The 229,151-nt window shown below is 73.2% G+C and carries 191 protein-coding genes, 5 tRNA genes, 4 pseudogenes and 1 riboswitch (1 of these 201 running past the window's edge); of the genes and pseudogenes, 113 read left to right on the forward strand and 87 right to left on the reverse strand.

Annotation, left to right across the window (positions count from 1 at the left end):
• Window positions 1-258 precede the first annotated feature (258 nt).
• Window positions 259-3,213, reverse strand: a complete 2,955-nt coding sequence (locus ACIBAI_RS11255; protein ID WP_399033085.1) for a BTAD domain-containing putative transcriptional regulator — start codon at window positions 3,211-3,213, stop codon at window positions 259-261.
• Window positions 3,214-3,543: 330 nt separating this feature from the next.
• Between ACIBAI_RS11255 and ACIBAI_RS11260 the strand changes: the two genes are divergently transcribed.
• Window positions 3,544-4,362: an endonuclease/exonuclease/phosphatase family protein gene (locus ACIBAI_RS11260; protein ID WP_399033087.1), complete on the forward strand. Its 819-nt coding sequence runs from the start codon at window positions 3,544-3,546 to the stop codon at window positions 4,360-4,362.
• 58 nt (window positions 4,363-4,420) lie between these two features.
• Here ACIBAI_RS11260 and ACIBAI_RS11265 read toward each other — a convergent pair whose 3' ends face one another.
• Window positions 4,421-5,944: a CehA/McbA family metallohydrolase gene (locus ACIBAI_RS11265; protein WP_399033089.1), complete on the reverse strand. Its 1,524-nt coding sequence runs from the start codon at window positions 5,942-5,944 to the stop codon at window positions 4,421-4,423.
• Between the two features lie 215 nt (window positions 5,945-6,159).
• Between ACIBAI_RS11265 and ACIBAI_RS11270 the strand changes: the two genes are divergently transcribed.
• Entirely contained in the window at window positions 6,160-8,745 is a 2,586-nt protein-coding gene (locus ACIBAI_RS11270) for a bifunctional FO biosynthesis protein CofGH (RefSeq protein WP_399033090.1), read from the forward strand.
• A gap of 67 nt (window positions 8,746-8,812) precedes the next feature.
• Window positions 8,813-9,376 carry a hypothetical protein gene (locus ACIBAI_RS11275; RefSeq protein WP_399033092.1) on the forward strand — a complete coding sequence of 188 codons (564 nt, stop codon included), beginning with the start codon at window positions 8,813-8,815 and terminating at the stop codon, window positions 9,374-9,376.
• On the opposite strand, the gene ACIBAI_RS11280 is transcribed toward ACIBAI_RS11275, so the two are convergent.
• Window positions 9,369-9,878: a DUF2165 domain-containing protein gene (locus tag ACIBAI_RS11280; RefSeq protein WP_399033094.1), complete on the reverse strand. Its 510-nt coding sequence runs from the start codon at window positions 9,876-9,878 to the stop codon at window positions 9,369-9,371. The genes ACIBAI_RS11275 and ACIBAI_RS11280 overlap by 8 nt on opposite strands.
• Before the next feature lie 91 nt (window positions 9,879-9,969).
• Here ACIBAI_RS11280 and ACIBAI_RS11285 point away from each other — a divergent pair, with 91 nt between their 5' ends.
• Entirely contained in the window at window positions 9,970-12,375 is a 2,406-nt protein-coding gene (locus ACIBAI_RS11285; protein ID WP_399033095.1) for a tetratricopeptide repeat protein, read from the forward strand.
• Here ACIBAI_RS11285 and ACIBAI_RS11290 read toward each other — a convergent pair.
• Entirely contained in the window at window positions 12,326-12,541 is a 216-nt protein-coding gene (locus ACIBAI_RS11290; RefSeq protein ID WP_399033097.1) for a DUF397 domain-containing protein, read from the reverse strand. The two genes, ACIBAI_RS11285 and ACIBAI_RS11290, sit on opposite strands and share 50 nt — an antisense overlap.
• On the reverse strand, window positions 12,538-13,350 hold the full coding sequence (locus ACIBAI_RS11295; protein ID WP_399033099.1) for a Scr1 family TA system antitoxin-like transcriptional regulator: 813 nt from the start codon (window positions 13,348-13,350) through the stop codon (window positions 12,538-12,540). Before ACIBAI_RS11295 ends, ACIBAI_RS11290 begins: the two co-directional genes overlap by 4 nt.
• A gap of 110 nt (window positions 13,351-13,460) precedes the next feature.
• Here ACIBAI_RS11295 and ACIBAI_RS11300 point away from each other — a divergent pair, with 110 nt between their 5' ends.
• Together ACIBAI_RS11300 and ACIBAI_RS11305 are read left to right on the forward strand one after the other, a co-directional pair.
• On the forward strand, window positions 13,461-13,895 hold the full coding sequence (locus tag ACIBAI_RS11300; protein ID WP_399033100.1) for an ATP-binding protein: 435 nt from the start codon (window positions 13,461-13,463) through the stop codon (window positions 13,893-13,895).
• A gap of 372 nt (window positions 13,896-14,267) precedes the next feature.
• Window positions 14,268-15,383 carry an ADP-ribosylglycohydrolase family protein gene (locus ACIBAI_RS11305; RefSeq protein WP_399033101.1) on the forward strand — a complete coding sequence of 372 codons (1,116 nt, stop codon included), beginning with the start codon at window positions 14,268-14,270 and terminating at the stop codon, window positions 15,381-15,383.
• A gap of 218 nt (window positions 15,384-15,601) precedes the next feature.
• Here the strand turns inward: ACIBAI_RS11305 and ACIBAI_RS11310 are convergent, their stop codons facing one another.
• From ACIBAI_RS11310 to ACIBAI_RS11320, 3 genes are all read right to left on the reverse strand, one after another.
• Entirely contained in the window at window positions 15,602-17,173 is a 1,572-nt protein-coding gene (locus tag ACIBAI_RS11310; protein ID WP_399033103.1) for a sodium:solute symporter family protein, read from the reverse strand.
• 206 nt (window positions 17,174-17,379) lie between these two features.
• Window positions 17,380-19,389 carry an MFS transporter gene (locus ACIBAI_RS11315; protein ID WP_399033105.1) on the reverse strand — a complete coding sequence of 670 codons (2,010 nt, stop codon included), beginning with the start codon at window positions 19,387-19,389 and terminating at the stop codon, window positions 17,380-17,382.
• A 241-nt stretch (window positions 19,390-19,630) separates the two neighbouring features.
• On the reverse strand, window positions 19,631-22,114 hold the full coding sequence (locus ACIBAI_RS11320; RefSeq protein ID WP_399033107.1) for a D-alanyl-D-alanine carboxypeptidase: 2,484 nt from the start codon (window positions 22,112-22,114) through the stop codon (window positions 19,631-19,633).
• 229 nt (window positions 22,115-22,343) lie between these two features.
• Between ACIBAI_RS11320 and ACIBAI_RS11325 the strand changes: the two genes are divergently transcribed.
• The 3 genes from ACIBAI_RS11325 to ACIBAI_RS11335 all read left to right on the forward strand — a co-directional run bounded on the left by ACIBAI_RS11325 (window position 22,344) and on the right by ACIBAI_RS11335 (window position 24,726).
• Window positions 22,344-23,099 (forward strand): GPP34 family phosphoprotein, encoded by a 756-nt coding sequence (locus ACIBAI_RS11325; RefSeq protein ID WP_399033108.1) that lies wholly within the window; start codon window positions 22,344-22,346, stop codon window positions 23,097-23,099.
• 331 nt (window positions 23,100-23,430) lie between these two features.
• A complete protein-coding gene (locus tag ACIBAI_RS11330; RefSeq protein WP_399033109.1) occupies window positions 23,431-24,288 on the forward strand; it encodes a helix-turn-helix domain-containing protein in 858 nt (285 codons plus the stop codon).
• A gap of 246 nt (window positions 24,289-24,534) precedes the next feature.
• Window positions 24,535-24,726 carry a DUF397 domain-containing protein gene (locus tag ACIBAI_RS11335; protein ID WP_344603065.1) on the forward strand — a complete coding sequence of 64 codons (192 nt, stop codon included), beginning with the start codon at window positions 24,535-24,537 and terminating at the stop codon, window positions 24,724-24,726.
• Window positions 24,727-25,374: 648 nt separating this feature from the next.
• Here ACIBAI_RS11335 and ACIBAI_RS11340 read toward each other — a convergent pair.
• On the reverse strand, window positions 25,375-25,884 hold the full coding sequence (locus tag ACIBAI_RS11340) for a glutathione peroxidase (protein WP_399033110.1): 510 nt from the start codon (window positions 25,882-25,884) through the stop codon (window positions 25,375-25,377).
• Between the two features lie 113 nt (window positions 25,885-25,997).
• Entirely contained in the window at window positions 25,998-26,972 is a 975-nt protein-coding gene (locus ACIBAI_RS11345) for a winged helix-turn-helix domain-containing protein (RefSeq protein WP_399033112.1), read from the reverse strand.
• 75 nt (window positions 26,973-27,047) lie between these two features.
• Between ACIBAI_RS11345 and ACIBAI_RS11350 the strand changes: the two genes are divergently transcribed.
• Window positions 27,048-28,292, forward strand: coding sequence for an MFS transporter (locus ACIBAI_RS11350; protein WP_399033114.1), 1,245 nt, complete (start codon window positions 27,048-27,050; stop codon window positions 28,290-28,292).
• Between the two features lie 6 nt (window positions 28,293-28,298).
• On the opposite strand, the gene ACIBAI_RS11355 is transcribed toward ACIBAI_RS11350, so the two are convergent.
• From ACIBAI_RS11355 to ACIBAI_RS11365, 3 genes are all read right to left on the reverse strand, one after another.
• Window positions 28,299-28,544, reverse strand: a complete 246-nt coding sequence (locus tag ACIBAI_RS11355; RefSeq protein WP_399033116.1) for a hypothetical protein — start codon at window positions 28,542-28,544, stop codon at window positions 28,299-28,301.
• Between the two features lie 316 nt (window positions 28,545-28,860).
• Window positions 28,861-29,112, reverse strand: a complete 252-nt coding sequence (locus ACIBAI_RS11360; protein ID WP_399033117.1) for a hypothetical protein — start codon at window positions 29,110-29,112, stop codon at window positions 28,861-28,863.
• A 5-nt stretch (window positions 29,113-29,117) separates the two neighbouring features.
• The gene (locus ACIBAI_RS11365; protein ID WP_399033119.1) at window positions 29,118-29,582 is read right to left on the reverse strand and encodes a hypothetical protein; all 465 of its coding nucleotides are present in this window, start codon (window positions 29,580-29,582) and stop codon (window positions 29,118-29,120) included.
• A 408-nt stretch (window positions 29,583-29,990) separates the two neighbouring features.
• Between ACIBAI_RS11365 and ACIBAI_RS11370 the strand changes: the two genes are divergently transcribed.
• From ACIBAI_RS11370 to ACIBAI_RS11380, 3 genes are all read left to right on the forward strand, one after another.
• Window positions 29,991-30,521 carry a phosphatase PAP2 family protein gene (locus tag ACIBAI_RS11370; RefSeq protein ID WP_399033121.1) on the forward strand — a complete coding sequence of 177 codons (531 nt, stop codon included), beginning with the start codon at window positions 29,991-29,993 and terminating at the stop codon, window positions 30,519-30,521.
• A 179-nt stretch (window positions 30,522-30,700) separates the two neighbouring features.
• Window positions 30,701-31,072 carry a phage holin family protein gene (locus ACIBAI_RS11375; RefSeq protein ID WP_399033123.1) on the forward strand — a complete coding sequence of 124 codons (372 nt, stop codon included), beginning with the start codon at window positions 30,701-30,703 and terminating at the stop codon, window positions 31,070-31,072.
• Window positions 31,069-31,551: a DUF3618 domain-containing protein gene (locus tag ACIBAI_RS11380; protein ID WP_399033124.1), complete on the forward strand. Its 483-nt coding sequence runs from the start codon at window positions 31,069-31,071 to the stop codon at window positions 31,549-31,551. The genes ACIBAI_RS11375 and ACIBAI_RS11380 overlap by 4 nt, the downstream gene beginning before the upstream one ends.
• Before the next feature lie 156 nt (window positions 31,552-31,707).
• On the opposite strand, the gene ACIBAI_RS11385 is transcribed toward ACIBAI_RS11380, so the two are convergent.
• From ACIBAI_RS11385 to ACIBAI_RS11395, 3 genes are all read right to left on the reverse strand, one after another.
• A complete protein-coding gene (locus tag ACIBAI_RS11385; RefSeq protein WP_399033126.1) occupies window positions 31,708-34,134 on the reverse strand; it encodes an excinuclease ABC subunit UvrA in 2,427 nt (808 codons plus the stop codon).
• Between the two features lie 326 nt (window positions 34,135-34,460).
• Window positions 34,461-34,877, reverse strand: coding sequence for a VOC family protein (locus ACIBAI_RS11390; protein ID WP_399033128.1), 417 nt, complete (start codon window positions 34,875-34,877; stop codon window positions 34,461-34,463).
• A gap of 5 nt (window positions 34,878-34,882) precedes the next feature.
• The gene (locus ACIBAI_RS11395; RefSeq protein ID WP_344603082.1) at window positions 34,883-35,305 is read right to left on the reverse strand and encodes a helix-turn-helix transcriptional regulator; all 423 of its coding nucleotides are present in this window, start codon (window positions 35,303-35,305) and stop codon (window positions 34,883-34,885) included.
• Window positions 35,306-35,583: 278 nt separating this feature from the next.
• Here ACIBAI_RS11395 and ACIBAI_RS11400 point away from each other — a divergent pair, with 278 nt between their 5' ends.
• Window positions 35,584-36,000 carry a hypothetical protein gene (locus ACIBAI_RS11400; RefSeq protein WP_399033130.1) on the forward strand — a complete coding sequence of 139 codons (417 nt, stop codon included), beginning with the start codon at window positions 35,584-35,586 and terminating at the stop codon, window positions 35,998-36,000.
• Window positions 36,001-36,186: 186 nt separating this feature from the next.
• A complete protein-coding gene (locus tag ACIBAI_RS11405) occupies window positions 36,187-36,501 on the forward strand; it encodes a hypothetical protein (protein ID WP_399033132.1) in 315 nt (104 codons plus the stop codon).
• Between the two features lie 303 nt (window positions 36,502-36,804).
• Here ACIBAI_RS11405 and ACIBAI_RS11410 read toward each other — a convergent pair whose 3' ends face one another.
• Window positions 36,805-37,260, reverse strand: a complete 456-nt coding sequence (locus tag ACIBAI_RS11410; protein WP_399033133.1) for a nuclear transport factor 2 family protein — start codon at window positions 37,258-37,260, stop codon at window positions 36,805-36,807.
• Window positions 37,261-39,282: 2,022 nt separating this feature from the next.
• Between ACIBAI_RS11410 and ACIBAI_RS11415 the strand changes: the two genes are divergently transcribed.
• Window positions 39,283-40,257, forward strand: coding sequence for a GNAT family N-acetyltransferase (locus ACIBAI_RS11415; RefSeq protein ID WP_399033135.1), 975 nt, complete (start codon window positions 39,283-39,285; stop codon window positions 40,255-40,257).
• 261 nt (window positions 40,258-40,518) lie between these two features.
• Window positions 40,519-40,752, forward strand: coding sequence for a type II toxin-antitoxin system RelE/ParE family toxin (locus ACIBAI_RS11420; protein WP_399033137.1), 234 nt, complete (start codon window positions 40,519-40,521; stop codon window positions 40,750-40,752).
• A gap of 146 nt (window positions 40,753-40,898) precedes the next feature.
• Here the strand turns inward: ACIBAI_RS11420 and ACIBAI_RS11425 are convergent.
• Window positions 40,899-41,703, reverse strand: a pseudogene (locus tag ACIBAI_RS11425) (IS5 family transposase).
• A 12-nt stretch (window positions 41,704-41,715) separates the two neighbouring features.
• The gene (locus tag ACIBAI_RS11430; RefSeq protein ID WP_399033139.1) at window positions 41,716-42,183 is read right to left on the reverse strand and encodes a hypothetical protein; all 468 of its coding nucleotides are present in this window, start codon (window positions 42,181-42,183) and stop codon (window positions 41,716-41,718) included.
• 930 nt (window positions 42,184-43,113) lie between these two features.
• Between ACIBAI_RS11430 and ACIBAI_RS11435 the strand changes: the two genes are divergently transcribed.
• Both ACIBAI_RS11435 and ACIBAI_RS11440 read left to right on the forward strand, forming a co-directional pair.
• Entirely contained in the window at window positions 43,114-43,473 is a 360-nt protein-coding gene (locus ACIBAI_RS11435) for a type II toxin-antitoxin system RelE/ParE family toxin (RefSeq protein ID WP_399033141.1), read from the forward strand.
• A 10-nt stretch (window positions 43,474-43,483) separates the two neighbouring features.
• On the forward strand, window positions 43,484-43,834 hold the full coding sequence (locus tag ACIBAI_RS11440; protein WP_399033143.1) for a helix-turn-helix domain-containing protein: 351 nt from the start codon (window positions 43,484-43,486) through the stop codon (window positions 43,832-43,834).
• 1,192 nt (window positions 43,835-45,026) lie between these two features.
• Here the strand turns inward: ACIBAI_RS11440 and ACIBAI_RS11445 are convergent.
• The 6 genes from ACIBAI_RS11445 to ACIBAI_RS11470 all read right to left on the reverse strand — a co-directional run bounded on the left by ACIBAI_RS11445 (window position 45,027) and on the right by ACIBAI_RS11470 (window position 47,733).
• Window positions 45,027-45,101: transfer RNA gene (locus ACIBAI_RS11445), tRNA-Trp, on the reverse strand.
• Window positions 45,102-45,334: 233 nt separating this feature from the next.
• Complete coding sequence (locus tag ACIBAI_RS11450) at window positions 45,335-45,748, reverse strand: Imm10 family immunity protein (protein ID WP_399033145.1); 414 nt, start codon at window positions 45,746-45,748, stop codon at window positions 45,335-45,337.
• Between the two features lie 378 nt (window positions 45,749-46,126).
• Window positions 46,127-46,510 (reverse strand): hypothetical protein, encoded by a 384-nt coding sequence (locus ACIBAI_RS11455; RefSeq protein WP_399033146.1) that lies wholly within the window; start codon window positions 46,508-46,510, stop codon window positions 46,127-46,129.
• Window positions 46,507-46,854: a hypothetical protein gene (locus tag ACIBAI_RS11460; protein ID WP_399033148.1), complete on the reverse strand. Its 348-nt coding sequence runs from the start codon at window positions 46,852-46,854 to the stop codon at window positions 46,507-46,509. Before ACIBAI_RS11460 ends, ACIBAI_RS11455 begins: the two co-directional genes overlap by 4 nt.
• On the reverse strand, window positions 46,848-47,309 hold the full coding sequence (locus ACIBAI_RS11465; RefSeq protein ID WP_399033149.1) for an ATP-binding protein: 462 nt from the start codon (window positions 47,307-47,309) through the stop codon (window positions 46,848-46,850). Before ACIBAI_RS11465 ends, ACIBAI_RS11460 begins: the two co-directional genes overlap by 7 nt.
• Before the next feature lie 16 nt (window positions 47,310-47,325).
• A complete protein-coding gene (locus tag ACIBAI_RS11470) occupies window positions 47,326-47,733 on the reverse strand; it encodes an NUDIX hydrolase (protein ID WP_399033456.1) in 408 nt (135 codons plus the stop codon).
• A gap of 107 nt (window positions 47,734-47,840) precedes the next feature.
• Between ACIBAI_RS11470 and ACIBAI_RS11475 the strand changes: the two genes are divergently transcribed.
• The 6 genes and pseudogenes from ACIBAI_RS11475 to ACIBAI_RS11500 all read left to right on the forward strand — a co-directional run bounded on the left by ACIBAI_RS11475 (window position 47,841) and on the right by ACIBAI_RS11500 (window position 51,797).
• On the forward strand, window positions 47,841-48,629 hold the full coding sequence (locus ACIBAI_RS11475; protein ID WP_399033151.1) for a GntR family transcriptional regulator: 789 nt from the start codon (window positions 47,841-47,843) through the stop codon (window positions 48,627-48,629).
• A 167-nt stretch (window positions 48,630-48,796) separates the two neighbouring features.
• Window positions 48,797-49,153: a hypothetical protein gene (locus ACIBAI_RS11480; RefSeq protein ID WP_399033153.1), complete on the forward strand. Its 357-nt coding sequence runs from the start codon at window positions 48,797-48,799 to the stop codon at window positions 49,151-49,153.
• Window positions 49,153-50,028: pseudogene (locus tag ACIBAI_RS11485) on the forward strand (FtsK/SpoIIIE domain-containing protein); the annotation flags it as partial. The gene ACIBAI_RS11480 and the pseudogene ACIBAI_RS11485, both read left to right, overlap by 1 nt.
• Window positions 50,025-50,444 (forward strand): annotated as a pseudogene (locus ACIBAI_RS11490) (replication initiator); the annotation flags it as partial. The pseudogenes ACIBAI_RS11485 and ACIBAI_RS11490, both read left to right, overlap by 4 nt.
• On the forward strand, window positions 50,437-50,655 hold the full coding sequence (locus tag ACIBAI_RS11495; RefSeq protein ID WP_399033155.1) for an excisionase family DNA-binding protein: 219 nt from the start codon (window positions 50,437-50,439) through the stop codon (window positions 50,653-50,655). The pseudogene ACIBAI_RS11490 and the gene ACIBAI_RS11495, both read left to right, overlap by 8 nt.
• Complete coding sequence (locus tag ACIBAI_RS11500) at window positions 50,655-51,797, forward strand: tyrosine-type recombinase/integrase (RefSeq protein WP_399033156.1); 1,143 nt, start codon at window positions 50,655-50,657, stop codon at window positions 51,795-51,797. Before ACIBAI_RS11495 ends, ACIBAI_RS11500 begins: the two co-directional genes overlap by 1 nt.
• Before the next feature lie 406 nt (window positions 51,798-52,203).
• Here the strand turns inward: ACIBAI_RS11500 and ACIBAI_RS11505 are convergent.
• The 3 genes from ACIBAI_RS11505 to ACIBAI_RS11515 all read right to left on the reverse strand — a co-directional run bounded on the left by ACIBAI_RS11505 (window position 52,204) and on the right by ACIBAI_RS11515 (window position 55,775).
• A tRNA-Arg gene (locus ACIBAI_RS11505) sits at window positions 52,204-52,276 on the reverse strand.
• Window positions 52,277-52,695: 419 nt separating this feature from the next.
• A complete protein-coding gene (locus ACIBAI_RS11510; protein ID WP_399033157.1) occupies window positions 52,696-54,381 on the reverse strand; it encodes an IclR family transcriptional regulator C-terminal domain-containing protein in 1,686 nt (561 codons plus the stop codon).
• A gap of 119 nt (window positions 54,382-54,500) precedes the next feature.
• Window positions 54,501-55,775 (reverse strand): M6 family metalloprotease domain-containing protein, encoded by a 1,275-nt coding sequence (locus ACIBAI_RS11515; protein ID WP_399033159.1) that lies wholly within the window; start codon window positions 55,773-55,775, stop codon window positions 54,501-54,503.
• Window positions 55,776-56,048: 273 nt separating this feature from the next.
• On the opposite strand from ACIBAI_RS11515, the gene ACIBAI_RS11520 reads away from it, so the two are divergent.
• Both ACIBAI_RS11520 and ACIBAI_RS11525 read left to right on the forward strand, forming a co-directional pair.
• Entirely contained in the window at window positions 56,049-56,729 is a 681-nt protein-coding gene (locus ACIBAI_RS11520; RefSeq protein ID WP_399033161.1) for a TetR/AcrR family transcriptional regulator, read from the forward strand.
• Between the two features lie 221 nt (window positions 56,730-56,950).
• On the forward strand, window positions 56,951-58,480 hold the full coding sequence (locus ACIBAI_RS11525; RefSeq protein ID WP_399033162.1) for an MFS transporter: 1,530 nt from the start codon (window positions 56,951-56,953) through the stop codon (window positions 58,478-58,480).
• Window positions 58,481-58,667: 187 nt separating this feature from the next.
• Here the strand turns inward: ACIBAI_RS11525 and ACIBAI_RS11530 are convergent, their stop codons facing one another.
• The gene (locus ACIBAI_RS11530) at window positions 58,668-59,186 is read right to left on the reverse strand and encodes a MarR family transcriptional regulator (protein ID WP_344603137.1); all 519 of its coding nucleotides are present in this window, start codon (window positions 59,184-59,186) and stop codon (window positions 58,668-58,670) included.
• Window positions 59,187-59,311: 125 nt separating this feature from the next.
• On the opposite strand from ACIBAI_RS11530, the gene ACIBAI_RS11535 reads away from it, so the two are divergent.
• Together ACIBAI_RS11535 and ACIBAI_RS11540 are read left to right on the forward strand one after the other, a co-directional pair.
• Window positions 59,312-60,094 (forward strand): dioxygenase, encoded by a 783-nt coding sequence (locus ACIBAI_RS11535; RefSeq protein ID WP_399033164.1) that lies wholly within the window; start codon window positions 59,312-59,314, stop codon window positions 60,092-60,094.
• A 472-nt stretch (window positions 60,095-60,566) separates the two neighbouring features.
• A complete protein-coding gene (locus ACIBAI_RS11540; protein ID WP_399033166.1) occupies window positions 60,567-61,565 on the forward strand; it encodes an RNA polymerase sigma factor RpoD/SigA in 999 nt (332 codons plus the stop codon).
• Window positions 61,566-62,024: 459 nt separating this feature from the next.
• On the opposite strand, the gene ACIBAI_RS11545 is transcribed toward ACIBAI_RS11540, so the two are convergent.
• Window positions 62,025-62,990, reverse strand: a complete 966-nt coding sequence (locus ACIBAI_RS11545) for a helix-turn-helix transcriptional regulator (RefSeq protein ID WP_399033167.1) — start codon at window positions 62,988-62,990, stop codon at window positions 62,025-62,027.
• 238 nt (window positions 62,991-63,228) lie between these two features.
• Between ACIBAI_RS11545 and ACIBAI_RS11550 the strand changes: the two genes are divergently transcribed.
• The 3 genes from ACIBAI_RS11550 (at window position 63,229) to ACIBAI_RS11560 (ending at window position 67,287) form a co-directional block, all read left to right on the forward strand.
• Window positions 63,229-63,990 carry a DeoR/GlpR family DNA-binding transcription regulator gene (locus ACIBAI_RS11550; protein WP_399033169.1) on the forward strand — a complete coding sequence of 254 codons (762 nt, stop codon included), beginning with the start codon at window positions 63,229-63,231 and terminating at the stop codon, window positions 63,988-63,990.
• Window positions 63,987-64,934: a 1-phosphofructokinase gene (gene pfkB, locus ACIBAI_RS11555; protein ID WP_399033171.1), complete on the forward strand. Its 948-nt coding sequence runs from the start codon at window positions 63,987-63,989 to the stop codon at window positions 64,932-64,934. The genes ACIBAI_RS11550 and pfkB overlap by 4 nt, the downstream gene beginning before the upstream one ends.
• Before the next feature lie 220 nt (window positions 64,935-65,154).
• Window positions 65,155-67,287 carry a fructose-specific PTS transporter subunit EIIC gene (locus ACIBAI_RS11560; RefSeq protein WP_399033173.1) on the forward strand — a complete coding sequence of 711 codons (2,133 nt, stop codon included), beginning with the start codon at window positions 65,155-65,157 and terminating at the stop codon, window positions 67,285-67,287.
• Between the two features lie 67 nt (window positions 67,288-67,354).
• Here ACIBAI_RS11560 and ACIBAI_RS11565 read toward each other — a convergent pair whose 3' ends face one another.
• Window positions 67,355-68,101 carry a DUF6227 family protein gene (locus tag ACIBAI_RS11565; protein WP_399033175.1) on the reverse strand — a complete coding sequence of 249 codons (747 nt, stop codon included), beginning with the start codon at window positions 68,099-68,101 and terminating at the stop codon, window positions 67,355-67,357.
• 714 nt (window positions 68,102-68,815) lie between these two features.
• Entirely contained in the window at window positions 68,816-69,859 is a 1,044-nt protein-coding gene (locus ACIBAI_RS11570; protein WP_399033177.1) for a P1 family peptidase, read from the reverse strand.
• A gap of 307 nt (window positions 69,860-70,166) precedes the next feature.
• Between ACIBAI_RS11570 and ACIBAI_RS11575 the strand changes: the two genes are divergently transcribed.
• Window positions 70,167-70,343, forward strand: a complete 177-nt coding sequence (locus tag ACIBAI_RS11575) for a hypothetical protein (protein WP_399033178.1) — start codon at window positions 70,167-70,169, stop codon at window positions 70,341-70,343.
• Between the two features lie 163 nt (window positions 70,344-70,506).
• Here ACIBAI_RS11575 and mscL read toward each other — a convergent pair whose 3' ends face one another.
• The 6 genes from mscL to ACIBAI_RS11605 form a co-directional block, all read right to left on the reverse strand.
• Window positions 70,507-70,983, reverse strand: coding sequence for a large conductance mechanosensitive channel protein MscL (mscL, locus tag ACIBAI_RS11580; RefSeq protein ID WP_399033180.1), 477 nt, complete (start codon window positions 70,981-70,983; stop codon window positions 70,507-70,509).
• Window positions 70,984-71,088: 105 nt separating this feature from the next.
• Window positions 71,089-71,565, reverse strand: coding sequence for a hypothetical protein (locus ACIBAI_RS11585; protein ID WP_399033181.1), 477 nt, complete (start codon window positions 71,563-71,565; stop codon window positions 71,089-71,091).
• 330 nt (window positions 71,566-71,895) lie between these two features.
• Complete coding sequence (locus ACIBAI_RS11590) at window positions 71,896-72,738, reverse strand: S-methyl-5'-thioadenosine phosphorylase (RefSeq protein ID WP_399033183.1); 843 nt, start codon at window positions 72,736-72,738, stop codon at window positions 71,896-71,898.
• A gap of 94 nt (window positions 72,739-72,832) precedes the next feature.
• The gene (locus ACIBAI_RS11595) at window positions 72,833-73,135 is read right to left on the reverse strand and encodes an FmdB family zinc ribbon protein (protein WP_399033185.1); all 303 of its coding nucleotides are present in this window, start codon (window positions 73,133-73,135) and stop codon (window positions 72,833-72,835) included.
• Between the two features lie 67 nt (window positions 73,136-73,202).
• A complete protein-coding gene (locus ACIBAI_RS11600) occupies window positions 73,203-74,429 on the reverse strand; it encodes an MFS transporter (protein ID WP_399033458.1) in 1,227 nt (408 codons plus the stop codon).
• A 522-nt stretch (window positions 74,430-74,951) separates the two neighbouring features.
• A complete protein-coding gene (locus ACIBAI_RS11605; RefSeq protein ID WP_399033459.1) occupies window positions 74,952-76,463 on the reverse strand; it encodes a potassium/proton antiporter in 1,512 nt (503 codons plus the stop codon).
• Between the two features lie 268 nt (window positions 76,464-76,731).
• Between ACIBAI_RS11605 and ACIBAI_RS11610 the strand changes: the two genes are divergently transcribed.
• The gene (locus ACIBAI_RS11610) at window positions 76,732-79,566 is read left to right on the forward strand and encodes a penicillin acylase family protein (RefSeq protein WP_399033186.1); all 2,835 of its coding nucleotides are present in this window, start codon (window positions 76,732-76,734) and stop codon (window positions 79,564-79,566) included.
• Window positions 79,567-79,636: 70 nt separating this feature from the next.
• Here the strand turns inward: ACIBAI_RS11610 and ACIBAI_RS11615 are convergent, their stop codons facing one another.
• On the reverse strand, window positions 79,637-80,263 hold the full coding sequence (locus ACIBAI_RS11615) for a 5-formyltetrahydrofolate cyclo-ligase (protein WP_399033188.1): 627 nt from the start codon (window positions 80,261-80,263) through the stop codon (window positions 79,637-79,639).
• A 93-nt stretch (window positions 80,264-80,356) separates the two neighbouring features.
• Here ACIBAI_RS11615 and galU point away from each other — a divergent pair, with 93 nt between their 5' ends.
• From galU to ACIBAI_RS11650, 7 genes are all read left to right on the forward strand, one after another.
• Window positions 80,357-81,268 (forward strand): UTP--glucose-1-phosphate uridylyltransferase GalU, encoded by a 912-nt coding sequence (gene galU / locus ACIBAI_RS11620; protein ID WP_344603167.1) that lies wholly within the window; start codon window positions 80,357-80,359, stop codon window positions 81,266-81,268.
• Window positions 81,265-82,602: a gephyrin-like molybdotransferase Glp gene (gene glp / locus ACIBAI_RS11625; protein ID WP_399033190.1), complete on the forward strand. Its 1,338-nt coding sequence runs from the start codon at window positions 81,265-81,267 to the stop codon at window positions 82,600-82,602. Before galU ends, glp begins: the two co-directional genes overlap by 4 nt.
• A 113-nt stretch (window positions 82,603-82,715) precedes the next feature.
• Window positions 82,716-83,195 carry a cyclic pyranopterin monophosphate synthase MoaC gene (moaC, locus tag ACIBAI_RS11630; protein WP_399033192.1) on the forward strand — a complete coding sequence of 160 codons (480 nt, stop codon included), beginning with the start codon at window positions 82,716-82,718 and terminating at the stop codon, window positions 83,193-83,195.
• Window positions 83,192-83,722, forward strand: a complete 531-nt coding sequence (locus ACIBAI_RS11635) for a molybdenum cofactor biosynthesis protein B (protein WP_399033194.1) — start codon at window positions 83,192-83,194, stop codon at window positions 83,720-83,722. The genes moaC and ACIBAI_RS11635 overlap by 4 nt, the downstream gene beginning before the upstream one ends.
• 23 nt (window positions 83,723-83,745) lie before the next feature.
• Complete coding sequence (locus ACIBAI_RS11640; protein ID WP_399033461.1) at window positions 83,746-84,378, forward strand: GNAT family N-acetyltransferase; 633 nt, start codon at window positions 83,746-83,748, stop codon at window positions 84,376-84,378.
• A 172-nt stretch (window positions 84,379-84,550) separates the two neighbouring features.
• Window positions 84,551-85,792 carry a gephyrin-like molybdotransferase receptor GlpR gene (gene glpR, locus ACIBAI_RS11645; protein ID WP_399033196.1) on the forward strand — a complete coding sequence of 414 codons (1,242 nt, stop codon included), beginning with the start codon at window positions 84,551-84,553 and terminating at the stop codon, window positions 85,790-85,792.
• Between the two features lie 84 nt (window positions 85,793-85,876).
• Window positions 85,877-85,950 (forward strand) — tRNA-Ala (locus ACIBAI_RS11650).
• Window positions 85,951-86,100: 150 nt separating this feature from the next.
• On the opposite strand, the gene ACIBAI_RS11655 is transcribed toward ACIBAI_RS11650, so the two are convergent.
• Together ACIBAI_RS11655 and ACIBAI_RS11660 are read right to left on the reverse strand one after the other, a co-directional pair.
• Window positions 86,101-88,542, reverse strand: a complete 2,442-nt coding sequence (locus tag ACIBAI_RS11655; RefSeq protein WP_399033198.1) for an FtsX-like permease family protein — start codon at window positions 88,540-88,542, stop codon at window positions 86,101-86,103.
• Window positions 88,536-89,273, reverse strand: a complete 738-nt coding sequence (locus tag ACIBAI_RS11660) for an ABC transporter ATP-binding protein (protein WP_399033200.1) — start codon at window positions 89,271-89,273, stop codon at window positions 88,536-88,538. The genes ACIBAI_RS11655 and ACIBAI_RS11660 overlap by 7 nt, the downstream gene beginning before the upstream one ends.
• Window positions 89,274-89,439: 166 nt before the next feature.
• On the opposite strand from ACIBAI_RS11660, the gene ACIBAI_RS11665 reads away from it, so the two are divergent.
• The 3 genes from ACIBAI_RS11665 to ACIBAI_RS11675 are packed head-to-tail and all read left to right on the forward strand — an operon-like array spanning window position 89,440 to window position 91,462.
• Window positions 89,440-90,702, forward strand: a complete 1,263-nt coding sequence (locus ACIBAI_RS11665) for a sensor histidine kinase (RefSeq protein WP_399033202.1) — start codon at window positions 89,440-89,442, stop codon at window positions 90,700-90,702.
• Window positions 90,681-91,334, forward strand: a complete 654-nt coding sequence (locus tag ACIBAI_RS11670) for a response regulator transcription factor (protein WP_344603251.1) — start codon at window positions 90,681-90,683, stop codon at window positions 91,332-91,334. Before ACIBAI_RS11665 ends, ACIBAI_RS11670 begins: the two co-directional genes overlap by 22 nt.
• On the forward strand, window positions 91,331-91,462 hold the full coding sequence (locus ACIBAI_RS11675) for a hypothetical protein (protein ID WP_399033204.1): 132 nt from the start codon (window positions 91,331-91,333) through the stop codon (window positions 91,460-91,462). The genes ACIBAI_RS11670 and ACIBAI_RS11675 overlap by 4 nt, the downstream gene beginning before the upstream one ends.
• On the opposite strand, the gene ACIBAI_RS11680 is transcribed toward ACIBAI_RS11675, so the two are convergent.
• The gene (locus tag ACIBAI_RS11680; protein ID WP_399033206.1) at window positions 91,444-91,920 is read right to left on the reverse strand and encodes a GNAT family N-acetyltransferase; all 477 of its coding nucleotides are present in this window, start codon (window positions 91,918-91,920) and stop codon (window positions 91,444-91,446) included. The two genes, ACIBAI_RS11675 and ACIBAI_RS11680, sit on opposite strands and share 19 nt — an antisense overlap.
• A 152-nt stretch (window positions 91,921-92,072) precedes the next feature.
• Here ACIBAI_RS11680 and ACIBAI_RS11685 point away from each other — a divergent pair, with 152 nt between their 5' ends.
• Window positions 92,073-92,876 carry an exodeoxyribonuclease III gene (locus ACIBAI_RS11685; protein ID WP_399033208.1) on the forward strand — a complete coding sequence of 268 codons (804 nt, stop codon included), beginning with the start codon at window positions 92,073-92,075 and terminating at the stop codon, window positions 92,874-92,876.
• Between the two features lie 76 nt (window positions 92,877-92,952).
• Here the strand turns inward: ACIBAI_RS11685 and ACIBAI_RS11690 are convergent, their stop codons facing one another.
• On the reverse strand, window positions 92,953-93,363 hold the full coding sequence (locus ACIBAI_RS11690) for a nuclear transport factor 2 family protein (RefSeq protein WP_399033209.1): 411 nt from the start codon (window positions 93,361-93,363) through the stop codon (window positions 92,953-92,955).
• Between the two features lie 88 nt (window positions 93,364-93,451).
• Between ACIBAI_RS11690 and ACIBAI_RS11695 the strand changes: the two genes are divergently transcribed.
• Window positions 93,452-93,892, forward strand: a complete 441-nt coding sequence (locus ACIBAI_RS11695) for a MarR family winged helix-turn-helix transcriptional regulator (protein ID WP_399033211.1) — start codon at window positions 93,452-93,454, stop codon at window positions 93,890-93,892.
• 65 nt (window positions 93,893-93,957) lie between these two features.
• On the opposite strand, the gene ACIBAI_RS11700 is transcribed toward ACIBAI_RS11695, so the two are convergent.
• Entirely contained in the window at window positions 93,958-94,602 is a 645-nt protein-coding gene (locus tag ACIBAI_RS11700) for a MerR family transcriptional regulator (RefSeq protein WP_399033213.1), read from the reverse strand.
• Between the two features lie 138 nt (window positions 94,603-94,740).
• On the opposite strand from ACIBAI_RS11700, the gene ACIBAI_RS11705 reads away from it, so the two are divergent.
• The 4 genes from ACIBAI_RS11705 to ACIBAI_RS11720 all read left to right on the forward strand — a co-directional run bounded on the left by ACIBAI_RS11705 (window position 94,741) and on the right by ACIBAI_RS11720 (window position 98,369).
• The gene (locus tag ACIBAI_RS11705; protein ID WP_399033215.1) at window positions 94,741-96,276 is read left to right on the forward strand and encodes a flavin-containing monooxygenase; all 1,536 of its coding nucleotides are present in this window, start codon (window positions 94,741-94,743) and stop codon (window positions 96,274-96,276) included.
• The gene (locus ACIBAI_RS11710; protein WP_399033217.1) at window positions 96,273-97,208 is read left to right on the forward strand and encodes an alpha/beta fold hydrolase; all 936 of its coding nucleotides are present in this window, start codon (window positions 96,273-96,275) and stop codon (window positions 97,206-97,208) included. The genes ACIBAI_RS11705 and ACIBAI_RS11710 overlap by 4 nt, the downstream gene beginning before the upstream one ends.
• Window positions 97,205-98,089, forward strand: coding sequence for an SDR family oxidoreductase (locus ACIBAI_RS11715; RefSeq protein WP_399033218.1), 885 nt, complete (start codon window positions 97,205-97,207; stop codon window positions 98,087-98,089). Before ACIBAI_RS11710 ends, ACIBAI_RS11715 begins: the two co-directional genes overlap by 4 nt.
• A gap of 76 nt (window positions 98,090-98,165) precedes the next feature.
• Complete coding sequence (locus ACIBAI_RS11720; RefSeq protein WP_399033219.1) at window positions 98,166-98,369, forward strand: hypothetical protein; 204 nt, start codon at window positions 98,166-98,168, stop codon at window positions 98,367-98,369.
• A gap of 130 nt (window positions 98,370-98,499) precedes the next feature.
• Here the strand turns inward: ACIBAI_RS11720 and ACIBAI_RS11725 are convergent, their stop codons facing one another.
• A complete protein-coding gene (locus ACIBAI_RS11725) occupies window positions 98,500-101,979 on the reverse strand; it encodes a S41 family peptidase (RefSeq protein ID WP_399033221.1) in 3,480 nt (1,159 codons plus the stop codon).
• Window positions 101,980-102,144: 165 nt separating this feature from the next.
• Here ACIBAI_RS11725 and ACIBAI_RS11730 point away from each other — a divergent pair, with 165 nt between their 5' ends.
• From ACIBAI_RS11730 to ACIBAI_RS11740, 3 genes are all read left to right on the forward strand, one after another.
• Window positions 102,145-102,759 (forward strand): TetR/AcrR family transcriptional regulator, encoded by a 615-nt coding sequence (locus ACIBAI_RS11730; protein ID WP_399033223.1) that lies wholly within the window; start codon window positions 102,145-102,147, stop codon window positions 102,757-102,759.
• A 170-nt stretch (window positions 102,760-102,929) separates the two neighbouring features.
• On the forward strand, window positions 102,930-103,454 hold the full coding sequence (locus ACIBAI_RS11735; RefSeq protein ID WP_399033225.1) for a YbaK/EbsC family protein: 525 nt from the start codon (window positions 102,930-102,932) through the stop codon (window positions 103,452-103,454).
• A gap of 141 nt (window positions 103,455-103,595) precedes the next feature.
• Window positions 103,596-103,871 carry a DUF1876 domain-containing protein gene (locus tag ACIBAI_RS11740; protein WP_399033227.1) on the forward strand — a complete coding sequence of 92 codons (276 nt, stop codon included), beginning with the start codon at window positions 103,596-103,598 and terminating at the stop codon, window positions 103,869-103,871.
• Between the two features lie 24 nt (window positions 103,872-103,895).
• Here ACIBAI_RS11740 and ACIBAI_RS11745 read toward each other — a convergent pair whose 3' ends face one another.
• The 6 genes from ACIBAI_RS11745 to ACIBAI_RS11770 all read right to left on the reverse strand — a co-directional run bounded on the left by ACIBAI_RS11745 (window position 103,896) and on the right by ACIBAI_RS11770 (window position 108,815).
• Window positions 103,896-105,065, reverse strand: a complete 1,170-nt coding sequence (locus ACIBAI_RS11745; RefSeq protein WP_399033229.1) for a serine hydrolase domain-containing protein — start codon at window positions 105,063-105,065, stop codon at window positions 103,896-103,898.
• Between the two features lie 77 nt (window positions 105,066-105,142).
• Window positions 105,143-105,589 carry an organic hydroperoxide resistance protein gene (locus ACIBAI_RS11750; protein ID WP_399033231.1) on the reverse strand — a complete coding sequence of 149 codons (447 nt, stop codon included), beginning with the start codon at window positions 105,587-105,589 and terminating at the stop codon, window positions 105,143-105,145.
• A 107-nt stretch (window positions 105,590-105,696) separates the two neighbouring features.
• Window positions 105,697-106,167, reverse strand: coding sequence for a MarR family winged helix-turn-helix transcriptional regulator (locus ACIBAI_RS11755; RefSeq protein WP_399033233.1), 471 nt, complete (start codon window positions 106,165-106,167; stop codon window positions 105,697-105,699).
• Window positions 106,164-106,922, reverse strand: coding sequence for an ABC transporter ATP-binding protein (locus ACIBAI_RS11760; RefSeq protein ID WP_344603213.1), 759 nt, complete (start codon window positions 106,920-106,922; stop codon window positions 106,164-106,166). The genes ACIBAI_RS11755 and ACIBAI_RS11760 overlap by 4 nt, the downstream gene beginning before the upstream one ends.
• Complete coding sequence (cbiQ, locus tag ACIBAI_RS11765) at window positions 106,910-107,671, reverse strand: cobalt ECF transporter T component CbiQ (protein WP_399033235.1); 762 nt, start codon at window positions 107,669-107,671, stop codon at window positions 106,910-106,912. Before cbiQ ends, ACIBAI_RS11760 begins: the two co-directional genes overlap by 13 nt.
• A 1-nt stretch (window position 107,672) precedes the next feature.
• Window positions 107,673-108,815, reverse strand: a complete 1,143-nt coding sequence (locus ACIBAI_RS11770; protein ID WP_399033237.1) for an energy-coupling factor ABC transporter permease — start codon at window positions 108,813-108,815, stop codon at window positions 107,673-107,675.
• A 148-nt stretch (window positions 108,816-108,963) separates the two neighbouring features.
• On the opposite strand from ACIBAI_RS11770, the gene ACIBAI_RS11775 reads away from it, so the two are divergent.
• Complete coding sequence (locus ACIBAI_RS11775) at window positions 108,964-109,314, forward strand: SsgA family sporulation/cell division regulator (protein WP_399033239.1); 351 nt, start codon at window positions 108,964-108,966, stop codon at window positions 109,312-109,314.
• An 8-nt stretch (window positions 109,315-109,322) separates the two neighbouring features.
• On the opposite strand, the gene ACIBAI_RS11780 is transcribed toward ACIBAI_RS11775, so the two are convergent.
• From ACIBAI_RS11780 to ACIBAI_RS11790, 3 genes are all read right to left on the reverse strand, one after another.
• Window positions 109,323-110,993, reverse strand: coding sequence for a penicillin-binding transpeptidase domain-containing protein (locus tag ACIBAI_RS11780; protein WP_399033240.1), 1,671 nt, complete (start codon window positions 110,991-110,993; stop codon window positions 109,323-109,325).
• Between the two features lie 97 nt (window positions 110,994-111,090).
• Entirely contained in the window at window positions 111,091-112,725 is a 1,635-nt protein-coding gene (locus ACIBAI_RS11785; protein ID WP_399033242.1) for a penicillin-binding transpeptidase domain-containing protein, read from the reverse strand.
• A 208-nt stretch (window positions 112,726-112,933) separates the two neighbouring features.
• Entirely contained in the window at window positions 112,934-114,685 is a 1,752-nt protein-coding gene (locus tag ACIBAI_RS11790) for a dolichyl-phosphate-mannose--protein mannosyltransferase (RefSeq protein ID WP_399033244.1), read from the reverse strand.
• Between the two features lie 62 nt (window positions 114,686-114,747).
• Between ACIBAI_RS11790 and rsmI the strand changes: the two genes are divergently transcribed.
• From rsmI to ACIBAI_RS11835, 9 genes are all read left to right on the forward strand, one after another.
• Window positions 114,748-115,596: a 16S rRNA (cytidine(1402)-2'-O)-methyltransferase gene (gene rsmI, locus ACIBAI_RS11795; RefSeq protein ID WP_399033246.1), complete on the forward strand. Its 849-nt coding sequence runs from the start codon at window positions 114,748-114,750 to the stop codon at window positions 115,594-115,596.
• A 118-nt stretch (window positions 115,597-115,714) separates the two neighbouring features.
• Window positions 115,715-116,629: a TatD family hydrolase gene (locus ACIBAI_RS11800; RefSeq protein ID WP_399033248.1), complete on the forward strand. Its 915-nt coding sequence runs from the start codon at window positions 115,715-115,717 to the stop codon at window positions 116,627-116,629.
• A 128-nt stretch (window positions 116,630-116,757) separates the two neighbouring features.
• On the forward strand, window positions 116,758-118,200 hold the full coding sequence (locus ACIBAI_RS11805) for a ubiquitin-like domain-containing protein (RefSeq protein WP_399033249.1): 1,443 nt from the start codon (window positions 116,758-116,760) through the stop codon (window positions 118,198-118,200).
• A 20-nt stretch (window positions 118,201-118,220) separates the two neighbouring features.
• Window positions 118,221-119,126, forward strand: a complete 906-nt coding sequence (gene rsmA / locus ACIBAI_RS11810) for a 16S rRNA (adenine(1518)-N(6)/adenine(1519)-N(6))-dimethyltransferase RsmA (RefSeq protein ID WP_399033251.1) — start codon at window positions 118,221-118,223, stop codon at window positions 119,124-119,126.
• Window positions 119,123-120,016, forward strand: a complete 894-nt coding sequence (locus ACIBAI_RS11815) for a 4-(cytidine 5'-diphospho)-2-C-methyl-D-erythritol kinase (protein WP_399033252.1) — start codon at window positions 119,123-119,125, stop codon at window positions 120,014-120,016. Before rsmA ends, ACIBAI_RS11815 begins: the two co-directional genes overlap by 4 nt.
• A gap of 404 nt (window positions 120,017-120,420) precedes the next feature.
• Window positions 120,421-122,232, forward strand: coding sequence for an ABC-F family ATP-binding cassette domain-containing protein (locus ACIBAI_RS11820; protein ID WP_399033254.1), 1,812 nt, complete (start codon window positions 120,421-120,423; stop codon window positions 122,230-122,232).
• Between the two features lie 232 nt (window positions 122,233-122,464).
• Window positions 122,465-124,237 (forward strand): PQQ-binding-like beta-propeller repeat protein, encoded by a 1,773-nt coding sequence (locus tag ACIBAI_RS11825; RefSeq protein WP_399033256.1) that lies wholly within the window; start codon window positions 122,465-122,467, stop codon window positions 124,235-124,237.
• A gap of 55 nt (window positions 124,238-124,292) precedes the next feature.
• Window positions 124,293-126,110: a PQQ-binding-like beta-propeller repeat protein gene (locus ACIBAI_RS11830; RefSeq protein WP_399033258.1), complete on the forward strand. Its 1,818-nt coding sequence runs from the start codon at window positions 124,293-124,295 to the stop codon at window positions 126,108-126,110.
• Window positions 126,111-126,380: 270 nt separating this feature from the next.
• Window positions 126,381-127,091 carry a LuxR C-terminal-related transcriptional regulator gene (locus ACIBAI_RS11835; protein WP_399033260.1) on the forward strand — a complete coding sequence of 237 codons (711 nt, stop codon included), beginning with the start codon at window positions 126,381-126,383 and terminating at the stop codon, window positions 127,089-127,091.
• A gap of 34 nt (window positions 127,092-127,125) precedes the next feature.
• On the opposite strand, the gene ACIBAI_RS11840 is transcribed toward ACIBAI_RS11835, so the two are convergent.
• Entirely contained in the window at window positions 127,126-127,461 is a 336-nt protein-coding gene (locus ACIBAI_RS11840; protein WP_399033261.1) for a hypothetical protein, read from the reverse strand.
• Between the two features lie 21 nt (window positions 127,462-127,482).
• Window positions 127,483-129,162 carry a sodium:solute symporter family protein gene (locus ACIBAI_RS11845; RefSeq protein ID WP_399033263.1) on the reverse strand — a complete coding sequence of 560 codons (1,680 nt, stop codon included), beginning with the start codon at window positions 129,160-129,162 and terminating at the stop codon, window positions 127,483-127,485.
• Window positions 129,163-129,339: 177 nt separating this feature from the next.
• Here ACIBAI_RS11845 and galT point away from each other — a divergent pair, with 177 nt between their 5' ends.
• Genes galT through galK form a run of 3 tightly spaced genes read left to right on the forward strand, consistent with a single transcriptional unit; the run spans window position 129,340 to window position 132,560 of the window.
• Window positions 129,340-130,401 carry a galactose-1-phosphate uridylyltransferase gene (gene galT, locus ACIBAI_RS11850; RefSeq protein WP_399033265.1) on the forward strand — a complete coding sequence of 354 codons (1,062 nt, stop codon included), beginning with the start codon at window positions 129,340-129,342 and terminating at the stop codon, window positions 130,399-130,401.
• The gene (galE, locus tag ACIBAI_RS11855) at window positions 130,398-131,360 is read left to right on the forward strand and encodes a UDP-glucose 4-epimerase GalE (protein WP_399033266.1); all 963 of its coding nucleotides are present in this window, start codon (window positions 130,398-130,400) and stop codon (window positions 131,358-131,360) included. The genes galT and galE overlap by 4 nt, the downstream gene beginning before the upstream one ends.
• Window positions 131,361-131,387: 27 nt before the next feature.
• Window positions 131,388-132,560: a galactokinase gene (gene galK / locus ACIBAI_RS11860; protein ID WP_399033268.1), complete on the forward strand. Its 1,173-nt coding sequence runs from the start codon at window positions 131,388-131,390 to the stop codon at window positions 132,558-132,560.
• 149 nt (window positions 132,561-132,709) lie between these two features.
• Here galK and ACIBAI_RS11865 read toward each other — a convergent pair whose 3' ends face one another.
• Window positions 132,710-133,165: an N-acetyltransferase gene (locus tag ACIBAI_RS11865; protein ID WP_344605459.1), complete on the reverse strand. Its 456-nt coding sequence runs from the start codon at window positions 133,163-133,165 to the stop codon at window positions 132,710-132,712.
• Window positions 133,166-133,452: 287 nt separating this feature from the next.
• Between ACIBAI_RS11865 and ACIBAI_RS11870 the strand changes: the two genes are divergently transcribed.
• Window positions 133,453-134,226, forward strand: a complete 774-nt coding sequence (locus ACIBAI_RS11870) for a LuxR C-terminal-related transcriptional regulator (protein WP_399033270.1) — start codon at window positions 133,453-133,455, stop codon at window positions 134,224-134,226.
• Here ACIBAI_RS11870 and tamR read toward each other — a convergent pair.
• From tamR to ACIBAI_RS11885, 3 genes are all read right to left on the reverse strand, one after another.
• Window positions 134,185-134,682: a MarR family transcriptional regulator TamR gene (gene tamR / locus ACIBAI_RS11875; protein ID WP_399033272.1), complete on the reverse strand. Its 498-nt coding sequence runs from the start codon at window positions 134,680-134,682 to the stop codon at window positions 134,185-134,187. The genes ACIBAI_RS11870 and tamR overlap by 42 nt on opposite strands.
• Window positions 134,683-134,846: 164 nt before the next feature.
• On the reverse strand, window positions 134,847-135,449 hold the full coding sequence (locus tag ACIBAI_RS11880; RefSeq protein WP_344605491.1) for a TetR/AcrR family transcriptional regulator: 603 nt from the start codon (window positions 135,447-135,449) through the stop codon (window positions 134,847-134,849).
• A 67-nt stretch (window positions 135,450-135,516) separates the two neighbouring features.
• Complete coding sequence (locus ACIBAI_RS11885; protein WP_399033273.1) at window positions 135,517-136,536, reverse strand: acyl-CoA desaturase; 1,020 nt, start codon at window positions 136,534-136,536, stop codon at window positions 135,517-135,519.
• A gap of 292 nt (window positions 136,537-136,828) precedes the next feature.
• On the opposite strand from ACIBAI_RS11885, the gene ppc reads away from it, so the two are divergent.
• Window positions 136,829-139,561: a phosphoenolpyruvate carboxylase gene (gene ppc, locus ACIBAI_RS11890; RefSeq protein WP_399033275.1), complete on the forward strand. Its 2,733-nt coding sequence runs from the start codon at window positions 136,829-136,831 to the stop codon at window positions 139,559-139,561.
• A gap of 108 nt (window positions 139,562-139,669) precedes the next feature.
• Here the strand turns inward: ppc and ACIBAI_RS11895 are convergent, their stop codons facing one another.
• The 7 genes from ACIBAI_RS11895 to ACIBAI_RS11925 all read right to left on the reverse strand — a co-directional run bounded on the left by ACIBAI_RS11895 (window position 139,670) and on the right by ACIBAI_RS11925 (window position 145,451).
• A complete protein-coding gene (locus tag ACIBAI_RS11895) occupies window positions 139,670-140,173 on the reverse strand; it encodes a hypothetical protein (protein ID WP_399033277.1) in 504 nt (167 codons plus the stop codon).
• A 163-nt stretch (window positions 140,174-140,336) separates the two neighbouring features.
• On the reverse strand, window positions 140,337-140,939 hold the full coding sequence (pth, locus tag ACIBAI_RS11900; protein ID WP_399033279.1) for an aminoacyl-tRNA hydrolase: 603 nt from the start codon (window positions 140,937-140,939) through the stop codon (window positions 140,337-140,339).
• A 77-nt stretch (window positions 140,940-141,016) separates the two neighbouring features.
• The gene (locus ACIBAI_RS11905; protein ID WP_399033281.1) at window positions 141,017-141,604 is read right to left on the reverse strand and encodes a 50S ribosomal protein L25/general stress protein Ctc; all 588 of its coding nucleotides are present in this window, start codon (window positions 141,602-141,604) and stop codon (window positions 141,017-141,019) included.
• A 209-nt stretch (window positions 141,605-141,813) separates the two neighbouring features.
• Window positions 141,814-142,794 (reverse strand): ribose-phosphate diphosphokinase, encoded by a 981-nt coding sequence (locus tag ACIBAI_RS11910; protein WP_344605445.1) that lies wholly within the window; start codon window positions 142,792-142,794, stop codon window positions 141,814-141,816.
• A gap of 133 nt (window positions 142,795-142,927) precedes the next feature.
• Window positions 142,928-144,376, reverse strand: a complete 1,449-nt coding sequence (glmU, locus tag ACIBAI_RS11915; RefSeq protein WP_399033283.1) for a bifunctional UDP-N-acetylglucosamine diphosphorylase/glucosamine-1-phosphate N-acetyltransferase GlmU — start codon at window positions 144,374-144,376, stop codon at window positions 142,928-142,930.
• Window positions 144,377-144,501: 125 nt separating this feature from the next.
• A tRNA-Gln gene (locus tag ACIBAI_RS11920) sits at window positions 144,502-144,572 on the reverse strand.
• A gap of 6 nt (window positions 144,573-144,578) precedes the next feature.
• On the reverse strand, window positions 144,579-145,451 hold the full coding sequence (locus tag ACIBAI_RS11925; RefSeq protein ID WP_399033285.1) for a hypothetical protein: 873 nt from the start codon (window positions 145,449-145,451) through the stop codon (window positions 144,579-144,581).
• A 167-nt stretch (window positions 145,452-145,618) separates the two neighbouring features.
• Between ACIBAI_RS11925 and ACIBAI_RS11930 the strand changes: the two genes are divergently transcribed.
• Complete coding sequence (locus ACIBAI_RS11930) at window positions 145,619-146,938, forward strand: sensor histidine kinase (protein ID WP_399033287.1); 1,320 nt, start codon at window positions 145,619-145,621, stop codon at window positions 146,936-146,938.
• A 46-nt stretch (window positions 146,939-146,984) separates the two neighbouring features.
• Here ACIBAI_RS11930 and ACIBAI_RS11935 read toward each other — a convergent pair whose 3' ends face one another.
• Together ACIBAI_RS11935 and ACIBAI_RS11940 are read right to left on the reverse strand one after the other, a co-directional pair.
• Window positions 146,985-147,518, reverse strand: a complete 534-nt coding sequence (locus ACIBAI_RS11935) for an SUKH-3 domain-containing protein (protein ID WP_399033289.1) — start codon at window positions 147,516-147,518, stop codon at window positions 146,985-146,987.
• Between the two features lie 58 nt (window positions 147,519-147,576).
• Window positions 147,577-148,101, reverse strand: coding sequence for a YwqJ-related putative deaminase (locus ACIBAI_RS11940; protein ID WP_399033290.1), 525 nt, complete (start codon window positions 148,099-148,101; stop codon window positions 147,577-147,579).
• Between the two features lie 321 nt (window positions 148,102-148,422).
• Here ACIBAI_RS11940 and ACIBAI_RS11945 point away from each other — a divergent pair, with 321 nt between their 5' ends.
• Both ACIBAI_RS11945 and ACIBAI_RS11950 read left to right on the forward strand, forming a co-directional pair.
• On the forward strand, window positions 148,423-149,442 hold the full coding sequence (locus ACIBAI_RS11945) for an SMI1/KNR4 family protein (RefSeq protein WP_399033291.1): 1,020 nt from the start codon (window positions 148,423-148,425) through the stop codon (window positions 149,440-149,442).
• A 7-nt stretch (window positions 149,443-149,449) separates the two neighbouring features.
• Window positions 149,450-151,888 carry an SUKH-4 family immunity protein gene (locus ACIBAI_RS11950; protein WP_399033293.1) on the forward strand — a complete coding sequence of 813 codons (2,439 nt, stop codon included), beginning with the start codon at window positions 149,450-149,452 and terminating at the stop codon, window positions 151,886-151,888.
• A gap of 359 nt (window positions 151,889-152,247) precedes the next feature.
• Here the strand turns inward: ACIBAI_RS11950 and ACIBAI_RS11955 are convergent, their stop codons facing one another.
• Window positions 152,248-153,747, reverse strand: coding sequence for an MFS transporter (locus tag ACIBAI_RS11955; RefSeq protein WP_399033294.1), 1,500 nt, complete (start codon window positions 153,745-153,747; stop codon window positions 152,248-152,250).
• Window positions 153,748-154,208: 461 nt separating this feature from the next.
• Between ACIBAI_RS11955 and ACIBAI_RS11960 the strand changes: the two genes are divergently transcribed.
• The 3 genes from ACIBAI_RS11960 to mfd all read left to right on the forward strand — a co-directional run bounded on the left by ACIBAI_RS11960 (window position 154,209) and on the right by mfd (window position 161,451).
• Complete coding sequence (locus ACIBAI_RS11960) at window positions 154,209-154,997, forward strand: ABC transporter ATP-binding protein (RefSeq protein ID WP_399033296.1); 789 nt, start codon at window positions 154,209-154,211, stop codon at window positions 154,995-154,997.
• Window positions 154,994-157,573: an ABC transporter permease gene (locus tag ACIBAI_RS11965; RefSeq protein WP_399033298.1), complete on the forward strand. Its 2,580-nt coding sequence runs from the start codon at window positions 154,994-154,996 to the stop codon at window positions 157,571-157,573. Before ACIBAI_RS11960 ends, ACIBAI_RS11965 begins: the two co-directional genes overlap by 4 nt.
• Window positions 157,574-157,917: 344 nt before the next feature.
• Window positions 157,918-161,451 (forward strand): transcription-repair coupling factor, encoded by a 3,534-nt coding sequence (mfd, locus tag ACIBAI_RS11970; RefSeq protein ID WP_399033300.1) that lies wholly within the window; start codon window positions 157,918-157,920, stop codon window positions 161,449-161,451.
• A 22-nt stretch (window positions 161,452-161,473) separates the two neighbouring features.
• Here the strand turns inward: mfd and ACIBAI_RS11975 are convergent, their stop codons facing one another.
• The 3 genes from ACIBAI_RS11975 to ACIBAI_RS11985 form a co-directional block, all read right to left on the reverse strand.
• Window positions 161,474-161,899 (reverse strand): MerR family transcriptional regulator, encoded by a 426-nt coding sequence (locus ACIBAI_RS11975; RefSeq protein WP_399033301.1) that lies wholly within the window; start codon window positions 161,897-161,899, stop codon window positions 161,474-161,476.
• 212 nt (window positions 161,900-162,111) lie between these two features.
• The gene (locus tag ACIBAI_RS11980) at window positions 162,112-162,891 is read right to left on the reverse strand and encodes an SDR family NAD(P)-dependent oxidoreductase (protein ID WP_399033303.1); all 780 of its coding nucleotides are present in this window, start codon (window positions 162,889-162,891) and stop codon (window positions 162,112-162,114) included.
• Between the two features lie 255 nt (window positions 162,892-163,146).
• Window positions 163,147-163,341, reverse strand: a complete 195-nt coding sequence (locus ACIBAI_RS11985) for an antitoxin (RefSeq protein ID WP_399033304.1) — start codon at window positions 163,339-163,341, stop codon at window positions 163,147-163,149.
• A 411-nt stretch (window positions 163,342-163,752) separates the two neighbouring features.
• Here ACIBAI_RS11985 and ACIBAI_RS11990 point away from each other — a divergent pair, with 411 nt between their 5' ends.
• From ACIBAI_RS11990 to ACIBAI_RS12015, 6 genes and pseudogenes are all read left to right on the forward strand, one after another.
• Entirely contained in the window at window positions 163,753-164,475 is a 723-nt protein-coding gene (locus ACIBAI_RS11990; protein WP_399033464.1) for an HNH endonuclease family protein, read from the forward strand.
• 121 nt (window positions 164,476-164,596) lie between these two features.
• Window positions 164,597-164,742: pseudogene (locus ACIBAI_RS11995) on the forward strand (N-acetyltransferase); the annotation flags it as partial.
• 377 nt (window positions 164,743-165,119) lie between these two features.
• Window positions 165,120-165,656 (forward strand): BMP family ABC transporter substrate-binding protein, encoded by a 537-nt coding sequence (locus ACIBAI_RS12000; RefSeq protein ID WP_399033305.1) that lies wholly within the window; start codon window positions 165,120-165,122, stop codon window positions 165,654-165,656.
• Window positions 165,657-165,890: 234 nt separating this feature from the next.
• On the forward strand, window positions 165,891-176,528 hold the full coding sequence (locus ACIBAI_RS12005) for a LamG-like jellyroll fold domain-containing protein (RefSeq protein WP_399033307.1): 10,638 nt from the start codon (window positions 165,891-165,893) through the stop codon (window positions 176,526-176,528).
• The gene (locus ACIBAI_RS12010) at window positions 176,525-176,839 is read left to right on the forward strand and encodes a hypothetical protein (protein ID WP_399033308.1); all 315 of its coding nucleotides are present in this window, start codon (window positions 176,525-176,527) and stop codon (window positions 176,837-176,839) included. Before ACIBAI_RS12005 ends, ACIBAI_RS12010 begins: the two co-directional genes overlap by 4 nt.
• Before the next feature lie 159 nt (window positions 176,840-176,998).
• Window positions 176,999-177,370, forward strand: a complete 372-nt coding sequence (locus ACIBAI_RS12015) for a hypothetical protein (protein ID WP_399033310.1) — start codon at window positions 176,999-177,001, stop codon at window positions 177,368-177,370.
• Between the two features lie 795 nt (window positions 177,371-178,165).
• On the opposite strand, the gene bla is transcribed toward ACIBAI_RS12015, so the two are convergent.
• Together bla and ACIBAI_RS12025 are read right to left on the reverse strand one after the other, a co-directional pair.
• Complete coding sequence (bla, locus tag ACIBAI_RS12020) at window positions 178,166-179,104, reverse strand: class A beta-lactamase (RefSeq protein WP_399033312.1); 939 nt, start codon at window positions 179,102-179,104, stop codon at window positions 178,166-178,168.
• 327 nt (window positions 179,105-179,431) lie between these two features.
• Entirely contained in the window at window positions 179,432-179,809 is a 378-nt protein-coding gene (locus ACIBAI_RS12025; protein WP_399033314.1) for a VOC family protein, read from the reverse strand.
• A gap of 630 nt (window positions 179,810-180,439) precedes the next feature.
• Here ACIBAI_RS12025 and ACIBAI_RS12030 point away from each other — a divergent pair.
• From ACIBAI_RS12030 to ACIBAI_RS12085, 12 genes are all read left to right on the forward strand, one after another.
• Entirely contained in the window at window positions 180,440-181,210 is a 771-nt protein-coding gene (locus ACIBAI_RS12030; RefSeq protein WP_399033316.1) for a tetratricopeptide repeat protein, read from the forward strand.
• Window positions 181,211-181,461: 251 nt separating this feature from the next.
• The gene (locus ACIBAI_RS12035; RefSeq protein WP_399033318.1) at window positions 181,462-182,106 is read left to right on the forward strand and encodes a SurA N-terminal domain-containing protein; all 645 of its coding nucleotides are present in this window, start codon (window positions 181,462-181,464) and stop codon (window positions 182,104-182,106) included.
• Between the two features lie 160 nt (window positions 182,107-182,266).
• The gene (locus ACIBAI_RS12040) at window positions 182,267-183,265 is read left to right on the forward strand and encodes a nucleoside triphosphate pyrophosphohydrolase (RefSeq protein ID WP_399033320.1); all 999 of its coding nucleotides are present in this window, start codon (window positions 182,267-182,269) and stop codon (window positions 183,263-183,265) included.
• 126 nt (window positions 183,266-183,391) lie between these two features.
• On the forward strand, window positions 183,392-184,714 hold the full coding sequence (locus tag ACIBAI_RS12045; protein WP_399033322.1) for a cytochrome P450: 1,323 nt from the start codon (window positions 183,392-183,394) through the stop codon (window positions 184,712-184,714).
• Window positions 184,715-184,907: 193 nt separating this feature from the next.
• Window positions 184,908-186,041, forward strand: coding sequence for a transglycosylase family protein (locus tag ACIBAI_RS12050; RefSeq protein WP_399033324.1), 1,134 nt, complete (start codon window positions 184,908-184,910; stop codon window positions 186,039-186,041).
• A 176-nt stretch (window positions 186,042-186,217) separates the two neighbouring features.
• Window positions 186,218-186,386: riboswitch (cyclic di-AMP (ydaO/yuaA leader) on the forward strand.
• A gap of 4 nt (window positions 186,387-186,390) precedes the next feature.
• A complete protein-coding gene (locus tag ACIBAI_RS12055) occupies window positions 186,391-187,158 on the forward strand; it encodes a transglycosylase family protein (RefSeq protein WP_399033326.1) in 768 nt (255 codons plus the stop codon).
• 359 nt (window positions 187,159-187,517) lie between these two features.
• Window positions 187,518-188,807 carry a phosphopyruvate hydratase gene (gene eno / locus ACIBAI_RS12060; RefSeq protein ID WP_399033328.1) on the forward strand — a complete coding sequence of 430 codons (1,290 nt, stop codon included), beginning with the start codon at window positions 187,518-187,520 and terminating at the stop codon, window positions 188,805-188,807.
• 114 nt (window positions 188,808-188,921) lie between these two features.
• Window positions 188,922-189,398, forward strand: coding sequence for a septum formation initiator family protein (locus tag ACIBAI_RS12065; protein WP_399033330.1), 477 nt, complete (start codon window positions 188,922-188,924; stop codon window positions 189,396-189,398).
• Between the two features lie 36 nt (window positions 189,399-189,434).
• Window positions 189,435-189,974, forward strand: coding sequence for a DUF501 domain-containing protein (locus ACIBAI_RS12070; protein WP_344605374.1), 540 nt, complete (start codon window positions 189,435-189,437; stop codon window positions 189,972-189,974).
• Window positions 189,971-190,924: an exopolyphosphatase gene (locus tag ACIBAI_RS12075; protein ID WP_399033332.1), complete on the forward strand. Its 954-nt coding sequence runs from the start codon at window positions 189,971-189,973 to the stop codon at window positions 190,922-190,924. The genes ACIBAI_RS12070 and ACIBAI_RS12075 overlap by 4 nt, the downstream gene beginning before the upstream one ends.
• Window positions 190,925-191,481: 557 nt before the next feature.
• The gene (locus ACIBAI_RS12080) at window positions 191,482-192,879 is read left to right on the forward strand and encodes an NAD(P)/FAD-dependent oxidoreductase (protein ID WP_399033334.1); all 1,398 of its coding nucleotides are present in this window, start codon (window positions 191,482-191,484) and stop codon (window positions 192,877-192,879) included.
• Between the two features lie 234 nt (window positions 192,880-193,113).
• Window positions 193,114-194,406: a class I SAM-dependent methyltransferase gene (locus ACIBAI_RS12085; protein ID WP_399033336.1), complete on the forward strand. Its 1,293-nt coding sequence runs from the start codon at window positions 193,114-193,116 to the stop codon at window positions 194,404-194,406.
• Between the two features lie 56 nt (window positions 194,407-194,462).
• Here ACIBAI_RS12085 and ACIBAI_RS12090 read toward each other — a convergent pair whose 3' ends face one another.
• Together ACIBAI_RS12090 and ACIBAI_RS12095 are read right to left on the reverse strand one after the other, a co-directional pair.
• Window positions 194,463-196,991 (reverse strand): ABC transporter permease, encoded by a 2,529-nt coding sequence (locus ACIBAI_RS12090; RefSeq protein ID WP_399033338.1) that lies wholly within the window; start codon window positions 196,989-196,991, stop codon window positions 194,463-194,465.
• 47 nt (window positions 196,992-197,038) lie between these two features.
• A complete protein-coding gene (locus tag ACIBAI_RS12095; protein WP_399033340.1) occupies window positions 197,039-197,809 on the reverse strand; it encodes an ABC transporter ATP-binding protein in 771 nt (256 codons plus the stop codon).
• 404 nt (window positions 197,810-198,213) lie between these two features.
• Between ACIBAI_RS12095 and ACIBAI_RS12100 the strand changes: the two genes are divergently transcribed.
• The 3 genes from ACIBAI_RS12100 to ACIBAI_RS12110 all read left to right on the forward strand — a co-directional run bounded on the left by ACIBAI_RS12100 (window position 198,214) and on the right by ACIBAI_RS12110 (window position 200,794).
• Window positions 198,214-198,297, forward strand: a tRNA-Leu gene (locus ACIBAI_RS12100).
• A gap of 180 nt (window positions 198,298-198,477) precedes the next feature.
• Entirely contained in the window at window positions 198,478-199,653 is a 1,176-nt protein-coding gene (locus tag ACIBAI_RS12105) for a 4-hydroxybenzoate 3-monooxygenase (RefSeq protein WP_399033342.1), read from the forward strand.
• A 229-nt stretch (window positions 199,654-199,882) separates the two neighbouring features.
• On the forward strand, window positions 199,883-200,794 hold the full coding sequence (locus ACIBAI_RS12110) for a Bax inhibitor-1/YccA family protein (protein WP_399033344.1): 912 nt from the start codon (window positions 199,883-199,885) through the stop codon (window positions 200,792-200,794).
• Between the two features lie 66 nt (window positions 200,795-200,860).
• Here the strand turns inward: ACIBAI_RS12110 and ACIBAI_RS12115 are convergent, their stop codons facing one another.
• Complete coding sequence (locus tag ACIBAI_RS12115) at window positions 200,861-201,088, reverse strand: DUF4287 domain-containing protein (RefSeq protein ID WP_344605358.1); 228 nt, start codon at window positions 201,086-201,088, stop codon at window positions 200,861-200,863.
• A 102-nt stretch (window positions 201,089-201,190) separates the two neighbouring features.
• Here ACIBAI_RS12115 and ACIBAI_RS12120 point away from each other — a divergent pair, with 102 nt between their 5' ends.
• Window positions 201,191-201,502 (forward strand): hypothetical protein, encoded by a 312-nt coding sequence (locus ACIBAI_RS12120; RefSeq protein WP_399033346.1) that lies wholly within the window; start codon window positions 201,191-201,193, stop codon window positions 201,500-201,502.
• 122 nt (window positions 201,503-201,624) lie between these two features.
• Here ACIBAI_RS12120 and ACIBAI_RS12125 read toward each other — a convergent pair whose 3' ends face one another.
• From ACIBAI_RS12125 to ACIBAI_RS12135, 3 genes are all read right to left on the reverse strand, one after another.
• A complete protein-coding gene (locus ACIBAI_RS12125) occupies window positions 201,625-202,434 on the reverse strand; it encodes a hypothetical protein (RefSeq protein WP_399033348.1) in 810 nt (269 codons plus the stop codon).
• Between the two features lie 275 nt (window positions 202,435-202,709).
• Window positions 202,710-203,930: an acetyl-CoA C-acetyltransferase gene (locus tag ACIBAI_RS12130; RefSeq protein WP_399033350.1), complete on the reverse strand. Its 1,221-nt coding sequence runs from the start codon at window positions 203,928-203,930 to the stop codon at window positions 202,710-202,712.
• A 155-nt stretch (window positions 203,931-204,085) separates the two neighbouring features.
• The gene (locus ACIBAI_RS12135) at window positions 204,086-205,108 is read right to left on the reverse strand and encodes an SGNH/GDSL hydrolase family protein (RefSeq protein ID WP_399033352.1); all 1,023 of its coding nucleotides are present in this window, start codon (window positions 205,106-205,108) and stop codon (window positions 204,086-204,088) included.
• A 159-nt stretch (window positions 205,109-205,267) separates the two neighbouring features.
• Between ACIBAI_RS12135 and ACIBAI_RS12140 the strand changes: the two genes are divergently transcribed.
• On the forward strand, window positions 205,268-206,656 hold the full coding sequence (locus tag ACIBAI_RS12140) for a cystathionine beta-synthase (RefSeq protein WP_399033354.1): 1,389 nt from the start codon (window positions 205,268-205,270) through the stop codon (window positions 206,654-206,656).
• Between the two features lie 479 nt (window positions 206,657-207,135).
• Here ACIBAI_RS12140 and ACIBAI_RS12145 read toward each other — a convergent pair whose 3' ends face one another.
• Entirely contained in the window at window positions 207,136-207,990 is an 855-nt protein-coding gene (locus ACIBAI_RS12145) for a helix-turn-helix transcriptional regulator (RefSeq protein ID WP_399033356.1), read from the reverse strand.
• A gap of 147 nt (window positions 207,991-208,137) precedes the next feature.
• Here ACIBAI_RS12145 and ACIBAI_RS12150 point away from each other — a divergent pair, with 147 nt between their 5' ends.
• Window positions 208,138-208,899 (forward strand): SDR family oxidoreductase, encoded by a 762-nt coding sequence (locus ACIBAI_RS12150; protein ID WP_399033358.1) that lies wholly within the window; start codon window positions 208,138-208,140, stop codon window positions 208,897-208,899.
• Window positions 208,900-208,906: 7 nt separating this feature from the next.
• On the opposite strand, the gene ACIBAI_RS12155 is transcribed toward ACIBAI_RS12150, so the two are convergent.
• A complete protein-coding gene (locus ACIBAI_RS12155; protein WP_399033466.1) occupies window positions 208,907-209,341 on the reverse strand; it encodes a hypothetical protein in 435 nt (144 codons plus the stop codon).
• Window positions 209,342-209,552: 211 nt separating this feature from the next.
• On the opposite strand from ACIBAI_RS12155, the gene ACIBAI_RS12160 reads away from it, so the two are divergent.
• From ACIBAI_RS12160 to hutI, 6 genes are all read left to right on the forward strand, one after another.
• A complete protein-coding gene (locus ACIBAI_RS12160) occupies window positions 209,553-210,401 on the forward strand; it encodes a MurR/RpiR family transcriptional regulator (protein ID WP_399033360.1) in 849 nt (282 codons plus the stop codon).
• 139 nt (window positions 210,402-210,540) lie between these two features.
• Complete coding sequence (locus tag ACIBAI_RS12165) at window positions 210,541-211,122, forward strand: hypothetical protein (RefSeq protein ID WP_399033362.1); 582 nt, start codon at window positions 210,541-210,543, stop codon at window positions 211,120-211,122.
• A 290-nt stretch (window positions 211,123-211,412) separates the two neighbouring features.
• A complete protein-coding gene (hutU, locus tag ACIBAI_RS12170; protein WP_399033364.1) occupies window positions 211,413-213,131 on the forward strand; it encodes a urocanate hydratase in 1,719 nt (572 codons plus the stop codon).
• Window positions 213,128-214,351 (forward strand): allantoate amidohydrolase, encoded by a 1,224-nt coding sequence (locus ACIBAI_RS12175; protein ID WP_399033366.1) that lies wholly within the window; start codon window positions 213,128-213,130, stop codon window positions 214,349-214,351. The genes hutU and ACIBAI_RS12175 overlap by 4 nt, the downstream gene beginning before the upstream one ends.
• A complete protein-coding gene (locus ACIBAI_RS12180; protein ID WP_399033368.1) occupies window positions 214,348-215,685 on the forward strand; it encodes a formimidoylglutamate deiminase in 1,338 nt (445 codons plus the stop codon). Before ACIBAI_RS12175 ends, ACIBAI_RS12180 begins: the two co-directional genes overlap by 4 nt.
• Entirely contained in the window at window positions 215,682-216,971 is a 1,290-nt protein-coding gene (gene hutI, locus ACIBAI_RS12185; protein ID WP_399033370.1) for an imidazolonepropionase, read from the forward strand. Before ACIBAI_RS12180 ends, hutI begins: the two co-directional genes overlap by 4 nt.
• Window positions 216,972-217,073: 102 nt before the next feature.
• Here the strand turns inward: hutI and ACIBAI_RS12190 are convergent, their stop codons facing one another.
• A complete protein-coding gene (locus ACIBAI_RS12190) occupies window positions 217,074-218,012 on the reverse strand; it encodes an RNA polymerase sigma factor SigF (protein ID WP_399033372.1) in 939 nt (312 codons plus the stop codon).
• 251 nt (window positions 218,013-218,263) lie between these two features.
• On the opposite strand from ACIBAI_RS12190, the gene ACIBAI_RS12195 reads away from it, so the two are divergent.
• Window positions 218,264-218,641 (forward strand): STAS domain-containing protein, encoded by a 378-nt coding sequence (locus tag ACIBAI_RS12195; protein WP_399033374.1) that lies wholly within the window; start codon window positions 218,264-218,266, stop codon window positions 218,639-218,641.
• 244 nt (window positions 218,642-218,885) lie between these two features.
• A complete protein-coding gene (locus tag ACIBAI_RS12200; RefSeq protein ID WP_399033376.1) occupies window positions 218,886-219,461 on the forward strand; it encodes an ATP-binding protein in 576 nt (191 codons plus the stop codon).
• Window positions 219,462-219,653: 192 nt separating this feature from the next.
• Here the strand turns inward: ACIBAI_RS12200 and ACIBAI_RS12205 are convergent, their stop codons facing one another.
• Entirely contained in the window at window positions 219,654-221,150 is a 1,497-nt protein-coding gene (locus tag ACIBAI_RS12205) for an oligopeptide:H+ symporter (protein WP_399033377.1), read from the reverse strand.
• 500 nt (window positions 221,151-221,650) lie between these two features.
• On the opposite strand from ACIBAI_RS12205, the gene ACIBAI_RS12210 reads away from it, so the two are divergent.
• Window positions 221,651-222,328 carry a response regulator transcription factor gene (locus ACIBAI_RS12210; RefSeq protein WP_344607322.1) on the forward strand — a complete coding sequence of 226 codons (678 nt, stop codon included), beginning with the start codon at window positions 221,651-221,653 and terminating at the stop codon, window positions 222,326-222,328.
• Between the two features lie 31 nt (window positions 222,329-222,359).
• Window positions 222,360-223,631, forward strand: coding sequence for an ATP-binding protein (locus ACIBAI_RS12215; protein WP_399033379.1), 1,272 nt, complete (start codon window positions 222,360-222,362; stop codon window positions 223,629-223,631).
• Window positions 223,632-223,646: 15 nt separating this feature from the next.
• Here ACIBAI_RS12215 and ACIBAI_RS12220 read toward each other — a convergent pair whose 3' ends face one another.
• Window positions 223,647-224,147, reverse strand: coding sequence for a GtrA family protein (locus tag ACIBAI_RS12220; RefSeq protein ID WP_399033381.1), 501 nt, complete (start codon window positions 224,145-224,147; stop codon window positions 223,647-223,649).
• A 142-nt stretch (window positions 224,148-224,289) separates the two neighbouring features.
• Here ACIBAI_RS12220 and ACIBAI_RS12225 point away from each other — a divergent pair, with 142 nt between their 5' ends.
• The 3 genes from ACIBAI_RS12225 (at window position 224,290) to ACIBAI_RS12235 (ending at window position 227,191) form a co-directional block, all read left to right on the forward strand.
• Window positions 224,290-225,429, forward strand: a complete 1,140-nt coding sequence (locus tag ACIBAI_RS12225) for a 5-(carboxyamino)imidazole ribonucleotide synthase (protein ID WP_399033383.1) — start codon at window positions 224,290-224,292, stop codon at window positions 225,427-225,429.
• A 77-nt stretch (window positions 225,430-225,506) separates the two neighbouring features.
• Window positions 225,507-226,007 (forward strand): 5-(carboxyamino)imidazole ribonucleotide mutase, encoded by a 501-nt coding sequence (purE, locus tag ACIBAI_RS12230; RefSeq protein ID WP_399033468.1) that lies wholly within the window; start codon window positions 225,507-225,509, stop codon window positions 226,005-226,007.
• Entirely contained in the window at window positions 226,004-227,191 is a 1,188-nt protein-coding gene (locus ACIBAI_RS12235; RefSeq protein WP_399033385.1) for a dipeptidase, read from the forward strand. The genes purE and ACIBAI_RS12235 overlap by 4 nt, the downstream gene beginning before the upstream one ends.
• Here the strand turns inward: ACIBAI_RS12235 and ACIBAI_RS12240 are convergent.
• On the reverse strand, window positions 227,140-228,282 hold the full coding sequence (locus ACIBAI_RS12240) for an alkene reductase (protein WP_399033386.1): 1,143 nt from the start codon (window positions 228,280-228,282) through the stop codon (window positions 227,140-227,142). The two genes, ACIBAI_RS12235 and ACIBAI_RS12240, sit on opposite strands and share 52 nt — an antisense overlap.
• A gap of 53 nt (window positions 228,283-228,335) precedes the next feature.
• Here ACIBAI_RS12240 and ACIBAI_RS12245 point away from each other — a divergent pair, with 53 nt between their 5' ends.
• Both ACIBAI_RS12245 and ACIBAI_RS12250 read left to right on the forward strand, forming a co-directional pair.
• Complete coding sequence (locus tag ACIBAI_RS12245; RefSeq protein WP_344607334.1) at window positions 228,336-228,695, forward strand: MerR family transcriptional regulator; 360 nt, start codon at window positions 228,336-228,338, stop codon at window positions 228,693-228,695.
• Window positions 228,696-228,788: 93 nt separating this feature from the next.
• Window positions 228,789-229,151, forward strand: partial view of a dipeptidase gene (locus ACIBAI_RS12250; protein WP_399033388.1) — the start only. It continues 777 nt past the right edge of the window; only the first 363 of its 1,140 coding nucleotides appear in the window; the start codon lies at window positions 228,789-228,791; its stop codon lies off the right edge, out of view.

Below are 229,151 nucleotides of genomic sequence, written 5' to 3' on the forward strand. Positions count from 1 at the left end.
GGGGGGGTTGTTTGCCGGGGGGTTTGTTACCGGGTTTTTCGTTTTGTTTGGTGCCTCACTGGGTTTTTTCGGGGGGGGGGGGGGGGGGGCCCCCCGGGCCCCCCCCCCCCCCCGGGCGGGGGGGCCCCCGCCGGGCCGTGCCCCGGTTCGCCGGAGCACGGCCCTGTGCCGCGATCCGCCTGCCCCCCGACGCGACGGATCGACACGGACAAGGATGGCGTGCGGTGATAAACGAACGATGAACGGGCCGGCGGCGCCTCAGGCGGCCCGGACCGGGCTCAGCAGTTCGCGCACCGCCGCCGCCTCGGGGGAGCCCAGTTCCTCGTAGATGCGCAGGGCCTCGCGCCAGCACACCTGCGCGCGGTCCGTCTGCCCGATGCCGGCGAGCGCGTGGCCGAGCACCGTCAGGACGTTGCCGCGCCGCCACGCGCCGCCGATCCCGCGCAGCACGGTGAGGGCCGTCTCCGCCTTGGCGGCCGCCTGGGCGGGGCGCCGCGCGGCGAGGTCGACCTCGGCCAGGCGGAACAGGGTCATGCCCTCCCACAGCCGCTGCCGGCTGTCGCGGAAGACCTCCAGCGCTTCGCGGAGCCGGTCCGCCGCCGCGGCGAGCAGGCCGCTCTGGGTGAGGGCCATGCCCAGGGCGTAGCGGCCGTTCGCGCCCCGCATGGAGTTGCCCATGGCGTCGTAGATCTCGATGCCCCGCCGGGCCAGGGCCACCGCGCTCTGGGTCCGGCCGGTCGCCAGGTGGATGCGGGAGAGGTTGCACAGGGCGCTGGCCTCGCCCGGCCGGTCCCCCAGCGCGCGGAAGTGCTCGATGGCCCGGGAGAGGTGTTCCTCGCCGTCCGGGTGGCGGTTCTGGTAGAGCGCGATGATGCCGCGGGCGTTGCGGGCCCAGCAGACGGGCAGCAGGTCGTCCGCCGCGTGGGCCAGGCGGATCACCTGCTCCGCTTCCTGGTCCGCGAGGTCGAAGCGCCCGCCGTCGACGTGCGCGTGGGCCAGGGTCATCAGCGCGCGGGCCTCGGCCCGGGGCTCGCCGAACCGCCGTGCGGCCTCCAGGAGGGCCCGGGCCGTCGCCTCGTACTCCCTGGGGTTGGCGCCGGACTCCGACAGGTCCAGCGCGGCCCACAGCAGGTCGATGGCCCGCCGGAGGGTTCCGGGGCGGCCGGCGGACTGGCGGGCGAGGGCCAGCAGGCAGTTCGCCTCGGTGTAGAGCCAGTCCCGTGCGGCCCCCCGGTCCGCGAACGCCAGCCCGGGGTGCCCGGTCGGCTGCAGGTGGTCCACCAGCCGGTCCCCGGGCCGTTCGATCGCGTACACCCCCGCGGCCGTGGCCAGGGAGAAGTCCAGCAGCCGCGACAGCGCCGCCGCCCGCTCGCCCGGCGGCCGCTCGTCCCGCTCCGCGCAGGCCCGCGCGTACAGCCGGACGAGGTCGTGGAAGCGGTAGCGGCCGGGGGCCGCCGACTCCAGCAGGGACGTGTCGACCAGGGACTCCAGCAGTTCCTCCGTGTCCTCCACGGGGAGGTCCAGCACCGCCGCCGCGGCCGCCAGGGAGATGTCCGGGCCGTCGGCCAGGCCCAGCAGCCGGAAGGCGCGGGCCTGGGCGGGTTCCAGCTGGCCGTAGCCCAGTTCGAAGGTGGCCTTGACCGCGAGGTCGCCGGCCTGGAGCTCGTCCAGGCGGCGGCGCTCGTCCGCCAGCTTCGCCGCCAGGACCGAGACCGTCCAGGTGCGGCGGGACGCCAGGCGGGAGGCGGCGATGCGGATCGCCAGCGGCAGGAAGCCGCAGGCCGCGACCACGTCCAGGGCCGCCTCCCGCTCCGCGGCGACCCGCTCCTCGCCGACGATCCTGGTGAACAGCGCCAGCGCCTCGTCCGGGGCCATCACGTCCAGGTCCACCAGGTGCGCCCCGGCCAGGTCCACCATCCGCACCCGGGACGTGATCAGGGCCGCGCAGCCCTCGGTGCCGGGCAGCAGCGGGCGCACCTGGGCGGCGTCCCGGGCGTTGTCCAGCAGCACCAGGACCCGCCGGCCGGCCAGGGCCGACCGGTACAGCGCCGCCCGCTCCTCCAGGGAGTCCGGGACGGCCGCCTCCGGCGTGCCCAGGGCCCGCAGGAACGCGCCGAGCACCGTCTGGGGCTCCGCCGCCCGGGACCCCGCGCCCTGCAGGTCCACGTACAGCTGCCCGTCGGGGAAGGCCGCCCGCGCCTGGTGGGCCACGTGCACCGCCAGCGTCGTCTTGCCCACGCCGCCGATGCCCGCCACGGCCGACACCGCCATCACCCGGCCGTCCGCGGCGGCCAGGATCCCGCTCAGCTCGCGGACGAGGGCGGCCCGGCCGGTGAAGTCCGGCACGGTGGCGGGGAGCTGGGCCGGGCGGACCGGGCCCGCCGCCGGTTCGGCGACCGGGGAGGAGGGCTCCGCCAGGCCCGGGTCGGCGCGCAGGATGCGCTGCTGGAGCTCCGTCAGGCCCGGGCGCGGGTCGACGCCCAGCTCGTCCGCGAGCAGGCGGCGCGTGTCCGCGTACACCGCCAGCGCCTCCGCCTGCCGGCCGCTGCGGTACAGCGCCAGCATCAGCAGCTCGCGCAGCCGTTCGCGGAGCGGGTGGGCCGCCGTCAGGGCCGTCAGCTCCGAGACGGCCTCCGCGTGGCAGCCCTGTTCCAGGTCCATGTCCAGGCGGGTCTCCAGGAGTTGCAGGCGCCACTCCGCGAGGCGGACCCGCTGCGTCTGCGCGTACGGGCCCGGCACGCCCGCCAGCGGCTCCCCGTCCCACCGGGCCAGCGCCCGGCCCAGCACCTCCCGGGCGCGGCACAGGTCCCCGGCGGTGCGCGCCTTCTCGGCCTCGGCCGCCAGGTCCTGGGCGACCGCCAGGTCGAGGGCCCCTTCGGCCAGTCCGCGGATCGCGTAGCCGCCGGACTCGCTCACCAGCACGCCGGGGTCCAGGATCTTGCGCAGCCGGGAGGCGTATGTCCGCAGCGCCGCCAGCGCCCGCGCGGGCGGCTCCTCGCCCCACAGGGCGTCGATCAGCTCCGCCGCGGTGGCCGTGCGGCCCTCGCGGAGCAGCAGGGCGGCCAGCAGGGCGCGCTGCTGGGGGGAGCCGGTGTTCAGCGGCTCGTCGCCGCGCCAGGCGCGCACCGGGCCGAGGACGCCGAAGCGCAGCACCGCCGACTCCGCCGAGGAGCCGGGCCGCCCCTGCTCCGGCACGCGCGGTCCACCGTCCATCGCCGTCCCCCTAGGCATCCTGAGCAACCCTGTCAGTTTGCCTTGTCGGCACGGACCCCGTCAGCCGCCCGAGCCACCGGTCACAGCTGGTGCACGCGGGGCCACGGGTCCCTCACGGCTTCTCCCCGTGCCGTCGTGCGCCGGCGTGCCGACGGCCCGTCGGGCGGGGCGGGCGGCCCGCCGTCCGGCGGCGGCCCGGGGCGCGGGCGACGGGGGCGCGGGCGGCCGGGACTCGTCCGGCGCGGAATCCGGGGTATCCGTCTCCCGGTGCCGCCAAGGTTGTTGCTGTTTCAATGGGTGCGGGAGCGGATCGGTGAGGACGGTGCGGTCATGCGGGTCGTGACCTGGAATCTGTGGTGGCGGTTCGGGCCGTGGGAGGCGCGGCAGAAGGCGATCCTCGCCGTGCTGCGGGACCTCGGGCCGGACGTGGTCGGTCTGCAGGAGGTGTGGTCCGCCGACGGGGAGAACCTCGCGGAGTGGCTGGCCGGAGCGCTCGGCATGCACTGGACCTGGGCCGCCTCGCCGGTGCCCGGGCCGTGGCGGCGGCGGATCGGGGACCCGGCCGTGGACATCGGCAACGCGGTGCTGAGCCGCTGGCCCGTCGTCGAGCGGGACGTGCTGCGGCTGCCCGCGCCCCGGGAGTTCGACGACGGCCGGCTCGCCCTGTACGCCCGGCTGGCCGCCCCCGGCCACCAGGTGCCGTTCTTCACCGCCCACCTCGCCTCCGCCCTGCACGCCTCCGCCGTCCGCCGCGACCAGGCCGCCGCCCTCGCCCGCTTCGTCGCCCGGCACCGCGGGGACACCGGCTTCCCGCCCGTCGTCACCGGGGACTTCAACGCCTGGCCGGACTCCGACGAGATCCGGCTGCTCGGCGGGTACCGGACGGCGCCCGCCGTGCCGGGCCAGGTGCTGTTCGACGCCTGGCAGTACGCCGAGCCGGGCGCCCCCGACGCCACCTGGGACGCGGCCAACCCGTACGTCGCGGCCGGGCACGAGCCGAGCGCGCGGATCGACTACATCCACGTGGGGCCGCCCGGCCCCGGCGGCCTCGGCCACGTCCGCGCGGTCCGCCGGGCGGGCGACGGCCCCGTGGACGGCGTATGGCCGTCCGACCACGCCGCGGTCGTCGCCGACCTGGCGGAGACCTGAGCGGCCGGGCCGGTCCGGGCGGCGCCCCGACGGGACCGGCCCCGCGCTCGGGCGGGTGTCAGCGGCGGCCCAGGAAGATCGGGTTGGTGAAGGCGGCCAGGGCCCCCGGCACCGGCCCCGCCGCCGTCTCGTGCCGCACCTCCGCCCGGACGTAGGCCGCGTACGACGCCGTGGTCCGCCACTCGACCACGCCCGACCCGGCCACCGGCAGCGGGGAACTCGTGTACAGCACGCCCTGGTCGGTGACGAGGCGGACCGTGCAGCGGGGCGCGCCCGACACCTCCAGGCGGACCGTGACCGGGTCGTCGCGGTCCACCTCCAGCCGCTCCCCGACGCCCGCGTGCCGGCCGCGCCCGCCGCTCGCGGTGAACGCCAGCGTCACGTTCTTCGACTCGGCGACGTACGACCGTCCCGCCCGGATGCCCTCCTGGATCGCCCGCCGGGTCAGGTCGTCGGCCAGGACCACCGTCTGCGGGTGCCCGACGGCGTCCGGGTCGCGGTGGGCGTCGCTGCTGCCCATCGCCGGGATCCAGTCCCGGCCCTCCCGCACGGCGGCGACCAGCATGCCGTCCCAGTCCGCGAGGGCCACCTCGTCGTCGGGTGTCCAGGGGCCGTTCCACACCTCGACGGCGTCCGCCTCGCCGAAGCCGAACTTCCAGTTGCAGCCGATGCAGGTGGCGTGCGGGTGGGCGGGGACGACGAGTCCGCCGGCCCGGCGGATCTGCCGGGCGAAGCGGCCGAAGCGGTTGTCGCGGGCCCGGTAGCGCCAGTCGACGAAGGTCCCCGGGTCGGTGCCGAGCGCCACCAGGTGGCCGTTGCGGGTGGTGACCTCCTCGCCCAGCAGCACCAGCAGGTCGTCGCCGGCCACGTCGGCCCAGTGCGCGTGCCCCGCGTGCGTGTTGTGCTCCGAGGTGTTGACGAAGTCCAGCCCGGCCGCCCGGGCCAGCGCCCCGATCTCGGCGGGGGTGCGGCGGCCGTCGGAGAACCAGGAGTGCAGGTGGCAGTCGCCCCGGTACCAGGCCCGGCCCCGCCCCTTCGCCCGCTCCGGCGGGTACACCGGCTTCGCGGCCGCGCCGGGTTCGCCGTACGTCAGGGTGATCGTGACCTCGTACGTCAGGCCCTGCGGGGCCACCGTGTACGGGCCGAGCGCGATGTGCCAGGTGCCCTCGCGCACCGGGCCCGGGAGGTAGCCGGGCGTCGCCTCGTCCGCGCGCAGGAAGAACTCCGTGCGCGCCCCGCCCGACCAGCCGCGGAAGCCCCGGCCGCCCAGATCGGTGCCGCGTTCGTCGAAGATGCCGATGTCCAGGGCGTTGCCGGGGGTGCCGGCCGGGACGGACGGCCGGTCGTAGGTGTAGGAGACCCTGATCTCCCGGACGCCGGAGGGGACCTCGACCGGCAGGTACACGAAGTCCGGCGAGCCGGGCGGCAGGGTGCCGCGCACGGTCCGCGTCGCGTGGCCGCCGCCGGCCCGGGCGGCGCCGTTGGCGAAGGTCACGCTTCCCAAGGTAAGGGCGGCCGCGGCGCCCGTCACGAACAGGGCGCGTCTGGCCGGGCCGGCGCCGTCGCGGTGGTCCTCGCACATGCTGCTGCTCCCAGGGGTCGTCGCGGGACGGGGCGGAGTGGTGCGGGGTGGTGCGGGATGGTGCGGTGCCACCCTCGTACGCGGCGGTGAACCGCCGTACAAGACAGGGGAATCGGCGGTTGGCGAAGGACCGGCGCGCCGATGGTCCCGGCCGGCCGGCGCGGCGCCCCCGGGGCTGACCTCGGCGTTGATCGGCCCGACCGTATCCTCGAAGGATGACGACTTCCGCGACCTCCGGAACCGGCCCCACCGAGAACTCCATGCGTCGCGCCCTCAAACGCGCCCGGGACGGCGTCGCCCTCGACGTGGCCGAGGCGGCGGTGCTGCTCCAGGCCCGCGGGGAGCACCTGGACGACCTCGCCGCGTCCGCCGCCCGGGTGCGGGACGCCGGCTTGGCGGCGGCGGGCCGCCCCGGCGTCATCACCTACTCGAAGAGCGTCTTCGTCCCGCTGACCCGGCTGTGCCGGGACAAGTGCCACTACTGCACGTTCGCCACCGTGCCCGGCAGGCTGCGCCGCGCCGGGCACGGGATGTTCATGTCGCCGGACGAGGTCCTGGACATCGCCCGCAAGGGCGCCGCCCTCGGCTGCAAGGAAGCCCTGATCACCCTCGGCGACAAGCCCGAGGACCGCTGGCCCGAGGCGCGCGAGTGGCTCGACGCGCACGGCTACGACGACACCATCGCCTACGTCCGGGCGATCTCCATCCGCATCCTGGAGGAGACGGGCCTGCTGCCCCACCTCAACCCGGGCGTGCTGACCTGGACCGACTTCCAGCGCCTGAAGCCGGTCGCCCCGAGCATGGGCATGATGCTGGAGACGACCGCTACCCGCCTGTGGTCCGAGCCCGGCGGCCCGCACCACGGCTCCCCGGACAAGGAGCCCGCCGTGCGCCTGCGGGTCCTGGAGGACGCCGGCCGCTCCTCCGTCCCCTTCACCTCCGGCATCCTCATCGGCATCGGCGAGACGTACGAGGAGCGCGCCGAGTCCCTGTTCGCGCTCCGCAAGGTCTCCCGCGCCTACCACGGCATCCAGGAACTGATCATCCAGAACTTCCGCGCCAAGCCCGACACGGCGATGCGCGGCATGCCGGACGCCGAACTCGACGAGCTGGTCGCCACGGTGGCCGTGGCCCGGCACATCATGGGCCCGGCGGCCTGCCTCCAGGCCCCGCCCAACCTCGTCGACGCCGAGTACGAACGCCTGATCGGCGCCGGCATCGACGACTGGGGCGGCGTCTCCCCGCTCACCATCGACCACGTCAACCCCGAGCGCCCCTGGCCGCAGATCGAGGAACTGGCGGAGAGGTCCCGGGCGGCCGGCTTCGAGCTGCGCGAACGCCTGTGCGTCTACCCGGAGTTCGTCCGGCGCGGCGAGCCCTGGCTGGACCCGCGGCTGCGCCCGCACGTGGCGGCCCTGGCCGACCCGGTCACCGGGCTCGCCCGCGAGGACGCCGTCGTCGAGGGCCGCCCCTGGCAGGAGCCGGAGGAGGTGTTCACCGCGTCCGGCCGCACCGACCTGCACGCGTCCATCGACACCGAGGGCCGCACCGCCGACCGCCGCGACGACTTCGACGAGGTGTACGGCGACTGGGACGCCCTGCGCGAGGCCGCGGCGCCCGGCATGGCCCCCGAGCGCATCGACACCGACGTGCGCTCCGCGCTGCGCACGGCGGCCGACGACCCGACCAGGCTGACCGACGCCGAGGCGCTCGCCCTGCTGCACGCCGACGGCCCGGCGCTGGACGCCCTGTGCCGCGTCGCGGACGACGTGCGCAGGTCGGCCGTCGGCGACGACGTGACGTACATCGTCACCCGGAACATCAACTTCACCAACGTCTGCTACACCGGCTGCCGTTTCTGCGCCTTCGCCCAGCGCCGCACCGACGCCGACGCCTACACGCTCTCCCTGGAGCAGGTCGCGGACCGCGCCCAGCAGGCCTGGGAGGTGGGCGCGGTGGAGGTGTGCATGCAGGGCGGCATCCACCCGGACCTGCCGGGCACGGCGTACTTCGACATCGCGAAGGCGGTCAAGGAACGCGTCCCCGGCATGCACGTGCACGCCTTCTCCCCGATGGAGGTCGTCAACGGCGCGACCCGCACCGGCATGTCGATCCGCGAGTGGCTGACGGCGGCCAAGGAGGCGGGCCTGGACTCCATCCCGGGCACGGCCGCCGAGATCCTCGACGACGAGGTCCGCTGGGTGCTCACCAAGGGCAAGCTGCCGACGGCGACCTGGATCGAGGTGATCGAGACCGCGCACGAGCTGGGCATCCGGTCCAGCTCGACCATGATGTACGGCCACGTCGACCAGCCCCGGCACTGGCTGGGACACCTGCGCACCCTGGCCGGCATCCAGCAGCGCACGGGCGGCTTCACGGAGTTCGTCACCCTCCCCTTCATCCACACCAACGCCCCCGTCTACCTCGCGGGCATCGCCCGGCCCGGCCCGACCATGCGGGACAACCGCGCGGTGACGGCGATGGCGCGGCTGCTGCTGCACCCGTGGATCCCCAACATCCAGACCAGCTGGGTGAAACTGGGCACCGAGGGCGCGGCCGAGATGCTCCGCTCCGGCGCGAACGACCTGGGCGGCACGCTGATGGAGGAGACGATCTCGCGGATGGCGGGCTCCTCGTACGGCTCGTACAAGTCGGTCCGGGACCTGGTGGCGGTGGCCGAGGCCGCCGGCCGCCCGGCGCGCCCGCGCACCACGCTGTACGGGGAGGTGCCCGAGGAGCGGCAGCGGGCGGCGGCGGCGTCGGACGGGCACCTGCCGGAACTGCTGCCGGTGCTGGACTGACCGGCGGAGGACGCACAGTACGATGATCGGACCCCACGGTGAGGGGGGTCTGTAGCTGAGGAGATGCGTGCCCGTGATTCCCTCGTGGGCCTGGGTGACCGGTCTGACCGTGGGAGCGGTCGCGGCGGTGGCCGTCCTTGCCGTCCAGGCGGACCAGGGGCCGCGCCCCGCCGCCGCGACGGCCCGGCCGAGCGCCTCGCCGTCCCCGAGCGTGAGCGCGAGGCCCAGCCCCACCGCGTCCGCCCCGGTGCGGGTACCGGACGGTTCCGGCACCGGGCGGCGCATCGTCTACTCCCTCGGGCAGAAGCGGGTGTGGCTGATCGACGCCAGCGACGCCCCGCGCCGCACCTTCCCGGTGTGGCCCGGCACGGTCAGCCCGGACCCGGGCACCTACACGGTCGGCACCCGCAACGAGGCCACGACCGGCAGCGACGGCGTGCAGATCGAGCACATCGTCTACTTCACCGCCAAGTCCGGCGTCTCGATAGCCTTCTCCAACGCGGTGGACGGCGCCTCGCCCCCGCCGCCCGCCGCGGGCGCCCAGACCGGCGGCATACGGATGCGCAAGGCGGACGGGGCGGCGCTGTGGACGTTCGGCACGGCGGGGACGACGGTGACGGTCGTCAAATAGCGTCGCCGGCCTGCTCGCTCGCCCCGGACGGCAGGTGGTTCACGAGCAGCACGACCCCGCTGAACACGAACACCCGGATCGCCGCGTCCAGCCCGTTCCAGTCCTCCGACTGCCACATCGCGAACCACTCCCCGCCGATCGCGATGAACCCGGCGCCGAACAGCAGCATCACCATGAGCAGGCCGTAGGTGGAGAAGCGGCGGGCCCGCGGCTGATCCCGCCGGGCCCACAGCCACGTCCCGTACCCGAGCACCAGCGCGGCGACGGTCTCCCACACGATGATCGCGACGTAGGCGGCGTCCTGCAGACCCTCGTTCGTGATCGCCCGCCACATCAGGTCCTCGTCCCTGAACGTGGTGTCCATGGCCAGCACATGCCGGACGAACTGCTGGTTGGTGCCGAAGTCCGTGATGTTCCCGAGGGCGACGAGCGCCATGTAGAGGGCGACGGACGCGGTGAGGAGGGTCGCGGTCAGGGACAACGTACGGGGAGGTGTGGTCATGCGGATCATTCTCCGTACGGGGCTCGGCGACGGATAGGCGTTGAGCCAGAATGGGTTCCGGCCCGATCCCGGGGGACGAGGAGACGTGCTGGTGGCGCAGTCGCGACCGTCGATGCAGGAGCTGATCCGGCAGCGCGGACGGGCCGGTTTCGTGGGCCGAGGCGCCGAACGGGCTGCTTTCCGGGCCAATTTGAGTCTCCCGCCCGAGGACGAACGGCATCGCTTTCTCTTCCACGTGCACGGCAACGCGGGAGTCGGCAAGACGTTTCTCGTCCGCGAGCTGGAGCAGGTCGCTCGTGAACTGGGAGCGTTGACGGCGTACGTCGACGAGAGCGCGGGCAGCGTGCCGGAAGTGATGGCGGCGATCAGCCGTCAGTTCGCCTCGCAGGGACGGCGGGCGAAGGAACTGGAGCGTCTGCTCACCGCCCACCGGGAGCGGCGGCACGAGGCGGAGACGGCCGCGCTTGCCGCGCTGGACGCGGAGGTGCAGGGGGCCGGACCGTCGGCGGGCGGCAGGATGGTGGCCCGGGCCGGAGTGGCGGCGCTGGGGATGGTCCCGGTGGTCGGTCCCCTCGCGGGAGTCCTCGACGCGGATCAACTAGCCGAGGGGGCCGACCGGCTGAGGGCCGGTCTCGGTGCCCGCTTCCGCAACCACGAAGACGTGCAGCTGGTCCTCTCCCCGGAGCAGGTGCTCACCCCGGTGTTCCTGCGCGAGCTGTGCGAGGCCGCCTCCACGGCCCCCTGGATCGCCCTGTTCCTCGACACGTACGAGCGGATCGGCCCGTACCTGGATCAATGGCTGCACGACGTGATGGCAACCGACCGGTACGGAGCCATGCCGGCCACGGTCGTCGTGGTCACCGCCGGCCAGCGCCCCCTGGACACCGTCCGCTGGGGCGGACTCGCCGATTTCGTGGCCGACCTGCCGCTCGCCCCCTTCACGGAGGCGGAGGCGCGGGGGCTGCTGGCCGGCAAGGGCGTGGTCGCCGAACCGGTCGTCGAGGAGGTGCTGCGGCTCACCGGTGGGCTCCCGGTCCTGGTGTCGACCCTCGCCGAGACCCGCCCCGCCGACCCGGACGACGTGGGCGACCCGAGCGCCACGGCGGTGGAGCGGTTCCTGAAATGGGAGCAGGATCCGGTGCGGCGCGCGGTCGCGCTGACGTGCGCGCTGCCCCGGTGGCTGGACGCGGACGTGTTCCGAACCGTGGTCGAGGGCGTCGACGGCGCACCGGTCCCCTCGTACGACTGGCTGAGGGGGCTGCCGTTCGTGGTCGAACGCGGGGAGGGACTGAGGTACCACGACGTGGTCCGTGCCCCGATGCTGCGACTCCAGCGCAAGCAGTCCCCCAGGGGGTGGGCGGAGTGGCACGGGCGGTTCGCGCAGGCCTTCGCGCGGTGGCGGGAGGAGGCCGAGACGGGGAGCGGGGCGTCGTGGACGGACAAGCGCTGGCGGGAACTGCGGCTCGCCGAGTCGTACCACTTCCTGTGCTCGGCACCCCGGGCCGCGCTGCCCGGGGTGCTGGGCGATGTCGTCGACGCCTGCTCCTACGCGGACGACGTCGTACGGCGCTGGGTCGTGCTCCTGGTGGAGGCGGGCGAGGACGCCGATGCGGAAGCCGTGCGGAGCTGGGGGCACGACCTGTCGGACGCGCTCGCGGAAGGCGGGAGGGGCCAGGTGCTCGACCTGTTGCTGCGCCGCGCCCGGGGCGACGAGCCGTGGCGGGCGCTGGCATGGGCACTGCGTGGCGATGCCCTGGCGGGGCGGGGTGAGCACGAACAGGCACTGGAGGCGTACGACCAGGCCCTCGCCCTGGATTCCGGCCTGGTGCGGGCCCACCGGGCGAAGGCGGTCACCCTGGGAGGGATGGGCGACCACGAGGCCGCGCTCGTCCTGCTCGACCGTCTGCTCGAACTGGAGCCGGACAACCCCTGGAACGTCACCCTGCGCGGTGAGCACCACCGGCTCGTAGGGCACGACGAGGAGGCGATCCGGGACCTCAGCGAGGGCATCCGTCGCGATCCGGCCGCCGAGTTCGCCTGGGCCTCACGCGGCGCCACGCACGAACGCCGTGGTGACGTGGACGCGGCGCTGGCGGACCTGAACCGCGCGCTGGAGCTCAAACCGGACTACGCGTGGGCGCTCGCCCGCCGTGCCCGCGTCTGGCGTCGGCTCGGCGACTCCGACCGCCAGCTCGCCGACCTCGACCGCGCCCTCGCGCTCCAGCCGGACTGGGCCTGGGGACGCTGCGAACGCGGCGACGCCCTGCGCGTCGCGGGCCGTGACGAAGAGGCCCTCGTCGACTACGACCGCGCCCTCGCTCTGGACCCCGCCTACGCGTCGGCGTACGCGAGCAGGGGCGCGTCGCTGGCCGGCCTGGGCCGCTACGCGGAGGCCCTGGCGGACCTGGACCGAGCGCTGGAGCTCAGACCGTCGTACCCCTGGGCACTCACCCAGCGGGAGGCAGTCCTGCGCCACCTCGGCGAGCGGCGAAGCTGACGAACGCCGCCCAGGAACCGTTGGGGAATGAGAGACGCGTGCCCGCCTTGTCCTTGGAGTCGCGGACGTGGACGGTGGTGCGGGCGGGGGATATGGCGACTTCGACGCAGTCAGGGCCGTCGTTGCCGCTGTAGCTGCTCTTGAACCACTCCAGCGCGGGGGTCATGTCTCTTCTCCCATGACTTTCTCGATGAAGGCCAGCGACTCCCTGGGGGTGAGAGCCTGCGCCCGGATCATTCCATAACGCATTTCCAGGATCTGGACCTCTCGTGGATCACTGATCACTCGGTCGTAGAGCTGCCCCTCAGAGTGCCCCAGGGTTTTGCCGTCCCTGAGGCTCAGGAGCCGGAACGACCCCATCACGCCCGCGTGGTCCTCTCTGGCGGTGGGCATCACTTGAATCTCGACATGCCGCAACTTGCCGACTTCAAGCAGGTGTTCGATCTGCTGTCGCAACACCATCCTGCCTCCGAACGGCCGCCGCAGCGCCACCTCTTCCAGGACAAAGGTGATCTGCGCCCGGGGGACCCGCTCGAAGACGGCCTTTCGTGCCATACGGGCGGCGACATGTCGCTCGATCTCGTCCTCGGTGTATGCGGGCCGCCGCATGGCATACAAGGCGTGGGCATACTCCGGGGTTTGCAGAAGACCGTGAATGTGGTGACTGGCATAGGCCCCCATCTCGACGGCCTCGTCCTCCAATTTCGTCAGGTCCCGGACGCTCTTCGGATACCGGGCCTTCTCCACGTCCTCCTTCATCGCGGACAGCTTCCCGCCCGCCCCCAGCACCTCGTCGGCCTTGTCCAGGAACTCCGGTTTGGGGATCCGCCTGCCCCGTTCCACGGACGAGACCATGTCCTCGCCGTACCCGATCGCCGCGCCGAGTTCCGCCTGCTTCAGTCCGGCGGCCTCGCGCCACAGCTTGATCTGCCGTGCGACCGTCCTGACGACGGCCGCGGCCTCCTCGTCCTCCACGTCTTCCCCTCCCGACGGAGCCGTACGATCCCGGCGCGCGACCGAACAGTCACGCTCCGTACCAGGGTCGTTGCTGTTCAGGGTAGGGACGGATGGCCACGCTGGGTGACATGAGCCAGAAATCCCTCCCCCGGATCACCCGCCCCGCCCGCCACTTCACGGTTCGGTTGTCCGCGACCCGAAGGGGTGCTCGACTCGCCCGGCTGCTCACCGAACGCCAACTCGACGACTGGGGCGACCCGTTCGGGGCCGCCGCGCAGGTCGTGGCCGAACTGGCGTCGAACGCCGTGCTCCACGGGCGCGTACCGGGACGGGACTTCCGGCTCGGTCTCGAGCTCCGCCCCGACGGCACCCTCCGCGTCGAGGTCACCGACGCCCGGGGCGACCGGATGCCGCGCATCCCCGGCCCGGCGGCGCCGGACGCGGAGTCGGGCCGGGGCCTGCTGCTGGTGGCGGCGTACGCGGACCGGTGGGGCGTCGACGCGGCGGCCGCGGGGTGCAAGACCGTGTGGGCCGAGCTGGCACCCGACCGCGCGGACCCGTGACCCGGTGCGGCGCCGCGCCGAGGACCGGGAAGCCGGGTGAGGGGACCGCCTCACTGCCCCCGCCGGCCACCCACAGGGGTGAACATCGCGACCCGGCTGGCGGGCAAGGCGTTCCGCGGGGGAGCGCCGGCCACGGCAACCGTGCCCGTACACCGGACCCGCCGGGGCCGGCCCGGCGTCCCGGCGGGAGGCCTGACCGGCGAGGAGGACGAGACCCCCTATGGCCGGCCAGCACCTGGTCCGGCCGGTGACCGACCGGTCACGATCACGCCAGTCACACCCCGCGTTCACTTGTGCCCCCTGACCCCCCGTCCCCGTTCGATTACAGTGCTGGGCGTCGTACGGACGGACGGTTCCCCCGGGGAGGACTAGGTGAGTGCGACCGCTGGTGCCGTCTGGGGGCGTAGCGAGCAGCAGGACTTCCGCAGCCGGGTGCGCGGGACCCTGCTCGGGGTGGCCGTCGGGGACGCGCTGGGGGCGCCCGTGAACCGACTGGACCTCGGGGGGATCCGGGCGGCGTACGGCGGTGAGGGGCTGCTCGACCTGGCCCCCGCGTACGGCAGGCGCGGTGCCGTCACCCACCTCACGCAGCTCACCCTGTTCTCCACGGACGGGCTGATCCGCGCCCAGGTGCGGCGCGACACCGGCGCCTGGCACCCGCCGACCGACCTGCACCGGGCGTACCGGCGCTGGGCCGCCACCCAGCGGGACTGGGGCCCGGACGAGCGGCGCGAGGAGGACGGCTGGCTCGCCCGCGAGGAGTGGCTGTACGCCCGGCGCGACCCCACCCGCGCCCTGCTGCTCGGACTCGGCGACGACACCATGGGCACCCTGGGCGCGCCCAAGAACCCCGCTGAGCCCGGACCCGAGGCCGCCGCCCGCTCCGCGCCCTTCGGACTGCTGGTCGGCTGGGACCCGCACCTGGTCGCCCAGCTCGCCGTGGAGTGCGCGGCGCAGACCCACGGCCACCCCGTCGCCTGCCTCGCGGCGGGCGCGTACGCCGTGATCGTGCACGCGCTGGCCCGCGGCGACGACCTCGACGGCGCGGTGCGGCGGGCGCTCGCCCTGCTGGCCTCCCGCCCGGGGCACGAGCCGGTGTCCGAGGCGCTGCGACACGCGCTCGGCGCCGTGCGGCAGGGGGCGCCGACAGCGGAGCGGGTGGCCCGGCTGACGGGGGAGGGGACGGCGGAGGCGCTGGTGGCCACCGCCGTGTACTGCGCCCTCGCCGGCGAGGACGTCCGGCACGGGCTGTGCCTCGCCGTCAACCAGGACGGGCCCTCCGCCGTGGCGGGCGCGCTGACCGGCGGCCTCCTCGGCGCGCTGCACGGCGAGACGGCCCTGCCGCCCGCCTGGGTGGTCGAACTGGAGGGCCGCCCCACGATCCTGGAACTGGCCGACGACTTCGCCATGGAGATGACCCAGGGACCGGCCCTGCACGGCCCGGCGGGAGCCTCGCCGGGGTGGCTCGCCCGGTATCCCCGGGGCTGAGCCCACGCCGGCCGGGGCTCCGGGACCGTGGCCACGGCAGGGGCCCGGATCGCGGGCCCGGGAGCCGCCGGGGGAGCGGGGCTCCCGGACCCGGGCTCCGCCGGGCGAGCGGCACGCCGGCCACGGCGGCGGGGGCCGCCCGCGCCGCGGACGGCCCCGCCGCCCCGACTGCTCCGGCCCGTCGTCCTCGTCGGCGGTTCCGGTTCGCGCCGGCTGTCTCAGTCCTTCGCCCGGGTGCCCACCGGGTTCTCCCGTCCGCCGGCCGGTGACGGGACCGCCGCCGCGGCGGCGCCGTCCCCGTCCGTGTTGACCTGCTCGATGATCGCCAGCCGCTCCGGGGTGTCCTCCGGCCTCAGGTAGCCGATGAGGACGTAGAGGACCAGCGACACCGCCAGCGGGATCGACACCTGGTACTGGAGCGGGACACCGCCCTCGACGTTCCAGCTGATCGGGTAGTTGACCAGCCAGAAGGCGAGCAGACCCATCGACCAGCTCACCAGCGCCGCCGTCGGGCCGGAGCGGCGGAACGGGCGCAGCAGGCCCAGCATCATCGGGATCGCCATCGGGCCCATCAGCCCGGCCACCCACTTGATGACGACCGTGATGATGTCCTTGAAGGCGGGGGAGTTGACCTGGGTCGCCGCCGCCATGGACAGGCCGAGGAAGACGACGGTGGCGATCCGCGCCACGCGCAGGCCCTGGCCCTCGCTCCACGTCCGCGCCCGGGCCCACACCACCGGCATGCAGTCGCGGGTGAACACGGCCGCGATGGCGTTGGCATCGGAGGAGCACATGGCCATCGTGTGGGAGAAGAAGCCGACGATGACCAGGCCCAGCAGGCCGTGCGGCAGGAGCTGCTCGGTCATCAGAGCGTACGAGTCCGAGCCGTCCGGCTTCTGCGACTCCACCAGCAGCGGCGACATCCACATCGGGAAGAACAGCACCAGCGGCCAGACCAGCCACAGCACCGCCGACAGCCGCGCCGAGCGCTCGGCCTCCTTCGCGGTGGGCGTGGCCATGTAGCGCTGGGCCTGGTTGAGCATGCCGCCGTTGTACTCGAAGAGCTTGATGAACAGGAAGGCCAGCAGGAACACCGTGCCGTACGGGCCGACCAGGGGTTTCTCGTGGCCGTGCAGCTCCGGCTGGTCCCACACGCCGAAGAAGCCGCCGTGGTCGTCGAGCCGCACCGCGACGGCGAGGAACATGGCGACGCCGGCCAGCAACTGGATGATGAACTGGCCGAGTTCGGTCAGGGCGTCCGCCCACAGGCCGCCGATGGTGCAGTAGACGGCGGTGATGGTGCCGGTGATGAGGATGCCCTGGTTGAGCGAGATGCCGGTGAAGACGGACAGCAGCGTGGCGATCGCCGCCCACTTGGCGCCCACGTCCACGATCTTCAGCAGCATCCCGGACCAGGCGAGCGCCTGCTGGGTCTTCAGGTCGTAACGGTTCTTCAGGTACTCCAACGGGGAGGCCACACGGAGCCGGGAGCGCAGCCGGTTGATGCGCGGCGCGAACAGCTTCGACCCGATGGCGATGCCCAGCGCGATCGGGAAGGACCAGGTGACGAAGGAGGTGACGCCGTAGGTGTAGGCGATGCCCGCGTACCCGGTGAACATCACCGCGCTGTAGCCCGACATGTGGTGCGAGATGCCGGAGAGCCACCAGGGCATCTTGCCGCCGGCCGTGAAGAAGTCGCTGACGTTGTCCACGCGCTTGTGCGACCAGACGCCGATGGCGACCATCACGGCGAAGTAGCCGATGAGCACGGCCCAGTCGAGACTGTTCATGTGCCCCCTTCCAGGGTCCGCCTTGTGAACGGCTCGCTCATCGTGGGTGCGGTGAAGCGGGCACGACAAGCGCACGTCAGGTCAAGGGGAAGTAAAATAGTTCCACTTGGTGACTTGCGTTCACGAGTCTGAACGAGGGGAGGGGGGTTCGGCACGGTGCCGGACCCCGGCGCGGACCGGCGGGCCCGGCCGCCCGACCCGGTTCCTCAGTTCCTCAGTTCCTCCGGGCACGGCGTCCCGCGCGGCAGCTGGTAGGGCGCCGCCAGCCGGTAGGTGCCGGGCTTCGGCGCGAGCAGCTCCGTCCACCGGTCGCCGTGCTCGTCCTCCTCCGCGGGCATCAGGCAGCCGTTGACGTTCTCGTACGTCCTCGGGGAGCCGTCGGGACGGTTCCGGGAGGCCTCCGTCTCCCGCGGGGCCTCCAGGCTCCGGCCCTCCGCGTCGACGACGCTCAGCCACGGCGAGTACGGGATGCGGACGAGGACGCGGCCCGCCCGCCGCACGTCGAGCGTCATCCCGCCCTGCTCGGCCCGCCGCACGACCGCGTGCGGCCCGGCCAGCGGGGTGGGGTCGGTCACCTTGAACAGCTGCCAGTTCGCGTCGCCCCAGACCTGCTTCAGGTACGGCAGGCCCCGCTGCACCAGCTCCCGCTCCCGCGCGGCGCCGTCCCCGTCCGGATCGTCCTTCGGCACCACCACGAAGTGCACCGCCCAGCGCCGCAGCCACTCGTGGTAGTTGGCCGAGTTGAGGGTGCCGTCGTAGAAGAGCGGGTTGCGCTCCATGTCGGCCTGGCGGTTCCAGCCGCGGGCCAGATTGACGTACGGGGCGAGCGCCGAGGCCTCGCGGTGGGAGCGGGCCGGGACCACCTCCACCCGGCCCTTCTCCGCGCCGACCTCCTGCAGTTCGTTGACCAGGGGCGCCAGCTCGCGCGCCCAGGCGGCGGCGGGCGTGGTGTGCACGACGTCGTCGACCGACTTGTAACCGATCCAGACGGTGAAGCCGGCGAAGGCGACGACGATCGCGTACCACCTGCGCGAGCGCGGCACCGCGAACGGCAGCGCGGCCACCAGCGCCACCCCGGCGAACAGCATCGCCAGCCGGGTGATGTTCGAGCCGATCTGCGAGCTGATCAGCCACACCAGCACCACGCCCAGCCCGTACACGGCGGCCGTGAGCCGGACCGTCCGCCACGCGCGGGGCACGAGCAGGAAGACGAGCACCGAGTACGCCAGCGGCAGGATCACCGAGGCGTACGTCATCGGCTGCGTCCCCGAGAACGGGAACAGCCACGCCGACACCGCCACCACGGCCGCCGGGGCGAGCCCCAGCGCCCAGGCGCCCGGAAGGCGCTTCTGCAGGAACAGGGCCACGGCCACCAGGCCGACGAACAGACCCGCCACCGGCGACGCCATGGTGGCCAGCGCGGCCAGCGGCGCCGCGCACAGCGCCTTCGCCCAGCGCCGGTACCGCCACCGGTACGGCCAGCAGAACACGACGGCGACCGCGCCCAGCGCGAACACGGTGCCGAGCCCGAACGTCACCCGCCCCGACACGGCGTTGCAGAACAGCGCGTACACGCCGGCCAGCGCGGGCCGCATCGGCCGCTCGACGGCCCCCCGGCTGCGCGTCAGGATCAGCGTCAGCAGCCCGGCCGACAGCGTGCCCGCGATCATCATCGTCGTACGGACCCCGAGCACCGACATCAGATACGGCGACACCACGCTGTACGACACCGGGTGCATCCCGCCGTACCAGGCCAGGTTGTACGCCGAGTCGGGGTGCCGGCCGACGAACTCCGCCCAGGCGTCCTGCGCCGCGAGATCGCCGCCGCTGTTGGCGAACGTGAAGAACCAGACGACGTGCAGCGCCCCGGCGAGCCCGGTGACGGTGAGCACCGGACGGCGCAGGAGACGGTCACGGAGGCCCCGGAGCGCGGCCCTGGCACGGGAGGCCGGGGCCGCCGGCGCGGGACGGCCGCGATCCGCGCCGCGGCCGGGGGAGCGGTCCGGCGCGGCGTGGCCGGGGGAGCGGTCCGGGCCGCCGTCGCGGCCGCGGTCCGGGCCGTGGAGGGCGCGGTCCCGGTCCGGTGCGCCGGTGCGCAGGGGGACGCGGCCCATGGCGTCGTGGTCAGCGGCGCGCGGGACGCGCGGCTGTATTCGCGGGCCGCTCACCGGGCCCGGATCGGCGTCGTCGGCGCGTGTCGGTTCCGCAGTGGCCACCTGAAGGCACTCCCCGTGTCCCGCATTCCGTTCTCGGCCGCATCCCGTTCCCGTGCGGTTCACAGCCGCGTCCGTGCGACCGGCGACCTGTCCCGGTTCGGGACGCTAGCACGCGGGACGGGACCCGCCGTGCCCGGTTCCGGCCGACCCGGCGGCCCGGAGCCGGGCCCCGCCCGGACACGCGGCGGCCGCCGCCCCCTCGGGGACGACGGCCGCCGTACCGTTTCCCGCCGGCTTCCGGTCAGCCCAGACGGGTCAGCTTGTCCGTCCAGCCCGGTTCGGCCAGATCCCTCTGCAGGGCGACCGGGACCCGCACCGCGCCGCTGTCGCCGCCGTCGCCCACGGTCAGGGTGCCCACCTTGGTACCGGCCTCGGCCGTGTGCGGCAGATCGTCCGCGGCGAACGTCAGCTCGACCTTCAGCCCGGCCCAGCCGACGGCCGTGACGTCCTGGGCGGCGACGACCGGCGTGTGGTTGCCGAGGCCGTCGTCGACGTAGCCGACCACGTCGCCCTTCTTCAGGATCGTCGCCGTGGCGAGCGCATCCTGCGCGGCGCGGATCAGCTTGTCGCCCGCGTCCAGCGCGCCGCCGAGGATGGTGTTGTCCGCGCCGCCCTCCGGCTGCCGCACCACGGCGCCGACGATCCGGCGCGTCTCGCCGCCGATCTCCTTCTTCGCGGCGAAGACGAGGTTGCCGAGCGCCGAGGTGGTGGTGCCGGTCTTGATGCCGACGACGTCGTTGAAGCCGACCAGACGGTTCCAGTTGTCGTGCGGCTCGCCCTTGTAGTCGACGTACGACATCATCGCGGCGACCTCGCGGAACACGGGCTGCTCCATCGCCGCCTTGGCCAGCTTCACCTGGTCCACGGCCGTGCTCACCGTCGTGTTGTTCAGCCCCGACGGGTCGGTGTACGTCGTGTTGGTCATGCCGAGGTCCTCGGCGGCGTCGTTCATCTTCTGCACGAACGCCTTCTCGGACCCCGCGTCCCAACGGGCCAGCAGCCGCGCCACGTTGTTCGCGGACGCGATCAGGATGCCCTCCAGCGCCTCCCGCTGGGTGATCGAGTCGCCGGCGAACACGTTGACGGTCGACTCCGGACCGGCGTCCGACTGGTCCTCCGCGGCCTGGTCGATCTTGATCTTCGGACCCTCGGCGCCGCTCTTCAGCGGGTGGTCGCGCAGGATCAGATAGGCCGTCATGACCTTGGCGACACTGGCGATCGGCACGGGCTCCTGCGCGCCCGACGAGCCGAACGAACCGATGCCCTGCACATCCAGCGCGGCCTGCCCGTCGGACGGCCACGGGATGTCGACCGCGCCGCCCTCGAAGGTGTAGGTGGAGCCGGCGGTGAGCTGGAGCGTGGGCTCCGGCAGCGGACGCACGGTCTGTACGACCGCGAAGACGATCAGCAGCAGCAGGACCAGCGGCGTCCAGATCTTGACCCGCCGCGCCAGCGTCCGCAGCGGGGTGGGCGGGGGCGGCGGAGTGTTCGTCAACTCGGCCAGCAGGTCCAGCGGCGGCTTCGGCGGCAACGGCTGCTGCGTGGTGCGCTCCGGCCCGACCTGCGGCACGGGCGCGGTGGCGTCCGCCGGGGGCACCGCGGGCGGCGCCGTGGTGGCGTCGCCCGGCCGCGGCTTCCGCGTCGAGGGGTCCTCGAGCGGCTTGAGCGCGACGAACCTGCTGGTCCGCTCGGCCTCCTGCTCGGCCGTCCTCCCGGCCTCCCGCCCGGCCGTCCTCCCGGAGGCCTTCTCCGCGGGCCTCCCGGGGGCTTTGCCGGTGTCCTCGGCGGGGGCCTCGCGGGCGTCCTCGGCGGCGCCGCCGGCGGGCTTCCCGCCGGCGGCCCTGCCCGCCTTCCCGGCCGCGCCACCCACCTTGAGCATGGTGGTGGGCTGGTCGACGCCGGAACCGGAAGGCCGTACGGCCTTGAAGACGGCGGTCGGCCGGTCGACGGCCTTCTCGTCGGCCCCGGACGCGCCGGAGGACTTCGCCGCGGGGCCCCCGTCGCCGTCCTCGCCGTCCGCTCCGGTCCCGGGCGTGTCGTCCGACTCGGGCGCGCCACCCGGTTCGGGCGTGCCGTGCGAGCCGTCCCGGTCGTCGCCCCCGGCTTCGGGCGCGTCGTCCGCCCGGGTCCCCGAGCCGGCGCCGCTCCTGCCGGACTCGCCGTTCCTGCCGGACTCGCCGGCCTTCCGGGCGGTGTCGGCCCCGTGCTCGGTCCCGTCGGCCGCGGGCGCGTCGCCGCTCTCGGCCTCCGTGCGGCCCGTGACGCCCTCAGGGCCCTCCGCCCCGCCGTCCCGGGCCTCCTGGGCCTCCCGGGCCTCCTGCGCGGCCTCAGCGGCCTTCTCGCCGCCCCGGGCGGTCTCCTCGCGGTCGCCGGACGCCCCGGACGCCCCCGAGCCGGGGGAACCGGAGCCCTCCGCCCGCCCGGAACCGGAACCCGTGTCCTCCGCGCCCCCGTCCGCCCCGGCGTCCCGCGCGTCCTCGTCCTCCCCGGCCTCCGGGGCCACTTCACGCACCGACAGCACCCGGGTGGCCGTGTCGACGCCCCCGTGCGTCGTGGTCGCCGTCTCCCGGGCCACCGCCAGCCGCGGGTCGCGCCGCTCCGCCGTACCGCTCTCCTCGGTCCTCGCCTCGGGAACCGGACCCGCGCTCCCCGACGTCGGTTGTGCCGACGACTCGCGCTGCTTCGAACTGTCGGGGGACTCGCCCGCCACCGATGCCTCCTCCATGCGCCGCACGCACCGCGTGCGCCTACCGAACCCGAACGGTGTACCGCCCGCCCGGACAACAGCTCCACCGCGCTGTCCGAACCATGTACCAGTGTCCTGTGTGCGGACCTGACCGAGGCGGTAGACGAGAACGACATACCTGCCGGTTCCCTCACAAACAGGTCACGTGCCCTCGACAGACCAATGTGAGAGGGGTCACCCTGTCATTCATCCACGCGGGGAGGCATGGATGGGCAGGAGCCGCAGAACACTTCCGGAGGAGCTTCTGCTGCTGGCACTGGACCCGGCCACGGGTACCACTGCGCAGCCGCAGTCGCTCGACCTCGGTCTGGCCGGAGCGCAGCTAGTGGAGCTGGCGCTGGCCGGACGGATAGCCCCAGACGGGGATCGTATCGCCGTGGTGGTGCCACGGCCGACAGGAGATCCGACTCTGGACAGCGCGTTGGAGCTGCTGCGCAGGCGCGGCGCTCCGGTACGGGCCGTCCACTGGATCGGCGGGCCCCGTCTCGGGCTCCGCCAGACCTACCTCTCGCATCTGGAGCGGTGCGGCATGGTGCACGCCGTGGAAGGCCAGATGTGCGGGGTGCTGCCGACGACTCGCTACCAGGCGACGGACACCGCCATCAGCCGGGAGATCAGGGCCCGGCTGGATTCCGCGATCCGTACCGGCGTACCGCCGGACCCGCGGACGGCGGCGCTCGCCGCGCTGGCGCACGCGGTCGGCCTCGGCAAGCACCTGTATCCGGGCAACGAGGGACGCTCGTCGCGTTCCCGGCTACGGGACCTGATCCGGCACGACCCGATGGGCGGCCTCGTGGCACACGCCGTGATGGACGTCCAGAACGGCGCGGCGGCCCAGCCGCGCCGCGGTCCGGCCCCGGCCGGCCGTCCGGCCGCCGGCGGAGCCGGGCCCGCGGCGGAACCCGCACGCGGCGTTCCGATGCAGCCGCGCCGCGGATCCATGGCGCGTGCCGTGGCCCACTGAGCCGCGGCCCACGGCAGGGCGCCGGCCTCGGCGCCGCAGCACCACAGCACCACCCCCACGCACCACCAGCGCACGGCAGAGAGCCGCACCGCAAGTCCCCGGGACCCGGTACGGGAGCCGCTGGTCCGCGCGGGGCGACGCGACCGTACGTCCGGACGACGACCCGGTCCGCCGCCCCGCGCGGCCGTATGCGCGGGGGAGGCCCGAACTGGCGTGTACGCGGCGCTTGTCGCTCATTTCCCAGCGGCAGCGAGCCCCTTGGTGGCAGTCTGCTGAACAGCAGATACGCAAAGCGGCAAGTTCGAGGCAGGCAGCCGGAGGTGCACGTCCCGTGGCGTCCAATGTCAATCCCACCGTCAGGCGGCGCCGGCTGGGCCAGGAGCTGCGCAGGCTCCGCGAGCTCAAGGGCATGACCGCCGAGGAGGTGGCGGAGCGGCTGCTGGTGTCGCAGTCGAAGATCAGCCGCCTGGAGAACGGCCGGCGCAGCATCAGCCAGCGTGACGTCCGCGACCTGTGCGGGGTCTACGAGGTCGAGGACCAGCGGATCGTCGAGTCGCTGATGCAGATGGCCAAGGACTCGCGCCAGCAGGGCTGGTGGCACGCCTTCGGGGACATCCCGTACAGCGTGTACATCGGCCTGGAGACGGACGCGGAGTCGCTGCGGGTCTACGAACCCCAGATCATCACCGGCCTGCTGCAGACCCGCCCGTACGCCGAGGCGCTCATCCAGGGCGCCCTGCCGGAGACCCCGCCCGCCGACATCGAGAAGCGGGTCAAGGTGCGGATACGGCGGCAGGAGCGCATCACCGCCGAAACCGGTCCGCTGCGGCTGTGGGTGGTCCTGGACGAGGCCGCGCTGCGCCGGGTGGTGGGCAGCCGCCAGGTGATGCGCGAGCAGCTGGAGCACGTCGCCGAGATGTCGCAGCTGCCGCACATCACCGTGCAGGTACTGCCCTTCGACGTCGGGGCGCACCCCGGCATCAACGGCCAGTACTCCATCCTGGAGTTCGCCGACGCGGCCGATTCGAGCGTGGTGTACATCGAGGGCGTGACCAGCGACCTCTACCTGGAGAAGGCGCACGACGTGCAGAAGTACACGGTGATGTACGAGCACCTGCGGGCGCAGGCACTGAACGTGGACCAGTCGCGCCAGCTCATCGAGGACGTGGCGAAGGAATACGCGCGCTGAGACACCGCCGGTTTCCCGGCTTTTCCGGCGACCGGCGCGGGATCGTACACCCGCGGATCATCACGCTGGAAGGCTCGCTTGGAATATGGCATCCGGTCGAGTGAATGGCTGCTCCGGTGGAGGAAATCAGCGAGTAGCGTCGATTGCGCCAACGAGTCAGACGACCTTGGCGCACTCCGCACCGCGGTCCCGGAAGGGAGCCGTGGCGCGGCGACAGCAATTCAGCAACTCGCCACCGGAGCAAACATGGCAATTCTTCAGGGCGCCACGGAAACCTGGACGAAGTCCTCCTACTCGGGGGGAAACGGCGCGTGCGTCGAGGTCAAGTCCCCCGCCGTGACGGCACTGGTCGTCCGCGACTCCAAGGTTCCCGAGGGTCCGACCCTGGCCTTCCCCGCCGCCGCGTGGAAGGCCTTCGTGACCTCGGTCAAGGCCTGACGACCCCTCGGTAAACAGCGACAAGCGACACCGCAGAGCCCTCTCGACCAGTTCGCCGTCCTAGCCGAGAGGGCTCGGCCGCACCCCGGCCGCCCCACCGGAAACCCCCGCGCACCGGGTCCTCCACCCCCGGCCGCCGCGCACTCCGCCCGGCGCGAGCACTCCACTCGATCCGCCCGATCCGCGCAGTGCACCTCCCCGCACGACCCGTCGGCGTCGACCCCCGAGCGGCGACCGGCTCCGCCACCGCCCCGAACGCGCCCGCACCCCGCCGACAGGCTCCCGCGCCCCGGTGATCCGCGGGTGAGCCGACCACCGCCGGCCCCACCCACCGCAGTCCGCCGGATCCGCCCGTGCGGGGCCCACGCCATCGTCCGCCGGTCCGCCCGCGGCCGGACCCACGCCCGCGCCGCCGTCCGCCGGGGGTGCCCGTGCTCGGCCCGCGCCCCCGCCGCCGACTCCTCGACCCGCGCCGGGCCGACGGCCCGAGCCGGTCGTACCGCCCCGGCGCCGTGGCCGGAATCCCGGCCCGCACGGCGGACGCCCCGACGGCGCGCAGGGCGTCGACCACGACGGCGCCCCGGCACCCGGCGGCCCGTTCCGCCCGGTGCCGGGGACGTCCCCCCGGGGGGCGAGGCCGACGCCCGCCTAGGCGAGCGCGCCCTCGACGGCGGCCACGACCTCGGGCGCCTCCGGCTCGGTCTGCGGCGAGAACCGCGCCACCACGGCCCCGTCCCGGCCGATCAGGAACTTCTCGAAGTTCCAGCGGACGTCCCCGCTGTGCCCCTCCGCGTCCGCGAACCCGACCAGACGCTCGTACAGCGGATGCCGCCCCGCCCCGTTGACCTCGACCTTCTCGGTCATCGGGAAGGTCACGCCGTACGTCGCCGAGCAGAACTCGGCGATCTCCTCGGCGCTGCCGGGCTCCTGCCCGAGGAACTGGTTGCAGGGCACGCCGAGCACGGTGAAGCCGCGCTCCGCGTACCGCTCGTGCAGCCGCTCCAGACCGGCGTACTGCGGGGTCAGCCCGCACTTGGAGGCCACGTTCACGACGAGCACGACCTTGCCCGCGTACTGGCCGAGGTCCGCCGGACCGCCCTGGAGGGAGCCGATCTCGACGTCGAGGGGAGAGGAACCGGTGTTCTCTGCAGTCGTCATGCGCGGATGCTAGCCCCGCGACCCGGCACTCCCGTGCCCCGGGCCGCAGGACGAGCCGCCCCGAGGCCCGGCCGTACGGTCATCTCGCCCCGCCCGCGGCCCGTACGAGCACCTCACCGGCCGCCGCCCGCGGCCCGTACGAGCACCTCACCGGCCGCCGTCCGCGAGTACAGCACCGACCGCCCGGCGCGCCGCCGCTCCGCCAGCCCGGCGTCCAGCAGCACCCGCAGGTGGCGGCCGACCGAGCCGAGCCCCTGGCCGGTCACCGCGACCAGCTGACTGGTGCTCATGGGGGAGGCGAGCAGCACCAGCACGCGTGCGCGCGCCGCGCCGAGCAGCGCGCCGAGGCTCGCCGGGACGGGCCGGGCCCCGTCGTCGGCGAGCACGCCGGCGCACGGGTAGACGACCGCGTACCGCTCGTCCTCGTCCCACGACACCCAGCCGTGCCGCTGCGGGGTGACCGGGACGAAGGCCAGCTCGGCGCCGGAGATGTCGTGCGGCGGATACGCGTGCCGGTTGACCTGGAACCGGTTCCCGCCGAGCCAGCGCGTGCCCGGCCGCAGCGCGTCCAGCACGGCCGCCCAGCCGTCCCGGCTCACCCGCGTGGCCCGCGCGACGACGTCCGCCTCCAGGACGCGGCGGCGCCGGGGCCAGGTGGGCCGTACGGCCTCGGCCCAGACGTACTCCAGGAGCGCGGCGGCCCGCTCGGGCAGGTCGTCGCGGTCCAGCTCGGCGGGGAGCGGCCCGGCCAGGGAGACGGTGAGATGGGCGCGGGCCCGGTCGGGGCAGGCCGCGCGGACCCGCGCGACCTCCTCCTCGAAGGTCTCCCGGGCGGCGCGCGGGGTGGGGGTGAGGAAGTCGGCGATCCAGTCCCGGCCGAGTCCGGAGCGGACCAGCAGCGCCGTCACCGGGTCGGCGGCCAGCCGGCGCCGGTAACCGGGCAGATGGGCCTCCAGCCAGGTCCGCTCCCCGGGATGCGCGGCCACGCCCGCGTGCAGCAGCTTCAGACAGGCGAAGGTCTCGGCGAACGGCGAGAGCACGAACCGGCTGCGCGCGAGCGTGTCGGCGTTGACCTGCCACCAGCCCATGGACCCCCCCGAAGACCTTTCGCGCCCGCGCGAAACACTAACGGCCCGCTCCCGGGCCGCCACAGACTCCGGCGCATGCGCAGTTACCGCGACCTGTTCCGCACCCCCGAGTTCACCCCGCTCTTCCTCGCCTCGGCCGCCCAGACCGTGGCGCAGACGGTCGGCGGCCTGGCCCTGGGCACGCTGGTGTACCGGGCGACCGACTCGCCGCTGCTGTCCGCGATGAGCATGTTCGGCCCGTCGCTCGCGCAGGCGCTCGGTGCGACCCTCCTCCTCTCGGGCGCCGACCGCCTCCCCCCACGGGCCACGACGACGGGCATCGCCCTCGCCTTCGCCGGCACCACGGCGCTGCTCGCCCTGCCCGGCCTGCCGCTGTGGGCGGCCTTCGCCGTCCTCCTCGCCCAGGGCCTGACCGCCTCGCTCGGCGGCGGCGTCCGCTGGGGACTGCTGAACGAGATCCTCCCCGCGGACGGCTACCTCCTGGGCCGTTCCGTCTTCAATATCATGAGCGGGGTCATGCAGGTCGCCGGCTACGCCACGGGCGGCGTCCTGGTGGCGGCCCTGACCCCGCGCCGGTGCCTGCTGCTCGCGGCGGCCCTGTACGGCGCGGCGGCGGCCGTCTGCCGCCTCGGCCTCACCCGCCGCCCACCGCGCGCCCCCGACCGCCCCTCCGTCGCGGCGACCTGGCGCACGAACGCCCTGCTCTGGTCGTCCCCGCCCCGCCGCCGTGTCTACCTGGCCCTGTGGATCCCCAACGGCCTCGTCGTCGGCTGCGAGGCGCTCTACGTCTCCTACGCCCCCGAGGCCGCCGGCACGCTGTTCGCCTGCGCCGCGGCCGGGATGCTCGCCGGGGACGTCGCGGTGGGCCGCCTGGTCCCGGCCCGGCTGCGCCCACGCCTGGGCACACCGCTGCTCCTGCTGCTGGCGACGCCGTACGTGTTCTTCGCCCTGCACCCGCCGCTGCCGCTGGCCGCGGTCCTCGTCACGGTGGCGTCGACCGGCTTCGGCGCGAGCCTCGTCCAGCAGGAACGCCTGATGTCCCTGACACCCGCCGAACTCTCCGGCCACGCCCTCGGACTGCACTCCGCGGGCATGATCACCCTGCAGGGCGTGGCCGCGGCCGCGGCGGGCACGGTGGCCCAACTGACGTCACCGGCGACGGCGATGACGGTGATGGCGCTCGGATCGGCGGGGGTGACGGCGGGACTGGCGGCGGCGGACCGGCGGTACGCGAGGCGGCGCACGGCGGCGGCCGGGGCGCCGGGGCCGGTTCCGGACCGGGCGGACGGCGGCGCGGGCCGAGCGGGAGGAGGCGGGTGAGCGCCGCTACCGGCGCCGCTCACCGGACTCGGCGAAGACCCCGGGCGCCTCGTCGGCCCGCACGACCCGGTCGAGCAGGACGGTCGGCCGCTCCCGCTCGGCGGCGCTCGGACCGGCGGGCAGGGCCTGGGCACGGCGGCAGGTCCCGGCGCCGAACCCCTCGGCGAGCGCGGCGCCCCGCTCCGTCAGCCCCACCCGCACGGCCCGCCCGTCCCGGGCATCGGCCTCCCGCCGCACCAGCCCCAGCCGCACCGCCGGTCCACCAGCCCGGCCAGACTCGACTTCGCCGGCCCCAGCGTCTCCCCGAGCTCACTCATGCCGCACGGCTGCGGCAGCAGGACGCACGGCAACCGCCCCTGCCGCGGAGTCAGCCCGTACGCCCGGCTCGACTCGGCGTACACCGCGTTCACCAGGAACGCCGACCGCACCAGCGCGGCGGCGACGTCCGCCTGCCCACCTGCTCTCCCACCCGGCCGGACCACCCACCGGGTTGCCGCGTACCGGAGGGCCGCCGGGCGCGGTCCGGTCCCGTCACACCGTGGGGCCGGTGGTCCGGCGACGGCCGGGATCAGTCGCCGCCGGTGTGACCGGCCTTCTTCTCCGCCGTCCTCGCCATCCAGGACAGGCGGCCCCATCGGGCGAGCGCGCCGACCGCGAGGGACACGAGAAGGGCACCCCAGTCGATGACATGCGGCAACCCGGGGAAGAACGCGAAGAAGGCGAGCGAGGAGGCGAGGCCGGCGAGGAACCATCCGATTCCGGCTCGGCGTCGCCGCACCTCGTACGTGTGGCCCGGCTGCTGACCCTGCTGCTGGATCATGACGCTCACTTCGTGATGTGGTGGCACTGACTCACTCGCCGCACCCCGTTGACATGAAGGTGCGCGCACGCCTTCCCATAACGGGGCAACCTCTGAGGAGAGTTGCTCCGCATCGGGTCGATCCTGCACTCGTTGTGCGTCCTGCCGCGGGATGTCCGGTAGATCCTGTTGTTCGTGTCGGCGTAGGTGAAGTCGATTCGCCAGTTGCAGAACCGGCTGCTCACCGCACCGACGAAGGCGCAGTCGACGCCGGCGTTCTGATACGTGATCCTTCTGCCGCTCCCGCGGATGATGTGGGTGAACATGCATCCTGTCGGGATCTTCATCGTCGCGCCGCCCACGCTGTACTCGAAGGTGCGTACGGGAGCCGATCCGATGGCGGTGGCGTGTGCGCCCGCCGGCACGGCGAGGACGAGACCTCCCGCAGCCGCGAGGGCGGTGACGAGACGCTTGACGTACGGCGAGACCAAGACGATCCCCCTCCTTGTGGTCTTCCGGTGAGTACCGGGGACAACCGTGGAGGGGAGCGCCCGGTTGCCGGGTCCTGGGTCGAATCACTTTTACAGGTGATCATGCAGATCTGGGCTGACTCGCGGAAACGACGACGCGTGGTGGGCCAGGCGCCCGCGTGACGGCGTCCACCGTGTCCGAGGCACGCGGACCGCGTGGCAACGGGCTGTCGTCGGCGGCCTGTGCGCGATGCGGAGCCGTACGCCGTGCCGCGGGGCGGCGGGAACCGGGGCGTGACGGGCCGACGGCGCTCGAGGGGCCGCCCGGGGCGCGCGCCGGAGGGCGTGAGTTCGGGTGTGGGGTGGCGGGCCGCGGGATACCTGCGGTTCGTGCGGTTGTCGACGAGGGTGCGTGAAGCTGACCGGGAAGTGACCACCCGGGTGGCCTCCCGGGTTCCGGGCGATGTCGGCAGGGTGCTGTCGGCGGTGGAGGAGGCGGCGCAGGGCAGCAAGCTGTGGTGCGCCGCGGCGGTGGCGATGGCCTGGCTCGGGGGGCGGCGCGGCCGGAAGGCGGCGGTCACCGGGCTGGCCGCCGTCGCGGTGGCGCAACTGCTGGCCAACGGCCTGGGCAAGCAGCTCGCCGACCGCCCCCGGCCGCCCCGGGAGTGGATCCCCCACGACGAGGTCGACGACCGTCCCGACTCCTCCTCGTTCCCGTCCGGGCACACCGCCGCCGCGGTGGCCTTCACCGCGGCGGTCGCGCGGTCCTGGCCGCAGGCCGGCGGCGTCTGCGCCGTACCGGCGGCGATGGTGGCCGTCGAGCGGGTGCAGAGCGGCGCCCACCATCCCAGCGATGTCGTCACCGGCGCCGCCGTGGGCCTGGCCGGCGCCTGGCTGGTCCGGCGCGCTCCTCGGCTGCGGCTGCGGCGGCGCCGCCGTGCCCGCGCCCTTCCCGGGTGAAGGACTTGTGCGAGCTGCCCTGAACCGGAACGTTCGGGGTACCCGGGGGTCCACCAGGTGCGACGGGCCCGGGTACGGCCCGGGTGGCACGGACCAGAAGACGGGAGGTGATCGTCGTGTCGAGTGCGCAGACGCACGTCGGGACCGGGCGAGAGCGGCATGACTCCGGTGCGGAGCCGGTGAGCGAGCTGGTGCAGCGGGCCTCGCAGCAGCTGACGGAGCTGGTGCGCGGCGAACTCAGGCTCGCGCAGGCGGAGATGAAGGAGAAGGGCAAGCACTACGGCAAGGGCGGCGGCCTGTTCGGCGGCGCCGGCGTCGTCGGCTTCCTGACCCTCCAGGCACTGGTGGCCACCGCCATCGCCGCTCTGGCGGTGCCGCTGCCCGTATGGGCCGCCGCGCTGATCATGACGGCCGTACTGGGCGTGATCACCGCGGTCCTGGCCCTCACCGGCAAGAAGCAGATCGGCCAGGGCGCCCCGCCCGCCCCCGAGCAGACCATCGACAGCGTCAAGGCCGACGTGGCCGAGATCAAGGAGAGTGCACAGCGATGACCCAGCCCCCTCACGACGAACGGACCGCCGCCGGCCCCGAGGAACTGCGGGAGCAGGTCGAGCAGACCCGTCAGGAGCTCGGTCGGACGGTGGAGGCGCTGGCGGGGAAGACGGACGTCAAGGCCCGGCTCCAGGAGAAGAAGACCCTGGCTCAGGAGAAGGCGGCCCAGGTCAGGCAGCAGGCCGGCGTCAAGGCCGGAGAGCTGAGGACCAGGGCCACCGACGTCGCGCACCAGGTGCAGGGCAAGGTGCAGGACAAGGTGCCCGACCCGGTGAAGGCCAAGGCGGCGCAGGCCGCCGAGCAGGCGCGGACCAAGGCCGCCCAGGCCGGGCAGGTGATCCAGGAGAAGGCCCCGGAGCCGGTGCGGCAGCAGGCGGCTCGCACCGCCGAGGCGGCCCGCGGCAACCGCACCTGGCTGCTGGCCGCGGCCGGCACCGCGGTCGTCGTGTGGCTGGCCTGCCGCCGCGGAAAGAAGTGAGCCGGCGGCGCCGGTGAGGGCGCCGGGATCCTTCCCGGACGCACAGGACGGCCCCTCGGGCGACGATCGTCCGAGGGGCCGTCCGACGCCCTCCCCGCTCCCGGCGGGCCCGGCCCGCGCTCACCCCGTGGCGGCCGCACCGGCCCCGGCCGGGTGTCAGGCGCCGACGTAGGCCGCGAGGTGTTCGCCGGTGAGGGTGGAACGGGCGGCGACGAGGTCGGCGGGGGTGCCCTCGAAGACGATCCGGCCGCCGTCGTGGCCCGCGCCGGGACCGAGGTCGATGATCCAGTCGGCGTGCGCCATGACCGCCTGGTGGTGCTCGATGACGATGACCGACCGGCCGGAGTCGACGAGCCGGTCGAGCAGGCCCAGCAACTGCTCGACGTCGGCGAGGTGGAGACCGGTGGTCGGCTCGTCGAGCACGTGGACGAGCCGGTCGCCGCCCTTGTCCGCCATGTGGGCGGCCAGCTTGAGCCGCTGCCGCTCACCGCCGGACAGCGTGGTGAGCGGCTGGCCGAGGGTGAGGTAGCCGAGCCCGACGTCGGCGAGCCGGCCGAGGATGGTGTGCGCGGCCGGTATGCGCGCCTCACCGGCGCCGAAGAACTCCTCGGCCTCCGCCACCGGCATCGCCAGCACCTCGCTGATGTCCTTGCCGCCGAGGCGGTACTCCAGCACCGACGCCTGGAACCGCCTGCCCTCGCACTCCTCGCAGGGGACGGCGACACCGGCCATCATCGCCAGGTCGGTGTAGACGACGCCGACGCCGTTGCAGGTGGGGCAGGCGCCCTCGGAGTTGGCGCTGAACAGCGCCGGTTTCACGCCGTTGGCCTTCGCGAACGCCTTGCGGATCGGGTCGAGCAGTCCGGTGTACGTCGCCGGGTTGCTCCGCCGGGAGCCGCGGATCGGCGACTGGTCCACCGCCAGCACGTCCGCCGAGGCCGGGAGGGAGCCGTGGATGAGCGAGCTCTTGCCGGAACCGGCGACGCCGGTGACGGCCACCAGCACCCCGAGCGGGATGTCGACGTCGACGTTCCGCAGGTTGTGCGTCGTCGCGCCGCGGATCTCCAGCGTGCCGGTGGGCTCGCGCACCGTCTTCTTCAGGGCGGCCCGGTAGCCGAGGTGACGGCCGGTGAGGGTGCCGCTGGCCCGCAGCCCCTCGACGGTGCCCTCGAAGCAGACGGTGCCGCCCGCCGTGCCGGCGCCGGGGCCGAGGTCGACGACGTGGTCGGCGATCGCGATCGTCTCCGGCTTGTGCTCCACCACGAGCACCGTGTTGCCCTTGTCCCGCAGCCGCAGCAGCAGGCTGTTCATCCGCTGGATGTCGTGCGGGTGCAGGCCGATGGTCGGCTCGTCGAAGACGTAGGTCACGTCGGTCAGCGAGGAGCCGAGGTGGCGGATCATCTTGACGCGCTGCGCCTCGCCGCCCGAGAGCGTGCCGGACGGCCGGTCCAGCGAGAGGTAGCCGAGGCCGATCTCCGTGAACGAGTCGAGGGTCTGCCGCAGCGCGGCGAGCAGCGGCGCCATCGTCGGGTGTCTGCGGCTCGCGGAGCCGGGGGAGGGGGCGTCCAGGCCGCGGACCCACTCGGCCAGGTCGCTGATCTGCAGGGCGCACGCGTCGGCGATGCTGATCCCGTCGATCTTCGACGACCGGGCCGCCTCGCTGAGCCGGGTCCCGTCGCACTCGGGACAGGTGGTGAAGGTGACCGCCCGGTCCACGAACTCCCGGATGTGCGGCTGCATCGCCTCCCGGTCCTTGGACAGGAACGACTTCCGGATCTTGGGTATCAGCCCCTCGTAGGTGAGGTTGATGCCCTCGACCTTGATCTTGGTCGGTTCCTTGTGGAGCAGGTCGTGCAGCTCCTGCCCGGTGAACTCGCGGATCGGCTTGTCCGGGTCGAAGAAGCCGCAGCCGCTGAAGATGCGGCCGTACCAGCCGTCGACGCTGTAGCCGGGGATCGTGAGCGCGCCCTCGTTGAGCGACTTGCCGTCGTCGTACAGCTGCGACAGGTCGAAGTCGGTGACCGAGCCCCGGCCCTCGCAGCGCGTGCACATGCCGCCGGTGCGCTGGTAGGTCGCCTTCACCGCCTTCTTGGCGCCGCGCTCGACGGTGATCGCGCCGCTGGCCCGGACCGAGGCGGTGTTGAAGGAGTACGCGCTGGGCGGGCCGATGTGCGGCTGCCCGAGCCGGCTGAAGAGGATGCGCAGCATCGCGTGGGCGTCGGTGACGGTGCCGACCGTAGAGCGGGGGTCGGCGCCCATCCGCTGCTGGTCCACGCTGATCACGGTCGTCAGCCCGTCGAGCACGTCGACCTCGGGCCGGGCCGGCGTCGGCATGAAGCCCTGCACGAAGGCGCTGTACGTCTCGTTGATCAGCCGCTGCGACTCCGCCGCGATCGTGTCGAACACCAGCGAGCTCTTGCCCGAGCCGGAGACGCCGGTGAACACCGTCAGCCGGCGCTTCGGAATCTCGACGCTGACGTCCTTGAGGTTGTTCTCGCGCGCGCCGTGCACGCGGATCAGATCGTGGCTGTCGGCGACGTGCGGCGCGGACGACCGCGCCTCCGTCCTCGGGGCCATGCTCATCGTGTCTCCATCTGTGGGGCGGAGCCGCCTTCACGGCCTCCGCCGGCGCCGCCCGACCCGGTCCGACCCGGCCGGACCCGAGCAGCACGTCCGGTGCTCCTGCGTCTGTTCCGCTGCGTCCGTCTCTCTCCGTCCGGTCCCCCCCCCGCGGCGGCACGGCCTCCCCGGCGGACGCCCCGACGCCACCGGCCGGGGCCGGTCGGGGCGATGCGACGCCCCAGCCGGCTGACCATGGCCGGAAGCCGTGCCCCGGTGCAAGGAGCGGGGCATCCGGGCCGGAGAATTCCAGCCACGGCCTGCGGGCCCGGACCATCCGGGCCCGGAGCTCACCGCTTGCGGGGCTGGTTGAAGCGCAGCATGTTGCCGGAGGGGTCGCGGAAGGCGCAGTCACGGACGCCGTACGGCTGGTCCATCGGCTCCTGCAGCACCTCGCCGCCCGCGGCGCGGATGCGTTCGAAGGTGGCGTCGCAGTCGTCGGTCTGGAAGATGACACCGCGCAGCAAGCCCTTGGCCAGCAGTTCCGCCACGGCCTGCCGGTCGGCCGACGAGGCGTTCGGGTCCGCGAGGGGCGGTTCGAGGACGATGTCCACGTCGGGCTGCGACGGCGACCCGACGGTCACCCAGCGCATCCCCTCGAACCCGACGTCGTTGCGCACCTCCATGCCGAGAACGTCCCGGTAGAAGGCGAGCGCCTTGTCGTGGTCGTCGACGGCGATGAAACACTGCGAAAGCTTGATGTCCATGCGCGTCACGCTACGGGCGGGGAGACGGCCGCGGCTTCTCCATTCCTGACCGGTCGCGTGTAGATCTTGGCGATGCAGGCCGGGACGGCGGCGCCCTCGTCATGACGACGGGCCCGGTACGCGCTCGGGCTCTCGCCGACCAGCTCGGTGAACCGCGAGCTGAACGACCCCAGCGAGGTGCAGCCGACCGCGAAGCAGACCTCCGTCACCGTCAGGTCGCCCCGCCGCAGCAGCGCCTTGGCCCGCTCGATCCGGCGCGTCATCAGATAGCTGTACGGGGTCTCCCCGAAGGCGGCGCGAAAGCTGCGGGAGAAGTGGCCCGGCGACATCAGGGCGACGCGCGCCAGCGCCGGAACGTCGAGCGGCTTGGCGTAGTCGCGGTCCATCACGTCACGGGCCCGGCGCAGCCGGACGAGGTCCTCCAGCATCACCCGGCCACCTTCCCACGGCACCGGGCGCTTTGGGGGCGGTACGGCGAAGTCCGGCGCAGCCGGACGGCACGCGCGCCCGCGGCGGCTCACGGAGGGGGACCGCTCCACGCACCGCGCTTCGGCGCACCGGCGAGTCCGCACCGGGAGCGCCCCCCGGACGCTCGCCCGGGTTGCCCCGGCCGCCGGGGGCGCGGTCCGCCCCTGCCTCATGTACTCGGGCGTACCTGAGTACTCCCGCTCTGGCCGGTGACCGGGTGAGCCGAAACGCTGGGGGCATGAGCCAAGGAATACACAAGCCCGTTCGACGACTGCTGCCGGTACTCGTGCCGGCCGGGGTGTCACTGGTGGCGTGGGCCGCCTGGCTGGGCTGGGACCAGCATCGGGACGTGCAGCCCGACGGCACGACGACCGGCCCGTACGAGGCGTGGCAGGTGATCGGACTGGTGCTGACCCTGCTGATACCGGTGTGCTGGGCGGCCTCCCGGCGCAGCGTCATCGGCGCCGCGCTCGGCACCGCGGCAGGCCTGACCGTTGCCACCTGCTACGACTGGTCGGACGATGCCAGCGGTCTCTTCGGGATCGGCGTGCTGATGGTCATGGTGGGGAGCTTCGCCGTGACCGCCGCGGTCGCCGCCGTGATCGCCGCCGTGATCGCCTCCGTGAAACGAGACGTGCGGCGGACCGGCGCCTGACGCCACGCCGCACCGGCGCCGCCCTGCCCGGCACCACCGCACCGGTGCGCCCCCTGTACGAGGCCCGGCACGGCCGGGAGCCGCGCCGGCCGTGCCGGACCGTCCGGGAGGGCCGAAACCCGGCGCCGTCGATGCCACTCGTGGACGTCGGCACGGCGCACCCGCGCTCGCCGGCACGATGGCCCCGTGATCGATCCGGAACGCGTCCAAGCGGAGAGCAGGGCCTATTACCGGGCACTCGATGAGAACGCCACCCTGCGGCACCACTTCCGCCACACCGACGAGGAGGGCGGTTCGTGGTACATCGAGGCCGTACCCGACGGCGGCGAGCTGATCGTCGTCAAGCAGGCCGAGCTGACTCCGGCCGGCCGGTGCCACCGGTACAGCTGGGAGCACCTGGAGGACGACCACGGCTTCCTGACGGACCAGGCGATCGACCCCGGGGAGGACCCGCTGGAGAGCATCCCGGCCGAGGAGTTCCAGCGGGTGTGGACCCGGTGAGCGCCCCCGTCCCGGACTCCCGGCCGCGGGCTCGCCGCGGTCCGGAAAGCCGAGACCGACGGCGGCCACCGGCGGTCGGCTGCGGTCCTGAGGGGCGCGGTGCTCCGCTGCCGTACGGAAACGGCCGCCGCCCGCCCGTGTGGTTCGGGGCCGGGAGCGATCGCTTCCGAGGCAGGGGGGCGGTCCGCCGGATCGGTCCCGCGGAGGTGTTCCTCGCGGGGCCGGACCGCGGGGTGGTGCCCCGGTAGACGCTCCGCGCGACGCGGCCGGTGCTCGTTCACCGGGCCCGGCCGGTCCGTGCCCTCACGGGGTGCAGGCCTGGGCGATCGACAGGCTGTTCTCGTAGAGGTGGTGCCGGGTGATCCGGCCGTCCTCGACGGTGAGGCGCAGTGCGAACGGGCCTTCGAAGTGCTTTCCCGTCGCGCGTACGGTCCCCGACACGTGTCCCGTCAGGACGGCGTCGGTGCCGTCGACGAGGAAGGCGTCGACGGAGGCGCGTGCGTCCTCGGGCACGGTGTGCTCCATCAGGTCCGTGACCTGGGCGGCGCATTCGGCGGCGGTGGACCGCGGGCGGATCCACGGGACGGCGGGGTTCTCGGCGAGCAGCCAGTCGACCTCGTCGGCGAAGAGCTCGACGAGCCGCCCGGTGTCCCCGGCCATACGGGCGGCGAGGAACTCCCGCACGACGGCCCGGGTGGCCTCGGCGACGGAATCCGCGGGGGCGTTCGGACGCACCCCGGCGGCGGGCTTGGTGGACATGGCGCTCTCCTCACGGCTGCGGCCGGCTCCCGGCGGGGATTCCCGCCGGTGTGCTCGACCCTGCCAGGGAAGGCAGGAGCGGTCGATTACCCACGGGGTAATGAGCGGCCGACAGCGACAGCGACAGGGCGGGACGACGGCCGGGGAACCACGCGGTCACACCGGGAGCGGCCCGCGGCACCACGCCGGCACCGCCGAACCGGGCACCGCTTCCGCGGAGCGCCCGCGGCGGGCAGGAACCCCGGGTCGGGCAGGAACCCCGGCCTCTCCACGCCGTCCACCGTGTGTCCCCTCCACCGGCGACCGCGGGAATCCCCGCGCCGTCCGACGGCTCACCGGGGACATCGGGCTCGCCGCCCACTCTTTCCTCCGGCCGGCCGCCGGTTCCCCGCGCCCCCTGTTCCTCGAGGAGCTGTCCGTCCGCGACACGCTGCCGACGGCAGGGCGTCGGCAGCGTGTCCCATGGGCGAACTCCGCGCCGTCGCCGCCACGGCGGCCCGGGCACAGCCGTGTGGAGCGGACGACCGACAGGGACAATCAGGGGCACGGGCCTTCCACGAGTCACTCGGATTCGCCGAGTCCGACGGGAAGATCGTCTGCCGGGCCGGATCCGGCACCGCGTGAAGGGGGTACGGGACCAGTGGAAGCAGAACGCTGCGACGAGTGCGGCAGCAGGATCGTCATCGGGCTCGGATGCGAATGTCCGCCGGGCTCGTCCGCGCCGGCGTCGGCGGCCCCGCGTTCGGTGGGCACGTCCGGGCGGACACAGTGGCGTACTCACCCGGAGGACACGATCCTGATCTCCCCGGCCCAGGTCGCGCACCGGCCCGGATGGTGCGACCACATGACCGAGGACGACGTACAGCCGCCGCGCTGGGGGTGGATCCCCGATCCTCCGCCCGGCCTCTGGGAGCGGTTGAGCAGTGCTTCTCCGGCGACCGCCACCGCGGGCAATCCGAGGCGGCAGGCCGTGCGAAGGTGCGCCACCTGTGAGGCGAACCTCGCGCAGGACTGACCACCGCGCTGCGGCACCGCCCCGGTCCCGCTTCGGCGGGCGCGGCTCCACACGCCGAAGGCCGCGCCCGCCCGCGTCAGGACCGGCAGGCGATGACGAGCCGCGCGGAGGGCCGGCCGAACACGGCTCCGTCGGCGAGGGCGCTGTCCGGCGCGCCCGCGGGACGGTTCGTGACCACGGGCTCCCGGCCCGGGCCGGCCCCCGGGCGCGGATCCCCGGGCACGTCCGCTCGGCGGGATCAGCACCGGCCGGTCCGTGACCGGCAGCTCCCGACCGGCACCGGGGCCCAGCGTCCCGGCACCGGAGCCCAGCGCCTTCAGCGGTCCGCTCCCGAGCGTCGGGTATGCGAGGGAGCCCCGCTCGACGCGTCCTCCACGGGCGGAGCGGCGACCCGCGGGGACGCGGGCCGCGGGGTGTGCGCAAGGGGAGGGACTTCTCCGCCGTTCCCGCCTGTTCGTGGCGCTCGTCGTTCCCCTGGACGCCGGATGCGCGCCCGCGCGTGCTGTTGGCCGAAAAGCGCGGTTGCCGGGGGCGGGTGCGCCTCCCGCCCGGTGCGGTCGATGTCAGCTGCGGACGCCGGGAACCGCCTGTTCCGCGGCTCCTTCCGGACCGGTCGCCACCACGGGCACCGGCACCGGGCGGGAACCGTCGGCCAGTGACCCCGCGCCGGCCACCACGACGACATCACCCAGTCGAGGTCGAGCGGCCATGGCGGACTCAGCAGGTCGCTGGGCGAACTCGCCGACGGCGGTGACGGCGGTGACGGCGGTGACGGCTGTGGCGGCTGTGGCGGGGCGAGGCGGTGGAGCGGGCGCAGCCGGCGCTCCGCCGGCCCCTCGGAGGCCCCGGCGGAGCGGGGCCCGGCGGGGCGTCGATCGGCCGGAAGACGGCCGTCCGGTCGTCGGGGAACGCGGCCGCTCGGTCCTTGAGCCGCCGCCGGCCCTGTCGTTTCGCCCGCGGCGCACGTCCGTGGTGCGATGGAACCGGGGGCGGAAAGGAGAACGATCATGTCCGCAGCGAAGCGAACGAGTATCGCCGCCCCGGTGTCGGTCCGCCCGCTGGCCGAGCCGGACCTGGACCGGGCCGACGAGATCCTCAGGGTCGCCTTCGGGACCTTCCTCGGGGCCCCCGAGCCGGAGACCTTCTTCGGGACCGCCGACTATGTCCGCACCCGCTGGGCGGCGGATCCGCACGCGGCCTTCGCCGCGACCGTCGAGGGCGAGGTCGTCGGAACGAACTTCGCCACCGACTGGGGCAGCGTCGGGTTCTTCGGCCCGCTGACCGTACGCCCGGACCTGTGGGACCAGGGCATCGGCAGGCGCCTCATGGAACCGGTCATGGCCTGCTTCGACACCTGGGGAAACCGCCACCTCGGCCTGTTCACCTTCTCGCACAGTCCCAAGCACCTCGAGCTCTACCGCCGGTACGGTTTCTGGCCCCGATTCCTCACCGCCATCATGAAGAAACAGGTCACCGCCGGTGCCGCGGTCCCCGGCCGAGTGCTGTACGGCGAGCTGGCCGCCGCCGAGCGGCCCGACGCGCTGAGCCTCAGCCGCGCACTGACGGGGGCCGTGCACGAGGGCCTGAGCCTGGAACGCGAGATCACGGCCGTACAGGCGCAAGGACTCGGTGACACCATCCTCCTCGAAGGCGCCGACTCCGGCCTCGACGGCCTGGCCGTCTGCCACTGCGGAGCGGGATCGGAGGCCGGTGAGGACGTGTGTTTCGTCAAATTCGGAGCCGTACGCCCCGGCCCGGACGCCGCGGACCGGTTCGAACGACTCCTGGACGCGTGCGAGCAGCTGGCCACCGAGAGGGGACTGGGACAACTGGACGCCGGAATGAACCTGGCCCGCCAGGACGCCTACCGGCGCATGGCCGACCGCGGCTTCCGTACCTGGCTGCAAGGCGTGGCCATGCACAAGCCCAACGAACCCGGCTACAGCCACCCGGACGCCTACGTGATCGACGACTGGCGCTGAGACCATCGCCATCCCGGCTCCGGGAAAGGCCCGATGCCGTCAGGAGACGACCGACACCAGGACCCCACGCCGGACGACCCGCCGCCGACCAGCCGTCACCGTTCCCGCTGACCAGCCGTCACCGTTCCCGCTGACCAGCTGTCACCGTTCCCGCTGACCACGTCGGCACATCGCGGGAATCACGAGACGCCAGCCCCTACGACGCCGCGCTTTGAAAGTCAGCGAGCGCGGGAGGCGGGATCGCGCGGGGCGGGGCCGACCTTGGGACGCCCCTTTGCGGACCGGTTGAAGGGCTCCGAGTCACCTCATCCGAAGGAGCTGAGGCCGGGATCGAGCGGGCGCTCCCGGATCCGGCTCATCCTCGCCTTCGGCCCGGGCCGCTCGGCCCTGCTGCTCCCGGGCGGTGACAAGGCCGGAAACCGGGACCGCTGGTACCGCGACAACATTCCGCTGGCCGAGCAACTCCATCACGATTACGTCGGCGGCGAGGACTGAAGGAGCAGCCATGCCCAGGAAGGCCGCGCAGGACTGGGAAGTCCTGGAGCAGGAGCTGTACGCGGCCGGTGCGGAGCCCGCCGAGGTGGAGGCAGGGTCTTGCCGGCTTCCCGCCGAGGCACGTGGCCACCAGCCAAGAAGTCGTCTCATTCGGTGAGTCGGCGGTAGCAGATCAAGGTGCAGGCGATGCTGGCGAAGGCCGGGAAGCGGTCGGCCCTGCGTTCGTGGCGTCGGTGGAGGCGGCGGCAGCCGGCGAGCCGGGCCACGGTGCGTTCGATGGTCCAGCGGTGCCGTCCCAGCCGCTGCGAGGTCTCGACGCCCTTGCGGGCATGCGATGCCGGATGCCGCCTGGGACAGCCGTTGCCGCAGGTGGCGGTAGTCGTAGCCCTTGTCGGCGTGGAGCTTGCCGGGCCTGCGCCCGACGAGGGCCGCAGCGGGACCGGATCGGCGGTATGCCCCTCACCAGCGGAATCAGGGCCTGGCTGTCGTGAACACCGGCGCCGGAGATTCCGACGGACAGGGGCAGACCGGTCCGCTCGGTGATCCGATGGATCTTCGACCCGTACCTCCCCCGGTCGACAGGATTCGGACCCGTCAGGCCCCGCTTTTCAGGGCCCGCATGTTCACCGAGTCGATCGCGCACCTCGACCAGTCCAACTCGCCGCGGACTCCGAGTTCGTCCAGGACCAGGCGGTGCAGCTTGGCCCAGACCCGGACCTTGGTCCACTCGGTGAACCGGCGGTGGGCCGTCGCGCCGGGCGGACCGAACGAGACCGCGGGCAGCTGCTGCCACATGCAGCCGGAGGCCCCGGCGAACACGATCGCGGCCAGCACCTCGCGATCGCCGTGCCGGCGCCGGCCGCCGCCCCGGAGTCGCGACGGCGCCTCCGGCACCACCCGCTGGAACGGCTCCCACAGCTCATCCGGCACCAGCCGCTCGACAATCCCCACGACGTGCTCCGCCTATGGCTTGCTGGAACACACGGTCTCAGTCCAGATCGCCTGGAGGTCACGGCAGACAACGGTGAGTGTGCCGTCCCAGCAGGCGATCTCGTGACTGCAGCCGCCCCTGTACGGCAGGATCTCATCGAGAATCACAGCCCCGAGGTCCGTTCCCCGGTCCTCCTCGGCGGGATCGATGATGAAGCCGGAAACTCCCGCATAGCGGATCAGCAGGTCTTGGTCGTGCTTCCAGCAGTTGTGCTGGAACTCGACCTCCACCTCCTCACCGCCGGCACCCCGGACGGCCCGAAGCGTCAGGTCCTTCACACATCGCCTGCTGCGGAAGTCGTAGTGATCCGTATCAGTGGCGAAGGACCGGGCACCCGGCGGCAGATCACCACAGATCGAGGGCAGTTGCTCCAGGTAACGAGAGGGATCCAACACCCCTGACAGGTCGCCGACCCGCGCATCGAGATTGACGTACTCCATCAGCCTGGCCCCCCACATGGCTTCCTACCGGCCGGCGAATCGTCGCACAGACTCACCAAATGAGACGCCCTCTGAGCAGTCAGAATTGGCCCAGCGGGACGTGACCACCCGGATAGGAGCCGGCGTCGCCCGGATCTCCCAGATCTAACACGGTGGGGGCGCCCCCTGGACGTCATCGCCCGCTACGTGGAGGCGCTCGACGGAAGGCTGGATCTGGTCGCGGACTTCGGCGACCACACCCCACGCATACCGGCCAGCGGCAATCAGGGCAGCGCGGCGCGTAATCCTCTCCGGGGGATGGCTCCGACGAGACCGTGAACGCCAGGAGCCGGAGCGGGCGAAGCTCCCCTCCGGCCGCCCCTGCTCTGGCCCGTACCGGACTGGGTAAGGAGCCCGGCGCCTGGACACACCGAAGAGCCGGCCCGGGAGGAAACCCCTCCTGAGCCGGCCCTTTCTTCGGTGCCCCCGGCAGGATTCGAACCTGCGACACCCGCTTTAGGAGTTCGATCAACAGGGTGCCGCTGCATGCCCCGGTGAAGGGTGCGGTGACACGGCGGACCGTTGAGGGCCGTAGTTGTGCACCGTCGTTGATGTCAGGTGCGGATGTCAGACAGACCTGGGCAGGACGCTCACCGCGCGGTAGTCATGCCCATCCTGCTTGAAGTCGGGGACTTCCCTGGCGAGATCGACCTGCTGCCCGAGCGGCAGGGTGCGGAAGCCGGCCGTCTGGATGCCGGTGCAACAGCCGAAGCAGACGCCGGGGCCTCAGAAGAGTCGAGCGCTCTGTACCTTTCCTCGCCGCTCCACTCGTGGACGATCGCAGTCACCATGGGGGGATCCTGCGGGCTCCGTATGTGACGGCGGACTGTCGACGCTTGCCGATACTTAAGGAAAACCTTAAGGTCGGTACTGGTGTCGAAGGGAGTCGTCTTGAGCTGGGCGATCAAGGTCACCGATGAGTATGCGGAGTGGTTCAGGCTTCTGATCAAGGAGGATCTGAACTCGGCCTCTCAAGTCGCGCAGGCTGTGGCTGCCCTGCGCGAGGCGGGACCGACCTTGGGACGCCCTCTCGTGGACCGGTTGAAGGGCTCGGAGCTGCATCATTTGAAAGAGCTAAGGCCGGGATCGGGCGGGCGTACGGGAATTCGAATCATTTTCGCTTTTGATCCGACACGCTCGGCCCTGCTGCTTCTGGGCGGTGACAAGGCCGGAAACTGGGATCGCTGGTACCGCGACCACATTCCACTGGCCGAGCAGCTCTACCACGATTACGTCGGCGACGAGGACTGAGGGAGTAGCCATGTCCAAGAAGGCTGCGCAGGACTGGGAAACTCTGGAGCAGGAGCTGTACGCGGCTGGTGTGGAGCCCGCCGAGGTGGAGGCAGGTTCTCGTCGGCTTCTCGCCGAGGCGCGTGGCCACCAGCTCGCCGAGGCGCGCAAGCAGTCAGGGCTGACCCAGCGGGACGTGGCGACTCGGATGGGAGTCAGCGTCGCTCGGATCTCCCAGATCGAACACGGTGAGGGGGCCACTCTGGATGTCATCGCCCGCTACGTGGAGGCGCTCGGGGGAAGGCTCGATCTGGTCGCGGACTTCGGCGACCACACCCTACGCATGCCGGCCAGTGGCCATCAGGGCAGCGCGGCGGCGTAGTCGTCTCCGGGCGGCGGGTCTGGTGCGACCGTGAGCGCCCGGAGTCGGGACGGTCAGAGGCTTCTCCTGGCTGCTCCTGCTCCAACCCGTACCGGGCCGGGCGAGGGGCTCGGTGCCTGGGCAAGACGAAGGGCCAGCCCGGGAGGAAACCCCTCCTGAACCGGCCCTTTGCTCTGTGCCCCCGGCAGGATTCGAACCTGCGACACCCGCTTTAGGAGTTCGATCCGAGCTCGCTCCGGCTGCGGCCGACGACTGGTGCGACAGCCGGTCACGTCTCCCGCTGTACGCCTTCATCCGGCGTCGTTGATGTCAACCATGGATGTCAGGGGCTCTCTGCTTCGCTCGGTGTTGCAGGAGGGCGGACTGGGTATGTCAGTGCTGTCGCGGGTGATGGGTCGGGTCCGAACTCACCGCGTCGCACCAAGCCCAGGCACGCCGGTATAGGTCATCCCGTAGCGCTACGAAGCCGGATTCGGACAGGTGAGCCGTAGGTAGCGGGACAACTTCTCCCTGAGGAGCTGTCCATGTCTACCTGGCTCTGGGTTGTTCCCGTGGCTGGGATCCTCGTCCATTCTCTCCTGGTGGCGTTCATCGCCGTGCTTGCCGTCCTCTTGTCTGACGAGGAGCGCGCTCAGCGAGCCGAACGAGTCCTCCGCGTTCTCTTGCGGCGGCGACGCATCTAGCAGGTGCTCGTCCTCATAGCGTGGCATCGTGGGGCCCGGTGCTTAGGAAGGTGCGAGCAAGCCCTGGTGGGCCGACCCGATCGGCCTACGCCGACACCGTACCGGGCCGCCGGGTACCGCTGTCGTCCACCGTCGTTGCCGCCAGCGCTGCCGCCGGACGCGTCGTCATGGACAGCCTGCCATGCCGGTCTACTGATCACTGGTCTCGCTGACCAGCGGACCTGAAGAAGCCCACGGCTCTGACCAGTTCAGATGCCGTGGGCTTCTATCGTTGTCGGTCGGCGTCGGGTGACCTCGGACGGCCCAGGGAGGGCCCGGGCGGCCTCGACCGCCAGGCGCTTAGAAGATGCGGGCAAGCCATGGAGTGATGGCCCGTCGGTACCCCACCGTTACCGCGCCGGGTCGCACAGCGCCGCTGGCATCCGCTGTCGTTGCCGTCAGCGCTGCCGTCACTGCCGTCGACTACTGCGTCATATGAGCACCGTTTCAAGGAGCAAGGTTGACGCGGGCGAAGCCGGCCGGATTCGAACCGGCGTCCTCGCGATTTTGGAGACCGCGCGCGACGACCTCTGCGCTACGGCTTCGCCCGGCGGGGATCCTAGCCCATCGCGTTTCGGTACAGACCCGGCTTTCGGTACTCCCAGCGCCGCTACGTCGGTGGGGGTCTCGGCGACCGTGGCACGTTGTCGGGCTACCTCTCGATGCGAACTACGGGCGGGACGGTCGCTGAGGTCTCCTGGCCTGGCCACGGAGGCGGCAGCGGGTGAGAACGGCCGCTTGCGATCACCATGGTTGCTGTACTTCGCTGCTGTACCCGTTAAAGCTTGATGAGGCTGGGGCGGGCGTCTGGGCGCCCGTACTTCAGGATGCGCGGCAGCACCTCACGCATGCGAGATAGGTCCGCCGCCGGCGCACGAAGCACTGCCTCGACGACAGGATCGGTCAAACCGAGACCGGCCAACGATGCAGGGTCCAAGGTCACCCGCAGTACGTCACCACTCAGCTCGACTTCGCGGACGCAGCCGTAGGCGGTGCCCTGGTCAGGCGTGACAAGGCAGTGGGTATCCATACCGAGGGACACTTCTTGATTGCCGGGCTCGTCGAAGTCGCACATGAACAGCAGGGAGAAGCCGTCCCCGTCATCCGACTCGGCCACGCCAGCCATCACGCAGTCATCCTCATCCGGGTTGTCGAGCCCGCAAGCAACTTGTGCCGTGAATCTGTACGTCATGCACGAGTTTTAGCACTGGTGACCGACAGTCGTGATCGCGAGCGACGTGAGGTCGGTGGAGCGGCTTTGGGCTGGAGCTGCTTTGGGGCGAGTGATCATGGCCCCGTAAGCTGATGGCGAGTCGGGCAGTCTGTGGACCTGCCCGTTGAAGCACGACGTTGGGGCCATGATCTTCGAGGCTCGCCCCAAAGTGGCTGCCTAAAGCCGTGGAGCCGACCGCCCCAGCCACAGAGGGTTTCCTCCACCCACGCCCCGCAGTCGCCTGCGCGCCGCCGGGCGCGGCCAGCCGGGGCGAAGACAGGAGGCAGGCCGCGCCGCAGAGGCGGCGCGCTCCCGCGCCGTGCGCGGGGGCCTTGAACCCGTAGAGAAAGTTGTAACTCAGTCTGTGGCGCCTGTGGCGTAGGGCTCGAAGTCGTGTTCATAGGTGGGTAGTTCGGAGCCCGCCCTGTGTGCGAGGGGCAGGAAGAGAACGGGCCGGATCGTCCATGTGATGTGGACGTCGGCGTGTTCGATGGTCACCGTGCAGGGCTCGGAGCGCAGAAGGGCTCTTCGGGTCTCGATGCGTTCTTCGTACAGCCATGCCCACGCTGCGTCCGAGGCGTCGGAGTCGAGAGCCGGTGAGATCGTGCGCAGGGCGATGGAGACCCACCGGTCCGCCTGGGGTGCCGAGTGGGCGGCGAAGGATGCCCGGAGTGCCGGCCCTGCTGTGGTGGTGTCCTCGGTCCAGCATTCGCACCAGTAGCCGCGGGTGGGCCCGTTCATGCGGTCGCTCCCGTCGGGTAGGCCGTGAGTACGTAGCGGGTGGTGTCGTCGTAGAGGGTGAGTTGGTAGCCCGTGCCTGCGGTCAGGTAGGCGAGGGCTCGTTCGTGCTCGGGCTCGTCCGTCAGCCAGTGCAGGCCCGGCTGCGCGTATGCGGTGTCGAGCTGGTCCGTGATGTGACGTGTGCGTTCTCGTAACCAGTGCAGAGCCAGGCGTGGGCTTGCGGCGTCGTGTGATCCCAGGGGGATGGCGCGGATGTCGTGCAGGGGGTAGGCGGCGGCCTCGCAGTGACAGGGGAGGGGCTGGCTGCCCGTGGGCGATGCTTCGGAGGGAGTGGACGTCAGCACGGGCGGCCTCCTGTCGCGCCGGCCTCGGTGAGGAGTTCCGCCGTGACGGTGTGGCCGCCGTGGCTGTCGTGGACGACGACCCGGTGAGCGATGGCGCTGACCATGCCCAGGCCGCGGCCGTGCTCGGCCTGCTCGTCCTGGTGCTCGACCTTCGGGGCGGTGCCGGTGCCTCCCTCGTCCGTGACCGACAGGGCGACCACCCGCGGGGAGACCGCGAGGGCCAGGTGGAAGCTGCCCGACCGCGTGCCGCTGGCCGTGTGGAGGATCGCGTTCGCGCTCAGTTCGCTCACGATCAGCTCGGCGTCGTCGACCAAAGGAGATCCGCGCAGGATGTCGCGCGTCCAGCGGCGGGCCCGGCTGACCTCTTCCGGGAAACCTGGGCAAGACAGTCCCCAGACCCGGGCTGTACTCGTATACTCGTGCGTACAAGTTCCTTCGTGCTGGTAGGCCGCCATGTGCAGCGGGTTCGGGCTAGACGAGTTTCACGCCGTCGTGGGCGCGGACGGCCGGCGGGGCTGCTGCGTCGAGTGCGTCCAGGACGCGGATCGCGTACGCCTCGTCGGCGAGTTCGATGACTTCCTCACGGGTGGCCCAGCGCAGTGCGCGGGTCTCGTCCCCGGTGGTGGGCGTGCCGTCGGCGGCCTCGCAGCGGAAGACCAGGGAGACGATCAGGCCCTTCATGTTCTTGTAGACGCCGGTCAGGGTCGCGGGAAGCGCGATCTTGAATCCGGTCTCTTCGAGGACTTCGCGCTGGAGGGCTTCGGGGATGGTCTCCTCGCGTTCGAGGACTCCGCCCGGGGGTTCCCAGTGGCCGTTGTCGCGGCGCTTGATCAGGAGGGCCCGGCCCTGGTCGTCGACGATGACTCCGGCGACGCTCACGGAGTGCGGGCGTTCTGTGCTCACGGTCCTCGGCCCTCTCGGCTGGCTAGGCTCTCCACCGTAGCAACAACACTCGCTCACTCGTCTAGATACCTAAAGGAGTACAGATGCCCTCTCTCCCGTCCGGCCTGCTCGGCGATCTCGACCCCACGAGCGATCGCGCGGTCTTCCGGCAGATCGCCGACCAGCTGCGCGAGGCCATCGACCGCGGGCGTTTCAAGGAAGGCGAGAAGCTGCCCTCCGAGGCCGAGCTGGTCGAGCACTACGGCGTCTCCCGGATGACGGTCCGCAACTCCTTCTCCATCCTCCAGGGGGAAGGGCTCGTGCACGCCGAGCACGGCAAGGGCGTCTTCGTGCGACCACGGCCGCCCGTGCGGCGGCTCGCCTCCGACCGGTTCGCCCGGCGCCACCGCGAGCAGGGCGAGTCCGCGTTCATCGTGGAGGCGGACGCGGCCGGCAGTCACCCCCAGGTGGACAGCCTGGAGGTCAAGGAGGAGAAGGCCGGCCAGGACGTGTCCGCCCGGCTCGGGTCCGTGCGGCGAGTGCTCGCCCGGCGGCGCCGGTATCTGCTGGACGGCCGGCCGGTGGAGTTCGCCACCTCGTACCTGCCGCTCGACATCGCGCGGGGAACCCCGATCGCCGAGCCCAACCCCGGCCCAGGCGGCATCTATGCCCGGCTGGAAGAGCTGGGCCACCGCTTGGACCACTTCGAGGAGGAGATCCGCGCCCGGATGCCCTCGCCGGCCGAGGTCAAGACGCTCCGGCTGGCCTCCGGCGTGCCCGTGATCCATCTGATCCGGACCGCCTACGACGCCGAGGGGCGGGCCGTGGAGGTCTGCGACACGGTGATGGCGGCGGACGCGTACGTGCTGTCGTACCAGCTTCCGGCGACCTGATGGCGTGAGCAGCGGTGGTGCGCGGGGACGCTTCTCCGAACTCGTACACCCCAACACGCTTACTCGTATAGACGAGTGGGCAAGTTGTGTGGCAAGGCGGTCCGCGCGAACCCGGAGATCGGGTTCGCAGGCCGCATCTTGTCTAGACGAGTAGATGGGAAGAGAACTTGCGCGCCATCCGTGTGGAGACCTCGGCCGCGACGATCCTGCTGACCGAGGCGCCCGAGCCCAAGGTCCGCGACCGGCAGACGGGGGAGGTCGCCAAGGACGCCGTCAGCGGTGAGGCGCTGATGACGATCGGCGTCGTCTACATCGAGGACGGGGAATCGTCGCTGATCAAGGTCACGGTTCCGGAGAGCGGCGTGTCCGAAGGGCTCGTCCTCGGCTCGCCGGTCTCGCTGCCGGGGCTGGTGGCCCGCCCGTGGGAGTCCGTGTTCAACGGGCAGCAGCGGCACGGCATCGCCTTCCGCGCCGCCGCCGTGACCCCGGCCGCCTTCCCGGCCGCCGCGGGGGCCGCCGCCTGATGGCCGACCTGACGACGCTCCTGGAGGTGGGTCGCCCCCTCGCCGCGCTCGGCGGCGGGGCCGCCTACGCCCGGGCCAAGCATCCGGCGGTCTACTGGTCCGCGGTCGGCCTGCCGATATCCACGGCCCGGCTGCTCGGCTCGTACGGCTCGGTCATGGAGGCGTGCGGCCTGACCGTGGCCCCGTCCCGGTTGCGGGTCCTGGCGGTCAGGGCCACCACCCGCCGCGAGGTCCGGCCCGTGCCGCCCCGCCGGGGCATCATCCGGCCCACCTCGACCGGGCTGCGGCTCCGTCTGCGGCTCGCTCCAGGGCAGGAACCCGCGGACGTCGCCGCCTCCGCCGAACGGCTGCGGCACGCCTGGGGCGTGCACGCCGTGTACGTGAAGACGGTCAAGCCGGGTGTCGTCGAACTCCGGCTCGTCGGCTTCGACGTGCTGCGGCGGGTGCGGATGCCCCGCAAGGCCGACGCGGGGCTGTTGAAGGTGCCGGTGGCGCTGCGCGAGGACGCGACTCCCTTCGTGCGCGACTACCGGACCATCCCGCATCAGCTCACCCTCGGCGCGACGCTGTCCGGCAAGTCCATGTACCTGCGGCACCTGATCACGGGACTGGCCCGTCAGCCGGTCGCCCTGGTCGGCATCGACTGCAAGCGGGGCGTGGAGCTGGCGCCGTTCGCCGCCCGGCTGTCGGCGCTGGCGACCGACCCGGAACAGGCGGCCGAACTGCTGCCCGTGCTCGTGAAGGAAATGGAGGACCGATACGACCTGATCAAGGCCCGGCAGGGCATCGCGCCCGACACCCCGGCGGAGGACATCACCTCCGACATCTGGGGCCTGCCCGAGCAGGAACGTCCGGTGCCCGTGGTGCTGTTCGTCGCGCCGAGACCGCCACGGGCGCCCTGGACCGGCCGCTGAAGTTCGCCGCCGAACTGGCCCAGCTCGACATCAGCGACCACGCCCGCCGCCTGATCCGCACCGCCTGGGCCCTCGGTGCGCGCAAGGACCTCGAACACCTCCGCCTGCGCGCCTGGGCCCACATGCTCGGCTTCCGCGGCCACTTCTCCACCAAGTCCCGCCGCTACTCCACCACCCTCGGCGCCCTCCGCGACGCCCGCGCCGCATGGCGCCGCGCACAGGCCACCGCAGCGGCGGCGAACGGCCCCGAGCCCGACACGACGTATGTCCTCGCCCACTGGGTCTTCGCCGGCACCGGCCTGTCCGACGCCGAAGCCTGGCTGGCCGCATCCCTCGAACCCGCCCCCGGAACGGAAGGAGAGCCCACCCGTGGCTGACCGCCACCTCACCGTGGCGCAGGTGGCCGAACTCCTCAGCACCACGGAACGCTTCCCGCGCCGCCTGATCGCCGAGCGGCGCATCGCGTTCGTCAAGGTCGGCCGACACGTCCGCATCCCGGAGAGCGCGTTGAACGCCTTCATCGACGCCAACACGGTGCAGCCGATCGGCCACCGGCACCGGTACAGCTCCCTGCGGAGGGCTGCCTGATGGCCAACAGGAAGGGAAAGCGTCGAAACTTCGGCTCGGTCCGGCAGCTTCCGTCCGGGCGCTGGCAGGTCCGCTACCGGGACCCGGAGACGGGGCAACTGCGCCCGGCGGAGAAAACGTACGCGACCAAGACCGATGCCCAAGTTGCCCTGACGCACATCGAGTCGGACATCGTGCGCGGGCAGTGGTCGGACCCGGACGCCGGGGCGGTGAACTTCGAGGAGTACGCCACCGCGTGGCTGCGGGACCGGAAGCTCGCCGACCGCACCCGTGAGCGGAACGAGTCGGTGATGCGGCTGCACATCCTGCCCACCTTCGGAGCCGGGAGCGTGGCCGACGTGACGACCGCCCGGGTGCGCAGCTGGCGCGGCAAGCTCCTCGCGGCCGGCGTCGGTGAGCCGACGGTCGTCAAGGCGTACCAGCTGCTGCGCGCCCTGATGAACACGGCCGTGGACGACGAGCTGATCCGGCGCAACCCGTGCCGCGTCAAGGGCGCGGACCGCTACGACGTGCCCGAGCGGCCGGTCCTCACGGTGGCGGAGGTCTTCGCCGTCGCCGGCTCCATCGCGCCGCGCTACCGGCTGCTCGTGCTCCTGGCGGCCTTCACCACCCTGCGGTTCGGGGAGCTGGCGGCCCTGCGGCGCCGGGACATCGACCTGGAAGGGCTGACCGTCACCGTGCGCCGCGCTCAGGCCGAGCTGCAGGACGGCCGGCTCTTCGACAAGGCGCCGAAATCCGCGGCCGGGATGCGCTCCGTCTCCTTCCCGGCGGAACTGCTCGACGCGGTCACGCACCACCTGGAACACTTCGCCGTCCCCGGCCGCGACGGACACGTCTTCGTCGGACCGCAGGGCGGGCAACTGCGGCGGAGCAACTTCCGCGACGACTGGGTCAAGGCCCGGAAGGCCGCGGGCGTCACGGCCGAGCTGCACTTCCACGACCTGCGGCACACGGGCAACACGCTGGCCTCGACGGCCGGCGCCAGCACGCGAGAGCTGATGACGCGCATGGGACACAGCAGCTCCCGGGCCGCGCTGATCTACCAGCACATGACCAGTGACCGCGACCGGGCCATCGCCGACCGGCTTGGGACCATGATCCGAGAGGGTGAGGGAAGAACCTCCGGGCCTGGGGACAGGTAATGGCCTTGCTGTCATGGTCGAAGCTGGCGATGCTGGGCCGATGCCAGGGCAGCGCAAAAGAAGGCGTCAGCAGCAGAACGAGGTACAGCGGGCTGCTGCTCGCTTCGCACCTGACGCGGGTCGCTGGGAGGTGCTTTTCGAAACCCAGGACGAGGCGGAATGGCACGCTTATATCCGCCGTCTCCGAGCGCCGGACACGCAGATCGACTGGGCGGCGGTGCGAGTCGACAGGCTCTGTGGGCGCCAGACGCAACCGACCACCTTTCGGCTGAGCCTCTTCGTACCGAAGGCCCTGCCCCATCCGGACCAGAACTTCTCCACGTAGTGGCACGCGTGTGGCATGGCCTCGAACACGCAGAAGGGCCAGCCCGGGAGGAAACCCCTCCTGAGCCGGCCCTTTGCTCTGTGCCCCCGGCAGGATTCGAACCTGCGACACCCGCTTTAGGAGAGCGGTGCTCTATCCCCTGAGCTACGAAGGCGAGGGCTCGCGGAGAACCTTGTCGAGGGCCCACTGGGTGGGTCTTCGGCGCGGTCGTGCGAACCCGCTGGTCAGATGGTCTCTGCGGCACCTGCCGGGTAGCACCGGGCAAGGACGCCGCCGGAAACCCGGCTGACTCATGACAGGGTAGCGGATGCGCCCGCTTGGGGGATGGATCAAGGTGGCTGTGCCTTGCCGCGGCCGGGGAGGCGTGCGGTGACGTGCGGTTCCTTTCGCGTCTCACCGTCGGTCGGGGTGGGGTGCTCGGCGTGGGCGCGGGCCGGATGCCTGTCCCGGGAGGGCGGGTGCCCGTTTCTGGGGTGATCGCGGACGCCTGGGACGCCCTGCGCGGACCGCGGCCCGAGTGGGCGGCGGCGGGGCCGGCGGGGCGATGTCCCACCGTGGGGCCGGCCCGGCGCGTCAGGTCACCGGTACCCGCCTGAACCGCCCCGCCACGTGCAGGTCCGCCTCGATGCGGGCGGCCGTCGTCCTCAGTTCGGGGAGGACGTCCTCCACGCACTCCCGTACCGTGCGGCGGGTCGCGTGCATCGCGGTGTTCACGGCGGCGACCACTCTGCCCGCGCGGTCGCGGACCGGGACCGCGATCGAGCGCAGGCCCTCCTCCAGTTCCTCGTCGACGAGGGCGTAGCCCTGGGCGCGGACCTGGTCCAGGACGCGGGTCAGGGCCGGGGGGTCCGTGAGGGTGCGGGGGGTCAGCGGGCGCAGGTCGCCCAGGGCGCGGCCGGGTTCCGGGAGGTCCGCCAGGAGGACCCGGCCGAGGGAGGTCGCGTGGGCCGGCAGGCGGGTGCCGACCGTGATGTTGACGCTCATCACGCGGGTCGTCGCCACCCGGGCCGTGTACTGGATCTCCCTGCCCGACTCCGACAGGACCGCCAGTGACGTCGACTCGTGGAGGCGGGCGGCGAGGTCGGTCAGGTGCGGGTGGGCGATCTGGGGGAGGGAGGTGCGGGACAGGGGCGGGAAGCCCAGGGACAGCACCCGCGGGGTGAGGGTGAACCGGCGGTGCTCGTCCTGGGCCACCAGGCCCTCGTGCTCGTAGGTGATCAGTGCCCGGCGGGCCGTCGCCCGGGCCAGGCCCGTCGCCTTCGCCACCTCCGTGAGGGTCAGGGCCGGCCGGTCCTCGCCGAAGGCCGTCAGGACCGTCAGGCCGCGCGCCAGCGACTCGATGAACTCCCGGCCCAGTTCCAGCTTCGACGCGCCCGTCCAGGTCGCCAGGCCCGAGGGCGGTGGTCCGGCGGCCGGGGGCGGGGCCTGGCGCAGGTCGTGCTCCATGCCCGCCACCGCCGACCGCAGACGCGGCAGCAGGGTGTCGCGCAGGTGCTCGGCGGTGTGCCGGCTGGTGTGGCTCACCACGCTCGCCACGCACGCCACCCGGTCCGTGGCCGGGTCCCGCACCGGTACGGCGACGGCGACCAGCCCCGGTTCGATCAGCTGGTCGTCCAGCGCCCAGCCGTCCGCCGCGGCCCGTGCGGTCCGGAGCTCGAACTCCTCGTCGGAGGCGGCGCGTTCGCGGGGCGGCAGGGCCGGGAAGCCCTGGTCCCGGGGGTCCGCGGCGCGGCGTTCCCGCCAGCGGCGCCAGTCCTGTTCCGTCCACTCGGCGGCGAACAGCGGGCCCGGCGCGGTGCGTTCGGCCGGCAGCAGGTCGCCGATGCGGAAGCTCAGGGACATCGCGCGGCGGCGGGTGGCCTGGTGGATGAAGCGGATGCCGTCGCGGTCGCCGACCGCCAGCGAGACCGACTCGTCCAGTTCGTCGGCGAGGGCGTCCGCGCGCGCGTCCAGCAGCGCGGGCAGGCGCAGGGCCGCCAGGTAGGCGTTGCCCAGCTCCATCAGGCGGGGGGCGAGGAACACGTCGCGGCCGTCGAGGCGGACGTATCCCATGCGGGCGAGCGTCGCCGTGATGCGGTCGACCGTGGAGCGGGCGAGGCCGGTGGCCCGTTCGAGCCCGCTGAGGCTGAGCGTCCCGTCCGCCTCGGTCAGCCGGCGCAGCACGGCGATCCCGCGGATCAGCGGCGTGACGGCCTCCGCCGGTACGTCCGCCGGCACGGCGGGCCCGGCCTGGGCGTCGTTCATGGTCTTCGCGGGCATCGGTTCTCCGGTACGGCGGTCGCGGCAGGCCTACGGTAATCCGCCGGGCCCTTCCCGCACCGCCGTGACCGGGAGCGGGAACGCCTCCCGGGGCCGCGGCCCGTCCCCGCCCCGCTCCCTCACCTCCGGGTGACCCGCACCCGGTGGTTCCCCGCCGGGTCCGTCCCCGTCACGGTGATCACCACTTCCCGCTCGGGGTCCTCGAACGTCTCCCCGGGCGTGAACGTCGCGTCCGACAGTTCCGCGTGCACGTTCGGGCTGCGGGTGCAGCCGCCGCTGTCCCGGCGGGAGTCGTGCACCGTCACCGGGCCCATCCCGGTGTCCACCCCCGCGTCGACCCGGTAGACCAGCACCCCCGGCCGGCACACCGCCTCGTCGTTGCCGGCGCGGGTGCGCAGCTCGACGGCGTACCCGGTCCGCTCGTCCAGCGGGACGAAGACCAGTTTGGGGCCGCCCGCGCGGGCCAGCGGCGTCAGCTCGTACTCGGCCGTCCCGGGCGCCGACGCGCAGTGCACCTGCGCGGGGTCCAGCCAGCCCAGCTTCCACTTGTGCCAGCCCAGCAGGTCGTTGTTGGCCCCCCAGTCCTCGCTCATGATGTCCCAGTGGCCGACCGCGCCCCCGCCCTCGGCGGTGTACAGGTCGGGCAGGCCGAAGACGTGGCCGTTCTCGTGCGGCAGGACGCGGTAGCCGGTGCGGTGGTAGGAGCCGGACCCGTCGTCCTGGCGGGAGTAGACGAAGGAGGCGTTGGCCACCGGCACCCCGTCGGCGACCGGGGCCTGCGTGTTGCCGGCGAACGTGACGGACAGGACCGTGTCCAGCGCCGAGGGACCCGCGTTCGGCGTCACCAGCACGTTCATGAGGTCGTACGCGCGGAAGTCCACCGTCGCGTCGGCCGCCGCCACGATGTCGTGCACCAGTTCCCGGTAGGCGGGGTCGAAGGGGGCGCCGCGTTCTATGCCGTACGCGTGGAACGGCTTCGGCATGCGCAGCCAGTCGCGGACCGGCGTCTCGGGGCGGTAGTCGAGGCGGCCGTAGGAACTGGTGCGGAACCACTGCCGGGTCTGCGGGAAGAACTCGGCGAAACGGTCGAGCGCGCTGCCCTCGCCGGGCGCGTCGGAGAAGTCGACCATCAGGGTCAGGGCGCGGACGGTGCCGGTGGGGCGGGCGTAGCCGTCGGGGGTCGGGATGCCCTCGGACAGCTGGACGCCGCGGTCGCCGCGGATCATGCAGGGGGCGAGCGCGGCGGAGCGGGACGGCGGGACGGGCGCCGCTCCGGCCGTCGTGGTGCCCGGGACGAGGGGGCCGGTGCCCGCCGAGGTGCTGACGGCGAGGGTCAGGGTGGTGACGGACGCCAGGGCGGCCAGGCGGCGGGGGCGTATCCGGCGGCTCCTCATGCGACCTCCCGCGCCACGGCAGCCGCAGGTGACGGACTGCACCCTTGCCCTCACCCTCCGTCGGGGGGCGGGGGGACGCGCGCTGGGGGAGACCGATCGTGGGTTTCTCGCGGGTAGAGCGGTGCGTCCTCCATGATGGTGTGAGCCAGGTCACTGAAAATTCCTCACCGCCTGGAAATAACCGGGGACCGTTTCCCCGTTTAGCCAGGTGTCCGAGCGAAACGGGGACCGCGTCCCCGGATCGTGTCAGCCGAGTCCCCCCAGGAGTGCGCCGTGCAGACCGCGACCCCCGCGCAGCGCAAGGCGAGCAGGCCGCGCGCCGACGCCCTGCGCAACCGGGAGCGGATCGTCACCGCCGCCCGGGAGATGTTCGTCGAGCACGGCCCCGACGCGCCGCTCGACGAGATCGCCCGCCGGGCCGGCGTCGGCAACGCCACGGTGTACCGCAACTTCCCGGACCGCGACGCCCTGGTCCGGGAGGTCGTCTGCTCGGTCATGGAACGCACCGCGCGCGCGGCCGAGCAGGCGCTCGCGGAGTCCGGCGACGCCTTCGGGGCGCTGGAGCGCTTCGTGCACGTCGCCGCGGACGAGCGGATCAGCGCGCTGTGCCCGATGATCTCCAGTGCCTTCGAGCGGTCCCACCCGGATCTGGAGGCCGCGCGGGAACGGGTCGAGCGGCTCGTCGCCGGGATCATGGACCGTGCGAAGGCGGCCGGTCAGCTGCGCGCCGACGTGGGCGTCGGCGACCTGATGGTCGCCGTGGGCCAGCTCAGCCGGCCCCCGGCCGGTACGGAGTGCCTCAGCTCCGACCGTTTCGTCCACCGCCACCTCCAGCTGTTCCTGGACGGACTGCGGGCCCCGGCCCGCTCCGCCCTGCCGGGTGCGGCCGTGACCCTGGAGGACCTTCGCCGGGGCTGTCCCGGCGAACGGGCGAACGGCGGTGGCGGCCGATGAACCACCCGTGAACCCCGACTAGTCCAGCGCGTCCCAGCGGTCCTCACCCGCACTGACAGCCCTGCTCGCACCGGTCGCCGGCACCGTCGCCGCCGACCTGTCCCTCACGACGTCCTCTTTCCGCCCTCGTCTCCCTCCTCGACCCCTTTATCGTCCTTTTCCGGTTTTTCCATCACGAAGTCCCGAAGTCTCCGTCACGAAGTCCCGAAGTGGGTACCTCCATGTCTGCAACAGCCGTAAAGGCACGCGAAGCCGTCGATCCGGGCCGCTGGAAAGCGCTCGTCTTCATCGCGCTCGCCCAGCTGATGGTCGTCCTCGACGCCACCATCGTGAACATCGCCCTGCCCTCCGCCCAGCAGGACCTGGGCATCTCCGACGGCAACCGGCAGTGGGTCGTCACGGCCTACGCCCTCGCCTTCGGCGGTCTGCTGCTGTTCGGCGGCCGGATCGCCGACCTGTGGGGCCGCAAGCGCGCCTTCGTCGTCGGCCTGGCCGGCTTCGCCGCCGCCTCCGCGCTGGGCGGCGCGGCCACCAACGAGGCGATGATGTTCGGCGCCCGCGCCCTGCAGGGCGTCTTCGGCGCCCTCCTGGCGCCCGCCGCGCTCTCGCTGCTCGCCGTGATGTTCACCGACGCCAAGGAACGCGCCAAGGCGTTCGGCATCTACGGCGCGATCGCCGGCGGCGGCGGCGCCGTCGGCCTGATCCTCGGCGGTTTCCTCACCGAGTACCTGGACTGGCGCTGGACGTTCTACGTGAACATCCCGTTCGCCGTGGTCGCCGCGGCCGGCGCCTGGCTCGTCGTCCGTGAGCCGGAGGGCGGCCGCAACCGCTCGACGCTCGACATCCCCGGCGTGGTCCTGTCCACGCTCGGCCTGGTCGCGCTCGTCTACGGCTTCACCCGCGCCGAGTCCGAGGGCTGGGGCGAATCCGTGACGGTCGCCATGTTCGTCGCCTCCGCGGTCCTGCTCGCCGCCTTCGTCGCCGTCGAGGCGAGGGTCAAGGCCCCGCTGCTGCCGCTGCGCGTGATCACCGAGCGCAACCGCGGCGGCGTCTACCTCTCCCTGGGCCTCGCGATCATCGCGATGTTCGGCCTGTTCCTCTTCCTGACCTACTACCTTCAAGTCGTGAAGGGCTACTCGCCGGTCAGGACCGGCTTCGCCTTCCTGCCGATGATCGCCGGCATGATCACGGGCTCCACCCAGATCGGCACCCGGCTGATGACCCGGGTCGCGCCCCGGCTGCTGATGGGCCCCGGCTTCCTGGTCGCCGCCCTCGGCATGCTGCTGCTGACCCGGATGGAGATCGACTCCTCCTACGCCGCCCTGCTGCTGCCCGCGATGCTGCTGCTCGGCCTCGGCATGGGCACGGCCTTCATGCCGGCCATGTCGCTGTCCACCCAGGGCGTCGAGCCGCGGGACTCCGGGGTGGCCTCGGCGATGGTCAACACCTCGCAGCAGGTGGGCGGCGCGATCGGCACGGCCCTGCTGAACACCATCGCCGCCTCGGCCACCGCGTCCTACATCGAGGACCACCTCGCCGGCGCGGCCGGCCGGTCCCAGCAGCAGCTCGTCCAGCTGCAGGGCCAGGTGCAGGGCTACACCAGCGCGATCTGGTTCGCCGTCGGCATCCTCGTCGTGGCCGCGGCCATCGCGCTGACCCTCGTCAACGCCGGCCGCCCGGACGTCACCGCGGTGACCGGCTCCGGCCAGGGGGCGGAGGAGGCGCCGGCGGTGCCGGTCGTCGTCCACTGACGGCGCGGCCCGGCCGCATCCTCCGGGCCGCGCGTACGGGCCGCGCCGCTTCGGACCGGTCGTCCGGGCCGCGCCGCTTCGAAGTGTTCATCCGGGGCGTGCCGCTTCGGGCCGTTCGTGATCCCGTGCGGACGGGGAGGGGACGCCCCGTCCGCACGGCTCCCGGTGCCTGCCCCGGCCCGCCGCCTCAGCGGAGCCAGGGCAGGTCCGCACCCGCTTCGTCGGGCTGGAGTCCCTCGGCGATGATCCGCATGATCTCGCCGAGGGACTCCTGCTGTTCCGGGGAGAGCCGCTCGAAGACCGCCTGGCGCACGGCGGCCACATGGCCGGGCGCGGTGCGCCGCAGCACCTCGTATCCCTCCTCCGTCAGGACGGCGAACTGGCCCCGCTTGTCGGAGGGGCAGTCCTCGCGGCGCACCCAGCCGTTCTTCTCCAGGCGCGCTATGGCGTGCGAGAGCCGCGACCGGGTGATCTTCGCCTGCATGGCCAGTTCGGTCATCCGCAGCCGGCGGTGCGGGGACTCGGCGAGCTTCACCAGCAGCCCGTAGTAGATGTGCGGCATGCCCGCGTCGCGCTGGAGCTGACGGTCGAGGTGGTCCTCCAGAAGGGTGCTGGCCTCGATGTACGAGCGCCAGACGCGCTGCTCCTCGCGGGTCAGCCAGCGAGGCTCTTCGGTGCGTGGTGCGGATGCGGGTGCCGTCTTCATGCATTCCACTCTACGAGACCACTTCTTGAACATTAAACAAACGGGGCGTAGGGTCGCGGAGGAGGTTGAGACTTAAAGCAAGCGGTGCGCGGTCGAGCGCCCGGACCCCGGAAGGAGCCGCCGTCATGTCCGCCGTCCAGGAGCGCATGCCCGTCCTGTACCTCAGCCACGGCGCGCCGCCGCTGGCGGACGACCCCGTCTGGCCCGGCGAGCTCGCCGCCTGGTCCGCCGCCCTGCCCCGGCCGGCGGCGGTCCTCGTCGTCTCCGCGCACTGGGAGGAGGCCCCGCTCGCCCTTGGCGCCACCGGGACCGTCCCGCTCGTCCACGACTTCTGGGGCTTCCCCGAGCGCTACTACCGGGTGACGTACGAGGCCCCCGGCGCCCCCGCGCTGGCCGAGTCCGTGCGGAAGCTGCTGCGCGCCCCGGGCACGCCCGTGCAGGACGTCCCGGACCGCGGCCTCGACCACGGCGCGTACGTGCCGCTGGTCGAGATGTACCCCGAGGCCGACGTCCCCGTCCTCCAGATCTCCCTGCCGACCCTCGACCCGGTGCGGCTGATGGAGACCGGGCGCAGGCTGGCGCCGCTGCGCGACGAGGGCGTGCTGATCGTCGGCTCCGGCTTCTTCACCCACAACCTGGCCGCGCTGCGGCACGGGGGCGTCCCCGCCTGGTCGGCGGAGTTCGACGACTGGGGCCGGCGCGCGCTGGAGTCCGGCGACGTCGACGCGCTGCTGGACTTCACGCGCAAGTCCCCGGCGGGCCCGCTCGCCCACCCGCGCACCGAGCACTTCGCGCCCCTGTTCGTGGCGATGGGCGCGGCGGACGCGGCCGGGGACCTGTGCCTGGGGAAGTCGGTGATCGACGGGTTCTGGATGGGGCTGGCGAAGCGGTCGGTGCAGTTCGGGTGAGTCCCGGCCGGCCGGCCGGGCCGGCCGGCGGCCGCGTCCGGACCGTCGCGTCGGCGGCGGCCCGGGGCCGGCCGCGCGGAACCTTCCGCCGGCGCCGTCCGTCTTCCGGGTGGGAGAGCGGCCGGGGGCGGTACTCCACCCGGGTGAAGCCCGCTGCGCGGCATGTGACGGCCGTCTCGTGCGCGCGGGGGGAGCGGGGGCCGGTGAGGGGGTGAGCACCCTCCTCGGCGTCCGGTCTGACCTGGGCTTCCGCGCGTTCCGCGGACAGTGCGCCGCGAGGTGTGGCGGGACAGGGTACTGCATGATCAGAAAGTTTGATGGGTGGGTTGGGAATTCTGTCCTGATTCCAGTCGTTGTTTCCATCAGATGCGGGGCACCCGGGCAGAGTCCGGAGGCAAGACCGGAGAGACCCGGAGACGGTGCCAGGCATCTGAAGGACCACCCGCTGACCCACCATCGCAAGGGAGCACGCATGGCAACCCGTGCCGTCGCCCGTCGTCAGTCCGCCACCGGCGAGACGGCCGACGCGGCAAGCAGTGTTCGCGCCACCGGCGGCGAGCTCGCCGACCGCGATCTGGTCGGCATGTACCTCGACGAGATCGCGCGTACACCGCTGCTCGACGCCGCAAAGGAGGTCGAGCTGTCCCAGATCATCGAAGCGGGTGTGTTCGCGCGGCAGGTCCTCGACGGCTACGAGGAGACCAAGGCGGACGCCACCCGCGAGGAACTGGAGGCCCTGGTCGCCGAGGGCGAGCGGGCGAAGGACATCTTCATCCGCTCCAACCTCCGGCTGGTCGTCGCCGTCGCCCGGCGCTACCCGCGCAGCGGCCTGCCCCTGCTCGACCTGATCCAGGAGGGCAACGCCGGCCTGGTGCGCGCGGTCGAGAAGTTCGACTACCGCAAGGGCTTCAAGTTCTCGACGTACGCGACCTGGTGGATCCGCCAGGCGATCACGCGGTCCATAGCCGACCAGTCGCGCACCATCCGCCTGCCCGTCCACCTGGTGGAGGAGCTGGGCCGGATCCGGCGCGTGCAGCGCGAGTTCAACCGGGAGCACGGCCGGGAGCCGGAGCCCGCGGAGATCGCCGCCGAGCTCGGTTCGACGCCGGAGCGCGTCGTCGACGTCCTCGACTGGGCCCGCGACCCGGTCTCGCTGAACATGTCGGTGGACGACGAGGGCGAGACCCAGTTCGGCGACCTGCTGGAGGACACCTCGGCGGTGTCCCCGGAGCAGTCGGTGCTGACGCTGCTGCGCAGCGAGGAGCTCGACGGCCTCATCGGCCGCCTCGACCCGCGCACGGCCTCCATCATCAAGATGCGGTACGGCATCGAGGACGGCCGGGAGCGCACGCTGACCGAGGTCGGCAAGGAGCACGGCCTGACGCGCGAACGCATCCGCCAGATCGAGAAGCACGCGCTGCTGGAGCTGAAGAAGCTGGCCCGCGACACCGGCTTCGAGGCGGTGGCGTAACACCGGCTTCGGGGCGGTGCCGCGACGGCGGCGTGCACCGAGGCCGCGACGCGTCGGAGTCCGTGACGCGCCGGAGCCGGCGCCGCCGCCGAGCCGGGCGGCGCCGAGGAAGCCGGGCGGCGACGCGCTGCCGGCGGTGTGCGCCGGCGAGGGGTGCGCACGCCGGGTGGCGAAAGACCGCGCAAACCTGGCGCTGTAACGCCGCTTCAACCGGCAGGGGGCCGGGAACAAACCCTCAGGACCCACCAGTTCGGGCCGGGGCCACCGCCCCGCCCGTACCCACCGAGCCAAGTCCCGACGCACTCCCCCCGGTGCCGGGACTCTCCCAGAGCCGGGCTTCGGCGCCTCCCCCCCCGGGCGCCGGGCCCGGCTCCCTCTGCGCAGCGGGGTCCACGCGTCCCCGGCGCCGCGGCGGGAGCGGGCGGTGCCCGGCCGCCCGCCGAGCGTCCCTGTCCTCCGTCAGCGCCCCGCCGCCCGGCTCAGTCGCGCTCCCAGCTCGCCCACGCACCGCACCAGTTCCTCCGGCTCGTGCACCCGGAACTCCACCCCGAGCAGCGCCAGCCGTGCCGCCGTCCACTCCACCGGGTCCTCGACGGTGGCCCGCAGGCGGCAGCTCGCCCCGTCGAGCGGCTCGGGCGCCCCCATCCAGGCCGGCAGCCGGGCGGCCACGGCCTCGGCGGACGCGGCGAACGTGACGGTGACGTCGTAGGCGTCCTGGTGCCGCCGTATCGACTGCCGCAGGTACGCGGCGGCGCTCTCCGCCGGCAGCTCCCGCGGGGCGAACCGCGCCCCCGTGGCGAACGGCTCGCTCACCCGGTCGACCCGGAAGGTGCGCCAGTCGGCGCGGTCGAGGTCGTACGCGACGAGATACCAGCGGAGCCCCGTCGACATCAGGCGGTACGGCTCGGTCAGGCGCCGCGACCCGGTGCCGTCCCCGGCGCGGTAGGCGAACCGCAGCCGCTCCCGCCCGGCCACCGCCGAGGCCATCACGGTCAGCGTCTCGGGCGCGATGCCCGGTCCGTCCCCGCCGGGCAGCGGGGTCGTGGCGGCCTGGAGCGTGGCGACGCGACGGCGCAGCCGGCCGGGCAGCACCTGCTCCAGCTTGGCCAGGGCGCGCACCGACGCCTCGTCCACCCCCTCGACCGCGTGCCCGGCTCCGGCGCGCAGCCCGACCGCGATCGCCACCGCCTCCTCGTCGTCGAGGACGAGGGGCGGCATCGCCTTGCCCGCGACGAGCCGGTAACCGCCGTCCGCGCCCCTGGTCGCCTGCACCGGGTACCCGAGCTCGCGCAGCCGGTCGATGTCCCGCCGGACCGTGCGGCGGGAGACCCCGAGCCGCTCGGCGAGTTCTCCGCCGGGCCACTCGCGGGGCGTCTGGAGGAGGGAGAGCAGGCGCAGCAGCCGGGCCGGGGTGTCCGTCGTCATGGATCCGAGGGTGCCGCACCATTGGGACAGGAGCTGTCCTGATGCGGCCGTGACCGCCTCTCCCGCCTCCCTCGGCCCCCGCTTCCCCGCCCTCCTCTCCCTTGCGATTCCTGACGACGGGGTCCGATCGTGCCCGGTTGAGGTTTGTTTAAGCCCGAAACCGTTTACTTTCCGGAAAACCCGGCGTAGCGTTCCCGGTGAAACCACAGACTCGGGCATTGATCGGAGGCGAACAGGCATGTACGCGCCGGAACGGCAGCAGGAGATCCTCCGTCTCGCCCGGGACAGCGGGCGAGTGGACGTGGTGTCGCTGGCCGAGGAGTTCCAGGTGACGGCGGAGACCATCCGCCGCGACCTGAAGGCCCTCGACCGCGCCGGCCTGATCCGCCGGGTGCACGGCGGCGCCATCCCGGCCGGCCGCCTCGACTTCGAGCCGGACCTCGCCGAACGCGAGTCGACGGCGGCCGACGAGAAGGACCGCATCGCCAAGGCCGCACTCGCCGAACTGCCGGCCGAGGGCACGGTGATCCTCGACGCCGGCACGACGGTGGCGCGCCTGGCCGCCGCGCTCCCGCTGGAGGCCTCCCTCACCGTCGTCACGCACAGCCTGCCCATCGCGGCCCGCCTCGCGGACCACCCCGGCATCCAGCTCCACCTGGTCGGCGGGCGCGTACGGCACCGCACGCGCGCCGCCGTGGACGCCTGGGCGCTGCGCGCGTACGGCGAGATCCGCGCCGACGTGCTGTTCGTGGCGGCCAACGGCTTCTCCGCCCGGCACGGGCTGACCACCCCCGACCTCGCCGAGGCGGCGGTCAAGCGCGCGGCGGTGGCCGCGGCCCGCCGCGTCGTGCTGCTGGCCGACTCCACCAAGCACGGCCAGGAGCACTTCGCCCGCTTCGGCGCCCTGAGCGACGTGGACCTGCTGATCACCGACAGCGGGCTGGACCCCGAAGACGCCGTCGCGATCGAGCGCGGCGGCACGGAAGTAGTGCGCGCATGATCCTCACCGTCACCCCCAACCCGTCCCTGGACCGTACGTACGAGGTCCCCTCGCTGGACCGCGGCGAGGTCGTCCGGGCCACCGGCGAACGCATGGACCCCGGTGGCAAGGGGGTCAACGTCTCGCGCGCGGTCGCGGCGGCCGGGCGGCGCACGGTCGCCGTCCTGCCGCTGGGCGGGGCGCCGGGCGCGGTCGTCGCCGATCTGCTGCACGCGCAGGGCATCGAGGTCGCGCCGGTCCCGGTCGCCGGAGCCACCCGCTCGAACATCGCGCTCGCGGAGGCGGACGGGATCCTGACGAAGATCAACGCGCCGGGTCCGGAACTGTCGCCGGCGGAGCAGGACCTGCTGCTGGAGACGGTGCGGCGGCAGTCGCGGGACGCCGACTGGATCGCCTGCTGCGGCAGCCTGCCGCGCGGTCTCGCGCCCTCCTGGTACGCCGAGCTGGTCGCGCGGGCGCACGCCGCCGGCGTGCGCATCGCGCTGGACACCTCCGGGCCCGCCCTGCGCCAGGCGCTGCGCGAGCGGCCCGACGTGGTGAAGCCCAACGCCGAGGAGCTCGCGGAGGCCGTCGGGCGGCCCCTGGCCACCGTGGGCGACGCGCTGAAGGCGGCCGAGGAACTGCGGGAGTCGGGCGCGCGGGCCGTCCTGGCGAGCCTGGGCGCCGACGGGCAGCTGCTCGTGGACGACGCGGGCGCCTGGTTCGGCAGCGCGCGCGTGGACGTCGTCCGCAGCAACGTCGGCGCCGGCGACTCCTCCCTCGCCGGTTTCCTCATCGCCGGCGGCAGCGGGCCGGAGGCGCTGGCCTCGGCGGTCGCGCACGGCGCGGCGGCCGTCCGGCTGCCCGGCAGCGTGATGCCGACGCCGGACGACCTGGACCCGGCCGCGGTGACGGTGACCGGTGAGGTTCCGGTGGGCCGTGCGCTGAAGGAGCCGGTGACATGACGCCTCCCCTGCGGGCCCCGGTCCCGCTCTGCGCCGCGTTCGCCCTGTTTCTGCCCCTCCTTTCCTTTCTTCCGATTCTTGTGGAATCGGCCCGTCAGGGGCGAGGCTCGGTCTTACTCTCCCCCTCCGCCCCGACCCCCCACCGCGTCCCCGTCCCCACCCTCGTCCCCACCCCCGCCCACCCCACTCCCCGGGCGGTACGCGTGCGAAGGAGCCCGCGATGAGCGACATGATCACCGCGGATCTGGTCGATCTCGACCTGTCCGCCGACACCAAGGAAGCGGCGGCGCGCGCCCTCGCCGAGCGCATGGTGGCCCTGGGCCGGGTGACCGACCTGGAGGGCTTCCTCGCCGACGTGGCCGCCCGTGAGGCGCAGATGCCGACCGGCCTCGACGGCGGCATCGGCATCCCGCACTGCCGCAGCGCGCACGTCACCGAGCCGACGCTGGCCTTCGGCCGCAGCGCGCAGGGCATCGACTTCGGCGCGGCGGACGGCCCCGCCGACCTGATCTTCCTGATCGCCGCGCCCGCCGGTGCCGACGACGCCCATCTGACGATCCTGTCGTCGCTGGCCCGGCAGCTGATGAACGCCGAGTTCACCGACGCGCTGCGGGCGGTGGGCGACGCGGCGGCAGCGGTGGCGCTGATCCGCGGGGACGAGCCCCCGGCGACCGGCTCCGAGGACTCCGCAGCGGCGGGTGCCGGAGCGACCGCGGCGGCCGCCGGCGGGGAGACCGCGGCAGCAGGTTCCGGAGCCACCGCGGCGGCCGGTTCCCAGGACACCGTGGCGTCGGCGGGAGCGGCCTCTTCCGCCGCCGCCACGGGCACCGCGCAGGCCGCGGACGGAGGCGAGCGCCCGTTCCGGGTCGTCGCCGTCACCTCCTGCCCCACCGGCATCGCCCACACCTACATGGCGGCCGAGTCCCTGGAGAACGCGGGCCGTGAGGCGGGTGTCGACGTCGTCGTCGAGACGCAGGGCTCGGCCGGCTTCACCCGGCTCGACCCGGCCGTCGTCGCGGCGGCGGACGCCGTGATCTTCGCCCACGACGTGCCCGTGCGGGAGAAGGACCGCTTCGCCGGGAAGCCGACCGTCGACACCGGCGTCAAGGCGGCCATCAACCGGCCCGCCGAACTGATCGCCGAGGCGCGGCAGAAGGCCGCACGCGGCGAGGTGACGTCCGGATCGGCGCCCACGCCCGTCGAGCGCGCCGGCGACTCCGGCGAGGGCTACGGCACCAAGCTGCGCAAGTGGCTGATGTCCGGCGTCAGTTACATGGTCCCGTTCGTCGCGGCGGGCGGTCTGCTGATCGCCCTCGGCTTCGCGATCGGCGGCTACGAGGTCAACAAGGCGCCGTCGGTCATGGACCAGTTCGCCTGGGCGCAGGCCGACAGCTGGGGCGCGCTGTTCTTCCAGATCGGCGGAGCCGCCTTCGGCTTCCTCGTCCCGGTCCTGGCCGGCTACATCGCGTACGGCATGGCGGACCGGCCGGGTCTGGTGCCCGGCTTCGTCGGCGGCGCGATCTCGCTGACCATCGGCGCGGGCTTCCTGGGCGGCCTGGCGGCCGGTCTGATCGCCGGTGGCGTGGTGCTGGCGATCCAGAAGGTGAACATCCCGGCGGCGCTGCGCGGCATCATGCCGGTGGTGGTGATCCCGCTGATCTCCTCGGCGGTCGTCGGCTTCCTGATGTTCGTCGTCATCGGCAAGCCCATCGCCTCCGCGCAGAAGGGCATGACCGACTGGCTGAACGGCCTGACCGGCACCAACGCCGTCCTGCTCGGCGCCCTGCTCGGCCTGATGATGTGCTTCGACCTCGGCGGCCCGGTCAACAAGGTCGCGTACACCTTCGCCACGGCCGGTATCGCGGTCGCCTCCCCGAGCGACTCCGCGATGAAGATCATGGCCGCCGCGATGGCGGCCGGCATGGTCCCGCCGCTGGCGATGGCCCTGGCGACGACCGTGCGCGGCAAGCTCTTCACCCGGACCGAGCGGGAGAACGGCAAGGCCGCCTGGGTGCTGGGCGCCTCGTTCATCTCCGAGGGCGCGATCCCGTTCGCCGCCGCGGACCCGCTGCGGGTCATCCCGGCCTCGATGGCGGGCGGCGCGGTCACCGGCGCCCTGTCGATGGCCTTCGGCGCCACCCTGCGCGCCCCGCACGGCGGCATCTTCGTGGTCCCGCTGATCGGCAACCCGCTGCTGTACCTGGTCGCCATCGCGGCGGGCGTCTGCGTCACCACCGCCCTGGTGGTCGCCCTCAAGGGCCTGCGCAAGCAGGCTCCGGGCGGCGCGCCCCGGGGGACCGGTGAGGGCACGGCGGCCGAGGCGGCGGGGACGAAGCAGCCGGTGGCGGCGTAGGGACGGCCACCGCACCGCACCGCGCCGGGCCGGGTCCGCACGGGACCCGGCCCGGCGTCGCGCTGTCTCAGGGGACCTGTGCCGCCCGCCGCTCCATCGCCTCGCGGGCCGCGTCCTCGGTGGCGTACACCTCGCACATGTGCCGCCCGTCGGGCGTGACCGTGTGCTCGACCTCCCAGAGGGAGATCTCCCTGCCGTCGCGCAGCAGGAACGCGTGCTCGTAGAGCGAGAAGCTCAGTCCGGCGCGGCCCGCGCGGGTGGGCCGGCCGAAGACCTGCGTGATCTGGTGCGCGAACGCCGTGGTCAGTAACGCGGCCGTGTCCGCGCCCGGCCGGTCGGCGTTCTCCGCGCGGCGCAGCAGCCGGCGCGCGTGGTCCGCCGAGTCGTCGGGGACGTAGGCGTGCCGCCGGGCGGGTATCGGCGACAGCTCCACCAGCACCGGCAGTTCGAAGTCCGGCGTGTCCGGCGGCAGCGGCAGCCGCGTGGTGGCGGCGCGCAGCTCCTCCTCGTCGAGGTACACCTCGGCCTGCGGTTCGCTGCCCGGGGCGGTGTTGTGGACGAGTTCCCAGAGCGTGAGCGCGGAGCCGTCGGCGAGCAGCCAGGTGTGCCGGTACGTCTCGCGGTGCAGGCCCGCGCTGTGGTGCGCGGAGTGCAGCGAACTGTCGTGCGCCAGCGCGCAGTCCAGTCGCCGTATCGTCTCGTCGGGCAACTCGAACGAGTTCAGGGCGCGACCGAGGAGTCGCGCGAGGTGCTCCTCCGGAGACTCGGGCGACTCGGGTGGTTCGTACGCTGCCGTCTCGTACGGAACGCTCAAGGCTTCTCCCGGCGTTGCTGCATGTCACCTTGTGGGTGCATACCGTAGCCCCTCGGTCGGACATCATGTCCGGGAACCGAGAAAACGTACGCCCGGAAAACGCGTCGGCCGCGCGAAAAGTTCCCGTGCTGCCCGACGCACCGTCAAATTCTGCTGCACAGACGGCACTTTCGCGGATCCGGCCGTTCGGCGGCGTGTTCCGGCCGTTGTCCGGTGCGGCCGTCCGGTCAGGGGCTCCGCGGCCACGAAGCCCCCGGTGAGCGGGCTGTGGCGGAACCCTTCGGAGGGCGTGCCGCCCCGTACGTCCCGCGCGTCCCACACCCCGGGGGGTTCCGCGCGTCCCGCGCGTCTTCCCGTCCTGGGCGCCCCGCACATTTCGCGCACCCCGCGCACCTCGCATGTCTCGTACACCCCGCACGTCTCCTGCACCTCGCATGGCGCGTGCGCCCCGAGCACCCCGCACCCCCGAGCACTCCATGCGTCCTGCGGGCCGGCGCGACACCGGACGGCGCCCCGGCCGCCGAAGGGCGCATCGCCCCGCCGTACCGGTGGCCGCCCGGCCGCCGTGGACGAGGACCCCGTACCTCTCCGGACGCGGCGGGTACGGCACGTCCGGAATGCCGTACCCGCTGTCGGAGCCGGCCGCCGAACCGTCCGCCCGCGTCCCCACGGGCCTCCCGGGGACCACCGTCCGCCCGTGCTGCGCGGGCCTCGTCACCGGCCGCCGTACAGCTCCCCGTACGACGGCCACTCCCCGCCCGGCCCGGCCACCGGCTCGGCCGCGCGCACCGCCCGTACGATCGCCCGCGTCACCGCGTCCGCGCCCGCCGCGAGAACCTCGTTCAGCGCGAGGGGGTCGACGGTGTCGAGCCGCCGCCTCCCGGTCGCCAGCGCGAACACCGTGTCCCCGTCGTTGAGCAGATGCACCGGCCGTACGGCACGCGCGATGCCGTCGTGCGCCGTGCCGGCCAGCTTCTGCGCCTGCGCCCTGGACAGGTTCGCGTCCGTGGCGACCACGGCCAGCGTGGTGTTGAGCGGGGGAGGCGGGCTCTTCGCCGCGGCCTCGGCGAGCCGCCGGCGCGCGGCCTCGTGCACCCGCGCCTGGGGACGCTCCACGCGCCGTCCCTGGAACAGCTCCTCGTACAGCTCCCCGTACAGCACCCCCGTTCCCGGATCCATCGCCGATCCCGCCGCGTTGGCCACCACCAGCGCGGCCACCGTGATCCCCGAGCCCAGGACGGTGCTCGCGGTGCCGACCCCGCCCTTCAGCGCCCCGACCGCGGCCCCCGTACCGGCGCCCACGCAGCCCTCCCGCACGGGCGTGCCCGGCGCGCTCGCAGCGGCCTCCTCCACCGCGGCCCGCCCGGTGGCGGCGTCCGGCCTCGCCCGGAAGTCGCCGCCCCGGCCCAGATCGAAGACGCAGGCGGCGGGCACCACCGGCACGACGTGCGCGGGGTCGGACCCCACGCGCACCCCGCGTCCCCGCTCCTCCAGCCAGGCCATCACCCCGGACGCCGCGTCGAGCCCGTACGCGCTGCCGCCGGTCAGCACGATCGCCTCGACCTTCTGCACCACGTTGCGCGGGTCGAGCGCGTCGGTCTCCTTGGTGCCGGGACCGCCGCCGCGCACGTCCACGGCGGCGACCGCTCCGCCCTCCGGGGCGAGTACCACCGTGGTGCCGGTGAGCCATCCGTCGCCGGTGCGGGTGGCGTGCCCGACCCGCACACCGGTCACGTCCGTCAATGCGTCGAGTGTCATGGCGCCAGTGTGGTGCAGCGGTGGCGGGCGGTCGGGGCGGCGGCAGCCGGGTTGGCCAGATGGCGGCCGAGGTGGCGGGGGCGACCGGGTGGCGGTCGGGGCAGGGCCGCGAGCGGACAGCGGCGGCCGGGGCAGAGCGGTGATCGAGCGGCCGGGCGGCGGCCGGGAGGACGGAGAAGCGACCGGGGTGGCCGAACGGCGGCTGCCGGAGCGGCCGGGCGGTGATCGCGTGGTCCGGCGGCGGCCGGCAGGCACGCCCCGCCGGCCGTCCGCTCAGCCGCCGGGGCGCGGGCCGTACCCTGGACGCATGAGTACCGCCCCGGACCCCGAGCCCCGCGCGCCGAAGCCCGCGCTGGTCTTCGACGACCCGCTGGACCAGCAGTCCTCGGACGACACCGACCGCGGGTGGGGCGAGCGGACCCAGGGCGACGCCGCGGCCGACCTGAAGCGCTTCCTCGACGAGAAGCCGCCCCACCACCTGTGAGCGGTCCGGGCGCCCCGCGTCACCGCCGCGCGGACCGCCTGCCGTCGGCGGACCGCCCGCCGTCACCGGGCGGACCGCCCGCCCCGCCGCCGCGCGGACCGCGCACGTCCCACTGAGCGGTTCGCCCCGCATCCCGCCCCGCCGCCGTGCGGTCCGCCTCGCGTCACTGCCGGTCGTGGCCGGAGCCGCGCTGTGCGACCAGCGCGTCGCGGATCTCCTTCAGCACCTCCAGTTCGGTCACCTCGACCGCTTCGCGCGTGCCCTCCTTAGCCTTCCTGCGGGCCTCCTGCCGGGCCAGGTACTTCGACATGGGCAGGACCATCAGGAAGTAGACGACGGCCGCGGTGATCACGAAGCTGAGGGTGGCCCCGAGGACCGAGCCCCACAGGATCGGCACACCGCTCGTCACCGTGCCGTCGGGGGCCACCCTGCACGGATCCTTCAGGCAGGAGCTGTAGCCGTCGAGGTTCTTGGTGCCGATCGCGCCGACCAGCGGGTTGATGACCCCCTTCACCACCGAGTTGACGATGTTGGTGAAGGCCGCGCCGATGACCACCGCCACTGCCAGATCGACGACGTTCCCGCGCATCAGGAAGGCCTTGAAACCCTGCCAGACGCCCGGTCCCCTCTTCTCGCTCACCGGAAGACCCCTTTGTACAAGTCGCGGAACAAACCGCTCCGCAACCTACGTGAGCGCTGGGCCGCCCGGCCCACCCCCCTCCCTCGAACGAGGGACTTGACAACATCAGCACACCGTCACCGCCAACTGTGCAGTGGCGCCCGCGCCGACCAGCCGGGGCGCGGTGGCGCGCGGCACCGCGAGCACGACCAGAGCCCCGCTCCCGGCGGTTTCGCCCAGCGGCTCGGGCACCCTGGTCACCCGCACCCCGCGCGCCACCACCCGGGCGTCGCCGCCCGCGTCCCCGGCCACGACCACGTCGACCCGGTCACCGGGCCTGAGCAGCCGTACCGTGGCCGCGTCGGCGATCCGCACCGGCGCCGACACCAGCTCCGGGCCGCGCCGCTGCCCCGCCGGCCCGGTCACCGGATGGCCGCGCGCCCGCTCGGCGTCCCGCGCCCCCGCCCCCTGCTGCGGACCGGCCGCCACCAGGGCCGCCGCCGTCACGGCGAGACCCGCGGCCACGGCTCGCCGCCGGTGCCGCACCAGCCGGTGCAGCTGATACCGACCGCCGCGCACCCGCACGGGAGCGAAGTGCGGCACCTCGCAGGGGGGCGGGGCGTCGCTGCCGAGGGGGCGGGACGCGGGGGAGGAGGAAAGGGAGGACGGAGAGGAAGAAGAGGAAGGAACCGGCGGAAGGGAAGGGGACGACGGAAGGGAAGGGGACGACGGCAGGGAAGGGGACGACGGCAGGGAGAAGGGCGACGGGAAGGACACGATGATCACCACCTGCGACGGGGAGCCGGTTTGCGGTCCCCACGATGGGGCTTTCCGCCGCCGCTCGCCGGGGCCTGTGGATCCGCAGCCGGGGTGTGGACAACTCCCTCACCCGAACGGGAGGCTCCGCCGGGAGGTCCCGTGCCGTCCCGTGACCTACGGCAGCGTGAGCCCCGGATCCATCCCGCCCAGCGCCGTCGCGCACAGGCAGTTCCGCTCCGCGGTGGCCGGCAGCGCGGCCACCGCGTCGAACAGCACGCCCCGCAGCCGGTCCACGTTCGCGGCGAACACCCGCAGCACCTCGTCGTGGGAGACGCCCTCGCCGGTCTCGGCGCCGGCGTCGAGGTCGGTGACGAGGGTCAGCGAGGTGTAGCAGAGTTCCAGCTCACGGGCGAGCGCGGCCTCGGGGTGGCCGGTCATGCCCACCACCGACCAGCCCTGCGCCCGGTGCCACAGCGATTCGGCGCGGGTCGAGAAGCGGGGTCCCTCGACCACGACCAGGGTGCCGCCGTCCACCGGCTCCCAGTCCCGCCCGCGCGCCGCCTTCAGCGCGACCGCCCGCCCGGCGGGGCAGTAGGGGTCGGCCAGCGACACGTGCACCACCTTCGGCACCGAGCCGTCGGGCAGCGGCAGCCCGTCGAAGTACGTCGACGCGCGGGACTTCGTACGGTCGACCAGCTGGTCCGGGACCAGCAGGGTGCCGGGCCCGTACTCGGGGCGCAGGCCGCCCACCGCGCACGGGCCGAGCACCTGGCGCACGCCGACCGACCGCAGCGCCCACAGGTTGGCCCGGTAGTTGATCCGGTGCGGCGGCAGATGGTGGCCGCGTCCGTGCCGGGGGAGGAAGGCGACCCGCCGGCCGGCGACCTCGCCGAGGAAGAGGGAGTCGCTGGGCGGCCCGTAGGGGGTGTCCACCCGGACCTCGGTCACACGGTCCAGGAACGAGTAGAAACCGGAGCCGCCGATCACGCCGATCTCGGCGTTCGCCTTGTTCGCCATGTCCGCACCCTAGCCGCCGCCGGGGACGCGCAGGACCCTGCCGCCGTCCGGCGACAGGGTCCTGCGGGAAGGGGTCCTTCGAGGAGGGGACGCCTCAGGCGGCGTTGCTGCTGGCCGAGCCGGCGGCCGAGGACGAGCTCGACGAGTCCGAGGAGGAGGACGCCGACGAGGACGACGAGGAAGAGGAGGAGGACGACGCCGGCGAGCTGCTCGACGACGAGCCGCGGCTGTCGTTGCGGTAGAAACCGCTGCCCTTGAAGACGATGCCGACCGCGGAGAACACCTTCTTCAGGCGGCCCTTGCAGGCGGGGCACTCGGTCAGGGCGTCGTCGGTGAACTTCTGCACCGCCTCGAGGCCCTCGCCGCACTCGGTGCACTGGTACTGGTAGGTCGGCACTGTCTTCCTCCTGGCACTCTCACTCAATGAGTGCTAACGATGGTCCATAGTGACGCATTCCCCGGGATCAGTCCACTGCGAGCGGCGCGCGGTGACCGACGCCACGCGCGACGGTGCGGCCGCGGGGCGGTGTCACCAGCCGCGACCGCAGCGCCAGCAGGGTCACCAGGGCCAGCGCCGTGCCGCCCGCCGGCACCAGGAACCCGGCGCCGCCCCACAGACGGTCCTCCAGCTGCCCGGCGACGGTGACGGCGGCCGCCTGGCCGAGCGCCACGGCACCGGTCAGCCAGGTGAAGGCCTCGGTGCGGGCGCCGGCCGGGACCAGGCCCTCGACGAGGGTGTAGCCGGTGATCAGCGCGGGCGCGATGCACATGCCGACCAGCAGGCCGAGACCGCCCAGCAGGAGCGCCGAGTGCGCGGCCCACAGGCCGGACGCGGCGAGCGCGAGGGCGGCGTACCCCACGACCAGGCGCCGGTGCGGGAGCACCCGCCAGGCGACGGCGCCGCAGACGAGGCCGGAGAGCATGTTGCCCGCGGCGAAGACGCCGTACAGGACGCCGTTCAGCCCGGGCTCCCCGATCGCCTCGGTGAACGCGGCCAGCGAGACCTGCATGCCGCCGAAGACGGAACCGATGCCCAGGAAGGCCACGACCAGGACGCGCACCCCGGGGACGCGCAGCGCGGAGGCGCGCGCCGCGCGCGCGGGCCCGCCGGCGCCGCCGGCCGGGGGCTGGGTGCTCTTCCGCGCGGCGAACAGCAGACCGCCCAGCAGGGTCAGGGCGGCCTCGGTGACCAGGCCCGCGGCCGGGTCGACGGCCGTGCACAGGGCGGTGGCCAGCAGCGGGCCGACGACGAAGGTCAGCTCGTCCGTGACGGACTCGAAGGCCGCCGCGGTGGTCATCAGCGGCGAGTCCTTCAGCTTCACGCCCCAGCGGGCGCGCACCATGGGCCCGATCTGCGGCACCGAGGCGCCCGTGGGCACCGCCGCCGCGAACAGCGCCCACAGGGGCGCGTGGGCCAGCGCCAGGGCGGTCAGGGCCAGACCCGAGACCGCGTGCACCAGGACGCCGGGGAGCAGCACGGCGCGCTGCCCGTAGCGGTCGGCGAGGCGGCCGCCGTAGGGGGCGAACAGCGCCATGGAGACGCCGGTGACGGCCGCGGCGGCGCCCGCCGCGCCGTACGAGCCGGTGGTGTGCTGCACCAGCAGCACGATGGAGATCGTGAGCATCGCGAACGGCTGGCGCGCCGCGAAGCCGGGGAGCAGGAAGGTCCAGGCGCCGGGGGTGCGCAGCAGCCGGCCGTACCCCGGGCGGGAGGGCGGCGCCGGATCCCCCGGGTTCTCCGGCTCCCCGGACCTCCCCGGACCTCCGGACCGCTCCGCCTCCCCGGGTCCCTCCCGCTTTCCGGACCGCTCCGAGGGCCCTGCGGTCTCCGTGACCTCTGCGGGCTCTGCGGGCTCTGCGGGCTCTGCGGTGACCTCCGCGGTCCCTGTGGCCTCCGCGGGCTCCGCGGGCCCTGAGTTCTTCGAGCTCATCGAGTCCATCGACGTGGTGACCGTGGATCCCACGGCCGTGCCTTTCCGCCGCCTGGTAGCGCGGGCCCTTCGAAAGAGGGCGCGGGCGCCGAGAGCTGTCCTCTTGCGCGGACTGCGGTAGATACCGGGGCCCGCCCCCGGTCACAGCGGTGACGGGAGCCTTCCGGCCGCCATACGGTCGCGCCAGCTCTGCGTCAGGCAGAGTTGGTTCGATCAGGTGACGCCTTTATCGTACAGGGATCACGGCTGCTGTCCCTGTGAAAACGAGCACCACACGCGCGTTCACCTGTGATTGTCCTCCGTGTCGTTCGTCCCGAGCCAGCCGGCCAGCTTGCCGCCGCGGCCCACCGCGAGCAGCCGCCGCTCCGCGGCGTCCCGGACCGGGTCGGTGGCGACCACGAGCAGCTCGTCCCCGCGCTGCAGCACCGTCGTCGGCAGCGGGACGAAGGACTCGCCCGCGCGGACGACGAGGGTGACGGCGGCGCCGGGCGGCAGCCGCAGCTCGTTGATCTCGACGCCGTGCATCCGCGACCCCTCCGGGATCACCACGGACAGCAGATGCCCGCGCAGCCGCTCCAGGGGCGCCGACTCGATGCCGAGGTCCGCGGCGGCCTCGGCGCCCCTGCCCAGGTGCAGCTTGCGGGCCAGCCACGGCAGCGTCGGCCCCTGGACCAGCGTGTAGACGACGACCAGGACGAAGACGATGTTGAAGATCCGGCGGCTGGCCTCGACGCCCTCGACCATGGGGATGGTCGCCAGGATGATGGGCACGGCGCCGCGCAGCCCGGCCCAGGACATCAGCGTCTGCTCCTGCCACGGCACCCGGAACGGCAGCAGGCACAGCACCACGCTCAGCGGACGGGCCACCATGGTCAGCACCAGTCCGATGACGAGCGCGGGCACGATGTCGTCGCCCAGCTCGTGCGGGGTGACCAGCAGGCCGAGCAGGACGAACATGCCGATCTGGGCGATCCAGCCGAGCCCGTCGGCGAACCCGCGCGTGGCGGGCCAGTGCGGCAGCTTGGCGTTGCCCAGCACCATGGCGGCGAGGTACACGCCGAGGAAGCCGCTGCCGTGCGCGAGGGCGCCCGCCGCGTACGCCATGACCGCGATCGCCATGACCGCGATCGGGTAGAGGCCGGAGGCCGGCAGCGCCACGTGCCGCAGCCCCCAGGCGCCCAGCCAGCCCACCGCGAGCCCGATGGCCGCGCCGATGGCCAGCTCCAGCGCGATCTCGCCCAGCAGCACGTACCAGTGGTCCACCGGGCCGGCCGTGGAGAAGGCGACCACGAGGATGACCACCGGGGCGTCGTTGAAGCCGGACTCGGCCTCCAGGGTGCCCGTCACGCGCGCGGGCAGGGGGATCCTGCGCAGCACCGAGAAGACGGCCGCCGCGTCCGTCGAGGAGACCACCGCCCCGATGATCAGGGCCTGGCGCCACTCCAGCCCGGTCAGGTAGTGCGCGCCCGCGGCCGTCACGCCGACGCTCACCGCGACCCCGGCCAGCGCCAGCGTGGAGGCGGCCGGCAGGGCGGGCCTGATCTCCCCCCACTTCGTGCCGAGCCCGCCCTCGGCCAGGATCACGACCAGGGCCGCGTACCCGATGACCTGGGTCAGTCCGGCGTTGTCGAACTGGATGCCGCCGATGCCGTCCTGGCCCATGGCGATGCCGATGCCCAGGTAGACGAGCAGGCTGGGGAGCCCGCTGCGCGAGGAGATCCGGACCGCTGCGACGGCGACGAGCAGGACGAGCGAGCAGACGAGCAGGAGCTGGTTGAGGTGATGGACAGTCAGCGGGCGTTCCCTTCCCTGGCAGCGCGCACCGTGCGCGCGTGCTCACGGACATCGCACACGAAGCCACGGCGTCCCGCGGCCGACTACTTCGTTACCTTACCTAACTCTTGACGATTTCTTGACGTTCGTCCTGGCAGGATCGAACGCTCGCCCGCCCCGGTTGCGGACTCCGCGTCAAGGGGCGCGGGACCCTACGCCTATGGTTGCTCCAGCGCTCAGTTAAAAGCACAGCCCGTCTGCCGCTCGTGTTAGGACAGCAAGGACAGCGATGCCCCCCACCAACACCGCCTCTTCGGGTCAGCAGCCCGGCAAGTCCGGCAGGAAGAAGGGGCGCAAAGCCCGCTTGATCGTGCTCGTGCTGGTGCTGGCCATCATCGGTGGTCTCGCCTACGGGGCGTACTGGTCGATCAGCACCGTCCGCGCCTCCTTCCCGCAGACCAAGGGCTCGATCACGCTGCAGGGCCTGTCGGGCCCCGTCGACGTCAGGCGCGACGGCTACGGCATCCCGCAGATCTACGCCTCCTCCGACGAGGACCTGTTCATGGCGCAGGGCTACGTCCAGGCGCAGGACCGGTTCTACGAGATGGACGTCCGCCGGCACATGACCTCCGGACGCCTGTCGGAGATGTTCGGCGAGAGCCAGGTCGACAACGACGAGTTCCTGCGCACCCTGGGCTGGAACCGGATCGCGCAGCAGGAGTACGACACCAAGCTGTCGGCCTCGACGAAGAAGTACCTCCAGGCGTACGCCAAGGGCGTCAACGCCTACCTCGACGGCAAGGCCGGCCAGGACATCTCCCTGGAGTACGCCGCCCTGGGGTTCACCAACGACTACACGCCCGGGAAGTGGACCCCGGTCGACTCGCTCTCCTGGCTGAAGGCGATGGCCTGGGACCTGCGCGGCAACATGCAGGACGAGATCGACCGCGCCCTGATGACCAGCCGCCTGGACGCGAAGCAGATCGCCGACCTGTACCCGCAGTACCCGTACAGCCGGAACAAGGCGGTCGTGCAGCAGGGCGAGTACGACCAGCTCACCGGGACGTTCGGGAGCCAGAGCAGCGGCGGCACCGGCACCGGGACGGGCGTCGGCACCGGCACCGGCGTCGGCACCGGCGTCGGGGCCGGCACCGGCACGGCCGGCGCCTCTGCGGGCGCCGCGACGGGCACCGGCACGGCCGCGGGGACGGCCACCGGCACCTCCGCCCTCGAGAGCCAGCTCTCGGGCCTCCAGGACGTCCTGGACGACCTCCCCACGGCCGTCGGCGTGAACGGCAACGGCATCGGCTCCAACGCCTGGGTGGTGCAGGGGAAGCACACCATCACCGGCAAGCCGCTGCTGGCCAACGACCCGCACCTGTCGGCCTCGCTGCCGTCCGTCTGGTACCAGATGGGCCTGCACTGCCGCAGCGTCTCCGACAAGTGCCGGTACGACGTCACCGGTTACACCTTCGCGGGCATGCCCGGCGTGATCATCGGCCACAACCAGAACATCGCCTGGGGCATGACCAACTCCGGCGTCGACGTCACCGACCTGTACCTGGAGAAGATCACCGACGACGGCTACCTGTACGACGGCAAGGTGGTGCCCTTCAAGACGCGCGAGGAGACCATCGAGGTCGCCGGCGGCTCGCCCAAGAAGATCGTCGTCCGGGAGACCAACAACGGCCCGCTGCTGTCCGACCGCGCCGACGAACTCGTGAAGGTCGGCAAGAAGGCCACCGTGGACACCGCGGCCCCCGACCGCGGCGACGGCTACGGCGTCGCGCTGCGCTGGACCGCCCTGGAGCCCGGCACCACCATGGACGCCGTCTTCGCCATGAACCGGGCGGCGGACTGGGACGACTTCCGCGAGGCGGCCGCGCTGTTCGAGGTGCCCTCGCAGAACCTGGTCTACGCCGACACCAAGGACAACATCGGCTACACGCTGCCCGGACGGATCCCCACCCGCGCGGAGGGCGTCGACGGCTCGGTCCCGGTGCCGGGCTGGGACTCCGACTACCGCTGGAAGGGCTACATAGAGCAGGACGAGCTGCCGTACGAGTACAACCCCGCGCGCGGCTACATCGTCACCGCCAACCAGGCCGTGGTCGACCAGGACGCGTACCCCTACACGCTCACCACGGACTGGGGGTACGGCACCCGCAGCCAGCGGATCACCGACCTGATCCAGCAGAAGATCGACGACGGCGGCAAGATCTCCACCGACGACATGCGCCAGATGCAGATGGACAACAGCAGCGAGATCGCCAAGCTGCTCGTGCCCGCGCTGCTGAAGATCGACGTCAAGGACAAGGACGTCCGCGAGGCGCAGAAGCTGCTGGAGGGCTGGGACTACACCCAGGACGCCGACTCGGCGGCGGCCGCCTACTTCAACGCCGTCTGGCGCAACGTCCTCAAGCTCGCCTTCGGCAACAAGCTGCCCAAGGAGCTGCGGGTCAAGGGCCAGTGCCTGTGGGTCGAGCCGGTCAACACCACCGGGCCCGCGGACGAGGCCGGCAAGGTGCGCGAGTGCGGCCAGCGCGAGGCCGGCCAGGCGCAGCCCGACGGCGGCGACCGCTGGTTCGAGGTGGTCCGCAACCTGATGGACGACGAGAACAGCGCCTGGTGGACGACGCCCGAGGCGGGCACCCGCCCGGCCGCGGACAACCGCGACGAGCTGTTCCGGCGCGCCCTGATCGACGCCCGCTGGGAACTGACCGCCAAGCTCGGCAAGGACATCGACTCCTGGAGCTGGGGCCGGCTGCACCGCCTGTTCCTGAAGAACCAGACCCTGGGCACCGAGGGCCCCGGCTTCCTGCAGTACGCCCTCAACCGCGGCCCGTGGAAGCTCGGCGGCGGCGAGGCGACGGTCAACGCGACCGGCTGGAACGCCGCCGGCGGCTACGGCGTCGTCTGGGTGCCGTCGATGCGGATGGTGGTCAACCTCGGCGACCTCGACAAGTCCCGGTGGATCAACCTCACCGGCGCCTCCGGGCACGCCTACAGCAGCCACTACACCGACCAGACGGACAAGTGGGTCGAGGGCGAACTGCTGACGTGGTCGTACTCGAAGAAGGCGGTCGAGGACGACACGAGCGACACGCTGGTGCTCAAGCCGTGAGCCGCTGAGCCGCGAACCACCGGGAAGGGCCCTTTGCGTGCGCGCGGAGGGCCCTTCGCGCGTGCGGTGCTCAGCGGGAGGCGTCCCGGAAGCGCCGCACCCCCGACGGCGTCACCACCGCGTCCACCGGCCGGTCGTGCCCCTGAGCGGGCACCCGCTCGACGACCTCCGCGTCGTACAGCAGCACCACCAGCGCGGGCCGGGCGCCCGCGCGCTCCAGACGGGCCAGCACACGGTCGTACGACCCGCCGCCGCGCCCCAACCGCACACCGCGCGCGTCGACCGCCAGACCCGGCAGCAGCACGACGTCGGCGGCGGTCACCGCGTCCGCCCCGAGGCGCTCGCCGGCGGGCTCGAACAGGGCCGTCCGCCCGCCGTGCCGCACGCGCGCCAGGGAGTCCGCCCCGTCGTACACGCCCCAGTCCAGGTCGTTGTCGGGCAGCAGCACCGGCAGCAGGACGCGCGTCCCCCGCGCGCGCAGCGCGTCGAGCAGCGCGCGCGTGCCGGGCTCGGCACCCACGGAGACGTACGCCGCCACCGTGCGCGCCCCCGCGACCTCGGGCAGCTCCAGCGCCCGCCCGGCCAGCGCCGCCGCGGTCTCCCGCAGGTCATCCGCCGGCAACCTGCTCCTCACCGCGAGGAGTTCTCGCCGCAACGTCCGCTTGTCAGGCTCTGCCGAACCGCCGCTGTGATCCACTACCGCTCCCGTACCGTCTCCAAAGAGCTCATATGAGCGTCAACTGGCCGGAGCCCCAGAATCCCTGCAAAGGCACCGGATAAGGTGGCGGGCATGACTCAGTCGCACCCTCGGATCAGCAAGGCTGTCATCCCCGCGGCCGGCCTCGGCACCCGGTTCCTGCCGGCCACCAAAGCCACTCCCAAGGAGATGCTGCCGGTCGTGGACAAGCCGGCGATCCAGTACGTGGTCGAAGAGGCGGTCTCCGCCGGCCTCGACGACGTCCTCATGGTGACGGGCCGCAACAAGCGCCCCCTGGAGGACCACTTCGACCGCAACTACGAACTGGAGTCCGCCCTGGAGAAGAAGGGCGACACCGAGCGGCTGGCGAAGGTCCAGGAGTCCAGCGACCTCGCGATGATCCACTACGTCCGCCAGGGCGACCCCAGGGGCCTCGGCCACGCCGTGCTGTGCGCCGCCCCGCACGTCGGCGACGAGCCCTTCGCGGTCCTCCTCGGCGACGACCTGATCGACCCGCGCGACCCGCTCCTCAAGCGCATGATCGAGGTCCAGCAGCAGTACGGCGGCAGCGTCGTCGCCCTCATGGAGGTCGCCCCCGAGCAGATCCACCTCTACGGCTGCGCCGCCGTGGAGGAGACCGAGGACGGCGACGTCGTGAAGGTCGGCGGCCTGGTCGAGAAGCCCGACCCGGCCGACGCCCCCTCCAACTACGCCATCATCGGCCGGTACGTCCTCGACCCGCACGTCTTCGACGTGCTGCGCCGGACCGAGCCGGGCCGCGGCGGCGAGATCCAGCTCACCGACGCGCTCCAGCAGCTCGCGGCGGACGAGAAGGTGGGCGGTCCGGTGCACGGCGTCGTCTTCAAGGGCCGCCGCTATGACACCGGCGACCGCGGCGACTACCTGCGTGCCATCGTCCGACTCGCGTGCGAACGTGAGGACCTGGGCCCGGACTTCCGGACCTGGCTCCACCGTTTCGTAGCCGAGGAGATGCAGCGACCTTGAGCAGCCCCGCGCCCCGCACCACCGGCCAGGACCACCCGGACCAGGACCACCTGTGGTCGGTGGACGAGCACCTGGAGGACATCCTCGCCACCGTCCGCCCCCTGGAGCCCATCGAGCTGAACCTCCTCGACGCCCAGGGCTGCGTCCTGGTCGAGGACGTCACGGTGCCGGTGTCCCTGCCGCCGTTCGACAACAGCTCCATGGACGGGTACGCGGTGCGGGTCGCGGACGTCGCGGGCGCGAGCGAGGAGTTCCCGGCGGTCCTGGAGGTCGTCGGGGACGTGGCGGCGGGCCAGGACGAACCGCTCCCCGTGGGACCCGGCCAGGCCGCCCGCATCATGACCGGCGCCCCGCTGCCGCCCGGCGCCGAGACCGTCGTCCCCGTCGAGTGGACCGACGGCGGGCTCGGCGCGGGCCCGGTGCGCGGCATGCGCGCCCGCAGCCTCGCCCCCGAGGACGCCACGGGCCACGTCCACGTCCACCGGCCGGCCGGGCCGCGCGCGCACGTGCGCGCGGCGGGCAGCGACGTCAGGGCGGGCGACCGCGTCCTGACGGCCGGAACCGTCCTCGGCCCGCCGCAGATCGCGCTGCTCGCCGCGATCGGCCGCGGCACGGTCCGGGTGCACCCGCGCCCGCGCGTGGTCGTGCTCTCCACCGGCAGCGAACTCGTCCAGCCCGGCGAGGAGCTGGGCGGCGGACGGATCTACGACTCCAACAGCTTCGCCCTCACCGCCGCCGCCCGGGACGCCGGCGCCATCGCCTACCGCGTCGGCGCCGTCGCCGACGACGCCGAGACGCTCCGCTCCACCATCGAGGACCAGCTCGTCCGCGCCGACCTCGTGGTCACCACGGGCGGGGTGAGCGTCGGGGCGTACGACGTCGTCAAGGAGGCGCTGGCCCACGTCGGCGACGCGGACGAGCCGGGCGGCGGCGTGGAGTTCCGCCGGCTCGCCATGCAGCCCGGCAAGCCCCAGGGCTTCGGCTCCGTCGGCCCCGACCACACCCCGCTGCTGGCCCTGCCGGGCAACCCGGTCTCGTCGTACGTCTCCTTCGAGCTGTTCGCGCGCCCCGCGATCCGCACCCTCATGGGCCTGACGGACGTCCACCGGCCGCGGACCCGGGCCACCCTCGCCGCGGACGAGGCGCTGACCTCCCCGAAGGGCCGCCGCCAGTTCCTGCGCGGCGCGTACGCCGACGGCAGGGTCGCCCCGGTCGGCGGCGCCGGGTCGCACCTCGTCGCCGCCCTCGCGCACGCCGACGCGCTGATCGTCGTCCCCGAGGACACCGAGTCCGTCGCGCCCGGCACCGAGGTCGAGGTGGTCCTGCTCCGCTGAGCGCGCGGGCCGGTCCCGCCCGGCCGCGTGCCCCCGGTTGGCGGTACCGTGTCGCGCACAGCAGGCCCGCGCGCCGCACCGCGCCGGGCCCGGACCGGGAGCGCCACGAGAGCATGAGTACCGAGGACCGACTGACGCACCTCGACGACGCGGGCGCCGCCCGCATGGTCGACGTATCGGAGAAGGACGTGACCGCGCGCACCGCCCGCGCCAGCGGCCGCGTCCTGGTCTCGCCCCGCGTGGTCGAGCTGCTGCGCGGCGCGGGGGTGCCCAAGGGCGACGCCCTGGCCACCGCGCGGATCGCGGGCATCATGGGCGCCAAGCGCACCCCCGACCTGATCCCGCTGTGCCACCCGTTGTCGGTGTCCGGTGTGACACTGGACCTGTCGGTCGCGGACGACGCCGTGGAGATCCGGGCCACCGTGCGGACCACGGACCGCACGGGCGTCGAGATGGAGGCCCTCACCGCGGTCTCCGTCGCCGCGCTCACCGTGATCGACATGGTCAAGGCGGTCGACAAGGGAGCGGTCATCACGGACGTGCGGGTGGAGGAGAAGACGGGCGGCAAGTCGGGCGACTGGAGCCGGTCATGACGTACCGCGCGCTGGTCGTGACCGCCTCGAACAGGGCCGCCGCCGGGGTCTACGAGGACCGGGGCGGTCCGCTGGTCGCCGACGGCCTGAGGGGCCTCGGCTTCGCCGTCGACGGGCCGCGGGTGGTCCCCGACGGCGACCCCGTGGAGGCCGCGCTGCGCGCCGGTGTGGCGGCGGGCTACGACGTGATCGTCACCACGGGCGGCACCGGCCTGTCGCCCACCGACCGCACCCCCGAGGCGACCCGGAAGGTCATCGACCACGAGGTGCCGGGCATCGCGGAGGCCATCCGGGCGTTCGGCCGGGACAAGGTGCCGACCGCGGCGCTCTCCCGCGGTCTGGCCGGAGTGGCGCGCGGCACGCTGATCGTCAACCTGCCGGGCTCCACGGGCGGGGTGAGGGACGGGCTGGCCGTCCTGGAGCCCCTGCTGGCGCACGCCGTCGACCAGCTGCGCGGCGGCGACCATCCCGGACCTTCCCCCAGCGCCGCGACGGCCGGGGAGGCATCCCCGGGGGGTGCGAGCTGAACAGCGCGTCCTGGCCGGTCGAGCTGGTGGACGGCGATGTCCGCCTCCGGCCGATAAAGCTGCGCGACCAGCAGGCCTGGCGCGAGGTCAACCGGCGCAACCGGGACTGGCTGCGCCCCTGGGAGGCGACGATCCCGCCGCCGGGGCCCGGCGGCCCGACGGCGCACCGGCCGACCTACCGGCAGATGGTCCGCCACCTCAGGCGGGAGGCGAGCGCGGGCAGGATGCTGCCGTTCGTCATCGAGTACCAGGGGCGGCTGGTCGGGCAGCTGACGGTGGCCGGGATCACCTGGGGCTCGATGTGCTCGGGCCACGTCGGCTACTGGGTGGACGAGGCGGTGGCCGGCCGCGGGGTGATGCCGACGGCCGTGGCGCTCGTCGTCGACCACTGTTTCCGCACGGTGGGACTGCACCGCGTCGAGGTCTGCATTCGCCCGGAGAACGGCCCCAGCCGCCGCGTGGTGGAGAAACTCGGATTCCGCGAGGAAGGGCTCCGGCCGCGTTATCTCCACATCGACGGGGCGTGGCGGGACCACCTGGTCTTCGCGCTCACCGCGGAGGAGGTGCCCGAAGGGCTGCTCGGGCGCTGGCACCGGGCACGCTCCCGGAACGAGCCGCGCAGCAACCCGGGAATCCCGCACGGCCCCGGAAATTGAATAAATGTTCGAAATTGATGGACCGGTGACCGGCTCCGTGCGAGGAATTCCCGGCTCCGACGGTCCGCCGATCGGGCCAGTCGCAAAAAATTTTCGAAATATCAGCCAGATCGTGCGACACACCGGCGCAATTGGCGGAGGGCTCCACACAATCCCCTCTACCGTGTGAGGCGTGAGCAGCAGCGGCCTCATCTACGCAGTCATCGTCGGGGCCTGGGCCGCCTACTTGGTGCCGATGTGGCTCCGTAGGCAGGACGAGCTGAACGAGGCCCGTCCGACGGAGCGCTTCAGCACCGCCATCCGGTTGCTGTCCGGACGGGCGGCGATGGAGCGCCGATACGCCAGGGACCTGCGGGCACGCTCCGCCGAAGAGGGGGAGCCGCCCGCCGGCGACCCGGACGCCGTCACCGAGTCGGTGGACGTCCGGGCCTTCGCCGTGTCCAAGACCCGCCGGCAGACGCGGGTGCCCGTGCCGTCGCCCGCCGAGCGGCCGGAACCGGCCCCCGGTGAGCCGGACCGGCCGTCCCGCGGCCCGGCGGCCCGGCAGGCGCCCGAGCCCGGCGCCGCCCCCGCCCGCAGGCGGGTGCCCGCCGCCCGGCGCGCCCCCGCCGACCAGGCGACGCAGACGGCCGCGGCACGTGCCCGGCGCTCGAAGGTCCTGGCGCGCCGCCGGCGCACCACCATCGTGCTCTTCCTCGCCTTCACGCTCGGCGCGATCGTCGCGGCGGTCGGCGGATTCGCGTTCCTGTGGGCGCCCGGGGTGCCCGCCGTGCTGCTCAGCGCGTACATCGCGTATCTGCGCTCCCAGGAACGCCGCCGGTTCGCCTACCAGATGGACCGCCGCCGGGCCGAGGCCGCGGCGCAGCGGCTTCGGGAACGCGAGCGGCAGCCGCGCCGGCGCCCGTCCCCGTCCCCGGACGCGGACGCCGACGCCGAGGAGCCGGACGAAGAACCCGCACCCGAGCCGGACCCCGGCCTGTCGGCGCTGGCCGCGGACCGGCGGGCGCTGGTCGAGCAGACCGACCACGCCGAGTGGGTCGACCAGCAGCGCGAACGGCAGCGCCGGCCGGGACAGGGCGAGAGCTGGGAACCGGTCCCGGTGCCGCTGCCGACGTACGTGACCGCGCCGGTCGCCCCGCGGGCCACGGCCGACGTGGACCTGGGGGCGCCGGACGCCTGGAGCTCGGCGCGCTCCGGCCCCGTTCCCCCGGGCCCCGAGGAGACGGCCGGCGGCGCCGACGGCGCCGGGGACGCCGTGCCGGACACCGGTTCCGGCGCGGCGGACGGGGCGGACGGCGACGGGCGCGGTGACGCCCGCCGGGCCGCCTCCGCCCGGCGGGCGCGGGAGCGGGGCCGCACCCCGCTGTTCGACCAGTACGAGGACGGCGACCGGCCGCGGGCCGCCAACGAGTAGGCCCCGGGGCACCCCTCGGCAGGCCGCCCGGGGAGCGGATTTCCAAGCACGCCGATCGGGGTGCTAAAGTTTCACTCGTTGCAAGGGCCTGTGGCGCAGTCCGGTAGCGCACCTCGTTCGCATCGAGGGGGCCAGGGGTTCAAATCCCCTCAGGTCCACCGCAACAACTGTCCGCGAGACAGTTGAAGAGATCCCGTCCGGTCGGTTGACCGGGCGGGATCTCTTTTTTGTGCCCGGAAGGGCCGCGACGTGCGGCGGCGCACGGCGACTGCGGTGCCGCCCCGCGGTGCTGAGTCCCCGTCAGCCGGTCACTCCCGTACCCCCGCCCCCGCCACCGCTCCCCGCCGCAGTGCGAGCGCCGCCGGGAGGACCGACGCGGCGACGGCGAGGACGGCGCAGGCCGCGGCCGCCGCGGCGAGCGCCGGCCAGGGGAACACGAGCACCACCGGGGCCGACAGCAGGGCCAGGGCGACGCCCATGCCGAGCAGGTTGAAGGCCGTGACCAGCAGGCCCAGCACGGTGCCGACGGCCACCACCGTCAGGGCCTCCGCGGCGACCAGGCGCAGCACCTGGGCGCCCGTGGCGCCCGCGAGCCGCAGGGCCGCCAGGTCGCGCAGACGCCCGGAGGCCGCCATCGCCAGGGTGCCGGCGACGCAGATGCCGGTGTAGAGCAGGGAGATGCCGAGGACCAGCAGCAGGCCCGCGCGGGTCGTGCCGTCGGCCCGGGGCGAAGTCGCCCGCAGCCACGCCTCCTTGGGGAGCACCCGTCCTTCCGCGGCCACCGCCTTCCGCAGCGCCGCCGCCACCGTGGCCGCCCGCGCGTCCCGCGCCACCTTCACGTCCACCCGGTCCACCACGGCGCCCGGCGCGTTCGCCGGGGTGACGTACACGCCGTTGTCACCGGTGCCGGCCGGCAGCACCGCGGCGATCCGCAGCGACCTGCGGGTGCCGTCGCCGAGCCAGACGGTCACGCGCTGCCCGACGGTGTGGTGCCGCCACTCCTCGCCGACGACGATCGAGTCGTCGTCGAGATCGGTGATCCGGCCGGCCGTCAGTGGCAGCCGCACGGTCCGGGCCAGCGCCCGCGGGTCGGCCGCGCGCGCCTCGGACCGGATCAGCGCCACGCCGTCCTCCAGGACGTGGACGGCGCTCGCCGCGGTGGCCGAGACCTCGGCGCCGGGCACCGCCCGCAGCCGCCGCACCGTCGCCGGGCCCAGGCCGCCGTCGGACGTCACCACCAAGTCGGCGGCGGTCCGCGCCCGGACCTCGGCCGCCCGCGCCCGGTCCAGGGTCGCCGTGGCCCCGAGCAGCGAACCCGTGAGCGCCACCATGACCAGCACGGGCGCCGTGACCGAGGCCGTACGGCGGACCGCGGCGGCGGCGCTCTCCCGCACCAGCGTCCCGCCCGCGCCGGGCAGCCGGGAGAGCGGCCACGCGAGCAGCCGGACCAGCGGACGCACCAGGACCGGCGCCAGCAGCGCCACCGCCGTGATCAGCAGCAGGGGACGGCTGACGTAGGTCTTGCGGTGCAGCAGGTCGGCCGGGTCGGTCCACAGCGTCACCGCCAGGGTCACGACGGCCGTGCCCAGTAGGGCCGCCCCGCACAGCAGGCGGCCCCGCGTCAGGGCGCCGCCGTCGGCCGCCGCCTCCCGCAGCGCCTCGACGGGGCCGGTCCGCCCGGCCCGCCAGGACGCGGCCGCCACCCCGCACAGGGCGACCAGCAGCCCCGTCCAGAACGCCAGGTGGTACGGCCAGACGGCGCCGCCGATGGTGAACCAGCCGGGCGCGAGGCCCTCGCCGACCACCCACGCGGCCAGGTGCGGGGCGGCGCAGCCGCCGAGCGCGCAGCCCGCCGCCGAGGCGAGCACGCCGATCAGCAGCGCCTGCGCGCACACCGTCCGGCGGATCTGCCCCGGCGTGGCGCCCGCCGTGCGCAGCAGCCCGAACTCCCGGCGCCCCTGGGCGACCGCGAAGGCGAAGGTGGACGCCACCACGAACACGGACACGAAACCGGCGACCCCGCCGGCCGTCCCGAACAGGGCGTTCAGCGCGGTCAGGGCCTCGCGGTCCCGGTCGGGGCGGGCGTCCGCGAGCCGTCGCGCGTCACCGGTGAGGACCCGGGCGCCGGAACCCACCGCGCGCCGCACCTTTGCCGGGTCCGCGGCCACGACCAGCCGGGTGCTCACCGGCGACAGAGCCGCCGCTCGGGCGTCGGTGTAGAAGACGGCCCGCTCGAAGCCGAGATCGCCCACCGTGCCCACCACCCGCACGGTGCCGTGACCGGTGCGCAGCCGCTGCCCGACCCGCGCCCACCCGCCGGTGGCCACCACCTCGTCGGCGGCCCCGGGCGCGCGGCCCGCGGTCAGTTCGTACCGGGCGAACGCCGCCGTCGACCACGGGTGCCCCACCAGGCCGCCGGGTCCGCCCGCGGCCCGTACGGGGAAGGAGCGGTCCTCGGTGACCGGGCCCAGCCGGCGCAGCGCGGCGACGGTGCGGGCCGGGACGGGCCGCGGGTGGGCCAGCTTCTGCGTCCGGACGCCGATCGGGGTCGGCACGCGCAGGGTGTCCTGCCCGGTCACCACCACCGGCGCCGCCGCGAACCGCTCCGGGCGGCGCTCGGGCGCGTCCAGGGAGGCGGCGAGGGCCAGGCCCATGACGGTGATCAGCGCGACGCCGAGCGCCAGCGCCACGAAGGACCCGGCGAAGGCGGTCCGGCGGGTGCGCAGGGTGTTCAGGGCGAGGCTCAGCACGGGAGAGCCTCCAGCGCCGTCGTCCGCGCCGCGATCTCACCGGCCGAGGCCCCCCGCAGCTCCCCGTGCACCCGCCCGTCGACCAGGAACACCACCCGGTCCGCGTACGACGCGGCCACCGGGTCGTGGGTGACCGTCACCACCGTCCGCCCCTCGGCGTCGACCATGCCCCGCAGCAGCTCCAGCACCTCGCGGCCGGTGCGCGCGTCGAGCGCGCCGGTCGGCTCGTCGCCGAACAGCACCTCGGGACGGGTGACCAGGGCGCGGGCCAGCGCGACCCGCTGCTGCTGGCCGCCCGACAGCTGCGCCGGCCGGTGCCCCGCCCGCTCCCCGAGGCCGACCCGGTGCAGCGCCTCCCGCACCCGCGCCCGCGGCGGGCGCCGGCCGGCCAGGCGCAGCGGCAGCGCCACGTTCTGCTCGGCGGTCAGCGACGGCAGCAGGTTGAACGCCTGGAACACGAACCCGACGCGCTCCCGGCGCAGCAGCGTCAGCCGCCGCTCGCCCAGCGTCGTCAGCTCCGTCTCCCCGAGCCGCACCGAGCCCGAGGTGGGCCGGTCCAGCCCGGCCGCGCACTGCAGCAGGGTGGACTTGCCGGAGCCGGAGGGGCCCATGACGGCGGTGAAGGTGCCCGCGGGGAAGTCGAGCGAGACGCCGTCGAGCGCGGTCACGGCGGTGCCGCCCGTCCCGTACCGCCTGCTCACCGCGCGCAGTTCGATCGCGTTGGATGTCATCTGCCCCACTGCCCCCATCGGTCGGTGTCGAGGGCTCCACCCCATCCCGGGACGGCCCTCCGGGTCAGTGCAGCAGGACCGAGACCCGGGGTAGGGCCGGGCATACCCCCCGGCCTCCCCCTGGACCGGTGGCCCCGGCCGCCGCCCGGCTCCTACGGTGATCCCCATGACGGTGTGGCGGGCGCTCGGCGGGCGCGGGTATCTGGGGTCGGCGTGGCCCTGGCGGGCGGTCGCGTTCCTCGGCAGCGGGGCGCTGTTCGGGGCGGTCGTGCTGGTGGTGGTCGCCGTCGGGGCCGTGACCGGGGGCGCGCTCGCCGTGGTCCTGCTCGGGCTGCCGCTGCTGGTGCTCACCGCGCTGGCCGGGATACCCGTGGCCGCCGTGGAGCGGCGGCGGCTGCGGCTGGCCGGGGTGGGGCCGGTGCCCGCCGGGCGGCACCGGATGCCGCACGGGCCGGGCCTGACGCCGTGGCTGACGACCCGGCTCGGGGAGCCGGCGACCTGGCGGGAGCTGGCGTACGCGGTCCTGCTCGCGCTGGTGCTGTGGCCGGTGGACGCGCTGGCCGTCGTCCTCGGCGCGGGGGTGCCGCTGTCCCTGGTCGCCGCGCCCGTGCTGGTCGGCGTCGACGGCGAGGCCAAGCCGGCCAAGCTGTGGACCGTGGACACCTGGCCCGGCGCCGTCGGGGCCGCCGCGCTCGGGCTCGTCCTGCTGGCGGCCGGCGCCTACGCCCTGGGGGCCGTGGCCGGGGCCCGGGCCGAGCTGGCGCGGCTGCTGCTGACCTCGAAGGAGAGCGAACTGGTGCGGTCCCGGGTGCGGCTGGTGGACGCCTTCGAGGCGGAGCGCCGCCGCATCGAACGCGACCTGCACGACGGCGCCCAGCAGCGCCTGGTCGCCCTCACCATGGCCCTGGGCCTCGCCCGCCTCGACGCCCCGCCCGGCCCCCTCGCCGACCAGCTCGCCGGGGCCCACCGGGAGGCCGAACAGGCCCTGGCGGAACTGCGCGAGCTCATCCACGGCATCCACCCCAAGGTCCTCGCCGACCACGGCCTCGAGGCCGCCGTCGCCGACGCCGCCGACCGCAGCCCCATCCCCGTCGACCTGAGCCTGGAGCTGCCCGGCCGGCTGCCCCGGGCCGTCGAGAGCGCGGCCTACTTCGTGGTCCGCGAGGCCCTCGCCAACATCGCCCGGCACAGCGGCGCGCGGCGCGCCGAGGTGAGCGGCGGCCACGACGGCGCACGGCTGGTCCTCGCGGTGCGCGACGACGGCCGCGGCGGCGCGGACCCGGCCGGCGGCAGCGGCCTGACCGGACTCGCCGACCGGGTGTCGGTGCTCGATGGCAGACTCTCCCTGTCCAGCCCGCCGGGCGGGCCGACCCTGCTGCGTGTGGAGATCCCTTGCCGGCCGACCCCATCGGAAGACCCCTGCGCATAGTCCTCGCCGAGGACAGCGTCCTGCTGCGCGAGGGCCTCGTCGGCCTGCTGGGCCGCTTCGGGCACGAGGTCGTCGCGGCGGTCGGCGACGCGGACGCGCTGCGCGCCGCGGTCGCCGGGCACGCGCCCGACGCGGTGGTGACGGACGTGCGGATGCCGCCCGGTTTCCAGGACGAGGGGCTGCAGGCGGCCGTGCGGCTGCGCGCGGAGCGGCCCGGGCTGCCGGTGCTGGTGCTCAGCCAGTACGTGCAGCGGGCCTACGCCGCCGAGCTGCTCGACTCCGGCGACGGCACGGGAGTCGGCTACCTGCTCAAGGACCGCGTCGGCCGGGTCGAGGAGTTCGCCGCCGCGCTCGCCGAGGTGGCCGCCGGCGGCACGGTCGTCGATCCCGAAGTGGTCCGGCAGCTGCTGCGCCGGCGCCGGGATCCGCTCGCGCGGCTCACCCCGCGCGAGCGGGAGGTGCTGGCGCTGGTCGCCGAGGGCCGGTCCAACAGCGCGATCGCGCGGGCGCTGGTGGTGTCCGAGGCGGCCGTCGGCAAGCACATCGGCAGCATCCTCGCCAAGCTGGACCTGCCGCCCGCGGACGACACCCACCGCCGGGTGCTGGCGGTCCTCGCCTTCCTGCGGGCGTGAGCCACGGCCTCGGCCACCGCCACGGCCTCGGCCACCGCCACGTCCTCGGCCACCGCCACGTCCTCGGCCACGCCTTCGGCACCGGCACCGGCTCCGGCTCCGGCTCCGGTCACAGCTCCTTCGCGTAGCACAGGCTGGACTCGTGGAAGCGGTAGTAGCCGAACTTCTCGCACGGCTCGTAGCCGCTGGAGAGGTACAGGGCGACGGCCTCCGGCTGCTTGGTGCCGGTCTCCAGGACCATGCGCAGGCGGCCGGCCGCGCGGGCGTCCTCCTCCAGGGCCGCCAGGATCCGGCGGGCCAGGCCCCGGCCGCGCATCTCCTCGACCACGAACATCCGCTTCAGCTCGGCGTCCCCGTCGCGGTTGCCCTCGCCGTTGGTGTCCTGGGCGCGCCAGCCGCCCGAGGCGACGGGCGTGCCGTCCTCGTCGTACGCGATCAGGTACAGGCCGTTCGGCGGCTCGAAGTCCCGCGGATCCATGGGCGTGGCGTCGCCCCCGTCGCCGTAGCGCAGGTCGTACTCGGCCTGGACCAGGTCGTTGAGCTTGACGGCGTCGGGGTGGTCGAAGGAGACCCGACGTATATCCATGCTGTGCACCGTATACCAATTCATCGTAAGGGGGATCCGGTCCCGGTCCAGAACCGGACTCGGTCCAGTGTGCAGGTAAGGTGCCGGGGTGCTCACCGCGACCTCCGCCGGCGCCTTCGGAGGGGGCCGGCGGTGACGGCGAGGAGAGTGTTGTGCTGACGGTGACCTCCGTGAACGTCAATGGGCTCCGGGCCGCCGCGAAGAAGGGCTTCGTGGAGTGGCTCGCGGGCACGGACGCCGACGTGCTGTGCCTGCAGGAGGTGCGGGCCGAGCCGCAGCAGCTGCCCGAGCAGGTCCGCACCCCCGACGGCTGGCACGTGGTGCACGCCCCGGCCGCCGCCAAGGGCCGCGCCGGCGTCTCCCTCTACACCCGCCGCGAGCCCGACCGCGTCCGGATCGGCTTCGGCTCGGCGGAGTTCGACACCAGCGGGCGGTACGTCGAGGCCGACCTGCCCGGCGTCACCGTCGCCTCCCTCTACCTGCCCTCCGGCGAGGTCGGCACCGAGCGGCAGGAGGAGAAGGTCCGCTTCATGGACGAGTTCCTCGTCCATCTGAAGGACCTGCGCGAACGCGCCGCCGCCGACGGCCGGGAGGTGCTGGTCTGCGGCGACTGGAACATCGCCCACCGGCAGGCCGACCTGAAGAACTGGCGCGGCAACACCAAGAACTCCGGCTTCCTGCCCGAGGAGCGGGAGTGGCTGGACCGCGTCTTCGACCCGGCGGACGGCGGATACGTCGACGTCGTGCGGGCGCTGCACCCGGACGCCGAGGGCCCGTACACGTGGTGGTCCTACCGGGGGCGGGCCTTCGACAACGACGCGGGGTGGCGGATCGACCTGGCCGTGGCGACGCCCGGCCTCGCGTCCAGGGCGGTCAAGGGGTTCGTGGAGCGAGCGGCCGGTCATGCGGAGCGATGGTCCGACCACGCTCCCGTGACCGTCGTCTTCGAGAGCTGACGCGCGGCGCGCCGCCGCGCGCGCCGCGTCCCGTCGCGGCGCGGGCGGCGGCGGACCGGCGGCCGTACCGCCCCCGTCACTTCTCCTGCGTCCAGGCGAGCGTGATCCGCGTGTCGCTGAAGCGCCAGCCCGCCGGGGTCCGCACCGCGGTGCAGGCCACCCGCAGGCCGCTCGTCCGGTGGGGCGGTTCGCCGTCGCGGTGGAAGTGCACGAGCTGGTTCGCCGTGGCCTTCGCGCGGTCGCCGTCCACCTGTACCAGCACGTCGCCGTGCATGTGCTGGGTGTGCTCCCCCTCGACCCGGCTCCGCTTCAGGTGGGCGGTCACCTCCTGCAGGCCGCGCAGCTCGCCGCGCGGTGAATGCGCCACGACGTCGTCGGTGTAGACGGTGTGGGCGTCGTCGTGGCGTTGTTCGTCCAGCAGGTTGGCGAGGCGGGCGAACAGGTCGGCGATCTCGATGCGGTCGGCGGTCCGGGTGTCGGTGGTCACGACGCCTCCTCTGGCGACGACTCCAATGTTGGTGCCGCCAACACTAGTGCAGAGTGTGGGTCCCGCCAACACTGTTACGGTGGTCGCCATGGACGAGATCCCGGAGCGCCTGGCCACGAAGCCGAGCTGGCTGATCACCCAACTGGCCGTGCACGTCCGCCGGCTGGTGTCCGACGGTTTCACCGCCGCGGACGCGCGCGGGTACCACTACCGCATCCTGGCCGCCCTGCGGGAGTTCGGGCCCGCGAGCCAGGCGGAGCTCGGCCGCCGGTGCCGCATCGACCGCAGCGACGTCGTGGCGGCCGTCGGCGAACTGGTCGAGCGGGGCTTCGTCGACCGGGCGCCGGACCCGGGCCACGGGCGGCGCAACAGGGTGACCCTCACCGCGGGCGGCACCCGGCAGTTGCGGCGCATGGACCGAGTGCTCGACCAGGTGCAGGACGACCTGCTGGAGCCGCTGTCGGCCGAGGAGCGGGAAACCCTGACGCGCCTGCTCGGCCGGGTTCTCGCCCGGCACGAACCGCGGTGACCGCCTGCTCGCCCGCTCGGCCCCGGCCCGCGGGACGGGCGTGATCCGCCGGACGGGCGCGGTTCCTACGCCTGCTTCCGCAGCCGCCGGTCCAGCGCCAGGGACAGTTCCGCCTCCACCACGCTCCTGGCGAGCGGGCGCAGGCGGTGCAGGGCCTCCTCGGGGGCGTGACGGAGGATCAGGTCGGTGAAGAGCTCCGCGAGGGCGTCGGCGTGTTCGCGGACGCGCTTGCCGGCGGCCAGGACCTCCGCGAGCGGGATGCCCTCGCGGACCAGGGCCGAGGAGCCGTCCAGCAGGCGGCGGCTGATGTGGACGATCTCGTCGCCGTCGGTGCCGAGGTAGCCGAGTTCCAGGGCGGCGGCGAGGTTCTCCGGGGTGACCTCGCCCTCGAAGCGGGCGGCGAGTTCCTCGGGGGTGAGGCGGACCGGGGTCTCCTCGGTGGGCTCGCCGAGGCCCAGCAGGTCGCCTACGTCGCGGCCGTGGTCGAAGGCGTCGGCCAGCTCCGCGATGCCGCTGAGGGTGTGGCCGCGTTCCAGCAGCGCCGCGATGGTGCGCAGGCGGGCCAGGTGGTGGTCGTCGTACCAGGCGATGCGGCCCTCGCGGCGCGGCGGCGGGAGCAGCTTGCGCTCGCGGTAGAAGCGCAGGGTGCGCACTGTGATGCCGGCCAGGCGGGCCAGTTCTTCCATGCGGTACTCACGCTTCTCGGCCACCTGGGCACCTTAAGTCGTACCGCCGGTAACTTTCCTGGCGCCGACCCCTACCGGTCGGTATGCCCGGTCCTCTACTCTCCCCATTGCGCCAGTGTTCACTGGCGCGGTTCTTCCTGGGCGACGCGTGGAGGCGTAGGCATGGCCGAACACGAACAGGTACGCGAACACGAGCACGTACGGGTCGCGGTGGTCGGGTCCGGGTTCGGCGGACTGGGGGCCGCCGTGCGGCTCAGGCGCGAGGGGGTCACCGACTTCGTCGTGCTGGAGCGGGCGGACAGCGTCGGCGGCACCTGGCGGGACAACAGCTATCCCGGGTGCGCCTGTGACGTCCCGTCCCATCTGTACTCCTTCTCCTTCGCGCCCAACCCCGACTGGCCGCGCGCCTTCTCCGGGCAGCGGCACATCCGCGCCTACCTGGAGCGCGTGACGGACCTGTTCGGGCTGCGGCCGCACATCCGCTTCAACTCGGAGGTGAAGCGGATGACCTGGAACGGCGAGCTGCTGCGCTGGGACATCGAGACCAGCCGGGGCACCCTGTCGGCCGACCTCGTGGTGTCCGCCACCGGACCGCTGTCCGAACCCAGGATCCCGGACGTCCCGGGCCTGGACTCCTTCCCCGGCAAGGTGTTCCACTCCGCCCGCTGGGACCACGACTACGACCTGCGCGGCAAGCGGGTCGCCGTGGTCGGCACCGGCGCGTCCGCCGTCCAGATCGTGCCGGCCATCCAGCCCGAGGTGGGCCGGCTCACCCTCTTCCAGCGCACGCCGCCGTGGGTGATGCCGCGCGTCGACCGGGCCATCGGCGGCGCCGAGCGGTGGCTGTACCGGCGGCTGCCCGTCACCGCCCGGGTGCGCCGCGGACTGCTGTGGGGCATCCGCGAGTTGCAGGTGCAGGCCTTCACCAGGCACCCCGAGGAGCTGGGCTTCGTCGAGCGGCTGGCCCGGCGCAACCTGGCCCGCGCCGTCAAGGACCCGGCGCTGCGCGCCAAGCTCACCCCCGGCTACCGCATCGGCTGCAAGCGGATCCTGCTGTCCAACACCTACTATCCGGCGCTCGCGCAGCCGAACGTCGACGTCGTCGCCGGCGGCCTCGCCGAGGTGCGCGGCTCCACCCTCGTCGGCGCCGACGGCAGCGAGGCCGAGGCCGACGCGATCGTCTTCGGCACCGGCTTCCACGTCACCGACATGCCCATCGCCGAACGGGTCGTGGGCGCGGACGGGCGGACGCTCGCCGAGGCCTGGAAGGACGGCATGGAGGCCCTGCGCGGCGCCTCGGCGGCCGGCTTCCCCAACTGGCTGTCGATCATCGGGCCCAACACCGGACTGGGGAACTCGTCGATGATCCTGATGATCGAGTCCCAGCTGAACTACCTGGCCGACTTCCTGCGCCGGCTCGACGCCCTCGGGGGCCGGGCCGCCCTCGACGCCCGCCCCGCCGCCGTCCGGGCGTGGAACCGCAGGGTGCAGGAGCGCATGAAGCGCACGGTGTGGAACACCGGCGGCTGCACCAGCTGGTACCTGGACGCGAACGGCCGCAACACCACCATCTGGCCCGGCACCACGAGCGAGTTCCGGCGGGCGACCCGGCGGGTGGACCCGGCGGAGTACGAGGTGCTGCGCGCCCCGGCCCGCGGGAACGCCTCCCCCCGGAAGGCCGCGGAGGTGGGCGCGTGAGCCGCCGCCACCACGTGACCTCCGGCCCCTACGCCCCGCCCGTCCCCGCCCGCGAGCTCACCGTCCGCTCCGCCGACGGCGCCCGCCTCCACGTCGAGGTGCACGGCCCCGACGGCGCCCCCGCGGTCGTCCTCGCCCACGGCTGGACCTGCTCCACCGCCTTCTGGGCGGCGCAGGTGCGCGACCTCGCCGCCGACCACCGGGTCGTCGCCTACGACCAGCGCGGCCACGGACGCAGCCCGGCGAGCCCGGCGTGCAGCACCGACGCGCTCGCCGACGACCTGGAGGCCGTGCTGGGGGCCGCCCTCGCCCCGGGCGAGCGGGCCGTGGTCGCCGGGCACTCCATGGGCGGCATGACGGTGCTGGCCGCCGTCGGCCGCCCCGCCTTCCAGGAGCACGCGGCGGCCGTCCTGCTGTGCAGCACGGGCAGTTCGCAGCTGGTCGCCGCCTCGACCGTCCTGCCCCTGCGGGCCGGGCCGGTGCGGACCTGGCTGACCCGGCGGATCCTCGGCTCCCGGGCGCCGCTCGGCCCGGTCACGCCGCTCGCCCGCCGCATCCTCAAGTACGGGACGATGGGCCCCGGTTCGGCCCCGCACATGGTGGAGGCGTGCGCCCGGATCGTGCACGGCTGCCCCCGTACGGTGCGCCACGCCTGGTCGCAGGTGCTCGACCTGCTCGACCTCGACCACGCCGTACGGGAGCTGACGGTGCCCGCGGAGGTGCTCGTCGGCGCCGCCGACCGGCTGACCCCGCCCGCGCAGGCCCGCGCGCTGGCCGCCGCGCTGCCCCGCTGCGCCGGGCTCACCGAGCTGCCCGGCATCGGCCACATGACGCCGGTGGAGGCGCCCGAGCTGGTCACCGCGCGGATACGCGCCCTCGTCAGCGGCCACGTCCGCGTCAGCAGCCACGTCGATGTCAAGGAGGACGCATGAGCCGGGTGAGCCTGGAAGGGCGGGTCGCCGTCGTCACCGGAGCCGCGCGGGGCGTGGGGGAGCTGCTGGCCCGCAAGCTGTCCGCGCGCGGGGTGAGGGTGGCGCTGGTCGGGCTGGAACCGGACGCGCTCAAGCAGGTCTCGGCGCGGCTGCACAGCGACAGCGACCACTGGTACGCCGACGTCACCGACCACGCGGCGATGGCCCGGGTCGCCGGCGAGGTGAAGGAGCGGTTCGGCCGGGTCGACATCGTCGTCGCCAACGCGGGCGTCGCCACCGGCGGGCCCTTCGTCGACTCCGATCCCGAGGCCTGGCGGCGGGTGATCGAGGTCAACCTGATCGGCTCGGCGGTCACCGCCCGCGCCTTCCTGCCGCTGCTGCTGGACAGCCGGGGCTACCTGCTGCAGATCGCCTCCCTCGCCGCGATCACCCCGGCGCCGATGATGAGCGCCTACTGCGCCTCCAAGTCCGGTGTGGAGGCGTACGCGCACAGCCTGCGCGCCGAGGTCGGCCACCGGGGCGTGAAGGTCGGCGTGGGCTATCTGTCGTGGACCGACACGGACATGGTGCGCGGCGCCGACCAGGACGACGTGATGCGGGAGCTGCGGCAGCGGCTGCCGTGGCCGGCGAACAGGACCTATCCGCTGGGCCCGGCGGTCGACCGGCTGGTGGAGGGCATCGAGCGGCGCGCCGGCCATGTGTACGGGCAGTGGTGGCTGCGCGGGATGCAGGGGGTGCGCGGGTGCCTGCCCGCCGTCGTCGAGGCCGTCGGCCAGCGCGAGATGCGGCGGTTCGCGGACCGGCTGACGGGCATGCGCCTGGGCCTGGTCGGGGCCGGCGGGGCGGCCGACGAACAGCACCGCACTACGCACGGTGACTGATCGACATGCGCAGGGTCACCGTGCGTGTGAATCTGGTCGGGCCAGACCCCCTCACCCCCGCAGGGAGTGAACCCACATGGGTATGAAGGACCAGTTCCAGGAGAAGTCCGAGCAGCTGCAGCAGCAGGCCAGGCAGAAGGCGGAGCAGGCCAAGGAGCAGCTCCAGGACCGCGGCCGCCGGCGCGACGAGGACCCCGAGCGCACCGGGCGCACCGAGCGCGCGCGCCGGGAGGAGCGCCGGGAGGAAGAGGACCGCTTCGCCCAGGACTACGACGTCTGACGCCGCGTCCGAGCGGGCCCTGAACGAACCCGGCCGGCCCTGAACGAGAAGGGGCACCCCGAGGAGGGGTGCCCCTTCTCGCGTCGTACCCCGGGTCCTTCCCGGCGCCGCCGGCCGCTCGGACCGCCCGTCACCTGGGCGGCAGCTTCGGCCGTGACCGGTTTGGCACCTCGCGGCAGTCCGGCGGCGTGGCCGGCGGGTTGGACTCCAGCAGGCCGAGGGCCACCCCGACCGCGTCGGCCAGCTGGGCCTGCCGGCCCTCGGCCCAGTCCAGCGGGGTGCGCAGCACTTCCAGGTCGGGGTCCACGCCCCGGTTCTCCACGGACCAGCCGTAGGCGTCGAACCAGGCCGCGTTCATCGGCACCGTGATCACCGTGCCGTCGCCCAGCCGGTGGCGGCCGGTCATGCCGACCACCCCGCCCCAGGTGCGCTGGCCGACCACCGGACCCAGCTTCAGCAGCTTGAACGCGGCCGTGATCATGTCGCCGTCGGAGGACGTGGCCTCGTCGGCGAGGGCGACCACCGGTCCCCGCGGCGCGTTCGACGTGTACGACACCGGCTGGGCGTCGCGTGTCAGGTCCCAGCCCAGGATGGTGCGCGTCAGCTTCTCGATGACGAGTTCGCTGATGTGGCCGCCCGCGTTGCCGCGCACGTCCACGATCAGCGCGGGCCGGGACACCTCCATGCGCAGGTCGCGGTTGAACTGGGCCCAGCCGGAGCCGCCCATGTCGGGGATGTGCAGGTAGCCGCACCGGCCGCCGCTCAGCTCCCGCACCACCGTGCGGCGTTTGGCCACCCAGTCCTGGTAGCGCAGCGGCCGCTCGTCGATCAGCGGGACGACGGCGACCCGCCGGGGCGGAGCTTCGCCCGAGGCCTCGCCGGGGGGTTCCGAAAGGCCTTCCCCGGAGGGGTGGGGGTGGGCGACGGGCGGGTCGGAGGGGCCCGGAGGGCCTTCCTCGGAGGGGTGGGGGTGGGCGGCGGGCGGGTCGGAGGGGCCCGGAGGGCCTTCCTCGGAGGGGTGGGGGTGGGCGGCGGGCGGGTCGGAGGGGCCCGGAGGGCCTTCCTCGGAAGGGTGGGGGTGGGCGACGGGCGGGCGGAAGGTGAGTTCCACCGTCGTACCCCCGGAGCCCGCCAGCAGTGGGTACGGCCCCGCGACCGGGTCCACCGGGCGGCCGTCCACGTGGCTGAGGACCGCGCCCTCGCGGATGCCCGTGCCGGCCAGGGGGGAGCGGGCCTTGGAGTCGGAGGAGTCGCCGGGCAGGATCCGCTTGACGACCCAGCCCTCCTCCCGGCGCGCGAAGTTGGCGCCCAGCAGGCCCTGCCGGCGCTGGTAGGGGGCCGGGCCCTCGTTGCGGCGGGCGGGCACGACGTACGCGTGCGAGGTGCCCAGCTCGCCCAGCACCTCGCGCAGCAGGTCCGCGAACTCGTCGGGGGAGGCGACCCGTTCGACCAGCGGCCGGTACTGGGCCAGCACCGCGTCCCAGTCGATGCCGCACATGCCGGGTTCCCAGAAGTAGGCGCGGATCAGCCGCCCGGCCTCCGCGTACGCCTGCCGCCACTCGGCGGCCGGGTCGACCTGGTGCAGGATGCGGCGCAGGTCGATCCAGGTGACGGAGTCGCTGTCGCCGGGTTCGGTGGCGGGCACCGCGCGCAGCTCGCCCTCGTCGAGCACCACCAGCCGGGTGCCGTCGCCGCTGACCGCGAACCAGTCGAGGTGGCCGACCAGTTCGGTCTTCCTCGCCTTGGCGAGGTTGAAGTGTTCCAGGGTCGGCCGCTCGCTCGGGTCGTCCGGGTTGGCGAACGTCTCGCCCAGCGCGCCGGAGATCGGCCAGCGCAGCCAGACCAGTCCGCCGCCCGCGACCGGGTGCAGCGCGGAGTACTTGGAGGCGACGACCGGGAACGGCGTCACCCGGTTCGCCAGTCCCTCCACCTCGACGGTCACCGTGCCCTCGGCGGCCTCTCCCTCGTCCACCGGGTCGAGTCCGCCGGCGGCGGGGCGGCCCTCCGGGTTCAGCGCGAAGGGCGAGGGGGTCGCCGACGACAGCGGCACGAGGTAGGGCCGGCAGCCCAGGGGGAAGGACAGGTCGCCGGTGTGCACGTCGTACACCGGGTCGAAGCCGCGCCAGGACAGGAAGGCGAGGTAGCGGCCGTCGCGGGTGAAGACCGGGTTCTCGTCCTCGAACCGGCCGTTGGTCACGTCGACCACGGTTCCGGCCCCCTCCGCCGTGCCGGCGATGCGGGCCATCTTGATCTGCCGCAGCGACCGTCCGATGCCCGGGTGCGACCACGTCAGCCAGGTGCCGTCCGGGGAGAAGGCGAGGTCGCGCACCGGCCCGTTGACCGACCGGATCAGTTCGGTGACCTCGCCGGCCGCCGCGCCGGGCTCCTCGGGCACGCCGGTCAGCAGCAGCCGTCCGTCGTGGGAGGCGATCGCCAGCCGTTCGCCCCGCGGGTCCGACACCAGTTCCAGCACCCGTCCCAGCCGGCCGGCGGCCAGCCGCCGCGGCGCCCGGTCGCCGGTGGCCCGCGGCAGGTACGCGATCTCGATCGCGTCCTCGCCCTCCGCGTCGGTCACGTACGCCACCTGCCCGCTCTCCCCGAGCATCTCCGGCAGCCGCACCCGCACCCCCGGCGTGTCGGTGAGGGTGCGCGCCGGCCCGTCCCGGTGGGTGAGCCAGTACAGGCTGCCGCGTACGACGACGGCGCTGGCCCGCCCGGTGTCGTCCACGGAGATCCCGCCCACGTGCTGCGCGGCCGGCACCTGATACGTGCGCCGCCCCGCGCGCGGCCCGTCCAGCCGTACGTCGAGCCGGCGCGGCACGGACTTCGGCCCGAAGTCGTCGACGAGCCACAGGTCGCCCGCGCACTGGTACACCACCCGGGTGCCGTCGCCGGCGGCGTGCCGGGCGTAGAAGGCGTCGTGGTCGGTGTGGCGGCGCAGGTCGGAGCCGTCGTAGGCGCACGAGTACAGGTTGCCGACGCCCTCGTGGTCGGAGAGGAACGCGATCCGGCCGCCGACGAACAGGGGGGAGTGCAGGTGGCCGTCGAGGTCGGCGAGCAGCCGCTGCCCGTGCAGCCAGAGCCGGCCCGTGGCGCCGCCCCGGTAGCGCTTCCAGGCGGCCGGCTCGTGCGGCGGGGTGCCGGTCAGCAGCAGGGTCCTGCGCTCGCCGCCGAGGTCGGCGACCTGGATGTCGCCGACCGGGCCCCAGGGCAGCCTGCGGCCGGGGCCGCCGTCGGTGGAGACCTTGTAGGCCCAGGTGAAGTACGAGAAGGGTTCGCCGTGGGAGGCGACGGCGAGGATGTCGCTGTGCCCGTCCCGGTCGGGGGGCGTCCAGCCGCACACCCGCGTGTCGGCGCTGCCCCAGTGGCTCAGCTGCCGCCCCGGGCCGCCGTCCGCCGCCACCAGATGGACCTCCGGCACGAGGGTGCGCCAGCTGGTGTACGCGATGTGGCGGCCGTCGGGGGAGAAGCGCGGGTGGCCGATCTTGGTGCGGTCGACGGTGAGCCGCCAGGCGCGGTCCCGGCCGTCGAGGGGGGCGAGCCACAGGTCGTCCTCGGCCACGAAGCACACGCGGTCGCCGTTGAGGTGCGGAAGGCGCAAATAACTCACTTTCCCATGTTTCGCCCGGGGATGGACCGGGGCAACTCGTGCGGAAACGCCGGATGGCCGGGCGGAGCAACCCATGGACACGTACGAAACTGTTTCGTTTCGATACGGGGTGCGCTACATTCGTCACATGACCGGGACGTCCCAGGAGCGGGAAAGGTGCCAGGCATGACCGAGGTCGCGACACCGCGCCGCAGCCGCCTCACGCCCGAACGCGAGGCGGAGCTCTACGCGGCCGTGCTCGACCTGCTCCGCGAGGTCGGCTACGACTCCCTGACCATGGACGCCGTCGCCGCCCGCACCCGGTCCAGCAAGGCCACGCTCTACCGCCAGTGGGGCGGCAAGGCCGAACTGGTCGTGAAGGCCGTCCGGCACGGCAAGCCCGGCAGGACCGGCGACATCGACACCGGGAGCCTGCGGGGCGACCTGCACGCCCTGATGACGCTGGAGGACGACCGCACCATCGAGCAGAACTCCGCGCTGATGCGGGGCCTCGCCATGGCGCTGCACCGCCATCCGGATCTGCGCGAGGCGTTCCGGGACCAGCTGATCGAACCGGAGCTCGCCGGGTTCCGGCGCGTGATCCGGCGTGCCGTCGACCGCGGCGAGGTCCGCCCGGACTGCCCGGCGCTGGACTTCCTGCCGCACATGATGATCGGCGGGTTCGCCACCCGGGCCCTGCTCGACGACCTGCCGCCGACCCGGGCCTTCCTCGCCTCGTACATCGACGCCGTGGTCCTCCCCGCCCTCGGCGTCCGCACCGACGGGCACGTCACCGACTGACGCGTCCCCGGCCAGCCCCCACCCGACGTCGCCTCCCCCGTCGCCTCGAAGGCACGGGCGGTGCCCCCGTCGTCCGGCGTCCGCCGCGCGCTGTCCGGGCCGCCGTGGCGGTGGTACGGGCACCGGATAACGCGTCGCACGGCGCCCGCGTCCCCACTACCGTGCCGTCCATGACGACGACCGACGAGACCGCCGCCCACCGCGGCGAAGCTTCCGCAGCCCACCCCCGATTCGCCTGGGCCCTGCGTGAACTGGGGCTCGACCACCTGAACGCCGATATCCGCCGCTTCCCCGAGGCCACCCGCACCGCCGCCGAGGCGGCCGCCGCGATCGGGTGCGAGCTGGGGCAGATCTGCAAGTCGCTGGTCTTCGCGGCGGACGGGGTCCCCGTCCTGGTCCTCATGGACGGCGCGTCCCGCGTGGACGTGGAACGGGTCCGGCAGGAACTGGGCGCCGACAGCGTCACGCGGGCGAAGGCCGACGTCGTACGGGAGACGACCGGGTACGCCATCGGCGGTGTGCCGCCCTTCGGGCACCGGACGAGGACGAAGGTGCTCGCGGACCGGGGGCTGCTCGACCACGACGTCGTCTGGGCCGCCGCCGGCACCCCCCACACCGTGTTCCCCATGGAGCCCAAGGCGCTGATCGCCCACGCCGGCGGCACTCTCGTGGACGTGCGCGAGCACACGCGCTGACCTCGCCGGTCACCGCCGCGGCGGTGACCGGCGCCGCCCGGAGCGCCCGCGCGCCGGGCGGGGTCCGCCGCGTCCGCGGAGGGCGTGCGCCCGCCCCGCGCGAGGCGCACCCTGGAACTAGGTGTTCCGGAGGTGACCGTCATGATGCACACCGCAGTGGGATGGCATGTCGAGCTGGAGTTCGAGGAGGACGACCAGCACACGCGGGCGGCGGCGCTCGTGCGTCTGCCCGACGGGAGCGAGGTACGGGCCCGCGGGCACGCGACCCGGCACCGCACCGACTCCAATCAGCCCAGGATCGGGGAGGAGATCGCCGGGGCCCGGGCGCTCAACGAACTCGCCATGCAGCTGCTGACCAAGGCGCACGACGAGATCGACCAGGCGTCGGGGCGGATCTCGCACCCCATCCACGTCTAGGGCGCGCCCGACGCGCCCGGCGCGTCAGGCGGCGGCTTCCCCGAGAGCCGTCCGCACCGCCCGCACCAGCGCCTGCGCCCTCGGATCCGCCGTCACCGTCCCGCGGAAGCCGTTGGTCACGTAGCCGAAGGCGATGCCCGTCTCCGGGTCGGCGAAACCGAGGGCGCCGCCGCGTCCCGGGTGGCCGAAGGAGCCCGGGGCGAGGAAGGGGGAGGCGCTGCCGTGCAGCATGTAGCCGAGGCCGAAGCGGGTGGGGACGACGAGGACGCGGTCCGGGCCCGCCGACTCCTCGGTCCGGGCCGACTCCACCGTGCCCGGCTCGAACAGCCGCACCCCGTCCACCTCCCCGATCAGCGCCGCGTAGAAGCGGGCCAGGCCGTCCGCCGTGGCGATGCCGTTCGTGGCGGGCAGGGCCGCCCCGCGGTACGCCGGGTCGTTCTGGTCGGGGAACGGGGTGATCGCGGCGAACGCCCGGCGGGTCAGGGACACGGGGTCCTCGTAGGCCGCGGTGACCGCGCGCTTGGGGCGCAGGCGGGGACCCGAGGCGGGCTCCGGCGCCTCGACGCGGCCGACCCGGCCCACCCGGTGCGCCTGGGCGTCCGGCAGGCCGATCCAGAGGTCCAGGCCCAGCGGGGCGGCGATCTGCGCGGCGAGCCACTCGCCGGTGCCGCGTCCCGTCACGCGCCGCACCAGTTCGTCGAGCATCCAGCCGTACGTCAGCGCGTGGTAGCCGTGGTCGGCGCCCGGCTCCCAGGCGGGGGCCTGGGCGGCGACCGCCTCGGGGCCGCGCAGGGGGTCGAGGGCGTCCTCGGGCGTGAGCGGGCGGTCGAGGACCGGCAGGCCGGCCCGGTGGTTCAGGACGTGCCGGACCAGGACCCGGTCCTTGCCGTGCGCCTTGAACTCGGGCCAGTAGTGCCCGACCGGCGCGTCCAGGTCGAGTTCCCCGCGCTGGTGCAGCAGCAGCGGGACGGCGGCGGCGACGCCCTTCGTCGCCGAGCGGACGACCTGGGCCGTGCCCCGCTCCCAGGGATCGGCGCCGTCGACGTCCCGGGTCCCGCCCCACAGGTCCACGACCCGGCGCCCGTCCCGGTAGACGGCCACCGCCGCGCCCCGCTCCCCGAGCGCCGCGAAGTTCCGGACGAACGCGTCCCTCACCGGCTCGAAGCCCTCGGCCACTGTGCCGCGCACGTCCACGTCCGTCTTCCTTCCCTCCGGATCGCCTGCGACTGCGGGAGCAACGCCCCTGCCCAGCCTGCGATTCCCCGGTTCCGCTACCCGAGCAGGATCGTTACGTCGATGTTGCCGCGCGTCGCGTTGGAGTACGGGCAGACCTCGTGGGCCTCGTCCACCAGCTTCGCCGCGAGGTCGGGGTCCAGGACGGGGAGGGAGACGCTGAGGGCGACGGCGAGGCCGTAGCCGCGCTGCCGGTTGGGGCCGATGCCGACCTTCGCGGCGACCGTGGAACCGCTCAGGTCGTAGCCCGCGCGGTTGCCGACCATGATCAGCGCGTTGTGGAAGCAGGAGCTGTAACCGGCCGCGAACAGCTGCTCCGGGTTGGTGCCGGCGCCGTCGCCGCCCAGCTCCGGCGGCATCGCCACCTTCAGGTCCAGCCGGCCGTCCTGGCTGGTCACGTAGCCGTCCCGGCCGCCGTGCGCGGTGGCCTCGGCCACGTACACGATCTTCGTCGGACGGGTGTCGACGGCGGTGCCGTCTGTCATGGCCGGCCTCCCCCGGGAAAAGGTGCGCGCAAGTTCATCGCGCACAAGGTACTGGCTGGTAGACCGGCGGGTGCTACCGGGGGGTAGTAATGGCGGGCGGCCCGGGTTCAGCGCGCGGGGCCGGCTCCCGCCGCCTTCTCCGCCAGCCGCCACAGCTCCTCGCGCAACCGCGCGAGTTCCGGCTCCGCCAGCCCGGTCGCCGCCAACAGGGCGCCGGGCACGCGCGCCGCGCGCCTCCGCAGCCGCTCCCCGCGCTCGGTGCACGCCACCAGGACCGAGCGCTCGTCGTGCGCCGCGCGCTCCCGGCGCACCAGCCCCGTGCTCTCCAGCCGCTTCAGCAGCGGCGACACCGTGCCGTAGTCGAGCCGCAGCGCGGCCGCCAGCTCCTTGACCGTCGTCTCGCCGCGCTCCCAGAGGACCAGCAGGACGAGGTACTGCGGATAGGTCAGGCCCAGCTCGTCGAGGACCGGGCGGTACGCGGCCGTCACCGCGCGCTGGGCCGCGTACAGGGCGAAGCACAGCTGCTCGTCGAGCAGCGGCGCCCCGGCGGCCCCGTCGCCGTCGTCCTGATCCCTCACGCGCCCATTGTCACGGACCGCGGGTCGAAGCCGAAGGGCAGCTCCAGGCGGTGGGCGCGCATCAGCTCCTCGTCGGCGAGCAGGCCGGCGGTCGGGCCGTCCGCCGCGATCACGCCCTCGCTCAGGATCAGGGAGCGCGGGCACAGCTCCAGGGCGTAGGGCAGGTCGTGGGTGACCATCAGCACGGTCACGTCCAGCGCGCGCAGGATGTCGGCCAGCTCGCGGCGGGAGGCCGGGTCGAGGTTGGAGGAGGGCTCGTCCAGCACGAGGATCTCCGGCTCCATCGCCAGGACGGTCGCCACGGCGACCCGGCGGCGCTGCCCGAAGGAGAGGTGGTGCGGCGGGCGGTCCTTGAACGCGCGCATGCCGACCAGGTCCAGCGCCCGGTCCACGCACGCCTCCAGTTCCGGCCCCCGCAGTCCGGCCGCCGCCGGGCCGAACGCCACGTCCTCCCGGACGGTCGGCATGAAGAGCTGGTCGTCCGGGTCCTGGAAGACGATGCCGACCCGGCGCCGGATCTCGGCCATGTGCTGTGTGTCCACGGGCAGCCCGGCCACCCGCACCGTGCCCGTCCCGCCGGTCAGGATGCCGTTGAGGTGAAGCACGAGGGTCGTCTTGCCGGCGCCGTTCGGGCCGAGCAGCGCGACCCGCTCGCCGCGCCCGATGGTGAAGTCCACGCCGAACAGCGCCTGGTGTCCGTCGGGGTAGGCGAAGGCCAGACCGGCCACTTCCAGTGAAGGTGTCACAGGGTCCATCCCAGCAGACAGACGACGAGCGCCGCGAACGGGAGGGCGAGGGCGTACGACCACTGCGCCCGGGACGCGGTCACCTCGTCGATCACCGGCATGGCACCGGCGTACCCGCGGCTGACCATGGCCAGGTGCACCCGCTCGCCGCGCTCGTAGGAGCGGATGAACAGGGCGCCCGCCGACTTCGCCAGCACGCCCCAGTGCCGCACGCCCCGCGCCTCGAAGCCGCGCGACTCCCGCGCGATCCGCATGCGCCGCATCTCGTCGGTGATCACGTCGCCGTAGCGGATCATGAAGGAGGCGATCTGCACCAGCAGCGGGGGCAGCCTCAGCCGCTGCAGCCCCAGCAGCAGCTCCCGCAGTTCGGTGGTGGAGGCCAGCAGGACCGAGGCGGCGACGCCCAGGGTGCCCTTGGCCAGCACGTTCCAGGCGCCCCACAGGCCGCCGACGCTCAGCGACATCCCGAGCACCTCGGTCCGCTCGCCCTCCGCCACGAACGGCATCAGCACGGCGAAGGCGACGAACGGGACCTCGATCAGCAGCCGCTTGAGCAGGAAGCCGGCCGGGACGCGGGCGGCGGCCGCGACGCAGGCGAGCAGGACGGCGTACAGGCCGAACGCCCACATCGCCTCCCGCGGCGTCGACACCACGACCACCACGAAGCCGAACGCGGCGGCGAGCTTGGTGTGCGGCGGCAGGGCGTGCACGGGGGAGTGCCCGTGCCGGTAGAGCCGGTGGGCATGGCCCGCGCCCATGTCAGACGCTTCCCGCGTTCGGCTTCCGCCCGGCCGGGGCGTCCGCGACCGGGGCGTCCGCGGCGGGGGTCCCCGCGGCCGGGTTCCCCGCGGCGGGGGTCTCCACGGCCGCGGGGGAGGTGTCGGCGCCGCGCCGCCTGCGCACCGCCCAGAAGACCGCGCTGCCCGCGACGACCGTGACGCCGACGCCGATCACGCCCGCGAGACCGCCGGACAGGCGGGCGTTGTCGACGTCCTCGACGCCGTAGTCGGCGAGCGGGGAGCCGGCGGCGGCGTGCTCCTCGGTCTTCTCGTCGATGCCCTGGTCGGCGGCGACCTTCTCCAGCCCGTCGGGGCTGGCCGAGGCGTAGAAGCTGACGAAGCCGGCGAGGACCAGGGAGGTGACCAGACCGGCCGCCCAGACCTTCCGGTGCGCGGCGCGGGCGGCGGGCGCCGGGGCCGGCCCGGCGGCGGGCGCGTCGACGAGCTCGCCGCCCACCCGCAGCTTCAGCCGCTGCCGCAGGCCGCGCGCCCCGTGCACCAGGTCGGGGCGTACGGCGATGACGGCGCCCACGGTCAGCGCGGTGATCGCGGCCTCGCCGACGCCGATCAGGACGTGCACGCCGATCATGGCGGTGGCGACCTTGCCGATCGGGACGTCGGCGGTGCCGCCGATCCAGTACAGCAGCGTGAACGCCAGCGCCGCGGCGGGCACGGAGACCAGCGCGGCGGTGAAGGCGGCGGCGGTGACGGACCGGCGGGTGCGCGGCAGCACCTTCACCAGCCCGCGGAAGACGGGGTAGGCCACGGCGGTGCCGACGATCGCCATGTCCGTGATGTTCACGCCGAGCGCGGTCAGGCCGCCGTCGGCGAAGAGGACGCCCTGCATCAGCAGCACGACGGATATGCACAGCACGCCGGTGAAGGGCCCGACGAGTATCGCGGCGAGGGCGCCGCCGAGCAGGTGCCCGCTGGTTCCGGCCGCGACCGGGAAGTTCAGCATCTGCACCGCGAAGACGAACGCCGCCACCAGGCCGGCCAGCGGCGCCGTCCGCTCGTCGAGCTCCCGGCGCGCTCCGCGCAGGCTCACGGCGATGGCGCCCGCGGCGACGACTCCGGTCACGGCGGAGGTCGGGGCGTCGATGAATCCGTCAGGTACGTGCACCGTTCGATGGTACGAGACTGTTGCAAAGGGATCGCAAGAGCGAACGGGCTGTTCTTTCCGGGAGGCGCGTCACCGGAAATATGGGACATTGGAGATAAAGCGGATGAAAAGTCTCCGCTTGAGTCGCTCAGCTTGAGAGGGCTGTCCGATGCCTGTAGTCGAGCAGTACGCGCGGGCGTACATCGTCACCGACGACCCCCGGGACGACCGCGGCGCCATACCCGTCCTGCTGCGCTACGACCCCGAGGCCGACCCGCGGTCGGTGCGGATCGGCCTGCCCGGTGCGCACGAGTGGACCTGCTCGCGAGCGCTGCTGGAGCAGGGGCTGAGCAGCCCGGCCGGACGCGGTGACGTACGGGTGTGGCCGTGCGGGCGCGTCCAGGCCATCGTCGAGTTCCACTCCCCGCAGGGCGTCTCGGTGGTGCAGTTCGAGACGAAGGCGCTGCTGCGCTTTCTGCGGCGGACCTACCTGGCCGCCGCCGAACCCGTGACCCGCTGACCCGCCGGTCAGCCCCCCTGCTTCAGCAGCGCCGCCACGATCGGGCCCGCCGTGTCGCCGCCGTGGCCGGCCGCCTGGACCACGCCCGCCGCCGCCAGATCGCCCCGGTACGCGGTGAACCAGCCGTTGGGCTTCTTCTGGCCGTCGACCTCGGCGGAGCCGGTCTTCGCGCCGGTGTCACCGCTCACCCCGCTCATCGCCTCGGCCGCCGTGCCGTACCTCGCCGTGTAGGCCATCAGCTCGCGCAGCTGCGACAGCGTGGACGCGGACAGGGTGCGCGAGGCCGTCGCCAGCCGGCGGTCGTCGACCGACGGGGAGACCAGGTACGGCTGGCGGAAGACGCCCGCCTTGACCGTCGCCGACACCGACGCCATGTTCAGCGGGTTCATCCGCACCCCGCCCTGCCCGATGAGGGAGGCGGCCATCGACGCCTGCGACTGCACCGGCACCGAGCCGTCGAAGGACGGCACGCCGATCGCCCAGTCGTCCCGGCCCAGGCCGAAGACCTGCTGGGCCTGCTTGGTCAGGTCGTCGTTCTTCAGCTTCGGCGCCTGGCTGATGAAGGCGGTGTTGCAGGAGCGGGCGAAGCTCGCCTTGAACGTGCCGCCCTTGATCTGGAACTTGTCGTCGTTCTGGAACTTCCAGCCGCCGTAGGTGAAGTACTTCGGGCACGGGTGCGCCTTGTCCGCCGCGGCCAGGCCCTTCTCGATCAGCAGCGACGAGGTGATGACCTTCATCGTGGAGCCGGGCGCGAGGGCGCCCTGGAAGGCGGTGTTGAAGCCGCGCGAGGAGTTGGCCACGGCCAGGATCTCGCCGGTCGACGGGCGCAGCGCCACCACCGACGCGCGGGCCCTCCTCGCGACCTGCTGCTCGGCCGCCGCCTGCAGCTTCGGGCTGAGCGTGGTCTTCACCGTGCCCGGCGTGCCCTCGCTCAGCTCCAGCAGGGTCTTGTCGGAGAGCTCGTCCGCCTTGGACTGCTTGCCCCGCACCACGCGCAGCTCGACGCCCGCCGTGCCGCCGGCCGTCTTGCCGTACTTCTCCCGCAGCCCGTCCAGCACCGGGCCGAGCGAGGGGTACTTCGCCGTGGTCAGCTCGCTGCCGTCCCGGTCGAGCGCCTTGACCGGCGGCGTCCCGGCCTCGCCGGTGACCAGCCGGTCGCCGTCCCTGAGATCGGGGTGGACGACGGAGGGCCGCCAGTCGACCCGCGGCTCGCCGTCCCCCGCCCGCCGGACGACGGTCAGCGCGCCGGTGTACGTCAGCGGCTTGCCGACGCCCCGGTACGACACCGTGCCCCGGACGGTGAACGGGACCTTCGCGCCGCTGCGGGCGCCGGCGGTGAGCGTGACGTCCTCGATGCGGGCGTCCTTGCGGTAGCCGGCCAGCAGGGCCTCGGCGGCCTCGGCGTCGTCGGTCGCGGCCGCCGCCTCGGCCACCTCGCCGCGCTGCCAGGCGGTGAGGAACCGTTCGGCGGCGGTGGTGACCTCGGCCGCCGACAGCGGCCCGGTCTTCACCTCCGCCTCGTGGCCGGCGGACGCCGCCCGCGCGCCGTCCCCGGTGGCCGACCCGCCGTACAGCGAGTAGACCCCGAACCCGGCGCCGCCGACGACCACGGCGATCAGCCCACCGAGCACGGCGGGCCCCGTCTTCCGTCGCTCGGCGACGCGTCTTCTCTTGCCCACTGCTGTTCCGATCCTCCGCGAATCCCCGGGGTCCCCGTTGCCCTCACGCTTCCCAACGACGGCATACACCCTAGAGTCCCGTGCTGTGCGGGTGAGGTCAGCCACCCGCTCGGAGCACGGCCGCGACGATCGGACCGGCCGCGTCCCCGCCGTGGCCGCCCTCCTCGGTCATGGCCGCCGCCGCGACGTCGCCCCGGAACCCGGTGAACCAGCTGTTCGACCTGGCGTTGCCGTCGACCTCCGCGGAGCCGGTCTTGGCGCCGATGTCCCCGCCGAGCCCGGCCATCGCCTCGGCGGCGGTGCCCCGGGTGGCGGTGAGCCGCATCATCTGCTTCAGCTGGGCGGCGGTGCCCGCCGGCAGGCCCTTGGCGGTGGCCAGCTGCCGGTCGTCGAGGTCGGGCGAGACCAGGTAGGGCTGGCGGAACGCGCCGGTGATCGCGGTCGCCGTCACCGAGGCCATGTTCAGCGGGTTCATCTGGACCTGACCCTGGCCGATGGCGCCGGCGGCGCGGTCCGGGCCGGCGACGGCGGGGACGCTGCCGTCGAAGGAGACGATGCCGGTCTTCCAGTCGTCCCGGCCGAGGCCGAACCGCTCCTGGGCCTCGGCGGTCAGCGAGGCGTCCGTGAGCGGCTCCTCGTCGACGAGCTTGATGAAGGCGGTGTTGCAGGAGCGCAGGAAGCTGTCGGCGAGGGTGGCGTTCTCGTCGGGCGCCATGCCCGTGAGGTTCTTGAAGGTCTGCCCCTGCCACACCGCGCTGTCCGGGCAGGGCGCCGGGCCGTTCATCGAGGTCACGCCGTTGTCGATGAGCATCGCCGCGGTGATGATCTTCATGGTGGAGCCGGGGGCGGCCCGGCCCTCGAAGGCCGCGTTGAAGCCGTCCGCCCGGTGGTTGGCCACCGCCAGCACCTCACCGGTGCTCGGCTTGACGGCCACCACGGACGACTGGGCGTACCGCTTGACCGCCTGCTCGGCCGCCGCCTGCACGCCCGCGCTGATCGTCGTCTCCAGCCTGCCCGGCGTGCCCTCGGCGAGCGTCAGCAGCGGGGTGTCGGCCGTGGCCCCGTCGGCGTGCCGGACCACCAGCTCGACGCCGGGCGTGCCGCCGGCCTCGCCCCCGTACTTGGCGCGCAGGGCGTCCAGCACCGGGCCGAGCGAGGGGTACTCCTCCTTCGTCAGCACGGTCCCGTCGCGGTCCACGGCCTCGATCGGCGGGTTCGCGGACTCGGCGGTGACGAGGGTGTCGCCCTCGCCCAGCTCGGGGTGGACGACGGACGGCTGCCAGTCGACCAGCGCGCGCCCGGTGGTGAGCCCGCGCACGACGGTGAGGCTGCCGGAGTACTCGAGGTCCTCGGAGCTCCCCTCGTACGCCACCGTCGCCCGCACGGTGAACGGCACGGTGGTCCCGCGCGCCGCGCCGGGCGTGATCCGCACGTCCTCGATGCGCGCGTCCGTGCGGAAGGCCGCCAGCAGCGGCTCGGCCTCCCCGGCGTTGTTCGTGTACGCCGCCGCCTGCGCCGCCCGCCCCTGCTCCCAGGCCGCGAGGAACTTCGCCGTCGTCTCCTTCACCTCGGCGCCGCTCGGCGGCCCCGTCTCCATCGGCGCCGGCCCGTCCGCGCCGGACGCCCCGCCCCCGTCCAGCGCGTTCACGATGTTGTAGCCGCCGTATCCGGCCCCGCCCACCAGCACGGCGAACACCGAGCCGACTATGGCGGCCTTGACTCCCTTGCGCATCCGCGCGGTCCCCTCCCCGTGACGCCCGGCCGGGCCGTTTCTGAACGTGTTCAAGGCACGCTCGCCCCGCACTGTATGCCGCGGGAGGGACGGCTGAGGAGGGAGTGATCCGATCGTTAGCGCCCGTCACCGCCGGACACGACGACATCCGGCCACCGCGGGCCGGGACCGTACCGCGGACCGCCCGCCCGCGCGGGCCGCCCACGGGTCAGACCCACGTATCCAGCCACATCCGCGCCCGCCAGTCGTCGATCGGGATGGCGGTGCCGGTGTGGATCGGCCAGAAGTAGATGAAGTTCCAGGCGATCAGCAGGACCAGGACGCCCGCGCCCGCCGCGCCCGCCACGCGGCGGGTGTCGCCCGAGCGGGGCGGGCCGACCAGGGCGCCCAGGAGCATCGCCGCCGCCAGGCACAGGAACGGCAGGAACACGACGGAGTAGAAGTAGAAGATCGTGCGTTCCTGGAAGAAGAACCAGGGCAGGTAGCCGGCCAGGACGCCGCAGGCGATCGCGCCCGCGCGCCAGTCGCGGCGGAAGAACCAGCGCCACAGGACGTACAGGAGCGCGAAGCAGGCCACCCACCACAGCAGCGGCGTGCCGATGGCCAGCACCTCGCGGGCGCACTTCTCGCCCGCGTCGGCGGGGCAGCCGTCCGTGCCGGGCGCCGGGGACTCGTAGAAGTACGACACCGGCCGGCCGGCGACGAGCCAGCTCCACGGGTTGGACTGGTAGGTGTGCGGCGAGGTGAGGTGGGTGTGGAAGTCGAGCACCTGCGCCTCGTAGTGCCACAGGCTGCGCCACCAGTCCGGGAAGAGCCAGGACCAGCGGCTGTCCTTGCCGTCGGTCGCGGCCCAGTTGCGGTAGTAGCCGCCGGAGCCGTCGCTCGGGGAGAGGATCCAGCCGGTCCAGGACACGACGTAGGTGACCGCGGCCACCGGCACGGTCGCCAGGAACGCCGGGCCCAGGTCGCGCCGGAGGACGGCCAGGCGCGGCCGGCGGGCGCCGGCGACGCGGCGGGCGCCGACGTCCCACAGGACGGTCATGACGCCGAAGGCGGCCAGCACGTACAGGCCGTTCCACTTGGTGCCGATGGCCAGGCCCAGCATCAGTCCCGCCGCCCAGCGCCACGGGCGCCGTCCCAGGCGGGCCGTCTCGGCGGTGTGCGCGTCCGGGCGGACCCGGCCGTCGGCGTCCACCGGGAGCGCGGCGGCGAGCCTGGCGCGCGCCCGGTCCCGGTCGAGCAGCAGGCAGCCGAAGGCCGCCAGCACGAAGAACATCAGCACGCCGTCCAGCAGCGCGGTACGGCTCATCACGAAGTGCAGGCCGTCCACCGCCATCAGCGCGCCCGCCAGGCAGCCGAGGAACGTGGAGCGGAACAGGCGGCGGCCGATGCGGCACAGCATCAGCACCGACACCGTGCCGAGCAGGGCCGTCATGAAGCGCCAGCCGAACGGGTCGAACCCGAACATCAGCTCGCCGAGCCCGATGACGTACTTGCCGACGGGCGGGTGCACGACGTACGCCGCGTCCGCCGGGACGGGGACGTTCCCGTTCGACGACAGGATCAGGTCGTTGACGTTCTTGTCCCAGTTGACCTCGAACCCGCGGTGGACCAGCGCCCACGCGTCCTTGGCGTAGTACGTCTCGTCGAATATCACCGCCTTCGGGCTGCCCAGGTTCCAGAACCGCAGCACGCCCGCCAGCAGCGTGACGAGCAGCGGCCCGCCCCAGCCGGCGAGGCGGGTGAGGCGCCCGGCGAGCACGGGCGGCAGGCCGAGCGCCTTCCACAGGCGCGGGCCGGGTTCGGCGTACGGCGGCACCAGGCGGTCACGGACGTCGCCGGCCGGGTCCGCCGAGTAGCCGAAACGGCGCAGCCGCTGCTGCCACGACGGCTGCTGCTCGTGCGGTGCCCGGCCCTGCCGGAGGTCCGGGGAGTCCGTGGACGACGCTGTACTGGTCACCGCGCCATCGTAGGGAACACGTCTGTGGGAGTCCCGTGGATGGGCCCTGCGAGGATGGAAACGTGACAGGAACCCTTGTTTTGGCAGGCACCCCCATCGGCGACGTCGCGGACGCCCCGCCGCGGCTGGCCGAGGAGCTGGCCGGCGCCGACGTGGTCGCCGCCGAGGACACCCGCAGGCTGCGGCGGCTGACGCAGGCGCTGGGCGTCACGCCCAAGGGGCGCGTCGTGTCGTACTTCGAGGGCAACGAGTCCGCCCGGACGCCGGAACTGGTCGAGGAACTCGTCGGCGGCGCGCGCGTGCTGCTGGTCACGGACGCCGGGATGCCGTCGGTGTCCGACCCCGGCTACCGGCTGGTCGCCGCCGCCGTCGAGCGGGACGTCCGGGTCACCGCCGTGCCCGGCCCGTCCGCCGTGCTCACTGCGCTGGCGCTGTCCGGGCTGCCGGTGGACCGGTTCTGCTTCGAGGGGTTCCTGCCGCGCAAGGCGGGGGAGCGGCTCACCCGGCTGCGGGAGGTCGCCGAGGAGCGGCGGACCCTCGTCTACTTCGAGGCCCCGCACCGGCTCGGCGACACCCTCGCCGCCATGGCCGAGGTCTTCGGCGCCGGCCGGCGGGCCGCCGTCTGCCGGGAGCTGACCAAGACGTACGAGGAGGTCCGGCGCGGCGGGCTGGGCGAGCTGGCCGCGTGGGCGGCCGAGGGGGTGCGCGGGGAGATCACCGTCGTCGTCGAGGGGGCGCCGGAGCGGGGCCCCGAGGAGGCCGGCGCCGAGGAGCTGGTGCGGCGGGTGCGGGTGCGCGAGGAGGCGGGCGAGCGGCGCAAGGAGGCGATCGCGGCGGTCGCGGCGGAGGCGGGCGTGCCGAAGCGGGTGGTGTTCGACGCGGTGGTGGCCGCGAAGAACGCCGGGGCCTGAGCGCGCCGGCGCGGGCCGCGGCGCACCGCCGGTGCCCGCCCGGTCCGCCGCGCCCCTTCCCCCGCGGGGCGAGCCGGGGGCCGGCCGCGGGGGCGCGCCCCTTCCGTAGGATCGGGACATGCCTTCGAACGCCCCCGACGACAAGAACGCGGCGCCGCCGCTGCCCGAACCCCTGCGGGTGCCGGTCGCCGACTCCCACACCCACCTCGACATGCAGTCCGGCACGGTCGAGGAGGGCCTCGCCAAGGCGGCGTCGGTCGGCGTGACGACGGTCGTGCAGGTCGGCTGCGACCTGGCCGGCTCGCGCTGGGCCGCCGAGACGGCGGCGGCGTACGAGAACGTGCACGCGGCCGTCGCCCTGCACCCCAACGAGGCGCCGCGCATCGTGCGGGGGGACCCCGGGGGCACCCCCCAGCCCTCCGGGACCGGGGGAGGCTGGTCGCGGCAGGGCGCCCGCGCGCCCGGCGGGGACGCCGCCCTCGACGAGGCGCTCGCCGAGATCGACCGGCTGGCCGCGCTCCCGCAGGTCAAGGGCGTCGGCGAGACGGGCCTGGACTACTTCCGCACCGGCCCGGAGGGCCGGGAGGCCCAGGAGCGGTCCTTCCGCGCCCACATCGAGATCGCCAAGCGGCACGGCAAGGCCCTGGTCATCCACGACCGCGACGCCCACGCCGACGTGCTGCGCATCCTCAAGGAGGAGGGCGCCCCGGAGCGCACCGTCTTCCACTGCTACTCGGGGGACGCGGAGATGGCGGAGATCTGCGCCGCCGCCGGCTACTACCTGTCCTTCGCCGGCAACGTCACCTTCAAGAACGCCCGGAACCTGCGCGACGCCCTCGCCGTCGCCCCGCTGGACCTGGTCCTGGTGGAGACCGACGCGCCCTTCCTGACCCCGGTGCCCTACCGGGGGCGGCCCAACGCCCCGTACCTGATCCCGGTGACGGTGCGCGCGATGGCCGCCGTGCGGGGCGTCGACGAGGACGTGCTCGCGACCGCCCTCGCGGCCAACACGGCACGGGCCTTCGGCTACTGACCCCCGGCCGCGCACGACACGGCGACGCTGCGTAGCCGCGCCGCTTTGGAGAGTGACGATCACTCCGCTAGGTTCGTGGGCCCGATCCGGACCCCTCCGGACCCCTCCGGCCCCTGGAGCGTGTCGGCGTGAGCAGATCCGTCAGCCACCTGCCGTACGGAACGTCCCAGCCGTACGCGGCGCCCTGCGGGCCGTACCGGCCGTACGGGACGCACAAGCCGTACGGGTCCTGTGAGCCGTACGGCGCCTGCGAGCCCCCGGCCCCCGGCGGCTCGCGGGCTCCGGGCGGCTTCGACGGACCTGACGGCTTCGACGGACCCGGCGGCTTCGCGGCGCCCGGCGCGCCGGTCCCGCCGCACGGCGAGGCGCCCGAGGGCGCCCGCCGGCCCGCCCACGCGCCGCCCGCGCCGCCGGTGCGCTCCGGTGCCGGGGGGCGGCGGGCCGCGCACCGGCGCGGGGCCCGGCACACCGGGCGGGTGGACGGCCCGGTGCGCCGGCTGCTGCCGCAGGCGCTGGTCGTGGCGTTCCTCGCGGGCGGCACCACGGCGTTCGTCGCCGAGGACAAGGCGATCGAGCTGAGCGTCGACGGCAGGCCCCGCACGCTGCACACCTTCGCCGACGACGTGACCGAGCTGCTCGCCGAGGAGGGCGTCGAGGTGGGGCCGCACGACGTGGTGGCGCCCGCGCCCGGCGCGGAACTCGGCAGCGGTGACGAGGTCGCCGTGCGCTACGGCCGCCCCGTGCGGCTCACGCTGGACGGCCGGCAGCGCGAGGTGTGGACGACGGCGCACACGGTGGCGGGGGCGCTCAGGCAACTGGGGGTGCGCGCGGAGGGCGCCTACGTCTCCGCCTCGCGCTCCCGGCGGATCGGCCGCGCGGGGATCGTGCTGCACGTGCGCACCGAGCGGGCGGTGACGGTCACGGCCGACGGCCGGACGCGCACCGTCCGCACCAACGCGGCGACCGTGCGGGAGGCCGTCGAGGAGGCCGGCGTCACCCTGCGCGGCCGGGACGCCACCTCCGTCCCGCAGGACAGCTTCCCGCGCGACGGGCAGACGGTCGGCGTACTGCGGATCACCGACCGCGAGGAGGTCCACGAGGAACTGATCCCGTTCCGGGTGCGGCGGACCGGCGACCCCTCCCTGCCGCGGGGCACGGAGGTCGTCGAGCAGGCGGGACGGCCGGGCCTGCGCCGGGTCACGTACGCCGTGCGCACCGTCGACGGGGTCCGGCAGCGGCCGCGCCCGATCAGGTCCGAGGTGGTGCGCGAGCCGCGCCCGCGGGTGGTGCGGGCCGGGACGAAGCCGCGGCCGGCCTCGGTGCGGGGCGCCGACCGCCTGAACTGGCGGGGCCTCGCGGAATGCGAGTCCGGCGGCCGGTCCGACGCGGTGGACCCCTCGGGCACCTACGGCGGCCTGTACCAGTTCGACATCCGCACCTGGCGCAGCGTCGGCGGCCGCGGCCGGCCGCAGGACGCGCCGGCCGCGGAGCAGACGTACCGGGCGAAGAAGCTGTACCTGCGGCAGGGGGCGAGCCCGTGGCCGCACTGCGGGGCGCGATTGCACGGGTGACCCACGGCTACCCTTGGGGCGTGAGCAGCCCCACCCCCGACGCCCTGCTGGGCCCCGCCGACGTCCGCGAGCTGGCGGCCGCCCTCGGCGTACGCCCCACCAAGCAGCGCGGCCAGAACTTCGTGATCGACGCGAACACGGTCCGCCGGATCGTCCGCACCGCCGGCGTCCGCCCCGACGACGTGGTGGTGGAGGTCGGCCCGGGACTCGGCTCGCTCACCCTGGCGCTGCTGGAGGTGGCCGACCGGGTCACCGCCGTGGAGATCGACGACGTCCTGGCGGGCGCGCTGCCCGCCACCATCGTGGCCCGGATGCCCGAGCGCGCCGACCGCTTCGCGCTGGTCCACTCCGACGCGCTGCGCGTCACCGAGCTGCCCGGCCCCGCCCCGACCGCGCTGGTCGCCAACCTGCCCTACAACGTGGCCGTCCCCGTCCTGCTGCACATGCTCGACACCTTCCCGAGCATCGAGCGCACCCTGGTCATGGTCCAGTCGGAGGTCGCCGACCGCCTCGCCGCCGCGCCCGGCTCGAAGGTGTACGGCGTGCCGTCCGTGAAGGCCAACTGGTACGCCGAGGTCAAACGGGCCGGCGCCATCGGCCGCAACGTCTTCTGGCCCGCGCCGAACGTCGACAGCGGACTCGTCTCCCTGGTCCGCCGCGCCGAGCCGATCAGGACCACCGCGTCCAAGGCCGAGGTCTTCGCCGTCGTCGACGCCGCCTTCGCCCAGCGCCGCAAGACGCTGCGGGCCGCGCTCGCCGGATGGGCCGGGTCGGCGGCTGCGGCCGAGGCGGCCCTGGTCGCCGCCGGGGTGTCGCCGCAGGCCCGCGGCGAGTCCCTGACCGTGGCGGAGTTCGCGCGGATCGCCGAGGCCGCGCCGTCGCGGGGGGCCGCCCCCGCATCCCCGAAGGAGTTCCAGGAAAAGTGAGCGTGACGGTCCGCGTCCCCGCCAAGGTCAACGTGCAGCTCGCGGTGGGCGCCGCCCGCCCCGACGGCTTCCACGACCTGGCCAACGTCTTCCTGGCGGTCGGCCTGTACGACGAGGTCACCGCGGCCCCGGCCGACGAGCTGCGCATCACCTGCGCGGGCCCGGACGCCGCCCAGGTCCCCCTGGACCGGACGAACCTGGCGGCCCGCGCCGCGCTCGCCCTGGCGGACCGCCACGGCCGCGAGCCCGCCGTGCACCTGCACATCGCCAAGGACATCCCGGTCGCCGGCGGCATGGCGGGCGGCAGCGCGGACGGCGCGGGCGCGCTGCTGGCCTGCGACGCGCTGTGGGGCACCGGCGCCTCGCGCGAGGAACTGCTGGAGATCTGCGCCGAGCTGGGCAGCGACGTGCCGTTCAGCCTGGTCGGCGGCGCGGCGCTGGGCACCGGGCGCGGGGAGCGGCTGACGCCCCTGGAGGTGGGCGGCACCTTCCACTGGGTGTTCGCGATGGCGGAGCGGGGGCTGTCCACCCCGGCCGTGTTCCGCGAGTTCGACCGCCTCGGCCAAGGCCGGGAGATCCCCGAGCCCGTCGCCTCGCAGCCGCTGATCGACGCGCTGGCCAAGGGCGACGCCGACGCGCTCGCGGCCGCCGTCTCCAACGACCTCCAGCCGGCCGCGCTCTCCCTCTTCCCCGAGCTGGACCGCACCCTCGCGGCCGGCCGCGCCGCCGGCGCCCTCGCCGCCCTGGTCTCCGGCTCGGGCCCGACCACGGCGTTCCTCGTCCGGGACGCGCAGTCCGCGGCGCGGGTGGCGCAGGAGCTGCGGGCCTCGGGCACCTGTCGCACGGTGCGCACGGCGACGGCGCCGGCGCCGGGGGCGACGGTGCTCTGAGGGGCGGCCCGCCCGGAGCCCGCCCCGGGCCCGTTCGGAGCCCGTTCGGAGTTCGTCGATCGCGGTCGGGTCGATGTCGACGGGGTACGGCTCGGCGACCTCGAGGCGGTCGCGGCGCATGCCGGTGTGCACGTGAGCCCTGGTCAGCGGGTCCCGTTCGGACACGTGGACCACGGGCCCGCCGTCCGCCGGGTTGGTCTCCACCCGCCGGAAGCACCCGATCCCGTCGGCGGCGTACTTCTGCGGCTTGGCCGTGCGGTCACGGGACTCGCAGTCGGGCGGGACGACCTCGACGGCCAGGACCACGTCACCCGCCACCGCCCCGGGCCGAGGGGCTCCGCCCCGCACCGCTTCCCGAAGGCCCTACGCTTGAAGGCTGACCGACCCCCGGGAGCAGGAGAGAAATGGCCGTCAACCTGGTCAATGTCGAGAACGTCAGCAAGGTGTACGGCACCCGCGCCCTCCTCGACGGCATCTCCCTCGGCGTCTCGGAGGGCGACCGCATCGGCGTCGTCGGCCGCAACGGCGACGGCAAGACCACCCTCATCCGGATGCTCGCCAAGCTGGAGGAGGCCGACTCCGGGCGGGTCACCCACTCCGGCGGCCTGCGCATGGGCGTCCTCACCCAGCACGACTCCCTCGACCCCGCCGCCACCGTCCGCCACGAGGTCATCGGCGACCTGGCCGACCACGAGTGGGCGGGCAACGCCAAGATCAGGGACGTCCTCACCGGCCTCTTCGGCGGCCTCGACCTGCCCGGGTTCCCGCAGGGCCTGGACACCGTGATCGGGCCCCTGTCCGGCGGTGAACGGCGGCGGATCGCGCTCGCCAAGCTGCTCATCGAGGAACAGGACCTGATCGTCCTGGACGAGCCCACCAACCACCTCGACGTGGAGGGCATCGCCTGGCTCGCCGGGCACCTGCGCGAGCGGCGCTCCGCGCTGGTCTGCGTCACCCACGACCGCTGGTTCCTCGACCAGGTCTGCACCCGCATGTGGGACGTCCAGCGCGGCACGGTCCACGAGTACGAGGGCGGCTACTCCGACTACGTCTTCGCCCGCGCCGAACGCGAGCGGATCGCCGCCAGCGAGGAGGCCAAGCGGCAGAACCTGATCCGCAAGGAGCTGGCCTGGCTGCGGCGCGGGGCGCCCGCCCGCACCTCCAAGCCGCGCTTCCGCGTCGAGGCCGCCAACGAGCTGATCGCCGACGTCCCCCCGCCCCGGGACAGCGGCGAGCTGATGAAGTTCGCCTCCTCCCGGCTCGGCAAGACCGTCTTCGACCTGGAGGACGTCACCGTCCAGGCCGGGCCCAAGGTGCTGCTCAAGCACCTCACCTGGCAGCTCGGCCCCGGCGACCGGATCGGCCTGGTCGGCGTCAACGGCGCCGGCAAGACCTCCCTGCTGCGGGCGCTCGCCGACGCCGCGTACAGCGAGGGCGAGCGGCAGCCGGCCGGCGGCCGGATCCGCGTCGGCAGGACGGTCCGGCTCGCCTACCTCTCCCAGGAGGTCGCCGAACTCGACCCCTCCTGGCGGGTGCTGGAGGCCGTGCAGCGGGTGCGCGAGCGCGTCGACCTCGGCAAGGGGCGCGAGATGACCGCCGGGCAGCTGTGCGAGACCTTCGGATTCGGCAAGGAGAAGCAGTGGACGCCGGTCGGGGACCTGTCCGGCGGTGAGCGGCGCCGGCTCCAGCTGCTGCGCCTGCTCATGGACGAGCCCAACGTCCTCTTCCTCGACGAGCCCACCAACGACCTCGACATCGAGACCCTGACCCAGCTGGAGGACCTGCTCGACGGCTGGCCCGGCTCGATGATCGTCATCTCCCACGACCGGTTCTTCGTCGAGCGCACCACCGACCGGGTGTTCGCGCTGCTCGGCGACGGCACGCTGCGGATGCTGCCGCGCGGCATCGACGAGTACCTGGAGCGGCGCCGGCGGATGGCGGAGGCCGCGGCCGCCGCCGCGCCGGCACCCGCCGCGGCCAAGGCCGACCGGCCCGAGAAGAGCGCCGCCGACCAGCGCGCGGCCAAGAAGGAGCTGCAGAAGATCGAGCGGCAGCTCGACCGGATCGCCGAGAAGGAGACCGGGCTGCACGCCCGGATCGCCGAGCACGCCACCGACTTCGCCAAGGTGGCCGAACTCGACGCCGAGCTGCGCGAGCTGGCCGGTCAGCGCGAGGAGCTGGAACTGCGCTGGCTGGAACTCGCCGAGGACGCCTAGGGGCACAGCGCGTGCACGAGCGCCCGGCGCGCAGCGCGTGAAGGGGGCGTGAAGGCGCGTAACAGGGGCATCACGGGCCGGTCCTCCCTTGGGAACAGGGGCGGACACGGCCCGGTGCGCTGTCGGCGGCGAGTGATAGAAAGAGCCGTCTGAGAACAGACCGAGAACGACTCTGGGTCCATCCGTACCTCAGGGCGTGGCGAAAAATCAGTGAGTAAGGGGGAACGCGCTGATGACTCAGCCGCCCAACCAGCCGCCGCAGCCGGGTGGCTTCGGAGCGCCGCAGAACCAGCCACCGTCGGGGAGCGGCTTCGGCGCTCCCCGGCCTCCGCAGACCCCGCCGCCGCCCCAGACCCCGCCGCCCCCGCAGCCCGGATACGGCGCTCCGCAGCAGCCCGGCCCGTACCACCAGCCCCAGCAGCCGGACCCGTACGCCCAGCCGGGTCCCTACGCCCAGCCGGGTCCCTACGGCCAGCCGGGCCCCTACGGCCAGCCGGGCCCGTACGGCCCGCAGCCCGGGTACGGCTACCCGCAGCAGCCCGGCCACCCCGGCACCCCGCCCGGCGGCGGCTCCCGCAACCCGTTCAGGAGCAAGCCGGCGCTCGCCGTCGGGGCCGCGGTGGCGGCGCTGCTGGTCGTCGGCGGCACGGTGTTCGCGGTGACCGGCGGCGACGACCGGGACGGCGGGAAGCCGGTCGCCGGGCGGAGCGACGACGCCAGGCCCACCGCCTCCGGCGCGCCGGTCGACCCCGGTGACGGCAGCGGCGACGGCGGCGAGGACCCGGAGGACCTCAACGCGGGCCGTCAGGCCGGCGAGGCGCGGGTGCTCTGGTACAAGGAGGCGCCCGACGCGCCCGGTTCCGGCGCCGACGCCCCCGGCATGTGGATCACCGACGAGGTCGCGGTGAAGGCGGCGTACAAGCAGCTCCTCGCCTACGGCGTCAAGGACGGCAAGCCGGCCTGGGACCCGATCGCCTTCCCGCAGAAGATCTGCGCGGCCACCCCGCAGAAGACGGCCGACGACAAGATCGTCGTCGCGTACATGAGCGGCTCCAGCGACCGCGCCGAGTGCAACCAGCTGCAGCAGGTCGACCTCGGCACCGGCGAGAAGGGCTGGAAGGGCGAGGTCGCCGACGGAGCGCTGTTCGACAGCACGCTCCAGATAGAACTGTCCATCACCGGCAAGACGCTGATGGTGGGCCGCTCCCAGTCGGGCACCGCGTACGACGTGGACACCGGCGCCAAGATGTGGGACAAGAAGCGGTACGGCGAGACCTGCTTCCCCACCGCCTTCGCGGGCGGCGAGAAGCTCATCTCCGTGGCGTCCTGCGGGGCCGGCGGGGCCGACGAGCACGACGAGGTGCAGGAGCTCGATCCGGCGACCGGCCGGGCCAGGTGGACCCAGAAGTTCGACAAGGGGTGGCGGGTCGCGCGCACCTACTCCGTCGACCCGCTGGTGGTCTACAGCACCAACGAGGACAAGAAGGCGTGGAACATCTCCGCGTTCACCGCGGGCGGCAAGCTCCGCTCCCAGGTCGGCTTCGACGAGGACTTCGCGCCCGAGTGCGGCTGGGCCATCCTCCAGCGCGACCTGCAGGGCTGCCTGGGCGTGGCCGCCGACGCGAACACCCTCTACCTGCCGACCAAGGCGACCACCGGGGCGAACGAGATCGTCGCGATCAGCCTCGCCACGGGCAAGGAGAAGTGGCGCGTGAAGTCCCCGGCGGACGAGTCGATGCTGCCGCTGAAGACCGAGGGCGGCGACCTGATCGCGTACGTGCAGCCGTCGTACGACGCGGGCGGCCAGATCGTGTCGATCCCGACGGGCGGCGGCAGCCACGAGCCGGCCAGGCTGCTGCAGAACCCGCAGAGCGCCGCGGACGTGGAGAGCGGCTTCTTCGCCAAGGACGTCGACTGGGTCGACGGGCGCTTCTACCTCTCGACGACCCGGCTGACCGGCAACGACGACACCAGGGAGAAGCTGATGCTCGCCTACGGCAAGTGACCTTCTCCCGCTTCCCCGTCCGTCCCGTCGCCCCCGTCCCCGAGGTACCCACGCCATGACCCAACCGCCGCCGCCGAACCAGCCCCCGCAGCCGGGAGGGTTCGGCCCGCCCCAGGACCTGCCCGGGCAGCCGCAGGGCGGGTTCGGCGCTCCCCGGACGCCGCCGCAGCCCCCGCAGACCCCCCAGCCGGGTTACGGCTACCCGCAGACGCCCCCGCCGCCCGCCCCGCAGCCCCAGCCCGGCTACGGCTACCCGCAGGCCCCCCAGCCGCCGCAGCCCCAGCCCGGCCACGGCTACCCGGGACCGGGCCCGTACGGCGGGCCGCCGCAGCCGGGGTACGGCGGGCCCGGTCCCGGCTACCCGCAGCCGACCGTGCCGCTGCACCCGCAGCCGGCCGGGACCGGCGGCGGGCGCGGGATCAACGCCCAGGTGGCCATCATCGTCTCGGCCGTCGTGGCGATCGCCCTGATCGTCGGCGGCGGCGTCTGGTACGCCAACTCCTCCGGCACGGGCGAGGGCAAGGGCGACACGGCGAGCTCCGGCGGCGGCACCGGCGGCGGCACCGGCGGCGGGGACGCCAAGGGCGGCGCCTCCTCCGGCAGCCGGGAGAAGGCGCCCGCCGACCCCGGCTCCAAGGTGCTCTTCCAGATTCCGGCACCGGCCGTGAAGGACGACGACAGCGTCGTCGTCTCCGGCTCGTGGCTCACCGACAAGGCGTACGTCAAGAGCGGCGTCGCCGAGATCACCGGCTACGACCCCGACAAGGGCAGCGAGCTGTGGACGGTCCCGCTGCCCGGCCCGGTCTGCCAGGCCAGCCGGCACGTCACCGAGGACAACAGGACGGCTGTCGTCCACCAGCCGGCCATGCCCACCAAGGCGGAACCCTCGCACGGCTGCACCCGGGTCTCCGCGATCGACCTCGACACGGGCAAGAAGCTGTGGACGAAGACGGTCAAGTCCGGCGACCAGGAGATCAACCTCGACAACGTCACGATCAGCGGGAACACGGTCGCGGTCGGCAGCACCAGCGGTGGCGGCGCCTTCGACGTCGGCACCGGTGACGCGCTGTGGAGCCCGAAGCCGACCGACTCCTGCTACGACGCCGGCTACGGCGGCGGCGAGAAGCTGGTGGCCGTGCGCAAGTGCGGCTCCTACGGGCAGCGCCAGCTGCACATCCAGACCATCGACCCGAAGTCCGGGAAGGTGATCTCGGAGTACCGGATGAGCCAGGGCATCGAGTACGCCGCCGTCGTGTCGACCGACCCGCTGGTGGTGGCCGCCGACGTGAACGACTCCGCGGGCGACGGCAGCGGCATCTCGGACTTCTTCTCCGTCGACAACAGGACCGGCAAGCTGCGCACCCGCATCTCCGCGCCGGGCGACCAGTTCGCGGCCGACTGCGACGGCATCACCAGGATCGAGCAGTGCTCCGGACTGGTGGTCGGCAACGACCGGCTGTACATCGCGACCGAGGAGCACGACGCCGGCGGCGGCGACTACGGCCAGACCAACGAGATCGTCGCCTTCGACCTGAGCACCGGCAGGCAGACCGGCCAGCGCGCCGACGCCGGCGACGGCTACACGATCACTCCGCTGCGCATGGACGGCGGCGACATCATCGCCTACAAGCCCCCGCCCTACGACAAGGGCGGCCAGATCGTGAGCATCGACGGCGGCAGCTTCGAGGAGACCAAGCTGCTGGAGAACCCGGCCGCGGAAGCGGTGCGCGACGTGGAGGCGAGCATGCTCCCCGAGTACGCCGAGATCCTCTACGCGCAGGGCCACCTGTACATGTCGCAGGTGTACGCCAGCGAGCCGTCCGGCGCGGACGACAAGGAGTACCTGGCGATCGCGTTCGGCACCGGCGGCTGACCGGCTCCGTCGAGGCCCGCGGCCCCGCCCCTGCGCTCAGGGGCGGGGCCGCACGCGTACCGCCCGTCACCCGCGGGGGCGGGAACGCCGAAAAGTCCGCCGATCCGGGGCAGTTCTCACCGGTAGGGGAAGCGCGACGTCGAACAAGCGTGTAGCTTCCGGGGGCATGAAAGGCGGGGGAGCCGGGAGGGGACTTCCGTCCGTGCCGCGGGCCGGCGGGCATCCGGCGGTGCGTTCACGGGGATCCATGGGGGGACTGGGGGGTGTTCGATGGGAGTGCGGCTCATGGTGGTCGACGACCACCGACTGCTCGCCGAGGCGCTGGCCTCGGCGCTGAAACTGCGCGGGCACCGGGTGCTCGCCGCGACGGCGCCCACCGCGGGCGCGGCGGATCTGGTGATCAGCCGGGCACCGGAGGTGTGCCTGCTGGGGACGGCGACACCGGCCGAGCCGGGCATGTTCGACCCGGTGGTGAAGATCAAGCGGGAACGCCCGCAGGTGGCGGTGCTGGTCCTGGGGCCGGTGCCGAGCCCGCGCGGCATCGCCGCGGCCTTCGCCGCGGGCGCCTCGGGCTACGTACGGCACGACGAGCGCATCGAGGGCGTCGAGCGGGCGATCGTGAAGGCGCGGGCGGGTGAGGCGGCCGTGGCGCCGCAGCTGCTGCAGGGGGCCTTCAGCGAGCTGCTCAACCCGGCGGCCCAGCCCGACGACGAGGGCCGGCGGCTGCTGCAGCTGCTGACGCCGCGGGAGGTGGAGGTCCTGGTCAGGGTGGCCGACGGGGAGGACACCCGGCTGATCGCGGCCGGCATGGGCATAGCCCCGTCCACGGCCCGCACCCATGTCCAGCGGGTCCTGATGAAGCTGGGCGTGGGCTCCCGCCTGGAGGCCGCGGCGCTGGCCGCGCGGACGGGCCTGCTGGACCGGGCGGGCCCGGTCTTCCGTACGACCCCGCCGGAGACGGGAACGGGGCCGGAGTCCTAGGGGACTCCAGCCCCGTCGCGCGTCGCGGGGGACGTCAGGGACGCTCGGCCGGCTTCTCCTGCGGCAGGGCGTCCGGCGGCGGGGGAGCCGTCGGCCGCAGCTTCAGCCAGGCCAGGAAGAACAGGCCGAGGGCCAGCATGCCGAGGCCGGTCCACAGGTTGATGTTGACGCCCTCGGCCTTGTCGATGTCGGCGTCGGAGGCGGTGAACCCGGCGATGGTGACGATGACGCCGTAGAGCACGAACAGCCCGCCGATGATGCGCCGGATGTCGAACAGCTGTGCGGCCGTGGCGGACTTGGTCTCCAGTTCGGAGACCTCCCGCTGGACGTCCTTCTCGGAGAACCCGGAGTACCCGGAAGATTCAGACATGGTCTCTCCATCCTCCCGCGATCAGAACGAGAACGGGATGTAGCAGGCGGCGGCCAGGACGACCGCGCCCCAGCCCAGCAGGGCCGGCCTGCGGTACCAGGCGTCGTCGCCCGCGGCGGGCGGCTCGGACATGCCGGGGGAGCGGGTGCCGTAGACCAGCCCCTGGAGCTCCTCCACCGGCTTCGGCTTGGTGAACAGCGACACGGCGACCATCACCACCGCGCCGGCGACGAACCCGGCGATCGCGGAGACGAAGTTGGCGCCCTGGTCGGAGGGGATGTCGATGATGCCCTGCTTGTAGATGACGAAGTAGTTCACCATCGCGGCGGTGGTGCCGGCGAGCAGGCCCCAGAAGCCGGACTTCATCGACGCCCGCTTCCAGAACATGCCGATGATGAAGACCACGAACATCGGCACGTTGAAGAAGGAGAACAGCGTCTGCAGGTAGCTCATGATGTTCGAGAAGGACGACGCCAGGAACGCCGTGCCGATCGACGCGAGCACCCCGATCGCCGTGATGAGCCGCCCGAACCGCACGTAGTAGGTGTCCTCGCGGCGCTTGACCACGTACTTCGCCCAGATGTCGTTGGTGAAGACGGTGTTGAACGACGAGATGTTGGCCGCCATGCCCGCCATGAACGCGGCCAGCAGGCCGGTCACCGCGATGCCGAGCACGCCGTTGGGCAGCAGCTGCTCCATCAGGTACGGGATGGCGTCGTTGTACTGCAGGTCCGAGCCGGCGGTGCCGATCTTCGGCACGAGCACGGCGGCGACCAGGCCCGGGATCATCACCAGGAAGACGATGAAGATCTTCGGGAACGCGGCGATCAGCGGCGTGCGCTGGGCCGCCGAGAGGTTCTTCGCCGACAGGGCGCGCTGCACCTCGGCGAAGTTGGTGGTCCAGTAGCCGAAGGACAGCACGAAACCGAGGCCGAGCACGATGGTCAGCCAGTTGGCGCCCAGCGGGTTGTCGCTGCCGATGCCGGTGCCGCCCCAGGAGGTCATGAAGTCGGCGCCGCGCGACCGGGTCAGGGAGTCGGACAGGCCGTCCCAGCCGCCGACGCTCCTCAGGCCGAGCACCGTGATCGGGATGAGCGCGGCGAGGATCACGAAGAACTGCAGGACCTCGTTGTAGATCGCGGACGACAGACCGCCGAGGGTGATGTAGGCGAGGACGAAGAAGCCCGCGACCACGATCGCCACCCACTCCGGCCAGCCGAGCAGCGCCTCGACGACGATCGCGAGGGCGTAGAGGTTGACTCCGGCGATCAGGATGGCGGCGAAGGCGAACAGGATCGAGCTCAGCAGGTGCGCCGCCTTGTCGAAGCGCAGCAGCAGGAACTCGGGGACCGAGCGGACCTTGGAGCCGTAGTAGAACGGCATCATCACCAGGCCGAGGAAGACCATGGCCGGAATGGCGCCGATCCAGTACCAATGGGTGGTGTAGACGCCGTACTGCGCACTGTTGGCGGCCATGCCCAGGATCTCGGTCGCGCCCAGGTTGGCGGCGATGAACGCGAGGCCGGTGACCCAGGCCGGCAGGGACCGCCCGGAGAGGAAGAAGTCGAGGCTGGTCTTGACCGAGCGGCGGGCCGCGAAGCCGATGCCCAGGACGACGACGAAGTAGATCCCGAGGATCGTGTAGTCGAGCCAGTTGGTCGGTAGCCGTAGCTCGGCTGCCAGGTATGTGGGGGTATCCATGAGAACTCGCTTCGTTGCGCGAACTGATCCAGTGCGGAACCTACGCCTCTGTGTTCAGTAGTTGAACACTTCTGGTGGTGTTCTTTGTTTGATTGTGATGATCAGCTCTCTGGTGGGTTGTGATGTGTTATGTTTGATTGTGTTGAGTGATAGGTGCGGGCGTAGAGGAGTCCGGCAGTGAAGAAGACCTCGACCCGGCTCGCCGACGGCCGTGAGCTGATCTACTACGACCTGCGCGACGACACCGTGCGCAACGCGGTCGACCGCCGCCCGCTGGAGCGCACGGCCACCACCTCCGAGATCCGCCGCGACGTGCTGCTCGGCGACTCGGTCGCGATCGCCTCGCACCGCCAGGGGCGCACCTACCACCCGCCGGCCGACCAGTGCCCCCTGTGTCCCTCGCAGGGCGACCGGCTGAGCGAGATACCGGACTCGGCGTACGACGTCGTGGTCTTCGAGAACCGCTTCCCCTCCCTGGCCGGCGACTCCGGCCGGTGCGAGGTCGTCTGCTTCACCTCTGATCACGACGCCTCCTTCGCCGACCTGAGCGAGGAGCAGGCGCGGCTGGTCCTGGACGCCTGGACCGACCGGACGTCGGAGCTGTCGCATCTGCCCTCCGTTGAACAGGTGTTCTGTTTCGAGAACCGCGGCCGTGAGATCGGCGTGACGCTGGGACACCCGCACGGGCAGATCTACGCTTACCCCTTCACCACCCCTCGCACCGCACTGATGCTCCGTTCACTCGCGGCCCACAAGGAGGCGACGGGCGGCGAGAACCTCTTCGACGCCGTCCTGGAGCGGGAACTGGCCGACGAGCGGATCGTCCTGGAGGGTGAACACTGGGTGGCCTTCGTGCCGTACGCGGCGCACTGGCCCTACGAGGTCCACCTGTACCCCCGGCGCCGCGTCCCCGACCTGCTCGCGCTCGGCGAGGCGGCCCGCGCGGAGTTCCCCGGGCTCTATCTGGAACTGCTGAGGCGCTTCGACCGGATCTTCGGCGAGGGCGAGCCGCCGACGCCGTACATCGCGGCCTGGCACCAGGCGCCGTTCGGCGCGCTGGAGGAGTTCGACGGCGTGGTCCGCGAGGACTTCGCCCTCCACCTCGAGCTTTTCACCATCCGCCGCACTTCCGGCAAGCTGAAGTTCCTCGCGGGTTCCGAGTCCGGCATGAACGTGTTCATCAACGACGTGCCGCCGGAGCGCGCGGCCGAGCGACTGCGAGAGGTAGCGAGTTCATGAGCGGGAAGTACCTGGTGACGGGCGGAGCGGGGTACGTCGGCAGCGTGGTCGCCCAGCACCTGCTGGAGGCGGGGCACGAGGTCACGGTCCTCGACAACCTCTCCACGGGCTTCCGCGAGGGCGTGCCGGCGGGCGCCGCCTTCGTGGAGGGCGACATCAGGGACGCCGCCAAGTGGCTGGACTCCTCCTACGACGGCGTCCTGCACTTCGCCGCCTTCTCCCAGGTCGGCGAGTCGGTCGTCCGGCCCGAGAAGTACTGGGACAACAACGTCGGCGGCACCATGGCCCTGCTGGACGCCATGCGCCGGGCCGGCGTCCGCAAGCTCGTCTTCTCCTCGACGGCGGCCACCTACGGCGAACCGGACCAGGTCCCGATCGTCGAGACCGCCCCGACGAAGCCGACCAACCCCTACGGCGCCTCCAAGCTCGCGGTCGACCACATGATCAGCGGCGAGGCGGCGGCCCACGGCCTCGGCGCGGTCTCGCTGCGCTACTTCAACGTCGCGGGCGCCTACGGCGCGTACGGCGAGCGCCACGACCCCGAGTCCCACCTGATCCCGCTGGTGCTCCAGGTGGCCCAGGGCCGGCGCGAGGCGATCTCCGTCTTCGGCGACGACTACCCGACGCCGGACGGCACCTGCGTCCGCGACTACATCCACGTGGCGGACCTGGCCGAGGCCCACCTGCTGGCGCTGGACGCCGCCGCGCCGGGCGAGCACCTGATCTGCAACCTGGGCAACGGCAGCGGCTTCTCGGTCCGCGAGGTCATCGAGACGGTCCGGCAGGTCACCGGCCACCCGATCCCCGAGGTGGTGGCACCGCGCCGGGGCGGCGATCCCGCGGTCCTGGTGGCGTCCGCCGCCACCGCCCGCGAACGGCTCGGCTGGAACCCGACCCGCGCGGACCTCGCGGGAATCGTCGCGGACGCGTGGGAGTTCGCGCAGCGGCGCGGCAACTAGAACGTACGGAAAGGTCAGGGTCAGGGCATGAGCGAGTCCAGCGAGGCCGTCGCGAGGGCTGTCGCCGAACGGTTCGAGGAACTGTACGGGGCCGCGCCGCACGGCGTGTGGGCGGCACCGGGCCGGGTCAACCTCATCGGTGAGCACACGGACTACAACGACGGCTTCGTCATGCCGTTCGCGCTCCCGCACACCGCGGTGGCGGCGGTGGCACGGCGCGAGGACGGAGTCCTGCGCCTGCACTCGGCGGACATGGAGGACGGCGTGGTCGAACTCCGCCTGGACGACCTCGCCCCCGAGTCGGACCGGAACTGGACGGCGTACCCGGCGGGCGTGGTCTGGGCCCTGCGCGAGGCCGGCCACCCGGTGACCGGCGCGGACCTCCACCTGGCCTCGACGGTCCCGGCGGGCGCGGGCCTGTCGTCCTCGGCGGCGCTGGAGGTCGTCGTGGCGCTCGCGCTCAACGACCTGTACGAGCTCGGCCTGAAGGGCTGGCAGCTGGCCCGCCTGTGCCAGCGCGCCGAGAACGTCTACGTCGGCGCCCCCGTCGGCATCATGGACCAGACGGCGTCGGCCTGCTGCGAGACCGGCCACGCCCTGTTCCTGGACACCCGCGACCTGTCCCAGAAGCAGATCCCCTTCGACCTCGCCGCCGAGGGCATGCGCCTGCTGGTGGTCGACACCCGCGTCAAGCACTCCCACAGCGAGGGCGAGTACGGCAAGCGCCGCGCGGGCTGCGAGAAGGGCGCGGCCCTGCTGGGCGTCGACGCGCTCCGGGACGTGCCCTACGACGGACTGGACGCGGCGCTGGAACGCCTGGGCGACGAGGAGGAGGTGCGCCGCCTGGTCCGCCACGTCGTCACGGAGGACCAGCGGGTGGAGCGCGTCGTCTCCCTCCTGGAGTCCGGCGACACCAGGGCCATCGGCCCGGTCCTGGTGGAGGGCCACGCCTCCCTCCGGGACGACTTCCGCATCTCCTGCCCGGAGCTGGACCTGGTGGTGGACACGGCCCTGGCGGCGGGCGCCCTGGGCGCCCGGATGACGGGCGGCGGGTTCGGCGGCTCGGCGATCGTCCTCGCCGAGGAGTCCGACGTGGCCGCGATCACCAAGGCGGTGGAGGAGGCCTTCGCCGCGGCCGGCTTCACGGCCCCGCGGGCGTTCGAGGCGGTGCCCTCGGCGGGGGCCCGGCGGGTGCTCTGAGGCGGCACGGCACCGCGGCGGCGCCGGGTTCCGGATCCCGGCGCCGCACCCGGGGCGGCGGGAGCGCCGCCACCGCCGCCCCGGGTGCGGCGCGAACGGCGCGGGCCCGGCACGCCGGGCCCGCGCCGTTCGCCGCCGGCGCCGGCCGCTCAGCCCAGCCGCTTCGTCAGCGTGTACTCCGTGATCCCCGGCGGATAGTCCTCGATCACGCAGACCACCTCGTACCCCTGCTTCCGGTAGAAGTCCGGCGCCTGGAAGTCCCAGGTCTCCAGGCGGGCCGCGCGGCAGCCGCGGTCGGTGCGGGCGATGCGCTCCGCCTCCGACAGGAGCCGGGAGCCGAGGCCCGCGCCGCGGTGGGGCTCGTCCACCCACAGGTAGGTCACGTGCAGCCAGGTCGCCCAGGTGTGGCCGACCAGGCCGCCGGCGAGGCGGCCGGAGTCGTCCGACGCCCAGACGTGGAGGGGGACGTCCCGCTCGCCGGGGGTGCCGCGCAGGGCGCGCAGGACCGGGGAGGCCGCCGTGTTCGTGTCCCGCAGGCGGGTTCGGAGAAGATCGCGCCGGGCCTTGTCGACTTCTGCCTCAAGACGAAACATGCGGCACACCATAAACGCGTTGGACTGCCAGTTCTGCAAATAACCTTCCGCTCCCGTCCCCCGGCCGTACCCTGATGAACAGCACCGGTGGGGGCCGGTGCCGTTCAGGGGGGCGGGACAGCCGGGTACGGTGCCCGCGGGGAGTGGCGGTTTCCGCACGGCGGCGGCCGTGCGGCTGCGGCGACCCGTCCCGGTGCCGGCAGGCCGGACACGAGGGCCACGGGCGTCGTATCCGCGCGGTGTCGTCCTCCGACGATGGGGTATCCCCCGCTCTTCGAGAGCGCGGGGAAGGGGGTTATGTGGTGCGCATCCGAGTCCTGGTCGTCGACGACCACCGCATCTTCGCCGAATCGCTCGCCGCCGCCCTGGCCGCCGAGCCCGACGTCGACGTCTCGGCCGCCGGCAGCGGCCCGGCCGCGATGCGCTGCCTGGAGCGCGCGGCCGCCGAGGGGCGCCGGTTCGACGTGCTGCTCGTCGACGCCGACCTGGGGGACCGGGCGCCCGGGGTGCGGCCCGCCGTGCCCCTGCCCGTCCAGGAGGCCGGCGAGGACGGGACCGTCGACGGGATCTCCCTGGTCGGCGGCGTGCGGTCCGCGCAGCCGACCGTACGGGTCGTCGTCCTCGCCGAGAAGGACGACCCCCGGCGCGCGGCGCTCGCCCTGCAGGCCGGGGCCTGCGGCTGGGTGGCCAAGGACTGCTCGCTGTCCCGGCTGCTCACCGTGATCCGGGGCGTGCTGCGCGACGAGACGCATCTGCCGCCCGCCCTGCTCACCGGCGTGCTGAAGGAACTCACCGCCGCCCGCAGGCACCGCACCGAGAGCGAGCGGCTCGTGGAGGCGCTGACGCCGAGGGAGCGGGAGGTGCTGCGCTGCATGGTCGCCGGGCTCGGGCGCAAGGCGGTCGCCGAGCGGCTGTTCCTCTCCCCGCACACCGTGCGCACGCACATGCAGAACGTGCTGGGCAAGCTGGGCGTGCACTCCACCCTCGCCGCCGTCGCCCTCGCGCGCCGCGCCGGCGTCGGCCCCGTCGACCTAACCGGGGATGTTGTCGAACGGGGCGGTCAGCTGGCGTAGCAGCGCCGCCAGCTCGCTGCGCTGGGCGTGGGAGAGCTCCGCGAGGATCGCGCGCTCCTGCTCCAGCAGGCCGGCGAGCGCCTGGTCGGCGCGGTCCCGGCCCTCGTCCGTGAGGCGGACCAGCACACCCCGCCGGTCGCTGGGGTCGGGCAGGCGCTCCACCAGGCCCTTCTTGGCCAGGCGGTCGATGCGGTTCGTCATCGTGCCCGAGGTGACCAGGGTCTGCGTCAGCAACTGGCCGGGGGAGAGCTGGTACGGCGTGCCCGCGCGCCTGAGCGCCGTCAGGACGTCGAACTCCCAGGGCTCCAGGCCGTGCTCGGAGAAGGCCAGCCGGCGCGCCCGGTCCAGGTGCCGGGCCAGCCTGCTCACCCGGCTGAGCACCTCCAGCGGTTCCACGTCGAGGTCCGGGCGCTCCCGGCGCCACGCCGCGACCAGCCGATCGACCTCGTCCTCCATGACGATCAGTGTAGTGGTTGTGTCGACGTGAAGTCTCTTGCCGTCGAGTATCTTGATATCAAGTCATCGGGTGTGGCTCCGGGCGTCCCCACGGCACCGGCCGGCCCTTCCGCCGGCTGTTCGCCGCCGCCCGCGCGGCTGCGGCGCGGCCCCGGACCGCCGGGCTAGGACTTGCGGTGCCCGATCAGCCGCGGCTTCGGCTCCAGCCCGTCCAGTCCGTGCCAGGCCAGGTTCACCAGGTGCGCCGCCACCTCCGCCTTCTTCGGCCGGCGCACGTCCAGCCACCACTGGCCGGTCAGCGCCACCATGCCGACCAGGGCCTGCGCGTACAGCGGGGCCAGCTTCGGGTCGAAGCCGCGGCTCTTGAACTCCTTGCCGAGGATGTCCTCCACCTGGGTGGCGATGTCCGAGATGAGCGAGGCGAAGGAGCCCGTCGACTGGGGGATGGGGGAGTCGCGGACCAGGATGCGGAAGCCGTCCGTGTACTCCTCGATGTAGTCGAGCAGCGCGAACGCGGCCTGCTCCAGCAGCTCGCGGGGGTGGCCCGCGGTGAGCGAGCCGGTCACCATGTCCAGCAGGCGCCGCATCTCGCGGTCCACCACCACCGCGTACAGCCCCTCCTTGCCGCCGAAGTGCTCGTACACCACCGGTTTGGACACCCCGGCCTTCGCCGCGATCTCCTCCACCGAGGTGCCCTCGAACCCCTTCGCCGCGAAGAGGGTGCGACCGATCTCCAGCAGCTGCTGGCGGCGCTCGGCACCGGTCATCCGGGTGCGACGCGCTCGCCGCGGCTTGTCGTTGCTGGGGGTGCTGGAGTCGGTCGCCACGCGACCATCATGCCGCCTCGGCGGCCGCCTTCCGGCGCCGGGAGCCGCCTTCCCCGGTGCTGCGGCGCGAATCGATACGCGAGCGTGACGGCCAGCGCACGTCGTACGCCCAGCCGAGCTGCTCGAACCAGCGGATCAGCCGGGCCGAGGAGTCCAGCTGGCCGCGCTCCACCCCGTGCCGCGCGGAGGTGGGGTCGGCGTGGTGCAGGTTGTGCCAGGACTCGCCGCAGGACAGGATCGCCAGCCACCACACGTTGCCCGACCGGTCACGCGACTTGAACGGGCGCTTGCCGACCGCGTGGCAGATCGAGTTGATCGACCACGTCACGTGGTGCAGCAGCGCCACCCGGACGAGTGACCCCCAGAAGAACGCGGTGAACGCGCCCCACCACGACATGGTGACCAGCCCGCCGATCAGCGCCGGCAGCGCCAGCGACACGACCGTCCACAGGACGAACTGGCGGGAGATGGCGCGCAGCGTCCGGTCCTTGATCAGATCCGGGGCGTACTTGTCCTGCGGGGTCTGCTCCTCGTCGAACATCCAGCCGATGTGCGCCCACCACAGGCCCTTGATCAGGGCCGGGATCGTCTCGCCGTACCGCCACGGCGAGTGCGGGTCGCCCTCGGCGTCGGAGAACTTGTGGTGCTTGCGGTGATCGGCGACCCAGCGGACCAGGGGCCCCTCGACCGCCATCGATCCCATGATCGCCAGCGCGATCCGCAACGGCCGCTTCGCCTTGAACGAACCGTGGGTGAAGTGCCGGTGAAAACCGATCGTGATGCCGTGGCAGCCCAGGAAGTAGAAGAAGACCAGCAGACCGAGGTCCAGCCAGCTCACCCCCCAGCCCCACGCCAGCGGCACGGCCGCGACCAGCGCGACGAACGGGACGGTGATGAAGAGGAGAAGCGTGATCTGTTCGACCGAACGCTTCCGCTCGCCGCCCAAGGTGGCGGAGGGCAGCGCGTCGGAGCCCGGCTGGCCTGGCGCTTTGGAGGGGTCTTCGATCACATCGGAACTCGTGGTCATGCATGTCCCCTGGGGGGTGTGTGGATGTGAGGCGGTGCCGGGCTGCGGGAACCGTGCGGCACTTCCTACGGTTCCGTAACCTACGGCTTCGTAAGTATGGCAGTGCGTCGTCCCGCAGCAAGAGCCCGCGAGCCTGCGCGCCCCGTCCGACACCTATCCTTGGAGTCGGTCGGACAGCGCGGTCCGTTCTGAGTTCTTCCCGGATGTCCGGCCCGTATGCGGCACCCGCCGCGCGAGACGCCGTCCGGGTACCCCTCCCAGACGAGCTTCAACACTGCAAGGAGCCGCACCTGTGAGCAGTGCCGACGACCAGAACACGACGACCAGCAGTGAACTGCGCGCCGACATCCGCCGACTGGGCGATCTCCTCGGGGAGACCCTCGTCCGGCAGGAGGGCCCCGAGCTGCTGGAGCTCGTCGAGAAGGTACGCCGTCTCACCCGCGAGGACGGCGAGGCCGCCGCAGAGCTGCTGCGCGGCATCGAACTGGAGACCGCGGCCAAGCTGGTCCGCGCCTTCTCCATCTACTTCCACCTGGCCAACGTCACCGAGCAGGTCCACCGCGGCCGCGAACTGCGCGCCCGGCGCGCAGCCGAGGGCGGCCTGCTCGCCCGCACGGCCGACCGGCTCAAGGACGCCGACCCCGAGCACCTGCGCGCGACGGTCCAGAACCTCAACGTCCGCCCCGTGTTCACCGCCCACCCCACCGAGGCCGCGCGCCGGTCGGTGCTGAACAAGCTCCGGCGCATCGCCGCGCTCCTGGAGACCCCCGTCATCGAGTCCGACCGCCGGCGCCTGGACACCCGGCTGGCCGAGAACATCGACCTCGTCTGGCAGACCGACGAGCTGCGCGTGGTCCGCCCCGAGCCCGCCGACGAGGCCCGCAACGCCATCTACTACCTCGACGAACTCCACGCCGGCGCCGTCGGCGACGTCCTGGAGGACCTCACCGCCGAACTGGAGCGCGTCGGCGTCAAGCTGCCCGACGACACCCGCCCCCTCACCTTCGGCACCTGGATCGGCGGCGACCGCGACGGCAACCCCAACGTCACCCCCCAGGTCACCTGGGACGTCCTCATCCTCCAGCACGAGCACGGCATCAACGACGCGCTGGAGACGATCGACGAGCTGCGCGGCTTCCTGTCCAACTCCATCCGCTACGCCGGCGCGACGGAGGAACTGCTGACCTCCCTCCAGGCCGACCTGGAGAACCTGCCCGAGATCAGCCCCCGCTACAAGCGGCTCAACGCCGAGGAGCCCTACCGGCTCAAGGCCACCTGCGTCCGGCAGAAGCTGGAGAACACCAAGCAGCGCCTCGCCAAGGGCACCCCGCACGAGCCCGGCCGCGACTACCTCGGCACCGGCGAACTCCTCGCCGACCTGCGCATCATCCAGAGCTCGCTGCGCGAGCACCGCGGCGGCCTGTTCGCCGACGGCCGCCTCGCCCGCACCATCCGCACGCTCGCCGCCTTCGGCCTCCAGCTGGCCACCATGGACGTCCGCGAACACGCCGACGCCCACCACCACGCCCTCGGCCAGCTGTTCGACCGGCTCGGCGAGGAGTCCTGGCGCTACGCCGACATGCCCCGCGAGTACCGTGCCAAGCTGCTCGCGAAGGAACTGCGCTCCCGCCGCCCGCTCGCGCCCACCCCGGCGCCCGTGGACGCGGCCGGCCAGAAGACCCTCGGCGTCTTCCAGACCGTCAAGCGGGCCCTGGAGGTCTTCGGACCCGAGGTCATCGAGTCGTACATCATCTCCATGTGCCAGGGCGCCGACGACGTCTTCGCCGCCGCCGTCCTCGCCCGCGAGGCCGGACTGATCGACCTGCACGCCGGCTGGGCGAAGATCGGCATCGTGCCGCTGCTGGAGACCACCGACGAACTCAGGGCCGCCGACACCATCCTGGAGGACATGCTCTCCGACCCGTCCTACCGGCGCCTGGTCGCGCTCCGGGGCGACGTGCAGGAGGTCATGCTCGGCTACTCCGACTCCTCCAAGTTCGGCGGCATCACCACCAGCCAGTGGGAGATCCACCGCGCCCAGCGCCGCCTGCGCGACGTCGCCCACCGCTACGGGGTGCGCCTGCGCCTCTTCCACGGCCGCGGCGGCACCGTCGGCCGCGGCGGCGGCCCCACCCACGACGCGATCCTCGCCCAGCCCTGGGGCACCCTGGAGGGCGAGATCAAGGTCACCGAGCAGGGCGAGGTCATCTCCGACAAGTACCTCATCCCCTCCCTCGCCCGGGAGAACCTGGAACTCACCGTCGCCGCCACCCTCCAGGCCTCCGCCCTGCACACCGCACCCCGCCAGTCCACCGAGGCCCTCGCCCGCTGGGACGCCGCCATGGACGTCGTCTCCGACGCCGCCCACGCCGCCTACCGCCGCCTGGTCGAGGACCCCGACCTGCCCGCGTACTTCTTCGCCTCCACCCCCGTCGACCAGCTCGCCGACCTCCACCTCGGCTCCCGGCCCTCCCGCCGGCCCGACTCCGGCGCCGGCCTGGACGGCCTGCGCGCCATCCCGTGGGTGTTCGGCTGGACCCAGTCCCGGCAGATCGTGCCCGGCTGGTTCGGCGTCGGCTCCGGACTGAAGGCCCTGCGCGAGGCCGGCCTGGACACCGTGCTGGAAGAGATGCACCAGCAGTGGCACTTCTTCCGCAACTTCATCTCCAACGTGGAGATGACCCTGGCCAAGACCGACCTGCGGATCGCCCGGCACTACGTCGACACCCTCGTCCCCGACGAACTCAAGCACGTCTTCGACACCATCAAGGCCGAGCACGAACTCACCGTGGCCGAGGTGCTGCGGGTGACCGGCGAGAAGGAACTGCTGGACGCCCAGCCCGTGCTGAAGCAGACCTTCGCCATCCGCGACGCCTACCTCGACCCCATCTCCTACCTCCAGGTCACCCTCCTCAAGCGCCAGCGCGACGCCGTCGCCGCGGGCGAGCAGCCCGACCCGCTGCTCTCCCGCGCCCTGCTGCTGACCGTCAACGGCGTGGCCGCCGGCCTGCGCAACACCGGCTGACCCCGGCCACCGGACACCACGGGGGTGCCCCCGGGCCCGCGACCGCGGCCCGGGGGCACCCCCGTGCCGTCGCGGCCACGGGCACGGGACCGGGTCACGGAACGCGGGTCACACCGCCACGAACGCCGCCGTCAGCAGCGCCAGCCCCGCCCCCGCCAGCATCCACGCGGCCCGCGTCAGCCGCAGCCCCCCGGCCACCAGCACCGACGCCAGCAGCAGCGCCCCGCCCAGCGGAACCCACGCGTACAGCAACCCGGCGGTGCCCGAGCGCACCACGTCGTCGCTGCCCGGCTTCACCACCACCGGGTATGTCCGCCCCTCGGCCACCGCGACCGTGTCCTCGACGACGACCCGCCCGCGCGGCTGCGACCCCGCCGAGACGGGCGTGTACGGACCCGTGCAGGAGTCCGCGCCGCACCGCGTCACCTCGACCGTGCCGTGCTCCCGGCCCTTGGGCAGCATCACGTGCTGCGCCGTGCCCCACGACGCCCACACCCCCGCGATCAGGATCAGCACCGCGACCGTGCCCGTCACCGCCGGCCACCCGAACCGCAGCACGGCGGACGGGACCCGGCGGGAAGCGGGAGCAGAGACAGGCATGGCCGGGATCATTGGCCATGCCTGCGCGGTCGGTCAACTCCGTGGGCGGCAGATCCGGAGCCGTCCGCCCGAGCCCGCACACGGAGCCGCGCACACCGGAAACCGCGCGTCCCCCGCGCCGCGCGTCCCCCGCGCCGCGCGTCCTCGCAGCCGCACGGGCCGGAAGCCGCGCCCCTCAGGAGTTGTACGTCCCCTGCGCCCGCTCCAGCCCGTCGATCACCAGGCACTCCACCGCGTCCGCCGCCCGGTCCACGAAGTAGTCCAGCTCCTTGCGCTCCGCCGACGAGAAGTCCCGCAGCACGAAATCCGCCACCGGCATCCGACCCGGCGGCCGCCCGATCCCGAACCGCACCCGGTGGTACTCCGGCCCCAGCGCCTTCGTGATCGACTTCAGCCCGTTGTGCCCGTTGTCCCCGCCGCCGATCTTCAGCCGCAGCGTGCCGTAGTCGATGTCCAACTCGTCGTGCACCGCGACCACATGCGCCGTCGGCACCTTGTAGAAGTCCCGCAGCGCGGTCACCGGACCACCCGACAGGTTCATGTACGACATCGGCTTCGCCAGGACCACCCGCCGGTTCGCCGGCCCCGGCGGCCCGATCCGGCCCTCGACCACCTGCGCCTGCGCCTTCCCGTGCCGCTTGAACCTCCCCCCGATCCGCTCCGCCAGCAGATCGACCACCATGAACCCGACGTTGTGCCGGTGGCCGGCGTACTCGGGGCCGGGATTGCCCAGACCGGCGATCAGCCAGGGAGCGCCCGCGTCGGTCGTCACGTCCATGTCTCCTTCATACGCGTCGGCCGCTGCCCCGCACGGGAACAGCGGCCGACGAAAGCCTCCGACAGCGCCGACGAGGATCAGGCCTCGGCGGCCTCTTCGCCCTCGCCCTCCGCGGGCGCCTCGACCTGACCGGTCACGACCTGCAGCACGGCGGTCTCGCCGTCCGTGGCCAGCTTCACGCCGTTCGGCAGCTTGATGTCCTTGGCGTGGACCGTGTCACCCGCGGTCAGGCCCTCGATCGACACCGTCAGCGTCTCGGGGATGTGCGTGGCCTCGGCCTCCACCGACACCGTGTCCAGCAGGTGCTCCAGCAGGTTGCCGCCCGGCGCCAGCTCGCCCTCGGTCTGCACCGGGATCTCGACCGTGACCGTCTCGCCGCGCTGGACCAGCTGCAGGTCCACGTGCTCCAGGAAGCCCTTCAGCGGGTCGCGCTGCACCGCCTTCGGGATCGCCAGCTCGGTCGACTTGCCGTCGATGTCCAGCGAGATCAGCACGTTCGGCGTACGCAGCGCCAGCAGCAGGTCGTGACCCGGGAACGTCAGGTGCAGCGGCTGGGAACCGTGCCCGTACAGCACGCCCGGGACCTTGTTGTCCCGACGGATACGACGCGCGGCACCCTTGCCGAACTCGGTGCGCGTCTCGGCGGCGATCTTCACCTCGGACATGATCACTCCTCGTAGGAAGTCAGAAAACGGACGTGGTCACCCGGCCACGAACGGCCTGCTACGAAGAGCGCGTCGATTACGGACCGCCGTACGAGCCTCTTCCGAAGCGGTACGGCCTCCCTCGCCGAGCAACTGCAGCAGTTTACCCGGGCCGGGAGGCCGCACCCAAAACGATCTTCAAAACCCGCCCGAACCGGACGGAAGAACCCTTACTGCTCGTCGAACAGGCTCGTCACCGAACCGTCCTCGAACACCTCGCGCACCGCCCGCGCGATCGTCGGCGCGATCGACAGCACCTTGATCTTGTCCAGATCCGCGCTCAGCTCACCCGGCGTCGGCAGCGTGTTCGTGAACACGAACTCGCTCACCCGCGAGTTCTTCAGCCGGTCCGCCGCCGGACCCGACAGCACACCGTGCGTCGCCGTCACGATCACGTCCTCCGCGCCGTGCGCGAACAACGCGTCCGCCGCCGCGCAGATCGTGCCACCCGTGTCGATCATGTCGTCGACCAGCACACAGATCCGGCCCCGCACATCACCGACGACCTCGTGCACCGTCACCTGGTTCGCGACGTCCTTGTCCCGCCGCTTGTGCACGATCGCCAGCGGCGCGCCCAGCCGGTCGCACCACCGGTCCGCCACCCGCACCCGGCCCGCGTCCGGCGAGACCACGGTCAGCTTCTCCCGGTCCACCTTCGCGCCCACGTAGTCCGCCAGCAGCGGCAGCGCGAACAGATGGTCCACCGGACCGTCGAAGAAGCCCTGGATCTGGTCCGTGTGCAGATCCACGGCGAGAATCCGGTCGGCGCCGGCCGTCTTCATCAGATCCGCGATCAGACGCGCCGAGATCGGTTCACGACCGCGGTGCTTCTTGTCCTGCCGCGCGTAACCGTAGAACGGCACGATGACGGTGATGGAGCGGGCCGACGCGCGCTTCAGCGCGTCGATCATGATCAGCTGCTCCATGATCCACTTGTTGATCGGAGCCGTGTGGCTCTGGATCAGGAAGCAGTCCGCACCACGCGCCGACTCCTGATACCGCACATAGATCTCACCGTTGGCGAAGTCGAAGGCCTTCGTCGGGACGACCCCGACACCCAGCTGCTGGGCGACCTCCTCGGCAAGCTCGGGGTGGGCGCGGCCGGAGAAGAACATCATCTTCTTCTCGCCGGTCGTCTTGATCCCGGTCACAGCACTGTCTCCTCAGAGGTGTCGCAGCTGGGTCACGCACAACCTCACCGCTGGGTGCGGGAGGCCGTCTCAGCTGGTGGGGTGCGGATGTGCACTTATCACGGTACGCCGACTTCGACGCACCGGTTTCCGGTCAGCCTTCGCCGCCGACCTCCCGGGAAGCCGCCTCGGCCGCCTTCGCCGCCGCGCTCCCCGGACGCTTACGGGCCACCCAACCCTCGATATTCCGCTGCTGACCACGGGCCACGGCCAGCGAACCGGGCGGCACGTCCTTGGTGATCACCGAGCCGGCAGCGGTGTACGCCCCGTCCCCGACCGTGACAGGAGCCACAAACATGTTGTCCGAACCGGTACGGCAGTGCGAACCGACCGTCGTGTGATGCTTCTCCTGCCCGTCGTAGTTCACGAAGACGCTCGCCGCACCGATGTTGGTGTACTCACCGATCGTCGCGTCCCCCACGTAGGACAGGTGCGGCACCTTCGTCCCCTCGCCGATCGTGGCGTTCTTCGTCTCCACGTACGTACCGATCTTGCCCTTGGGACCCAGCCGCGTACCCGGACGGAGATAGGCGTACGGCCCCACGGTCGCCTCCGCCCCGATCTCCGCCCCCAGGGACACCGTGCTGTCCACCCGCGCCCCCGCGCCCACACGGGTGTCCGTGAGCCGCGAGTGGGGACCGACCTCACAGCCCTCGGCCAGATGCGTCGCCCCGTGCAGCTGCGTACCCGGATGAACCGTCACGTCCTGCTCGAACGTCACCGTGACGTCCACCCACGTCGTCGCCGGATCGACGACCGTCACACCGGACAGCATCGCCCGCGTCAGCAACCGGTCGTTGAGGATCCGCCGCGCCTGCGCCAACTGCACCCGGTTGTTGATGCCGGCGATCTCCCGATGGTCGCCGGCCACCGACGCGCCCACGCGATGCCCGGCCTCCCGCAGGATCCCGAGCACGTCCGTCAGGTACTCCTCGCCCTGACTGTTGTCCGTGCGCACCTTCTTCAACGCGTCCGCCAGCAACTGCCCGTCGAACGCGAACACCCCCGAGTTGATCTCCCGGATCGCCCGCTGCGCCTCGGAGGCGTCCTTGTGCTCCACGATCGCGGTGACCGCACCCGTCGCCCCGTCGCGCACGATACGGCCGTAACCGGTCGCGTCCGGCACCTCGGCCGTCAGCACGGTGACGGCGTTGCCGTCGGCGGCGTGGGTCTCGGCGAGGGCCCGCAGCGTCTCACCGGTCAGCAACGGCGTGTCACCGCAGACGACGACCACCGTGCCGTCCACCGAACCGCCCAGCTCCTCCAGCGCCATCCGCACGGCGTGCCCGGTGCCGAGCTGTTGCTCCTGGACCGCGGTGCGCACGTCCGGGGCGACCTCGGCGAGGTGCGCGGTGACCTTCTCGCGGGCGTGGCCGACCACGACGACCAGGTTCTCGGGCCGCAGCTCACCGGCGGCGGCGAGGACGTGGCCCACGAGGCTGCGGCCGCAGATCTCGTGCAGGACCTTGGGTGTGGCCGACTTCATACGGGTGCCCTCACCCGCTGCGAGAACGACGACGGCTGCCGGGCGAATGGCGCTCACGGGATGCCCTTCGGCTGTGGATGGGGAGGGGGTGGACATCCGCAGGATACCGGGGCGTTTTGTGGGGGAGATGGGTGCGGGCCCTGACCGGACTGTCGACCGGCAGGACCCGAACCTTGCAAAAGCTCCCGGGGGAGGACTCGAACCCCCATGATCAGAACCAAAATCTGACGTCTTGCCCTTAGACGACCCGGGATTACCGCTATGTCCGATTCTGTAGATCGGATGCGGTGGCAGCCCCTACTATGCCGTACCACCACCCCTCGACGCGACGGTACAGCTCGGCACTCTGCCGCACGGTCAGCACGAGGCATCCGTGGTAGTCGTCACCGGTGTTCTTGCGCACGGTCCTGGGGTTGTGCCGCTTCAGGGTCGTTCTGCCGAAGGCGCTGCGATCCGCTCGTACCACGCCTGCCCAGTAGCGCTCGGCTGCCTCGGCGTCGGCCGACTCGTGGATCATCACGCGGTAGGCGACGCGCTCCCGCTCCACCTCGAGCAGGTCCAGCCAGGCCAGGAAGAGGCGGATCATGCCGGGGTCGCTGTTGACGAAGGCGATGCGCTCGCGCCGGGCGTGAGGTTTGTCCTTGGTGCCTTCGGCCCAGTAGAGGGCGACCCCCGTGAGGAACAGGTCGCGGTCGGAGAGTTCGCCGATCTCCTGGGCGGCGGCGGCCTTGGTCCGCTGTCGCTGCCGCTCCCGGACGGCCAGTTCGTGCTCCCATCGCTTCCGCGCCGCCAACTTCGCCTGTTCCGCCGGATCGCGACGGTCCGGCTTCGGCAGGTCCCGTACCCACAGCGAGATCGAACCCTTCGAGCAGCCCAGTTCCGCCTGGATCCGGTCGTACGTCCAGCCCTGGAGCCGCAGTTCCCGGGCCCGCTCGCGCAGGTCGTCCCTCGCGCGCGGCCGCTTCGTCCACTCCGGTGGGGGTTCCCCCTTCACCAGCCGGTGGAGGAGGTCGTTGTTGTGGATCTTCAGTTCGTCGCGGATCCGGCGGAGGCTGAGCCCCGCGCGGCGCAGGGCCACCGCTCGTTCCCGGAGTCCTTCGAAGTCGGCGTACTTGCCGGACGCATGTGCCATGTGCATACCGTCCGGGCGGAATGGAGAGTTCCGGGGGCGAACGGTGTGCGATTCGGCAGTTCGAGGGATTTCGGGGCGGATCGCTGTCGTCCGGTCGCGGAGTGTGGTGTGCGGTGATGCCGGAAAGTCGACGGAAAAGCCGTCGGGGGCGCCCGTAGGCTGGGGGCATGACCACGACGGGGGAAGGCCACGTGGCGGTCCGGGGCGGGCCGTGGTGGTGGGACAGGCGGCGCGGCGCGGTGCTGGACGTGTCGCTGGCGGCCGTGTCGGCGTTGGAATGTGCGTTCGAGGGGATTCCGTTCGCGCGGGAGGCGGGGATTCCGCCGGCGGTGGGGGTGGTGTTCGGGCTGCTGGCCGGGGCGGTGCTGGTGGTGCGGCGCAAGTGGCCGGTGGCCGTGGTGCTGGTGGCGATCGCGATCACTCCGGCGCGGATGGGGTTTCTGCTGGGTGTCGTCGGTCTGTACACGCTGGCCGCGTGTGAGGTGCCGCGCCGGATCATCGCCTCGCTCGCGGGGATGTCGCTGGTCGGGACGGCGATCGTGACGTTCGTGCGGGTGCGGCAGGACCTGGCGCGGGGGGAGCCGACGCTCGGGGACTGGTTCGTGCCGTTCGCCGCGCTCACGATCTCGCTGGGGCTGACCGCGCCGCCGGTGCTGCTGGGGCTGTACGTGGGGGCGCGGCGGCGGCTGATGGAGAGTCTGCGGGAGCGGGCGGACAGTCTGGAGCGGGAGCTGCAGCTGCTCGCCGAGCGGGCGGAGGAGCGCGCGGAGTGGGCGCGGAACGAGGAGCGGACGCGGATCGCGCGGGAGATGCACGACGTCGTCGCGCACCGGGTGAGCCTGATGGTGGTGCATGCCGCCGCTCTTCAGGCCGTGGCCCGGAAGGATCCGGAGAAGGCCGTGCGGAACGCCGCGCTGGTGGGGGACATGGGGCGGCAGGCGCTGACCGAGCTGCGGGAGATGCTCGGGGTGCTGCGCAGCGGTGGGGACGGGCGGCGGGAGCGGCCGGTGGTGCCGCTGGCCGCGGTGGGGGCGGCGGCGGCCGCGGCGGCTTCGCGGGTAGCCGGGGACGCGGGCGGGGGTGCGGCGGAGGGGCCGTGCCTGGACGAGATCGGTGAGCTGGTCGGGCAGTCGGCGGCGGCGGGGATGGTCGTCGATCTGTCGGTCGAGGGGGAGGCGCGGGCGTATGCGCCGGAGGTGGAGCAGACGGCGTACCGGGTGGTGCAGGAGGCGCTGACGAACGTCCACAAGCACGCGGCGGGGGCGAGGACGCGTGTGCGGCTGGCGCATCGGGGGTCGGAGATCGCGATGCAGGTGGAGAACGAGCCGCCGCCGAAGGGGGCGTCGGCGTCGTCGGCGCGGTTGCCGTCCGGGGGGAACGGTCTGGTGGGGATGCGGGAGCGGGTGGTCGCGCTGGGCGGGGTGTTCGTGTCGGGGCCCACGGACGCGGGGGGGTTCCGGGTGTCGGCGGTGATTCCGGCGTCGTAGTGCCGTCGGGGTGCCGTCGGGACCGTCGGGGTGCGGCGGCCCGGTGTCATCCGGTGGTGAGGCGGGTGGGCTGTATGCCGGAGACGAGGGTGGTGAGGGCGTGGTCGATGTCGGGGCCGAGGTACCAGTCGCCGGTGTGGTCGAGGGCGTAGACGCGGCCCTGGGTGTCGATGGCGATCAGGGCCCGGGTGTCGGTCTCGGCGCCGAGGGGGCAGACCTCGGTGTCGAGGGCGCGGCCGAGGTCGCCGAGGGTGCGGGCCAGGTGGAGGCCGTGCAGGGGGTCGAGGTGGAGGGTGGCGGGGGCGACCTGGCGGCCGGGTCCGGTGGGGGTGAGGCGCAGGCCGCCGAATTCGGCCCAGGCCTCGACGGCGGCGGGGAAGACGGTGTGGCGGTGTCCGGCGGGGGAGGTGTGGCCGCGCAGGGTGTCGGCCCAGATCTCGGCCTGTTCGATGTCCCAGCGTCCGGGGCGCCAGCCGGCGGCGCGCAGGGCGGCGTCGACGGGGACGGGGAAGCGGGGCGGGAGTGCTCCCTGCCCGAACGGGGCCGCGGGCTTGGGGGAGGGGGAGCGGTCGGTGTGCATCTGCCCTTCGATCGTCGGTGGTCGTGGGGTGTTCCGGGCGGTTCGGGGCGGTCCGGGGTCAGTCGGCGGTGGGGTCGACGATGCGGACGCCGAAGTGCGCGCTGAGGGCGGTGCAGGCGCGGCAGGGGGCGGCGAAGCTGCCGTGCAGGGGGTCGCCGTCCTCGCGGATGCGGCGGGCGGTGAGTTTGGCGTGCTTGAGGGCTTTGCGGGCTTCGCCGTTGGTCATGGGCTTGCGGGAGGCGCGTTTGCTGCGGGCGGCGTCGGCGGCGGCGATGTGGCGGGAGATGAGGATGGTCTCGGCGCAGCGGCCGGTGAAGCGGTCGCGCTGGTCGCTGGTGAGGGTGTCGAGGAAGTCCTGCACGAGGGGGTGGAGGGCGGGGGGCGTGTCGCCGCGGGCGGCGGTGCCGGTGAGGGTGGTGCCGCGGACGGAGAGGGCGGCGGCGATGGTGGGCAGGATGCCGTCGCGGCGGTGACGGAGGGTGGGCGGGGCGGGGGTGCCGGTGGCGCTCCAGCCGATGCGGGGGTCGCCGTTCCGGGGGTCGCCCGGCCTGCTGGTCCGTGGTCCCGTGTGCGTCGCGTTCATGATCATCATCCCCTCCCGAGCGTCCCCCCGGCGGTCACAGACTGCCAAATGCCGCAGCCGGTGTGGAAGCTGGGGCGGGGCGACACGCCCGGGTTCGGGCGGGCTGTCACGGTGGGGTGACGGCTGGTCACGGCGGTGGCGGGGGGTGGGGCCGGTGCCGGTGACCGGTGTCGGCGTACCGCATAGGCTGTCGGCACCGCGATCCATGCGGTGATCCGTGTGGTCGGCGCGTGGTGAGGACAGAGGTGACAGTCGCTGCGGTCCGCAGGGTGCCAGAGGTGGTCCTGCGGGTCGTACTGAATGCCGCAGGGGGCAACCGCCATGACGACAGGTCGGCTCGGGCTGGGGGCACCTCCCGGCCGCCGGGCCCAGGGACACGCCGCGCCGCCGAACGCGGCCTACGCCGGGCAGGTCGTGCATTTCCCGGATCCGGTCCGGGCGGCCCGTCACCCGAGGGGGGTGCGGGTGGACGAGCGCGGCTACCCCGACTTCTCCCCGTACGCGCGGGCGGCGGCGGAGATCGCCGAGCCGCCGGAGGGGTTCGGGGTCGACGAGTTGCGGCTGACGGACTACGTGTCGGCGAACGCGGCGCTGGCGGCGTCCGGGCACGAGTTGTGGGACACGGTGCCGGCGGTGGCGACGCCGCACGGCTGGACGTGGCACCACGTGGCGGGGACGCGGCGGCTGGAGCTGGTGCCGGTCGAGGTGAAGGCGCTGCTGCGGCACCACGGCGGGCTCGCGACGGCGAACGTGGACCAGGGCAAGCGGGGGACGCGGCCGTTGCAGGAGACCCGTCCGGCGCACTTCGGGCTGCCGAAGTCGGGGGTCGCGGTGACGGAGCAGCAGGTGCAGGGGGTCGAGGAGGACCTGGGGTACCGGCTGCCGGGCGCGTACCGGTCGTTCCTGAAGGCGGCGGGCGGGTGCGCGCCGGTGGGGACGGCGCTGGACGCGGAGCTGGGGCTGCTGGTGGACCAGCCGTTCTTCACGGTGCGGGAGGAGGCGGCGGTCAACGACCTGGTGTACGTCAACAAGTGCCTGCGGGACCATCTGACGAAGGACTACCTCGGGGTCGCGTTCCTCCAGGGCGGGTTGCTGGCCGTGAAGGTGAAGGGCGACCGGGTGGGTTCGGTGTGGTTCTGCGCGTACGACGACGCGCGTGACGTGGATCCGTCGTGGTCGCCGGCGGAGCGGGTGGAGCGGCTGCTGCTGCCGTGCGGGGACGACTTCGACGCGTTCCTGTCGCGGCTGGCGGGGTCTCCGCCGGAGTTGGAGACCGTGGCGAATCTGATGGTGGACGGCGGGTTCGCGCGTGCCGTTCCCGTCTCTTCCGTGGGGGAGTGAGCTGGCGATGGTGACGTTCGCGCAGGCGCAGGAGCGCGCGGAGGAGTGGATCAACGGGGACGTGCCGGCGTACCAGCACCGCGAGGTGCGGGTGCGGGAGTTCGAGCTGGGGTTCGTGGTCTGGGCGGAGGACCGGGCGGACGGGCCGCGTTCGGACGGGGGCGCGCAGCGGCTGGTGATCGCGCGGGACAGCGGTGAGGCGACGCTGTGGCCCGCGCTGCCGGTGGGCGAGGTGATCCGCCGCTACGAGGAGGAGTACGGCCGCCCGGACGCCGTGGACTCCCCGGCGCCGGCGCCCGCGGCGCGGGTGGATCTGAACCAGACGTCGTTCCTGCTGAGTCCGCCGGAGTGGCTGCAGGAGGCGGCGGACCGGCTGGGGATCCCGGACCGGCGGGGCGACGGCCCGGGCGGGGACTCCGGGGCGGGGGCCGAGGAGGCCGCCGCCGGTTCCGGCGCCGTGGCGCCGGGGGCGCCCGCCGCGCCCGGCGGCGGCGTGGCGTGGCCGGCCGCCGGGGGCGGTGACGCGGACGGCTCCGGCGCGGGCGCGGGGGTGCCCGCCGGGGCGACGCCGTGGGCCGGGACGGACACGACCGCGGACGCCGGCGAGGAGCGTTCCGTGCCGCTGCCCGAGACGGTGTTCGCGCCGCCGCTGAGCGACGCCGACGACGGGGCGCCGCCCGCGGCGTCGCCGGACGCCGGGACGGCGTTGCTGGAGGGCGGCAGCCGGCTCCCGCCGACGGCGGTCGCGCCGGCGGTCGGCGGTCCGGGCGCGCCGCCGTTGCCGGGGGCGGCCCCCGCGCCGGGCGGCACGGCCCCCGCGGCGGGTGCGCCGCGGGGGAGCACGCCGCCGCCCGGGTACGGGTATCCGCAGGGGCCCGGTACGCCGCCGGGTGCTCCGCGGGTGCCGGGGCGGCCGGACGCGCCGAGCGCCGGGGACGTCGCCGACGCCGCGACCGGCGAGGCGGCGCCGCCTCCGCCGTCTCCGGGGACGCGTCCCGGCGGCACGTCCGCGCCCTCCGGCCCGGGTGCGCCGGGGACGCCGGCGGGCGGGTACGTGCCGACGCAGCTCGTGTCGGCGCTGGGAGCCGACGGCCCGGAGGGGACGGGCGGGGCGGGCGCGCCGCAGCCGCCGGCTGCTCCCGGCGCGCCGGGAGCTCCGGGGACGTCCGGTGCGCCGCAGCCGCCGGGCGGGTCGAGCGCGCCGGGTGCGCCGCAGCCCGCGGGCGGGTCGAGCGTGCCGGGTGCGCCGCAGCCGCCCGGCGCCCCCGGTGCCGTGCACCACGCCGAGACGGTGCTGGCCGCGCCCCCGGCCGGCGGCCCCGGTGTGCCCCCGCCGCCGCAGCCGCCGGGCGCGCCCCGTACGCCGCCTCCGCCGGGAGCTCCCGGCGTGCCGCCCGGTGCCGTGCCGCCGCCGGGCGCGCCCGTGCCCGGGCAGCCGCCGGCGTACGGGTATCCGCAGCAGCCCGCCGGGCGGCCGACCGTCGGCCCCGGCTATCAGGCCGTGCTGCGCTACCGGGCGCAGGACGGGTCCGAGCAGCAGCTGATCCGGCGTTCGGCGCCGGGCATGCCGCACCCGGAGTGGCAGATCTTCCACGAGCTGCGGGCGATGAACGTGCCGCCGGACCAGGTGCTGGAGCTGCACACGGAGCTGGAGTCGTGCGAGCTGCCGGGCGCGTACTGCGCCCGGATGATCCGGGAGCAGTGGCCGCAGGCGCGGATCACGTCCATCGCGCCGTACGGCACGGACCACGCGAGCCGGCGCCAGGGCATGCAGCAGCTCCTCGCCCACCAGGGCGAGCTGCACCAGGTGGCGGACGGTCCGGCGCGGCCGGCGCCGGTGCGCGCGCCGCTGCCGCCGGTGCCGCCCGCGCCGCCGGTTCCGCCGGAGGGCGTCGCCCAGGAGCTGGGGGCGGCGTTCGGGCCGGGGATCTTCCGGTTCGAGCAGGCCGCGGTGGACCGGCAGGGCGTGCCGCCGGTCGTGGCGCACACGCTGGTGGTGGCGGGGCTGCCGCTGGACATGGGCCCGTTCTTCTGGGCGCAGGCCCAGCCGGGGCGGCCGGTGCCGACGCTGGCGGAGCTGGCGGCCGAGCGCGGGGTGCAGCCGGCCCCGGACGCGGGCTCGTACCTGGTGGTGGGCAGCGACTTCGGCAAGGCGATCTGCGTGCAGTACGGCACCGCGAACATCGTCGCCGTGCCGGTGGAGGCGGGACCGGGCGGGGCGCCCGTACCGCCGCAGTTCGTGAACACCGGGTTGCCGGAGTTCGCGCGCTGCCTGGCGCTGCTCGGCCGGATGTGGCGCCTGAGGTACGGGCTGAACCAGGAGCAGGCGGGCCGCTGGACCGTCGACTTCCAGGCCCAGCTGGCCGCGCTGGACCCGGCGGCGCTCGGGTCGCCGGAGAGCTGGTGGTCGGTGCTGCTGGAGCAGATGTGGGACGGTCTGCTGTGAGGCGGCGCCGTCGCTGACGCACACCGTGGGCCGGGCCCCGGCCGGCGCCGCCGGCCGGGGCCCGGTGCGTCGTCCGTCCCTCCGTGCGGCGCCCGGGCCCGGCCCGGCCGAGCGGAGGGGACGGGCCGGTCCTGGCGCGCGGGGACCGGTGGAAGGCGGCGCCGGGGGAGCCGGCGGCCGGGCCGAGCCGGGACCGGCACCGGGGTCGGCGCGGCGGGCGGCCCGCCGCGCAGCGCGCACGGTCGGCCGGTGCGGGTGCGGTGGCGGGGGGCCGGAGCACGCGCCGGTGGCGGATGCCGGGGCGGCCGTCGCCGGTGAGGCGGGCGACGGCGGTGGAGGAGGTGGGCTCCGGGACCGCCTCAGTCCGCCGCCGGCACCGGGAACCTCCGCGGCGCCAGCGCCAGCAGCACCGCGAAGGCCAGCACCGCCGCGCCGGCCGCGCCCAGGTAGACCGCGTGCACGGCGTCGGCGACGGCCCGCCGGGTGGTCTCGGACGCGGTGCCCGCGTCCAGCGCCCGCGTCACCGCGTCGAGGTCGCCCGCGCCGCCCAGCCGCGCCGCCAGCACCCCGTTGGCGACGGCGCCGAACAGCGCGGCCCCGACCGTCTGGCCGGTCTGGCGGCAGAAGAGGACGGACGCGGTCGCCGTGCCGCGCTCGGACCAGACCACCGTCGACTGGACGGCGACGATCAGCGGGAGCTGGAACAGGCCGAGGGCGGCGCCGAGCAGCAGCATCAGCAGGGCCGGCTGCCAGGCCTCGCCCGGGTAGGGCAGGAAGGGGAACGCGCACAGGATCAGCGCGGCCGCGCCGATGCCCAGCACGGCCGTGTCGCGGAAGCCGATCCTGCGGTACACGTGCTGGCTCAGCGCCGCCGACACCGGCCAGCTGAGCGTCCAGACGGACAGCACGAACCCGGCGGCCACGGGGGCCAGGCCCAGCACCGCCTGGGCGTAGGTGGGCAGGAACACCGTCGGGGCCACCATCAGCAGGCCCAGCGCGCCCAGGGCGAGGTTCACCGCGGCGATCGTGCGGCGCCGCCACACCCACCCCGGGATGATCGGCTCCGCCGCCCGGCGCTCCACCACGGCCACGACGCCCGCCAGCAGGAGTCCCGCGCCGAACAGGGCGAGGGAGGGCGCCGACAGCCACGGCCACGCCACCCCGCCCTGCACCAGGGCGGTGAGCAGCACGCCGCCGCAGGCGAAGACCGCGAGCGCGCCCGCCCAGTCGATGCGCGGGCGCGGGCCGGTCTCCTCCCGCTGCGGCTCGTGCAGGTACCGGGCGATCAGCCACAGGGCGAGAGCCCCGACCGGCAGGTTGACCAGGAAGATCCAGCGCCAGTCGGCGTACGCGGCGAGCACTCCGCCCAGGCCCGGGCCGGCGACCGCGGACACCGCCCACACCGTGGACAGCTTCGCCTGGATCTTCGGGCGCTCCTTCAGCGGGTACAGGTCGGCGGCGAGCGTCTGCACCGTGCCCTGCAGGGCGCCGCCGCCCAGGCCCTGCACGACGCGGAAGGCGATGAGCGCGGCCATGTTCCAGGCGAGCGCGCACAGCAGGGAGCCGAGGAGGAAGAGGGCGGCGCCCGCGATCAGCACCGGTTTGCGGCCGAAGGTGTCGGAGAGCTTGCCGTAGACGGGGAGGGTGACGGTGACGGCCAGCAGGTAGCCGGAGAACAGCCAGGAGAAGACGGAGAAGCCGCCGAGGTCGCCGACGATCTGCGGGACGGCGGTGGAGACGACGGTGGAGTCCAGCGCCGCCAGCGCCATCGCCAGCATCAGGGCGGCGACGACGGCGCCGCGCCGGCCGGCCGTGGCGGGGCGCGCGGTGTCGTGCAGCGCGGGTCTGGTGCCGCCCACCCGGATCCCCTCCTCCTCGGACCCGTCGCGGGCCCCTGGTTTCCCCGTACACCTGTCTGCCGCGCACAGCTTCCCACTGGAGCCCGGCGCGGCGGGAGGGCGGGGCCGGGTGCGACCGGAGGAGGAGGCCGACCCCGAGAGGCGCTCCGCCGAAGGGTGTACCGCCCCTAGGGGTTCCTCCGCACCACGGCTCGGGGAGGGTTCGTACCGGCGGAGGACGAGCGGGGGACGGGGGCGTCCTTAGTCTGGCTTCACACCGGCGGGGGCGGTGGACCGTACCGATGGGGTGGGGTTTTCCCCCGGCACAAGAGTGCGCCGGGCACCAGCGCGCCGGACCCCCGGCGACGGCCAGACTCGGGGACGCACCGCTCTTCGTCCCGCTTCTTCAGGCGCCGCCGAACACGGCTGATCCGACGCCGGGCGCCGGCGACCGACTTGACGACCGACATAGGAGACATGCCATGACATCGGCCGTGACCATCACCAGGCACGGGGGCACGGGAGGGCGTACGGCCGTTGCCGCGCGGGCCCGGCAGGTCGTGAAGGCGTACGGGGCCGGGGAGACCCGGGTCGTCGCCCTCGACCACGTCGACGTGGACATCGACCGGGGCCGGTTCACCGCGATCATGGGGCCCTCGGGGTCCGGCAAGTCCACCCTGATGCACTGCCTGGCCGGGCTCGACACCGTGACGTCGGGGAAGATCTACCTCGACGAGACCGAGATCACCGGGCTGAAGGACAAGAAGCTCACCCGGCTGCGCCGGGACCGGATCGGGTTCATCTTCCAGGCGTTCAACCTGCTGCCGACGCTGAACGCGCTGGAGAACATCACGCTGCCCATGGACATAGCGGGCCGCAAGCCCGACCGGCAGTGGCTGGAGCGGGTGGTGGAGACGGTCGGTCTCGCCGGGCGGCTCAAGCACCGGCCGACGCAGCTGTCGGGCGGCCAGCAGCAGCGGGTCGCGGTGGCGCGGGCGCTCGCCGCCCGGCCCGAGATCATCTTCGGGGACGAGCCGACCGGCAACCTCGACTCCCGCGCGGGCGCCGAGGTGCTGGGCTTCCTGCGCCGCTCGGTCGACGAGCTGGGCCAGACGATCGTCATGGTCACCCACGACCCGGTCGCCGCCTCCTACGCCGACCGCGTGCTGTACCTCGCCGACGGCCGCATCGTCGACGAGATGCACCAGCCGACGGCCGATCAGGTCCTGGACCGCATGAAGGACTTCGACGCGCGGGGGCGCACGTCATGACCGTGCTGAAGACCTCGATGCGCAACTTCCTCGCGCACAAGGGCCGCATGGCGCTGTCGGCGGTGGCGGTGCTGCTGTCGGTGGCGTTCGTGTGCGGCACGCTGGTGTTCACCGACACGATGAGCACCACGTTCGACAAGCTGTTCGCGGCCACCTCGTCGGACGTCACGGTGAGCGCCAAGGGCGCCTCCGACACGGGGGAGACGACCTCCGACGACGGCAAGCCGCCGGTGATGCCGGCCTCCGTGCTCGACGAGGTGCGCGGGGCGGACGGGGTGAAGTCGGCCGAGGGCACGGTGTTCTCCACCTCGGTGACCGTCGTCGACGGCGACCGGGACAGCCTCTCGCCCACCAACGGCGGCCCGACCGTCGTCGGCAGCTGGAACGGCAACGACGCCCGCACCATGGAGATCACCTCCGGCGCGGCGCCCGAGGGTCCGGACCAGATCATGGTCGACGCCGACACCGCCGACAAGCACGGCCTGGAGCTCGGCGACGAGATCGGCGTGATCAGCGTCGTCGGCACGCACAAGGCGAAGATCTCCGGCATCGCCGAGTTCACCGTCACCAACCCCGGCGCGGCGGTCTTCTACCTGGACACGGGGACCGCGCAGCGGACCCTGGTCGGCGGCAGCGGCGTCTACACCAACGTCAACGTCACCGCCGCGGCCGGCGTCAGCGACGCGCAGCTGAAGAAGAACGTCCTGGCCGAACTCGGCGGCGGCTACAAGGTGCAGACCGCCGAGGAGACCGCGGAGGCCAACCGGAAGGGCGTCGAGGACTTCATGAGCGTCATGAAGTACGCGATGCTCGGCTTCGCCGGGATCGCCTTCCTCGTCGGCATCTTCCTGATCGTCAACACCTTCTCCATGCTGGTCGCCCAGCGCACCCGCGAGATCGGCCTGATGCGGGCCATCGGCTCCTCCCGCAAGCAGGTCAACCGCTCGGTGCTGGCCGAGGCGCTGCTGCTCGGCGTCGTCGGCTCGGTGCTCGGCGTCGGCGCGGGCGTCGGGCTCGCGGTCGGGCTGATGAACCTCATGGGCCTGATGGGCATGGAGCTGTCCACGGACGACCTCACCATCGCCTGGACGACCCCGGTGACCGGCCTGGTCCTGGGCGTCGTCGTCACCGTGCTGGCCGCCTACCTGCCCGCGCGGCGGGCCGGGAGGATCTCCCCGATGGCCGCGCTGCGCGACGCCGGGACCCCGGCGGACGGCAGGGCCGGCCGGGTGCGGGGCGCCGTCGGCCTGGTCCTCACCGGCGCCGGCGCCGGCGCCCTGTACCTGGCGGGGGCCGCGGACAAGGCCGCGGACGGCTCCCTGTGGCTGGGCCTGGGCGTGGTGCTGTCCCTGCTCGGCTTCGTCGTCGTCGGCCCGGTGCTGGCGAGCGGCGTGGTCCGGGTCCTCGGCGCGGTCCTGCTGCGGGTCTTCGGCCCCGTGGGCCGCATGGCCGAGCGCAACGCGCTGCGCAACCCGCGCCGCACCGGCGCCACCGGAGCGGCCCTGATGATCGGCCTGGCGCTGGTGGCCTGCCTGTCGGTGGTCGGCTCCTCGATGGTCGCCTCGGCCACGGACCAGCTCGACAAATCGGTCGGCACCGACTTCATCGTTCAGTCCGACAGCGGCCAGCTGATCACTCCGCAGGCCGTCGAGGCGGCCAGGAACACGCCGGGCCTGGAGCGGGTCACCGAGTACAAGGTGCTCGACGCCGACCTGACCACGCCCGACGGGAAGACCTCGAAGGGCGAGACGATCAACGCGGCCGACCCGACGTACGCCGAGGACCTGCGCACCGAGACCGTCGCGGGCGACCTCGCCGACGCCTACCGCCCGGACTCGATGTCCGTCTTCGAGGGCTTCGCCGAGGAACACGGACTGACCGTCGGCTCCGAGGTGAAGGTCGACTTCCGGGACGGCGGCACCGCCACGCTCACCGTCCGCGCGATCACCAGCGACGACGTGGTGATCGACAAGGGCGCGATGTACGCCTCGATCGCCACGGTCGCCGAGTACGTGCCGGCCGAGAGGATGCCGCTGGACGTGCTGCTCTTCGCCTCGGCGGAGGAAGGACGGCAGGACGCCGCGTACCGGGACCTGAAGGCCGCGCTGGACGACTACCCGCAGTACACCGTCCGCGACCAGACCGACTACAAGGAAGCCCTGAAGGACCAGATCGGCCAGTTGCTGAACATGGTCTACGGCCTGCTCGCCCTCGCGATCGTCGTCGCGGTGCTCGGCGTGGTGAACACCCTGGCCCTGTCGGTGGTCGAGCGGACCCGGGAGATCGGCCTGCTGCGCGCGATCGGCCTCTCCCGCCGCCAGCTGCGCCGCATGATCCGCATGGAGTCCGTCGTCATCGCCCTCTTCGGCGCCCTGCTGGGCCTCGGCCTGGGCATGGCCTGGGGCGCCACCGCGCAGCAGCTGCTCGCCCTGGAGGGCCTGAACGTCCTCGACATCCCCTGGCCGACGATCACCGGCGTCTTCGTCGCCTCGGCCTTCGTGGGCCTGTTCGCGGCCCTGATCCCGGCGTTCCGCGCGGGGCGGATGAACGTGCTGAACGCGATCGCCACGGAGTAGCCGCCCCACGGGGGCCGGCCCGGCCCGGTGCCGGGAAGCCGCAGGGGCTTCCCGGCACCGGGCCGCCGGCGTCCGGGGCGGCGGGTCCCCGGGAGGCGGAGCCCTGCGGCGCCGGCCGCCGCGCCGGCCACGGGATTCCGCCGCGGCCGTGCCACCGCGCCGGTCACGACGCCCCGCCGGTCCCGGAACCGCGCCGGTCACGGCACCTCACCAGCCACCGGGGAAACCGGCGTTGTCCACAGTCCCCCGTGCACGGCGTCACACCGTCGTACGCTGGAGACCCCCGGCCCGTCGCACGCGTCGGGCCCGTCGTGTTGCCCACCCCCGGACGAAAGCCGCCCCCCATGAGCCTGCACGGTCTGCTCGACGCCGTCGTCAAGGACGCCGCCCTCGCGGAAGCGGTCAAGGCCGCCGCGGACGGCAACCGCATGCACGTCGACCTGGTCGGCCCCCCGGCGGCCCGCCCCTTCACGGTCGCGGCCCTCGCCCGGGAGACCGGCCGCCCCGTGCTGGCGGTGACGGCGACGGGACGCGAGGCGGAGGACCTGGCCGCCGCCCTGCGCTCCCTGCTGCCCCCGGAGGGGGTCGTGGAGTACCCCTCCTGGGAGACCCTCCCGCACGAGCGCCTCAGCCCCCGCAGCGACACCGTCGGCCGCCGCCTGGCCGTGCTGCGCCGCCTGGCCCACCCCAGCGCCGACGACCCCGAGACCGGCCCGGTCTCCGTCGTCGTCGCACCCGTGCGGTCCGTGCTGCAGCCGCAGGTCAAGGGGCTCGGCGACCTGGAACCGGTCTCCCTGCGGACCGGCCAGAGCGCCGACCTGAACGACGTGGTGAACGCCCTCGCCGCCGCCGCGTACACGCGTGTGGAGCTGGTCGAGAAGCGCGGCGAGTTCGCCGTGCGCGGCGGCATCCTGGACGTCTTCCCGCCCACCGAGGAACACCCCCTGCGCATCGAGTTCTGGGGCGACGACGTCGAGGAGATCCGCTACTTCAAGGTCGCCGACCAGCGCTCCCTGGAGGTCGCCGAGCACGGCCTGTGGGCACCGCCCTGCCGCGAGCTGCTGCTCACCGGGGACGTCCGCGCCCGCGCGCGTGCGCTCGCCGAGGACCACCCCGAGCTGGGCGAGCTGCTCGGCAAGATCGCCGAGGGGATCGCGGTGGAGGGCATGGAGTCCCTGGCGCCCGTCCTCGTCGACGAGATGGAGCTGCTGCTCGACGTGCTGCCCCAGGGTTCCATGGCCGTCGTGTGCGACCCGGAGCGGGTGCGGACGCGGGCCGCCGACCTCGTGGCCACCAGCCAGGAGTTCCTCCAGGCCTCCTGGGCGGCCACCGCGGGCGGCGGCGAGGCGCCCATCGACGTCGGCGCGGCCTCCCTGTGGTCCCTCGCGGACGTCCGGGACCGGGCCCGCGAGCTGGACATGATGTGGTGGTCGGTGTCGCCGTTCGCCGCCGACGCCCTGGAGGAGGCCGACACGCTCAAGCTCGGCATGCGCGCGCCGGAGGCCTACCGCGGCGACACCGCCCGCGCGCTGGCCGACACCAAGGGCTGGCTCGCCGACGGCTGGCGCACGGTCTTCGTCACCGAGGGCCACGGCCCGGCCGCCCGCACGGTCGAGGTGCTCGGCGGCGAGGGCGTCGCGGCCCGCCTGGACACGGACCTCGGCGAGATCTCCCCGTCCGTCGTGCACGTCGCCTGCGGCTGCATCGACCACGGCTTCGTCGACCCGGTGCTCAAGATCGCCGTGCTCACCGAGACCGACCTGTCCGGCCAGAAGGCCGCCGGCCGGGACGGCGCCCGGATGCCGGCCCGGCGCCGCAAGACCATCGACCCGCTCACCCTGGAGCCGGGCGACCACATCGTCCACGAGCAGCACGGCGTGGGCCGCTACATCGAGATGGTGCAGCGCACCGTGCAGGGCGCGACCCGCGAGTACCTGGTCGTGGAGTACGCCCCCGCCAAGCGCGGCCAGCCCGGCGACCGCCTCTACATCCCCACCGACCAGCTGGAGCAGATCACCAAGTACGTCGGCGGCGAGGCCCCCACCCTGCACCGGCTGGGCGGCGCCGACTGGACCAAGACCAAGGCCCGCGCGAAGAAAGCGGTCAAGGAGATCGCCGCCGACCTGATCAAGCTGTACAGCGCGCGCATGGCGGCGCCCGGCCACGCCTTCTCCCCCGACACGCCCTGGCAGCGCGAGCTGGAGGACGCCTTCCCCTACGCGGAGACCCCCGACCAGCTCACCACGATCGCCGAGGTCAAGGAGGACATGGAGAAGTCGGTCCCGATGGACCGCCTGATCTGCGGCGACGTCGGCTACGGCAAGACCGAGATCGCGGTGCGGGCCGCCTTCAAGGCCGTGCAGGACGGCAAGCAGGTGGCCGTGCTCGTGCCGACGACGCTGCTGGTGCAGCAGCACTTCGGCACGTTCTCCGAGCGGTACGCGCAGTTCCCGGTGACCGTGAAGGCGCTGTCCCGCTTCCAGACCGACACCGAGGCCAAGGCGGTGCTGGAGGGGCTGCGCGAGGGCACGGTGGACGTCGTCATCGGCACCCACCGCCTGTTCTCCTCCGAGACCAAGTTCAAGGACCTGGGCCTGGTCATCGTCGACGAGGAGCAGCGCTTCGGCGTCGAGCACAAGGAGCAGCTGAAGAAGCTGCGGGCCAACGTCGACGTGCTGACCATGTCCGCGACGCCGATCCCGCGCACCCTGGAGATGGCGGTCACCGGCATCCGCGAGATGTCCACGATCACCACCCCGCCGGAGGAGCGCCACCCGGTGCTCACCTTCGTCGGCCCGTACGAGGAGAAGCAGATCGGCGCGGCGATCCGCCGCGAGCTGCTGCGCGAGGGCCAGGTCTTCTACATCCACAACCGGGTCGAGTCCATCGACCGGGCGGCGGCCCGGCTGCGGCAGATCGTGCCCGAGGCGCGCATCGCCACCGCCCACGGCCAGATGTCGGAGGCGGCGCTGGAGAAGGTCGTCGTCGACTTCTGGGAGAAGAAGTTCGACGTGCTGGTGTCGACGACGATCGTCGAGTCCGGCATCGACATCTCCAACGCCAACACCCTGATCGTCGAGCGCGGCGACACCTTCGGCCTGTCACAGCTGCACCAGCTGCGCGGCCGGGTGGGCCGGGGCCGCGAGCGCGGCTACGCCTACTTCCTCTACCCGCCGGAGAAGCCGCTGACGGAGACCGCCCACGAGCGCCTGGCCACCATCGCCCAGCACACGGAGATGGGCGCGGGCATGTACGTCGCGATGAAGGACCTGGAGATCCGCGGCGCGGGCAACCTGCTCGGCGGCGAGCAGTCCGGCCACATCGCGGGCGTCGGCTTCGACCTGTACGTGCGGATGGTCGGCGAGGCCGTCGCCGACTACCGGCGCCAGCTGGAGACGGGCGAGATCGAGGAGGAGGCGCCGCTGGAGGTCAAGATCGAGCTCCCCGTCGACGCGCACGTCCCGCACGACTACGCCCCCGGCGAGCGGCTGCGGCTCCAGGCGTACCGCGCCATCGCCTCCGCCAACAGCGAGGAGGACATCAAGGCCGTACGCGAGGAGCTCGTCGACCGCTACGGCAAGCTGCCCGAGCCGGTGGAGAACCTGCTGCTGGTCGCGGGCCTGCGGATGCTGGCGCGCGCGTGCGGCGTCGGCGAGATCGTCCTGCAGGGCGCCAACGTCCGCTTCGCGCCGGTGGACCTGCGCGAGTCGCAGGAGCTCAGGGTCAAGCGGCTGTACCCCGGGACCGTCGTCAAGCCGTCGGCGCACCAGGTGCTGGTGCCGCGCCCGAAGACGGCGAAGGTGGGCGGCAAGCCGGTGGTCGGGCGGGAACTGCTCGCCTGGGCCGGGGAGTTCCTGACGTCGGTCCTGGGGTCGTGAGCCGGGCCCGGGCGCGGGTGCGTCAGGCCACCGGCCGCACGCGGGCCTCGGCGGCCTGCCGGGGCCCGGGATCCTGGCGCGCCTGAAGGTCCGGGCGGGAGCGGCGGGCCCGGCGCAGGGCCGCCGCCAGCCGGTCGCGGACCGCCAGCTGGGCGGCGATCCGCGCGTCCATCACGGCCAGCCGCTCGGCGGCGACCTCCAGCGCCCGGTCGGAGGCGGGCGCCGCGGTGACGTCGCCGTCCAGGCAGGACAGGAACACCCGTACGTCGTCCAGGGTGAGCCCCGTGTCCAGCAGGAGCCGGATGTTGCGGACGCGGACGGCCGTACGGGGGGCGTAGAGCCGGTAGCCGTTCGCGGCGCGCTCGGAGACGATCAGCCCCGCCTGCTCGTAGTGGCGCAGGGCGCGGGGCGTCGTGCCGGTCGCCTCGGCCAGCTCACCGATCCGCATGCGGGACGGTTCCGCCCGGTCTTTCCCGCGGGGCGGTTCCGCCCGGTCCGCCCCGCGGGAAGGCTCCCCGCGGGGCCGACCGCCACGGGTTCCCGGCCCCGTGCGCGCCTCCGCGCGGTCCCCGCTCCCGCGGGGCCCCGCCTGGCCGTTCCCGCGGCCGCCGGGCCGCTCCTTCCCGCCGTCCTCGCTGTGGACCTCCACGCGGACCAGTCTCATGCGACGACCGCGCCGCCGTCCACCGGGAGGATCACGCCCGTCACGAACGAGGCCTGCGGCGAGGCGAGCCGGGTGATCGCCCAGGCGACCTCCTCGGGCCGGCCCAGCCGGCCGAGCGGGGTGTGGTCGAGCTGCCACGCGCGGATCGCGGCAAGCTGCTCCGGTGTGCGGCCGGCGTGCTCGCCGATCGGCGTCTCGACCGCTCCGGGGGCCACGGCGGCGACGCGGACGCCGCAGGGGGCGAGTTCCACGGCCCAGCTGCGGGTGAGCACCTCCAGGGCCGCCTTTCCGGCCGCGTACAGGGAGTCGCCGGGCCAGGCGCGCTGCGCCACGGACGTCGTCACGTTCACGACGACGCCCCGGCTGTCCTCCAGGGCCGGGAGCGCGGCCTGGGTGAGCAGGACCGGCGCGTACAGGTTCGTGGCGAGCAGGGACTCCATCGACGCGCGCGTGTACGTGCGCAGGGACTCGGTGGTGACGATCGCGGCGTTGTTGACCAGGACGTCGATCCGGCCGTGGAGCTCCAGCGCCGTGCGGACGGCCGTCCCGGGTCCGTCGGGTGCCGTGATGTCCAGGGCGAGCGGGGTGATGCGGGACGCGTCCCGGGCGGCGGTCTCGGCGAGGGGCGCCGTGCGGCGGCCGACGGCCACGACGTGCGCGCCCTCGGCGGCGAAGGCGTGGGCGGTGGCACGGCCTATGCCGGTGCCGGCGCCGGTGACGAGGACGACGCGGGGCGTCGCGGTTCCGGTCTCGAGCGCGGTGTGCGGGTTCTTCATGCGGGGATCGTCCGACCCTGACGCCGGTGTCAGGGTCAAGCCCGGGCCCGTCCGCATGCACGCGGACGCGGGGACACGCGAGGCCGCCCGCGGGCTCGGGCGTCCGCGGGCGGCTCGGTGTTCGCGGTGGCTCGGGCGCCGGCCGGACACGCCGTGCCCGGCCGTACCGTGCCCGGACACGGGTCCGACGGGTCGCGTGTCCTCCGCCGGCCCGGTCCCCGGCCGGCTCCGCGGATCCGCCGGGGCCCGCGGGCCCTACGGCTCTTCCGGCCCGTCGCGCCGTTCACGGTCGCGGTCCATGCCGAACGAGCCCTCCGCCCGCTGCCGGCCCGTGTCGATCCGGTCCTCGTACGTACCGCCGGTTCGTTCGTCGGACCGCTGTCCGGAGGCCTCGGACGCACGCTTGGCCTTGTCCCGGACCTGACTCTTGATCTTGTCGAAGATGCCCATCCAGAACTCCTTCCGGAGTGACTCAGAACAGACGATACGCCCGGTATGCGCTGTATGCCTACCGAGCCCGCCGCGGTCCGGACCTTCCGCTCGCCCCGGCGGGGACAGGCGCAGCCGTCCCCGCGGGAGCGGAACCGGCGAGCGGGGAAGGGCGCGCCGTGCGGCCGAGGGACGGGGCGGAGCCCGGCACGCTGTGGCCGGACGCCGGACGCCGGACGCCGGACGCCGGACGCCGGACGCCGGACGCAGACAGCGCCGTGGCACCCGGATCCTGTCCGCGTTCCGTCGGATGATCTCGCATGATTGAGGCGTTCGCGCAGCCTACGCAGGGAGCGGTGAGCTTTGCCCGGTGAGGGGAACGTCAGGGACGGGGGAGCAGGGAGCGCGCGCTTCCGCCGCGCCGCGACGGCGCTGGCAGCCGCCGCGCTCCTGGTCTCGGGATGCGAAGGGCTCGGCGCGGACGGCCCCTCCGCGGGATCCGGGTCGGCCGCGCCGGACGGGCGGGCGGTCAGTCCGCTGGAGAACCCGGACGGCACGAAGCCGGGGCTCGCGCCCGTGACGACGGACGCGGACCGGGCGGAGGCCCGCGAACTCATCGGGAAGCTGCCCACGAAGGGGCGGGGGCCGAGGACGGGCTACGACCGCGACGAGTTCGGCTACGCGTGGATGGACACGGCCGACGGGGTGCCGCTGGCGAGGAACGGGTGCGACACCCGCAACGACCTCATCCGGCGCGATGGCCGAGACCTCCGCTTCCGTTCCGGCTCGGACTGCGTGGTCGTCGCCATGACGCTGGACGACCCGTACACCGGGACGACCATCGAGTGGCGCAAGCAGGAGGCGTCCGAGGTGCAGATAGACCACGTGGTGCCGCTGTCGTACAGCTGGCAGATGGGTTCGTCGCGCTGGCCGGAGAGCAGGCGCGAGCAGCTCGCCAACGACGTGCTCAACCTGATCCCGGTCGACGGGCGCACCAACTCGGCCAAGGGCGATTCCGGGCCCGCGTCCTGGCTGCCGCCCGACAGGCGGATCAGGTGCGCCTACGCGGTCCGGTTCGCCCAGGTCGCCCTCAAGTACGAGATGCCGGTCACCGAGCCGGACAAGCGGGTGATGCTGCGGCAGTGCGGCGGCTGACGGGCCGTACGGCGGCCCCCGCGGACCGGGGCGGACGGACCGGGGCGGACGGACCGGGGCGGACGGACCGGGGCGGACGGACCGGGGTGATCGGTGGTCTCCGCCGTCCCGCACGCCCGGGGGGCGCGGACTGTCCGGCCGGATGCTCGCGGCGCCCGCGACCGGGCCCCTTCCCTCGGCTTCCGCGAGGTCGCCGCCCCGGTCCGCCCCAGCGCCAAGCACCTGGAGCCGCGCACGCCGTTCGGGGAGTACGTCCGTCGCGTCCGCCCCGCCGCCCACGGCCGGGTCTCGGGGCTGACGCCCGCCGACGGGGGAGGTAGCCTACGGCGTCGCTTGTGCGTTCGCGCATACGTACGCGCATCCCGAGAGCAGAGGTAAATCACCGTGAAGTACGACCTTGGTGCCGCTGTCGCGCCCGGGCCCCGGCCCGGCGCCGGGCCCGGGCCGCTGCCCAGGGCAGCACTGGCGGCCGTACCGGTGGTGAGCCCGGGGACGCCGGCCGCGGCGCCGCCGGTGCTGGCCTTCCGGCGGGGGACGCCCGCCGGGGGCGGGTCGCGATGAAGCTCCGGCGGGCCTGGCGCGGGAACGAGCGCGGTGGCAGGAGGGGCAAGGCCGGCAGCCCCCGGCGCGGAGCGTCCGCGCGGGTGACGGCCGTGGTGACCGGTGCGCTGCGGGGCCGCAGGGGCTGGGCGGCCACGGGCGGTGCGGCTGCCGTCGCGCTGGCGCTGGCGGGGATGTGGCTGTTCGACGGCGAGCAGGCGGGGCCGCCCGATCCGCGTGCGCGCCAGTACACCGAGGTCGACGCCTGCCTGCTGACCGGCGAAAAGGGCATTCTGCCGGGCACGCCCGCAGCTCCCGTCTGGAAGGGCATGCAGGAGGCGTCCCTCCGGACGCGGGCCCGGGTCAACTACGTGCCGGTCACGGGACCGCAGTCGGTGGACAACGTCCGGCCGTTCTTCAACAGCCTGGTCCAGCGCCGGTGCGAGGTCGTCCTCGCCGTCGGCGACGCCCAGGTGCGGGTCACGCGGTCCGACGCCGGGAAGCACCCCGAGGTGCGGTTCGTCCTGGTGGGCGATGAGGTGTCCGGAGGCGGCAACGTCGTGGTCGTGAAGCCGGACGCGCAGCTCGCGGAGTCGGTCGCGGACGCGGTCCGCCGGGCCGTGCGCGAGGTCGAAAAGTGACAAAACGTGTGAGGGTTCCCCGCGCACGGTAAAGATCAACTAATGAATGTGATCTTATGTAGAACTTATGTGTTCGCCGAGGGCAGGCTTTCGGGGCTTCATTGACGCTCCTCAAGTAAAGGCTCGCCCATGCGTGTTCGCTGGGTCCGTGGCCCTCGCTTGTACCCTCCGGGCGGTTCCGGACGGCGCAGAGCGAGGGCCACGGCGCTTTCAGTCCTTGTCTCCTTCTCGTTCATGCTCACCACCGAGACGGCGGCGGCCTCCGGGGCCACGCTTCCGCCGGTGAAGATGCCCGAGTGGTCCCTGTCCGGTCTGTGGAAGTGGGCCGGCGAGTCCCCGCTGGACACCCCGGACCAGGAAGGCGGCACCGCTCGCGGCAAGAGCCATCACGCCTCGGCCGAGGCGACCGACGCCGACCGCGGTGTCGGGCGCGCGCCCGGCAAGGGCAAGGGGGAACTCGACGCCTACCAGCGCTCCGTCGACCAGGAGGAGCCGGTCACGACCGGCCCCGCCAGGGGCATGGCGAAGAGCTTCGACCCGGCCACGAGCAAGCGCGACGCGAAGAAGTCCACGGCCACGTCGGACTACTACATCAACGCCGACGGCTCGACCACGATCCGCCACTACGGCGGTCGCGCCAACTTCAAGGCCGCCGACGGCACCTGGGAGCCGATCGACACCACCCTGGTCGAGGCCGCGGACGGCGACTTCGAGCAGAAGGCCAACTCCCTCGATGTCGAGTTCGCCCCGAACGCCGCCGACGAGCAGCTGGCCTCCGTCGACTTCGGCGCCGGCCGCTCCCTGACGTACGCCCTGCGCGGCGCGGACAAGGCGGTGGCGACCAAGGGCAGCGACGGTGCGATCGTCTACGCCGACGTGCTGCCCGAGACGGACGTCCAGCTCGTCCCGATCGCCGACGGCTTCAAGGAGAACCTCGTCCTGCACTCCAGGGACGCGGCCGACTCCTGGGTCTTCCCGCTGGACGCCGAGGGCCTGACCCCGCGCCTCGCCGACAACGGTGACGTGGAGTTCACCGACGCCGACGGCAAGGTGACTGCCGTCATCCCCCATGCCTACATGGAGGACTCCAGGATCGACCGGCGCTCCGGTGACGGTGCCCGCTCCGCGAAGGTCTCCTACGAGCTGACCACCGTGGACGGCGGGCCGGCGCTGCGGATGACCGCCGACCGGTCCTGGCTGGACGACCCCGAGCGGGTCTACCCGGTCACCGTCGACCCGACCACGGTCCTCGCGAGCGAGGCGACGTACGTCCAGACCGACTACGCCGCCAACCGCTCGGCCGAGACCCAGATCAAGGTCGGTTCGTACGACAGCGGTACCACGAAGGCCAATTCCTTCCTGCAGTTCTCCGGGCTCGGGACGAGGCTCGCCGGCCAGAAGGTCTCCGCGGCGACCCTCAATGTCTGGGCGCTGTGGTCCTCGACATGCGACCCGCAGTCGTTCTCCGTGTATCCGGTGACCCAGTCGTGGTCGCCGTCGACGACGACCACCTATCCCGGTCCGTCGTACGGCTCCGCCATCGGCACCGCCACGCCGAACCCCGGCGCCTCCTGCACCAACAGCACAGGCAGCGCCGGCGTCGGTGTGAAGATGCCGGTCACGCTGTCGACCTCGTGGTTTACCCGGGTCGCCACGGGCGGCGCCAACTACGGCCTGGCCATGGCCGCGCCAACCGGCGACGGGCTGCACTGGAAGAAGTTCCACTCCGACGACTCGGCCACGGCCGCCTGGCGCCCGTCGCTGGACCTGACCTACGCGCCGCAGACCGCGCCGCAGGTCAACGCCCAGTACCCGCCGGAGAACTTCCAGGCCAACACGCTCCAGCCGGAGCTGCTGGTCTACGCGAGCGACGCGGACAAGTGGCCGAACACGGCCCTGACGTACACGTTCGAGGTGTACGACGCGGACTCCACCAGCACCACGCCGGTGGCCACTTCCGGCGCCATCTCCAAGAGCAGCTGGAAGATACCCGCGGGCAAGCTCACCTGGTCCAAGAACTACGTGTGGTACGTGGGGGTGAGCGACGGAGCGGAGGAGGTCACGCACTCCAGCCGCTTCACCACCGCCGTACCGCAGCCGCCGGTGACCTCGGGCCTGGCCCAGAACACCGACGGCCACGAGTTCGACCCGTCCGAGGCGAACTACACCACCGAGGACAGCGACGCGGACGTCGAGGTGGTCGGCCCCTCCCTGGAGATCGACCGCTCCTACAACAGCATCGACCCGCGGCTCGACGGTGCCTTCGGCGCCGGCTGGTCCACGGTCGTCGACATGAAGGCAGCCGAGGTCAAGAACCCGGCGGGCACGGTGACCAGCGTCATCGTCACCTACCCCGGCGGTGAGCAGGTCGCCTTCGGCCGCAACAGCGACGGAACGTTCCAGCCCCCGCTGGGCCGCTACGCCCGTCTGCAGTCGGTGACCGGCGGCTACACGCTGACGGACAAGGACTTCACGGAGTACGCCTTCAAGCAGGCGACCGCGAAGGCCGGTACCTACGCGATATCCGGCATCAAGGACTACGCGGGTCGTACCGAGACGTTCACCTACAACACGTCCAAGCAGCTGACCAGGATCACCAACGAGACGTCCAAGCGCTCGCTGGGACTGACCTGGCAGACGCCGGCCGGAGCCACCACCGCGCACGTCGCGACGGTCTCCACCGACCCCTCGACGGCCGGTGACTCCACCACGGTGCAGACGTGGCAGTACAGCTACTCCGGTGACCAGCTGACCAAGGTCTGCCCGCCGGCGGACGCCACGCACTGCACGTCGTACTCGTACGTCACCGGCAACCACTACCGCACCACGGTGCTGGACGCCGACCCGTACGCGTACTGGCGTCTGGGCGAGGCTGCCGGGGCGACCGTCGCCAAGGACTCGGTCGACCTCAACCAGGGCCGCTACAACGGCCTGTACCACAACGTGACCCTGGGCAGCTCCTCCGTCCTGGCGGGCTCCACCCAGACCACGGCCACGTTCAACGGGACCACGTCGTACGTGGAGATGCCGTCGGCGCCGGGTGCGACGCCGTCGTACATGTCGGTCTCACTGTGGTTCAGGACGACCACGGCGGGAGGCGTGCTCTTCTACTACGGCGACAAGCCACTGAGCGATGCCGACCCGGTGAACAACACGACGAAGAACACCCCCGCGGTGTACGTCGGCACCGACGGCAAGCTGCGCGGCTGCCTGGCCATGTCGCCCGGCTGCAGCCCGAACATCGTGTCCACCGCCACCGTCACCGACGGCCAGTGGCACAACGCGGTCCTCACGGGGCAGGCCACCAGCCAGACCCTGTACCTCGACGGTGTTGCCCAGGGTTCCCTGACCGGCACCGTCAACGACTGGAACCAGCCGTACATCTCGCTCGGCGCGGGTGTGAACACCCAGGGCTGGCCGTCGATGAACCCGAACGACAAGCTCGGGCACTACACCGGTCAGATGGCCGAGGTCGCCATCTACTCCGAGCCGCTCGACCCGTCGGTGATCACCGCGCAGTACCAGGCCGCCAAGCGGTCCGCCGGTCTGCTCAGCAAGATCACCACGCCGGGCGGCAAGACCCAGGCGGCGATCGCCTACGGCCCCACCGACGACCTGGTCACGCAGGCCACGGACGGCGACGGCGGCACCTGGAAGTTGAACCCGCCGACCGTCACCGGTTCCTCGCAGGTCTACCGCTCCGCCGTGATGGGCTCCGCCCCGTCCGGCTACTGGCGGCTGGCCGACACGGGCGGGGCCGCGCAGGCCGCGAACGAGATCCACACCGGCTTCGGTACGTACAACACCGTCACGCAGGGGGTGGGGGGTCCGTTCGGCACGGGTGACGTGACCGCGGCGTCCTTCAACGGCACGTCGTCGTACGCGGAGATCCCGTACACGCCGTGGCACGGCAAGACCGAGCGCGCCGTCGAGCTGTGGTTCAAGACGGCGAAGCCGGGCGTGATCCTCTCGGACCAAGCCACGGCACCGACGGGCACCACGCCGAGCGGAACCTGGAACCCGCTGCTCTACGTGGGCGCCGACAACAAGCTGCACGGCCACTGGTGGAGTGTCTCGGGTTCCGGCGGCACCGCCTTCGGTACCACGGGCACCGTCACCGACAACCAGTGGCACCACGCGGTGCTGTCGTCCTCGGGCACGACCCAGACGATGTACCTCGACGGTGCCAAGGTGGCCGACTTCAGCGGCGCACCGGCCGACCAGTCGAACTCCCGCACCTTCGTCGGCGCGGGTTACGCCAAGGGCTGGTACCAGGCGCCGGCGGACCTCAGCTACTTCACCGGCTCCATCGCCGAGGTCGCGGCCTACGGCCACGCCCTGGACGAGGACGAGGTCGACCGGCACTGGTCGGCGTACAAGGCGTCCTCCGGCGTGGCGCCGGTGAAGACGGTCAAGCTCACCGACCCGACCGACAAGACGCTGACGTACGTGTACGACGCGGAGATGGGTGACCGTCTGCTGGCCGCGATCGACACCGAGGGAAAGCGGACGACGTACGGCTACGACACGGGCGGCTTCCTGCACACCGTGACCGACGCCAACGGCAACCGCAGCATCACCGGTCACGACGTCCGCGGCAACACGGTCTCCCAGACCGACTGCCAGGACACCGCGGCGAACAAGTGCGCGACGGAGTACTACACGTACTACCCCGACGCGACGACCGCATTCCCGCCGATGGACGCCCGGAACGACCTGCTCCTGACCGAGCGGGACGCGCGTTCGGCGTCCGCGACGGACAACACGTACCTGACCAGCTACAGCTACGACACCGCCGGCAACCTGCTGTCGGTGACCACCCCGCCGGTGCCCGGCCACCCCGACGGCCGCACTGCCACCACCACCTACACCACGTCCACGACCCCCGCGGCCGAGGGCGGTACGGCGGTGGCCCCCGCGGGTCTGGTGGACACGGTCATCACGCCGGGCGGCAAGAGGACGAAGTACGTCTACTACGCCAACGGCGACCTGGCCTCGGTGACCGACGCCAACGGTGCCAAGGTGACGTACACGTACGACAACCTGGGCCGGAAGGCCTCCCAGAAGGAGGTCACCGACGCCCAGCCGAACGGCCTGACCACCACCTGGACGTACGACAAGAACGACCAGGTGACCACGGAGACCGCCCCGGCGGTCACCAACCGCGTCACCGGCGCCGTGCACCGGGCGAGGACGACCACCGTCTACGACTGGGACGGCAACGTCACCTCGCAGACCGTCGCCGACCTCACCGGCGGTGACGCCTCGCGGACGACGTCGATGACGTACGACGCCTACAACCGTCTGGCCACGCGCACGGACCCGGGCGGCGGCGTCACGTCGTTCGAGTACGACGTCTACGGCAACAAGGTGAAGGAGACGGATCCCGAGGGCACCGTCAACGCCTATACCTTCGACGGCGAGGGACGTCCGCTGACGACCAGCCTGCTCGACTACACGGGCGACCCGAACGACCCCGAACCGGCGAGGACGCTGGTGACGGAGTCCCGGGCGTACGACCCGGCGGGCCGGCTCGCGTCGATCACCGACTCCATGGGCTGGGTGACGGCGTACACCTACACCGACGACGGCCTGGCTGCCACGGTCACCCGCAAGGATCCGGCCAACGGCAAGCAGTTCGTCGAGGAGTCCAACACCTACGACATGGCCGGGAACCTGATCAAGCAGGTGACCAACGACGGCCGGACCACGACCACCTTCACGGTGGACGCGGACGACCGCGTCACGTCGTCGGTGCTCGACCCGACCGGGGTCAACCGCACCACGAAGGTCTCCTACGACCCGGACGACAATGTCGTCAGCGAGACGGAGAGCGACCCGGCGACGGGTGAGGTCAGCACCGAGGACACGCTCTACGACAACATGGGCAACGTCACCGGGACCACGGTGCACGACGGGACCACGGCTCCGGTGGCCCGCTGGAAGCTCGACGAGACCACCGGCTACTCGGTCGGCGACTCGTCCGGCGCCAACCACACCGGTACCCATGGCACCGGCATGCACTGGAACACCGACCACGGCGGCAGCGCCGTGTTCGACGGTGACGCCAACTCGTATGCGCGGACGGACGGGCCGGTGGTCAACACGGCCGGCAGCTTCACGGTGTCCCTCTGGGCGAAGGTGACCGACACGTCGGTCAGCCAGACCCTGGTGTCGCAGGACGGTGACCAGGTCTACGGCTTCGTCCTGTACTACTCCACCGGCACCGGCTGGACCTTCGGCCGCCGTGCCACGGACGACACCAACGCCACGCTGGTGCGTGCCCAGTCCGGCACGGCGGCGGTGACCGCCAACGCCTGGACGCACCTGACCGCCGTCTACGACGCCACGGCCGCGAAGATGCGGCTGTACGTCAACGGCACACTCGCCCAGGAAACCCCGTTCACCTCCCCGTGGAGCGCGAACGGATCTCTGCAGCTGGGCCGGCACAAGTGGGGCCCCACCGCCTACGGCAGCAACCACAAGGGCGGTCTCGACGACGTCCAGGTCTACGGCGAGGCCCTCAGCGGCTCGCAGGCGTCGTCCGTCTACAACGGCACGCTCCCCGCGGCCGGCAGCTCGGTCCGTTCCACCACCTGGACGCTGGACCAGCGCGGTCTGCCCACGTCGATGACCGACCCCAACGGCAACACCACCGACTACGGATACGACGAGGCCGCCCAGCAGACCACCGTCACCGAGCCGGTCGTCGACGCCGAGACCGACGGCGGCACCGCCACGGCGATCCGCCCGGTGTCGATGACGGGGTACAACACGTTCGGCGAGCAGACCGAGACGTCCGACCCGCTCGGCAACGTCACGGTCACCGCCTACGACGCCGAGGGCCAGGAGACCTCGACGACACTGCCGAACTACACGCCGCCGGGGTCCACGACCCCGATCACGGCGACGTCCTGGAACGAGTACAACAAGCGCGGCCAGGTCACGGCCGAGGTCGACCCGCTGGGCAACCGCACGACGTACACCTACACGCAGCTCGGTGACCTGGCCTCCGTCACGGAGCCGGGCGGCGACAAGTCGACGTTCGTGTACGACACCAACGGCGACCTGCTGTCGACGACCCGCCCGAACGGCGCCCGCGAGGAGTCCACCTGGGACTACCTGGGCAACGAGCTGACCAGCACGGACATCGTGCGCCAGCCCACCGAGCGGGCGTACACGGCGATCAACGAGTACGACGCTCCCGGCGGCGACCTGTCCCGGACGGTGTCCCCGACGGGTGTCTCGGAGTCGTACGAGTACAACGCCCTGGGCGAGACCACGAAGGTGACCGACGCCGCGGGCAACGTGTCGACGTTCACCTACAACATGGACGGCGAGGTCCTCACCGCCACGGACCCCGACGGCACGAGCACGAGGAACACCTACGACGGTTTCGGCCAGCTGGTCGCCACCAGCGACCTGGACCAGCTGGGCAACGTGCTGCGCACCAGCCGCTCCAGGTACGACCGGGCGGGCAACCCGCTGTCGGTGACCGACTACCGCGGGCACGCCACCACATTCACCGTGGACCCGACCGGTCTGATCACCAAGGCGGTCGAGCCGGTCTCCGCGACCGAGTCGATCACCACGACCTACGGCTACGACGCCGCGGGCAACCGCACGCGCTTCACCGACGGCCGTGGCAACCCGTTCCTCACCACCTACAACACCTGGGGGCTGCCCGAGTCGCTGATCGAGCCGTCCACCCCCGCCCACCCCGACCTGGCGGACCGCACCTTCACCACGGTGTACGACGCCAACGGCCGGGTGAAGGAGCAGCGCTCCCCGGGCGGCGTGGTCGTCTCCAACGAGTACGACGCCAAGAGCCGGCTGACCAGGACGACCGGCACGGGTGCGGAGGCCACGACGGCCGACCACACCTACGCGTACGACTCCGACGACCGTGTGACGGCCGTCGCGGGCGCGGACACCGATCTGAACACCTTCACCTACGACGACCGCGGCCTGCTGCTGTCGACGTCCGGCCCCTCGGGCACCTCGTCCTTCGCCTACAACGGCGACGGCGTGATGACCTCGCGGACGGACGCGTCGGGCACGTCGACCTTCGGGTACGACAGGGCCGGCCGGCTGAAGACGGTCGACGACGGGGCCACCGGCTCCACGATGACCTACAGCTACGACGCCAACAGCAACGTCGAGCGGATCGACTACGGCACCGGCAAGTCCAAGCGCGAGTTCTCCTACGACGCCCTGGAAAGGATCACCGACGACAAGCTGACCTCGCCGTCGGGCAAGGTGCTGTCCTCCATCGCCTACGGGTGGGACGAGAACGACAACATCACGTCCAAGACGACGACCGGAATCGCCGGAGCCTCGTCGAACACCTACACCTACGACTGGGCGAACCGCCTGACGTCGTGGAACGACGGGACGACGACGGAGGTCTACGGCTACGACGCGTCGGGAAACCGCACGCGCGTCGGCGGCGACACCTACACCTACGACGCCCGCAACCGGCTCACGTCGGACGGGCACAGCACGTACGCGTACACGGCGCGCGGCACGCTGAAGACGATCACGGACGAGGGCGGGGTCCAGACCCTGCTCAAGGCCGACGCCTTCAACCGCGTGATCAACGAGGGTGACCGGACGTACACCTACGACGGTCTCGACCGCGTCCTGAGCGCCAAGGACGAGACGGGCAGTGACGTCTTCTCGTTCGAGTACAGCGGTGTCGGCAACGACGTGGCCTCGGACGGCATGACGTCCTACAGCCGCAATGTCGACGGTTCGCTGCTGGGCGTGAGGACGGCCGTGTCCTCGGCTCTGATGCTGACGGACATCCACGACGACGTGGTGGCGCAGTTCACCGACTCGGCGGAGACTTTGACCGGCTCGGCGACGTACACGCCGTTCGGCAAGACCTCGTCGAGGACGGGCATGCTGGGCAACCTGGGCTACCAGTCCGGGTGGACCGACCCGCAGACCGCCAAGGTGAACATGGCGGCGCGCTGGTACTCGCCGCAGACCGGCCAGTTCAACAGCCGGGACACGGTCGGCAACGACCCGCTGCCGTCGTCGGTGAACGCCAACCGGTACGCCTACGCCAACCAGAACCCGATGACGGGGGTGGACCCGACCGGCCATTGGTTCGACTTCGTCAAGAAGGCCGTCAAAAAGGTCACCAAGAAGGTCAAGAAGGTCGCGAAGTCGGCCTGGAAGAAGACCAAGAAGACCGTCAAGCGCGCAGCCAAGGCGGTCCGCAAGGCCGCGAAGAAGGTCAAGCGCGCCGTCAAGAAGGTGGTCCACAAGGCGAAACGGGCGGTCCGCAAGGCCGTGCGTTATGTCCACGACAGTGTCAAAAAGGCCAAGAGATACGTCAAACGCACCTACAAGAGAGTCAAGCGCTACGCCCACAAGGTCGTCCACCACGTCAAGAAGACCGTCCGCAAGGTCGCCAAGGCCGTCAAACACGTAGCCGGCAAGGCCGTCAAGGCGGCCAAGAAGGCCGTGAAGAAGGTCGGCAGAGCCGTCAAGAAGGCCGTGAAGGCGTCAGCCAACTTCGTGAAGCAGCACGCCGCGACCATCGCCTCGGTGGCCACGGGTGTCGTGGTCTTCGCGGGCTGCACCGCGCTCACGGCCGGTGCCGGTGCGATCGGCTGCGCGGCCCTCGCGGGCGCTGCGGCCAACGGCGTCGGCTACATGATGAGCGACGGACCCAAGTCCGTCGGCGGCTTCCTCGGCGCGGTCGCCGTCGGAGGTGCCACCGGCGCCCTCGGCGGCGCGGCCGGCGGCGCGGCCTCCGGCGCGGTGGGCCGCCTGCTCGCCAACGCCGGCGGAAAGGTCGCCCAGGGCGCGGCCATGGGCGCCGCGGGCGGCGCCGCGGAGGGCGCGGTCGGCTACGGCGTCACCTGCGCCGCCAGCGAAGAGGGCTGCAGTGCGAGCGGTGTTGCGAAGGCGACGGCTGTGGGTGCCGTCACCGGCGGCATCTTCGGTGCAGCGGCCAGCAAGGTCGGGCCGAAGACAAAGGCCTGCAGCACCACTCCGCACAGCTTCACCGGTCTCACCGGTGTGCTGATGGCCAACGGCTTGGTGAAGCCGATCTCCCAGGTCAAGGCCGGGGACTACGTCCTCACGGCCGAGCCCGGAAAGAAGAAGAAGGAGAAGCACCGGGTCAAGGAGGTGATCGTCACCAAGACCGACCGTGACTACGTCGATGTCGTCGTAGCCACCAAGTCGGGCCCGAAGACGATCCAGACCACCAAGCACCACCAGTTCTACGAGGTCAGCCGCAACACCTGGACCCAGGCGGGCGACCTCAAGGCGGGCCAGAAGCTCCAGAACGAGAAGGGTGCCGCGACCACGATCGTCGGGGTCAAGTCGTACACGGCCCAGCGGGTCACCTACGACTTGAGTGTCGACGGCCTGCACACCTACCACGTGGCGGCCGGTGACATCGACGTTCTGGTCCACAACTGCGGCGGCTCGAACCCGAACCATGCGAGTTCCTGCCGTTGCGCCACGGGTGGTGCTCCGCGCCAGGCGGTCCGGGAAGGTGAAGTGGGTCGCTTCGGCGACCTGAACGACAGGGCGCGTGTCGGTGACGGCCTCACGCCCAATCACATTCCGCAGGCCGCTTTGGGACGCCTTCCCTACCGGGACCATGCGGCGGTCATGATGACTCACGCAGATCATCTGCTGACGCGCACATACGGTCCCGCCGGAAGGGTTACCGCACGGTTGGACGCTGGTCGTCCATTCCGTGACGTGCTGGCCAGTGATCTCATGGATCTCCGCAGGATCGGGCAGCAGGTTTATGGTGACGCGTCCCACTTCAATACGCAGATCGCCGGTATCGTGCAGTATTATCGGACCAACTATCCGCACCTGCTGCAGAGGTCACCATGACGATCAGGGACGAGGTCCGGGAATTCTATCGGCTGGGACCGCTGCCTTCCGAGCAGGATGACTCCGTGAGTGACGAGACGTTCGAAGAGCTGGAGCGGATGCTCCATGCGATCGAGGCGCCGGTCACCGACGAAGAGGCCCGGCTGCTGCTGGGCTCCTTCGGGGAGGACAACTGCTTCGGTATGGCGTGGACGCTGCTCCACCTCGTGGAGTCTGCCCCGTCGCCGGCAGTTACCTCCCAGCCTCCTGAGGGGTCGAACATGTGGATCGAGAATTTGTGGATTCGTTACCGCAATGCCCTGGGCGATTAACGTCCGTCCACCGATGAATTCCTCTGATTCCCCGAAGCCCTGAATTTGGGAATCGCCCTCTTGTCGGAAGCCCCACCGAGACCACGTCTCGGTGGGGCTTCTCGCGCTCTGGATGCATCCCGGTGTCGACGGCTGCGGCTGGTGTGGGAGAGTTGTGCCATGCTTATTCTGCGCGAGAATGCATTGTTCGTACCCGGACCGACGCCGGTGCTGCTCATGAGCGGCGCACCGGTTCACGACCTGCTTCCTGTGGTGCACGCTCCAGACGGCAATGTGCCCGCCTGCGAAGATTGGCATATCGTTGCGAAGCTCACCTTCTGTGTCGTGGACGGCCCCGGTGAATCCGGGTGTGTGATCGCGGGTGCCACCACGGCCGAAGAAGCCCAGGAGACGGCTGCCTGGTGTGACGCTGTCGAACAGGCCCATGGCGCGGTGGTGTTGTCGGTGCCTGAGCTGCCGCAGTCACTCGACTGGGAACAGCTCCTTACCGACGGCCGGTCCCGCGGTGGCTTCATGCCGAACCTTGCCTGACGGCATATCAGGCGCCATCCGCGTCACTGTATGCCCTTTTTCCGTGTTCCTCGCCTTGGGTTATCCCGTGCGTCATCCCTCGGCATCATCGATCGAAAGTACAGCACAGGCATGCCACCGTCCTCCGGGACACCGCCATCGTCATAGGCCTCCCCGTCCTCGCCTGGGCCTTGTGGAACACCGCCCGCCTGGCCCGCGCCAACAGCAAGGGCACGGCCGGCGTGGACGTCACCCCGTACGGCCTGCTGCCGCGCGAGGAGCTGGACCCCTCGCAGTACGGCCCGACCGCCCCGGAGGCGGCGGACGCCACGCTCGCCGCCCGGCAGGATGACCGGCGCCCGGGCGCGGTTCTGCTCGCCGCGGCGGGTCAGGACTGGGACCGGCGCTGGTGTCTGCTGACCTCCCTCGCCCGGCTCGCCCCGGAGGAGGACGCCTGGCTGGACCCCTGGCGCACCGAGCGCCCCGACCACCCCGACGCGGTGGCCGTCCACGCCCAGGCCCTGCTCCACCGCGCCCGGCACGCCCGCGGCGAGGGCTGTGCCGAACGTGGCCGTGGTGCCCGCCGACGACCCCCGCGTCCCCCTGGTCCGCCATCGCCTCGCCGCGGCCCTGACCCTGGCCGGGAAGGGCAGCGAGGCGCTGGAGCGCTTCCGGCTGCTGGAACTGTGGGCGGGCGGGGAGCCCTGGACCTGCCACGCGCATGCCGTGGCCGCGTACGACCGCGCCCGGGCACCGGCGATCGTGCGCGCGGGCAAGCGGCGTACGGCACCGGTGCCGACGGCCGGCCCCGGCAGGTCACAACCTGCCGAGGGCCTCGGCCAGCGCGGTCGCGGTGGCCGCGATCACCTTGTCGTCGTGCGGGGTGTCATCGAGGGTGCGATTGGTGAACACCGCCAGCACGATCGGCGCGTTCGATCCGGGCGGCCAGACGATCGCCAGGTCGTTGGCGGTGCCGTGGTTGCTCGCGCCGCCGGTGCCGGTCTTGTTGCCGACCGTCCAGTCCTGGGGAATGCCTGCCTTGATCCGGTCGGCGCCGGTGAGGCTCGCCTTCAGCCATCCGACCAGCCGGGCCCGGTCCCGGGTGTGGAGGACCGAGCCGGTGGTGAGCTCGGCGAAAGTCCGTGCGGCGGCCGCGGGAGTGGTGGTGTCGCGCTTCTCCCCGGGCTGCCACTCGGTCAGCCGGGGTTCCGGCCGGTCCAGGCGACTCACCCGGTCGCCGACGGCGCGGAAGAAGTCGGTCAGCCCGTGCGGCCCGCCGATCTGCTCCAGCAGCATGTTGCCCGCGAAACCGTCGGACTTGGTGATCCCGGCACGGCACAGCTGGGCCGGGGTCATGCCCGTGTCGGTGTACTCGGTGGTCTCGGGGGAGTTCCCGGTCAGGCCGGTCATGTCGGAGGGCTTCCAGCGCACGACTTCGTCCATCAGCCCCGGCCTGCCGGTGCGTGCTTCGTGCAGCACTGCCGCGCAGGCGAACACCTTGAACATGGAGTTGAAGGGGAAGCGCTCGTCGGCCCGGTAGCCGACCGTGCGGCCGGTCCCCAGGTCGATGCCCACCGCACCGATCCGCCCTGCATAGGATTCCTCGAGTTCCCGCAGCGTCCTGCGCAGTTCCGACCCGGAACCGGATGCGGAAGTGCTGCCCGGCCGGGCGGCAGCGACGCTCGTGGAGCCCTCTTCGCCGGCAACGGCACCGGCCGCACAGGCGAGGCCGCCCAGCAGTGCGGAAGCGGTCACGGCCGTGATGGCTAAGCGCAGTCGGGGAAACCGTGTCATGCCGGTAAGAAGATCAGACGCCGTCCGCGCGCGTCCAGGAGAAAGCGTGCCGACACGCTCGGCACCGGTACGCGATCCCGGCGATCGCCTCCGGGGCGGGCTTGAAGCAGCGGCGGCCGTTCTCCGGCTCCCCGCGGCGGTACTTCGCCTTCGGCAGCGGCACACCGTGCTCCCCGGGGCGGGAGGGACCGGAATGCCGGTACTCGTGCAGGTACCGGCCCAGCACCTCAGCAGGTCCGGAACCTGCTCATCCGGCTCCGGATCCGGCCGGCACGGCCGAGCGGCAGGTCAGCCGTCCGCCGGCTCCGCCGCGCTGCGCAGAACGCAGAACTCGTTGCCCTCGGGGTCGGCAAGGACGGCCCAGCCGGAGCCATCGGGATTCCGGAGATCGGCGACAAGGGTGGCGCCCAGGCCCAGCAGCCGTTCCACCTCCTGTTCACGCGAGGTCTCCGGGCGCAGACACAGATGGATCCGGTTCTTGATCGTCTTGGGCTCGGGCACCTGGTTGAAGTAGAGCGCTGGGCCCTCCGCCAACAACACCTGGGTCTCCGGATCACCCGGTTTGTCCCCGGGATGCAGCGGACGGCCGGTCACCCTGCTCCAGAACCGGGCCAGCTCGTAGGCATCTGCACAGTCGATCGCCACGTTCTGCAATACCGAGACCATGCGCGCAAGCCTTCCTGATCTCCACTCCAGACGCCACCGAGTTGCGCTCGCTCCTCGCGCGTACGGTTCGGGCACCTGGCAGCCCTCTCGATACACGCCCTACCGCACCTCGGGCGTCCGCGACATCGTCGTACCGGGCGCGGACGTGCGGCACCGGCGGGAGTTCCTCGTGGCCTGCGATCGGGAATGCGACGACATCGCCGAGGCGATCGCCCGGGCGGGCCTGTGGGCCTGTGGGACGCGAGGCCGGGCTGGGCTCCCGCGGCGCACAACGCCTACCGGGCGGCAGGGGCCGTTCCGGTCGGGCACCGAGCCGACCGGGTCCGTGGTCACGGCTCCCTTCGAGGGGGAATCGGAGAGCCTGGTGCTCGCCGACGGCAGGCATGCCGCCCTCCAGATGCTCGTACCCGCGTTCCCCCCGAACTCGACTTCGCCTCGCGGTACGGGGTGGGCGCGCTGGTCGCGGCTCAGGGGCGGGCCGGTGTCGAGTGCTGGGACGCGTATCGGCAGCCGACCCCCTTGACGGCGGACGGAGGCGACCGATGAGCGGATGGCGCAGGGCCCTGCCCGAGGCGTCCTCCCCGTCGTGGCTGCCACGGCCGTCCCCGGAACGGGCGGTAACCTGAGCCGGTGACGGAAGAGTTCTCGGGTGTCGCGGCCACCGCCGCGGCGCTGATGGAACAGGCGCACCACGGGGATGCCGCCGCCGACCGGCTCGCCGAGACCCTGCCGTCGCTCACGGCGGCCGCCGAGTCGGGGCACATGGACGCCCAGAACGTGCTCGGCGGGATTCTCCTCGAATGGATGGACGATCCCTCCGGCGCCGCCGTCTGGTTCAGGAAGACCGCCGAGCGGGGCAGCGCCACGGGCAAGCGGAGCCTGGGGCACCTCTACGCCAACGGACTGGGCGTCCCGAAGGACCTCGCCGAGGCCGAGCGGCTGTTCGAGGAAGCCGCCGCCGAGGGAGACGCCCACGCCCGGTTCAACCTGGCGCAGCTGTGGTGGGGAAAGGCCGATCCCCAGGCCGTCGCCGGGCTTCTGCGATCCGCCGCGGAAGGCGGGGTCGTCGATGCCCATGTCGTCCTCGGCGACCTCCTCGCGGCCATGGACCAGGACGCCGAGGCGCTGCGCAGTTACCTGACGGCCGCCGAGTCCGGCCATGACGGCGCGATGTACGTCGTCGCCCGCTGGTACCGGGACGGCACGGCAGGACGGGCCGACAGCGTCGAGGCGCTGAAGTGGTTCCTCCGCATGATCCGGGTCGGGAACGCGGACGGCCTCCACGAGGCGATCGACGTGGCCCGGCGCGTGAGCGACGAGGAGATCCGCCGCGCCGGGGAGCTGGCGGGCTGCCGCGCCGAGGCGGAGGCGATGGCGGGGACGGTACGGAAGTACCGGTGACCGGGACCGCGGGAGAGAACGGACGCCTCACAGCGGTGGCTGCCCCCTGAACCGGCCCGGGACGACCCCGGGACGGTGACGCGGTGAGCGAGGGGAGGCAGCCGGCGCCGCCCGCCCGCCGGGCGGCGCGGCGATGCCCGAAGTCCCGGCGATTCGTTGGTCGAATGGGTTGGCCGGAGCCTGCCCACTGCCTACCATCGATCACCGCAAGACTTTGTGCACCGTCGCACAATCTCCAACGGGAGGTTCCCTTGCACCGCCGCCGTCGCACCGCGCTCGTTCTCACCGCCGCGATCGCCGCGGCGGCGCCCCTCCTCACCGCCTGCGGAAACGATGCGCACCCCGGCGCGGCGGCCGTCGTCGGCGGGGAGCGGATCACCGTCGCGCAGCTTCAGGAGCGGGTCGGCGAGGTGCGCGCGGCCCAGCGGGCGGCCGTGACCGACGAGGCCCAGTACGCGCAGGCCGTCAACCGGACCGGCACGCTCGCCCGCGACACGCTGCACAGCATGGTCCTCGACCGGGTACTGCACCGGGCCGCCGAGGACGCGGGCGTCGCCGTCACCCGCAGGGAGGTCCAGCGGATGCGGGCCGGCCTGGAGCAGCAGGCCGGCGGCTTCAAGGCGCTGGAGGCCACCTGGCTCCAGCAGTACGGCATCCCCCCGCGCCGCCTCGACGAGAACCTGCGCCTGCAGCTGGAGGCGCAGAAGCTCGCCCGGAAGCTGGGCACCGACACCACCCGCCCGGCCTTCTGGAAGGCCCTGTCCGAGGCCTCGGAGAAGCTGGACGTCGACCTCAACCCGCGCTACGGCGCCTGGGACGTCCGCAGGAACGGCCGCGTCGACGCGCGGACGCCGTGGATCCGGGAGGTCACGGCACCGGACACGCGGCCGATGTGACGGCCCGCGGGCGACGGCTCCGCCGGCCGCCCGGCCCACCGGCCGCGCGACAAGGACGCCTCGCCCGGCGGGCAGCCGCACCCGGCGCAGGCACCGTGCGGCCGGCCGCGCCCGGCGGGGAACCCCGGGTCCCGTGGGCCGCGTGGGTTACGTTCGAAGCGTGAACGCACCGAGTCCCGAAGCCGCTCCCGGCCGCATCGTCCTGCTCACCACCAGCCACCGCGTCGCACCCGGCCTGCTGTCCTGGCCGGCCTGGCAGGCGCTGCGCACCGCCGACCGCGTGCTGTGCGCGGACGGCGCCCACCCGCAGCTGCCGTACCTGCGCGAGGCGGGGATAGCCGTCGACGCGGCGTCCCCGACGGCCGAGGAACTGGTCGACGCCTGCGCGGGCGGCCGCACGGTGGTGGTCGTGGCGACCGGCGAGGGCGAGCCCGCCCTCACGGACGGCCTCGCCCGCCTCGCGGGCTCCGGCCGGGTCCGGATGCCGGAGCTGGAGCTGCTGCCCGCCTCCTACGACCTGCCGGGCGCCCGCCTGCTCGACCTCGTCCAGGTCATGGACCGCATCCGCGCAGAGTGCCCGTGGTCCTCCCGGCAGACCCACGAGGGCCTGGCGAAGTACGGCATCGAGGAGGCCTACGAACTCGTCGAGGCGATCGAGGACGGCGACCGCGACGAACTGCGCGAGGAACTCGGCGACGTCCTGCTCCAGGTCGTCTTCCACGCGCGCATCGCCGAGGAGGACCCGGACGCCCCCTTCTCCATCGACGACGTGGCCGGCGGCATCGTCGCCAAGCTCGTCCACCGCCATCCGCACGTCTTCGGGGACGCGACGGCCACGACCCCCGAGGAGGTCAAGGAGCACTGGCTGCGCACGAAGGCCGTCGAGAAGCAGCGCACCTCGGTCACCGAGGGCGTCCCCCTCGGCCAGCCCGGCCTGGCCCTCGCGGCCAAACTGGCCTCCCGGGTGCGCACCGCGGGCCTGGAGGTCCCCCTGCCCCACGTCGAGGGCATCGGCTACGAGCTGCTGGCCCTGGCGGTCCGCGCCGAGGCGGCGGGCGTGGACCCGGAGGCGGCCCTGCGGGCGGCGGCGCGGGCGTACCGCGACGCGATCAGGGAGCGGGAGGGGCGGACGGACAAGGAGCACGGCGACCCCAGCTGAGCCGGCCGTCCGCGGGCTGGAGGAGCGGACCCGGCCGCTGCCGGACGTCCGCGAGGCGCTGCGCGCGGTCCGCCGCGGGTCCGGCCGGCGCGCGGGGGACGCCGGCGGGCCGGTTACCGTCGAGGAGTGACCGACCAGCCCGTCCCCGACAGCGCCGCCCCCGAACCCCCCGCCCTCTTCACCTGGGAGTTCGCCGCCGACCCCTACCCCGCCTACGCCTGGCTGCGCGAACACGCCCCCGTGCACCGCACCAGGCTCCCCAGCGGGGTCGAGGCCTGGCTGGTCACCCGCTACGCCGACGCCAGGCAGGCCCTCGCCGACCAGCGGCTCAGCAAGAACCCCGCGCACCACGACGAGCCCGCCCACGCCAAGGGCAAGACGGGCATCCCCGGTGAGCGGAAGGCCGAGCTGATGACCCACCTGCTCAACATCGACCCGCCGGACCACACCCGGCTGCGCCGCCTGGTCAGCAAGGCCTTCACGCCCCGCCGCGTCGCCGAGTTCGCCCCCCGCGTGCAGGAACTCGCCGACCGCCTCATCGACCGGTTCGCCGGGAACGGCGAGGCCGACCTCATCCACGAGTTCGCCTTCCCCCTGCCCATCTACGCCATCTGCGACATGCTCGGCGTCCCCCGCGAGGACCAGGACGACTTCCGTGACTGGGCGGGCATGATGATCCGCCACCAGGGCGGCCCCCGGGGCGGGGTCGCCCGGTCGGTGAAGAAGATGCGCGGCTACCTCGCCGACCTCATCCATCGCAAACGCGAAGCCCTGCCCCCCGAGCCGGGTCCCGGGGAGGACCTCATCTCCGGTCTCATCCGCGCCTCCGACCACGGCGAGCACCTCACCGAGAACGAGGCCGCGGCGATGGCGTTCATCCTGCTGTTCGCCGGCTTCGAGACCACCGTGAACCTGATCGGCAACGGCACCTACGCCCTGCTCACCCACCCCGACCAGCGGGAGCTGCTGCAGAAGTCCCTCGCCGCGGGCGAATCCGGCCTGCTCGCCACCGGCGTCGAGGAACTCCTGCGCTACGACGGGCCCGTCGAACTCGCCACCTGGCGGTTCGCCACGCGGCCGCTCACCCTCGGCGGACAGGACATCGCCCCCGGCGACCCCGTCCTCGTCGTCCTCGCCGCCGCCGACCGGGACCCGGAGCGGTTCGCCGACCCCGACGTGCTCGACCTCGGCCGCCGGGACAACCAGCACCTCGGATACGGCCACGGCATCCACTACTGCCTCGGCGCCCCGCTCGCCCGCCTGGAGGGCCGGACCGCGCTCGCCACGCTCCTCACCCGCCTGCCCGACCTGCGGCTCGCGGTGGACCCGGCCGAACTGCGCTGGCGCGGCGGGCTCATCATGCGGGGCCTGCGCACGCTGCCGGTCGCCTTCACCCCCGTACGGCACGCCGGGCCGGCCACGGAGCCGGACGCGCCCGGCGGGCCGTGACCGACACGGCGTGACGGCGCGACGACCGCTGCGTGCCGGCGCAAACGTGACACGCTCTCAAGACTGTGATCTTCACGTGATCTGCGCGGCATGAACTTGTGACAAGCGATCTCCTGCGGATACGTTCACCCATCAGCGCGGCGCCGAGTGCGCTCCGCCGCGCCGTCCGTGCTGTCTCGGGAAAGGTCCCCGTATGCTCTCCGGGAACGGTCGTCACCGCCGCCCCCGCCAGGCTCCGGCCCTCGTCGTCGCCGCCGGAGTGACCGGCTCCGCCATCGCGATCCCGCTCCTCGGGGCCTCCGGCGCCAGCGCGGCCGACGGCGCGGCCTGGGACCGGGTCGCCGAGTGCGCGACCGGCGGCGCCTGGAGCGAGAACTCCGGCAACGGCTACTACGGCGGCCTGCAGTTGTCCCAGGAGGACTGGGAGAAGTACGGCGGTCTGGCGTACGCGGCCAGCGCCGACCAGGCCAGCCGGTCCCAGCAGATATCCGTCGCCGAGAAGATGCTCGCCGACCAGGGCATCGCCGCGTGGCCGACGTGCGGCCTGCTCGCCGGGCTCGTGGACGACCCGGCGTCCGCCGGCGCCGGCGCGGCGGACGGGAAGCCGGCCGGCGGGGACTCCGGCGGTTCCGCGGACTACGGGAACACGGCAGGGCCGACGAGCCCGGCGGAATCGGGAAGTCCGGCCGGTTCGGAGGGCCCGGCCGGCTCGGAAGACGCCGAAGGGGCGAAGGACTCCTCGGAGCAGTCCGGTTCGGGTGACTCGTCCGACTCGCCTGAAACATCCCATGAGGCGTCCCCCGAAACGTCTCCCGACTCCTCCTCTTCCTCCTCCTCGCCTTCGGTCCCGGCGTCCCCGTCCGCCGCTCCCGACGATGCGTCAAACGCGAAGGACGGATCCGCCGAGTCCGGGACATCCGCGGATGTCCGGGAAGATGGTGGTTCGCCCAGCGTCGCCCCCGAGAGTGACGAAGCGGACAACTCGGGACAGAGTGTGGGCACTTCCTACCTGGTCGACACCGGATCCGCCGGCACCGGCCGCCACCGCGGCCCCAGCGCCGACGAGGAGGCGGTCGAGGAGCGCGGGAGCGCCTCCTCCGGCCGGCACGCCTCCCGCGGCGACGACGCCGCGCGCGAGGACGTCGACGGCTCGTACACCGTCCGTTCCGGCGACACCCTCTGGACCATCGCCGACTCCCTTGACCTGCAAGGCGGATGGCGCGCCCTGTACGACGGCAACAGGGACGTCGTCGGCGCCGACCCGAACGCCATCGTCCCCGGTCAGACGCTCGAGATCGGGGCCGAACCGGGCGGAGGGCGACGCTAGTTGGCGTCGGGTTTCCCGCTGAATGTCGCATATAAGCGCAGTGAGAGATAGATCTCAGAAGCCCTGATCGTCTTTGAAATTCCGCGGTGCGCCTGCCTACGGTCGTGACCGCTCGCCACCGCGGGCCCCGGCTGCCGCAACGCCGAATCCTGCCAGCGGCCGCCCGGGAACAGTCGTCGCGTCAAGCGCCGTGGGCAGGAGCGGGGGAACCAAGGTAGGCGCCGGGACCGGCAGTTGAGGTCGGAACCGGCTAGGGGTGAAGCCGTGTCCCGCGAGGGACGCGGCCGGGCAACTCGACCGGCCCGAACCCGACAGCTCACCTCGCAGGCGTCGGTGAGGGGATCCAACCATGCTGTTTTCCGGCAAGGGCAAGCACCGCCGTCCGAACAAGGCCACCCGCGCCATCGCCATCGCCGGTGTGACCGGCGCAGCCGTCGCCGCCCCGCTGATGGCGTCCGGCACGGCCTCCGCTGCCACCGCCTCCGAGTGGGACGCCGTCGCCCAGTGCGAGTCCGGCGGCAACTGGTCCATCAACACCGGCAACGGCTACTACGGCGGTCTGCAGTTCTCCGCCTCCACCTGGGCCGCGTACGGCGGCACGGCGTACGCCGCCACCGCCGACCAGGCCACCAAGGCGCAGCAGATCGAGATCGCCGAGAAGGTCCTCGCGGGCCAGGGCAAGGGCGCCTGGCCGGTCTGCGGCAAGAACCTGTCGGGCGCCGCGTACACCGGCGGCTCCGCGTCGAGCGGTTCGTCCAGCGGTTCCTCCTCGAGCGGTTCGTCCAGCGGTGCCTCCTCGAACGGCTCGTCCAGCGGGGCCTCCGACGGCGCCTCGGGCGGCTCCTCGCAGAGCAGCGGGACCACCACCCGCTCCACCGAGCAGCCGGCCTCCCGCTCCGCCGAGCGCCCGGCCGCCCAGAAGACCGTCACCACCCCGACCGGCGAGAAGGTCAAGAAGGGCGACGGCGAGTACAAGGTCGTCGAGGGCGACACCCTCAGCTCGATCGCCGCGGAGCACGACGTCCGGGGCGGCTGGGCGAAGCTGTTCGAGCTGAACAAGGACATCGTCGAGGACGCCGACCTCATCTACCCGGGCCAGCAGCTGCACCTGAAGTAAGAGGCGGCTCCCGGACCCGCCGCAGCGCCCTCACATCCGGGTCCTCCGTCATGGAAGCCCCGTGAGGGCCGTCCCCCCGTCCCCACGGGCTCCCCGCCCCGGTGCGTGTTCCCCCGTACGCACCGGGGCGGGGCTTTTGCGCGGGATGGGGGCGTACGGGCGCGGGACGGGGAGACGGCCGCCCGTTGACCTCTTTGTTCCGTTGGGAAACAATTCACTCCCGGTTCCCCCGTGAAAGGGGTGACCGGCTGGCCGATCGCCCCGAGCCGGTTAGGCTCGTCTCGCAGAGCCACCACGGTTCACTCGCGGAGCCGTCACGGTCCTGCCAACCCGCGTCACATTCCAAGAAGGAGATGCTCGTGCCGTCCATCGACGTCGTCGTAGCCCGGGAAATCCTGGACTCCCGAGGCAACCCCACGGTCGAGGTCGAGGTCGGCCTCGACGACGGCAGCACGGGTCGTGCCGCCGTCCCGTCCGGCGCCTCCACGGGCGCCTTCGAGGCCATCGAGCTCCGCGACGGCGAATCGAGCCGCTACCAGGGCAAGGGCGTCGAGAAGGCCGTCCTGGCCGTCATCGAGCAGATCGGCCCGGAGCTGGTCGGCTACGACGCCACCGAGCAGCGCCTGATCGACCAGGCCATGTTCGACCTGGACGCCACCGACAACAAGGGCTCCCTCGGCGCCAACGCCATCCTCGGCGTCTCCCTGGCCGTCGCCCACGCCGCCTCCGAGGCCAGCGACCTGCCGCTGTTCCGCTACCTGGGCGGCCCCAACGCGCACCTGCTGCCGGTGCCGATGATGAACATCCTGAACGGCGGCGCGCACGCCGACTCCAACGTGGACATCCAGGAGTTCATGATCGCCCCGATCGGCGCGGAGTCCTTCTCCGAGGCCCTGCGCTGGGGCGCCGAGGTCTACCACACCCTGAAGAAGGTCCTGAAGTCCAAGGGCCTGTCCACCGGCCTCGGCGACGAGGGCGGCTTCGCCCCGAACCTCGGCTCCAACCGCGAGGCCCTCGACCTCATCCTGGAGGCCATCAAGGAGGCCGGCTACCAGCCCGGCGAGCAGATCGCCCTGGCCCTGGACGTCGCCGCCACCGAGTTCCACAAGGACGGCCGCTACGTCTTCGAGGGCAAGGAGCGCACCGCCGAGGAGATGACCGCGTACTACGCGGAGCTGGTCGACGCCTACCCGCTGGTCTCCATCGAGGACCCGCTGAGCGAGGAGGACTGGGACGGCTGGAAGGACATCACCGCCAAGCTCGGTGACAAGGTCCAGCTCGTCGGCGACGACCTGTTCGTCACCAACCCCGAGCGCCTCCAGCGCGGCATCGACGAGGGCGCCGGCAACGCCCTGCTGGTCAAGGTCAACCAGATCGGCTCGCTGACCGAGACCCTGGACGCCGTCGAGCTGGCCCAGCGCAACGGCTACAAGTGCATGATGTCCCACCGCTCCGGCGAGACCGAGGACGTCACCATCGCCGACCTGGCCGTCGCCACCAACTGCGGCCAGATCAAGACCGGCGCCCCGGCCCGCTCCGAGCGCGTCGCCAAGTACAACCAGCTGCTGCGCATCGAGGAGATCCTCGACGACGCCGCGGTGTACGCCGGCCGCAGCGCCTTCCCGCGGTTCCGCCCCGCGAACCGGTGAGCCCGGCAAGGGCCGAGCGCCGCTCCTGAAGGAGACGCCGTACGTACGTCCCCGCACCCGGTCCCGTACCGTGTGCGGGGACGTACGCGCGTGGAAGGGGAGGCGAGAGCCGAGATGCCCGTGAAGAACCGGGACCGTTTCTCCACCGCGACCAGACTGCGGCTGCTCGGCGAGCAGACGGCGGCCCGGGTCTACCGCTCCCAGACCCGGCGCCAGGCCCGCCGCCCCCGGCTCACCGGCCGGGCCGCGCTGCTCGCCATGGTGGTCTGCTCCCTGATCGTGGCCCTCGCCTACCCGATGCGGCAGTACGTCTCCCAGCGCGCCGAGATCGCCGACCTGGAACGGGAGAAGCGGCAGGCCAGTGAGCGGGTCGAACGGCTGCGCGACCTCAAGGCGCGCTGGCAGGACGACGCGTACGCCGAGCAGCAGATCCGGCGGCGGCTGCACTACGTGATGCCGGGGGAGACGGGGTACGTCATGATCGACCCGGACACGGCCCGGCAGTCCCGAGCCGACCGGGGGACGGCCGACCGCCCCTGGTACGCGAACCTCTGGGACGGAGTCGACAGGTCCGACGCCTCCGCCCGGTGAACCCCTTACCGACAGCAGAGAGACATTCGTACGGCCATGGAAACCCCACCGCCGCCCACCGGGCGCACCGAGCCCACCGACGCGGACGTCGAGGCGTTCAAGCAGCAGCTCGGGCGCCCGCCGCGCGGGCTGCGCGCCATCGCGCACCGCTGTCCGTGCGGACAGCCGGACGTCGTGGAGACGGCGCCGCGGCTGCCCGACGGCACGCCCTTCCCCACGCTGTACTACCTGACGTGCCCGCGCGCCTCCTCGGCGATCGGCACGCTGGAGGCGGAGGGCGTGATGAAGGAGATGACGGCCCGGCTGGGCACCGACCCCGAGCTGGCCGCCGCCTACCGCGCCGCGCACGAGGACTACATCCGGCGCCGGGACGAGATCGAGGAGCTGACGGGCTTCCCCAGCGCCGGCGGCATGCCGGACCGGGTGAAGTGCCTGCACGTCCTGGTCGCCCACTCGCTGGCGGCCGGCCCGGGCGTGAACCCGCTGGGCGACGAGGCCCTCGCCATGCTGCCCGAGTGGTGGCGCAAGGGGCCGTGCGTGACGGTTCCCGACACCTGTGGGGAGGACGAGAAGTGACCCGCGTGGCCGCCGTGGACTGCGGTACGAACTCCATCCGGCTCCTGGTCGCCGACGCGCACCCGGACACCGGTGAGCTGACCGAGCTGGACCGCCGTATGACCATCGTCCGCCTCGGGCAGGGCGTCGACCGCACCGGGCGCCTCGCCCCCGAGGCGCTGGAGCGGACCTTCGCCGCCTGCCGCGAGTACGCGGCGGTCATCGAGGAGCACGGCGTCGAGCGCCTGCGCTTCGTGGCGACCTCGGCGTCCCGGGACGCCGAGAACCGGGAGGACTTCGTCCGCGGGGTGAGGGACATCCTCGGCGTCGAACCCGAGGTCGTCACCGGTGACCAGGAGGCCGAGTTCTCCTTCACCGGCGCCACGCGGGAACTGGCCGGGCGGCGGGATCTGCACCGCCCCTTCCTGGTGGTGGACATCGGCGGCGGCTCGACCGAGTTCGTGGTCGGCGACGACCACGTGCGCGCGGCGCGCTCGGTCGACGTCGGCTGTGTCCGGATGACCGAGCGGCACCTGGTGCGCGACGGGGTGGTGTCCGACCCGCCCGCCGAGGAGCAGATCGCGGCGATGCGGGCCGACATCGAGGCGGCCCTCGACCGCGCCGAGGAGACGGTCCCGCTGCGCGAGGCGCGCACGCTGGTGGGCCTCGCCGGGTCGGTCACGACGGTCTCGGCGATCGCGCAGGACCTGCCCGCGTACGACTCGGCGGCCATCCACCACTCCCGCGTCTCCCGCGACCGGGTCCGCGAGATCACCGACCGGCTGCTGCACTCCACCCACGCCGAGCGCGCGGCCGTCCCGTCGATGCACCCCGGCCGCGTCGACGTCATCGCCGCGGGCGCGCTCGTCCTGTTGTCGATCATGGAACGTGTCGGCGCGGAGGAGGTCGTGGTCAGCGAACACGACATCCTCGACGGCATCGCCTTCCACGCGGCGGCCGAGGCGCGTTAGGCGGCGGCGCCCGCCGGGATCGCGTTCCGCGCGGCGGGCGAGCCGCCCGCGCGGGCCGCGTCCCCGGCGGCGTCGCCCGGCCGGCGGCCCGGGCGCTCCCGGACGGCGGTCCGGGGCTCCCCCGCCACCGGTCGGCGGCCTCCGCTGAGCAGGTCGGACAACGTATGAGCGCGCTGGAGGGGTCCTTTCCGGACCCCTCGTCGGCATCCGCCGGAAAGCTTCGTGAAGTTCTTCACAAGGAATTGGCCCCGGTCGGGGCGCGGCGGGGGACCGGTTGACCCGTCCGGGGGGTCGATCGGCCCTTGAACATGTTCAGAAAGGTGGTTACCGGGCGCCTCGGACCGGACGCGCCGCAGGCCGGTCCGAGGCCCTCACCAGGGGGCCGGGGAGGCAGAGAGGCAGCTCACGAGGCATTGACAACGGAGCGCCTCCCGCCGTGGTTCCCGTTCGGCGCCATGATCTCCGTCACGTGAGCGCGGGAGTGTAACACAGGCTCTGTCGGACCTTGTGAAGGGGCGCACGAACCACCCCCCCGGGGCAGGTGGATACTCGATGGCATGAGCACCACGGAGCGTCCCAGGATCCTCGTAGTAGGCGGTGGGTACGTAGGCCTGTACGCAGCTCGGCGCATCCTGAAGAAGATGCGTTACGGAGAGGCGACCGTCACGGTCGTCGACCCCCGGTCGTACATGACCTACCAGCCCTTCCTCCCCGAAGCCGCCGCCGGCAGCATCTCCCCGCGGCACGTCGTCGTCCCGCTGCGACGCGTGCTCCCCAAGGCGGAGGTCCTCACCGGCCGGGTCACCACCATCGACCAGGACCGCAAGGTCGCCACGATCGCCCCGCTGACCGGCGAGGCGTACGAGCTGCCCTTCGACTACCTGGTCGTCGCGATGGGCGCGGTCTCCCGCACCTTCCCGATCCCCGGCCTCGCCGAGCAGGGCATCGGCATGAAGGGCATCGAGGAGGCCATCGGCCTGCGCAACCACGTGCTGGAGCAGCTCGACAAGGCCGACTCCACCACCGACGAGGAGATCCGCCGCAAGGCGCTCACCTTCGTCTTCATCGGCGGCGGCTTCGCCGGCGCCGAGACCATCGGCGAGGTCGAGGACATGGCCCGCGACGCGGCCAAGTACTACAAGAACGTGTCCCGCGAGGACATGCGCTTCATCCTCGTCGACGCCGCCGACAAGATCCTTCCCGAGGTCGGGCCCAAGCTCGGCGCGTACGGCAAGGAGCACCTGGAGGCCCGCGGCGTCGAGGTCTACCTGTCCACCTCCATGGATTCCTGCGTCGACGGCCACGTGGTGCTGAAGAACGGCCTCGAGGTCGACGCCAACACCATCGTCTGGACGGCGGGCGTCAAGCCGAACCCGGCGCTGGCCCGCTTCGGCCTCCCGCTCGGCCCCCGCGGCCACATCGACTGCGAGCCGACGCTCCAGGTCAAGGGCACGGACTACATCTGGGCCGCCGGCGACAACGCCCAGGTGCCCGACCTCGCCGCCCGCAGGGCCGGCGTCGAGAACGCCTGGTGCCCGCCGAACGCGCAGCACGCCCTGCGCCAGGCGAAGGTGCTCGGCGACAACGTGGTCTCCGGTATGCGGGGCTTCCCGCAGAAGGAGTACAGCCACGCCAACAAGGGCGCGGTGGCGGGCCTCGGCCTGCACAAGGGCGTGGCGATGATCGTCATGGGCAAGATGAAGATCAAGCTCAAGGGCCGTCTCGCCTGGTACATGCACCGCGGCTACCACGGCCTGGCGATGCCGACCTGGAACCGCAAGATCCGGGTCTTCGCCGACTGGACGCTCGGCATGTTCCTCAAGCGCGAGGTCGTCTCCCTGGGCGCGATCGAGTCCCCGCGCGAGGAGTTCTACGAGGCCGCCAAGCCGGCCCCGGCCGCGAAGACGGAGACCCCGGCCGGCGCCAGGACCGAGGAGCGGGCCAAGGCCTCCTGACCCCGGTCACCGCTCCACCTCGAAGGACCTCCTGCCATCCGTGGTGCGGGAGGTCCTTCGGCGTTCCCCGCCCCGGACCCCGGGGACCACCGGCCGGCGTGTAGGCCATCCGCCCCGCCGTGTCATCCGGACACATTCTTTGCCCGGACACGGCGCGTGCCGGGGACTGCGGCCCGGTCCCGCAGGTGTTTACGTGGTGTCGGACATTCCGGGACGCCCACGGAGGTGCACACCATGGCTGACGCCGCGCCACGGCTGAAGGGACTCGTCGAGCAGTTGCTGGGGACCCCGCTCCCGGTGCGCATCCGCGCCTGGGACGGCTCACAGGCGGGCCCGCCGGGCGCGCCGGTCCTGGTCGTACGCAACCGCCGCGCCCTGCGCCACCTGCTGTTCAAACCCGGCGAACTGGGCCTGGCCCGCGCCTGGGTGGCCGGCGACCTGGACATCGACGGCGACCTCTACACCGCCCTCGACCTGCTCGCCGGTTTCATCTGGGAGCGCGGCGAGGACGCCCGCACCCTCGCCCAGGCCCTGCGCGATCCGGAGGTCCGCTCCGCCGTGCGGGGCCTGTTCCGGCTCGCCGGCCCGGCGCTGCCGCCCGCCCCGCCCCGCGAGGAGGTCCGCAGGCCCCGCCGCCGTCTGCACACCAGGCGCAGCGACAGACGCGCCATCAGCCACCACTACGACGTCGGCAACGACTTCTACGAACTCGTCCTCGGCCCGTCCATGGTGTACTCCTGCGCCTACTGGCCCGCCCCGGACAGCACGCTGGAGACCGCCCAGCGCGACAAGCTCGAACTCGTCTGCCGCAAGCTCGGCCTGAAGCCCGGTCAGCGCCTGCTCGACGTCGGCTGCGGCTGGGGCTCCATGGCCGTCCACGCCGCCCGCGAGCACGGCGTGAGCGTCGTCGGCATCACCCTCTCCCAGGAGCAGGCCGCCTACGCCCGCAAGCGCGTCGCCGACGCGGGGCTCACCGACCGCGTGGAGATCCGCGTCCAGGACTACCGGGACGTCGCCGACGGGCCCTACGACGCCGTCTCCTCCATCGGGATGGCCGAACACGTCGGCGCCGAGCGGTACCTGGACTACGCCACCGACCTCCACCGCCTCCTGCGGCCCGGCGGGCGGCTGCTCAACCACCAGATCGCCCGCCGCCCGCAGCGGGACGAGTCGGCGTACAGCGTCGACGCGTTCATCGACGCCTACGTCTTCCCCGACGGCGAGCTCCAGCCCGTCGGCACCACCGTCACCCAGCTGGAGCGCGCCGGGTTCGAGGTGCGCGACGTCGAGTCGATCCGCGAGCACTACGCCCTCACCCTGCGCAGCTGGGTCGCCAACCTGGAGGCCGGCTGGGACCGCGCCGTGCGGCTCACCGGCCCCGGCCGGGCGCGCGTGTGGCGCCTGTACATGGCGGCCTCCGCGCTGGCCTTCGAGCACAACCGCATCGGCGTCAACCAGGTGCTGGCCGTCCGGACCCCCGAGTCGGGCGAGTCGGGCCTGCCGCTGCGGTCCCGCACCTGGAACTGAGCGCGCGAGGGCCCCGCCTCCCCGGAGGGAGGCGGGGCCCGGCCGCCGTGCCGGCGCTACTCCGCCTTGATCGCCTGCAGCATGTTCAGCCGTGCCGCGCGCCGGGCCGGCCACAGGGCCGCCAGGACGCCGACCGTCGCGGCCAGGAGCAGGAAGAGCGCCATCCGCCCCCAGGGCAGGACCAGTTCGTACGTCGGCATCCTCGTGCCCAGCAGCTCCCCGGCCGCCCAGCCGAAGAACACGCCCAGGCCGACGCCCAGCACCCCGCCGAACAGGGAGATCACCAGGGACTCCAGGCGGACCATCCGCTTGACGCCCCCGCGGTCCAGGCCGATCGCGCGCAGCATGCCGATCTCCTGGGAGCGTTCGAACACCGACATCGCCAGGGTGTTGACGACCCCGAGGACGGCCACGATCACCGCCATGGCCAGCAGGCCGTAGAGCATGTTCAGCACCAGCGTGAACATCTGCGCGATCTCCCGGGAGATGTCCTCCTTGTCCTGGACCCTGATCGCCGGGTTGGTGCCGAGGGCCCGTTCCAGCCGGTCCTTCGCCGCGTCCGACGCGCCGTCGGCGGTCTTGACCAGGACCTGCATGTCGGCCGGGTCCGGGTCGTGCGGGGCGAGCGCGGCGGTGTCCAGCATGATGCCGCGGATCATGTCGTTGCCCTCGTAGACCCCGGCGACGGTCAGCTGCTGCCGCGCGCCGTCCTCGTGGGCGACGGTGAACCGCGAACCGGCCCGCCAGCCGTGCGACTTCGCGGTGTCGCCGTCCACGACCACCCGGGTGCCGCCGACGGTGAAGGAGCCGTCCCGGACCGCCAGATCGGTCAGCCGGCCGATCGTGGCGCCGTCGACGCCGGTCAGGTACTCGGTCCCGCCCCCGACGCGGGCGGACGCGTTGCGCAGCGGGCTGGTGGCGGTGACGCCGTCGGTCCGCTTCAGCCTTCGCTCGACGTCCGGCGACAGCTCGTTGCCGTTCGCCATGGACACCACGTAGTCGGCCTCGATCGCCGCCGAGGCCATCTTGTCGATGGACCGCTGCAGGCTGCCCGCCGTCACCGTCATGCCGGTGATCAGGGTCAGGCCGATCATCAGCGCGGAGGCGGTGGCGGCCGTACGGCGCGGGTTGCGCAGCGCGTTCCGCCGGGCCAGTCCGCCCGAGACGCCGAAGAGCCTCAGGACCGGTGCGGCGGCCGCGATCAGCGGGCGGGACAGCAGCGGGGTCAGCACGAACACGCCGACGATCAGCAGGACCGCGCCCAGGCCCATGGGCGCCTGCCCGTCCGAGCCGTCCATCGTCGTCGCCGCGAGGACCACCGCGACACCGGCCGCCGAGAGCAGCGCCCCGAGCGTGTTGCGCAGCACCAGCGACCGGGTGGTGGCTTGGGCGTGCACACTGCTCATCGCCGCCACCGGCGGGATCTTCGCGGCCCGGCGGCCCGGCAGCCACGCCGCCACCACGGTGACCAGGACGCCGACCGCGAGGGCCGCGAGGACCGTGCCCGGCCCGACGACCAGCGGCCCGTCCGGAACCACCGCGCCCAGCGAGCCCAGCAGCGACCGCATCCCGGCCCCGATGCCGATGCCCGCGGCCAGACCGGTCACCGCGGCGACCGCGCCCACCATGAACGCCTCCGCCAGCACCGACCGCGTCACCTGCCGGCGGGATGCGCCGACCGCGCGCAGCAGCGCCAGCTCCTTGGTGCGCTGGGCCACCAGCATGGTGAAGGTGTTGGCGATGATGAACGTGCCGACGAACAGCGCGATGCCCGCGAAGACCAGCAGCCCCTGCCGCAGACCGCTCATCGACGCGGAGATCATCTCCGCCTGCTCGTCGGCGAGCTGCCGGCCGGTGACGGTCTCGACGGCGTCCTGCGGCAGCGCCCGGTCCAGCTCGGCCTTGAGCGCGGCCTGCGTGACGCCCGGCTTCGCCCCGACGGCGATCTCGTCGTAGGCGCCGGCCTTCCCGAACAGCCGCTGCGCGGTCGCCGTGTCGAACAGGGCGAGGCTGCCGCCGGCCGCGACGTTGCCGTCGTCGGTGGTGAAGACGCCGGTGATCCGCGGGGTCAGCACGGGCCCGTCGACCGACAGCCGCACGGTGTCGCCGACCTCGTACCCGGTGCGCCGGGCGGTCGCGGAGTCGATGAGGACCTCGCCCGCGCCCCGCGGGGCGCGCCCCTCGACCAGCGGGTACCGGGGGTCCTCGGCGCCCCAGTAGTTCCCGCCCTGCGTCCGGAAGCCGTCGCCGACCAGCTCGCCGTCCTTGCCGGCCAGGGCGGCGAAGCCGGTGACGACCCCGACGGCGCGGGCGGCGCCCGGCACCCGGGCGCTGTCGTCGAGCGTCTTTCGGGTCAGCTCGTGCAGCCGGCCGACCCGGTCGCCCTCGGCGTCCTGGTACCGGGGCCGTACGGCGACGTCGACCTGGTCGAAGCCCTTGGCGGAGCTCTTGCGGTAGGCGGCGGAGACGGTGTCGGTGAAGACCAGGGTCCCCGACACGAACGCGACGCCGAGCAGCACGGCGAGCACGGTCATGAGCAGCCTGGCCCGGTGCGCGAGTACGTTGCGCAAGGCGGTACGGAACATGGGTGTGTGATCTCTGTCCAGACGTGGCGGGAAGGGGTGGCGGCGGGTCAGCTCGTGCGGCCCCTGGCGTCGAACCGCTTCATGCGGTCCAGCACCGAGTCCGCCGTGGGCGCGTCCATCTCGTCGACGATCCGCCCGTCCGCGAGGAAGACCACCCGGTCCGCGTAGGCCGCCGCCACCGGGTCGTGGGTCACCATCACCACCGTCTGGCCCAGCTCCCGCACGGAGTTGCGCAGGAAGCCCAGCACCTCCGCGCCCGAGCGCGAGTCGAGGTTCCCGGTCGGCTCGTCGCCGAAGACGATCTCGGGCCTGGAGGCCAGCGCCCGGGCCACGGCCACGCGCTGCTGCTGGCCGCCGGACAGCTGGGAGGGGCGGTGGCCGAGCCGCCCGGAGAGCCCGACCATCCCGATCACGGTGTCCAGCCACTGCCGGTCCGGCTTGCGGCCCGCGATGTCCATCGGGAGGGTGATGTTCTCCAGGGCCGTCAGGGTCGGCAGCAGGTTGAACGCCTGGAAGATGAAGCCGATCTTGTCCCGGCGCAGTCTGGTCAGCTGCCTGTCCTTCAGGGAGCCCAGCTCGGTGTCGCCGATGCGCACGGAACCGGAGGAGAAGGTGTCCAGCCCGGCCACGCAGTGCATCAGCGTGGACTTGCCGGAGCCGGAGGGGCCCATGATCGCGGTGAACTCGGCCCGCCGGAAGTCGACGGAGACGCGGTCCAGGGCGACCACCCGGGTCTCGCCCTGCCCGTAGATCTTCGACAGGTCCGTGGCGCGCGCGGCCGCGGAGGTGGACCGGTTGGCGAGGGATGCGGTGGTCACGGGAACGGCACTCCTGGAGGGAAGACGGCGTTTCGAGGGACGCGTTCCATCGTTCCGGCCGCATCCGGCCGTGTAGTCAGCCGCTGTTCCGGTTCCGGGGGCCGACTCGGGTCGGACGGACGCGAGCCGTGTCATACCTGGGGATGACCGGTCCCCGGAGGCGGCGGACCGGGACCGGTGATGTCGAGAACAGGTGGAGCACCCTCGTTCAGGCGGTGAAATTCCGTCATTCCGTATGCGCGGCCGACCGCCGCACGCAAGGCTGTTGGCAAGTGCGGATGGCGCGTTCCGCGTGCTGATGGTCACTCAGACATCAATAAAATAAGACAACATCGGCCCGCCCGGCCGCTGTTCGGGGAGCGCGCCCCGATAGGCTCGGAACCTCGATGCGGAGCCCATGGCCTGCCCGGATGGTGGAATGCAGACACGGCGAGCTTAAACCTCGCTGCCCCTTCGCGGGCGTGCCGGTTCGAGTCCGGCTCCGGGCACCTTCACGTCGGCCGACTCCCCGCATCGTCCCTTGAGGACTTCCTCACTCACCCGTTGACAGCGGACGCGCGCGGTCGGAAACTCACGTCAGCAATCGGTGAACAAAATTTCACTACACGAACAGCGTGTGTGGTGGACACCGAGACCACGGCAACGACGCCCATCGAAGGGAACGACCGATGCGCACCACCGTCGGCATCATCGGAGCCGGCCCCGCCGGCCTCCTCCTCGCCCGGCTCCTCCACGGCGCCGGTATCGACTCGGTCGTCCTGGAGAGCCGCGACCGCGCCTACGTCGAGCGGCGGCAGCGCGCCGGGATCCTGGAACAGGGCACCGTGGACGTGCTCCGCGCGGCCGGCGCCGGGGAGCGCATGGACCGCGAGGGACTGCGCCACGACGGCATCGAACTCCGCTTCGACAGGAAACGCCACCGGGTGGACTTCCCCGCCCTCACCGGCGGCAGGTCCGTGATGGTCTACGCCCAGACCGAGGTCTGCAAGGACCTCATCGCCCTCCAGCTCGAGGAGGGCGGCCCGCTGCTGTTCGAGGCCGAGGCGCTGGCCGTCGAGGGCGCCGACACCGACCGCCCGCGCGTCCGCTTCCGGCACGAGGGCGCCGAGGACGTCCTGGAGTGCGACTACGTCGTCGGCTGCGACGGCTTCTGGGGGGTCGCGCGGAAGGCGATCCCCGCGGAAGCGACCCGGGTGTTCGAGCGGACGTACCCCTTCGGCTGGCTCGGCGTCCTCGCCGACGTGCCGCCCTCGCACGACGAGCTGGTCTACGCCCGCCACGACCGCGGCTTCGCCCTGCTGTCCATGCGCTCCCCGTCCGTCTCCCGCCTCTACCTCCAGGTGCCCGAGGGCACGGACGCCGAGGCGTGGGGCGACGAGGAGATCTGGGCCGAGCTGGAGCGCCGCTTCGAGACGGCCGACGGCTGGACGCTGGAGCGCGGCCCCATCACCCAGAAGTCGGTCACGCCGATGCGCTCCTTCGTCCACGAGCCCATGCGGTACGGCCGGCTCTTCCTCGCCGGGGACGCGGCGCACATCGTGCCGCCGACCGGCGCGAAGGGGCTCAACCTGGCCGTCGGCGACGTCGTCACCTTCGCGCGGGCCCTGGCGCACGAGCGGCGGACCGGCTCCGCCGACCTCCTCGACGCCTACTCCGCCACCTGCCTCGGCCGGGTCTGGCAGGCCGAGCGGTTCTCCTACGACATGACGACGCTGCTGCACCGCGCACCCGACGCCACCCCGTTCGAGGACCGCCTCCAGCTCGCCCGCCTGGAGCGGATCGCCGCCTCCCGCGCCGCCGAGACCGACCTGGCCGAGGCGTACACCGGCTTCCCGTTCGGGTGAGGCGGCGGCCGGGGCCGGGCGGGGCCGCGTCAGCGGGTGATCTCCGCCAGGTTCCGGGCAGGTCGCAGGTTGGTCATGAACGGGTTCCCGCGGTGGTGGGAATCACGGAGCCGCGTAGCGTGTTGCGCAGCACAACGAGGGAAAGATCCTCCCCAAGCATTAGGGTCAATCCTTTGCCTTTCCATTACTCTTGAGCCAAGGCTACGCAGTGTGGCCATGGAGGAGTGAAATGAGGAGCAGAAACCCGGTCTTCTCGCGACGGGGGTTCAGCCGCGACAACGGCTACGCGGGCTTCAACGCCGCGCCGCAGGCCGGGGGACCCGCCGTCGCCACGCAGGGCAACCCGTACGCGCAGGGCAACCCGTACGCCCAGCCGGCCGGCAACCCCTACGCGCAGAACCCGTACGCCCAGCAGGACCTGCAGTACGGAGCGCCGCCGCAGGCACCGGTCACCACCGGCCGGATGACGATCGACGACGTCGTCATGCGCACGGCCACCACTCTGGGCGTGCTCATCCTCACGGCCGCGCTCTCCTGGGCCCTCCTGCCGGTCGACCAGGCCAACATCGGCCGCAGCTACGGCATCGGCATCGGCGCCGCGCTGATCGGCATGGTCCTGGCGCTCGTGCAGTCCTTCAAGCGCAAGGCCTCGCCGGCGCTGATCCTGACGTACGCGGCGTTCGAGGGCGTCTTCCTCGGCGTCGTCTCCAGCATCGTCGACACCCACGTCGCCGACGGCGCGGCCATGCAGGCCGTGCTCGGCACGATGGCGGTCTTCGCCGGTGTGCTGGTGGCCTACAAGGCCGGCTGGATCCGCGTCAACCGCCGCTTCTACGGCTTCGTGATGGCGGCCGCCCTCGGCTTCATCCTGCTGATGGCCGTGAACCTGCTGTTCGCGGTGTTCGGCGGCGGTGACGGCCTCGGCTTCCGCAGCGGCGCGCTCGGTGTCGTCTTCGGCATCATCGGCATCATCCTCGGCGCCTGCTTCCTCGCCCTGGACTTCAAGCAGGTCGAGGACGGGGTCGCCTACGGCGCCCCGCGCGAGGAGGCCTGGCTCGCGGCCTTCGGCCTGACCCTGACGCTGGTGTGGATCTACCTCGAGTTCCTGCGGCTCATCTCGATCCTCAACAGCAACGACTAGCGCGAGCAGTCCGCGCGAAAGGGCCCCGGGGCATCCCGGGGCCCTTCGTCGTCCCCGGGCGGCGCGCTAGAGCAGTTTGCGCGCGGCCCTCCTCAGGTCGTACTCGTGGATGATCGCTTTCGCGTGGCCGTACGCGAGGTCGTGCTCGTGGCGGAGCCAGCTGACCTTCTCCTCGAAGCGGAGGGCGGGGCCTTCCTCGACGGTCCGCAGCCAGTCGGAGATCTCACGACCGGTGCAGTGGGGGATGCGGGCGAGCAGGTTGCGGTGGGTCTCCTCGGAGAAGACTTGGGACATCGGCGCCTCCGGACGTATGGGATGTAAGCCGGTCCTTCAGGTCACCGTGCCCGAGCGTTCGCCCGTTGGCAACAGTGCGGGCACGGCGCGTACGCTCGCGGCGTGGTTGATACGACGCCTCTGAACCGTGCGGTGGATCACTTCGCCGATCGTCTGCGGGCCGCGCCGCAGAGCCGGTTGCAGCGGGGAGCCGCCGCCGAGGCCCTCGAGGCGGCCAGGGAGCTGGCCCGGTGGGCGCAGGTCCTGGAGTCCCCCGGGACGGAGCCGCGCCGGATGCCGGATGCGGGGATGTTCGCGGCCGCGGACCAGATCACCGTCGCGGGGCGGGACCTGGCCCTTGTGCTGCGGAGCGAGGACGAGGTGGAGAAGGCCGTGCGGCTGGTGGTGGAGGCGCAGAGGCGAGCGGGGGTGTAGGCGGGGACGCGGGCGGACGCCGGCAGGGTCTTTCACCGGGAGGCGGGTCCTCGGCGGAGGCGGGCCGCCACCGGATGCCGGCTCTCACCGCAGGCGGGGCCCCCGCTGGAACGCGATGCCGCTCACAGGGACGCTATGACCCGGTCGGCCAGGATGTAGACCGTCTCCTCGCCGCAGGCGAAGGTCAGGGTGTACGCGCCCGAGAGGCCGGAGCCGCCGAGGAGGACCGGGGTCTCGCCGGCGCGCAGGGCGGCCGCCAGGCGTTCCGCCGTCTCCCGGTGGCCCGGGGTCAGGCACAGGGTCGTGCCGTCCGCGAAGACGTAGACGTCGAGGGTGCCGAGGGGGCCCGGGCGGACGTCGGTCAGCCCGACCCGGGAGGCGGCCAGCTCCTCCAGGGCGGCGACCGTGCGCTCGTGATCCTTCACCGCGGACGACGGGTTCGGCACGAAGTCGGGGTGCGAGGGGTGGCGGCGGCGGGCCGCGGCCAGTTCGGGGGAGTCCAGGGGGGCGCCTTCCTGGACGAAGTCCCTGGAAGGGAGCTCGTCGGCGTCCGCGCCCGGCTCGGAGACCGGCTCCAGGCCGGTGAAGTCGGCCTGCCGGGGCAGGAACAGGTCGGTCTCGGCCAGACCGAGCAGGGGCGGCGCGTCGGACGCCTCGCGGGCCTCCTGCGCGGCCCAGAAGGCCCGTGCCTCGGCGAGTTCCCGCTCCCGTTCCTCGGCGAGCGCCTCGGCCACGGCGGTGCGTATCTCGTCGGTGTCCGCGGCGGTGCGGGCGCAGGGCACGCGGCCGTGCGCGGCGGTGCGGCTCTCGGCCAGCTCGGCGCTCAGGGCCGCGATCTGTCGGCGCAGGACCACGAGGGTGCGCAGGACGGCGACGCCCACGGCGCCGGTGGCGGCCGTGATGACCAGCAGGGCGATCGGCAAGGCGTTCACTGACGTACTCTCCCGGTTCGAAGTCGACCCCCGACTTCCTACATCAGCTTGAAGGGCAAACTAACCTGCTGTCAGTGCGTAATGTCACGAAACGGACAGGAGTTGTGGCTCGGGGGATGCTGGTGTACGGCTGTGACCTGCGGTGATCCCGTCGCCGAGGGAGATAGGTCACATCCTGGGGGAGATTGGATCACAAAACGGCCCGGAATCCCGGTGTTTCCGGGGTTCCGGGCCCAGGGGTGACGCTGGGTTCAGCTCCCGTCACCGGGAGGGGGTCAGCTGAGGCGCTCGATGACCATGGCCATGCCCTGGCCGCCGCCGACGCACATGGTCTCCAGGCCGAACTGCTTGTCGTGCCACTGGAGGGAGTTGATCAGCGTGGTGGTGATGCGGGCGCCGGTCATGCCGAAGGGGTGGCCGACGGCGATGGCGCCGCCGTTGACGTTCAGCTTCTCCAGCGGGATGCCCAGGTCGCGGTAGGAGGGGATGACCTGCGCGGCGAACGCCTCGTTGATCTCGACCAGGTCGATGTCGTCGATGGTCAGCCCGGCCCGCCGCAGGGCCTGCCGGGAGGCCTCGACCGGACCCAGGCCCATGATCTCGGGGGACAGGCCGGAGACGCCGGTGGAGACGATCCGGGCGAGCGGGGTGATGCCCAGCTCGCGGGCCTTGGTGTCGCTCATGATGACGAGGGCCGCGGCACCGTCGTTGAGGGGGCAGCAGTTGCCCGCGGTGACCAGGCCGTCGGGGCGGAAGACCGGCTTCAGGCCGGCGACGCCCTCCAGGGTGACGCCGGGGCGGGGGCCGTCGTCCTTGGCGACGACCGTGCCGTCGGGCAGCGTGACGGGGGTGATCTCGCGCTCCCAGAAGCCGCTCTTGATCGCCTCCTCGGCCAGGTTCTGCGAGCGGACGCCGAACTCGTCCATCTCCCGGCGCGTGACGCCCTTGAGGCGGGCGAGGTTCTCGGCGGTCTGGCCCATCGCGATGTACGGGTCGGGCAGCAGGCCGTCCTCGCGCGGGTCGTGCCAGGTGGCGCCCTCCTGCTGGGCGACGGCGGCGGTGCGCGCCTCGGCCTCGGCGAAGAGCGGGTTGTGCGTGTCGGGCAGGCTGTCGGAGTTGCCCTTCACGTACCGGGAGACCATCTCGACGCCGGCCGAGACGAAGACGTCGCCCTCGCCGGCCTTGATGGCGTGCAGCGCCATGCGGGAGGTCTGCAGGGACGACGAGCAGTACCGGGTGACGGTGCAGCCCGGCAGGTGGTCCATGCCCATCTGCACGGCCACCACGCGGCCGAGGTTGTGGCCCTGCTCGCCGCCGGGCAGGCCGCAGCCGAGCATCAGGTCGTCGATGTCCCGCGGGTCCAGCTGCGGGACCTTGGCGAGGGCCGCCTGGATGATCGTGGCGGTGAGGTCGTCCGGGCGGAGGTCCTTCAGGGAGCCCTTGTTGGCGCGGCCGATGGGTGAGCGGGCGGCAGAGACGATCACGGCTTCGGGCATCACGGCTCCATGGCGGTACGAGGGGGCGGGCAGGGATGACTGGGAAGTTACCCGTACGTACGGCCCGGGTCACGGGCGGTGCGGTGTGACCCTGGCCGCAATTTTCTAAGCGCTTGCTTTTTTCCGTCCGCCTTCAAGGGTACGACCGCCCGCGGCTACGAGGGCTGGGCCGTGGGCTCCGGTTCCGTCTCCGGGACCCGGCGCCGCCGGCGCCGCTTGAGCAGCGCCCACGGCCCCCGCGGTCCGGCCGGCAGGGCCGCGGCGACCTCGGTGCCGGCCTCCGACGCCGCCGCGGCCGCGGCCCGCGCCACCGGCAGGAACCCCTCGCGGCGGGCGGCGTCCGGACGCTCCTCCTCCGCCGGCCACAGGCCGAGCGCCGCGCAGACCGTCGGCAGCACCGCCATCGCGGCCGTCGCGTAGCCCTCCGCCGAGGGGTGGTAGTTGTCGGGGCCGAACAGCTCGCGCGGGTTCGCCGCGAACTCCGGGCCCAGCAGGTCGCCCAGCGACACCGTACGGCCGCCCTGCTCGACGACGCCGATCGTCTGGGCCGCCGCCAGCTGCCGCGAGGCGCGGCGGGCCAGCCAGCGCAGCGGCTGCCACACCGGCTCGATGGTGCCCAGGTCCGGGCAGGTGCCGACCACGACCTCCGCGCCGGCCGTGCGCAGCCGCCGCACCGCCGCCGACAGGTGGCGGACCGAGCGGGTCGGGGGCATCCGGTGGGTGACGTCGTTCGCGCCGATCATGATCACGCAGATGTCGGGGACCCGGGACTGGTCCGCGAGCGCCAGCGCCACCTGCCGGTCCAGGTCGTCCGACCGGGCCCCGGGCAGCGCGACCGAGCGCAGCTCCACCGGGCGCTCCGCCAGCGCGGCCAGGCCCGAGGCGAGCAGCGCGCCCGGCGTCTGCCCGGCCCGGTGCACGCCCTGGCCCGCGGCCGTGGAGTCGCCCAGCATCATCAGCCGCAGGGGCTGCCCACCGGCCTGCGGCGTACCGCCGTACAGGCCCTGCGCGTCCGGCACGCGCCCGGACGGGCCGTTGCCCACCCGGCGCCGGGCCAGCCGCACCTCGGCCAGCAGCAGACCGACCGCGGCCGCGCCGGCCAGGCCGATCCCGCCGCCGCCGTACGCCGCGCCCGCAGCGATCCGCCGGGCCACCCGCGCCCTCGACATGCTCGTCATGCGCCGCCGTCACCTCCTCGAAGCCGTACACCCACTGCTTGCCCCGTACGGACCGTCGTCCAATCTCCACAGGGCGTGAACGGCCGTCACGGGCGGGCGGCAGGCCCTAGGCTGGCGGAACCATCACGACCACACCTTTTGCAGCATCCGGAGACAACGGTGCAATTCCACGACTCGATGATCAGCCTCGTCGGCAACACCCCGCTGGTGAGGCTCAACAGCGTGACCAAGGGCATCAGGGCGACCGTCCTGGCCAAGGTGGAGTACTTCAACCCCGGCGGCTCCGTGAAGGACCGCATCGCCCTGCGCATGATCGAGGCGGCCGAGCGGAGCGGCGAACTGAAGCCGGGCGGCACCATCGTGGAGCCGACCAGCGGCAACACCGGGGTCGGGCTCGCGATCGTGGCGCAGCAGAAGGGGTACAGGTGCATCTTCGTGTGCCCCGACAAGGTGTCGACGGACAAGATCAACGTGCTGCGGGCCTACGGGGCCGAGGTGGTCGTGTGCCCCACCGCCGTCGCTCCCGAGCACCCCGACTCGTACTACAACGTCTCCGACCGCCTGGTGCGCGAGACGCCGGGCGCCTGGAAGCCGGACCAGTACTCCAACCCCAACAACCCGCTCTCCCACTACCACTCGACCGGGCCCGAGCTGTGGGAGCAGACCGAGGGGCGGATCACCCACTTCGTGGCGGGCGTGGGCACCGGCGGGACCATCTCCGGCACCGGCCGCTACCTCAAGGAGGTCAGCGACGGGCGGGTCAAGGTCGTCGGCGCCGACCCCGAGGGCTCGGTGTACTCCGGCGGATCCGGGCGGCCGTACCTCGTCGAGGGCGTCGGCGAGGACTTCTGGCCGACGGCGTACGACCGCGGCATCGCCGACGAGATCGTCGCCGTGTCCGACAAGGACTCCTTCCAGATGACCCGCCGGCTCGCCCGGGAGGAGGGCCTGCTGGTGGGCGGCTCCTGCGGCATGGCCGTGGTCGCCGCGCTGCGGGTGGCCGAGCGGCTCGGGCCCGACGACGTGGTGGTCGTCCTGCTGCCCGACGGCGGGCGCGGCTACCTCAGCAAGATCTTCAACGACGAGTGGATGGCCGACTACGGCTTCCTGGCGGACGAGGGCCCGAGCGCCCGCGTCGGCGACGTGCTGAACGACAAGGAGGGCGGCGCCATCCCCTCCCTGGTCCACATGCACCCCGACGAGACGGTTGGCCAGGCCATCGAGGTGCTGCGCGAGTACGGCGTCTCGCAGATGCCGATCGTCAAGCCCGGCGCCGGCCACCCGGACGTGATGGCCGCCGAGGTCGTCGGCTCGGTCGTGGAGCGGGAACTGCTGGACGCCCTGTTCGCCAAGCGGGCCTCGCTGGACGACCCGCTGGAGAAGCACATGTCGGCGCCGCTGCCGCAGGTCGGCTCCGGCGAACCGGTCGCGGACCTGATGTCCGTGCTGGGGACGGCGGACGCGGCGATCGTCCTCGTCGAGGGCAAGCCGACCGGGGTGGTCAGCCGGCAGGACCTGCTGGCGTTCCTGGCCAGGGGCGGCAGGTAGCGCCCGCTCCCCGGCCGGTCCGCAGAGCCCGGCCGGTCCGCAGAGCCCGGCCGGGCCGGGGAGCAGGAGCCGTCCCCGCGCGGCGGGACGCCGGGCAGACATCCGGTGAACGCGCGGTGGCGGCGCCGAACTTGCGGTGATCAACGACCTTCGCGGACTTCGCGGAAGTGGTACGCGCGTGTCACGTCCGCGCAGCACCCGCTTAACACGGGTCCGGCACATTGGTGGGTGTCGGCAGGGCGGGAGCGGCTCCCCGCCCCGGCCGGCGCAGATCGGCGTCACAGGACCTCCGGAGCGGCTCCCGGACCTCCACGGACGCCACGGACGCGCAAGCCCGGCCCTGACCCGGCCCGCGTCCCTCGCGGGGACCGCCGTCGTCCCGCCCCCCGGCAACGGGGGTGCGGCGGTCCCCGCGCACATCTCCCCGCGCCCGAACCGGCGCCGCTCCGGCGGACCCGGCCGCTCGCCGCCGGGGTCGCTCACCCGACGGTCGCCGTCGCGGGCGTCTTCCAGCCGGCCAGCAGCCGCAGGCGTTCCGCCGTCTCCGAGCCCGGCTCCGGGAGGTAGACCACGAGGGTGTGCTCCGGTTCCGCCGGGACCGTCAGGGTCTCGAAGGGGAGGGTCAGCGGGCCCGCCACCGGGTGCGCGATGCGTTTCACGCCGTACCTGCAGACCTTGACCTCGTGGTCGGCCCACAGGCGGCAAAAGTCCTCGCTCCTGGTGGAGAGTTCGCCGACCAGGGCGCGCAGTTCCCCGTCCTCGGGGTGGTGGCCGGCGTTCAGGCGCAGCTGGGCGACGGTCTGGGCGGCCACGGCATGCCACTGCGGGTAGAGGGCGCGGGCCCGGGGGTCGAGGAAGACATGGCGCGGGACGCTGCGGTCGGCGGGGGCCAGGCGGCTGTAGCCGCTCACCGCGTCGGCGAGGGCGTTCCACGCGAGGACGTCCATGCGGGGGCCCAGGACGAACGCGGGGGTGCGGTCCATGCCGTCCAGCAGCCGCTGTATGCCGGGGCGGACCCGGGCGGCGGGCGGGCGGCGCCCGGGGCGCCTGCGGGGGCGGGCCACCGTACGCAGGTAGGCGTGCTCGGTCTCGTCCAGGCGCAGGACCCGCGCGATCGAGTCCAGGACGGCGTCCGACACGCTCGGGCCGCGGCCCTGCTCCAGCCGGATGTAGTAGTCGACGCTCACCCCCGCGAGCTGCGCCACCTCCTCGCGGCGCAGGCCCGGGACGCGGCGCCGCCCGTACGAGGTCAGGCCCACCTCCTCCGGGCGGATGCGCGCGCGGCGCGAGCGCAGGAAGTCCCCTATCCCGTCCTCGGTCCGGTCCCCGTGCATGGATCGATGGTAGGCGGGCGGCGGCCGCCGGAACCTGGTACCGGCAGACCCAGGAAAAGCGTCTCCCTGGGTGGCGCCCGCGCCGGCGCCCAGGGTGGTCGGTGCCGCCGGGCGGGCCGGCGGCACCGACCACCGAGGGAGTGCCCGATGTCGTACGAGAACCTGGCCGGCCGTACCGCCGTCGTCACCGGAGCCGCCAGCGGAATCGGCGAGGCCGTCGCCGTGCTGCTGGCCCGGCAGGGGGCGCGGGTGGCGCTGCTGGCCCGGCGCGGGGAGCGGCTGGAGAGGCTCGCCGGGAAGATCCGGGCCGACGGCGGGCAGGCGCTCGCCGCGGTCACGGACGTCACCGACGACGCGTCCGTGGCGGCGGCCGCCGCGCGGGTCCACGAGGCGTACGGACCCGCCGACCTGGTCGTCAACGCGGCGGGCGTCATGCTGCCGAACCCCGTCGAGCGCGGCCGGCTCGACGAGTGGCAGCGGATGCTCGACACCAACGTGACCGGGGCGCTGCGGGTCCTGCGGGCCTTCACCGCCGACCTGGTGGCGGCCGCCGGCGACGGGCGCGCCGCGGACCTGGTGAACATCTCGTCCGTCGGCGCGCACGTCACGTTCGCCAACTACGCGGTGTACGGGGCGACCAAGGCCGCGCTCACCCACCTCTCCCAGTGCCTGCGCAGCGAGTTCGGGCCGCGGGACGTGCGGGTCACCAACGTCGAGCCGGGGCTGACCGAGACCGAGCTGCGGTCGCACATCGACGACCCGGAGCTGTCCGGGCAGCTGGACGGGATGTTCCGGGAGGTGGGCCCGCTGGCGGCGGAGGAGGTCGCCGACCTGGTGGCCTACGCGGCGAGCCGGCCGCGGCGGGTGAACCTGCGGCAGGTGGTCGTGCTGCCCACCCGGCAGGTGTAGCGGGCCGTCACCGCCGTCGGTCCTCCCCGGCGTCGCCCCGGGAGGACCGACGGCGGCGCCCGAACAGGCCCGGATCGGCGCGGGCGGCCTGGACGACGTTGACGCCGACGATGCCCGCCCACGCGGTGAGGAGCCCCGGGAGGTGGGCGACGCCGCCGCCGATCGCGGACAGCGGGATCGCGAGCACCAGGGAGACGATGCCGAACCCGAAGCGCTCGCCCCAGGAGTCCGCGGGCCCCGGCGACCGGGAGTCCCGGGCCGCCGCCGTCCGCTGCTCGGCGAGCTGCCGGCGCACCCGGCGCTCGACGGCGTCGTCGATGCGCTGGTCGACCTTCTCCAGGAACGAGTCGACCAGCGCGGACTCGTACTCCTCGCCCAGTTCCCCGCGGACCCGCAGGGTGGCGTCGAGTTCCTTCTTCAGGTCGGTGTCCCGCGCGTCCATTCCGGTCATGCGGTCCACGGTAGGGAGCCGGTGCGCTCCCGGCACTGGGGACAGCCCCCCTGTCGGGCCTCGGGCGGGCCGGACGGCGTCCGGGGCGGGCCGGGCGGTGAACCGGGGCGGGCCGGCGGCCCGGATTCGCCGCGGGCAGGCCCCGGCTGTATAACGACATGCAGGATTCGGGGCATGTGAAGAGGCCGAGGGGGAGCACGTCATGGGCGTGACCGACAGCCCTGCCGCGCGGCTGCAGGCGCTCTTCGAGGGGCACCGGCTGACGCCGACCCAGCGCCGCATCGCGCACAGCATGGTGCGGCGGGCCGCCGACGTGCCGTTCCTGTCCAGCGTGGAGCTGGCCGAGCTGGCCGGGGTCAGCCAGCCGTCCGTGACCCGCTTCGCCGTCGCCCTCGGCTTCGACGGCTACCCCGCCCTGCGCCGCCATCTGCGCGAGGTCGTCCCGGCGGAACCGGCGGCGGACGCGGACGCGGGCGCGCACAACGCGTACCAGCAGGCCGTCGAGGCCGAGATCGAGAACCTCAGGCACCTCGCCGGGCTGCTCGCCGACCCCGCGCCCGTGCGGCGGGCCGGACGCCTGCTCGCCGCCTCGCGGCCCCTGCCCGTGCTCGGGCTGCGCGCGGCGGCCGCCCAGGCGTACGGCTTCGCGTACTTCGCCGCCAAGGTCCACCCGGACGTCCGGCTGCTGAACGAGGGCGGCACGATGGTCCACGACCGCGTCGACGGCGCCGTCCGGGCCGGGGCGACGGCCCTGCTCTGCTTCGCGCTGCCGCGCCACCCCCGCGAGGTCCTCGACGCCCTGGCCTACGCCAAGGAGGCGGGACTGACGGTGGTGACGGTCGCCGACTCCGCCTTCGCACCGGTCGCCAAGGTGTCCGACCTGCTGCTGCCCGCCGCCGTCGGCACCGGCCTCGTCTTCGACACCGCCTGCGCGCCGATGCTGCTCGGCCGGGTGCTGCTGGAGGCGATGTGCGACGACCTGCCCGACGCCCAGGCCCGCCTGGAGGAGTTCGACGCGAAGGCGGCCGCGCGGGGGCTGTTCGCGGAGTGAGGGCCGGCGGCGCGGCGCCCCCCGTTCCCCCTGCCCGCCCGGTTCTCAGACTCGTCTCACCTTGTCCCGTTAGCGTGCATGCCTTATCTCCTAAGAGACCCTTCAGACACCTCGCAGACCTTGAGACAGGAGGCTGGACGTGGCGCGCGGAGGACAGGGGCTGGCTCGGGTGGCCGTCGTCGTACGGGCGGGGGCGGCACCGCTGTGGTGGCTGGGCGTGTTCGCGGCGGGCATCGGTGTCCTGATGCCGGGGCTGACCGGGCGCCGGATCGGCGTCCTGGCCGGGGCCGCGCTGTTCGTCGTGGCGACGGCCGTGGTGGCGTGCGCGCGCCGCGGGCGGTACGCCGCCCTGACCCGCTCGGCGGCCCGGGCCGGCAAGCACGACGTGCTCCAGGACCGGGCGGTGACCACCCGCAACTGGCGCCGGGGCCACCGCTGGTGGCTGCTGCTCGCCTTCCTCGCCGCCCTCGGCAGCGCGTTCGCCGCGCCCGCCGCGGGCGGCCTGCTGCTGGCCGGCTGCGGCGCGGGCCTGTGGCTGAAGGCCGCCTGGATCGGCCGCCGCGAGCGGGCCGAGGAGGTCCTGCTGTGGGTCCGCGTCGACTGGCTCCGGTCGGGCGGCCGCCCGGCGGGCCGGACGGTCAAGGCGTACCGCAGCACGGGCATCGCGGCGGGCGACGCGGCGCCGGGCGGTTCGCGCCGGAGGACGCCGGCCCTGGTCTGACGGCGGCGGCCGCGGCGCCGCTCCGGGGGCGGGGCGCGACGGCGGGCGGTTCCGGCGCGTGGGCGCGACCGGCCGCCGCGTCCCGCCGGCCGTCGCCGCCGTCGTGGCCCCCGGCGGCCCCGCCCGCTCCCGCCACGCCGGTGTCCGCGCCCGCGCGTCCGGCCGGACGCGCGCGACGCGCCCGCGCCGGGACACGGCCGTATTGACTAGCTCTATTCACGAAGCAAGGATGTGAATAACCGCTGTGGCAGCGGCCTCGTCCGCCGGGAGCGACCGCCAGGAGGCAGACCATGTCAGGACCCCGCCCGCCCGCCTCCCCCCACCGCCCCGGAACGGAGCCCTACGGGCCGCCCCCCGGCCCCGTCCGGGCGCCGCGCGGCACCGAGCTGAGCGCCCTGGGATGGCAGCAGGAGGCCGCCCTGCGGATGCTGCGGAACAACCTCGACCCCGAGGTCGCCGAGCACCCCGAGAAGCTGGTCGTCTACGGCGGCACGGGCAAGGCGGCCCGCGACTGGCGGTCCTTCGACGCCATGGTGCGCACGCTGCGGACCCTGAAGCAGGACGAGACCATGCTCGTCCAGTCCGGCCGCCCGGTCGGCGTCATGCGGACCCACGAGTGGGCCCCGCGCGTGCTCATCGCCAACTCCCACCTCGTCGGCGACTGGGCCACCTGGGAGGAGTTCCGCCGCCTGGAGGCCCTCGGCCTGACCATGTACGGGCAGATGACCGCCGGCTCCTGGATCTACATCGGCACCCAGGGCATCCTCCAGGGCACCTACGAGACGTTCGCCGCCGTCGCCGCGAAGAGGTTCGGCGGCTCGCTCGCCGGGACGATCACCCTCACCGCCGGCCTGGGCGGCATGGGCGGCGCCCAGCCGCTCGCCGTGACGATGAACGACGGCGTGGCGATCTGCGTCGACTGCGACCCGCGCGCCATCGAGCGCCGCATCGAGCACCGCTACCTGGACGTCCGGGCCGACTCCCCCGACCACGCGCTGCGGCTGGCCGTGGAGGCCCGCGACGCCCGCCGGCCGCTGTCGATCGGCGTCCTCGGCAACGCCGCCGAACTGGTCCCGCGGCTGCTCGCCATGGGCGCCCCCGTCGACATCGTCACCGACCAGACCTCGGCCCACGACCCGCTGAGCTATCTCCCGCTCGGCATCGCCTTCGAGGACATGGCCGAGGCCGCCGCCGAGGACCCGGCCGGCTTCACCACCCGCGCCCGCGAGTCCATGGCCCGGCACGTCGAGGCCATGGTCGGCTTCCTGGACGCCGGCGCCGAGGTCTTCGACTACGGCAACTCCCTGCGCGGCGAGGCACGACTGGCCGGATACGACCGGGCGTTCGCCTTCCCCGGCTTCGTCCCCGCCTACATCCGGCCCCTGTTCTGCGAGGGCAAGGGCCCCTTCCGCTGGGCCGCCCTGTCCGGCGACCCCGCCGACATCGCGAAGACGGACCGGGCCGTCCTGGAGCTGTTCCCCGAGAACGAGTCCCTGGCCCGCTGGATCCGCCTGGCCGGGGAGCGGGTCCGCTTCCAGGGCCTGCCCGCCCGGATCTGCTGGCTCGGCTACGGCGAACGCGACCGGGCCGGCGAGCGGTTCAACGACATGGTGGCGAGCGGCGAGCTGGCCGCGCCCGTCGTCATCGGCCGCGACCACCTCGACTGCGGCTCCGTGGCCTCCCCGTACCGCGAGACCGAGGCCATGCTCGACGGCTCCGACGCGATCGCCGACTGGCCGCTGCTCAACGCCATGGTGAACGTGGCCTCCGGCGCCTCCTGGGTGTCGGTCCACCACGGCGGCGGCGTCGGCATGGGACGGTCGATCCACGCCGGGCAGGTCACGGTCGCCGACGGCACGCCGCTCGCCGGGGAGAAGATCCGCCGGGTGCTCACCAACGACCCGGGCATGGGCGTCATCCGGCACGTCGACGCCGGGTACGACCTCGCGGAGTCGGTGGCGGCCGAGCGGGGCGTGCGGGTGCCGATGCGCGAGGGTGACGACGCGTGACGTTCCACAGCATGTGGGCGGAGCTGCTGCCCGTCGGCCGCAGCGCCGCCTCCGGCGGGTACCGCCGGTTCGCCTGGACCGGCGCCGACGCCGAGTGCCGGGCCTGGTTCCGGGAGCAGGCCGAGGCGCGCGGGCTGGCCTACGAGACCGACCGCAACGGCAACCAGTGGGCCTGGCTCGGCGACCCCGCCGCCGGGGACGCCGTCGTCACCGGGTCGCACCTGGACTCCGTGCCGGACGGCGGCGCCTTCGACGGGCCGCTCGGCGTCGTGTCCGCCTTCGCCGCCCTGGACGAACTGCGCGCCCGGGGAGCGCGGTTCACCCGCCCGCTCGGCCTGGTCAACTTCGGCGACGAGGAGGGCGCCCGGTTCGGCCTCGCCTGCGTCGGCTCGCGGCTCACCGCCGGACGGCTCACCGCCGAGCAGGCGCACCGGCTGACCGACGCCGACGGGATCACCCTGCCGCGCGCCATGGAGGCCGCCGGACACGACCCCGGCGCCCTCGGCCCCGACCCGGAACGGCTGGCCCGCATCGGCGCCTTCGTCGAACTCCACGTCGAGCAGGGCCGGGCGCTGGACCTGTCCGGCGACCCGGTGGGCGTCGCGAGCGCCATCTGGCCGCACGGGCGGTGGCGGTTCGACTTCCGGGGCGAGGCCAACCACGCCGGCACCACCCGGCTCGCCGACCGGCGCGACCCCATGCTGCCGTACGCCCAGGCCGTGCTCGCCGCCCGCCGCCAGGCCGAACGCGCCGGTGCCGTCGCCACCTTCGGCAAGGTCGCCGTCGAACCGAACGGCGTCAACGCCGTCCCCGCCCTGGTGCGCGGCTGGCTCGACTCCCGCGCGCCGGGGCAGGACACCCTCGACACCGTGGTCGGCGGCATCGAGGAGGCGGCCCGCGAGCACGCCGCCGCGCACGGCGTCGGCCTGGACGTCGTCCGCGAGTCGTTCACCCCCCTCGTCGAGTTCGACCACGCCCTGCGCGACGAACTCGCCCGCATCCTGGGCAGGGCCGGTCGGCCCGGGCTGAGGGTCCCCGTCCTCGGCACGGGCGCCGGACACGACGCCGGGATCCTCGCCGGGAGCATCCCGACCGCCATGCTGTTCGTGCGCAACCCCACGGGGATCTCGCACTCCCCGGCCGAGTCCGCGGCCGAGGACGACTGCGTGGCCGGGGTCCTCGCACTCGCCGACGTACTGGAAGGGCTGGCCTGCCGGTGACACCGACGACCTACTGGCTGGAGCACGCCTGGCTCGGCGGGAACGTCGAACCGGGCGTGGCCGTCGACGTCCGGGACGGCCGCGTCGCCGCCGTGCGCACGGACGTCACCGCCCCGCCGCCCGGCGCCGAGGTGCTGCGCGGACTGACCCTGCCGGGCCTGGCCGACGCCCACAGCCACGCCTTCCACCGCGCCCTGCGCTCCACCGTCCAGACCGGCTCCGGCACCTTCTGGACCTGGCGCGAGGTGATGTACTCCGTCGCCCAGCGGCTCACCCCGGACACCTACCACGCGCTGGCCCGCGCGGTGTACGCCGAGATGGCCCTCGCCGGCATCACCGCCGTCGGCGAGTTCCACTACGTCCACCACGCCCCCGGCGGCACCCGCTACGCCGACCCCAACGCGATGGGCGAGGCCCTGATCGCGGCCGCCGCCGAAGCCGGCATCCGGATCACCCTCCTCGACACCTGCTACCTCTCCGCCGGCTTCGGCCGACCGCCCACCGCCCACCAGCTGCGCTTCTCCGACGGGACGGCCGAGGCCTGGGCGGAACGCTGCGCGGCCCTCGGGAACCGGGACCACGCGCGGATCGGGGCGGCGATCCACTCGGTACGGGCCGTGCCCGCCGGCCAGCTGGCGACCGTGGCGCGGTGGGCCGAGGAGCGGCAGGCCCCGCTGCACGTGCACCTGTCCGAGCAGCCCGCGGAGAACGACGCCTGCCTCGCCGCCCACGGCCGCACCCCCGCCCGGCTCCTCGCCGACCACGGCGTGCTCGGGCCGCGCACCACCGGCGTCCACCACACGCACCTCACCGACGACGACATCGCCCTGATCGGGGGCACCGGCACCGGCACCTGCATGTGCCCGACCACCGAACGCGACCTCGCCGACGGCATCGGCCCCGCCACGGCCCTCCAGCGCGCCGGCTCCCCGCTCTGCCTCGGCTCCGACAGCCACGCCGTCATCGACCTGCTGGAGGAGGCCCGCGCCCTGGAGCTGAACGAGCGCCTGCGCACCCGCAGGCGAGGCCACTGGACGGCCGCCGCCCTCCTGCGGGCGGCCTCGGCCGACGGCCACGCGGCCCTCGGCTGGGACGACGCCGGCGCCCTGGAGCCCGGCGCGCTCGCCGACTTCACCACGATCGCCCTCGACTCGGTCAGGACGGCAGGGCCGCCTCCGCGGCTCGGGGCCGAGACGGCCGTGTTCGCCGCGTCGGCAGCGGACGTGTCGCACACGGTCGTGGCGGGCCGGCCCGTCGTACGGGACGGGGTCCACCTCCTCGTACCGGACGTGCCGAAAGCCCTCGCGGACGCCGTCGCAGCCCTGCGCGGATGACCCCCGGCCGCCCGCCCGCGCGGCCCGCACCCGGACCCGACCCCACCGCCGACCAGGCCAGCAAGGACGCCATGAGCAACGCGACGACCGTCAGCCCCGCCAGCTCCGCGAGCACCGCCAGCACGCTCATCACCAACATCGCCGTCCTGGTCACCAACGACCCCTCCCCGGATGACGGAACCCCCCTCGGACTGGTCCGGGACGCGGCCGTCGTCATCGAGGGCGACCGCGTCGCGTGGACCGGTGACCGAAGCAAAGCACCCGCCACTGACAACCAGGTCGACGCGGGCGGCCGGGCGGTCCTGCCCGGCTTCGTCGACTCCCACTCCCACCTGCTCTTCGCGGGCGACCGCGCCGAGGAGTTCAACGCCCGCATGTCCGGCCGCCCCTACAGCGCGGGCGGCATCCGCACGACGGTCGCCGCCACCCGCGCCGCGACCGACGAGGAACTGGAGGCGGGTCTCACCCGCTACCTCGCCGAGGCGCTCCGCCAGGGCACCACCACCTTCGAGACCAAGTCGGGCTACGGCCTGACCGTCGCCGACGAGTCCCGCGCCCTGCGCATCGCCGCCCGCCACACCGACGAGGTCACCTACCTGGGCGCCCACGTCGTCCCCCCGGAGCACACCGGCGACCCGGACGCCTACGTCGCCCTCGTCACCGGCGAGATGCTCGACGCCTGCGCCCCCCACGCCCGCTGGATCGACGTCTTCTGCGAGCGCGGCGCCTTCGACGGCGACCAGGCCCGCGCGATCCTCACCGCCGGGAAGGCGAAGGGCCTGCATCCGCGTGTCCACGCCAACCAGCTCTCCCACGGCCCCGGCGTCCGGCTCGCCGTCGAACTCGACGCGGCCAGCGCCGACCACTGCACCCATCTCACCGACGCGGACATCGACGCCCTGGCCGGCAGCCGTACCGTCGCCACCCTGCTGCCCGGCGCCGAGTTCTCCACCCGCGCCGAGTGGCCCGACGCCCGCCGCCTCCTCGACGCGGGCGTCACCGTCGCCCTGTCCACGGACTGCAACCCGGGCTCGTCCTTCACCTCCTCCGTCCCCTTCTGCATCGCGCTCGCGGTGCGGGAGATGGGGATGACCCCGGACGAGGCGGTGTGGTCGGCCACGGCGGGCGGCGCGGCGGCCCTGCGCCGCACCGACATCGGCCGCCTCACCCCGGGCGCGTACGCCGACCTGCTCGTGCTCGACGCCCCGAGCCACGTGCACCTGGCCTACCGGCCGGGGGTGCCGCTGGTGAGCGGGGTGTGGCGGCGGGGCGTCCGGGTCTGCTGAGAACGGGCGCGGGCCCGGCCGGCGCGCCGCCGACCCGCTCGCGGCGTGCGGGCGGGCGCCGACGGACCGCGCCCGGTGCCCCGTCGGCGGCCGGGGAGCCGGTCACTCCTCGACCGTCAGGCCCTTGCGCAGCCGTACCAGCGTCCGCGACAGCAGCCGCGACACGTGCATCTGGGAGATGCCGAGCTCGTCGCCGATCTCCGACTGGGTCATGCCGGCGACGAAGCGGAGGGAGAGGATCTTCCGGTCCCGGGACGGGAGTTCGGCGATCAGCGGCTTCAACGACTCGATGTACTCGATGCCTTCGAGCCCGTGGTCCTCGTAGCCGATGCGGTCCGCGAGCGTGCCCTCGGTGTCGTCCTCCTCCGGCTGCGCGTCCAGCGACGAGGCCGTGTACGCGTTCGACGCCGCCATGCCCTCGACGACCTCGTCGGCGGAGATGCCGAGCCGCTCGGCCAGTTCGGCCACCGTGGGGGCCCGGTCGAGCTGCTGGGCCAGCTCGTCACCGGCCTTGGCCAGGTCCAGCCGGAGCTCCTGCAGCCGGCGCGGTACGCGCACGGACCACGAGGTGTCGCGGAAGAAGCGCTTGATCTCGCCGATGATGGTCGGCATCGCGAACGTGGGGAACTCCACGCCGCGGGAGAGCTCGAAGCGGTCGATCGCCTTGATCAGGCCGATGGTGCCGACCTGGACGATGTCCTCCATCGGCTCGCTGCGCGAGCGGAAGCGGGAGGCGGCGAACTTGACGAGGGCGAGGTTGAGTTCGACGAGCGTGTTGCGCACGTACGAGTACTCGCGGGTGCCTTCCTCCAGCGACTCCAGGCGCTCGAAGAGGGTCTTGGACAGGGCTCGCGCGTCGACCGGGCCCACCTCGTCGTACGGGGGGATCTCCGGAAGTCCGGTGAGGGCGCCGGGCTGTTCGACGAGGACGTCGTGTCCGTCCGCGTCGGGTAGGTCGTGCTGCTCGCGGGGGTCCAGGAGCTCCGGAGGGGGTGTCGACGTCGCTTCGCGGGTACGCGATGCGTCGAGCCGGGGTGACATGATGTCCTCCATCGTTCTCGGCATACGGCTGCCGAAGCCAGTACGTGCACTGCGGTGTGCGGCGCCTCCAAAGCCGGCCGTGTCGGGTACGTGTCTTTACTAGCCCTACCCGCTTCACCGAACCCACCGCAAGTGCGTTCTGTGTGCTTGTGTCCGTTTGTGTGCAGTTGTTCGGGTGTCGGAGGGCGTGAGGAAGGCGTAGTGTTCGAGGGCGTCAGTAAGCAGCCACGACGTCGGGAGAGAGAGACGGCATGGACCGCGGGACGGTCGGCAGCGCACAGTCGGGCCGGCTTCTGGTGGAGGTGCGGGAAGAGGGCCCTAGTGCCGTCGTGACTCCGGCGGGTGAGCTCGATCACCACACCGCCGATCTGTTGCGTGAGCCACTCGAGGACTGCCTCGCCAAGGGATTCAACCGGCTCGTCATCGACTGCGCGCGTCTGGAGTTCTGCGACTCCACGGGGCTGAACGTCCTGCTGGGCGCGCGGCTGAAGGCGGAGGCCGCCGGGGGAGGGGTGCACCTCGTGGGAATGCAGCCGGTCGTCGCGCGAGTGTTCGAGATCACCGGGGCGGACGCGGTGTTCGCCGTCCATGACACGCTCGAGGCCGCCCTGGCCGACGACTCCGGCTGAGCGGCGGATGCGCAGGCCCGCGGACCGTGCCCGTCCCGCTGCGGCCGGTGATTTCCTCCCGCCGCCGTTTCCGGCCCGATCAAAGGGTGTTCGGCCGGTCGGGTCGGGCAGGAGACATGCGAAACACGTCGGCCGCCGGGGCGGCGGAACGCCGAGAACCGACGCACCGCCGTACTGCGTGAGTGCAAGTGACCGTGTACGACTTCCACATCCTGAACTGGTGAATCGGTGAGGTGAAGCGCTGATGAGCACCACCCGGCCCTACCCGCCGGGCGACCGCGGTCCGGAGCCCAGCGGCGCTTCCGGTGCATCCGAGGGGGGCGTGGCGGCGGCCGGTGCTCCCGAGGGGGGCGTGGCGGCGGCCGGCGCCTCCGCAGGGGGCGAGGCCGGGCCGTCCGCGTCGTCGGCGGGCCGCCAGGTCCGCAGGCTGAGCTTCGACGGCGAGAGCGGCGTCGTCCCGCTCGCCCGCGACTTCACCCGCCAGGCCCTGTACGCGTGGGGCTGGCTGCCCGCCGCCACCGCCGACCAGCGGGCCGCCGCCGAGGACGTACTGCTCGTCGTGTCCGAACTGGTCACGAACGCCTGCCTGCACGCCGAGGGGCCGGACGAACTGTGGATCACCTGCGACAGGAAGGTGATCCGGATCGAGGTCTCCGACCGGGGGACGGGCCAGCCGGCCCCCCGCACCCCGCACCGCGCGGGGCGCCCCGGCGGCCACGGGATGTTCATCGTGCAGCGGCTGTGCCTGGACTGGGGGGTCGTACGGACCCCGGGCGTCGCGGGCAAGACCGTCTGGGCGGAACTCGGAGCGCCGGCCTAGACGGGCCGCCCGGCCGGGGAGCGCGCGGCGCGGATCCCCGCGCCCGCCGCCTCCCGCCGGGCCGGCGGCGGGCCGGCGTGTCCCGCCGGTCGCCGCCGGCTCCGCCGAACGCCCGGAGGGCCACCGCACCCGTCCGGTGCGGTGGCCCTCCGTCGTGGAAGCCCGGCGTCGTGGGAGCCCGTCGGCGGGCTCTCAGCGGACGTCCCCCATGAGCTCCTTCACCTTGTTGCGGTACATCCACACCGCCACGCCGGCGACCACGGCGAGCGTGGCCTCCAGGGCCACGATGCCCGTCTTGTTCAGGTCGACGCCGGCGATGGAGAGCAGGCCGGTGGTGGCGTCGCCGGCGGTGACGGCGAGGAACCAGACGCCCATCATCTGCGAGGCGTACTTCGCGGGCGCCATCTTCGTGGTGACCGACAGGCCGACCGGGGAGAGCAGCAGCTCACCGACGGTCTGCGTGAAGTAGATCGCCACCAGCCACAGCGCCGCCGCCTTGTGGCCGCCGTCCGCGATCGACAGCGGGGCGAGGAAGAGGAAGAAGGACGCGCCGACCAGCACCAGGCCGGAGGCGAACTTCACGATCGTGCTGGGCTCCTTGCCGCGCCGGTTCAGCGCCAGCCAGAACCAGGCGAAGACCGGGGCCAGCGCCATGATCAGGACCGGGTTGACCGACTGGTACCAGGAGACCGGGAACTCCCAGCCGAGGACGCTGTTCTCGGCGGAGGAGTCGGCGAAGATCGACAGGGTCGAGCCGCCCTGGTCGTAGATCATCCAGAACACGGCAGCGGCGACGAAGAACCAGATGTAGGCCGACATCTTGGACTGCTCGGCGCGGTCCAGCTCCTTGTCGCGCTTGATGCGGACCAGGACGAGGGCCGGGATGATCACACCGAGGAGGGTCAGCGGGACCAGGACCCAGTTCAGGGTGTAGTGGCCGGAGAAGCCCAGGACGGCGTACGCGACGACGGCGATGCCCGCCCAGAGCGCGGCCTTGCGCAGCGTGGCGGCCTTCTCCGCGGCGGACAGCGGCTTCGGGACGACGCTGGAGTGCGGGTCCAGGTGGCGGCTGCCCAGCAGGAACTGGGCGAGGCCCAGCGCCATGCCGAGCGCGGCGAGCGCGAAGCCCAGGTGCCAGTCGACGCTCTCGCCGATGGTGCCGATGATCAGCGGCGCGGCGAAGGCACCGAGGTTGATGCCCATGTAGAAGACGGTGAAGCCGCCGTCGCGGCGCGGGTCGTCCGGCCCCTTGTACAGGTGGCCGACCATCGTGGAGATGTTGGCCTTCAGCAGGCCCGAACCGATGGCGACCAGGCCCAGGCCCGCGTAGAACGTGCCGGAGGACGGCAGCGCCAGCGTGAGGTGACCGAGCATGATGACCGCGCCGGCCACGGCGACCGTCTTGCGCGGTCCCCAGACGCGGTCGCCGAACCAGCCGCCCGGCATGGCGAGCAGGTACACCAGCGACACGTACACCGAGTAGATCGCGGTCGCGGCGCCGGCGTCCAGGTGCAGTCCGCCCGGGGCGACGAGGTACAGCGGAAGCAGAGCCCGCATGCCGTAGTAGGAGAAGCGCTCCCACATCTCGGTCATGAAGAGGGTGGCCAGACCCCGGGGGTGGCCGAAGAAGGTCTTCCCGGAACCGGGGGTGGCCGGTTGGACCGAGTCCTTCGTCAGGCTGGACGCCATGGTCGTTCCTTGCTGGTCGGGACGCGTCACCCGAGGAGCGCGCCCGGTGGGGGGCGGCCGGCACCGGCGGGTCCCGCCCTCCGCCCGACGCCTACGGGCCGGCCGCTCCGGATCGCGGAGCGACGGACGGCGACCACCGGGATCCACGCCTCTACGCGCGTCACTGCGCGGCGAGGCCCGGCCACAGGTCGTTCCTTTCCAGGGCTGGCCGCGGGCCAGCCCGCGCACAAAAGAGACCTTCAGCGTCGAACAGCGCCAAAGGTCCCCGTGGTGCTACAGGCGTTCATTCACCATACGGCAGGGCACAGCCGGATATGGAAGGACTTGAGACATGGATCACAGGTTTGGAGGGAACCGAAGGCGGCTTTTCTAAGGTCCTCATCGGGTTATCACCTTACGGTCACCGGTTTGTACCGTTACTGCACAAAGGGAAGGCGGGGGAGGGACCGGGCTCCGCGATCATGCATCGGCCGCCGACCCGGGCGGACTACCATCACTTCATGACCCGAGTACTGCTCGCCGAGGACGATGCGTCCATCTCGGAGCCGCTGGCCCGCGCACTGCGCCGGGAAGGGTACGAGGTCGAGGTGCGCGAGGACGGTCCCGCCGCCCTCGACGCCGGGGTCCAGGGCGGCGTCGACCTGGTCGTGCTCGACCTGGGTCTGCCCGGCATGGACGGCCTGGAGGTGGCCCGCCGGCTGCGCGCCGAGGGGCACACCGTGCCGATCCTCATCCTGACCGCGCGCGCCGACGAGGTGGACACCGTCGTCGGTCTCGACGCGGGCGCCGACGACTACGTCACCAAACCCTTCCGGCTCGCCGAGCTGCTCGCCCGCGTCCGCGCCCTGCTGCGGCGCGGCGCCGCCGAGCCGCAGCAGCCGTCCGCCACGCACGGGGTGCGCATCGACGTCGAGTCGCACCGGGCGTGGATGGGCGACGAGGAGCTGCAGCTCACCGCGAAGGAGTTCGACCTGCTGCGGGTGCTGGTGCGGGACGCCGGCCGGGTCGTCACCCGCGACCAGCTGATGCGCGAGGTCTGGGACACCACCTGGTGGTCGTCGACGAAGACCCTCGACATGCACATCTCCTGGCTGCGCAAGAAACTCGGGGACGACGCGGCCAACCCCCGCTACATCGCCACCGTGCGCGGCGTGGGCTTCCGCTTCGAGAAGAACTGAACGCCCACCGGGCCCTCGCGGGTAAGAGAACATGCGCCGTCGCCTGATCCAGTCCACGCTCGCCGTGGTGCTCGTCGTGATCGCCGTCTTCGGCGTCTCCCTCGTCGTCGTCGAGAGCCGGACGATCAGCAGCAGCGCCCAGGAACGCGTGGAGCTGGAGGCCGCCCGGCTGGCCAGCATCGTGGACAGCCGCCTGCTGGGCGCCGGGACCGTCGACGCCGACGTCCTGCGCGGCCAGGTCGCCCGGGGCCGGTACGCCGTGATCCGGATCCCGGGGCAGCGGCCCATCGAGATCGGCGACAAGCCGCGGGGCGGGGTCATCCGCGGCGAGGCCACCGGCGAGGAGGGCGAGCAGGTCGTCGTCGAGGAGCCGAGGTCCGCGGTGACCCGGGAGGTCGGCCGGACCCTGGTGATCATCGCGCTGGTGGCGCTGCTGGCGGTGGTGGCCGCGGTGCTGCTGGCGGTCCGCCAGGCCAACCGGCTCGCCTCCCCGCTCACCGACCTCGCCGAGACCGCCGAACGCCTCGGCTCGGGCGACCCGCGCCCGAGGCACAAGCGGTACGGCGTCCCCGAGCTGGACCGGGTCGCGGACGTGCTGGACGCCTCCGCCGAGCGCATCGCCCGGATGCTGACCGCCGAGCGCCGCCTGGCCGCCGACGCCTCCCACCAGCTGCGCACACCGCTGACCGCGCTGTCCATGCGGCTGGAGGAGATCACCCTCACCGACGACCCGGACACGGTGAAGGAGGAGGCGACGATCGCGCTGTCGCAGGTGGAGCGGCTGACGGACGTGGTGCAGCGGCTGCTGACCAACTCCCGCGACCCGCGCAACGGCTCGGCCGTCACCTTCGACCTGGACGAGGTCATCCAGCAGCAGATCGCGGAGTGGCGCCCCGCCTACCGCAGCGCGGGCCGGGCGATCGTGTGCTCCGGCAAGCGGCACCTGAACGCCGTGGGCACGCCGGGCGCGGTGGCCCAGGTGCTGGCCGCGCTGATCGAGAACTCCCTGATGCACGGCGGCGGCACGGTCGCGCTGCGCACCCGGGTGACGGGGAACCAGGCGGTGGTCGAGGTGGCCGACGAGGGTCCGGGCGTCCCCGCCGACCTGGGCGCGCGGATCTTCGAGCGCACGATCAGCGGGCACAACTCCACGGGCATCGGCCTGGCCGTCGCCCGCGACCTGGCGGAGGCCGACGGGGGCCGGCTGGAACTGCTCCAGGCCAAGCCGGCGGTCTTCGGCCTGTTCCTGTCCCGCACCCCGCCGCCGGGCAAGACGTCGGCGGGCGAGCCCACCGTCCGGTAGGTCCGGCCGGCGCCGTCACGCGCGCTGGCGGGCCTTCGGCTTCCTCGCCGCCGTCTCCAGGAGGGACTCCGGGCCGGTCACCGGGGTCCGGCCCGGCAGCGCCCGGAACACCCACGTCCGGTACGACCAGAACCGGAACAGCGTGGCGATGCCGATGCCGAGGAACTTGAAGACGTTGCTCTGCAGCGGGCTGTCCCAGCCGAAGCCGTACGTCGCCGTGTACAGCACGCCGTTCTCGATCACCAGTCCGGCCGCGCTGAACAGCAGGAACAGCGACATCTCCTTGGTGCGGCGGCTCTTGTCGCGGTCCCGGTAGGTGAAGTAGCGGAAGCCGACGTAGTTGAAGACGATCGCGACGACGGTCGCGATGACGCTGGCCCGCACCACCTGCAGGTCGGTCAGGTGCCGGACCAGGTTGAACACGCCGAGGTTGACGAGCAGGCCCGCCCCGCCCACCGCGCCGAACTTGGCGGCCTCGCGAACGAGCCGTCGGAGTCCCGAGGAGCCGTGTCCCATGACCGTGCAGGCCCCCGTCCGTGAGGTTGCGCCAACCCCGTCATGCTAACCACCCACCCGTGCGATCTTCCTGTGGACGGGTTCCGGGGGCCGGTCGGAGGCCGGAAACAGGGCACCGTGGCGCGGCCGATACCCTAGGAGCGTGACGTTCCCGGTAGTCGGCATGGTCGGCGGGGGCCAGCTCGCTCGTATGACACACGAGGCAGGCATCCCGCTGGGCATCAGGTTCAAGCTCCTCAGTGACACGCCCCAGGATTCCGCGGCGCAGGTGGTGAACGACGTCGTCGTCGGCGACTATCGCGACCTGGACACGCTGCGTGACTTCGCGCGCGGCTGCGACGTGATCACCTTCGACCACGAGCACGTGCCCACCGAGCACCTGCGGGCCCTGGAGGCGGACGGCATCCCCGTGCGCCCGGGGCCCGACGCGCTGGTGCACGCCCAGGACAAGGGCGTGATGCGCGCGAAACTCACCGCGATCGGCGTGCCGTGCCCGCGGCACCGCATCGTCTCCGATCCGGACGACGTGGCCGCCTTCGCCGCGGAGGGGGAGGGATTCCCGGTCGTCCTGAAGACCGTCCGCGGCGGCTACGACGGCAAGGGCGTGTGGGTCGTGCACTCGGTCGAGGAGGCCGCCGAGCCGTTCCGCGCGGGCGTCGCGGTCCTCGCCGAGGAGAAGGTCGACTTCGTGCGCGAGCTGGCCGCCAACGTCGTGCGGTCCCCGCACGGCCAGGCCGTCGCCTACCCGGTGGTCGAGTCCCGGCAGGTGAACGGCGTCTGCGACACGGTCATCGCCCCCGCCCCCGGCCTGGACGAGGACCTCGCGCTCAGGGCCGAGGAGATGGCCCTGACCATCGCCAGGGAACTGGGCGTCGTCGGCCACCTCGCCGTGGAGCTGTTCCAGACCCGCGACGGCCGCGTCCTCGTCAACGAGCTCGCGATGCGCCCGCACAACTCCGGCCACTGGACGATGGACGGCGCGATCACCTCCCAGTTCGCCAACCACGTCCGGGCCGTCCTCGACCTGCCGCTCGGCGACCCGCGCCCGCGCGCGAAGTGGACGGTGATGGTCAACGTCCTCGGCGGCGACTACCCGGACATGTACTCCGCGTACCTGCACTGCATGGCCCGCGACCCCCAGCTCAAGATCCACATGTACGGCAAGGACGTGAAGCCCGGCCGCAAGGTCGGCCACGTCAACACCTACGGCGACGACCTGGACGACGTGCTGGAGCGCGCCCGTCACGCTGCCGGCTACCTGAGAGGCACGATCACCGAATGAGCCCGGCCCACCCGTCGCCCGACCACCGCTTCGCGACCAGCGCCGACGAGCGCCCCCTGCCCTCGGTCGGCATCGTCATGGGCTCGGACTCCGACTGGCCCGTCATGGAGGCCGCCGCCCAGGCCCTCGACGAGTTCGGGATCGCCTACGAGGTCGACGTCGTCTCCGCGCACCGCATGCCGCGCGAGATGATCGCCTACGGGGAGCAGGCCGCCGACCGCGGACTGAAGGCGATCATCGCCGGGGCCGGGGGCGCCGCCCACCTGCCCGGCATGCTCGCCTCCGTGACCCCGCTGCCGGTGATCGGCGTGCCCGTGCCGCTGAAGTACCTCGACGGCATGGACAGCCTGCTGTCGATCGTGCAGATGCCGGCCGGCGTCCCGGTCGCGACCGTCTCCGTCGCCGGCGCCCGCAACGCCGGCCTCCTCGCCGCCCGGATGCTCGCCGCGCACGACGAGGACCTGCTGCAGCGGATGCGCGAGTTCCAGCAGGACCTGAACGACCAGGCCACCGAGAAGGGCAGGCGCCTGCGCGCCAAGGTGGACGGCACGGGCGGCAGCTTCGGCTTCGGGAAGTGACGCCGGTGACCTCCCACGACGACGCCCGCGCCCTCCTCGCCGAGTTCCCCGTCGTCGACGGGCACAACGACCTGCCCTGGGCGCTGCGCGAGCAGGTCCGCTACGACCTCGACGCCCGCGACATCGCCGTCGACCAGGGCGCCCACCTGCACACCGACATCCCGCGGCTGCGCGCGGGCGGGGTCGGCGCGCAGTTCTGGTCGGTGTACGTGCGCACCGACGAGCCCGATCCGGTCGCGGCCACCCTCGAACAGATCGACTGCGTGCGGCAGCTGCTGGCCCGCCACCCGCGGGACCTGGCGCCCGCGCTGACGGCCGCCGACCTGGAGGCCGCGCGGGAACAGGGCCGCATCGCCTCCCTCATGGGCGCCGAGGGCGGCCACTCCATCGCCTGCTCCCTCGGCACGCTGCGCGGGCTGCACGCGCTCGGCGTGCGCTACCTGACCCTGACCCACAACGACAACGTGCCCTGGGCCGACTCCGCGACGGACGAACCGGGCGTCGGCGGGCTGTCGGCCTTCGGCCGCGAGGTCGTGCGGGAGATGAACCGGCTCGGCATGCTGGTCGACCTCTCCCACGTCGCCGCCACGACGATGCGGGACGCGCTGGACACCACCTCCGCGCCGGTGATCTTCTCCCACTCCTCCGCCCGGGCCGTCTGCGACCACCCGCGCAACATCCCGGACGACGTCCTCGAACGCCTGCCCGCCAACGGCGGCGTGGCGATGGTGACGTTCGTGCCGAAGTTCGTGCTCCAGGCGGCCGTGGAGTGGACGGCCGAGGCCGACGCGAACATGCGCGCGCACGGCTTCCACCCCCTGGACACCACCCCCGAGGCGATGAAGGTGCACCGCGCCTTCGAGGAGCGGCGCCCGCGCCCGGTCGCCACGGCCGCCACGGTCGCCGACCACCTCGACCACATGCGGGAGGTCGCCGGCGTCGACCACATCGGCATCGGCGGCGACTACGACGGCACCGCCTTCACCCCGGACGGCCTGAACGACGTCTCCGGCTACCCCAACCTCATCGCCGAACTGCTCCGCCGCGGCTGGTCGAAGACCGACCTGGCCAAGCTGACCTGGCAGAACGCGGTACGGGTGCTGGGCGCGGCCGAGGACGTGGCCCGGGACCTTCAGACCACGCGGGCCCCGTCCCACGCCCGCATCGAGGACCTGGACGGCTGAGGCCCGGCCTCGTCGAGGGCGGGGTAGTCGGTGTAGCCGGCCGCCCCGCCCACGTACATCAGGTACCGGTCCCTGACCGGGTTGAGCGGCGCGCCCAGCCGCAGCCGCGCCACCAGGTCGGGGTTGGCGAGGAAGGGCCGGCCGAGGGCGATCAGGTCGGCCCCGGCGGCCAGCAGGCGCGCGGACCCTCGGAGCACCGCCTCGGTGGAGATCTCCGGCAGCACGGGGTTGGCGACGAGGGTCCCCGGCCAGTCCGCGCGGATCCGCCGGAAGAGGGGCACGTCCGGGTCGGCGTACGCCAGGTGGAGATAGGCCAGTCCCCGTCCCGCCAGCGCCTCGACGAGCGCGGGGTGGAGCACGTCCGTGTCCGTCTCCGCGATGCCGTTGACGGTGTTGCCCGGGGAGACGCGCACCCCCACCCGGCCGGCGCCGATCCCGGCGGCCACGGCCTCGACCACCTCCACCGCGAACCGGATCCGCCCGGCCACCGACCCGCCGTAGTCGTCCGTGCGGAGATTGGTGTTCCCGGCGAGGAACTGGTGCAGCAGGTGGCCGTTGGCCGCGTGCACCTCCACGCCGTCGAAGCCCGCCTCGATCGCGTTGCGGGCGGCGGCCGCGAAGTCGGCGACGGTGGCACGGATGTCGTCGAGGGTCATCTCCCGCGGGACGACGGCCCGCCGGCGCCCCTCGGGCGTGAAGATCGTCTCCGGCAGGGGAACCGGCGAGGGCGCCACCGGGGTCAGGCCGCTGGTGGCCGGATGCCCGACCCGGCCGCCGTGCTGGAGCTGCAGGAACATCGGCCCGCCGCCCGCCGCCCGCACGGCGTCCGTCACCCGGCGCCAGCCGGCCACGTGGCCCGGTGCGTGGATCGCGGTGATGTTCGGGTACGTCTGCCCGGTCGCGTTCGGCGTCGAGGCCTCGGCGATGATCAGGCCGGCGGTGGCGCGCTGGGCGTAGTAGGCGGCCATCAGCGGGGTGGGAGTGCCGTCGGCGGCCGCGCGGTTGCGGGTGAGCGGGGCCATCACCAGGCGGTTGGGGAGGGCCAGCGGGCCGAGGCCGAAAGGCTCGAAGAGCGCTGTCGTGTGCGTCATGCCGATACGCTAGAAGTTGACACCCATGTCAGATTCAAGTCCCTGGGGGGACCGTGCGGATCGGCGAACTGGCCCGGCGCACCGGCGTGAGCGAGCGGTCGCTGCGCTACTACGAGAAGCAGGGCCTGCTGGCGTCCGGGCGGACACCCGGCGGGCACCGGGAGTATCCCGAGGCCGCGGTCGACCGGGTCGTCCGGATCCAGGAGCTGTTCGCGGCGGGGCTGAGCAGCTCGAAGATCGCACAGCTGCTCCCGTGCATGCGGGACGCCGACGGCGGCCCCTCCGCCGTCGCCACCCCCCGGCTCGTCTCCGCCCTCGCCGAGGAACGCGCCCGCATCGACCGGATGATCGCCGACCTGCTGCGCTCCCGGGAGACGCTGGACGAGGTGATCGACGCGGCCCGGGGCCGCTGAACCGGCGTACCCCCGAACGCGCCACCCACCAGGAACGGCCCCGGACGCCGTGCGACGGTGACCGTACTGCACGACGACCGTACGGAGCCCGCCATGGCAGACCTCCAGGACGACCTGCATCCCGCCCCAGCGGCCGGCGAGCTCGACGACCCGTCCGAGCCGTTCCCCGGGCCCGGCGCCCCGCCCCTCCCGCCGGAGCCGTACCCGTCCGTCTGCGACCTCGACGAGGGACTGCTGCGCCGTGCCCGCGCCCTCCTCGCGGCCCACCCCGTGGCCGACGGCTACAACGGGCTGCCCTGGGCGCTCAGGCACCTGTCCTGGTACGACCTGGAACTCGGCGAGAGCGCCGTCGACACCGACGTGCCGAGGCTCCGCCAGGGGCACGTGGGCGCCCTGTTCTGCGCGCTGCACCTGCCCGAGGGCCTGTACGGCGACCGGGCCGTCGGCACCACCCTC

Origin of the sequence: Streptomyces sp. NPDC051041 (assembly GCF_044456065.1) — a bacterium.
GTDB lineage: Bacteria > Actinomycetota > Actinomycetes > Streptomycetales > Streptomycetaceae > Streptomyces > Streptomyces glaucus.

Bases quoted from the DNA above. Each gene is read 5' to 3' on its own strand.
- ACIBAI_RS11335 (WP_344603065.1), top strand. From the start codon at position 24,535: ATGGCAATTCTTCAGGGCGCCACGGAAACCTGGACGAAGTCCTCCTAC.
- ACIBAI_RS12200 (WP_399033376.1), top strand. From the start codon at position 218,886: ATGAGCACCACCCGGCCCTACCCGCCGGGCGACCGCGGTCCGGAGCCC.
- ACIBAI_RS11570 (WP_399033177.1), bottom strand. From the start codon at position 69,859: ATGACACTCGACGCATTGACGGACGTGACCGGTGTGCGGGTCGGGCAC.
- ACIBAI_RS11530 (WP_344603137.1), bottom strand. From the start codon at position 59,186: ATGAAGACGGCACCCGCATCCGCACCACGCACCGAAGAGCCTCGCTGG.
- ACIBAI_RS12145 (WP_399033356.1), bottom strand. From the start codon at position 207,990: ATGCACGGGGACCGGACCGAGGACGGGATAGGGGACTTCCTGCGCTCG.
- ACIBAI_RS11325 (WP_399033108.1), top strand. From the start codon at position 22,344: ATGGGCAGGAGCCGCAGAACACTTCCGGAGGAGCTTCTGCTGCTGGCA.
- ACIBAI_RS11680 (WP_399033206.1), bottom strand. From the start codon at position 91,920: ATGGATATACGTCGGGTCTCCTTCGACCACCCCGACGCCGTCAAGCTC.
- ACIBAI_RS11845 (WP_399033263.1), bottom strand. From the start codon at position 129,162: ATGGATACCCCCACATACCTGGCAGCCGAGCTACGGCTACCGACCAAC.
- ACIBAI_RS11740 (WP_399033227.1), top strand. From the start codon at position 103,596: ATGATGCACACCGCAGTGGGATGGCATGTCGAGCTGGAGTTCGAGGAG.
- ACIBAI_RS12155 (WP_399033466.1), bottom strand. From the start codon at position 209,341: ATGGACGCGCGGGACACCGACCTGAAGAAGGAACTCGACGCCACCCTG.
- ACIBAI_RS11535 (WP_399033164.1), top strand. From the start codon at position 59,312: ATGTCCGCCGTCCAGGAGCGCATGCCCGTCCTGTACCTCAGCCACGGC.
- ACIBAI_RS11590 (WP_399033183.1), bottom strand. From the start codon at position 72,738: ATGGCGAACAAGGCGAACGCCGAGATCGGCGTGATCGGCGGCTCCGGT.
- ACIBAI_RS11360 (WP_399033117.1), bottom strand. From the start codon at position 29,112: ATGATCCAGCAGCAGGGTCAGCAGCCGGGCCACACGTACGAGGTGCGG.
- ACIBAI_RS11340 (WP_399033110.1), bottom strand. From the start codon at position 25,884: ATGACGACTGCAGAGAACACCGGTTCCTCTCCCCTCGACGTCGAGATC.
- ACIBAI_RS11455 (WP_399033146.1), bottom strand. From the start codon at position 46,510: ATGAACGGGCCCACCCGCGGCTACTGGTGCGAATGCTGGACCGAGGAC.
- ACIBAI_RS11800 (WP_399033248.1), top strand. From the start codon at position 115,715: ATGCCTTCGAACGCCCCCGACGACAAGAACGCGGCGCCGCCGCTGCCC.
- ACIBAI_RS11270 (WP_399033090.1), top strand. From the start codon at position 6,160: ATGACGACTTCCGCGACCTCCGGAACCGGCCCCACCGAGAACTCCATG.
- ACIBAI_RS11830 (WP_399033258.1), top strand. From the start codon at position 124,293: ATGACCCAACCGCCGCCGCCGAACCAGCCCCCGCAGCCGGGAGGGTTC.
- ACIBAI_RS11280 (WP_399033094.1), bottom strand. From the start codon at position 9,878: ATGACCACACCTCCCCGTACGTTGTCCCTGACCGCGACCCTCCTCACC.
- ACIBAI_RS12215 (WP_399033379.1), top strand. From the start codon at position 222,360: ATGCGCCGTCGCCTGATCCAGTCCACGCTCGCCGTGGTGCTCGTCGTG.
- ACIBAI_RS12115 (WP_344605358.1), bottom strand. From the start codon at position 201,088: ATGTCCCAAGTCTTCTCCGAGGAGACCCACCGCAACCTGCTCGCCCGC.
- ACIBAI_RS12160 (WP_399033360.1), top strand. From the start codon at position 209,553: ATGGGCGTGACCGACAGCCCTGCCGCGCGGCTGCAGGCGCTCTTCGAG.
- ACIBAI_RS11545 (WP_399033167.1), bottom strand. From the start codon at position 62,990: ATGACGACGGACACCCCGGCCCGGCTGCTGCGCCTGCTCTCCCTCCTC.
- ACIBAI_RS12135 (WP_399033352.1), bottom strand. From the start codon at position 205,108: ATGACGAGCATGTCGAGGGCGCGGGTGGCCCGGCGGATCGCTGCGGGC.
- ACIBAI_RS11885 (WP_399033273.1), bottom strand. From the start codon at position 136,536: ATGACCACGAGTTCCGATGTGATCGAAGACCCCTCCAAAGCGCCAGGC.
- ACIBAI_RS11450 (WP_399033145.1), bottom strand. From the start codon at position 45,748: ATGACGTACAGATTCACGGCACAAGTTGCTTGCGGGCTCGACAACCCG.
- ACIBAI_RS11635 (WP_399033194.1), top strand. From the start codon at position 83,192: ATGACGTACCGCGCGCTGGTCGTGACCGCCTCGAACAGGGCCGCCGCC.
- ACIBAI_RS11500 (WP_399033156.1), top strand. From the start codon at position 50,655: ATGGCCAACAGGAAGGGAAAGCGTCGAAACTTCGGCTCGGTCCGGCAG.
- ACIBAI_RS12065 (WP_399033330.1), top strand. From the start codon at position 188,922: ATGCCCGTGAAGAACCGGGACCGTTTCTCCACCGCGACCAGACTGCGG.
- ACIBAI_RS12195 (WP_399033374.1), top strand. From the start codon at position 218,264: ATGGACCGCGGGACGGTCGGCAGCGCACAGTCGGGCCGGCTTCTGGTG.
- ACIBAI_RS11950 (WP_399033293.1), top strand. From the start codon at position 149,450: ATGGTGACGTTCGCGCAGGCGCAGGAGCGCGCGGAGGAGTGGATCAAC.
- ACIBAI_RS11695 (WP_399033211.1), top strand. From the start codon at position 93,452: ATGGACGAGATCCCGGAGCGCCTGGCCACGAAGCCGAGCTGGCTGATC.
- ACIBAI_RS11715 (WP_399033218.1), top strand. From the start codon at position 97,205: ATGAGCCGGGTGAGCCTGGAAGGGCGGGTCGCCGTCGTCACCGGAGCC.
- ACIBAI_RS12150 (WP_399033358.1), top strand. From the start codon at position 208,138: ATGTCGTACGAGAACCTGGCCGGCCGTACCGCCGTCGTCACCGGAGCC.
- ACIBAI_RS11300 (WP_399033100.1), top strand. From the start codon at position 13,461: ATGAGCCAGAAATCCCTCCCCCGGATCACCCGCCCCGCCCGCCACTTC.
- ACIBAI_RS11345 (WP_399033112.1), bottom strand. From the start codon at position 26,972: ATGGGCTGGTGGCAGGTCAACGCCGACACGCTCGCGCGCAGCCGGTTC.
- ACIBAI_RS11880 (WP_344605491.1), bottom strand. From the start codon at position 135,449: ATGACCGGTGCCGAGCGCCGCCAGCAGCTGCTGGAGATCGGTCGCACC.
- ACIBAI_RS11930 (WP_399033287.1), top strand. From the start codon at position 145,619: ATGACCACGACGGGGGAAGGCCACGTGGCGGTCCGGGGCGGGCCGTGG.
- ACIBAI_RS11965 (WP_399033298.1), top strand. From the start codon at position 154,994: ATGACCGTGCTGAAGACCTCGATGCGCAACTTCCTCGCGCACAAGGGC.
- ACIBAI_RS11985 (WP_399033304.1), bottom strand. From the start codon at position 163,341: ATGGGCATCTTCGACAAGATCAAGAGTCAGGTCCGGGACAAGGCCAAG.
- ACIBAI_RS12105 (WP_399033342.1), top strand. From the start codon at position 198,478: ATGCGCACCACCGTCGGCATCATCGGAGCCGGCCCCGCCGGCCTCCTC.
- ACIBAI_RS11320 (WP_399033107.1), bottom strand. From the start codon at position 22,114: ATGGAGGAGGCATCGGTGGCGGGCGAGTCCCCCGACAGTTCGAAGCAG.
- ACIBAI_RS11510 (WP_399033157.1), bottom strand. From the start codon at position 54,381: ATGCCCGCGAAGACCATGAACGACGCCCAGGCCGGGCCCGCCGTGCCG.
- ACIBAI_RS11760 (WP_344603213.1), bottom strand. From the start codon at position 106,922: ATGGACCCTGTGACACCTTCACTGGAAGTGGCCGGTCTGGCCTTCGCC.
- ACIBAI_RS11905 (WP_399033281.1), bottom strand. From the start codon at position 141,604: ATGTCCGAGGTGAAGATCGCCGCCGAGACGCGCACCGAGTTCGGCAAG.
- tamR (WP_399033272.1), bottom strand. From the start codon at position 134,682: ATGGAGGACGAGGTCGATCGGCTGGTCGCGGCGTGGCGCCGGGAGCGC.
- ACIBAI_RS11660 (WP_399033200.1), bottom strand. From the start codon at position 89,273: ATGACATCCAACGCGATCGAACTGCGCGCGGTGAGCAGGCGGTACGGG.
- ACIBAI_RS12070 (WP_344605374.1), top strand. From the start codon at position 189,435: ATGGAAACCCCACCGCCGCCCACCGGGCGCACCGAGCCCACCGACGCG.
- ACIBAI_RS11940 (WP_399033290.1), bottom strand. From the start codon at position 148,101: ATGAACGCGACGCACACGGGACCACGGACCAGCAGGCCGGGCGACCCC.
- ACIBAI_RS11895 (WP_399033277.1), bottom strand. From the start codon at position 140,173: ATGATCCCGGCCATGCCTGTCTCTGCTCCCGCTTCCCGCCGGGTCCCG.
- ACIBAI_RS11945 (WP_399033291.1), top strand. From the start codon at position 148,423: ATGACGACAGGTCGGCTCGGGCTGGGGGCACCTCCCGGCCGCCGGGCC.
- ACIBAI_RS12015 (WP_399033310.1), top strand. From the start codon at position 176,999: ATGCTTATTCTGCGCGAGAATGCATTGTTCGTACCCGGACCGACGCCG.
- pth (WP_399033279.1), bottom strand. From the start codon at position 140,939: ATGGACGTGACGACCGACGCGGGCGCTCCCTGGCTGATCGCCGGTCTG.
- ACIBAI_RS12085 (WP_399033336.1), top strand. From the start codon at position 193,114: ATGGCTGACGCCGCGCCACGGCTGAAGGGACTCGTCGAGCAGTTGCTG.
- ACIBAI_RS12190 (WP_399033372.1), bottom strand. From the start codon at position 218,012: ATGTCACCCCGGCTCGACGCATCGCGTACCCGCGAAGCGACGTCGACA.
- purE (WP_399033468.1), top strand. From the start codon at position 225,507: ATGGGCTCGGACTCCGACTGGCCCGTCATGGAGGCCGCCGCCCAGGCC.
- ACIBAI_RS11735 (WP_399033225.1), top strand. From the start codon at position 102,930: ATGACGACGACCGACGAGACCGCCGCCCACCGCGGCGAAGCTTCCGCA.
- ACIBAI_RS11705 (WP_399033215.1), top strand. From the start codon at position 94,741: ATGGCCGAACACGAACAGGTACGCGAACACGAGCACGTACGGGTCGCG.
- ACIBAI_RS11390 (WP_399033128.1), bottom strand. From the start codon at position 34,877: ATGGACATCAAGCTTTCGCAGTGTTTCATCGCCGTCGACGACCACGAC.
- cbiQ (WP_399033235.1), bottom strand. From the start codon at position 107,671: ATGGGCGCGGGCCATGCCCACCGGCTCTACCGGCACGGGCACTCCCCC.
- ACIBAI_RS11550 (WP_399033169.1), top strand. From the start codon at position 63,229: ATGTACGCGCCGGAACGGCAGCAGGAGATCCTCCGTCTCGCCCGGGAC.
- ACIBAI_RS12025 (WP_399033314.1), bottom strand. From the start codon at position 179,809: ATGGTCTCGGTATTGCAGAACGTGGCGATCGACTGTGCAGATGCCTAC.
- ACIBAI_RS11265 (WP_399033089.1), bottom strand. From the start codon at position 5,944: ATGTGCGAGGACCACCGCGACGGCGCCGGCCCGGCCAGACGCGCCCTG.
- galU (WP_344603167.1), top strand. From the start codon at position 80,357: ATGACTCAGTCGCACCCTCGGATCAGCAAGGCTGTCATCCCCGCGGCC.
- ACIBAI_RS11840 (WP_399033261.1), bottom strand. From the start codon at position 127,461: ATGTCTGAATCTTCCGGGTACTCCGGGTTCTCCGAGAAGGACGTCCAG.
- ACIBAI_RS11925 (WP_399033285.1), bottom strand. From the start codon at position 145,451: ATGGCACATGCGTCCGGCAAGTACGCCGACTTCGAAGGACTCCGGGAA.
- moaC (WP_399033192.1), top strand. From the start codon at position 82,716: ATGAGTACCGAGGACCGACTGACGCACCTCGACGACGCGGGCGCCGCC.
- ACIBAI_RS11290 (WP_399033097.1), bottom strand. From the start codon at position 12,541: ATGACCCCCGCGCTGGAGTGGTTCAAGAGCAGCTACAGCGGCAACGAC.
- ACIBAI_RS11440 (WP_399033143.1), top strand. From the start codon at position 43,484: ATGTCCAAGAAGGCTGCGCAGGACTGGGAAACTCTGGAGCAGGAGCTG.
- ACIBAI_RS12130 (WP_399033350.1), bottom strand. From the start codon at position 203,930: ATGCCCGAAGCCGTGATCGTCTCTGCCGCCCGCTCACCCATCGGCCGC.
- ACIBAI_RS12055 (WP_399033326.1), top strand. From the start codon at position 186,391: ATGCTGTTTTCCGGCAAGGGCAAGCACCGCCGTCCGAACAAGGCCACC.
- ACIBAI_RS11380 (WP_399033124.1), top strand. From the start codon at position 31,069: ATGACCCAGCCCCCTCACGACGAACGGACCGCCGCCGGCCCCGAGGAA.
- ACIBAI_RS11310 (WP_399033103.1), bottom strand. From the start codon at position 17,173: ATGAACAGTCTCGACTGGGCCGTGCTCATCGGCTACTTCGCCGTGATG.
- ACIBAI_RS11540 (WP_399033166.1), top strand. From the start codon at position 60,567: ATGGCAACCCGTGCCGTCGCCCGTCGTCAGTCCGCCACCGGCGAGACG.
- ACIBAI_RS11610 (WP_399033186.1), top strand. From the start codon at position 76,732: ATGCCCCCCACCAACACCGCCTCTTCGGGTCAGCAGCCCGGCAAGTCC.
- ACIBAI_RS11720 (WP_399033219.1), top strand. From the start codon at position 98,166: ATGGGTATGAAGGACCAGTTCCAGGAGAAGTCCGAGCAGCTGCAGCAG.
- ACIBAI_RS11665 (WP_399033202.1), top strand. From the start codon at position 89,440: ATGACGGTGTGGCGGGCGCTCGGCGGGCGCGGGTATCTGGGGTCGGCG.
- hutI (WP_399033370.1), top strand. From the start codon at position 215,682: ATGACCCCCGGCCGCCCGCCCGCGCGGCCCGCACCCGGACCCGACCCC.
- ACIBAI_RS11865 (WP_344605459.1), bottom strand. From the start codon at position 133,165: ATGGTGTGCCGCATGTTTCGTCTTGAGGCAGAAGTCGACAAGGCCCGG.
- ACIBAI_RS11575 (WP_399033178.1), top strand. From the start codon at position 70,167: ATGAGTACCGCCCCGGACCCCGAGCCCCGCGCGCCGAAGCCCGCGCTG.
- ACIBAI_RS11430 (WP_399033139.1), bottom strand. From the start codon at position 42,183: ATGGAGTACGTCAATCTCGATGCGCGGGTCGGCGACCTGTCAGGGGTG.
- galK (WP_399033268.1), top strand. From the start codon at position 131,388: ATGAGCGAGTCCAGCGAGGCCGTCGCGAGGGCTGTCGCCGAACGGTTC.
- ACIBAI_RS11385 (WP_399033126.1), bottom strand. From the start codon at position 34,134: ATGAGCATGGCCCCGAGGACGGAGGCGCGGTCGTCCGCGCCGCACGTC.
- ACIBAI_RS12010 (WP_399033308.1), top strand. From the start codon at position 176,525: ATGACGATCAGGGACGAGGTCCGGGAATTCTATCGGCTGGGACCGCTG.
- ACIBAI_RS11775 (WP_399033239.1), top strand. From the start codon at position 108,964: ATGCCTGTAGTCGAGCAGTACGCGCGGGCGTACATCGTCACCGACGAC.
- ACIBAI_RS12220 (WP_399033381.1), bottom strand. From the start codon at position 224,147: ATGGGACACGGCTCCTCGGGACTCCGACGGCTCGTTCGCGAGGCCGCC.
- ACIBAI_RS12205 (WP_399033377.1), bottom strand. From the start codon at position 221,150: ATGGCGTCCAGCCTGACGAAGGACTCGGTCCAACCGGCCACCCCCGGT.
- ACIBAI_RS12110 (WP_399033344.1), top strand. From the start codon at position 199,883: ATGAGGAGCAGAAACCCGGTCTTCTCGCGACGGGGGTTCAGCCGCGAC.
- ACIBAI_RS11750 (WP_399033231.1), bottom strand. From the start codon at position 105,589: ATGACAGACGGCACCGCCGTCGACACCCGTCCGACGAAGATCGTGTAC.
- ACIBAI_RS11730 (WP_399033223.1), top strand. From the start codon at position 102,145: ATGACCGAGGTCGCGACACCGCGCCGCAGCCGCCTCACGCCCGAACGC.
- ACIBAI_RS11400 (WP_399033130.1), top strand. From the start codon at position 35,584: ATGAGCCAAGGAATACACAAGCCCGTTCGACGACTGCTGCCGGTACTC.
- ACIBAI_RS11785 (WP_399033242.1), bottom strand. From the start codon at position 112,725: ATGCGCAAGGGAGTCAAGGCCGCCATAGTCGGCTCGGTGTTCGCCGTG.
- galE (WP_399033266.1), top strand. From the start codon at position 130,398: ATGAGCGGGAAGTACCTGGTGACGGGCGGAGCGGGGTACGTCGGCAGC.
- ACIBAI_RS12005 (WP_399033307.1), top strand. From the start codon at position 165,891: ATGCTCACCACCGAGACGGCGGCGGCCTCCGGGGCCACGCTTCCGCCG.
- mfd (WP_399033300.1), top strand. From the start codon at position 157,918: ATGAGCCTGCACGGTCTGCTCGACGCCGTCGTCAAGGACGCCGCCCTC.
- ACIBAI_RS11415 (WP_399033135.1), top strand. From the start codon at position 39,283: ATGTCCGCAGCGAAGCGAACGAGTATCGCCGCCCCGGTGTCGGTCCGC.
- ACIBAI_RS11560 (WP_399033173.1), top strand. From the start codon at position 65,155: ATGAGCGACATGATCACCGCGGATCTGGTCGATCTCGACCTGTCCGCC.
- ACIBAI_RS12090 (WP_399033338.1), bottom strand. From the start codon at position 196,991: ATGTTCCGTACCGCCTTGCGCAACGTACTCGCGCACCGGGCCAGGCTG.
- ACIBAI_RS11825 (WP_399033256.1), top strand. From the start codon at position 122,465: ATGACTCAGCCGCCCAACCAGCCGCCGCAGCCGGGTGGCTTCGGAGCG.
- ACIBAI_RS11350 (WP_399033114.1), top strand. From the start codon at position 27,048: ATGCGCAGTTACCGCGACCTGTTCCGCACCCCCGAGTTCACCCCGCTC.
- ACIBAI_RS11255 (WP_399033085.1), bottom strand. From the start codon at position 3,213: ATGGACGGTGGACCGCGCGTGCCGGAGCAGGGGCGGCCCGGCTCCTCG.
- ACIBAI_RS11960 (WP_399033296.1), top strand. From the start codon at position 154,209: ATGACATCGGCCGTGACCATCACCAGGCACGGGGGCACGGGAGGGCGT.
- ACIBAI_RS12210 (WP_344607322.1), top strand. From the start codon at position 221,651: ATGACCCGAGTACTGCTCGCCGAGGACGATGCGTCCATCTCGGAGCCG.
- ACIBAI_RS11835 (WP_399033260.1), top strand. From the start codon at position 126,381: ATGGGAGTGCGGCTCATGGTGGTCGACGACCACCGACTGCTCGCCGAG.
- ACIBAI_RS11515 (WP_399033159.1), bottom strand. From the start codon at position 55,775: ATGAGGAGCCGCCGGATACGCCCCCGCCGCCTGGCCGCCCTGGCGTCC.
- ACIBAI_RS11410 (WP_399033133.1), bottom strand. From the start codon at position 37,260: ATGTCCACCAAGCCCGCCGCCGGGGTGCGTCCGAACGCCCCCGCGGAT.
- ACIBAI_RS11980 (WP_399033303.1), bottom strand. From the start codon at position 162,891: ATGAAGAACCCGCACACCGCGCTCGAGACCGGAACCGCGACGCCCCGC.
- ACIBAI_RS11465 (WP_399033149.1), bottom strand. From the start codon at position 47,309: ATGGCGGCCTACCAGCACGAAGGAACTTGTACGCACGAGTATACGAGT.
- ACIBAI_RS11395 (WP_344603082.1), bottom strand. From the start codon at position 35,305: ATGCTGGAGGACCTCGTCCGGCTGCGCCGGGCCCGTGACGTGATGGAC.
- ACIBAI_RS11975 (WP_399033301.1), bottom strand. From the start codon at position 161,899: ATGCGGATCGGTGAGCTGGCCGAGGCGACCGGCACGACGCCCCGCGCC.
- ACIBAI_RS11820 (WP_399033254.1), top strand. From the start codon at position 120,421: ATGGCCGTCAACCTGGTCAATGTCGAGAACGTCAGCAAGGTGTACGGC.
- ACIBAI_RS12050 (WP_399033324.1), top strand. From the start codon at position 184,908: ATGCTCTCCGGGAACGGTCGTCACCGCCGCCCCCGCCAGGCTCCGGCC.
- pfkB (WP_399033171.1), top strand. From the start codon at position 63,987: ATGATCCTCACCGTCACCCCCAACCCGTCCCTGGACCGTACGTACGAG.
- ACIBAI_RS11475 (WP_399033151.1), top strand. From the start codon at position 47,841: ATGCCCTCTCTCCCGTCCGGCCTGCTCGGCGATCTCGACCCCACGAGC.
- ACIBAI_RS11935 (WP_399033289.1), bottom strand. From the start codon at position 147,518: ATGCACACCGACCGCTCCCCCTCCCCCAAGCCCGCGGCCCCGTTCGGG.
- ACIBAI_RS11525 (WP_399033162.1), top strand. From the start codon at position 56,951: ATGTCTGCAACAGCCGTAAAGGCACGCGAAGCCGTCGATCCGGGCCGC.
- ACIBAI_RS11260 (WP_399033087.1), top strand. From the start codon at position 3,544: ATGCGGGTCGTGACCTGGAATCTGTGGTGGCGGTTCGGGCCGTGGGAG.
- ACIBAI_RS12080 (WP_399033334.1), top strand. From the start codon at position 191,482: ATGAGCACCACGGAGCGTCCCAGGATCCTCGTAGTAGGCGGTGGGTAC.
- ACIBAI_RS12240 (WP_399033386.1), bottom strand. From the start codon at position 228,282: ATGACGCACACGACAGCGCTCTTCGAGCCTTTCGGCCTCGGCCCGCTG.
- hutU (WP_399033364.1), top strand. From the start codon at position 211,413: ATGTCAGGACCCCGCCCGCCCGCCTCCCCCCACCGCCCCGGAACGGAG.